A 177,903-nucleotide genomic window follows, 5' to 3' on the forward strand; every position below is an offset into this window, starting at 1 on the left:
ACCGTTGCCCGTGCCGTCGAACGCCGGGTCGTCACCGTTGAACCAGGACGCCTCGTTGGGCTTCGCGCCCGCGACGGTGAACTGGAACGTCGAACGGGTCGCGAGACCACCCTTGTCGATGGCGTCCACGAACAACGTCTTCGAGCCGTGCGACGGCGGGGTCCATCGGACCGGGGTGCCCGCCGGGGTCACCATCGAGGGCGAATCCGTGAAGCCCCACTTGTACTTCACGACGTCCGTCGAGGTGCTGGCGAACGTGAACGTGTCCGCGATGCCGAGCGAACCGCAGCCCTCGGCCGGGCAACCCGCTGACTTGTCCTTGTAAACGGAAGAGCTGAACGTCGGTGCGTCGGGCGCGACGCGGTCGACGGCGAACTCGCACCAGCCGGACGCCGGTCCCCACGCACGGCCGTCGGAGGCCGTCATGCGGTACTCGTAGTTGCCGGTGGTCATGCCGCGGCCCGCCATGGTCCGCCTGTCCGGACCGGGTTCGGTGCCGACGCGACCGGGGTAGAAGAACCAGTCCGAGGAGAACGGCACCTGGGCGACGATGTCGGTGGAACCGTCGTCGCTGTCGAGGTCCTTGATGGTGCGCGGGGTCGAGCCCTGCCAGCCCCAGCCGATCACGTAACGGCCCGGGTCACCGGTGTACGGCGCACGGGTACCGCTGCCGGGGTACAGGAACATCGTCCCGTCGGCTTCCCAGTACGCGAAGATGTCCGGCGCGCCGTCACCGGTGCGGTCGGCGACACCCGCGTAGGTGAAGCCGTTCCAGCCCCAGCCCAGCGACATCCGCTCCGTCTGCGGAGGCTGGCGCCTGCCGTCACCGGGGTACATCCAGAGCACGCCGTCGGGGTCCCTGGCGATCGTGTCCTCGTTGCCGTCGCGGTCGTAGTCGGCGACACCGGCGTAGGTGAAACCCCGCCAGCCCCAGCCGATGAGCACACGCCCCAGCTCCGAGTGGCCTAGCTTGCCGTCACCGGGGTAGAGGTAGAGGTCACCCGTGTCGTCCCAGCGGGCGATGATGTCGAGGTTGCCGTCGTTGTCCCAGTCGGCGACACCGGCGATCGTGAAACCGTTCCAGCCCCAGCCGATCTCCACGCGGTCACCGGACCTCCTGCCCTCCGGGGTGTCCACAGTGGGCAGCACGTACAGGTAACCGTCGAGGTCGCGGATCAACAGGTCGGTCTTGCCGTCGTTGTTCCAGTCGCCGGTGCCGACCAGGTTGTCGGACCACTCCACGACACCGTTGGGCAGGGTGTCGGGCTTGAGGACCGTGTACTCGGCGGTGGTTCCGTTGCCCCACGGCGAGTTGTCGATGTGAGCAACCGTCGCGCGGGAACCGTTGGGGCGGATGCGGCGCCACTCGAAGCGGGCGGTCATCGTGTCCGCACCGTCGGGGTCGCTGACGCGGCCGCGGATCGTCGGCGTCGCGGTCGGCACGACCGGGCGGGCGTCACCAGTCGCGCATCCCTTGCCGTCCACCGTGGTCTGGTCCGGCTGGTTCGGGATCGAGTTGTAGTCGATGGCGAGCACGGCACTGCCGGCGTTGAAGCGCTTCCAGTAGTTGACGTGGCTCTCGTCCACGTGCAGGACGACGGATACGTTGTGCCAGTTGTTGTTCGCCGCGTGCTGGACGACACCGGTGAAGTTGAACTCGACGTCACCAGGACCCGCACAGCCGTGCACCGCGCCGACCTTGCGGTTGGCCGGGCTCGACCACCGCCAGTTGTCGTCGAACCACGCCGGCTGGCTGTTCCAGGTGGTGCCGCCGTCGAAACCGCCCACGGTGCGCACGGTGGCGTTGGAGCCACCGTTGTTGCAGGTGAAGGCCCACTTCTGCTCGATGCGGAACGACGCGCCGGTGACCTGCTTGCCCTTGACCGCCGAGGTGTCCATCCGGAAGTACGAACGCACGTGGTACTGCGCGCTCAGGCACGCGCCGGACGACGAGACGCTGTCGCAGATACGACCGGTTCCAGCGGCACCGTAAGTGCCCGTGTCGCTCAGGTAGTCCTGGCCCTGGTTGTTGCGGCCCTGCCAGAACGCGCTGCCCTCGTGCCCGCTCTTGCTGGAGACCAGCGTCCACGCGTTGTCCTGCACACGGCCGGTCCACGACGGGTCGATCGTGACCGGGTACTGGGCCTCGTCCAGCAGCTTCGTGTCCGGAGTGACGGTCAGCTCACCGTTCTGAACACTCACCGGCATCGTCGCGGTGCGCTTCTTCTTGGACTCCACCGCGGACTTCGACAGCACACCGACGTGCGCCACGGCGTCCTGGCCGGAGTCCCACATCAGCGGCGTGGGCGAGTTGAACACGACCTTGCCGGCCGAGTCCTTGGCCTCCAGGCCACCGCCCTTGGCGTGCGCGGTCACGCCCTTGGTGCCGAAGGCGAACTTGACCTTGGCGAGCTTCGGGTTCTTCGCCGCCTCGCGGTTCTTCACCACCAGGAACTGGGAGAAGCCCTGCGAGGAGGCGGTCAGCTTGAGGTCGACACCGGGCAGCACCTCGGGGTACGTGGCCTCGGCGCCGGAGAGCACCGGCTTGGGCAGCGCTCCGTACGGCCAGGTGATCGAGACCTCGCGGTCGCCATCACGCAGCTTCGCGGCCGGTCCATCGCCGCCCGCGGAGAACTCGATCGGCAGCACGGCAGCAGCGGGCTTCACCGTCTTGCCGTTGGCACGCAGAGTCGTGTCGACGCGAGACCACGAACCGTCGGCCTGGCGGGCGAACCGCGGCTCGACCGACTCCTCGGTGGTGTACCCGCCCTTGGGGTTCGCGAAGGTCTGCGAGGTCTCGGACCGGTGCGAGTAGATCTCCACGCGCAGGTCGCAGCGCTTCGCCATGTCACTGGCGGCCTGCGGTGTCTGCTGAACGTCGACGCAGTCAGGAGCCGCTGTGGCGATCGGGATGTGGAGTCCCGACAGCACCATCGCCGTCGTGACCAGGAATGTGCGCAGACCAAAGCCGCGCGCTCTTGAAGCGCGAGTCATGGTGGTGCCCCCAGGCGTCCGCGCGTGCCCCCCGACAACCCGCGATCCGTTTCAAACTCGGCGGAAGCATGCATGCCTGACGACAAGAAGGCAAGAGGCCGGTCTCACGAACCACCTGCACAAGATCATGAACAGCGCTTCGTTCGCCCTCGAACCACCTGCCGCCACTAACATCACGGCATGGCTGCAGATCAGCAGGACTATCGCGGCGCCTTCGACGNGCTGCTCGTGACCAGCTCCACAAGATCAAGAACAGCGCCTCGCCCACCCCTGAATCACACGGCGGGGACCGCGTAAACAGCGCTCATGTCCGAGTCGTGCCTTCCGGTGGAACCGCGGCCGTCGGTCAGGTTGTTCGCCGTGCCCTGCACCGCGCCCGTTTCACCACCCAGCCATTTCACCATCACGTAAGCGTTGAATCGCGGGACGCAACCGTCGGCCTTCTGGATCGGGACGTCGTTGTTGTTCAGCGGAACAACGACGTGGTGGACGTAGTAAGGAACGTCCAGGGTGACACTCTTGGAATCGGTGCGGCAAAGCATTCCGTCAGCCTTCCACTGGTTCACGAAAAGCGTGAAAGAGGCCTTGGACGAATTCGACTTGTCGCACGCGCTGATGGTGTGGCAGACCAGGTATTCGACGTCGGCGACCACGTCCAGGTTGTTCGCGCCGGCGGCCACGTCGAACATCGGCAACGACGGCTGGCGCACGATGGGGTTCGACCCGTCGACCTTCAGCAACCCGGCCGGGACGACGCTCTGGATCGGCTTGCCGGTGCCCGCCGGGGTGATCCGCATCGAGCCGCCGACCAGGCTCACCGTCGAGTCCTCCCAGCCCAGCGAGGCCGTGCGGATGAACGCGGTGCAGGTCACGCGGGCCGCGACGCCGGGGTGCACGAGCTGGCTCGCAGTCAGCGTGACGTCCTCCCACTCAGGCTTTCCGCTGCCCTTCTGGTAGACGTTCTGGCCCAGCACGGTGTTCTTGCTGCCGCCCACCCATTTGCACACGATCTCGTTGTCGAACAACGTGCGAATGGTCGCGTTGTTCACCCGCATGACCGCGGAAACGTGTGCGGTCTGGGTGGCGGTCACGTCGAGCGTGACAGAGCCGAGCGCCACCACGTTCTGGTCGGTCTTGGAACCGTCTTTCGGCACACCCGGACCGAGTACGGACTGGGGCTGGAACGTGACGCTCGTGGCGGCAGAGGCCGCCGGGGCGTTCAGCGCCAACATCGCCATCGTGGCGGCGGCGACCAGGGACAAGGCCTTGCGCATGTCTACCTCCCGAGACACTTCACAACGGGAGGAAAGCTACGGAACCTCTCTACACGTCCCCTACAAATGCGAATTCGGCATTCAGACGCCGACCGCGATGGGCACCTGTCTCGGCAGGTGCTCCGCCATCGGGGTCAGGCCGAGCAACGCGAGCACCTCGCCGGGTCCGTGCGACTGCCGGCCGCGCCTCCTGATCAACTGGAACTGGGTCAGGTGCCGCTGCCACCGGTTCCGGTCGGCCTTCCAGGCGTGGACGTAGTCCTCGCACAGCTCCGGGCTGATGGACAGGCACCGGCCTCGCGCCGCCAGCACCGAGTTCAGCATCTTCGAGCGCTGGTAGCGGTCGGTGATCTGACTGCTGACCATGTCCAGGACCTCGGTGATGAAGTCCGCTCGCCTGCGCAGCGACTCGCACCAGTAGGTCGCGTCGGCGTCGTTGATCGACTTGCCGTCGTCGAGCAACCAGAAGAGCCCCTCGGCGAGGCAGTCGCCGAGCTCCTCGGTCCTGGCACGCGCGCTGGAGAAGGGATCGTTCGGCTTCTGGGTCACCCGCCCGGTGACCGCGGTGGGGCGAAGGCCGTCGCTGTCGAGCAGGAAGAACCAGTCCTCGTTGTAGATCGCGGGGAAGAACGACCACATCGACTCCCGCCCCACCGCGAGCGCACCGCCTCCGATGAAGACGTCCTGGAGTCCGCCTGCGCGCCGATATGCGTGACACACCACCGAGTTGTCCGGATGTCCGGTGATCGCCAGGCCGACGCCGGCGTAGGTGTCGGTCAAACCCGCTGCCACGCGGAGGTCCACCGGCTCGGGAACGGTGATGTCGTCGTCGAGGAAGACGATCCTGCGCCAGCCGGCCATGTGAGCGAAGAGGATGCCCAGGTTGCGCTTGAGGCTGATGTCGGTCGTGGGGGCGAACTTGGTGCCCTCCAACAACTCCGACGTCCGGAATCTCGGCAGCAGACCGGTGGGGAGGTCGGTCACGTCGATCGCGATGAGCTCGACGTCGCTGGACTCCGCCAGTGCGGCGACCTCCGCCGCGGAAGACCACCCGCTGCACAGCACGAGCAGCGGGCATTCCAGGTCGGCGGCCAGCTTGATGGCCGGCTCCACCGCGTGAGCGTTGCGGTGGGTCGGCACGATGATCGCGTCGACGTGCGCGGGTAGCGCGTGCGATCTCGGTGAGCTGAGGAGTCTGCGGTGAGAACCGTGGTGATAGGCGGAGATTCGGCTCGGTCGGCGACCGGCCGGGACCCTCACGTCTAACGGTTCCTCCACGGTGCCACGCCCCTCAGCCGCTTGACCATCACGTTGCAGATCTCGACGGCTTGCGGCGTGCCGTCGTCGAACGGAAGGCACTTCACCGTGCCGTGCTCCCATTCCGTGTAGCGAAGCCGAGAGTACAGCTCCTTCGCCCGAAGATTGTTGACCTCAACAGCCAGCGCGACCCTGGCGTACCCGCGTTGGTCCAGTTCGACCTCGGCGCGGTGGATCAGCTTGGTACCCATGCCATGCGACCGGTAATCGGCGGAGACCTCCAGATGGGTGAGCAGCGGCACTCCCGCCAGGTGCTCCCGGATCTCCGGCTCGTCGGCGACCTCCCACCACAGGTAGGCGACACCGATCGCGCGCTTGCGATCCCACGCCACCAACAGGAGGCCCTTGCCCTTCCGCTGACGCTTCAGGCGATCAGCGAAGAACTTGGCCTGCCCCAGATCTCGCTCCAGAGCCTTGATGTCCGTCTGCTTGGCCGCCCGGATCTCCAGGGCGACGGGCGCGTCACGGCGCGCGGGAAGGAGTGCGGTAGGAGTCACGTCGGCCATTCGTGAAGTCGGTGTTCAGGGTTCGCCCAGTCCGGCGTCACGACGTTGCCCGGCACCATGCGCACTCGGCTCATGATGCTGAACGTGTCGTTGCCCTGGAAGCGGTGTCGCACGTAGGCGTGGTTGCGTTCACGGAACCGCGAATCGGTCAGGGCGCGGACCGCGGCGAAAGTTCCCCGCTGGTACATGCCGTTGCAGATGGTGACCGTCCGCTCGGCGAAGAAGGGGTTCGGCGACCGGTAGAAGTGAGCCACGTCCGTGACGAGCACGTCCTTGCCGTTCACCTTCCGCAGGCGCGGCTTGAACAGCTTCGTCTCGCCGCCGTCCACGACCTGGAACGCACCGGGGTCGGCGTCGTCCTCACGCCCCAGCTGCTCCACCGACAGGTCCAGCATCGCCAGCACGTCCGCGGTGACCCGGTTGAAGTCGACGCCTCCGAGCAGCACGAGGTGGCTCGAGTACTCGTTGTCGGCGATCGAGGACGGCCCGCGGACCTCCACCTTGCTCGCGGGGTTCACGGCGCGGAGGTAGCCGTGCAGCTCCAGTAACGCGTCGAGATCGGCGTACCGGTAGAGCTTCACGTAGTCAGGGTCCTCCGGAGAGCTGTAGGGAAGCTTCTGGAGATGCTCCGCGGGCAGCTCGGAACAGACGATCGTGATGTCCTGATCGGGAGCGAACCGCCACAGGTCGTCGGCGGCCGACGCGCCCGAGTCGGCAGGTGTTTCTCCCAGGGCACTGTCACGCAGGTCCGAGAGCTCGCGCAGCAAGGTTTTCCGCTGGACCTGCTCGGCGTCCGTGAGCTCGACCAGGCGGTACGGCCGGAGCTCGACCGAACGCACGCTCGCGAAGAACGTCGCGTACGCCTCGATCCGGTGCTGCGGTGGGAGAACAGGTTCGCTCAGCCTCTCCCACGAGGAGATGAGGGGCGTGCTCACCCCCATGGCTTCGGCGAGCTGCTCCTGCGTGATCGCCTCGCCGCCCAAGCCCTTCTTCCGCAGTGACCGGAGTCGCCGCGCGAGCAGCAACGACGGGCCTTCAGCGGAGTTCACGTCATCACGTCCTTCAGCTGAACTTCATTTGGACCCTGCAGACCTGTTCAAACAGTACCGCACTCACCCTTGAACATCAGCTTAGACATCCCTGGGTTCTCCCCACCTTCCAGGGTATTGATTCATCTTCAAGCGAACCCTTAAGCTAAGTATAGACCTTAATCTAGATCAACTGAAATTTACTGAAGTTTTGGGGTTAACCAGGGTCAGGAGAGGCGGGGGGCGCCATGATCACCACCCTGTCGTCGATCCAACCGCGACAACGCACCGTTGTGGCCGTGGACATCGAACGGTCCACGTCTCAGAACAACACCGCGAAGGCGTGGCTTCGGAACGACATGTACGCGTTGTTCGAACGGGCGATGCTGGACTGCGGCATCACCGAGGACCTTCGTGAGCAGTTCGACAGAGGCGACGGGGTGATGGCCCTGGTGCACCCGTCGGACCTGGTGCCCAAGACTCGGCTGCTCGACACGTTCGTGCCGCGGCTGAACGAACTGCTGGAGGCGCACAACGCCGAGCAGGAGCACAGCTTCCGGTTGCGGGTCGCGATCCACTCCGGTGACGTCGTCTTCGACGAGAGAGGCACCTTCGGCGAGGACATCGACGTCACCATCCGGCTGCTCGACCACCTCGACCTCAAGGCGCGGCTCGACGCGACCGCGGCCCCGATGGTGCTCGTGGTGTCCGAGCACTTCCACCGGTCGGTGATCAGGCACGGGTACGTCGGGATCGACGCGGCCAGCTTCGAACCGTCGATCGAGCTGGAGGTGGCCGGCCAGGGCTACCTGGGGTGGGTCCACGTACCGGGCGAGGTCAGGGGCGACCTGGCGAGCTGACCCGCGTGACCGCGGGTCAGTCGCGGAACTACAGGCCCGACTCCGAGGTGCGGACCAGGATGGCGCCGCACTCCTCGCAGCGCACGACCTCGTCGGCCGCGGCCTCCTTCAGCTTCGACACCGCGTTGCGGTCCAGCTCGATCCGGCACGCGCCGCAGCGCCGTGACTGGATCAGGGCCGCGCCGATGCCGCGCTGCTCGCGCTGGCGGTCGTACAGCTTCAGCAGGTCGTCCGGGAAGCCCTTGGCCATCACGGAACGGTCGGCGGTGCGCCTGGTCTCGGTCGACTCCAGGTCCGCGAGCGCGGTGTCGCGGCGGCTGGTGGCGCCCTCCAGGGCCTCGCGGGCCTTGTCGAGCTCCACGCGGGCGAACGAGGTGTCCGCCTCGACGGCCTCACGACGTTCCATCAGCTCCAGCAGGTCGTCTTCGAGAACGCCCTGGCGGCGCTGGATGGTGGCGAGCTCGTGTTCGAGGTCGGTGAGCTGCTTGGCGCCGACCGAGCCGGACTGCATCAGCTTGCGGTCGCGCTCCCCGCGGGCGCGCACCTGGTCGATCTCGGTCTCCTGGCGCTTCAGGTCGCGGTCGAGGTCGCCGAGCGTCGTCTCGACGGCGACCAGCGCGTCCTGCTTCGTGCGCACCAGCTGCTCGGCGGCGGCGATCTCCGCGATCTCGGGCAGCGTGCGGCGACGGTGGGTGACACGCGCCAGTTCGGCGTCGACCTCGGCCAGGTCGAGCAGCCTGCGCTGCACTGCGGGATCGGCTTTCACGCATGTCCTCCTGCTGCTTCGCTCGTCGCCCCGACTGTCCACGGATCGGTCCGGCGGGTGGAGACGAGTACGTCGACCCTACCGCCGAAGGCCGCGCGCAGGATCTCCGCCGCCTGCTCGCACCACGGCCACTCGCTGGCCCAGTGCGCCACGTCCACGAGCGCGGGCCCGCCGGCCTCGATGTGCTCGCTCGCCGGGTGGTGGCGCAGGTCGGCCGTCACGTAGGCGTCGACGCCGGCCCGTTTGACGGTGTCCAGGAAGCTGTCGCCCGCTCCACCGCACACCGCGACGCGCTTGATCAGGCGTTCCGGGTCTCCTGCCGCCCGGACGCCCTGCACCGTGACCGGCAGGGCGTTCGCCACTCGTCGGGCGAAGTCCTTGAGCGGCTCCGGTCGTTCGAGCTCGCCGATGCGGCCCAGGCCGGTGTCGCCCTGCTCCGATGGTTCGAGCGGGCCGGTGACCGTGAGACCGATGGCTTTCGCGAGCGCGTCGGACACGCCCGGCAGAGCGCTGTCCGCGTTGGTGTGCGCGCAATACAAGGCGGCACCGTTCCGGATCAGCTTGTGCACCAACGCACCCTTGGGGTCGTCGGCCGGAACACCGTTGACACCCCTGAGAAGCAACGGGTGGTGGGCGAGCACGAGCTGCGCTTCGCTCTCGATCGCCTCGTCCACAGTGGACTGCGTCGGGTCCACGCAGACGAGGATCTTCGTCACTTCGTCCTCGGGATCGCCGCAGACCAGGCCCACCGCGTCCCACTTCTCGGCGGTCTTCGGCGGATACGCGGTCTCCAGCGCCACGATCACGTCGGCGAGCTTCACTGCGCTTCCTCCATCACTACCCGCAGCGCGTCCACGAACACCGCGAACTCCTCCGGCGGCCGGATCGCCACGCGCAGATACGTGTCGTCGAGACCTGGGAACGTGTCGCACCGGCGCACCGCGATCCCCTTGTCCCGCAACGCCTCCCGCGCCCCCTTCGGTGCTCTGACCAGCAGGAACGGGGCTTTTGGCGGGACCACGACGAGGTCGCCGAGCTGTTGGGTCGCGTAGGCGGCGTGCTCTTCGGCTTCTTGCGCGAATCGGTGTGAGGCTTCGAGCGCTGCCGGCTCACAGCACGCGGTGATCGCTTCCAGCGTGAGGCTGCCGACGGGCCAGTGCGGGCGGCCGTGCGCCAGTCGTTGGAGAGTGTCGGGGTCGCCGAGGAAGTAGCCGGCGCGCAGTCCCGCCAGACCCCACGTCTTGGTGAGGCTGCGCAGGACCAGGACGTCCTCGTCGTGCGCGAGAGATTCCGGTTCGCCGGGGACGGCGTCCATGAACGCCTCGTCGACCACGAGCCTGCCGGGCAGCTTCTTGAGGTCGTTCCGGGCGTGCAGCACCGACGTGGGGTTCGTCGGGTTGCCGATGACGGTGAGATCGACGTCCGCTTCGACGGTTCTCAGCCGGAAGTCGCCGTCGAGCAGGACGTGTTCCACCGGAATTCCGGCATCGCGGAACGCCACTTCGGGCTCGGTGAAGCCGGGGTGGACGATCGCGACCCGGCGCGGCCGCAGCTTCGGCAGCAGCGCGAAGCCCTCCGCGGCGCCGTTGAGCAGCAGAACCTCATCAGGTTCGCGCCCGTGACGGCGTGCGACGGCCTCACGAGCGCGTTCCTCAGCGTGCCTCGACGGATAACGGCCGAGGTCGTCGAGCGCCGCGGCCAGCCTTGCGCGCAGCCAGTCGGGCGGGTGCGGCACCCGCACGTTGACAGCGAAGTCGGCAAGGCCAGGTGCGGCGTCGACGTCACCGTGGTGGCGCAGGTCCGGGCTGGTCATCGCCGGGGATTCTAGGCGACCAGCTCAGACCGGCGCGTCACTGCATGTAGCGGCGGAGCTCGGTGAGGTGGCTGATCAGCTCGTCCAGCTGGAAAGCGTCGAGCTGCGCGGACTCACCGGGCGGGGTGCGGAAGCAGACGCGACCCTTCTCGTTGAGGTACACCTCGAACGCACGACGGCGCCCGAGGGCGTCGGTGCACCCGATGATCTCCCGTTGCGGGGGCACGTCGGTACCTGTCTGCATGGGCGGCCTCCATGTCGTTTGTCCGTACATCTTGCGACAAGGGTTGAGCGTTACCGTGTGGCGGTGGTCATTCACCGATCTTCTTGGCCGACAAGGTGATCGTTGTGGTGCAGTCGACGACCTGGCCGGCGGGCACGCTTTGCGCCGTTGTCTCCCAGTTTCGATCGAGCACGAGCATGCGACCACGGCCCGTCGCATCTTGTTCCAGCAGCATGTAGAGACCTGCTGCTTGCATCGTGTCCTGAGCGTACTGGTGCACCATGCCGACCACGTTCGGAACGGTGCAGGTCGTCGGCACTGCGGTAGCAGGTGGGGGCGCGACGGAAGTGGTCGTTTCGACGGGCGCAGGAGTGATCACCGAAGACGGCGCAGGTGCGGCACCCTTCTGCGGCACGCAAGCGGCGAGCGCCGACATGACGACGATCGCACCGGCCGCCAGCTGCACGTTCTTGTTGTTCGGGTACCGCGCGGCGAACGTCATCGTGAACTCCAAAGTGGTCCGGCCAGGTCGGCCAGTCCGTCGAGCCCTGTCCCGGTCCCGTTACCCAGGGTGCGCAAACGCCACTCGGTCGGACGATTTCCGTAACCAAATCCCTTAGGCTGCGCGATATGCAGGTCCACGTCTCGTTCGTCTGCACCGGCAACATCTGCCGGTCCCCCATGGCAGCGCTCGTCTTCCGAGAATGGCTGATCCGGGAAGGATTGTCGCCTTTCGTCGAGGTGTCCAGCGCCGGTACCGGTGGGTGGCACGTGGGCGACCCGGCCGACGCCCGAGCGCTGAAGACGTTGGCGGACAACGGATATCCGACCGACCACGTGGCCGCACAGGTCTCCGATCTGCACCTGGACGCGGACTTGCTCGTGGCCCTCGATTCCGGCCATCTGCGCGCGTTGCGCCGGATGGCCGATCCCGATCGCATCAGGTTGCTCCGCTCGTTCGACCCTGACGCGGACGGCGTCGACGTGCCGGATCCGTACTACGGCGACCGGTCCGGGTTCGAGGAAGTGCTGGTCATGATCGAGGCGGCGATGCCGGGGCTGATCGCGTGGGTTCGCGAGCAGCTCTGAGGACGAAGCACCAGTCACCGCAGGCCACCGCTGCCGAGGCGGCCGGCCTGCGCTGGCTGCGCGTCCCGGGCGGGCCGCCGATTCCGCGCGTGCACTCGTCTGACGGCGGCGCGCTGGTGATCGACGAGATCCCGCACGGCACGCCAAATCTTCAGGCGGCCGTTATCTTCGGCCGCCGCCTGGCCGCGCTGCACCTGGCCGGCGCACCCGCGTTCGGCGCCCCACCGCCGGGCGGCCCACGCGAGGCGACGATCGGCACCGCGCCGATGATCAACGAACCCGCGCCGTCGTGGCCGGAGTGGTTCGCCTCACAGCGAATCCAGCCGTACGCACGCATGGCCGGCATTGATCTGGATGAGGTGTGCGCGCGGATCGACTCGCTGGCGGGCCCGGCCGAACCGCCCGCCCGGCTGCACGGCGACCTGTGGAGCGGCAACGTGCTGTGGGGTGCGGACGACCAGGTGTGGCTGATCGACCCGGCCGCGCACGGCGGGCACCGGGAGAGCGATCTCGCGATGCTCCAGCTGTTCGGCTGCCCGTTCCTGGATCACGTGTTGGGCGCCTACCAGGAGGTCGCGCCTCTGGCCGACGGCTGGCGTGAGCGCGTGAAGCTGCACCAGTTGTTCCCGCTGCTCGTGCACGCCGTGCTGTTCGGCGGCGGATACCGATCCGAAGCCATCGCCGCCGGGCGTGCCGCTTTGCGAGGATGAGGTTCATGGACCTCACCGGGTGGACGTGGCTCAACGAGCCGCGGAAGTGGTCGACCGAGCCCCTGACCGTGCACGCCGACCCCAACAGCGACTTCTGGCGCCTGACCGGCAACGGCATCATCCGCGACAACGGCCACCTCTACGGCACGACGCTGGCCGGCGACTTCACCATCACCGCCACGTTCAGCGGTGAGTACGCGGCGCAGTACGACCACGCGGGCGTCGGGCTGGTGATCGACGGGGAGAACTGGATCAAGGCCGGGGTCGAGGTGTTCGACGGGAAACGGCAGGCCAGCACGGTTGTCACGCGTGGGTTCTCGGACTGGAACCTGGCGCTCGCCGGCGAGTTCGAGCGGTTCACGATCAGCGCGGAACGCCGGGGTGACGCGGTGTGGGTCAAGTACGGCGTAGACGGGGAGGAGCCGACGAAGCTGCTGCGCAAGGGGTACTTCCCGCCGGAGATCGAGACCAAGGTCGGGATCATGGCTGCGAGCCCGGAGGGTGCGGGGTTCGTGACCCAGTTCCACGAGGTCCAGCTCACGCAACTACCGTGAAGTCGTGCGGTTCAAGTTCCTCCTCAAGCCGGGCTGGCTGGCGCTGACCCTGGCCGTCTGGGTGTTCGCGGGTGCCTGCATCTACTTCCTGTCCCCGTGGCAGTTCGGCCGCAACGACGAGCGCCAGGCGCAGAACTCCGCCATCACCAAGTCGCTGAAGAGCGACCCGGCCGCATACACCGGGAAGCACGACGAGTGGCAGAAGGTCGAGCTCAAGGGCCGCTACGTCCCCGAACTCGAAGCGCTCGCGCGACTCAGAACGGTCCAGGGCGAGGCCGCGTTCGAGGTCATCACGCCGTTCAAGACGACCAACGGCCAGACGGTGCTCATCGACCGCGGTTACGTGCGGCCGGTCAACGGCATCAAGCCGCCCACGTTCGACAGCCCGCCCGCCGACGAGGTCACGATCATCGGGCTGGCCAGGCCGAACGAGTCGAACGCGCAGCCCGCGTTCGAGCAGGACGGCCGCCGGCAGATCTACTCGATCAACAACAACGCCATCAGCCAAGGCATCGAGCCCGGCTACTTCCAGCTGCTCGACGACAAGCAGCCCGGCGCGCTCGACACGCTGCCCCTGCCGCGCCTGGAGTCCGGGCCGTTCTTCTCCTACGCGCTGCAGTGGATCGCGTTCGGGGTCATGGCGGTCGGCGGCTGGCTGTACTTCACGATTCGCGAGGCCCGGCCGGGTGGCGTGCTGCACGAAGGAACCAAGAAGCGCAAGAAGTCGATCGCCGAGCTACTTGCGGAAGAGAGCGACGAAGGCGCTGACGAGAGCAGCGGAGAAGCCGACGACGCGGGACAGCTCCACGGCACGCGTCACGTGACCTGAGTCCGGGTTGCGGCCGTGGCCCAGCACCGGGCGCTCCTCGACGCCGTGCGAGTAGACCGTGCGGCCACCCAGACGGATCTCCAGGGCACCCGCGAACGCCGCCTCGACCTGGCCGGCGTTGGGCGACGGGTGCGCTGAGGCATCCCGCCTCCACGTCTCCAACGCTTGCGTTGCGGACCCGCCGACGACCGGAGCGCCGCCGACCGTCAGAAGAGCCGCCAGCCGCGAGGGCAGCAGGTTCAAAAGATCGTCCAACCGGGCCGACGCCCAGCCGAAACGCAGGTAGCGCGGGGACTTGTGCCCGACCATCGCGTCCAGCGTGTTGGCCGCGCGGTACCCCACCAGCCCGGGAACGCCGAGAAGAGCACCCCACACCAGAGGCGCCACGACGGCGTCCGAGGTGTTCTCGGCCACGGACTCCACGGTCGCGCGCGCCAGCCCGAACGTGTCCAGTCGGGAAGCGTCACGGCCGCACAGATTGGGCAAGCGCGAACGAGCCGCCTCGACGTCGCCCTCGGCCAGCTCGCGCCCCATCGAGGTGCCCTCGGCCGCGAGCGAGCGACCGCCCAGCACCGCCCAGGTCGCCAGCCCGGTGGTCACCGTCTGCAGCAGCCAGTGACGACGAGCCAGCCGTTCCACCGCCACGCCGGCGGCCACGGTCCCGCCCACCAAACAGGCCGAATACACCGCTCCGGCGGCCTGGGAGTCGGCGTACACCCGCTTCTCCAGCGCCGAAGCAGCCGTGCCGAATGCCGCTACCGGGTGAAATCGGCGTGGATCACCGAACACCGCGTCCGCCGCCACGCCCAGCAACAACCCCAACGCGCGACCCGCGCCCACGGCATCCTCCCCGGCTCGAAGTAGGCACGGTAGCGCCGCATCACCGAAGCGCGCGCATTAGGGTGGCCGGTCGTGGAGCACAAGCGGCTGAAGCTGTACGCCTATCTGGACGCGCGCGATCACCAGCGCACGTACCTGGCGATCATGCGGCTGTTCACCTCCACGCTGCTGGCCGACCTGTCCGCGGGCGAGGTCGCCGGAGCGCTCGCCGGGCAGGAGCGCGAAGGCAGAGTCGAACCCGGCGAGAGCCGCATCGAGAACGTCATCAACCGCCTCAAGCAGCTGGTCGAGTGGGGCAACCTCGTCCAGGGCCGCCGGGAGGTCGTGGCGGCCAGCATCGCCGAGTTCCAGCACGGCAGCGTCCGGTACCAGGTCTCCAAGCTCGCGGTCCGCGTCCAACGCGACGTCGACGAGCTGCTGAGGGTCCCGGAAGGCGCCCGCGAGGTCTCACGAGAACTCCTCCCCGCCATCGAACGCGGCCTCAACGAGCTGGGTGGATCCCTCTCAGTCGCGCTGCTGAACGAAGGCGACAAGACAAAAGAGCTCCTGGCCGAACGCGTCACGACCCTGTTCCTGCAGCACGCCGAGCTCGCGGCGACCGTCCGCGATTTCTACGCGTACCTCGGCCAGGTCGTCACGCGGAACCACCTGGCGCCGGACGAGATCGCGGGCTTCCGGAACCTCCTGGTCGAGTACATCCAGCGGGTCGTCGAGGACGTCCTGAAGTACACGCCCCCGATCGCCGAAGCCCTGGCCGGCTTCACGAAGGCCCGCACCGAACTCCTGCGCCTGCTCAGCACCGACCTGGGCGCGAGCGTCGAACGGGCCCGCGGCCGCACCCCGGAGGACTGGCAGGAGCTGACGGACTGGTTCGTCGACCGTCCCGGCCGTCCGAGCCAGGTGACAGCCCTCAGAGAAGCCACGGCCCGCGCGATCGGCAGCCTCCTGGCCAGCGTGAAGCGAGCGACCTCCGGCGGCGGCCTGCTCCCCGGACGCCGCGCTGAGCTGCTGAAACTCGCGAGCTGGTTCGACAACTCGACCCGGGAAGAAGCGCACGAGATCTACGCGGCCGCGTTCGGGCTCTACAGCGCGCGCCACCTCTCCCCCGCGCCGGAACACGACTCGGACAACGAACGCACGCCGTGGCGCGACGGCCCGGTCTGCGACGTGACGGTGTCAGTCCGCAGCCGAGGCGACCGGGGCGCGCGCGGCAGGCCGTCCAGGATCCTCGACGACCCGATGACCGAGCAGTCGCTGCTCGCGGAGGCGCGGGAGGCCGACGAGATCCGGGCGCGGCACGTCGCGGAGCTCACCAAGGCCGCCGGAAACCTGGAGAACACCACGCTGACGCACGGCGCGCTGGAGGTCTTCTGCGAGCTGCTGACGCTCGCGATGGCTCAGCGCGACTCGCCGCAGGACAGCGGATCGGCCAGCGACCCCGTGCGCGGCCTCAAACTCGAAATCGCCCACGGCACGACAACGCAGATCAAGTCCGCCGCCGGGACGCTCACCCTGCACGACGCGACGGTGGCCCTGAAGCAATGAACCAACTCGACAACCTCTCCGACATCGACGCCGCCAACGTGGTGCGGTGCGCCCGAACGTTGCTGCGCAGGCCACTCCTGCGCAGCGACGGCCCCGACGGCGAGCTCCTCAGCCTCGTCTACCGGCACCGGGCAGTCCTCCAGGACCTGTTCGCGGGCCTGCTCGGCTACCGGCTGGTCGTGGAACGCCGGTTCGCCCGGCTCTACAAGTCCGGTCCTGGCAACGACGACACGCGTGGCGTGCTCAGCATGTCCCCGCGCGGCTACGCCTACCTGGCGCTCACCCTCGCGGTGCTCACCGGCATCGGCCGCCAGACGCTGCTCAGCAGGCTCGTCGCCGACATCCGTTCCGCCGCAGTCGAAGCAGGCATCGACGCACCGGACGACGTCACCGAACGACGTGCGCTCACCGCGGCCCTGCGCCACCTCGTTTCCCTTGGCGTGCTTCAGGAAACCGAAGGCTCGGTCGCCCAGGACGTGCTGCCCCAGGAAGCGCTGATCACGATCGACACCGACCTGCTGGGCCAGCTCGTCACGGGCCCGGTCGGCGAAGCCCAGAGCCCCGCTCACCTCGTCGAACTGGCGGCCCGCCCCGGCCCTCGCGGCGTCGAGCACGCGGTGCGGCGCAAGCTCGTCGAGACGCCGCTGGTGCTGTACGCGGACCTGCCGGACGACCAGGCGGAGTGGCTGCGGCGCAACCAGCGCAAGGAGACCGCGCTGCTGGAGCAGGCGTTCGGCCTCTACACCGAGTGCCGGGTCGAGGGCGTGCTCGCCGCCGACCCCGAGGACTTCCTGACCGACCTGTCGTTCCCCGGCGTGTCCACGGTCGCGCGCATCGCGTTGCTCGCGCTGCCCGACCTGCTGGACAGCGAGGACGAAGACCCGCACGCACGGCATGTCGTTGCCACCCAACGGATCCGCGAGGTCTGCGCGCAACTGGTCGAGGACTACCCCGCGGCGTGGTCGAAGCAGTTCACCGACGACCTCGACCGGCTCGTGGCCGAGGTCGGAGAACTGTTGCGCCGCATGGGTTTGGCCGTACCGGCAGAAGACGGCTGGTCCATCAGCGCGGCCGCGCACCGCTGGTTGCCGTCCCCCGACGGTGATCCCGAGCGAGAACAACCGGAACCCGTTGTGGTGCCCGAAGTACCGAGCTGGTCCCTGTTCGACGAGGAGAACGTTTCATGAGCAGGTGGCGGCTACATCGTGGTGGCGTGGTCAACATCTGGCAGTACACCGAGCAGACGTTCGACTTCTCCGGCGGCCGCGCGATCTTCCAGGGCACCAACGGTTCCGGCAAGTCCCGCACGCTGGAGCTGCTGCTGCCGCTGTGCCTGGACGGCGACCTGCGCCAGCTCGGCTCGAAGGGCTTCGACACGGTCAGCATCCGGCGCCTCATGCTGGACGACTACGACGGCGGCCCGAACCGCATCGGTTACGCGTGGGTCGAGCTGATCCGCGAGGCCGCTGACCACTCGGGCAACGAGTACCTGACCTGCGGTCTCGGCGTGAAGGCGTCGAAGACCTCGCAGGCGATCACGGACTCGTGGCGGTTCGTCACGCCCATGCGCGTCGGCACGGAACTGCAGCTCGCGGGCCCCGAGCGCGTCCCGCACGGCCCTGCGCAGCTCAGGGACCTCATCGGCGCCGACTGCATGTTCGAGGAGCCGGCGTTCCGCGCGAAGATCGCCGAGACCGTTTACGGCGTGCCGGCCGCGCGCTACCCGGACCTGCTGCACCTCCAGCGGACGCTGCGCAACCCGGACGTCGGCCTGAAGGTGCTGGAAGGGCAGCTGGAGCAGATCCTCAGCGACGCCCTGCCGCCGCTGGACCAGGCGATGGTCGAGCAGCTCGCGACGTCGTTCGACGACCTGGAGTCGATCCGCGAGAACATCGTGCGCCTGTCCTCTGCGGACAGTGCGCTGAGCACGTTCCTCAAGACCTACAGCGACTACGCGTTCGGCGGGCTTCGCAGCGCTTCCGAACGACTGGACGCGGCCGAGAAGTCGGTGGCGAAGCTTCAGCGCGAGCAGTCGAAGCTCACCCAGGAGCTCGACCTCACGCGCGTGGAACGCGCGGCGTCCGAGCAGGCACTTGTCGACATGGAGACCGGCGAGCAGCAGGCCGAGGAGACCATCGCGGCGCTGAAGGAACTGCCGGCGTTCCGCGACCTGCAGGACCTCAAGACGCGCGAGAACCTGGTGGCGGAGAAGCGTTCTTCTGCCGTGGCGGCCCTGGAGACGGCCCACCGCCAGCGCGCCCAGGAGGACGCTTCGGTCGACAACGTCCTGCGTCTGCTGCGCCGCCTCGCCGAAGACCTTCAAGCAGCCGACGCGTTGAGCGACCCGTTGCGCGAGAACCTGCGCCTGGCCGGCATGGACAGCGACCTCGCGCCGGACGTGCCGCAGGTCCCGCCCGCCGAGGCGACCGTGACCACGGACTCGGTGCGCGCCAAGCCGGATCCCGAGGCCGGTCCGCTGCCGATCGAACGCCGTGTGCCGCCTGCCGCCGCGACGGAGGACGTGCTGGCCGCGCTGGCGTCCGTCGTCGACCAGACCACGGGCATCGCTTCCCTTGCGCGCCAACGAGGTGCGCTCGCGCTGTCGTTGCACGAGCAGGCGCTGGCCCTGGACTCGCAGCAGCGCGAGGTGGAGTCGTTGCGGCAGAAGGCCCGCGACGCCCAGCACGGCGCGACCGAGTCGACCGCGCTGCGCAACCAGGAACTGCAGGAGTTGGCCGAGGTCGTGCAGACCTGGCTGGAGCAGGTCGAGGCGTGGACGTCGAGCGGCCCGCTGCTCGACGAACGCCCCGCGGATGCGTTGGCGCTGCCCCAAACCCCTGATCCTGCCGCCGCGAAAGCCCTGAGCGGCACGGCCCGCGAGTGGGTCGGGCCTCTCGTCCAGGCAGCCCGCGACGCCGCGCACGCCTTCGCACAGCAGCGCACCGAGCTCCGCGCTCGCCTCGACACCCTCGACGAGGAGCTCGTCGGCCTGCGCTCGGGCAACGAGCGGGTGCCGGTGCCAGGTCAGTACACGTCGGCAAAGCGGGACTCGGCTGCTGGGGCGCCCTTCTACCGGCTGGTGGATTTCGCGCCGTCGCTGACCGACGACGAGCGGGCCGGCCTGGAGTCCGCACTCCAGGCCAGCGGCCTCCTAGACGCCTGGGTTTGCCATGAGGGTGACCTTCATGAACGTGAGGTTCATGAAGGTCACCCTCATGGCACCCCGAGCGATGTGTTCGCGGTGCCGCGAGAGGCGGTTGGTGGGCCGTCGTTGGCCGAGTTGCTGGTGCCGGCCGTTGAGGGGTCGGCGGTGCCCGAGTCGCTTGTCGCGGATCTGCTGCGGGCCGTGTCGCTGGAGGACATGACGACCACCGGCGACTGGCGGACTGGCGTGCTGAGCGGACGCTGGACCAAGCCGGAGGCCGAGTTCATCGGTGCGGGCGCACGGGAAGCCGCCCGCGGCCGCCGAATCGCTGCCCTGGAAGAGGAACTGGCCGAGCTACGCACGCAACTCGGTACCGCCGAGGACGAACTGGCCCGCGCCCACGAGCACGTCGCCACCTGGGAGGCGCACGTCGCGGCGTTCCCCGGCGACAGCGAGCTGATCGCGAAGCACAGCCGCGTCCAGGCCGCCGAGGAGTCCGCGGCACGGTCGCAGCAGCGCACGTTCGAGCTGCGCGATGCGTTGGAGAACGCCAATTCGCGGCTCGAAGCGGCGCGGTCGGAACTCACCCGGCAGGCAGGCGACGCCGGTCTCCCGAGCGACACCGAGGCACTCCGGCAGGCCCAGGCAGCGGCTTCGGAGGCCCAGCGGACGGCCGACCTGCTCGGTGACGCGGTGAAGAGGCGTTGCCAGGGCACGATTTCCGACCTCACGGACGCCTCGCACCGCTATCACGAGGCCGTCGCGGACCGGCAGACCGCGGAGACCGACGCCGACGCCCGGTGCGTCGACTACGCGGCTCAGGCGGGGACGCTGGCCGAGCTGACCGACGCGGTCGGCGGCGAGGCCAAGGAGATCAGCGAGCAGCTCACCTCGTTGGAGAAGTCGCGCAAGAAGATGCGCGAGGACCTCAAGGGTGTGCGCGAGAGCATCACGACCGCGCGTGAGCAGGCCGCGAAGCTGGAAGCGTTGCTGGAGACCAACTCCACGCAGGTCGCCGAGGCCGAGGAGACCCTGCAACGCGCCACCGGCAACTTCCAGGCCACGCTGAAGGCACCCGGCCTGCTGGCGGCGGCGTTCCAGGAGGTCCCGGAGGAGTCCTTGGTGCGTCAGGCCATCGCCGAGGCGGGCGACCGTCGCGGCGGCACCGAAGCGACCGTGATCGCCAAGCTCCAGGCCCTGCAGACCTCACTGGCCGGCAGCCACGACATCGCCGCCGAACAGCACGCCGGCCTGCTCACCGTGACCGTGACCGGCGAGGAGGGCGCGAAGCCCGTCGCCGTCGCCGCCCGCCAGGTCACCACGAAGCTGGCCGAGCAGCGCGGGTTCCTCGACGAGCAGTACCAGGGCATCTTCGCCGACTACCTGATCCGCGACCTGGCCGAGTGGCTGCGCGGCCAGATCACCGTCGCCGAGGACCTCACCAAGCGCATGAACGAGGTGCTCGGCCAGGCACGCTCCAGCCAGGGCGTGCACGTCAAGCTGGCTTGGAAGTCGTCCAGCGCCCTCGACGACCAGACCAGGCAAGCGCTTGCGCTGGTGCGGCTGCCGTTCGGCGAACGCACGCCCGAGCAGGACGCCACGCTGCGCCGCGTCTTCACCGAGCGCATCGAGAACGAGCGCGACACGCACTCCGGCGGCTACGCGGAGATCCTGTCGCGGGCGCTGGACTACCGGACGTGGCACCAGTTCACGGTGACCGTCGCCGACACCGGCCCGGACGGCAACCCGCGCGAACGGCGACTGCGCCAGCTCTCGTCCGGTGAGACCCGGCTGATCTCGTACGTGACGCTGTTCGCGGCCGCCGCGAGCTTCTACGACGCGGTCAGCGACGAGTTCGACCCGCTGCGCCTGGTGCTGCTGGACGAGGCCTTCGAACGGCTCGACGACCCGACCATCGCCCGCATGCTGGGGTTGCTGGTCGACCTCGACATGGACTGGGTGATCACCTGGCCGAGCGGCTGGGGCGTCTCCGACAAGATCCCGCGCATGCACATCTTCGACGTCCTGCGGCCCAAGAACGGCCGTGGCGTCGCGTGCACGCAGACGACGTGGGACGGCGCGGCGCTGGACCGGATCGACCCCTAGAAGGGCACTTCGGTGTCCAGCGGGGCGGTTCCGCGGCCGGACAGCGCACGGCAGAACTCGACGGCGTCGTACTCCAGCTCCGGGCCGTCGGAGCCCCGGGTACCGCCCGCCGGCCCGGTGAGCGTGAGGGTGAACGGCCTGCCGTGCCGCGCTGCCCACTCGCGGACCACGTCGTCGACGAGCACGCCGTCGTGGTCGGCGGTCAGCACCATCGGGGCACCGGTGGCCCGCGAGATGTCGACCCGGTGCATCCACGGGTCGCGGGTCATGATCACGTCGGTGAGGAAGCCGAGCGTCCACTCCTCGTGGCGACCGTTGATCAGCTGCGTGCCCGGCATCTTCCGCCCGCGCACGAACCACGGCGTGCGGCGTCTCGCCTTCACGGCGCGCGGGGTCACTTCGGCGTAGCGGGAGACGATCTGGGCGGGCGTCATCTGCGCGCGTTCCTCGATCTGCAACGCGGTCAGCTCGTCGATGAACACCCCGTCGCGGGACTGGGCGGCCTTGACCTGGCGCAGGCTCTCCCGCATCGACGCGGACATCTCCGCCATCCCGAGCAGATGCGCTGCCATCGCACGCACGTCCCATCCCGGGCAGTCGGTGGGCTTCGCCCAGTCGTCGGGGGTGAGGCCCTGCAGCAGCGCGAGGAACCGTTCGTACTCGGTCGTCGCGAGGCGCATGGCGGTGTCGCGGTCGAGGGCGGCCGTGCGGGGCTTCGTGGCCAGTGCGGCGGTCATCTTCTGCTCCTCAGCGGAGGTCCGGGAAGGTCGAGGTCGTCGGCGAGCATGTCGATCACGCGGGGAAGCTGAGCGGTCCAGCGGTCGCCGCCGGGGTCGTTGGCGAACTGCCGATCCAGCAGGCCGCCGCCGAGTGCCAGGAAGAGGTCGACGTCGGCGGGGTCGGTGATGCCGAGCCGGCCCATCGCCTGGTGCAGCAGGGCCATGACCTCGACCGACGGGGCGTAGGCGGCCTCGGACGGCACGAAGCCGGGGATGGCGCGTTGGTTCATCAGCTGGTAGCGGGCCACGTCGGCGACCGAGAAGTCGAAGAAGTGACGCGCCATCGCCAGCAACGCCTCGCGCGGCGCTTCCGGAAGGTTTGCGAAGTGCTGCTCGGCCTGGGCCAGGAAGACCGTCCAGGCCTGGCCGAACATCGCGTCGTAGATCGCGTTCTTCGAGTCGAAGTGCGAGTACAGCGACGGCGAGCGCATCCCGATCATGGCCGCTACCTCGCGCAACGTGACAGCGGCCAGTCCGTCGCGGCGCGCGATCTCCCACGCGGCGTCGACTATCTCTCTTCGGGTGGCCTCACGCCGTTCGGCTTGCCTATCACGATTAGGCAGAACGCTCATGGTCAGGTACGGTCCGCTCACCGTCTCGCCTTGTCAAGGCCTAAGTTGGGGTCGTGATCGAGTACGACCGCCCCGAGCTGGCCGAGTTCTGGCGCCTGGCGCGCGAGACGATGGAGGGCGGCGGCCGTTCGGCGTTCAGCTTCCGCGTCGAGGACGCGAGCACCGCGACCGCTCTGGGCGAGATCCTGCGCAAGCCGATCGCGCACCCGGCCCGCCGCCAGATCTCACTGGCCCGCCTGGACGAACACCTCCGCGCCCACGGCAGCACGTTGCCCGAGGTCCTGGAATCCGTGCACGGCAAGCCGATCGGCCTGTCCACGACCGAGGAGGCCTCGACCGCGGACGCCGTGCTGAAGTTCGCGTTGCGCGAGCACGGCCTGTTGCACGCACCCTGGGCGGCCGAGTGGATCGAGCAAGTCCGCAGGTACGGCAAGATCCCGCAGCCCGCACTGCCGATGATCGCCAACCAGGCCGCGCAGATCCTCGCGAGGCTCACGCCCGAACCGCGACGCTGGACGACGCGCTTCGCCTTGGCGGGCAACGACTTGGACGACGGCCGTCCGCTCACCCGCATCGTCGGGAAGGCGCTGGCTCTCGCCGGAACCGAGTGGGAACGCTCAGGAGTGCTCCCCGACGCCTACAGCAACCCCGTGCTGACGTCCCAGGGCTACCTGACGTTGAACGACACCCTCGAAGCGTCGGACATCACCGTCGTGCGGAGTCCGCGGTTGCTCGAATCCGGTGTGCCCGGCCCGTTGATGGTGCTCCCGAACGGCCTCACCGCGCAGGCCAAGCATCACCTCGACGGCAAGAACGTCCGCTGCCACAACGACTTCACCCCGGACGGCATCCGCACGACCAACGAGATCCTCGCCTGGACCGGCGGAACGGCGTGGCGGATGTCAGCGCACGACTACCGCGCCGCCGTGGCCACGTTGATCGCGCGCGGCATCGAGCTGCCGACGTTGAACACCCGCCCGGACACCGCGAGCTGGGACCCCGACCTGGCCGACACCATGGCCACCACGGGCCTGATGGTCACCGAGGAGCACGTGCTGCCGTCACTCCTCTGACCGCGCGAACCGCTTGACGTCCCACCGCCCGTGCCCCTCCATCAGCTTGCGCCCGATCCGGCGCAGGTCGGCGAGGTCGCGCTCGTTCAGCAACGACGTGAACTCGTCGGCCACCGCCGCCCGGTACACCCGCGCGGTGGTCCCCTGGCACGCCTCTTCGCCCTCTGACGTGAGCACCGCGTGAACCAGCCTGCAGTTGTCCGGCGGCTGCTCGCGCGTGACCCACCCGCGTTTCACCAGCCGCTCGATGACGCCCGCTGCCTGAGCGTGCGCTGATCCTTCGTTCTCGCCAAGATGTGGGCCGTGAAACCGCATCACTGGCCGCTCGTCGCTCTCGGCGTCTCGGCCGTCATCGCGATCACCACCGTGATCGTCGTGGGCAGCAAGTCGCCCGCGGTCAACATGCCAATCCTCTTCGGCTTTCCGTTCGTCGTGACGTACCTGGTGCACCTGGTGTCGAAGCGCGCCCCGAACAAGGTGCTGTTCGAGCTGCGCACCGACTTCAAGGGCCGGTTCGTCGACACGATCGAGGTCACCGACAGCGGCCTGGAGATCATCGCGGGCACCCCGCACAAGACCCCCGTCCTGACGTACGGGTTCGGCGATCTCATCGGCATCGGCACCAGGCAGGCGGTCAGCGGCGAGGCACCGTGGATCACGCTGCACGACGGTCGCGCCCTTCCCGTTCCGCAGGGTGACGTGGTGGTGCTGCGGACCACCACGGGTGATCAGGTGCTGCCGGTCGAGAACCCGCAGCGGTTCGTCTCCCTGGTGCGGTCACGGGTGCCGAACCTGTCCGACGCGCCGACGGCCGCTGTCCTCACCGCCGACAACGACTCCGAGGCCGGTGAGGCACCACGGCCCATCGGCACGCCCACCACGCCCGCGGACGGACCCGCGGTTTCACTCACCGGGCCTTCGCTCGCGGTGCGCTGGCTGGTGGGCGCGACCCTCGCGCTGACCGGAACCGTTGTGCTGCCCGAGATCGCGCTGCTCACCACCCCCGACGTCCCGCGGCTCATGCTCGCGGCACCGCTCGTCGCGGGCGTGGTGTGGGTGCTGAACCGGAACGTGCCCTGGCTCTGGGGCCGGTTGGCGCTCCTCTCGGTGCCGATCAGCGTGTTCTGGTTGGCCGGCAGCCGCGAATTCGTCTGGGTGGCCGTCCTGCTGGTGCTGTGCCCGACGCTGGGACGCCTCGGCGGGCGGATGTTCCTGCTGGGCTCCGGCCTCGGCCGTGAGGTTCAGGTACGGGTGCCTCTACGCGGCGGCGAGTCGCTGTTCGTGGAGCGGGACCGCCTGGTGTTCCGCACGGCGCCAGACGGCAAGGTCTTCGACCAGGCGATGTGGCTCGGCGACATCACGCTGGTACAGCCGGGCACCTCGCCGCATCCGGAGCTGTGGCCGATGCCCGGTGGTGGCCTCAAGATGCTCGTCGGCAACGCTCCGACGCTGCGTCTGGTGGCGGGACCCCAGCAGTGGCTCATGCCGGTGACGCAGGCCGGTGAGCTCGCGGAGCTGATCCGCTCGCGCCGGGGGACACCGGTACCGCTCACCCAGATGTCGATCGACGAATGGCGCGACCTGCGCCACTGGGCCAGGCGGCGGGCGACCGGGATCGCCGCGACCTCGCTCACGACCACCGCCATCGGATGGCGACTGCTCGCCGCGGCCATCACCGGCAGCTTCGCCTGGATGTTCATCCTCGTCGCCGGCAGGGGCGTCAACGTGTGGATCGGCGTCGCGACCACGGTGCTGCTGACGGCGTTGCTGCTGGCCGACTGGTGGCGGGTGCGCGGGCGGATGCGACTCGCTGAGCACCACATGTTGCCGCCGGGCAGCCGGAACTGGGGCGAGACCCGTCCGGATCACACCCCGATCCACGGCTGGCAACCCTGGCGCTGAGCCCTACTTCCTGGGCGGCGGGTCGGGCAGGTCGAGGTGCCCGACCATCCGCGGCGGGTTCGCCGAGGACTTCACCTGGTAGTCGCTGTCGGTCGGGTCGTTGACGTTGTTCGGCCCGATCTCGCCGGCGGTGTTCTTCGCCCCCTCGACCCACCGGTTGCCCGTGTACGGATTGTCCTTCGGATCGGTCCCGGTGTCGGCGCGCACGACGGACCCGTCCGGGGTCTGATAGGCGTGTCCCTGCGTGTTCGCCCCTGCGGTGTACTGGCCGTCCTGTGACGTCCCCGTCTTCCAGGTCTCGGCGAGGCCCTCCTGCCTTCCCTGCATGCCGCCGACCGCGCCGCCGACGCCGCCGGAGACACCACCGGACAGGATCGCCGAGCCGAAGTCCTTCGCCTCGACCTTGCCGTGCGCGAGGTTGGTCAGCACGTTTCCACCGGCACCGGCGACGGCACCTTCCACCGCACCACGTCCGGCAGCCGCCACGAAGGTCTTCGACGCGTTGCCGAGCACGGCGCTGCCGGTACCGACCAGTCCACCCGCGATGCCGCCCGCCACGCCCGCGATACCCGCGTCGAGCGTCTTGCCGGCGTCCCACGACGTCCGTTCGCTGAAGACCGCCTGCAGGCCCTGGATCGCGAGGTCGGTGCCGACGTTCATCGCCAGGTTGATGGCGATCTGCTTGATCAGCTGCTGGAAGATCAACTGCACGGAGAACCGGGTCGCCGCCTGCGCGATCGGGATGCCCGCCGTCGACGCGCCGAACGAGGCCACCGCCGAGGCGATCATCGCGGCGATCTGCGCCGCGAGGATGATCAGGGCGGCGATGATGCTGAGCTTCGTGTACTCGATGCCCAGCGCCGCCTTGTCGCAGCCCGCGGCGAGGTCGGTGCAGATCTGCTTGAGGTTGACCAGGTAGGCGTCGCCCTCGGTGTACTTCTTCCAGTACTCCTCGAACTTCTCCGCGGTCTGCCCGCTCATGCAGCCCAGCGCGGCCTTCGACGCGTTGTTGCCGTCGCCGAGCACCCCTTCGACCGCGCTCGCGGCCGCGTTCCACGCGTCCCGCATGGCCCACAGCTTGGTCTCGTCACCCTCCGGCCAGTCCGCGCCCACCACGATCGGCGTGAGCCACTGGACGGCGCCAGGAATCTCGATGCCCATGACTCACTTGCCTCCCAACGACTTCTTGCCGCTCTCGTCGACGGCCTCCCAGGTGTCGGCCGAGGCGTCCAGTCCTTTGCGGATCGAGTGGATGCCCTCGGTGAGCGCGGGGAACGCCTGCCGCGCCTGGTCCGCGATCGGCACGTACGACTTCTGGAACTCCTTGCCCGCGTCGTCGCCGCCCCAGCAGCCGTTGTTGGCATCCAGCACACCGCGCAACGTCTCCCAGGCGGTCTGCAGCTTGTCGCCCGCCGCCGAGAACTTCGGCGACTGCGAGCGCAGTGCCGTGGGGTCGACCTCGAAGCCGGTCACCACTGACCCCCTCGACGGTCCATGAAGGACTCCGGCGGCTCTTCGTCGTCATGCCGCAGCGGCTCGCCCGGAGACTGCGGCTGCGACTGCGGGACGGGCGGCGGGGTCGGGATGAGGTCCTTGAGCGATGGCATGCCGGGGAACAGATCCGGCAGGTCCGGGATGCCCTCCTGGTAGTGCGCGAGCACGGCGTCGGCCTGCTCCCGCGCGTTGAGGGCGGCCTTCTGGATCGTCGCCACGACGCTCTGCCCCAGCTTCTCCGGGGTGCTGCGTTCGAACGCGGCCGGCGCGAACGCGACGCCGGTGACGATGCCACCGGCGTTCACCGTGACCTCGACCAGGCCGTCCTGCGAGGTCGCGCGGCCGGTCTTGGACATCGCCTCGGCCTGAGCCTCTTTCAGCTGGGCGGTCTGCCGTTCGAGGTTCGCCAGCATCGTGTCCACCTGGCCGCGCAACGCCGCGTTGCGTGCTTCAAGCTCCGGGTTGCTCATGCGTAGACCACACCGGATTAGCCCGATCGGCGCAACCTAGGATGCGCCCGACCAGCTCTGCAGCATCCGGAACGCGATCGACGCACCACCGGCGAGCCCGAGCCCCGGGACACTCCCCGGCTCCTCGATCGCCCGGCGGACGTCGGCCCGCGAGACCCACTTGGCCTCGGCGATCTCGCCCTCAGCCAGCATCAACGGCTCCGCGGGATCCGCCACGGCCTCGAACCCGATCATCAACGACCGGGGGAACGGCCAGGGCTGCGACCCGAGGTACCGGATGTCCCGGACGGCGACCCCGACCTCCTCGAAGATCTCGCGCGCCACGCAGGCCTCCAGCGACTCACCGGACTCCACGAACCCGGCCAGCACCGAGAACCGGCCCTCCGGCCACTCCGGACCGCGGGCGACGAGCACCTGGTCCGCGCCGTCGTGCACCAGGCAGATCACCGCGGCGTCCGTGCGCGGGTACTCCTCGCGCCCGCAGCCGGAACACACGCTGACCCAGCCGGACTTCTCCAGCACCACCGGAGCACCGCACCTGGCGCAGAACTTCCCGAGCCGGTGCCACTGGAACAGCGCCGCCGCGGTCGTGAACAACCCGGCGGACATGTCGTCCAAAGTGGCCCCGGCCTGCCTCAGGTCGAGCCACATCGGCTCGTCCGTCAGCACCGGCGGCGCCCAGGCCCGTGCGATCGGCACGGGCTCGTACTCCTCAGCGGGCACGGGCACAGCGAAGTACGCCACCCCGTCCTGCTCACCCAGCAGGACGGAGCCCAGCGGCGGCTCGTCACCGAACTCCACCGCGGGCCGGTCGACGACGCGAGTGCCGCGCTCGGCCACGAGCGTGCGGCCGCGCGTGTCGACCACGATCATCCGAGCCTTGGGCCACAGCGCGGCGATCCGGTCCGAATCGCCGCGCAACGGCTCGCACCGATCGATCGCAAACCGCGAGAGCGCGGGAAGGCCGACCAGGTCGAAACTCACTTGAACGCAACCCCGCCCAACGCGGACAACTTCGGCTTGAGCTGCTCGGCGTCACCGACGAGCACGCCGGTGAAGTTGCCGGGAGCGAAGAACTCCAGCGCCGCCGCGGCCACCTGCTCGACCGTGACGGTCTGCAGGCGCTGCGGGTGCGCCACCAGCCAGTCGATGCCCAGCCCGAGCCCGACGAGGTTCACCAGGAACGACGCCAGTCCGGACTGCGACGACGTGGTGGTCAGCAGCGTGCCGATCGCGTACCGGCGCGCGACGTCCACTTCGGACTCCGACGGCGGCACCAGGCCCAGGCGCGCCAGCTCGTAGCGGGTCTCCAGCAGCGCCGCCGCCGTGACCTCGGAAGCCGTGTCCGCGTCGACCAGCAGCGTGGCGCCGTGGATGGTGAACTCGGGGTGCGAACGGGCGCTGTAGGTGTAGCCCTTGTCCTCACGGATGTTCTCGACCAGACGCGACGAGAAGAACCCGCCGTAGACCAGGTTCGCGAGCTGCAGCGCCGGGTAGCGCTCGTCCGTGCGCGGGATCGCCTGCGCGGCAAGGCGGATCTGCGACTGCACGGCACCGGGGCGGTGCACCAGCAGCACGTCGCCACCGGAGACAGCGGGCAGCGGCGGCAGCTGAACGGCCTCGCCGTCGCCCTCCCACGCGCCCAGCGCCTCGCCGACCTGCGCGACGGCCTCGGCCGGCTCGACGTCGCCGACGATGACGAAGACCGAGCCGCGCGGCAGCAAAGCCTTGCCGTGCAACGCGACCACGTCGTCGCGGGTGACGGCGGCGACCTCGTCGGCCTCCGGCATCTCCTTGGCGTACGGGTGGTCGCCGTACAGGACCTTCTGCAACGCCTCACGCGCGATGACGTTCGGCTGCGAGCGGGCGAGCGTGATGCGCTCGACCAGGCGGCCGCGCTCGCGCTCCAGCTCGTCGGCCGGGTAGGACGCGCCGGTCAGCACGTCGCGCAGCACGTCCAGCACGGTGGCGAGGCCCGTCGCCAGCGCGTTGCCGGTGAAGCTCAGCCGCTCCGGGTCGACCACGGAGTCGAGCTCGCCGCCGACCAGCGCCAGCTCGGTGTCGATCTGCACGCGGGAACGGGACGCGGTGCCGGTCAGCACGGTGTTCGCGAGGAGCTCCGCCACCGCGGAGTGCTGCGAGCCGGTGCTGGAGGCGGCCGGGTCCGCGAACGGAACCCGCAGCCGCACCTCGACCATCGGCACGGTGGCGCGGCGGACCGCGATCACGCGCAGGCCGTTCGGCAGCACCGTGTCCACAGTGGACAGGTCGGCGGCCGCCTTCTGCGAGCCCAGCTCCGGCAACGGGCGCGGGCCAACGGCGGTGCGTCCGATCTCCTCGGCGGAACGGTGGGTCTTGGCCGAGGTCACTGGGCTCCTCCGGTGGGCTTGACGAGAAGAAGGGCGCGGGCGTCAGGGCGCAGCGCCTTGGCCGCGGCGGACACCTCGTCGACGGTCACCGAGGCGATCCGCTCGGGCAGTTCGTAGATCAGCTCGGCGCGGCCGAACAGCAGCTCCGCGGAGCCGAGGCCCAGCGTGCGGTTCGTGAGCCGGTCGTGTTCCTTGTGCATGGTCGACGCCCAGCGGGCGGTGACCTTCGCGAGCTCCTCCTGCGACGGCGGCTCCTGCGCGAGCTTCTGCAGTTCCTCGTCGATCGCCGCGACGACCTGGTCGGCGGAGACCTCGGCGGTGTGGATCGCGGTGATGCTGAACGTGTCCGGGTCGCGGGCCTCCAGCGGCCCGAACAGGCCGCAGCCGGCGTTCAGGTCGATCACGATGCCCTCGCGGTGCACCAGGCGCTGCTGCAGGCGCGAGCTGTCGCCGTCCGTCAGCACCCCGGCGAGCACCAGGTACGCGAGGTAGCCGTCGATGTCGGTGACCGGGTCCGGCACGCGGTAGCCGATCGCGATCGCGGGCAGCGGGGCCAGCGCGTCGCCGTGCTCCTGCCGCACCTCGCCCTGCGGGGCGGGCTCCGCGAACGACGGGCGCTCCGGCCGCGGTCGCGCGGGCACGTCACCGAAGTGCTTCTCCACCAACGCCTTCGCGGTCTCGACGTCGAGGTCGCCGGCCACCGTCAGCACCGCGTTCGCCGGGCTGTAGTAGGTGTCGAAGAACTCCGCGCAGTTGTCGACCGTGGCGCTCTCCAGGTCGACGAAGTCGCCGTACCCGTTGTGCGCGTTGGCGAACGTCTTGAACAGCACCGCGGGCAGGAGGATCCAGGGGAACCCGCCGTACGGGCGGTTCAGCACGTTGAGCCGGATCTCCTCCTTCACCACGTCGATCTGGTTGCGGAGGTTCTCCTCGGTGAGCTTCGGCGCGCGCATGCGGTCCGCCTCGAGGAACAGCGCCCGCTCCAGCGCCGCGCTCGGCAGCACCTGGTAGTAGTCCGTGTAGTCCGGGTGCGTGGACCCGTTGAACGTGCCACCCGACGACTGCACGTGTCGGAAGTGCGCCAGCTTCTCCAGGCTCTCGCTGCCCTGGAACATCAAATGCTCGAAGAGGTGCGCGAAACCGGTGCGCCCCTCCGGCTCGGAGCGGAAGCCGACGTCGTAGTGCACGCTGACGCCGACGACCGGTGCGCTGGCGTCGGGGGCGAGCACCACCCGCAGGCCGTTGGGCAACGTGAACCTGTGCAGTTCGGGTGAGGCCATGCCCGTCAGCCTACGGGTTCTACGTCCGGAGGGATCGAAGGTGGCCCGCCTGGGCGAGCACGCCGTCGAGCGCACCGAGGAACGCCGGGAAGCTGCGCCGGAAGTCCGACGCATTGCCGTACCAGTAGAGGTCCTGCTGACCGAACGTGGTGAGCCAGCGCTCGGTCTCGCCGAGCACCACCGCGTACGGCAGCGAGCGGGAGAAGACCAGCTCGCGGTCGGCCTCGGGCACGTCGTCCGGCGTCACTCCGTGAAGGTATCCGCGCAGGCCACGGACGTGTTCGAGCAACTCACTGCCGCGTTTGGTGCGAGCCGGCATCGACCGCGCACCGAACGCGAGAGCCACTCCACCGACGGCGACGGCGAGGCCGAACAGCGCGTTGCCGATGGTCAGCGCGAGCACGACCGTGGCCGCCACGCCCAGCACCGCGATCACGATTCCGACCCACCAGAACAGGCTGCGCTCGGCGTCCGGGCGGCGCACGAACCAGCGCTTCTCCACGACGTCCGCGTAGAGCTGTTCGCGCACGGCGGACAGTTCGATCCGGCGGCCACGCAGTTCCGACACCGTCACGGCGTCGGCGCCCTGCGGCAGAAGTGCTTCGTAAACGGCCTTCTCATAACCGGACAGCGAGCTGTCGGCCGGGTTGCGGCGCACGATCTGCCAGTCGTGGCTGAAACCATTCTCTTGGCCTACCTCAGCGATCCAGAGGTAGTTGCGGACGGCGAGGTCGATCACCGTGGCGGTCACGTCGACGACGTCCACGTGCTCGTCGACGACCGTGCCGACCTGGCCGGGCAGCACGCCGTCGGGCGAGGCGAACGCGACCCTGTTGTTCTGGTCGCGCACGAGCACTGAGACCGCGCCGACCTCACTGGCGAGCGCCGCCGCGTCCCGTCCGCGCAGGTACCAGAGCAGGGCGACACCGCCGAGCAGCAACAACAACAGCCCGCCGAGCGCGGCGCCGCTGACCGGGGTCAGCGCGAACGCGGCGGCCAGACCGGACTGCTCGACCACGACCGCGTTCGGCGGCACGACACCGGCCGACAGTCCGATCGCGACATCCACGCGTTCACCGGCGCCGAGCTTGATCTCCTGCGCACGCACGCCCTTGCCGTCCGCGAGATCCGCGCTGGTGCACGGCTGCGAGGAACCGACAGGGCCGGCGAGGCAGTTGACCGACGTCGGCGAGTCGGGTGCGGAGAACGTGACGGCGACCTTGTCGAGCTCGGTGTCCCAGCCACCCGCGGCCTGCCAGCGGACCTCCAGCGCGTCACCGACCGGGGCGACCGCGCCGACGACCGTGTAGGTCAGCGTGGCCTGGCCGCCCTCGAACTTGACGGTGAACTGGTCATCGCTGACGTTCGCGCTGCCCTTGCCCTCGACGCGCGCGTCGGTGACCCGGTACTGGCGCTCGAGATCGTTGCCGACCGCGAGTCGCAAGGGGACGGTCCGGTTGACGGTCTTGCCGTCCGGCACGTGCACGGTCTCGGTGACGGAGAGCTTGGAGTCGCGCTCCAGCTTCATCCGCACCTCGGTGCTGACGGTCCCCGGAAGCGGCTGCGCGAGCGCGCCAACAGCCGAGATGGACGTCAGCGCGGCCGCGGCGAAGATCGCCACTCCCCAGTTCTTCAACACGGCTGCGGACAATAGCGGAGTCCTCATATGCTCCGGCGGACTTTCGAACAGACGCCATCTGGGGGATTTTCGGCGATGACGCAACCACCGCCACCGGGCAACTGGCCACCGCCACGCCCGGTGGGCCCACCACCCGTGCCCGCGCCACCGCCGTACGGGCCGCCGATGCCTCCTCGCCCTGTTCACGGCCCACCACCCGGCATGCGTCCGCCGATGGGTCCGCCTCCCCCTTACGCACGGCCGCCCATGCCACCGCCGCGGCCCGTGATGCCGCCACCGCAACCGACCTGGGGCCACCACCCGCAGCCCGGGTTCGCGCCGTATCCCGTGATGCCGCCGCGCCGCAAGAACAACACCGGCCCGATCGTGGCGCTGGTGCTGGGCGGCGTCGTGATCCTCGGCCTCGGCGCGATCGGTGTCTTCGCGGCAGCGTTGAACAGCAAGGTGAAGGACGCGGGTTACTCGAACTACACGACGTACAGCCCGACCTACGCCTACACAACGACCATCGAGACGACGACCACGACCACCACGACGACCGCTTCGACGCGCACGTCGTCGACACGGACGTCGAACACGCCAACGGCAGACGCCTCCCCGAAGGCCGTCTACAAGCTCGCCGACCACCCGATCTTCTCGGCGGGCATCGGCGCGTACGACTTCGCCTCGTGCCCGCTGCCGGCGATGGACTACTCGCCCGCGGGTGAGGACCGCTTCCTGCAGGCGGCGCTCCCGTGCATCGAGAAGGCGTGGCAGCCGACGTTCAAGAAGGCCAACCTGCCGTACCAGCCGGTCGAGCTGCAGACGCACACCGGAACCGTGAAGACGCCGTGCGGTGAGCACACGACCGACGAGACCGCGGTGTTCTGCCGTGGCGTCATCTACTGGCCGGCGGGGTTCTACGCGAACACGAACAACGCCCTGGCCCGGCACCCCGGCGTGTACCTCGGCCAGCTCAGCCACGAGTACGGCCACCACGTCCAATGGCTGTCCGGCCTGCTGCGCGCCGCCGACCAGGCCCAGTACGACGCGGGCGGCTGGGACACCCCGAAGGGCCTCGAACTCAACCGCAGGCTGGAACTCCAGGCCACCTGCTTCGGCGGCATGACGCTCGCACCGTTCTCGCGCAACAACGTCATCCCGATGGACGTAGTGAACACCGGTCTGAGCGACGCGAGCCAACGCGGCGACTACAACCGCACGCCAGACCACGGCAGTGCACAGAACAACGCCCGTTGGGTGATGCACGGCCACAAGCAGAACCAGATGAACGCCTGCAACACCTGGGCCGCAAGCTCAGCCGACGTCTCGTGAACCGAACCCCCGTCCGATGCGTCCCATGAACGTGGACGGGACACGTTAGCCCGGTCGGGGGACGCGCGAAGACTGTCCGCATATGCTCGTACCCGACCCAGGATCACCAATGGGGGGACCTCAGGCGATGACGCAACCACCGCCGCCGGGCAATTGGCCGCCACCGCGCCCGGTCGGCCCGCCGCCGATGCCCGCACCCCTGGGGCAGCGTCCTCCCCAAGGCCCCCCGCCTCCCTACGGCATGCCGCCACAGGGCCCGCCCATGGGCCCACCGCCGCACCAGTACGGCCCGCCACCACCTCCACCGGGCCAGGTCATGCCGCCCCCGCAGCCGTCGTGGGGCAACTACCAGCCGGGCTACGGCCAGTACCCCACGATGCCGCCGCGCAAGAAGAACAACGGCCCGGTCTTGGCACTGATCCTCGGCGGCGTGGTGATCCTCGGCCTGGGCGCCGTGGGCGTGTTCGCAGCGACCATGAACAACAAGGTCAAGGACGCGGGCTACTCGAACTACACGACCTACAGCCCGACCCTCGACTTCTCGACGACGACCACCGAGCCCACGACGACCACCACAACCCCGTCGCGCCCCTCGGCCTCCCGTCCCCCGTCGACCCAGGCGACCCCGGCGGCCCCCAAAGCCGTCTACACGCTGGCCGACCACCCGTTCCTGAAGGCGAACTTCGGCGCGAACACGATCTCCGGTTGCGCCCTGCCAGGCATGGACTACTCCCCATCGGGCCAGGACCGCTTCCTGCGAGCAGCACTCCCGTGCATCGAGAGCATGTGGAAGCCCGCCCTGCAGGCCGCAAACCTCCCGTACCAGCCCGTTGAGCTGCACATCGTCACCGACACGATGCAGTACCCGTGCGGCACGGTCCGCCCGGACTCGACCGCGCGCTACTGCCAGGGCGGCATCTACTGGACGGCGAACGCCTACGCCGCCGAACGCAACCCGAACAACCCGAACCACCCCGGCAAGTACCTCGGCCAGCTGGCCCACGAGTACGGCCACCACATCCAATGGCTCACCGGAATGCTGAAAGCCTCGGACCGCGCGCAGTACGACGCGGGCGGGTGGGATACTCCGAAGGGCCTCGACCTGAACCGCCGGATGGAGCTGCAGGCAACCTGCTTCGGCGGCATGACGTTGGCCCCGTTGTCGCACGGCGCAGTACCGATGGACGTGATCCGAGTGGGCCTGTCAGACGCAGGCAACCGCGGTGACTACGACATCTACCCAACAAAAGACCACGGCACACCGCAGAACAACGCGAGCTGGGTAGACCGCGGCTACCGGACGAACAAGGCGTCCGAGTGCAACACCTGGGCCGCCGACGCGGGCTCGGTTTCCTAACCCGAAGGGGGCGACGTTGACCCAACCGGCCAAGAACAACCCGGTCATGCTCGCGGGCGTGTTCGTGCTGGTAGTCGCGTTCGTCCTCGGAATCGGTCAACTGAGCCGCCCGAGAGTCATCACAGGCCACGCCCTGGCAGGCTCCCGCCCGGCCACGGCCCCCTCAACGGAACCCTCGACCCCGGTCCGCCCTCGAGCCGTCTACCGCCTGGCAGACCACCCACTGCTGATCACGTCGGCCTCGCTCCCCCCGGTGACCTGCCAACTCCCGGCCTTCGGCGTAACGGACCAACAGCTGGCCGCCTACTACGCAGCCGGCGTCGCCTGCCTGGACACAGCCTGGGGTCCTCTACTAACAGCAGCGAACCTGCCGTTCGAAAAGCCAACCCTGGACGCGTCCCCCACCCTCAAAGACGGCCCGTGCGGCGCAGCCCCGGAATCCGACCACGCAGTCGCCTACTACTGCGGCCGCAACCGCACGATCTACATGCCGACCGCCCGCCTACGCGACAACGGCGGCGGCGACGCCCCAGCAACCCACCTGGCCACCCTCTCCCACGAGTACGGCCACCACGTACAGGCCCTGACAGGCCTACTGCGCGCCGCCGACCTGAAAATCACCGACGCAGGCGAGAAAACCCCAGCGGGCCTGGAAATGTCCCGCCGCATCGAGCTACAAGCCAACTGCTTCGCAGGCATGTTCCTCACGAGCGCCTCCGGCAAGGGCTCAGTCTCCTCAGGCCTGGCCCGCCAGGCCCAGGAAGACTTCCAGTACGCCATCGAGGAAAAGCCCGAGAACAACGCCCACGGCTCAGCCGCGAACCAGGCCCAATGGGCAGCCACCGGCTTCAAGCAGAACTCAACCACCGCCTGCAACACCTTCGCGGCCCCAGCCCAGCAAGTCGCCTAACGACCTCAGAAGAGGCTCGCGCGCTCATCCACAACCCGATCCGGCTCCCCGAGGAACACCCCCGGATCCGCAACCGAGCCATAGGCAACGTTCACAGTCAGCAACTCGTAGCTCCACCGCCCGGTGCATGAACACGCCACAAACCGCTGGTTGATCTGCCACCGCACCCACTCCCCAGCACCAATCCGCACAGCCGTAGGCCGCCGCCCCCGCCGAGGCATGCCGCGAGGGTTGTCGTTGACGAGAACGCGAAGCCGCCCACCCTCCTCACGCAACGACACGTCACTCAGCCCAACCTCAGCCCGAACCGGCAAGGAGCGCGGCTCAAAGCCGTCCTCCTCCCGAACCAGCACCTCATGCACGCCAGCCCCGGTGTGAACCAGGGGAAACGCAACAGGCACAGCATTCCGCCGAGCAGCCTCAACCCCACCACGAGACTGCTTGGTCCAAGAGGTCCGAACAAGCTGCACAACAACGTCCACAAGCAGATAAAAGCAAACCCCGCAGAGCACAGCGACCCTTTATGCGATGGCGAAGACGAGCCGCTATGCGAAGACGAGCCGCCCTGAGCAACAGGCGTGCCATCTACCCGCGTGTGGCGCTGGCCGGTCTTTGATCAAATTGGCGGAGTCCGGGGCCGCCCCAAGGCCCCGGCAAAGTCGCTCGGCCGTTCCTGGCCTGGGTACAGCGGGCGGCGACTCGATCAAGAGCCGCAAACGAGCCGCGGGTTGTCTATGAACGGAACCTTCATCCACGTCAGGTCGATGAAGGTTCCGTTCATAGACAACGCGCGGTGCGTGGATGCGCTCTCATCGGGCATTTCGGGCGAGCGGGACGACTTTGCCGGAACCCTGCGGGGCCGTCCCAGAAAGCAACCGCCGGACAAGCACGCAACGCAACCACCTACGGGCAACAAACCGGCGCCCGCCAACGCAACCGGGGGACGACCTACGCAACCGGCGCGCTACGCAACCGGCGCAACAGGCAAAACAACCCGAAAAACAGCCCCACCCTCCGACGGCTCACAAGTCAATTCCCCACCATGAGCCCGAACAACCCCTCGAGCAATGGCCAACCCCAACCCAGACCCCCCAGACCGCCGATCCCGAGCATCATCCAACCGAACCAACCGATCAAATATCCGCTCCCGCTCCCCTTCAGGCACCCCAGGCCCATCATCAGAAACGGTAAACCCAGTCAAATCCACCCGAATCCGAACCCGCCCCGCCGCCCCAGCAGCCTGCCGAGCATTATCCACCAAATTAGCCAACACCTGGGCCAACCTCTGCCCATCCCCCACAACAACAACCCCAGAAACACCCTCGACAGCAATATCAAAATCAGGAGCAACAAACCGAGTACGAGCAACCTCGGCCTCAGCCAGCCCCATCAAATCCACAGCTTCCCGCTGCATCTCATACCCAGCATCCAACTGAGCCAACGCCAGCAAATCATCAACCAGCCGCCCCGCCCGGCGAGCTTCCCGCACCAGCAAGAACGACATCTGATCACGATCAGGCGAATCAACAGGCGCAGAAACCAAGGCCTCAGCCACAGCCTGAACCCCAGTAATCGGCGTACGCAACTCATGAGCAGCATCAGCAACAAACCGCCGAGTACGCTGCTCAGACCCCTCCAACGAGTCCAACATCCCGTCAAAAGCAGCAGCAGTACGCCCCAACTCCGTATCCGTCCGAGACGGATTCAACCGCCCCCCACGATGCCCAGCAGCAATGGCTTGAGCCAACGAAGTCATGGCGTCCAACGGCGCCAACGCCCGCCGAACCACCCAAATCATCAACACCCCGGTGACCGCAATGGCCCCCAGCCCCAACATCACCAACAACTTCCGCAGCCGCCCCTGAGCCTGAGAAATAGCCTCAGTGTCAGCGTAAAACACAAACTTGTTCCCACCGATGTTGCGGAACTTGCGCTGCAACGGCCCCTCATCCGGTGCCTTGCCGAACGTCCGCCCATTGGGAAGCTCAACAGTCACATGAACGTTCCGCTTGGAAAGCTGATCCACAACCTCCCGAGGCGGCACCCCACGCCCCATCAGCATCAACGCCCGAGCCTCAGTCTGCGACAACACCCCGTCGACATCCCGAGATGACTGCCCGGCAAACGTCCGGTCCACCGAGATGACCAGCGCCACCATCACCACGAACAACACCAGCATCACGGAAGCAGCAACCCGCCGCCGCAACGAAACCGTGCGAAGGTTCATTCTTCAGCCCGCAACACATACCCCAGCCCACGCACGGTGTGCACCAACCGAGGCCCGTGCTCCTCCAACTTCCGCCGAACAGCAGAAACATGCACCTCAACGAGGTTGGGGTCGTAGTCCTCATATCCCCAAACCGCAGTCAGAATCTGCGTCTTGGACACCACACGCCCCCGCTGAGCAGCCAAGTACACCAACAACCGCAGCTCAGTGGCAGTCAACTCGATCGCCTGATCGGCCCGCATCACCACACCGGCATCGGCATCCACCACCAGGTCCCCGACCTGCACAGTGGAAGGCGTGCGCCCAAGCCGCCGCAACACCGCAGACACCCGAGCCACCAGCTCAGCCAGCACGAACGGCTTCCCGACGTAGTCGTCGGCCCCGCCAGACAGCCCGCGCAACCGATCCGGCACCCCGTCCCGAGCGGTCAGCATGACCACGCCGGCACCGGACGACCGCCGAATCACCTCAAGCAGCTGAAACCCGTCACGACCGGGCAGCATCACGTCGAGCACGACCAGATCGGGCCGGAACCGGCCGAGATCGGCCTCCAGTTGCCGCCCGTCCAGCCGGTGCTGCACGTCGTAGCCGGACTCGCGCAACGCGGACGACACCGCGGCGCCGATCGCCTCGGCGTCCTCGATCACCAACACCCTGGCGGACACCTCCCCATTCTGCTGATCATCCGGACTTCGGGCGACTCGCCTTCAGCTCAGATTCAGAAAGCGCGCGCACGCTACAACCCATGTCGAAGAAATCAGCGTGGGCCGGCGCCCTCGTCGCGGCCGCCGGGCTCACCGTCGGCGGCATCGCGGTCGCGACGGCGGCCGACAACCCCGACGGGCCGCCCGCGGCGTTCGCGGAACGCCACCCCGGAGGCCCCGGCAAGCCCGGCCGCCCGGACAAGGCGAAGCTCAAGGACAGCACCCTGGTCGTCGGCCGCGTGAAGACCGTGGAGACCGGCAAGCTCACGATCACCAAGGACGACGGCAGCGAGGTGTCGCTGACCACCGACAGCTCGACGAAGCTGCGCGGCGGCGACCTCGCCGGACTCAAAGCCGACCAGCGCGTCACCGTCCGCGTGAAGGACGGCAAGGCGCTGAACGTGGCGCTGGCCAAGGCGCACGAGCGGGGCACGATCAAGGACGTCAACGGCAACAACGCCACGTTGATCCAGGTCGACGGCCTGCAGACGCCGCTGGACCTGTCCGCCGTCACCGAGAAGCCGAAGAACGGCGACCTCGTGGCGGTGACCGGGACCGTGACCGACGGCAAGACCATCAAGGTCGACCAGCTGCGTCAGCTGCCGAAGTAACTACGCCGGCTGCCGAAGTAAACCTGGGCTCCACGCGGGCCGCCGCGTCTGCGAACATCGCAGTGTGGCGGTTCCGCGAAGCCCGGACAGATGGGTGTTCATCCTGCTGGTCTTCGGGCTGGTCGGGATCGGTGTCGCCGTCGCGCTCCTGGTGCCGTTGAAGGTCTTGGGCGCCGAACAACCGATAAGACCCGTCTCCGCGACCGTCGTCGAGACCGGCTCGTGCGGTCAGGGCATGGACACCGTCGAGTGGGATGCCAACGGCGAGAAGAAGCAGGCCAAGCTCGACGGCTGCGGCCACCGCAAGGGCGAGACCGTCGACATCGTGCTGACGGGCACGGACATGGTGCAGTCCGCCGCCTCACAGCCGGTCGGACCACCGATCGCGAGCCGCCTCACCGCGCTGCTGCTCAGCCTGGCAGCAGGGGCGGGCGGCTTCTACGCGTTCCTCTTCCGCTACGCGCCACTACGCGCGCCCGCGGTCCTGCCTACTCCCCGGCAGGGGTCACCTTCTTGACGTAGAGCAGCCGGTCGCCCGGCTCGATCGCGTCCGCCTCCGGAGCGTCCACCCGGAACAACGTCCCGGCCCGCACCACGCCGAGCACGATGTCGGCCAGGTGCCGCGGCGACCCGCCGATCTCGCTCGCCTCGACGTCGCGCTCGGCGATCGCCAGGCCCGCGTCGGGCGTGAGCAGGTCCTCCACCATCGCGACCACGGACGGCGTCGCCGTGGCCATGCCCAGCAGCCGGCCGGCCGTTTCCGACGACACGACCACCGAGTCGGCACCGGACTGCTTGAGCAGGTGCTCGTTCTCCCGCTCCCGCACCGACGCCACGATCTGCGCCTTCGGGGCGAGCTCGCGGGCGGTCAACGTCACCAGCACGGCCGTGTCGTCGCGGTTCGGGGCAACGACGATCGCGCGCGCTCGGGCCGCACCGGCGACCCTCAGCACGTCGTTGCGAGTACCAGACCCATGCACGGTCACGAGCCCGATGGCGGACGCGGCGTCGAGCGACTCCTGCACGGTGTCCACGACGACGATCGAGCCGGGCTCGACACCGTCGCCGAGCAGCGCCGCGACCGCGGAACGCCCCTTCGTGCCGTAGCCGACGACCACGACGTGGTCACGCACGATCCGCCTCCACTTTTGAATGCGCAACGCCTGCCGGGAGCGCTCGGTGAGAACTTCGAGTGTCGTGCCGACCAGCACGATCAGGAACAGGACCCGCAACGGCGTGATGACCAGAACGTTGATCAGCCGCGCTGACGACGACGCCGGCGTGATGTCGCCGTAGCCGGTCGTCGAGAGAGACACCGTCGCGTAGTAGAACGAGTCGAGCAGCGAGACGCCGTCCTCGTTGACGTCGCGGTAGCCGTCCCGGTCGAGGTAGACGATCAGCACTGCGAGCAGCAGCGCCGCCATCGCGCCGACCACGCGTTTCATGATCGCGCGGACCGGGCTCTGCGCCTGGTCCGGCATCCTGATCACGCCGACGAGCGAGTGCGACGCTTCGTCAGACAGGGTCATCGAGTCAACCTCTCCGGAAGCATCCGCCACAGGTGAGCAGCCGCCTCCGCACCCTTGAGGAGCAACGGCACGACCACGCGCTCGTTCGGCGCGTGCACGCGATCATCCGGCAAGGTCGCGCCGAGGTAGACGAGGGGCACCCCGAGCCACGCCTGCAGCACCGCCGCGGGCCCGGATCCACCGGCCCGCGCGAACCGGACGGGCTGCTCGAACGCCAGCTCCATCGCCTCTTTCACGGTCGCGTTGGCCGGGTCGTCCGGGCTGATCGCGTACGGCGGCGCCCCGGTGCCGCGGAAGCCGACCTCCGCTTTTATCCCTGGCGGCGTGTGCTTGGCGACGAACTCCCTGAGCTGGTCCGCGACCTTCTCCGGCAGCTGGTCGGGCACGAGCCGGAAGCTGATCTTCGCGGTCGCGCTCGCCGGGATGATCGTCTTCAGGCCGGGCCCGGTGTACCCGCTGCTCATGCCGTTGATCTCGGCGGTCGGCCGGACCCAGATCCGTTCGAGCGTCGTGTAGCCGGGTTCCCCGTGGAGCTGCTGAGCGCCGCCTCCGTTGTGCGCCAACCACTTCTGCTCGTCGAACGGCAGCTCGGCGTAGTCCTTGCGCTCCTGTGTGGACGGTTCCTTCACGTCGTCGTAGAAGCCTTCGAGCTGAATCCGGCCCTCGTCGTCGTGCAGCGCGGCGATGAGTTTCGCGAGGGCCGTCGCCGGGTTCGGGATCGCGCCGCCGGCCCGCCCGGAATGGACGTCGTCCGTACCGCCGAAGAACGTGATCTCGCCGCCGAGAACACCGCGCTGGCCCGTGTTGACCGTAGGCGCCTCCCGTTCGTGAAGTGCCGTATCCGTGAACACGACGAGATCGCAGTCGAGATCGTTTTTGTGATCGTCGAGGAGCTTTCGCAGGTGCGGTGAACCCGATTCCTCCTCGCCTTCGATGAAGAGTTTCAGCGTGACACTCGGCGCATTCTGTCCGGTTGCGGACAGATGTGCCCTGACCGCGAGCAAGTGCATCAGAACCTGCCCCTTGTCGTCGCTCGCGCCACGGCCGTGCAACTCATCGCCGCTGATCACGGGCTCGAAGGGCGGGTGGTGCCAGCGTTCGACCGGATCGACGGGCTGAACGTCGTGGTGACCGTAAACAAGTACGGTCGGCGCCTCCGGATCTTCGGCCGGCCAGCAGGCGTAGACAGCGGGAAGCGCCGGCCCGTGATCCCAGATCTCGATCTCCGGCCAGCCGTCCTCGCGCAGTCTCGACGCCAGCCATTCGGCGGATCTCCGCACGTCAACGTGATGCGCGGGATCAACGCCGATCGAGGGGATCTTGATCCACTCGACGAGTCCGGCTGTGAAGGATTCGGTCAGCGCGGCAACAGCGGCGCGTTCGGGATGATGAGAATCACCTGCCACGCTCGTGGAGAATAGGCCAGCCCGATCTCGCCTACGCGGCGTAGGCATGACAGGGTGACGGCATGGAACCGAACCGTTCCCGAGCGCGGTCGGCGCTGGCGCTCGCCGCACTGCTAGGCCTGGCAGGAGCCACCCACTTCACCAGGCCGAAGTACTACGACGCGATCGTCCCGCGCGCCCTGCCCGGCACCCTGAGGCAGTGGACTTACGCGTCCGGAGTCGCCGAGCTGGCCCTCGCCACGGCGGTCGCCGCTCCCCGCACACGCCGGCTGGCCAGTTTCGCCGCCGCCGCGTTCTTCGTCGCGGTGTTCCCGGCAAACGTGAAAATGGCTCTGGATTTCCGCTCCAAGTCGCCGAAGGCGCGTGCCCTGGCGTATGGTCGCCTGCCACTGCAGATCCCACTCGTCGCATGGGCCTGGAAAGTGGCCAAAGCTTCCCCATGACCACCCTGGGTAATCCTTAACCAAGTATCCCGCAAACGCTGTCATTTTTCGCGCGAGGAACTCTAGGATGCGCCCTGTGCAAACGCTTCTTCAACGCGCCGCAACCGCGCTGGGCTGGGACGGAGTCGTCGTTCCCGACGTCGCCGTGCTCGGTCAGCAGGTGTCCGCGGTGGTGCGTTTGCTGCCTGAGGTCCACGAGTGGCGCACCGAGAACGGCTGGCCTCCTCGCGCCGACCCGTCGTGGTTCCGCTCCTGGTTCGAGCCCGCAGCCCACGACCGCCTGCCCGTCGCGGCCGTCGAGCTCGTCGGCGTGCTGGTCAGCGAGTCGACCACGGACCGCGCCCTGCAGTCCTGCGGCACCCTGCTGACGCTGGCGCCGTGTGCGGTGATGCTCCCCCGCTCCGACGAGTCGCAGGCCTGGTCCTACATCGAGCTCGACTACTACGGCATCGGCGTGGTCGTGGCCGACGAGTCGTCCGCCGATCTGATGGTGCCGCCGGAGGACCGCTCACCGGAGTTCGGGCCGTCGCTCTTCGGCCGGTGGCTGCTCGAGGTGCTGTACGAGCGCGTGCTGAAGGTCTCGCACGCGCCCGCCGAAACCAGCCAGCAGAGCTGAGCGCCGGCCGAGCCGAGTCGAGCACCGGCCGAGCCGACCTGAACGGAGCGCCCGCCGAAACCAGCCAGCAGAGCTGAGCACCGGCCGAACCGCGTCGAGCGCCGCCTGACCTGAACGGAACGCCCGCCGATCAGAGCGCCGCCTGAGCTGGGCGCTGACCGAGCAGAGCACCGCCCGATCTGACCCGACAACAGCTTCGCCTAGACCTTCGCCGAGGTGGCCAGGCCGCTCTTCGTGGTGCTGCCCCCGCGCGCTTCCTTGTCACGCAACGAGTGAAACGCATTTTCGGTTCCCGGGCTGTCCACAGGGTACGCCGACACGGATAAGCCCAGGTCAGCGCGCCGCAGCCTGTGGACAACTCGCGATCATGACCCCACGGGCGATCATGACCCCACCGACCTGATCAGATCCTTCAGGCCCTGCTCGTCCAGCAGGTCCGCCGGCCGCAGCGTGTGGTCGTGCCGCACGTAGTGGAACGCGGCCCGCACCTTCTCCAGCGGCTCTCCCACCAGCGCCGCCCACGCCAGCCGGTACGCCGCGAGCTGCACCGACAACGCGGGCAGCGCCTCCGCGTCCGGCACCGCGCCGGTCTTCCAGTCGACGACGGTCCAGCCGTCGGGGTCCTTGTAGACGGCGTCCATCCGCCCGCGCACCGAGATCCCGTCGAACTCCGCCTCGAACGGCACCTCGACGTCGTGCGGGGTCCGATCCGCCCACGCGCTCTGCAGGAACGCCTCCTTCAGACGTTCCAGATCGGCGTCCGGAGCCGCGTCGGCGTCACCGGCGCCGGGCAGTTCGTCCAGGTCGAGCAGGCGGGTGGCGCCGAAGCGGTTCTCCAGCCAGGTGTGGAACGCCGTGCCGCGGCGCGCCATCGGGTTCGGCGGGAACGGCAGCGGGCGGCGCAGCCTGCGGGCCAGCTGGTCGGGGTCCTTGGCGAGCTCGACCAGCTGCGAGACCGACAGGTGGTCCGGCAGCACGACCTGCTCGCGGCGGTTCATCGAGGCCGCGCGTTCGGCCAGCAGCACGTCGACGTCCTTCGCCCAGCCCTCCGGGTCGTCCTCCTCCGGCATCTCCGGGTCGTCGGGCACCACGTCGTCCGGCAACGGCTCGGGCTCGGGCGGGAAGTCCTCGTCCGGCGGTTCGTCGGGTGGCGGGTAGTCCTCGTCGTCGACTACCGCCGCCACCTCCTCCTCTTCCTCGAAGATCAACGGCAGCGGCTCCGGTGGGGCGTTGCGCAGCGCGTCCAGGGCGGCCAGCACCATCTCGGCGCCCTCGACGACGGCGTCGCGGCGCTTGCCGAGCGGGTCTGCGGGCCACTGCGAGGTCTTCACGTCCTCGGCGAGCGGGTTCGGGGTGTCGACCTCGGGCTCGTCGGCCCACACGCTGATGTCGCCTGGCGGGTTGTCGCGCTGCAGGACCTCGTGCATCTCCTGCAGGAACACCGACGGGCCCTTGGGCTTGTCGCCCGCCTCGGCCCACCAGTGCCCCGACATCAGCAGGCTGTGCTCGGCCCGCGTGACGCCGACGTAGAACAGCCGGCGCTCCTCGACCAGCCGCCGGTCCTCGAACTCCTCGGCGTGGATCGCCAGCGCCTCGTCGACCTCCTTGCGGTTGAAGCCCGCGGAGAGGCGCAACTTGGGCAGGTCCTGCGAGTCACCGCGCAGGTCCGCCGGCAGCTCGGTCACCGACTTCAGCCAGCACGACGACTTCTTGCGGCCTGGGAAGACGTCGCGAACCAGGTGCGGCAGCGCGACGATCCGCCACTCCAGACCCTTCGCGGAGTGCACGGTCAGGATCTGCACGCGGTCCTCGGAGACCTCGACCTCGCCGGGTTCCAGACCGTCCTCGGCGTGCTCGGCCGTGTACAGGTAGTCCAGCAGCGACGGCAGCGTCGCGGACGGGCTGGCCGCCGCGAAATCCGTTACGACGTCCGAGAAAGCGTCCAGGTGCGCGCGGCCGACCATGCCGGGCCGCGACATCGACTCGATGTCCAGCAGCAACGTGCGTTCCACGTCCGCCACCAGCTCCGGCAACGGCTGGTCGAGCCGGCGCCGCAACGCCGCCAGCTCGCCGCCGAGCCTCCTGATCCGCCGGTACCCGTCCTGCGAGTAGGCGTCCGGATCACCGGGATCGTCCAGCGCGTCGGCCAGGCCGGCCTGCTCCGCGTGCTCGCCCGGCAACGCGTCCGCCAGCACCAGCAACGGATCGTCCACAACGGACTGTCGCGACGGCACCCCGGCCAGATCCCGTGCCCTGCTCCACAACGCCGCCAGGTCAACGGCCGCAAGCCTCCACCGCGAGCCTGTCAGCAGGCGCGCGGCCGCCGTGCCCGCCAACGGATCCACGAGCACCCGCAGCGCCGACACCAGATCCCGCACCTCGGGCTCGTCCAGCAACCCGCCGAGCCCGACGACCTCGACCGGCAACCCGCGCTCCCGCAACGCCGCCGCGATCGCCGCCATGTCCGACCGCCGCCGCACCAACACGGCCGCGGTCGGCGGCACGCCCTCCGTGTCGAGATACGCTTCCCATTGCGCCGCAACGTTGTCCGCCATCCAGTCGAGCTCCTGGCGGATGTCCGCGTGCAGCGCGAGCCGCACGTCCCCCGGCCCGGCCCCGTTGCGCGCCCGGAGCTCCTCGACGTCCAGCCCGGCTTCCCTGAGCGGCAACGACACCGCGTTCGCCAGCTCCAGCACCTCGGGCGGGTTGCGGAAACTGGTCAGCAGCCCGAACTTCCGCGTGGGCGGGAAGTCGTCCGCGAACCGCGGCAGGTTCGCCGCCGACGCCCCGCGCCAGCCGTAGATCGCCTGCGCCGGGTCACCCACCGACGTCACCGGCATCGGCTTGCCCTCACCAAAAAGGGATCGCAGCAACACGCGCTGCGCGTGCCCGGTGTCCTGGTACTCGTCCAGCAACACCGCGCCGTACCGTTCGCGCTCGCCCTCAGCGACCTCGGCGAACGCCGCGAGCTGTGCGGCCAGCGACATCTGGTCCGCGAAGTCGAGCGCCGCCTCCTTGCGCTTCCGCTGCTGATACGCGTCGAGGAGTGGCAGGAGCGCCACTCGCAACCGTTGCGCCGCAACGATCTCCTTGAGCTTCTCCGGCAACCCGTCCCGCTGCCTCGGCGCACGCGGCGCGTTCTCGATCAGCGCACAGATTTCCTCCGCGTGCCGCTGCAACGCTTCTGGCGTGACCAGATGCTCACCGAGCTCGCCCGCAAGCCTCAGCAGGTACCCGGTGATCGTCGCCGGCACCTTGTCCGTGTCGAGGTCCTTCGCCCACGTCGACACCACCCGGTGCGCCAACTGCCACGACGCCGTCTCCGTCAGCAACCGCACACCCGGCTCCACCGGCAACCGAAGCCCGTGCTCGGACACCAGCCGCCCTGCGTACGCGTGGTACGTCAGCACCACGGGTTCGCCGGTCAGGACGGCCATCTTCCGCTCGCCGCTGGGATCCAGCTCGTCGAGCAGCGTCGACCCGGCGAGGCGCCGAAGCCTCGCGCGCACCCGGTCCGCGAGCTGACGGGCCGCCTTGCGCGTGAACGTCAGGCCCAGCACGCGGTCCGGCAACACGATGCCGTTCGCCACCAGCCACACCACGCGGGCGGCCATGGTCTCGGTCTTGCCGGCACCCGCACCCGCGACGACCAGCGCCGGCTGGGCAGGGGCGGAGATCACCTCGGCCTGTTCGGGGGTCGGTTTGTTGAGGCCGAGCGCTTCTGCGATCTCGAAAGGACTGACGGTCATCGGCCGACCAGCCCACACGCGACACGCCGCTCTTGGACGACGAGGAGCCCCACACCGCGCGGCGCACGTTGCCCTCGGACGACGCCGAACCGCACGTCGCGCGGGGCGACAGTCCGGTCACAGGTCCTGAACAACGTCACTGACACATCTTCCTACCTGGGCCACGAGCTTCCGCAGCACCCAGGCCCGTGTGTTCGCCGACCGTTCGAACGAGGGAAACGCGCAGGTCAACGGCCAGCACCCAATTCACTCACTGCCGCCCGGACGGATTCACCGGGCAGGTCGTGCGCGCCGGACAGCGACCGCGGTCCGCGTGCACCTGGGCCACCACCTGCTCACCTGCCTCCTGAACGCCAGACCGGGCACGTCGTCCGCGCCGGACACCCCGCGCACCCAGCCCACCCAACAGCGCCCAGACGCGCTCCACACCGCCGACCAGCACCTACTCAGTCACTTGCCGCCCGCTCGGATGCACCGGACACGTCGTCCGCGCCGGACACCGATCACAATCCGCGTTCTCCTTCGCCGTGTACTCCGGCCCGAGCACCGACTCCGCTGCGTCCTGCACCACCTCGAGCCAAGCCCGGACGCCCTGCTCGTCCAACGGCGCCTGGGTGCGCTCGACCGCCCCGGTCTTCTTGTCCTCCTTGGCCACGTACAGCAGGCGGGCGCCACCCGGCTCCGACCCCAGCCCGATGTGGGTGAAGCCGCCCAGCGACGTGGCCAGCTGGTAGACGGCCAGCTGCGGGTGTTCCTGGCCTGCGTCGCGGGAGACCGGGCTCTTGCCGGTCTTGATGTCGATCACGATCGGGCGGCCGTCGGCGTCGTGTTCCAGGCGGTCCACGCGGCCGCGGACCTGGAGCCAGGGGCCGCCGTCGCGCTTCGGGACCTCGACGAGCATCTCCTCCTCGACGGCCACCTGGGTCAGCTGGGCGCGGCTCATGGTCAGCCAGGCCAGGAACGTGTCGAGCATGCGTTCCACGCGCAGGCGTTCGCGGCGGGAGAACCACGGGGCGCCGGCGTCGACAGCCGCCCAGGCCTCGTCCAGTTTCACGCGCAGCTGGGCCGAGTCCGCTCCTGACGCGGCGGCTTGGGCCAGGGCGTGGACCAGGGTGCCGGTGACCGAGGCGAGCTCGGCAGGGTCCTGGCCGCCGTGCCGTTCGACCACCCAGCGCAGCGGGCACTTCGTGATCACCTCGATGGTCGACGGTGTCACGCTGACCTTCTGCTCTTCCGTCCACAGTGGATCGTCGGTCGTCACGGAAGCCACGCCGTACCAGGACTCCGGGTGCGCACCCGGCACGCCCGCCTCGGCCAGGCGAGCCAGCTGAGCCGCCGCCCGCGAACGGCGATCCTCGCTCTCGGAGTCCGAGCACACGACGCGGCGCAGCTCGCCGACCAGTTCGCCGAGCACCAGGCCGCGCTGCGGGCGGTGCAGCTTGCGTTCCTCCTCAGCGGAAGACTCGATCTCGTCCAGGAACCGCGAAGGCTGCTCGTCCTCGCCCCGCACGGCGCTGATCAGCAGTTTCGACCGAGCACGCGAAGCAGCCACCAGCAGCAACCGGCGTTCCTCGGCCAGGATCGGCGCCACCGCCGACACCGAAGGCTCCAGACCGGCGAGCACGTCCACCATGCGTTCGACGCCCAGGACCGTGCCGCGCAGCCGCAGGTCCGGCCAGCTGCCCTCCTGAACACCAGGTACCGCAACGACTTCCCACTCACGACCCGCTGCGGAGTGCGCGGTCAGCACGGACACCGCCTCGCCAGTGGGAGCGGCGGCGGCCAGGGTGTCGCCCACGATCCGTTGCGACTCCAGGTAGTCCGCGAAACCGGCGACGCCTGAGCCCGGCAGGCGGTCGACGTACTTCGCGGCCGCCTCGAACAACGCCACGATCGCGTCCAGGTCGCGGTCGGCCTGCATGCCCGGCATGCCACGCCGTGCCGACTGCGCCACCCAGCGCTCCTGCAGGCCGGTCGCCGTCCACAGGTCCCACAGCACGACCTCGACCGACTTGCCCGCCTCGATCGCCTTGCGCGCCAACGCAAGCAGATGCGAGATGCGGCGGGCCGGCAACGACTCGACGTCCTCCAGCGCCGCCAGCCGGTCCGCTGTCTCCACGACCTCCACCAGCAACTCGCCGGAAGGCCGGTCGCCGCCCGCCGCCATCTCCAGGCGCCGCAAACCACGGCGCAACCGCCGCAACGCCAATGGATCCGCGCCGCCGTACGACGACGACAGCAGCATCGCCGCCGTGTCCTCGTCCAGCGAACCGGGCACGGCCGCGGCACGAACCAAAGCCAGCAGCGGACGCACGGAAGGCTGCTGTGCCAGCGGCAACTCGTCCGACGGCACCGCCACCGGCACCCCAGCGGCGAGGAGGGCACGTTGCAGAACGGGCAGGGCCAACGTCGCCGACCGCACCACCACGGCCATCTGCGACCACGGCACCTCGTCGGCCAGGTGCGAGCGGCGGAGCTGGTCGGCCACCCACGTCGCCTCCTGCGCGGACGACGCGAGCAGCCGCACCTGCACGGACCCCTCACCATCAGCAGGCAGCACCGAGCGCGCGGGCGAAGCACCCGGCAGACGAGCAGCCAGCCGCGCCACCGCGTCACGGATCTCCGGCATCATCCGGTGCGACTGCGTCAACACCACCGTCTCGCCCGGCACATCGCGCAGGATCTCCGGATCGGCACCGCGGAACGTGAAGATCGCCTGGTCCGGGTCACCGGCCAGCACGAACCGCGACGCGCCCGACCCCAGCGAACTGATCAACGAGTACTGCATCGGGTCGAGGTGCTGCGCGTCGTCGACCAGCAGGTACCGCACCCGCCGCCGTTCTCCGAGCAGCAGGTCCTCGTCGTTCACGAAAGCCGCGTAAGCAGCCGACACCAGCTCGGCCGCGTCGTAGGCGGGCGCGTAGGACGTCGCGGAGTCCATGCCGGACAACAGGTTCACCGACTCGTACTGCTGCCCGAACAGGCCGGCCGCCACCCACTCGTCCCGCCCGTGCTCCGAACCCAGCTCGATCAGGTCCTCGGGACCCAGACCGCGTTCGGCCGCCCGCAGCATCAGGTCCCGCAGCTCGTGCGCGAACCCCGGCAGCTCCAACGCCGGCCGCAGCCGCTCCGGCCAGTTCGACGCACCCAGCTCGGCATCACCGGCCAGCAGCTCGCGCACCATCGCGTCCTGGTCCGGCCCGGACAGCAACCGCGGCGGCGGCTCGCCGAGCAGCACCGCCTGGTTGCGCAGCACCGCGAACGCGTAGGAGTGCACGGTCCGCACCAACGGCTCGCGGATCGTCGACAGCCGCCCCGTCAGCAACCGCGTGATGTGCGCCCGCAACGCCACGGACGCGCGCCGGTTCGCGGTCAGCACCAGCACGTTCTCCGGATCGGCCCCCTCCTCCAGCACGACGTGCGCCGCCAGCTCGGCCAGCAACGTCGTCTTACCGGTGCCGGGACCGCCCAGAACCCGCAGGAAACCACCTGGATGCGCGAAGACCCGCTGGGCAGCGGCGTCCCACCGGGGACGCGGGCGCGTCTCCGGCTTCCGGCGGACCAGCTGGGGTGGAAGTGCCACGCTCCGATTTCACCACGCTGCACCGACAAGATCAGCGATGCCCGCCGATCAGAGCAGCACCCGTTTTTCGACTACCTTCTTGACAGATACTGGTGGTCTAGTCCATTTTTGAAGACGTTGTGAGCCCCCTCACTGCCAGCTCCGCCGCCCTGGACCGAGCAGTCTTGGAGGACTGATGAAGCGGTTCCTCGTCGGCGCAGTCGCTGCCACGTGCGCGGCGATCATGCTGCCCACGACCGCACAGGCGGCCGTCAACCCCGTGCTCGCGGCGCCGTACCTCTACCAGTGGGGCGGCCAGCCCAACCCGGCCACGGTGATGCAGCAGACGGGTATCAAGTCGTTCACCCTCGCGTTCATCCTCAGCGACGGCACCTGCAACCCGAAGTGGGACGGCAGCCGCTCGCTCACCGGCTCGGACAAGACCCTGATCAACAACATCCGTGCGGCCGGCGGTGACGCGGTGCCGTCGATCGGCGGCTGGTCCGGCAACAAACTCGGCCAGTTCTGCACCAGCCCACAGGCACTCGCCGGCGCCTACCTGAAGGTCATCGACGCCTACGCGCTCAAGGCGATCGACATCGACATCGAGGCCGCCGAGTTCGAGAACAACACCACGCAGGACCGCGTGCTGAACGCGCTGAAGATCGTCAAGCAGCAGCGGCCCGCGGTGAAGACGGTCATCACCATGCCGACCGACCGCACCGGCCCGAACTCCTGGGGCAAGCGCCTGGTCACCCGCGCCAAGGAACTGGCAGCGCCGGTCGACACGTGGGCCGTCATGCCGTTCGACTGGGGCAGCGGTGGCGACATGTTCGCGTACACCAAGAGCGCGGTCGACGGCCTGAAGAACCACGTCAAGGCGACGTTCGGACTCACGGACGACGCGGCGTACCGGCGCAGCGGCCTGTCGTCGATGAACGGCAAGACCGACACCGGCGAGACCGTCACCCCGCAGAACTTCCGCGACATCGTGACGTGGGCGAACTCCAAGCACCTGGCGCGGGTGTCGTTCTGGGCCGTGAACCGGGACCGCGGTAACTGCGGGGCAATGAGCTCCTCATGCAGCGGCATCAACCAGCAGACCTACGAATTCACCAAGGCGCTGGCCAAGTTCACTGGTTAGCAACAGACTCCTCCGGTGGCCGGACGTGACCCCGACCCCGTCCGGTCACCGGAGTTCCAACGTCCTCAGGAAGTCTCCCGGCGTCCCCGCCACGCCGAAGTGGTCACCGGTCGCGAAGTCCGCACCCGCCGCGAGCCACCAATGAGCCTGCTCCGCGCTGGTGATCCCGTCGACCGCGACCGTCACACCCGCGCCTCGCACCAACGGCATCAGCGCTGTCACGTAAGGCGATCGGCGTTCGACCAGGCTCCGCGCGACCCGCACCGACTTCACCGGCAGGTCCGCCACGGTCGCGGGATCCAACGGCCCGAGCCCGAAGTCGTCGAGCCCCACGTGCACACCCAGACCCGCGAGCACCGACAGGTTGTCCGCCGCGTCGGTCTCCAGGAGCACCGCGGCGGGCATGCTGACCGCCAGGTCCTCGACCTTCAGCCGGGTCTCGCCGAGCACGGTCATCACCCGTGACACCAGGTCAGCGTCGGTCGACTGGTGCGAGGTCAGCCGCACGACCAACGGCTCGTCGAACTGCCCGCGCTGCCGCCACCACACCGACTGACCGCCCGCGACCCGCAGCAGCCACTCGCCGAGCGGCAGGATCAGCCCGGTCGCCTCGGCCAGCGCCGCACACCGGTCGTGGTCCAGCACCTCGCCGTCCGGCCGTTCCCAGTGCAGCACCGCCTCGACACCGCTGACCACTCCGTCGGCCAGCCGCACGATCGGCCGGTACCGCGCGGTGATCTCGCCGTTCTCCCACGCTCCCGGCATGGTCACGGCGACCGCGTGGTCGCGGCGGGCCTCGGCGTCCTGGTCGGCGTGGAACACCTCCCACTGCCCGCGCCTGCGCACCTTGGCCCGGCGCAACGCCGTGTCCGCCGCCCGCAGCAGGTCGACCGGTTCCACGTCGCTCGCCGGCCGGTGCACCACGCCCGCGCTCACCGACACCGCCAGCCCGTGACCGTCCACATAGGTCGGTTCGAGCAGGTCGTCGTTGATGCTCTTCATGATCGCGCCGACGCTCGGCGTGGTCTCGGTGTTCTCCACGAGAACACCGAACTCGTCGCCGTCGAACCGGGCGATCATCGCCTTCTCCGGCGCCATCAACACCCGCAACCGCTGCGCGACGTGCTGCAGCAGCCGCTCGGCGACCCGGCCGCCGAAGCTGTTGCACACCATGCCGAACGCGTCGAGGTCGAGGTGGAACACCGTGATGCCGTGCTCGGGGTCGGCCTTGCGCAGCGCGATCTCCAGCTGGGTGGTGAAGAACTGGCGGTTCGGCAGCCCGGTCAGCACGTCGTGCAACGCCTGCCGCTTGAGCTCGCTCTGCAACAGCTCCAGCTCGGTGCCGTCCTCGACCACCACGACGAAGTGCACCGGCGCCTCGTCCGCACCGCGCAACAACGACGCCGTCAACGACAACCGCGCCGCCTCGCCGTCCTTGCGCAGCATCCGTTGCGACTGCCTGATCCGCTCCGCCGCGCCACTGCGCAGCTCATCAAGCGCGTCGCTCAGCATCTCGACGAAGCCGGGCGCGATGAGGTCGAGCAGCGGCACGCCGGTCAGCTCCTCCGGGGTGCGCCCGAGGATGTCTCCGGTGGCCGCGTTCACCGTGAGCAGCCGGCCTTCGAGGTCGACGATCAGCACACCGTTCGTGGACGACGTGACGACCTCGTTGAACCGGGCCTCGCTCTCCTTGAGGTTCCAGTTCGCGTCGCGCACCGCCTTGAGCAACGACCTCTGCATGCTCTCCTGTTGTGTGAGCACGGACTCGGTGTTCGCCGCGGTGAAGCCGCTCCCGAGTGCGCCGATGACGAGCGCGACCCGTTCCGCGTACCGAGCGACCGGCTGGAACTCCGCAAGCGCGAGCAGCCCCTTGCCGAGCACGTCGGCGGTGCAGCGCAGCCCGATCTTCCCCAGGTGACCCAGCGCCGCCAGTTCCGCGCCCAGGCGCTCGGCCGGATCAGCCGTGAACGGCTCCGCGTGCAACACCTCGCACAACGCGTCCAGCGTGCCGCTCAGTCGGGCCTCGAGTGCGTCGCGGCCCATCGGGATCGCCACCAGGCCTTGCAGCAGGTACGTCCATTTCCGGGCGAGCGTCATCCGCGCCCGGACAACGTCCTCGGGCGACGGCGTTACGTCGGGTATTCGACTCGGGCTAGGCATTCGGGGCTGCCTCGTCGTGGGCTCAGATTTTTCGGCAGTTTACCCACGAACTGTCTGCCTCCGGTCGACCGGCAGGGTGAATCGGTCTCACTCGATCGGGATTTTCTATGGTTTGCGTGCGACTCCGGCAAAAGCGACCTTGTTCATGGACGGCATGACGGAGATGTCGCCAGGGCCGGAAGGTCGCCATTCGGCGAACCCGACCAGTCCCGGCTCGACCAGTTCGAAATCTCCGAACAGCGCGAGGATCTCGTCCTTGCCGCGCTCGACCACCTGTTCACCGCCCGCCTGGTTCATCTTGGCGGCCGCGGCCTTCGCACCCTCGTTGTCGTGCTCGAAGGTGAGATGTGTGATCGCCAGGTAGCTGCCGCTCGGCAGGGCCTCGCGGTAGTGCTTCAGCAGCCCCCACGGGTCCGCCTCGGTGGGCACCCAGTGCAGCATGAACAGCATCAGCACGCCGATGGGCTCGTCGAAGTCGAGCAGCCGGCGCGCCTCGGCGCTGTCCAGGATGCTCGCCGGATCACGCAGGTCGGCCTGCAGCACGCCGGTGCCCTCGACGCCCGCGAGGATCAGCTCGCTGTGGGCGATGGCCACCGGATCGCGGTCGACGTACAGGACACGGCACTCGGGCGCCACGGCCTGCGCGACCTCGTGCACGTTGGCCACGGTCGGGATGCCCGAGCCGACGTCCAGGAACTGGCGCACCCCTTGGTCGACCATGAACCGCACCGCACGGCCGAGGAACGCCCGGTTGATCCGGGCCGCGCTGCGCGCGTGCGGCATCACCTGCTCGAGCTTCTCGCCCATCTCGCGGTCCACCGCGAAGTTGTGCGCGCCACCCAGCATGTAGTCGTACACCCGAGCACCGCTCGGCACCGACACGTCCACGCTCTGCGGAACCCAACTCTGTTCGACGGGCACGGCGACCACCTCTTCGGTTTGTGGACGCACAAGCTTAGTCACCCGAGTGAGCAGGTATCGCTGATCCGTCGGTGTGAACCGATGCCACCCGATCGGGCACTGTCAGGCTCCCCCGAATGACTCCTATTGTGGTCCATCTCTTTCCACTCGCGAGGAGCGATGATGTCCGTCCCGGTGGCGCCTGGCAGGTTGCCATTTCTCGGGCACACCCTGCCGATGTTGCGGAAAAGATTCGAGTTCACCGCGAATTTGCGACGTCAGGGCGATGTCGTCGAAGTCCATCTCGGCCCGATGCGATCATTATTCATCACCAGCCCGCAGCTGATGCACCAGGTGCTGGTCACAGATGCACCGAAGTTCAACAAAGGGTTGATGTTCGACAAGTTCCGCCCGTTCATCGGCAACGGGCTCGCGATGTCGAACGGCCCCTTCCACCTGCGGCAGCGCCGGATGATGCAGCCGGCCTTCCACCGCGACCGGATCGCCGGCTACGCGGACGTCATGGCCCGCGCGACGCGCGACCTCGTGGACGGCTGGCGGCCGGACGACGTGCGGCGGGTCGAGGAGGACATGCAGAGTCTCGCCGTCATGATCGTCGGTGAGTCGCTGTTCTCCACCGAGATCGGCAAGCGCGCGATCGAGGAAGCGCGCCGGTCGATCTTCGTGATCATCAAGAACGGCATCGTGCGCGTGCTCTCGCCGGGGTTCGTCGAGAAGCTGCCCATCCCGGCCAACCGCGAGTTCGACGCGGCCATCGCCCGGATGCGCGCGATCGTGGAGGAGGTCATCGCGAGCTGGCGCGCGGACGGCGCCGACCACGGGGACCTGCTGTCCATGCTGATGCTCGCGAGGGACGCCGACACCGGCGAACCGATGACCGACCAGCAGGTCTTCGACGAGGTCATCACGCTGCTGACGGCGGGCATCGAGACCACCGCGCTGGCGCTGGCGTGGATCTTCCACGAGATCGCCGCCAACCCGGAGATCGAACGGCGGGTGCTGGCCGAGATCGACGAGGTGCTGGCCGGGCGCCCGGTGACGTTCGACGACGTGCCGAAGCTGACCTACGTCGGCCAGGTGGCGAACGAGGTCCTGCGGAAGTACCCGCTCTGGCTCCTCATGCGCCGCGCCGCCGAGGAGGTCGACCTCGGTGGTGTCCACCTCGCGCCCGGCACCGAGGTGATCCTCAGCCCCCACGCGATGCACCACAACCCGGCGCTCTTCCCCGATCCCGACCGCTTCGACCCCGGCCGCTGGACTGCCGAGCGCGCCCGGCAGCTGCCCAAGGGCGCGTTCGTCCCGTTCGGCGGCGGGATCCACCAGTGCATCGGAAACCACTTCGCGCTGACCGAGATCGTCATCGCGGTGGCGACCGTCTGCACCCGATACCGGTTGGTCCCCGTCCAGCCGGTTCGCACCAAGTTCACCAACGCCGTTTACCCCGTGGACCTTCTGATGAAGGCCGTCCCCCGCTAGTTGGAGGTTGTACTCCGATGCGTCTCCGTCGGCTTTGTGCCGCCGTATCGCTCGCATTGCTCGCCGTCGTGCCGCTTCCGGCGAACGCGGCCCAGACCAACTGTCAGGACGTGTACACACCGGTGCGCTTCGGGCTCACCCAGCAGACCATGTACGGCAAGCTGTGCGTGCCACAGGGCGCGACGACGGTGCAGGTTCTCGTTCCCGGCGGCTCGTACACCAGCGAGTACTGGGACATCCCGGTCAACCCGGAGGTCCGCTCGGTTCGGCAGGCGATGAACAACGCCGGCATCGCCACCATGACGGTGGACCGGATCGGCACCGGCAAGAGCAGCAAACCCCTGAGCCTGCTGGTCAACACCACGACTCAGGCGCAAGCGGTGCACCACGTGATCCAGACCCTGCGTCCCCGCTTCCAGAAGGTGCTCGGCGGCGGCCACTCCATCGGCTCAGGCATCGCGATCGCGGAGGCGAGCACCTACCGCGACGTCGACGGCGTGCTGGTCACCGGCATGGCCAACCAGTGGGACTACACCAGGGTGGTGCCCGCGCTGGCCAACGCGATCCCGGTCACCCTCGACCCGAAGCTGAGCAAGCTAGGCCTGGACCCCGGCTACCTGACCACGGCACCGGGAGCCCGCTACGGCATGTTCCACGATCCCGGCCCGGCGAACCCCGCCGTGATCGACTACGACGAGTCCACAAAGGACGTCTTCGCGACGACCGAGGCCGTCACCACCATCCTCATGAACAACATCGTGATCCCGGCCAGCCGCGGCATCACGGCCCCGGTGATGAGCGTCCAGTCGTCGGCGGACTACTTCTGCGGCACCCCGCCGCTCGGCGCCGACTGCTCGTCCGCCGAAGCGCTGGTGGCCTCGGAGAGGCCGTACTTCTCGAACGCGCCGCGGATGGACGGATTCGTCCTCGACGGCTACGGCCACTGCATCAACTTCGCGCCGAACTCCGCCGAGTACCACGCGGCTGTCATCGCCTGGCAGAAGAGCCTTTAGTTCCGCAGCTTCTTCAGGAACTCGCCCGCATCCTTGGGCTTGTCGAAGTAGGCGCCGATCGCGAGGTCGGCGCCCGCTTCCGTCCACCACTTCGCCTGCTCGGCGGTCTCGATGCCGTCCACGCAGAGGTTCACGCCCAGGTCGTGCACAGCCTTGATCAGCAGAGCGGAGCGCGGGTCCTGGCGCAGCACCAGGTCGTTCGGCACCAGCACGGACGCGATCGGCAGCTCCGAGAGCCACGCCAGGTCCCGCGGGCCGAGGCCGAAGTCGTCGAGCGCGATCCGGATGCCCATGTCCGCCAGCGTGCCCAGGTTCTCCGCCGCGTCGGACACGCCCAGCACGCCGACCGGCATGGTCAGCGTCAGGCGCTCGGGCGGCATCCCGCTCTCCTCGATCGCCTTCCCCACGCGTGACGCCAGGTCCGCGTCGGTCGACTGGTGCCGGGTGAGGCGGACGCCGAACTGCGCGTCGAGCTCGCCGCGCTGGCGCCACCACTGCGCCTGGCCGGCCGCGATCCTGATCAGCCACTCGCCCATCGGCAGGATGAGGCCGGTCTGGTCGGCGAGGTCGGCGCAGCGGTCCGTGAGTTCCCAGTGCAGCACGGCTTCCACGCCCGCCAGCTCGCCGGTCGCGAGCACGCGGACGGGCTGGTAGGCGACGCCGATGTCGCCCTGTTCCCACGCTCCCGGCATCACGACGGCCAGCGCGGCGTCGCGCCGGAACGCGGTGTCCTGGTTGCCGTGGAACAACTCCCACTGGCCGCGCTGGTCCTTCTTGGCCTGGCGCAACGCCAGGTCCGCCATGCGCAGCAGTTCGACCGGGTCGACGTCGGGCAGCGGCCGGTGCACGACACCGGCACTCACCGAGACGGCGAGCCCGTGCTCGTCCACGAAGATCGGTTCGGCCAGGTCGGCGTTGATGGCGGCCATTGTCGCCGCGACGTCCGGGGTGGCGGAGGAGTTCTCCACGACGATGCCGAACTCGTCGCCGTCGAACCGCGCGACCATCGCCTGTTCGCGGGACATCAACGCCCGCAGCCTGCGTGCCACGTGCTGCAGCAGCTTCTCGCCCACGCGCCCGCCGAGGCTGTTGCACACCAGGCCGAACGCGTCGAGGTCGAGGTGGAAGATCGTCACGCCGAACTCGGGGTCGGCGCGGCGCAGCACGGTTTCCAGGTGCGTGGTGAAGAACTGCCGGTTCGGGAGCCCGGTCAGCACGTCGTGCAGCGACTGCCTGCGCAGTTCTCCTTGCAGCAGCGCCAGTTCCGTGTCGTCGTCGGCGACCACGAGCACATGGCTCGGCTTGTCGTCGCCGTCGCGCAGCAGCGACGCCGTCAGCGTCACCTTCGCCAAGTCGTCCTCGGCGCGCAGCAACTGCATCGGTTCCCGCTCGAACTCGTCGCGCTCTGCAAGGACTTTCTCCATCATCTCGCGGAAGACCACGATCGAGCTCGGTGCGACGAGCTCCATGAGCCGGGTGCCGGGTTCCGGGCGGCGGCCGAGGATGTCGCCGATCGCCTCGTTGGCCCACACCACGTTCCCGTCGAGGCCGACGATCAGGATGCCGTTCGTCGACGAGATCGCGATGCCGGCGAACTTGGCCTCGCTCTGCCGCTGGTCCCACTGCGCGTCGCGGGCAGCCTTCAACAGCGACCGCTGCATGCTCTCCTGCTGGTCGAGGATCGAGCGTCCGCGAGCCGCCGAGTACCCGGCGGTCAGCGCACCGACTCCACCGACCACGCGCACCGGGTGGTGCTCGATCGCGCTGAACTCCTCCAGCCCGAGCAAGCCCTTTCCCAGCACGTCGACGGTGCGCCGGAGTCCGGGCTCGTTGACGTAGCCGAGAGCGACGAGTCGCTCGCCCACCTCCTCGAACGGAGCAGGGTCGAACGGCTCGTTGTGCAGCGCCGCACACAACACATCGAGCTGGGCGCCCAGTTCGGCGTCCAGCTCGTCCCTGCTCAGCGCGACCATCACGACACTGCTGAGCAGGTAGCTCCACTTGCGCGCCAAGGCTTCTCGGGCGCGGACGGCGGCGTTGTCCGGAGGTGGAGCGGCATCGGGTCTTCGGCTTGGTTTCGTCATTCCCGTTGCCCTGTATGGGTTGAAGAGTGTTCGGCAGTTTACCTACCGGTAGTCGACGCCCGCTGCGCCAACGGAGTGAACCTCCGACACTACAGGGTGGTTTCAGTCCTTACGACCAACACCAGCGTACAAGAACATGTTCATCGCCGCCTCGTCCGCGATGTCACCAGGCCCGGACGGCCTCCACTCGCCGCAGCCGACCAGACCCGGCTCCACCAGCTCGAACCCGTCGAACAACGCGTTGACCTGGCCATGTGTGCGCATGGTCATCTGGTCGCTCTTGCTGCGGTTGACGACGTCGACCGCCTGGTCGACCTTCTGGTCCGCCTGGTCCTCACTGACGTGCGTCATGACGATGAAGCTGCCGGCGGGCAACGCGTCGCGGTAACGGGCGACGAGCTTGTGCGGGTCGTCCTCGTCCGGCACCCAGTGCAGCATGAGCAGCATCAACAGGCCGATCGGCTCGTCGAAGCGCAGCAACCGCTGCAGCTCGGGGCTCGCGAGCACCGCGTCCGGGTCGCGCATGTCGGCCTGTACGACGCCGGCATTTTTGTTGCCGGACAACATGAGTTCGCTGTGCGCCACCGCGACCGGGTCTTTGTCGACGTAGACGATGCGCGCCTCCGGGTCGCGTTCCTGCGCGACCTCGTGCACGTTCGCGACGGTCGGGATGCCCGAACCGATGTCGAGGAACTGGCGGATCCCCTGGTCCATCAGGAAGTTCACCGCGCGGCCGAGGAACCGCCGGTTGAGCCGGGCGACGCTGGGCAGCCCCGGCACGAGCTTCTCGATCTGGGAACCGACCTGCCGGTCGGCGGCGAAGTTGTGCGCGCCACCGAGGATGTAGTCGTAGACGCGGGCCATGCTCGGCACGTTGGTGTCGATGCCGAGAGGAACCCAGTCCTGGGTCTCTGCCACGGGAAACACCTCTTCGGTTCGTGGCGATCGGGGATGACGCACGAGCTTAGTCACCCGCGAGGCTCGCGCACTGCACCAACAGAGTGACCGGGAACCACCCGATCAGGCACTGTCGTCTTCCCCCAAACGGCTCCTAGGGTGGTCCGTCCCCATTCGGCCGAACTCCTCAGGAGCCCGAATGCCCGTCCCGGTGGCTCCCCACCGCTGGCCGTTACTCGGGCACACCCCGGCGATGCTCTCCCAGCGCGCCAAGTTCACCGACGCGCTGCACGAGCACGGCGAGGTCGTGCGCCTGGACCTCGGCCCGTTGCACGCCTACTTCGTCACCGATCCTTCGCTCACCTACGAAGTGCTTGTGTCGCAAGGGTCCAAGTTTCGCAAGGGGGCGATGTTCGACAAGTTCCAGCCGTACCTGGGAACCGGACTGCTCCTGTCGAACGGCGACCACCACCTGCGCCAGCGCCGCTTGATGCAGCCGGCGTTCCACCGGGAACGGATCGAGAACTATGCCTCGACGATGGCTCGTGCCGCTGCTGCGCTGGTTGCGCGGTGGCAACCCGGCGAGATCCGCGTCATCGAGAACGACATGCAGGAGCTCGCGGTCACCATCGTCGGCGAGGCGCTCTTCTCCACCGAAATCGGCAAACGCGCCGTCGAGGAGGTCCGCCGGTCGATCTTCACCGTCATCCAGCAGGGCATGATCCGCGCGCTCTCCCCGTCGTTCGTCGAGAAGCTCCCGATTCCAGGTAACCGCGAATTCGACGCCGCCATCGCACGCATGAAAGCCGTTGTGCTGGAAGTGATCGAGAGCTGGCGCGCCGACGGCACCGACCACGGCGACGTGCTCTCGATGCTGCTCTTAGCGGGCATGACCGACGAACAGACCTACGACGAGGTCCTGACCCTGCTCACCGCGGGCATCGAGACCACCGCGATCGCCCTCGCCTGGGCCCTGTACGAGGTCGGCAACAACCCCGAGATCGAAAACCGCCTGCACGCCGAGATCGACTCCGTGCTGGGCGGCCGCCCGGTGACAGCCGCCGACATCGCCTCCCTGACCTGCACCGAGCAGATCGTGCAGGAAACCCTGCGCATGTACCCGATCTGGTTCGTGATGCGCCGAACGCTAGTGGACGTCCAACTGGGCGACGTCCAGCTACCTGCGGGCGCCGAGGTGATCGTCAGCCCGCACGCCCTGCACCACGACCCGCGCTACTTCCCAGCGCCGGACCGCTTCGACCCGGACCGCTGGACACCTGACTTCGTCTCCGGCCTGCCACGCGGCGCGTTCATCCCGTTCGGCGGCGGCAACCGCCAATGCCTGGGCAACACCTTCGCCCACACCGAGATCGTCATCACGCTCGCAACAGTCGCGCAGCAGTGGCGTCTCGCCCCCACCCGTCCGGCGCGCGTGAAGTTCACGTCCGCCCCGTACCCCAACGGCCTGCTCATGAAGGCCGTTCCCCGCAACTAGTTGGAGGTAGTACCCCCATGCGTTTCCGCCGGTTGTGCGCCGCGGCACTGCTCGCCACCGGAATCACGCTCACCCCGACACCGGCCACGGCCGCGGTGAGCTGCCAGGACGTCAACACCCCGGTCTCCGTAGGCCTCACACCACTGATCCAGTCGCAGGAAACCATGTACGGCAAGCTCTGCGTGCCCACCGGCGCGCAAACCGTGCAGGTCCTGATCCCCGGCGGCACCTACGACAACACGTACTGGGACATCGGCTACGACCCGAGCACCCGCTCCTACGTCCGCTCCCAGAACGCCGCAGGCATCGCCACCCTGGCCCTGGACCGCCTGGGCACCGGCAAGAGCTCCAAGCCCCTCAGCGCCCTGGTCACCGCCTCCACCCAGGCCAGCGCCGTCCACCAGGTCATCAAGACCCTGAAGCCCCGCTTCTCCAAGGTGATCGTCGCGGGCCACTCGATCGGCTCCGCGATGGCCATGATCGAGGCAGGCACCTACCACGACGTGGACGGCGTCCTGGTAACCGGCTTCACGCACAAGATGAACTACGTGACCGTCGTCCCGGTACTGGCCAACATGATCCCGGCCCGCCTGGACCTCGGCTACCTGACCACGATGCCGGACACCCGCTACAACTCGTTCCACAAGCCGGGCCCACTGGTCTCCGGAGCCATCTCGTTCGACGAGTCCACGAAGGACGTCTTCGCCGTAACGGAAGCCGTGGACACCATCCTCCTGAACACCGTGATCATCCCGATCTCCCGCAACATCACCGTCCCCGTGATGATCGTCGTGGGCAACGACACCCACTTCTGCAGCTCCGGCCTCCCCCTCATGGGCAGCGACTGCTCTTCCGCCGCCGCCCTGAAGGCCGACGAGGGTCAGTTCTTCCCAGCAGTCCCCCGCCTCGACACCTACGTCCTGAACGGCTACGGCCACTCCATCAACTACGCCCCGAACGCCCCCGATTACCACTCCGCAGTCGCCCAGTGGTCAAAGGGCATCTGACTAAGCTGGCCTGATGGACGAGGAGATCCACGAGCGGGTCCGCGACTTCATCAAGGCCATCCCCCGAGGCCGTGTCGCCACCTACGGCGACATCGCCGACCTGGCCAAAGCACCGTCGCCACGGCTGGTAGGCCGCATCCTCAACGAGGACGGCCACGACCTGCCGTGGCAACGCGTGCTGAAGGCGGACGGCACCTGCGCACCTCACCTCCGCGAGACGCAACTCCAGATGCTGCACGAGGAGGGCGTCCCGAACCTCGACGGCAAGGTGAACCTCCGCGAGTACCGCTGGGAAGACGCCCGCAAGGAAACCACCGAGCCAGAAGGCCTCTGGTAAACGAAGCCGAAGGCGAGCCGCCCCGCCCTTACGCACTGGGTGAGCCCGATGCTCTTATGCGATGCCGAAGGCGAGCCGTCCTTCCCGTACGGGCCGGGTGGAGTGGTCCCGTCACGAGTCGTGCCCGATCGTTCGCCGCGCCCAGGAGTGGGTGTGGGTCGCTCAGGCGCGGCTCGTGACGGGACCACCCCACCAACGCAAGCACCTACGCAACAGGCAGCCGCCCTGAGCAACAGGCGTGCCATCAACCCGCCCGCGGCGCTGGCCGGTCTTTGATCAGATTGGCGGGGTCTGGGGCGGCGCCCCGGAAAGCAACCGGCGCATAAGCACGCAACGCGCCCACCTACGGACAACAAACCGGCGCCCGCCAACGCAACCGGGGACGACCCACGCAAAGAGCGCGCCCCTCAGGCAGACGCCCGAACCAAAGCCAAAGCCGCGAAGTACTTACGCACCAACGCATCAACCACAAGAGGATGCGCCCCAACAGGTGCAGAAACAACATCCGCCCCGCAGTCGGCAAGCGACGAGTGAAACACCCCAGGCGCCAACAACCAGGACGCAACGGCCACCCGCCGCCCACCACCCCGCAACGAAGCAACCACATCGGCCACCCGAGGCGTAGCAGTAGCTACATACCCAACGCCCGAAGCCCCCAACATCCCAGCAGCCCGCCGAACATCAGCAAGCGCCCGAGCATCCGACGACCCGGCAGCAGCCAGCACCAACGCGTCCCCACGCCGAAACCCGGCCTCAGCCAACCGATCCCGAACGGCAGGCACCGCATCCACCCCAAGCGGCGACGTCAACACAACATCCGACCGCCGCCCGATCTGCTCGGGAATGTCCTTCCGAACGTGATACCCAGCAGCCAAAAACGCCGGCACAACAACACAGGGCCCGTCCACAACAGACCGGACGTCCGGCTGCCGAACATCGGCATAAGCAACCTCGACGGGCACGTCGACCTGAGGTCGCACCAGATCCGCGATCTCCTCGCACACCACAACCCCACGAGGATCACGAGTGCCGTGAAACGCCAACACCAGCTTCATACAGGCTCCATGGCAAGTCGATAACCGCGCTTGACCACCGTGCAAACCATCTGCGGCGATCCCAAAGCCGTCCGCAACCGCCCAATAGCAGTCTCAACGGCGTGCTCCTCACCGCCAGAAGGCAAGGCAGCCAACAAGTCCTGCCGAGAAACAACCCGACCCCGAGCAGCCACAAGTGTCCGCAACACAGCCATCGGCGCAGGAGCAACAGGCCGCAACTCACCATCGATCACAACAGCCTGAGCCCGCATCTCCATGTCCCGCGAGGCAATCCGCAACCGAGTAGCCCGCGCAGGCAGCTCTACAGTCAGCTCACGAACCATCGACCCGATCCGAGACCGCACAGGCTGCACGACCGGAATCCCAGCAGCCACCAACGGCCCAGCGGTAATGGCCCCGACCCCGACCACAAGAACGTTGCGCCGCAACGCCTCCACCAGATCGCCGTACCGCTCGCCAGCCGTCCGCAGCACCGACGAAGCAGCCGGCGCACTGGTGAACGTCAAAGCATCGACCTGCCCAGCCAGCACCGCATCGATCAACCGGTCCAACGGCGCGATGTCAGCCGGCGGCTCCCACCGATAAACCGGAATCTCGACCACATCAGCCCCAGCGGCCCGCAGACTCCCCACGAAGTCCGGCAACGGCTCCCCGTGCAGCTGAACAGCGACCCGCTTGCCGGCAACACCCATCCGCAACAGGTACTGCAGCAGCTCGGCGTTCGACTCCGACGTCGGCGACCAGGTCTCGACCAGCCCGGCCGCCCGCACCGCGCCCTTGGCCTTCGGGCCTCGTGGCAGCACCACGGCACCCTCCATGGCGCGGTGCAGACGGCTGGCCAGCCCCCACCCCTCGGCGGCTTCGAACCACCCGCGGAACCCGATCGCGGTGGTGGCGACGACGACGTCGACCGGCGCCAAGACCAGCCGCGACGTGGCCTGGTGCAGTTCCGCGTCGTCGGGCAGCGGCAGGATGCGGATCGCCGGACCGTGGATCACGGACGCACCCTTGCGTTCCAGCAGAGCTATGAGCTCGTCGGCGCGACGGGCAGCGGTGACGCCAATCGTGAAGCCCGCCAACGGCCCGTTCATGTCAGCTCCACGACACCGTCACGCACGCGCACCCGGTGCACCGCGACAGACACGGACGGCTCGTCCAGGCACTTGCCGGTCGCCAGCTCGAACGCCTGCTTGTAGACCGGCGACACCACGACGGGAACGCCACCGCGGTCGCCCACGATGCCGCGCGACAGCACCGCCGCGCCGCTGAACGGGTCGATGTTGTCCAACGCGTGCAATGAACCATCGGCGGTCAGGAACACCGCCACCTGCGAGCCGTCGGGCAGCAACGCCGCCACACCCTGCTCCGGACGCAACACCTCAAAGTCACAGACGACGGTCACCTGACGACCTCCGGAATCCCGAGCTGGACAGGAACGCGCTGACCGCGCTCAGCGCGGAACGAGATCGTCGGATCCGGCGTACCCGGCGCGTTCACGAACGACGTGAACCGCGCCAGCTTCTCCGGGTCCTCCAACACACCACGCCACTCGTCGGCGTAGTCGTCGACGTGCGCCGCCATCGCGGCCTCGAGCTCGTCGCAGATGCCGAGCTTGTCGTCGACCACGACCTCACGCAGGTGCTCAAGCCCGCCGTCGAGCCCTTCCAGCCACGCCGACGTGCGCTGCAACCGGTCCGCCGTGCGGATGTAGAACATCAGGAACCGGTCGATGATCTTGATCAGCTCCGAAGTGTCCACATCGGACACCAGCAGATCGGCGTGGCGAGGCGTGAAGCCGCCGTTGCCGCCGACGTACAGGTTCCAGCCGTTCTCGGTCGCGATCACGCCGAAGTCCTTGCCACGAGCCTCGGCGCACTCGCGGGCGCACCCCGAGACAGCGGACTTGAGCTTGTGCGGCGACCGCAGTCCCCGGTACCGCAGCTCCAGCTCGATGGCGAGCCCGACCGAGTCCTGCACGCCGTAACGGCACCAGGTCGTGCCGACGCAGGACTTGACCGTGCGCAACGCCTTGCCGTACGCGTGACCGGACTCGAAGCCCGCGTCGACCAAACGACGCCAGATCTCGGGCAACTGGTCGACGGTCGCACCGAACAGGTCGATGCGCTGGCCACCGGTGATCTTCGTGTAGAGGCCGTAGTCGCGAGCCACCTCGCCGATGACGATCAGCTTCTCCGGCGTGATCTCACCGCCGGGGATGCGCGGCACGACCGAGTACGTGCCGTTGCGCTGCAGGTTCGCCAGGAACTTGTCGTTGGTGTCCTGCAACGAGACCTGTTCGGTACCCAGGATGTGCCCGTTGCCCAGCGACGCCAGGATCGAGGCCACCGCGGGCTTGCAGATGTCGCAGCCGCGCCCGGTGCCGTGCTTCTCGATCAACGCCGTGAACGTCGTGATCCGGGTCGCCCGGATGATCTCGAAAAGCTCCGCCCGCGAGTACGTGAAGTGCTCGCACAACGCCTTGGACTGCTCGACACCGCAGTCGGTCAGCAACTTCTTCAGCATCGGCACGCACGAGCCACAGCCCGTGCCGGCCTTCGTGCACGCCTTGAGCTCGGCGATGTCGCAGGCGACCCCGGACTGGATCGCGTCGGTGACCGTCTGCTTGGTCACCGCGTGGCACGAGCAAACCTGTGCGTCCGCGGGCATCTCGACGTCCACAGCCCCACCGGGCTGCAGCAGGGCCGCCGGAACCTCCCGGCCCACCAACGGCCGCAACGACCCATAGGCGGAGGCGTCACCGACAAGCACCCCACCGAGCAACGTGCGAGCGTCATCCGACACCACGAGCTTGCTGTAGGTGCCGGCGACCGCGTTGTTCACCACGACTTCCAGCGCACCCTCGGTGGTGGCGTGCGCGTCGCCGAACGACGCCACGTCCACACCGAGCAGCTTCAGCTTCGTGGAGACATCGGCTCCGGGGAACGTCTTCGCGCCACCGTCGAGCTGGTCCGCGACCACCTCGGCCATGGCATAACCAGGCGCCACGAGCCCGTAGGCCACGCCCTCGACCGCGGCGCACTCACCGATCGCGAACACCCGGGGGTCCGCGGTCCGGCAGGCGGCGTCGACGAGGTACCCGCCACGCGGCCCCAGCTCCAGCCCCAGGTCCAGATCGGTGCGCGGCCGGATGCCCGCACTGAACACGACCACGTCGAGGTCGAGCTCGACCCCGTTGGCCAGCTTGGCGATCAACCGCGCGCCGTCGCGTTCGATGGAGGAGGCGGAGGTCCCGGTGTGCACGGTCAGGTCGAGCTTCTCGACCAGCCGCTTCAGCAGCCCGGCACCACCTTCGTCGACCTGGATCGGCATCAGCCGCGGCGCCAGCTCCACGACGTGCGGCGAGACTCCCATGCCGCGCAACGCGTTGGCCGCCTCGAGCCCGAGCAGGCCACCGCCGAGCACCATGCCGGAGTGGCGGCCGGGCCGGTCGGCGGCCTCGACGGTCGCCCGGATGTCGTCCAGGTCGTCGATGGTCCGGTAGACGTGGCATCCGGGCAGATCGCGACCGGGAACCGGTGGCACGAACGGCACCGAGCCGGTGGCCAGCACGAGCGCGTCGTACTCCACCTCGATGCCGGAAGCACCGACCACCACACGGCGTTCCCGGTCAACGGACACGGCCTTCTCGCCGAGCCGGAGCTCACAGCCGGTCAACGGCGTGAGCTCCAGGTCGGCGGAGCTCCACGTGTCCACATAGGACGACAGCGCGACCCGGTCGTACGCGGGCCGGGATTCCTCGCCGAACACCACGATCCGCCAGGACGAGTCGCGGAGGATCTCAACGAGCCGGTGGCCGACCATGCCGTTACCGATCACGACCAAGGTCTGCGTTGTTTCTGCCATCGGGCGATACCTCCTTCACCCGGTATGCTCACCGGGCGGCGTGTCATCCCAAGGTCCGCAACATTTCGCGGCTGTTAAAGGAAACTCTCTCCGCAGCTCAGCGCGGTGTGCGTCACACGCCCGCGTAGGCGAGCGAAGGACGCTCCGCGAACACGGTGCGCCGCAGGTAGAACCACCACGTGGTGACCAGGCACAGCCCGTAGAAGACGAGGATCGCGGTCAGCGCGGGCGTGAGCGTCTTGCTGCCCTCCAGCGAGAACTTGAAGACGAGGTTCACCAGCACGCCACCGGCCGCGCCGACCGCGCCCGCGATGCCGACCACCGCGGCTGCCTGCCGCTTGGCCGACTTGTCGTCGTCCGACTGCGTCTTGAAGATCGCCGGGATCATCCGGTAGGTCGAGCCGTTGCCGACGCCCGCCAGGATGAACAGCGCGATGAACGAGGTGAAGAACAGCGGGAAGCTCTTCATGTCCACGCTGGTCATGACGCCGATCGTGCCCAGTCCGAGCCCGACGAACGTCCAGAGCGTCACCTTCGCGCCGCCGATCCGGTCAGCCAGCCACCCGCCGGCCGGACGGGCGATGGAGCCGATCAGCGCGCCGAGGAAGGCCAGCGCCACAAAGCTCTTGTAGTCCACGAAGCTGATCTTGATCAGCGACGGGAACGCGAACGAGTACCCGATGAACGACCCGAACGTGCCGATGTACAGGAACGACATCACCCAGGTGTGCTTGTTGGACATGGCCAGCTTGTACGATTGCCCGTCCGGCTTGGCCTGGGTGAGGCTGTCCATGAAGAACCACGCACAGGCGGTGGCGATCAGGATGAACGGCATCCAGATCAGCGCGGCGTACGCGAGGTGGATCCCGGTACCGATGGTGATCACGATCGGCACGATGAGCTGTGTGATCGCGACGCCGAGGTTGCCGCCGGCCGCGTTCAGGCCGAGCGCCAGGCCCTTCTTGCCCTCCGGGTAGAAGAACGAGATGTTGGCCATCGACGACGAGAAGTTGCCGCCACCCAGACCCATCGCGGCCGAGGTGAGCAGGAAGAACCAGTACGGCGTGCCCGGCGTCGTCACGGCGTAGGTGAGCATCGCGCACGGAATCAGCAGCAGTCCGGCGCTGATCGTGGTCCACAACCGTCCGCCGAACTTCGGCACCGCGAAGGTGTACGGCACCCGCAGCGCGGCACCGATGAGGTTCGGCACGATCAGCAGCCAGAACTGCTGGCCGACGCTGAAGTTGAAGCCGACCGAGCCGAGACTCACGACCACGATGCTCATCAGCACCCACACGCTGAACCCGAGATTCTCCGCGAGGATGGAGAAGATGAGGTTCTTGCGCGCAACTCGCTTGCCGGTGCTCTCCCAGAACTCGGGCTTCTCCGGCTCCCAGTGCTCGATCCAGCGGCTCATGTGTGTCCTCCACAGGGGTCGGCGGTTGCCGAAAAAGCTAAGAACCGCGCATTACCGAGGGGTTCTGGGGGATGACGGCGGAGGCAACTCCGCCGCACATCACGCGATCTGCGGTTGTGAGGCCGACAGCCAGTCAACGAGCCCGCACACAGCGTCCTTGCACCCACCACAACCGGTGGTCGCGCGGGTGGCCTGGGCGATCTCGGGCACGGTCTCCGCGCCCGCACGCCAGGCAGAGACGATCTGTCCCTTGGAGACGGTGTTGCACCGGCAGATCACCGCACTGGACGGAAGATCGGCAGGTGACGCGGCCTCCGCGGGCAGTGCACGGCCCAGCAGCAACGCCAGCCGGTCGGTCGGCGCGGGGATGCCGCGGTCGTAGAGCTGAGTGATCGTGGCGGCCGCGTCCGGTGCGCCCAGCACGATCGCGCCGGCGACCCGGTCGTCACGCAGCACGAGCTTCGCGTACCGGCCGCGGGAAGGTTCCTGGAAGCACAGGACTTCCGAGTCCGGGCAGTCGACGTCGGTGTGCACGTCACCCAACGCGGCGAGATCCACGTCACGCGCTTTCAACCGCGTCACAACGGAAGTGCCGCGGTAGCGCGACGCCGGGTTCGCGCCGGTCAGGCGGTCGGCGAGCACGGCGGCCTGGTCCCACGCGGGTTGAACGAGACCGGACACCGTGCCGGGGTGCTGCGCGCAGTCGCCGATCGCGTGGATGCGGGGATCGCTGGTGCGCAGGGCGTCGTCCACGATGATGCCGCGGTCGACTTCGAGGCCTGCATTGACGGCCAACGACGTTTCGGCGCGCACACCTGCGGAGACGACCACGAGCTCGGCGGGCACGTGGGTGCCGTCGTCGAGGATCAGGCCGTCGCCGGGCAGGTACTTGGAGGCCAGTGCGTTGAGGCGGAACTCGATGCCGAGCTGGCCCAGCGTGCGGGCGAGGACACCGCCGGCGCCGGGGTCGAGCTGGCGTTCCATGAGGTGGCCGACGGGGTGGACCACGGTGACCAGGCAGCCACGTCCGGCCAGGCCGCGGGCGGCCTCGATGCCCAGGAGGCCGCCGCCGAGGACGACCACGGGTGCGCCCTTGTGGGCCTTGGCCTCGATCTCCGCGCAGTCGTCGAGGGTGCGGAAGGCGACGACGCCGGGGGCGAGCTTGCCGTCCTCCAGGAGGCCTTCGGCGGGCGGGACCCAGGGGGTGCTGCCCGTGGCGAGGACCAGTGCGTCGTAGGGAATCCCGTCGATCGTGCGGTTGTCCCGGTCGATCTCGCGAACTTCCTGCCCCAGGCGCAGGTCGATGTTGTGCTCCGCAGCCCACTTCTCGTCGTGCAGCCGTGTCGACTCCGGTGTCATGCTCCCGGCGACGACTGTCGAGAGCAGCACGCGGTTGTACGCGGCGTGCGGCTCGGCACCGATGATGGTGATGGAGATGTCCTGGTCGCGGCGGCGCAGCTCATCCGCCAGCCGCGCACCCGCCATGCCGTAGCCAACGATCACGATTCGTCGCATGCCCGCTCCAATCGCACCGCGCAGACCTTGAACTCGGGCATCCGGCTCGTGGGATCGAGCGCGGGATTGGTGAGCAGGTTCGCCCGCCCCTCACCGGGGAAGTGGAACGGCAGGAACACCGCGTCGGCGCGCATGCTCTGCACGCACCGGACCACGGCAGTCACCGTTCCCCTCCTGGACACGACGTGCGCGGGCTCACCGGAAACCAGCCCTGCTCGTGAAGCCGTGTCCGGGTGCATTTCCACGTACATCTCAGGAACTGCCTTCATCAGCTCGCCGATCCGCCGTGTCTGCGCACCCGACTGGTAGTGCTGCAGGACCCGCCCTGTGGTGGCCTGCAACGGGAACTCCTCGTCCGGCGGCTCGGCCGGACCGCGGTGGTCGACCGGGATGAAGCGCGCGAGGCCGTCGGCGTGCGCGAACCGGTCGAGGAAAAGCCTTGGTGTGCCTGGATGTTCGACCGACGGCACCGGCCAGTGCAGCTGCTCGGCGTCGAGCCGTTCGTAGGTGATGCCGGAGTAGTCGGAAGGCCCACCGGCAGACGCCCGCCGCAGCTCCTCGAAGACTTCCTTCGGCTCGGTCAGGAACTTCTCCGCGCAACCGAGCCGCGCGGCCAGCCCGTGGATGAGGTGCAGGTCGCTGCGCACCCCGGCCGGTGGGTCGAGTGCCTTGCGGCGCCTGATGATCCGGCCTTCGAGGTTGGTCATCGTGCCGTCTTCCTCGGCCCACTGCGTCACCGGGAACACGACGTCGGCCATCGCGGCGGTCTCCGACATCACGAAGTCCGCCACCACCAACAGGTCCAGCGCTCGCAACCGGTCAGCGACCCCGGAAGCCCGTGGTGCCGACACGACCGGGTTGCTGCCGAACACCAGCATCGCCTTGAGGTCGTCGGCGTCGAGCAGCTCGTACGCGCTGCGCCCCACTCCCGGCAACCAGTCGACGCCCCAGATCTTCATGATGTGCTGGCGCGCAACGGGATCGTCGAGCTTCCGATAGCCCGGCAGCTGGTCGGCCTTCTGCCCGTGCTCGCGCCCGCCCTGACCGTTGCCCTGGCCAGTCAGGCACCCGTAACCGGAGCCGGCGCGGCCGGGCAGACCCAGCGCGAGAGCCAGGTTGATCCACGCCGAGACGTTGTCGGTGCCGGACGCGTGCTGCTCGGTGCCGCGCCCCGTCAGGATGTACGACCGCCCCGCGAGCATGTGCACGGCAGCGCGTTGATCGGCGGCGGACACACCCGTGACGCGTTCGGTGCGCTCGGGCCACCACGCGGCGGCGATCCGCCAGGCGTCGTCGAAACCGCTGGTGCGCTCGGAGATGTACTCCTTGTCGATCACGCCCTCGATGACCGCCGTGTGCAGCAACCCCAGTGCCAGCGCCAGGTCCGTGCCGGGCGCGGGCTGCAGGTGCAACGTCGCGCGCTCGGCGGTCGGCGTGCGGCGCGGGTCGATGACGATCAGCCGCGCGCCCTCCAGATGCCGCAGGAACGGCGGCATCGTCTCGGCCGGGTTGGAGCCGGCCAGCAGCACCGTGTCGGCGGAGCGCAGGTCCGTCAGCGGGAACGGCAGACCGCGGTCGAGCCCGAACGCCTTGTTGCCCGCGGCGGCGGCCGACGACATGCAGAACCGGCCGTTGTAGTCGATCTGCGAGGTCTTCAGGGCGACCCGCGCGAACTTGCCGAGCAGGTACGCCTTCTCGTTGGTCAGCCCGCCGCCGCCGAACACGGCGACCTCGTCGGGCTCGTAGGACCGGATGCGGGCGGCGACGAAGTCCAGTGCCTCGTCCCACGAGGCAGGCTCGCCGTGGATCAGCGGCGTGGTGAGGCGGCCTGGATGGCGCAGCAGCTCTCCTGCCGTCCAGCCCTTCTGGCACAGCCCACCGGGACCAGGGGTCACCTGGCCGTCGATGACGCTCATGGAGCACTGCAGCGCGCAGTAGGGGCAATGGGTCACGCCGCTGACGCTAAGAAGCGCGCGTTAACCCGATGCTCTGCAATGTTTCGAACGTGGAAAGTTGTCAGCTCAGAGCAGTGCGGTGACGTGGTGAGCAGCTCGTTCCAAGCCCGCAAAGGACTGTGAGGTTGACAACGGGTGCAACGCGTGCACGGCCAGCCGGAACAGCGTCGCGCGCACCAGCGCCTGCTCCCACTCGGCCTGGTGGCTCCACCTGTGGAAGAGCCCGGGATCCGCGCCACCCCACGCGACGGCGTCCACCGCGATCACCGCGGCGGCCCATTCGGCCGGACGCCAGTACGCGGTGAAGTCGATGACGGCCGGCTGAGCGTCGCCCGCGAACAGCACGTTGCCGAACAGGTCGCCGTGCACGACCTGCGGCTTGAGGTTCAGCGGCTTCTGCGTCTCCTTGAGCAGCTCGAACAGCCGTCCGCCGAGATCGGCGTCGAGCGGCACGTCCTCCTCGCCCCACGCCTTGCGGTCGGCGACGGCGAACACATCCGTGCGGGAGTCGAGAAACCTGGGCTTCGGCAGCTCGGCCGTGGCCTGGTGCAGCCGTTGCGCGACGGCGATGACCTCGTCGTGGCGAGCTTCGGCACGTCCGGCGAGGAACTTGGTGGCAGACCAGCCGCCGACCACATAGCGCCCGTCGGTGGATCTGAGCGGGCGGCCGATGCGCAGGTGCGGCACGTCCAGGCCGTCGAGGGTCTTGGCGATCCAGGTGGCTTCGGCCGGCTTGGGCGCGGGCCGGATGGTGGCGTCACCGCAGCGCCACGCGGGGCCGCCGTCGATGAGCTCCGGATCGGCGTCACGTGCCCCGAACGCCGCACGCACGTGCGCTGGGGGCGGTTCGGGGGTGCGGGTCACGGTCCGGCACGCTACCTGCTCAGACCACCCGGTTGGCGGAACGCGACACGCCGTGATCCATCCCACCACCCACTTGGCCCAACCCTTTTGCGATGAAGGGAACCTTCCTCCACCTCAAGTGGAGGAAGGTTCGCTTCATCGTTTAATAGGTCGGGAGCGACGGGTCGACTTCGCGGGCCCACGCCAGTACTCCACCGCCGACGTGCACGGCGTCCTTGAAGCCCGCCTTGTGCAGCGCCGCGAGCGCTTCCGCCGAACGAGCACCGGACTTGCAGTGCAGCACGAGCGGCTTGTCCTGCGGCAGTTCGGAGAACGCCTCGCCGGACAGGATCCGGTCCTTCGGGATCAGCACCGAGCCGGGGATCTTCACGATCTCGTACTCGTGCGGCTCACGAACGTCCACCAGCAGGAAGTCCTCACCGGACTCCTGCTTGTGCTTGAGCTCGAGCGGCGTGATCGTGTTGCCCGCGGCCGCCTGCTGCGCGTCCGTGGACACGACACCGCAGAACGCCTCGTAGTCGATCAACTCGGTGATCTTCGGCGACTCCGGGTCCTTGCGGATCTTGATGGTCCGGTACGACATCTCCAGCGCGTCGTAGACCATCAGACGGCCCAGCAGCGGGTCGCCGATGCCCGTCAACAGCTTGATCGCCTCGGTGACCATGATCGAGCCGATCGATGCGCACAGCACGCCCAGCACGCCGCCCTCGGCGCACGACGGGACCATGCCGGGAGGCGGCGGCTCCGGGTAGAGGTCGCGGTAGTTCAGGCCCTGGCCGTCCGGGGCGTCCTCCCAGAAGACGCTGACCTGGCCCTCGAACCGGAAGATCGAACCCCAGACGTACGGCTTGCCCAGCAGCACCGCGGCGTCGTTCACCAGGTAGCGCGTGGCGAAGTTGTCGGTGCCGTCGAGGATCAGGTCGTAGTCGCGGAAGATGTCCAGCGCGTTCTCGGAGTTGAGGTGCGTCTGGTGCAGCACGACCTTGACGAACGGGTTGATCTCGGCGACGGAGTCACGCGCGGACTCGGCCTTCGGGCGGCCTACGTCGGACTGACCGTGGATGACCTGACGCTGCAGGTTCGACTCGTCCACGACGTCGAAGTCGACGACGCCGAGCGTGCCGACCCCGGCCGCGGCCAGGTACAGCAGTGCCGGGCTGCCCAGACCGCCCGCGCCGACGACGAGCACCTTCGCGTTCTTCAGCCGCTTCTGCCCGTCCACCCCGACGTCCGGGATGATCAGGTGCCGGCTGTAGCGCGCTACTTCTTCCTTGGTCAGCTCCGCGGCTGGCTCAACGAGCGGCGGAAGCGCCATCTGCTCCTCCTCGACGAAACTGCATGCCTCTGTATCCGAGACAACACCTACCCTGCCTGGACTCTTCCTCGTTGGAAAGTCGTCTCAGCCAGCGGGAAACGGGTTCGGCTTGCAGATCTTGCCGTCCGCGGGCACGACGTCCTGGCCGGCGTTGAGCACGGACACGAAGTTGTTCGCGACGCCGAAGGTCTGCTGCATCATCACCGGCGCCGGCGCGTCGTTCTCCGCGCACGCGGCGTGCTTGTTGCCCAGCGCGTGACCGACCTCGTGGTTGATCACGTAGGTCCGGTAGCCGGGGATGTCCGACCCGTAGGCCATGGCACCGCGCACCCAGCGGGCGACGTTGATGATCACGCGCTTGCTGGGCTGGTCCCAGCAGGACGTCTCGAACGGGATCTCTTTGCCGCAGATCGTGTGCGTCGTCTTCGTGCTGGTCAGGCTGACGACGAAGTCCGGGTTCTGGTTCGCCTCGACCCGCTGCAGCGCGACCTGCTTGGTGCCGATCCAGCTGCGCGGGTCGGAGAGGATCCCCTCGACGGTCCGCGCGAACGCCGCGTCGTCGTTGTTGTAGTCGGCGGGCTGCACGCCGTCCTCGATGGCGATGGCGTACTTGCGGAACGTCCGCGCGTTCCCCTCACCCACGCGCGCCCCGCCGCCCGCGATCGCGCGCCACGTGCCGACGCCGTTCTCGGAGAACGCCGGCCCGGCGGGCAGCTCGGCGGTGGGGAGCTCCAGCTTGGGCTTCTGCCCCTGAACCTCGGTCGCGGGTGCTTCGGGAGTGGTGGTCACCACGTCCGTCGACCCACCCGCCGTGCTGCCACCGGCCGCGGGCGTCTTCGGCTGCACCGTGTCGAGCACGACGAGCGCGGTGAGCACGAGCAGCACCGGGATCGCGTAAATGCGCCATCCGTAGTTGGCGACGAGCTTCCTCACACCGCGCTTGCGAGGCCGCCGGTGCTGGGCCGTGCCCTCCGGCTCCCAAGCCGCGGCGAGCGGTTCCGCGCTGGTACGGCGCGCGCCACGGCGGTAGCGGTCAGCGGGAGGTTCGGTCCGTCCTCGCTCGGGGGCGCGATTCACGTTGCCCAGGGTCCCACATCCCCCGTATGGCCGTCGTTGTTCACCATGTGTGTCGGTCGAGCGCCTCCCACATGCCCAGGACGGCCCTGGCCACGGTGGCGGGCCGCTCCATCTGGGCGACGTGACCCGTCCTCGGAAGCACCAGCAGTCGTCCCTTCGGCAACAACCGGGCCGTGCGGGGCCCCTTCCGAACGCTGACCAGCCGGTCGTTCTCACCCCAGACCACCAGCGTGGGCGCCTTGACCAGCGGCAAGATCCGCCAGAGCGACTTCGGCCCTGGCGTCAGCCAGCTCTGCATCAACCCGAACGTGCTCCGGTTGAGCGCCAGCCCGGCCCACTTCTGCCGGGCGCGCTCCTCGTTCTCCTTGATCGACTCCTCGATGCGGTGGTCGGGCACCACGCTCGGGTCGGCGAAGCACAGGTCCAGCATCTGCTTCGTGCGCTCGTGCGCGGTCAGCTTCGCGAGCTCGCGGCGCACCTTGGACCCGATGACCGGAAACACCGCGAGCGCCATCCGCGGATCCGACATGCGGTCCAGGCGCGGCCTCAGATCAGGCACGGCCGGGCTGACCAACGTGAGAGACTTGACCAGATCCGGCCTGGTAGCGGCCGCGATGACCGAAATCGCCCCACCCATCGAGTTGCCGAACAGGTGCACGGGCTCCTTGAGCGTCTCGATGTACTTGATCACCGTGCGCGCGTGCGTGGGCAGGCTGAAGTCGTAGCCGGGGATCGGCTCCGACCGCCCGAACCCCGGCAAGTCGATCGAATATCCGCTGACGTGCTCTTTCAGCTGGGCAGCCAGGTCCGTCCAGTTCGTCGCGGACCCACCCAGCCCGTGCACGTAAACAGCAGGCGGCCCCTCCCCCGGAGTCACCCTGACATGCACCTCGTGGTCGTCGACCTGGTGAAACTCACCGGGCCACGGCGGCTGAGACTTGTCCAGCGGCGGGAGCGCGACAGTGGACAAAGGGGCGGAATTCAGGGTGCTCACCAGACCAGGATGCGGGAAAGAACGCCCAGATGGTTCCCGGATGTGGGCTACCAGCGAGTAAGGTTGCGCTCACGCCTCGGTCAGGCAACCCCTCTCCGACGGCCGGATGACTCGTGCTGGAGGCACCATGACGGAGACGGCGCAGAGCGCACCCGCAGGCAGGGGCGTTCGACTGCCGCGCACCGCCCGCCGCGCGCAACTGCTGGCAGCGGCGCAGGACGTGTTCGTCGCCAACGGCTACCACGCCGCGGCGATGGACGAGATCGCCGAACGCGCGGGCGTGTCCAAGCCGGTGCTGTACCAACACTTCCCCGGCAAACTAGAGCTCTACATGGCGCTGCTCGAGTCCCATGTGGACGAGCTGGTGGGCCGAGTCCGCACAGCAATCGCCTCCTCAACGGACAACAAACTCCGCGTCCGCGCCGCCGTGGCGGCCTTCTACGACTTCGTGGACGGCGAGGGCCAGGCCTTCCGCATGGTCTTCGAGTCCGACCTGCGCTCCGAGCCGGCCGTGCAGGAAGCCGTGGAGCGCGCCACCACCGACTCGGTGGACGCGATCACCGACACCATCACCGCCGACGCAGGCCTGGACCCGGAACGCGCCCGCCTGCTGGCCGTCGGCCTGGTCGGGTTGTCGCAGGTCACAGCCCGGTCCTGGCTCGCGGACAACCGTCGGGTGCCGAAGGAGGACGCCGTCGCGCTGATCTCGAACCTGGCGTGGCGCGGCATCGGTGGCGGCTTCCCGCTCCAGCACTGACAACCTTGTCCTAGGGCGCAAGGCGGCACCGAAGGCTGCCGCCTTGGCACGGCCTGACCTCGGTGGCGAAGGCTGCCGCTCTTATGCGATGCCGAAGGCGAGCCGCTCTTCCCGCACGGGCCGGGTGAGGTGGTCCCGTCACGAAACCGGGGGACGACCCACGCAACCGGCGCGCCCCACTCACATCAACGCAGCAATCCTCCGAGCCACATCCTCCGACCGTTCAAACGGCAACATGTGCCCAGCCTTCGGATAGATCACGAACTCCGCAGACGGCAACGCCTCCGCCAACACCCGCGAGTGCCGAATCGGCGTGAGCACGTCCCAAGACCCAGCCATCACCACAGTCGGGATGTTCGACAGCACCGCCAACGCCTCCCGCCGCTGATGCCGAGTCAACTCCTCCCGAATCCCGACGAACGCCTCACCGCTGGTAGCCCCAGCCATAGCCGCAGCGGCCCGAACATCAGCCCACCGAGGCCGACGCCCGAACGTCACCCGCAACCCAGGCGTGATCAAGCGGCCGAACCCGACCTTCGACCGCTTGACCAGCCACTTCCCGGCAACCCGCTCAACAGCGTTCATCCGGGGCAGGTCCCCGCACGAAGTGGCCACAAGGGCCACCCCCGAAACGCGCGAGAACAACTCAGGCCGCGACTCAGCCAACGCCATGATCGTCATGCCCCCGAGCGAGTGCCCAGCCAGCACAACCCGCCCGGTGGGCACGAACTCCTCAATCACAGCCGCGAGATCGTCGGCCAGCTCGGAGATCGACCCGACACCACGCGAACGACCATGACCACGCACGTCATAACGCACCACCCGGCCAGGCAGCGCAGCAGCAACGCGGTCCCAAGTCGTGTGATCCATGGTCCACCCGTGCAACAGAACAGCAGTCACGTCGGAGGACGAAGACCCCGACGTGACAACGTTCAGCCGATCAAGAACGACCGACGCCATGACCGCATCCCGGGCTTCCCGACAAGTCCAGCCTCATCCAGGAACGACATGATCCGCTCCCCAGACCAGCGAATGGTCTCCTGGAACCGCGGGTTCCCCAGCGCCTGCCGCCGAGCCTCCCGCACATCCAGCCCAACGGCCGCGTACACAGCAGGGTTGATGATCGTCCGCGTGATCATCATCGACACGTACCCGACCAGCCACTTCTGGTAAGGCAACTCAAACCCGCGCAGGTCGCCCATCCCGCGCAACAGCTCCTCACGCGCGAACCGCACGTGGCGGGCCTCTTCCAACACGTGGATCCGGTTGACCATCCGCACGATGGGCTGGATCGTGTCGTCGTTCATGGCCTCGCGCTGCAACCGATCAAGGATCTCCTCGGCAACCAGGATCGACCCGTACATCGCCGGCCCGTATCCGATGGTCGGCAGCAACTTCCCCAACCGATGAGTCGAACGAACGGGCCCATAAGCGGGGCAGCCGATCGTCTCCACCAGCCGAGCGAACATCGTCGAGTGCCGACACTCGTCAGCCACCTCGGTCAGCGCGTACTGGGCATGCCGGGAGGTCGGATCGGTGTTGTAGACGACCTTGACCAGCATCTGCATCAACAGCAGCTCGAACCACAGCCCGACAGACGCGATCGAGGCCAGCTCGTGCTTCGACAACTCGATGCGCTGCGAATCAGACAGCGACTCGTAGAGAGGCGTGCCGTACAGAGAAATGCGCTGTTCAGGGATGTAGAAGAGCCCGTCCACCAGCGGAGCGGACCAGTCGATGTCCACTTCCGGGTCGTAGAACTTCTCCGCGGACGACTTCAGCAGCCTCTCCGCCGTCTTCTCCCGATCGGCGACCCTCATCGGTTGCCCTCCCCGGTAAGTGTTACTTGAGGTAACGGTTACTTCTGGTAGCGTGCGTCACATGGCACGCACTGTCAAGGGGCCGGACGCGCGACGCGAACGCTGGAAGGGGCATCGCGAGCAGCGCAGGGCGGAGTTCGTGGAGGCCACGATCGCCGCTGTGGCCAAGAAGGGCCCGGACGTCGGCATGGAGGACGTCGCCGCGGAGGCGGGCGTCAGCAAACCCGTGCTGTACCGGCACTTCACCGACAAGTCGGACCTCTACCTGGCAGTCGGGCAACGAGCCACCGAACTGCTGATGGAACGGATGGGTCCCGCGCTCGCCGCGGACGGGCCGATCCGCGACCGCATCGAACGGATCGTCGACGCCTACCTCTCGGTGATCGAGGACAACCCGAACCTGTACCGGTTCGTGGTGAAGGGGTCCTTTGTGGACCGTCCGGTCGAGAAGGACGTCGTGCAGGAGGACAAGAACCTCATCGCGAACGCGTTGGCGCGCATCCTCGGCGACTACCTGCGGGCGTTCGAGATGGACTCCGGTGGCGCCGAGCCGTGGGCGCACGCGCTCGTCGGCATGGTGCAGAACGCGGGCGACTGGTGGCTCGACCGCCAGACCATGTCGCGCGCGAACCTCAGCGACTACCTCGCCACGATCATCTGGCACGCCATCGACGGGCTGCTGCGCTCGGCCGGCGTCCAGGCAGACCCGGCCAAGCCACTCACCCCACTCCGATTGGTGGACTAGATGAGCGAGCACGACGAAGAGGGCTACACCGGCGAGGCCACCCTGACGTTCGGAACCGACGAGGTGAAGGTCGACGTCGATCTACGCGGCTACTTCCAGCCGATCGACGGCCGCTACCACTGGTACGGGCGCGTGAAGCAGAACGACGAGGTCACGACCCGCGTCGAAGGCGGCGCCAGGAACGCCGTGCTGCGCACGCCCACCGGCGAGGCGGAGGGCACGCTCACCGACCCCGACCCGTGGGGCCGCTACCGGGTCGGCGGCGTCTCGACACCGCCGTACAAGATCGAAGAACCTGCCGAACAGTGAAAAAGCCCCGGTCAACGTGACCGGGGCTCTTTCGTTCCAAGTGCTTCAGGCGCCGAAACCGACCTTGCGCGAGTCCTGCGGGCCGATCTCCACGTACGCGACGCGGCCAGCGGGCACGACGAACCGCGCACCCTTGGCGTCCACCAGCGACAGCACACTGGACTTGCCGGACACCGCGTCCGCCACCAGAGCCTCAACATCTGACGGGTTGAGCTCACTGGTCACGACGAGTTCCCGCGGGCTGTCCGCGACGCCGATCCTGACCTCCACGCTGACCTCCGTGCTCAAAAGGAAAATCTACGGCCGAGCCTACCCAGTGCGGCGACCACAATCACCGCCAGACGCTCCCGGTGCTCAGCAGGGCACCTCGCGGTGTCGACCCCCGTCCCCCATATGCCCGATATGAGGGGCGGGGGTCGACGCCGCGATGCACCCGTCTGACCAGCGGGAATCGCCCGACAGTGGTCAGTGGTCGCCGCACTAGCCCAGACCCAGCTGCGTCATGCGCCGCGCGTGCGACTGCTGGAGCCGGCGGAACAGCTGACCGATCCCGGCGAGGTCTCCGGAGCCCCGCACGATCAACTCCGCGAGCCCGTCCCGCTCCGCCACCACGTACTGGGCCTGCGTCAACGCCTCGCCGAGCAGTCGCCGGCCCCACAGCGCGAGCCGGTCGCGCACCCGCGGATCGGACTCGACGGCGGCCAGGACTTCGCGCTCAGCGAACGCCGAGTGACCCGTGTCGGCGAGCACCGCGAGCACCAGCTGCTTGGTCGGCTCGTCGTCGAGCCACGAACCGACCTCGCGGTAGAAGTCGGCCGCCAGCCCGTCGCCCACGTACGCCTTCACCAGCGACTCGAGCCACGACTTGGGACTCGTCGACTCGTGGAACGCGTCGAAGCCCTTCACGAACGGCGCCATCGCGTCCTCGACGGCGATCCCCTCGGCCGCGAGGTGCTTCTGCAACTGCGTGAAGTGACCGATCTCGGCCGCGGCCATCTGCGCCAACGCCGCGCGCCCCGCCAATGTCGGCGCCGTGCGCGAGTCCTCCGTCATCCGGTCGAAGGCCGAGAGCTCGCCATATGCGAGCGCCCCGAGAAGATCGACAACACCCTCCGCAACACCCATGAGACCGAAGCCTAGTGCGGCGAGTCCGAGACTCACCGGCCGATCGACGCGTTCAGACAGACGAATCGTGGTGCCGCCCCCACGTCCTCACATCGGGATATGGGGGCGCGGGGGCGGTGCCGCGAGGCGTCCTGCGGAACGCCGCGAGCGGCCGGCGAAGATCGGAATCGCCGCGCTAGGTGGTCAAATGCGTCTCGCCAGGTAGAATGGGCATCGGACGCCCGGCGTGACGAGTGTGACGAACCGCCGCGAGGCGCACGAAATGGTGCGCGTACACCTTTCCCGCAGCTGATCCGAAGCGCGGTCGAGAGGCCCGGCCAGGGCTCGTACGCGCTTGGTACGAGAGAGGCTGATCACCCTGACCGCTGAAGTAGAAGCACATCTGGACCCGGTCCTCCTGGAACACAGCGAGACCGTCCCCGTAGAAGACACGTCGCACCCGCTGCAGGCAGACGCCCCGGTGCGCAACGACTCCCCCACGTTCGCCGAGCTGGGAGTCCGCAACGAGATCGTCAAGGCGCTCGGCGAAGCAGGCATCGAGCGCACGTTCGCCATCCAGGAGCTGACGCTCCCCATCGCTCTCGCCGGTGACGACGTCATCGGCCAGGCGCGCACCGGCACCGGCAAGACCCTCGGATTCGGCGTGCCGCTGCTGCACCGCCTCGACACGCCCGGCGACGGCACTCCGCAGGCACTTGTGGTGGTCCCCACCCGTGAGCTGTGTCTCCAGGTCACGCACGACCTGACCGACGCCTCGAAGCACCTCGGCGTGAAGGTCGCCGCCATCTACGGCGGCATCCCGTACGAGCGGCAGATCGCGCAGCTCCGCAAGGGCGTCGACGTCGTCATCGGCACGCCGGGCCGCCTGCTCGACCTGGCCGAACAGCGCCACCTGGTGCTCGGCAAGGTCCAGATGCTGGTGCTGGACGAGGCCGACGAGATGCTCGACCTGGGCTTCCTGCCCGACATCGAGCGCATCCTGACGATGGTTCCCGACAAGCGGCAGACGATGCTGTTCAGCGCGACCATGCCGGGCCCGATCATCACGCTGGCCCGCACGTTCCTGACGCAGCCGACGCACATCCGCGCCGAGGAGAACGACGCCGGCCAGACGCACGAGCGCACCAAGCAGTTCGTCTACCGGGCGCACTCGCTCGACAAGCCGGAGATGCTGGCCCGCGTGCTGCAGGCGCGCGACCGCGGCCTGTCGATGATCTTCGCGCGGACCAAGCGGACCGCGCAGAAGGTCGCCGACGACCTGACCGAACGCGGGTTCGCCGCGGCCGCCGTGCACGGTGACTTGGGCCAGGGCGCGCGCGAGAAGGCGCTGCGGGCTTTCCGCAGCGGCAAGGTCGACGTGCTGGTCGCCACCGACGTCGCGGCGCGCGGCATCGACATCGACGACGTGACGCACGTCATCAACTACCAGTGCCCCGAGGACGAGAAGACCTACGTGCACCGCATCGGCCGCACGGGCCGTGCCGGGCGCGAGGGTGTCGCCGTCACGTTCGTCGACTGGGACGAGACGACCCGCTGGCAGTCGGTCAACGAGCTGCTCAACCTGGGCCAGCCGGAGCCGATGGAGACCTACTCCACCTCGGACCACCTGTTCGAGGACCTGGGCATTCCGTCCGGTTCCACGGGCAGGCTGCCGCTGAGCCACCGCACGCGTGCCGGTCTGGCCGCCGAGGAGGAGGAGAACCTCGACAACGGCAAGCGCAAGCGCCGTCGTCGTAGCGGATCCGGCAGCGGCTCCGGCCGCACCGGCTCCGAGCAGGCGGCTCCGGAGGCGAGCGAGGAGACCAGGCCGAAGCGCACCCGGTCGCGCACGCGCAGCCGGTCCGGCGTTCCGGTCGAGGGTCAGCAGGCGGAGACGTCGGCTCCCGAAGCAGCGGACAAGCCGGCTTCGGACAAGCCCCGCAGGCGTCGGCGTCGGCGTTCCTCTGCCGAACAGGCCGCTCCTTCGGCAGACTGATCACCATGTCGTCCCCCGGTTCCGACGTCACCGACATCGAGGACGTCCTCGACGAGCCCGCGCACGCGCCTGAGCCCGTCGAGGAGCGTCCGCGCGCCCGGTCGTGGCGCACCCGCGCCGACTTCATCGCGGTCGCGCTGATCGCGGTCGTCACGGTCGTCGCGGCCTTGCTGACCTGGGCGTTCAGCGATGCGCGGGCCACGACGTCGATCACCGGGCCGACGACGTGGGAGCAACTCCCCGAGGTCGTCGCGCTGCCACCGTCGCTCGCCGAGGTGTGGCGCGCGAAGAGCGGCGCGTCGCTCTCTCCCGTGGTCGTGCAGACGCAGGTCTTGGAGACCGGCGAGGAGAAGCCGTCCACGGTGGTCACCGGCGACGGCAGCGAGGTCAACGGGCGCGACCCGCTGACGGGTGACGTGCGGTGGACGTACAGGCGCGACGACCTGCCGCTGTGCCGGGTGAGCACGGCCTGGGGCCGCGCGATGGCCCTGTACTCGAAGGGCACGAACTGCTCCGAGCTGACGTCGCTCGACGGCGTCAGCGGCGAGCGGCGGGCGCAGCGCAACGGCGACGCGGAACCGGGCACGGCACTGCTCAACGAGGGTTCGCACCTGATCACGACCGGCACGAAGTTCATGGAGGTCTACCGGCGCAACGACCTGGTCAGGTCGTTGGAGTACGGCGGCCTGCGAGCGATCGTGAACCCGAACAAGCAGCCGCGGGTCGGCTGCACGTACGGCTCGGTCGCGGTGACGTCCGGCCGGTTCGCGCTGATCGAGCGCTGCCCGGACGACAGCTCCGACCGGATCTCGGTGATCAAGCCGAACCCGGACAAGTCCGACGAGCCGAAGGTGTTCTCCAGCGTCCTCACCGGCGGGAAGAACGCGCAGGTCGTGGCCGTGACGGAGAAGCTCGTCGCGGTGGCGATGCCGAACCCGAGCCGCCTGGTCGTGTTCGACGCGGAGACCGGCTCGCAGGTCACCGAGGTGCCGATCGACGTGCCGACGGCGGACTTCGTGGAGCCGCCGAACCACGTCGCGCGCTCGTTCGCGACCAAGACCAACGTCTTCTGGTTCACCGGCTCCAAGACGATCTCGCTGTCGGCGGAGACGCTCACTCCACTGTGGACGGCCGACGGCACGCTCGGCGCGGGCACCACCCTCGCCGGCCGCGCGATCATCCCGGTGAAGGAGGGCCTGCGGGTGTACGAGCAGGCCACGGGCGAGGTCGTGGGCACGATCCGGGTGAACCGCGAAGGCCACACCGGCCCTGTGCAACTCGCCACAGCGGGTCCCGTTGTCCTCGAGCAGCGTGGCGAAACCCTGGTCGCGCTGCGATAGTTCGAGGCGTGTACTCGCAGATCAGCCCGCACCGGGCGCAGCGCATCGACCTGCCGGGCCGCTACGGCACGATCGCGGGGCTGCGCGCGCCCGCCGTGGGTGACGACGCGTTGCGCACGACGGCACTGCTCGTGCCGGGGTACACGGGTTCCAAAGAGGACTTCGCGCCCATGATCGACCCGATCGCGGACGCCGGTTTCGAGGTCGTCGCGATCGACCTGCCGGGCCAGCAGGACTCCGCGGGCCCGGACGACGAGGCGCTCTACCGCCCCGGCCCGCTGGGGTCGGTGATCGCCGAGCTGATCGGGAAGATCGCCGCGGACGGCCGGAAAGTGCTGCTGCTCGGCCACTCCTACGGCGGCCTGGTGTCGCGCGCCGCGGTGTTCGCGGGTGCTCCGATCGCCGGTCTCACGCTGATGTCGTCGGGTCCCTCCGAGCTGCCTGCCGGCGAACGCCGCACGGTGCTGGAGGTCGGTGAGCACGTGCTGGCCGAGCAGGGCGTCGAGGGCACTCAGAAGCTGAACGAGCTGCGGTCCGCGCAGAACCCCGCGTACGCCGCCCTTCCGCAGGAGCTGAAGGACTTCTACCGCAACCGCTTCCTGTCCTCGCCCGCCGCCGCGTTGCTCGGCATGGGCAACGGCCTGCGCTACGAACCGGACCAGGTCGCCAAGCTGGCCCGGTCGCTGCGGTCGTCCGGCATCCCGTGCCTCGTGGTGTGCGGCGACCAGGACGACGCGTGGAGCCCGGCCGCTCAGCGCGACATGGCCGAGCGGCTGGACGCGGACTTCGCGGTGCTGCCGGGCGTGATGCACTCGCCGAACACCGAGGCGCCGCACGAGGTCATCGCCACGCTGCTGCCGACCTGGCGGGCCTGGCTCAGCTCGTAACCAGGCCCGGTCACCTCACAGGCCGATCTTGAACTCGCGCTCGTCCTCCGGCTGGCCGTCCCACGTGGCCAGCACGAGCCGCCCGTACGCGGTACCCGGACGGAACGCCTTGCCCTCGTAGGCCAGGACCGCCACCGCGGCCTTCTCGGGGCGGCCGGTGCACGGCAGCACCTTTTGCTTGTAGCCGAAGGCGATGCCGCCCAGCACGTTCTGGGTGACGTACACGTTCACCGTGGCGCTGCCGCGGTCGTTCACCGGGCACGTGTAGGTGATCGGGACGTTGACCGCGGCACCCGAGGCCAGGAGCTTCCCCGGCGACTCCAGCCGCACCGCCGGAGCCGAGGGCGAGTCGGCGCTGACCTCCGCCATCACCGGGGCGATGGAGGCGAGCACCGCCCCGCCCACCACGGCCATGATCGCCAAAGCCTTGCCTCTGAAGAACTTCCTCACGGCGGTGCTCCTCACGGGACGATCCTGAGTTCGCTGTCGGTCGCGAGGTAGCCCTGCTGTGGGTAGATCGAAGCGGTGCCGTACGCGTCGCCCCAACGGAACGCCTGCCCGCCTGCCTGAACGGTGACGGTGGTCGTCTCGAACCCGCCGGTGCACGGCTGGCCGGGCTTGCTCTCCCTGCCGACGGCCACCTCACCCAGCACGGCCTGGCTGACCATCACGAACACACTCGTCGTGCTGCCCGCCGGGCACGCGTAGGTGACCTCGACGTCGATCGCCGCACCCCACGCCCGCCACTTCGCCGTCGGCTCCAGCCGCACCGCGAGGTTCGCCGGCGAGTCGGCGCCGTCCTCGGCCATCACCGGCGCGACGGACGCGAGCACAGCACCACTCACGACCGCCGCGACAGCTAAAGCCTTGCCCCCGAAGAACTTTCTCATGCACTGGTCCCCTCAGCTCAGCGAGCGCCTGGCGGTGCTCACTGAGCGGGGAACGCGTCACGCGGCCGCTAACGCTGCATCCGCACCGGAGAAATCTCCGCTCAGATGCCGATCTTGATCTCGGTCTCGTGCGAACCGAAGTGCGGGTACGAGTTCAGGTCGCCCTTCGCGAACGCCGTGCCCAGGCGGAACGCCCGGTTCGTCGCCTGCACGCTCACCGCGACGATCTCGAACCCGCCGGTGCACGCGACGTTCTTGGACGCGGAGCCGGTCGCCACGCCGCCGAAGACGGTCTGGCTGACGTTCAGGTACAGGTACCCCGCCGCACCGGCCGGGCACGAGTAGGTCACGTTGACCTCCACGGCCGCACCCAGCGCCTTGATCTTCGCGGGCGACTCGACTCTGACCAGCGCCTGCGAGGGCGACTGCGCCGCTACGTCCGCCATGACCGGCGCGACGGACGCGAGGATCGCGCCACCCGCGACGGCCACGATCGCCAATCCCTTGCCCCCGGAAAGCTTCTTCATGCTGCTGTCCCCTCATTCATTCCGTCCCTTGTGGACGGAAACCCCAGACCGGCGCAGACGCCGGCGGTGATGAGCACGACAGGCAGATGCCACAGGAAGTCGAACCCGCTGTGCACCAGCACGACGACGACCGCAGCCATCGCCCCTGCCCACAGCGAGGTGCCGCGCCCTCTCCACATGGCGACCAGCACGGCCCCGACAACCCCCAGCGCGAGCACCAGCCCGACGACCCCCAGCTCGACGAGCACCTGGAGGTACTCGTTGTGCACGTAACGCATGAAGCGGGTGCCTTCGTTGCCCCCGTTGAAGAAAAAAGATCCTCTTCCCGGACCGACGCCGAGCACCGACACCAGGTCCAGCGCGGCACCGGTGGCCCCGGCGCGGTCCGGTGAGCTGAACGAGACCCGGGAAGCCAGCCGGTCCGCGAACGCGAACACCGCCACCGCACCGCCCGCGACCAGCAAGCCAGCGAACGGCACCGCGAACCGCCCCAGCCTGGGCAGACCCAACGCCACCAGCGCACCCGCGACCAGTCCGGCCACCGCCACCAGCTGCTGCGGCTCGTCGGCCACCCGCATCCCGGGCAGCAGCGCACCCACCGCGACAACAGCCCCGAGCAACGGCGGCGCGGCAGCCACCACGGTCTTCCGCAAACCCCAGAACACGCACAGCACCAGCAACCCCGCCGCCAGCGCGATCACGCCGGCGCGGCTCATCGTGGCGCCGATCCCGGTGCACAGCAGGAAGCTCATCACCGAGGTGAGCTGCGACGACCTCAGGACCAGCGACAACACCGCGGCGGCGGCCATCACCGCGGCCGCCGCGTTCGGGTAGGTCAACGTCGACGCGGCGCGCAGCAACCCTTCCGCGACCGTCGTCCAGCCCGGCACCCGGAACGCCACGGCCACCCACCCGGTGAACGCCACGAGCGCCCCGACCCCGACCACCACGGTGCCGAGCAGCTCCCGTTCGGCCTGATCAGCCTGTGCCGCAACGACAACCGCGCCGACGAACACCCCGACCGCGGCCACCGTCGGCAGCGAGGACAGCACGTCATCTTCGAGCAACCCGCGCACGACCGCCCACAACGCGAGCGTTCCTCCAAGTGCCGCAAGGAGGTTCGGCCGCGGGCGCGCGAGCACCAGCGCCACCCCGACCAGCAACCCGGACAGCACCCGGCCCGGCAGGTAGTACCCGCCCTGCGCGACCACGGCCGCGGCGAACCCCGCGACCACCAGCAGACTCGGCACCGGCAACGCGACCGATTCCCGGCGCGCGCCAACGACATCCCCCACGACCATCGGCTTCCCCCAGCCTTCGCACCCGCCTCCCCAAGCGGATCGAGAGCACACTGTAGGGCCAGGGGGACGCGCGGCGGAAGTGCGGAGTCCGGTCAGCTGAGCAACACGGCGGTGAACGCTCCGAGCAACATGAACGGCCCGAACGGCAACGAGCTCTTCAGCGTGATCCGCCGAAGAGCCAGCAGCACCAACGACACGACGGCCGACAGGACGAACGCCAGTGCGGCGCCCAGCAGCAGCACCGGCCAGCCCAGCCAGGCGAGCGCCATCCCGATGACACCGGACAGCTTCACGTCTCCGTAGCCCATCCCGGCCGGGTTGATGAACTCCAGCACCCGGTAGACGAACGCGAGCAGCAGCCCGCCGAGCACCGCCCGGCCGAGCGCGCCGATCGTGCCGCCCGTCAGCGCGGCGACGGTCAGCAAGATCAGGACCGCCGGGTACGCGGGCAGCGTCAGCACGTCCGGAAGCCGGCGCACGGCCGTGTCGATGAACGCCAGAGCAACCCCGAGCGCGCCGAGGCAGGCGAACGCGAGGATCTCCACCGAGCCCGCGAACTTGATCGCGAGGACGGCCAGCACGACCGCCGACACCAGCGGCAACGCGATGCCGGTGCGGGTGAACCGGTTGACCAGGTCGCGCAGTGCGACGCCGGATGCGAGTCCTCCAACAGCGCCGCCCACGGCCCAGAGAAGAGTCATGCGGCAGACGTTAGGTCGCGCGCGAGGTCAACGGAACGTCACGACGACAAGTCCGACCGACGGGCCGACAGCTTGTCCCCCGATCGACCGACATGTCCCCCGAAGTGCACCTTCGTTACACCTCTTCGTCCGATACCGAACCCCTTTGGCGATCACGCAGAGTTGCGGCGTCCAGAAATCGGATTCCTTCCCACAGGAGACCACCATGCTCACCTTCATCAGCTACGTGCAGACGTTCCTCACCCGCAGCGTGAAGCGCGAAGACGACGACCGCGGCGCCACGGCCGTCGAGTACGGCCTGATGGTCGCCCTCATCGCCATCGCGATCATCGCCATGGTGACCCTGCTCGGCACCAACCTCGCCGCCCTGTTCGAACAGATCGCGAACGCGCTGTAGTGACGAAGCGTCGGCGTGATCCAGACTGCGGCGCCAGTGCCGTCGAGTACGGCCTCATGCTGGCGTTGATCGCGGTCGCCGCACTCGTGGCCATCACCGCGGTCGGCGAGAACATGGCTGCCATGTTCGAGCTCGTCGCCGACGTCATCGATGGCTGAAGTCTCCTGTCCCGCGCGGCCGGCGATCCCCTCCGCCGGCCGCGCACCTTTCTTCGGAGCGGTCATGACGAACAAGGCTCGCGATGGCGGCGCGACCGCTGTCGAAGTCGCTCTGCTGATGCCGATCCTGCTGGTCCTGGTGATGGGCATCGTCGACTTCGGGCGTGCGCTGCACGCCCAGATCACGCTGACCCAGGCCGCCCGTGAAGGCGTCCGGGTCGCCGCGTTGAAGCAACCCAACCCCGCGACGCGCACGCAGAACGCCGCCGTCGGGCTCACCGGTGTCGGTGTCACGGTCGACGCCTGCCCCGCGTCCCCGTCGTCCTCGGGCGACAGCGCCGAGGTCGAAGCCACCTACTCGTTCACCTTCGTGACACCGGTCGGCAGCCTCGCCGGAATGCTCGGCGGCGGTGGCTTCGGCGGCCCGATCACTCTGAGCGCCAAGGGAGTCATGCCGTGCGAAGGTTGAGAACAGACGATCGCGGCGCGATGGGCGTGCTGATCGGCATCCTGCTCGGCTTCGGCGTGCTGCTGGGCATGGGCGCGATCGTGGTCGACGTCGGCATGATCTACCAGGAGCGGGCCGAGCTGCAGAACGGCGCCGACGCGGGTGCGCTCGCCGTCGCCCGCGGCTGTGCGACCGGCGCGTCCACCTGCCTGGTCAACAAGGCCAACTACTACGCGAACCACAACGCCAAGGACGGCGTGTCCACTGTGGACGAAGTCTGCGGGTACGACGGCCACGGCGTGCTGTCCTCGTGCTCGGCGTCGAGCGGCGCGATCACGGACTGCCCGGCCAAACCCGCCACCGGCACCAAGTACGTGGACGTGCACACCTCGACGCAGACCGCCGGCGGCGACACGCTGCTGCCGCCCGCGTTCGCCCGCACGCTGGCCGGCAACAGCGGCTACGAGGGCACGCAGGTCGCGGCCTGCGCCCGTGCCACGTGGGGTCCGCCGAAGACCGCGACCACGATGGCGATGACGATCTCGTGGTGCGAGTGGAACGAGGCGACCTCTGGCGGCACCTCGTTCGGCCCGACACCGCCGGCCACGCCACCGCTCTCCGTGTGGCGCCTGCTCAAGCTGCACACCACGAGCGGCACGACCTGCCCGGCCGGTCCGTCCGGTTCGGACGGTCCAGGCATGTTCGGCTGGGTCGACGACACCGGTTCCGACTGCTCGGTGCTGATCAACAACAACACCTACAGCGCGGACACCGGCGCCTCCGCCGGCAACGACTGCAAGACCGCACTGGCCAACGCGTACACGTCGCGCAAGCCCGTGTACTTCCCGATCTACACGAAGGTCACCGGCACCGGCACCGGTGGCACGTACACGCTGGCCGGGTTCGCGGGCTTCGTCGTCACCGGGTACTGGCTGCCCGGCGCCTCGGAGAAGGACTGGCTGACGAACAAGAACGAGTGCAAGGGCTCGGACAAGTGCGTCGCCGGCTACTTCGTCCAGGGCCTCATGCCCAACACCGGCACCATCGGCGGCCCCGATCTCGGTGCCCGCATCGTCCAGCTCACCGGCTGAAATCCCAGGAGTCGTCATGAACAACCGCGCGATCATCGTCATCCTGGCGGTGCTGCTGGCCCTCGTCGGCAGCGCCGGGGTGTTCCTCTACGTCCGCAGCGCCGACACGCGCGCGATCGAGGGCCAACAGGCCGTCACCGTGCTCGTCGCGAAGGACCGCATCCCGGCCGGTACCGCCGGTGACGCACTGGCAGACCTCGTGGAACAGCAACGGATGCCCAAGAGCAGCGTGCCGGAGAACACGCTGTCCTCCGTGGACTCGTCCGTGGTGGACCTCGTGACGTCGTCGGAGGTCGCCGAGGGCCAGCTGCTCACCAAGGCGATGTTCACCGAGGAGGCCTCGCTGGCCAAGGGCATCTCGATCCCCGACGGGATGATCGCGGTGACCGTGCCGACCGAGGCGTGGCAACGCGCCGGCGGACTCATCCAGAAGGGCTCGAAGGTCGCGATCTTCGACACCTTCACCGTGATGGAGGGCAAGGGCAACACCCCGGCCGGTGACGGTCTCTCCAAGAACTACGAGCACAACCAGTCCACCCGCCTGCTGCTCGGCTCCGTCGAGGTGCTCTCGGTCGTCGACGAGAAGAAGGCCGCCGAGGACGGCGACATCGGCAAGGCGATCGTCACGGTCGCGGTGAAGCAGGCCGACGCCGAGAAGCTCATCCACGGCCAGCAGACCGGAACGCTCTACTTCGCGCTGCTCGGCGGCAAGTCCGAGGTCACGCCGGGCAACGGCGTCGACAACCGCACCCTGTTCGGAAACTGAGGCGTGCCATGACGATCCTGTGCGACCCGGCCGCCCGTGCCGGACACCTCTCCCCCGTGGTCGGCGGCGACGTCCGCTCCGCCGCCACGCTCGACGAGGCGGCGCGGCTGCTCGCCTCGGACCCGATGGAAACGCTCGTCGTCGTGGGTGCGTCGATCGATCTCGACGTCGCGCTGACCTTCGCCTCGTCGTTGCGCCTCGAACGGCCCGCGGTCGGCGTTGTGCTGCTGCGGGACGTGCTCGACGTCGCCGTGCTGACGCGAGCCTTGCGCGACGGCGTTCGCGAAGTCGTTGCGCGGGACGACCTTCCTGCACTCACCGATGCCTGCGCGCGGTCGCGAGCACTGTCGGCGCAGGTCAGCGGGGTACCGCAACCGCGCCAGGACGGCAGGCAGGGCCAGGTGGTCACCGTGTTCGCCGCGAAGGGCGGGTGCGGCAAGACGACCCTCGCGGTGAACCTGGCCGCGGTGCTCGCGGCCGGTGGCGAGCGGTCGGTCTGCCTGGTCGACCTCGACCTGGCGTTCGGTGACGTCGGGATCTGCCTGCGGGTCGAGCCGGTCCGCACGATCGTGCACGGGCTCGGGATGCTCGGCCACGTCGACGTCGCGGGCGCGTCGTCGCTGCTCACGGCGTGCCGGCCGGGGCTCAGCGCACTGCTCGCGCCGGTCGAACCCGGTGACGCGGAACGGATTCCCGCCGGTCTGGTCAGCGAGCTGCTCGCGGTGCTGCCGACGATGTTCGACTTCGTCGTGGTCGACACGCCGTCCGCGTTCAGCGAGCACGTGCTGGCGGCGATGGACTCCTCGCACCACCACGTCCTGCTGACCACGCCGGACGTGCCCGCGTTGAAGAACCTCCGCGTGACGCTGGACATGCTGGACCTGCTGTCCTACGCGCACGACATCCGGTCGATCGTGCTCAACCGCTCCGACGCCAAGGTCGGTCTGTCGATGGACGACATCGAACGCGTGGTGCGCAACGACATCCGCGCACACGTGCCGTCCAGCCGGGACGTGCCGATCTCGGTCAACAAGGGCAACCCGATCGTCCTCGACCTGCCGAAGCACCCGGTCAGCGAGGCCATCACCCGGTTCGCCGCCGAGCACGTGCTGGCCGAGCCGGTCGTCGCGGCGAAGACCTCGAAGAGGTGGTTCCGATGAGCCTGGCCAACCGCATTGCCGCGCAACGGGAATCGGCGTCGCCGACCCCGGTGCTGCGGCGCCAGGCCCGCGCCGCGGACCCGTTCGCCGAGGTGAAGCGCAGCGTGCACACGGCCTTGCTGGAAACGCTGGGCCCCAAGCTCTACGACGCCCACCTGGACCAGCGGGAGCTCGAAGCCCGTGTGCGCCAGACGTTGCAGGCGGTGCTGGAGCGCGACGAGACGCCGTTGACCAACGCCGACCGCGCCCGCGTGGCGCAGGAGGTCTCGGACGAGATCCTCGGCCACGGCCCGCTGGAGCCCTACCTGCGCGACCCGAGCGTCTCCGAGATCATGGTCAACGGCTTCGACCAGGTCTACGTGGAACGCGCCGGCCGCCTGGAACCGGTGCCCGTGGCGTTCGCGGACGAGTCGCACCTGCGCCGCACGATCGACAAGATCGTCGCCAAGGTCGGCCGCCGGGTCGACGAGGCCTCGCCCATGGTCGACGCCCGCCTGCCCGACGGCAGCCGCGTCAACGCCGTCGTGCCGCCCATCGCGCTGGACGGCTCGGTGCTGACGATCCGCAAGTTCGCCAGCGACCCGTTCACGGTCGACGACCTGGTCGGTTTCGGCACGCTGACGCCGGTGACCGCGTGGGTGCTGCAGGCCTGCGTGCACGGGCGGTTGAACGTGCTGATCGGCGGCGGCACGGGCTCCGGCAAGACGACGTCGTTGAACGTGCTGTCGTCGTTCGTTCCGCCGGACGAACGCATCGTCACCATCGAGGACGCCGCCGAGCTCCAGCTGCGCCAGGACCACGTGCTGCGCCTGGAAGCCCGGCCGCCGAACGTGGAGTCGCGCGGTGAGGTGGCCGTGCGGGACCTGGTGCGCAACGCGCTGCGCATGCGGCCCGACCGGATCATCGTCGGCGAGGTCCGCGACGGTGCCGCGCTGGACATGCTGCAGGCGATGAACACCGGCCACGACGGCTCGATCACCACCGTGCACTCGAACTCGCCGCGAGACTCGTTGTCCCGCCTGGAGACCATGGTGCTGATGGCCGGCGTCGACCTGCCGGCGCGGGCGATCCGCGAGCAGATGGCGTCCGCGATCGACGTGATCGTGCACCAGTCCCGGTTGAAGGACGGCACGCGGCGGATCACCCACATCACCGAGGTCATCGGGATGGAGGGCGAGATCGTGACGCTGCAGGACCTCTTCCTGTTCGACTTCCACGCGGGCGTCGACGAGCGCGGGTACTACCGCGGGTCGTTGCAGTCGACCGGGTTGCGGCCGCACTTCGTGGAGCGGCTGCGGGACCGCGGGATCGACGTTCCACCGCACCTGTTCGGGGGTGGTCCGCGATGACTCGGGTTCTCATCGGGTTCCTGGTCGGCGCTCTGCTGACGTTGCTGTCCTGCGTTGCCGCTCTTGCCGCACCATCTCGCGGGGTGGTGGTGCTGCTCGACACCAGCGGCTCGATGGCGCCGGATCGGATCGTCGTTGCGCGGCAGGCGATTGCCACCTACGTCGGCTCGTTGCCCGCGGACGTGCAGGTCGGTCTGGTGGCGTTCTCCTCTACGCCTTCGCTGGTGCTGGCTCCCACCGCCGACCGCGGTGCCCTGGTCGGTGCCCTGGACCGCTTGCAGGCCAAGGGCGACACGTCGTTGTTCGACGCGGTTCCGGTCGGGTTGTCGGCTCTGCAGGGGATCTCCGAGCGCCGGATGGTGATCGTTTCGGACGGCGAGGACACGGTCTCGCGCTCCACTGTGGACGCTGCTGTCTCGGCTGTCGCGTCTGCCGGTGTGCCGACCGATGTGATCGGTTTCCAGTACAGCGACGACGCCTTGCGCCGCATCGCAGCCGCGGCCGGTGGACGGTTGCTGACCGCTTCCGACGCCGCCGCTCTGGCCGCCGCGTTCGCCGCGCTCGCCGTGCCTTCGTCGGTGCCGCCGTCTCCGGTGGCGACGTCCGCCGCTCCCGCCCCCGCACCGGTTGCCGTTCCTGTTGTTGCCGCACCGGGGCCGAACTGGCAGACCTGGGCGCTCGTCGCCGGCACGTTCCTGCTGTTGTTCCTGATCGTGTACCTGGTGCTGTCGCCACGGCGTTCGGCCGCGCGCCGCAGACTGGAGCAGCACCTCGACCACTACGGTCCGCGCGAACCCGTTGTGCAGGAAGAAAGTCAGGCCGCGCAGACCGCGGTCGCGTGGACCGCCCAGGTGCTCAGCCCCGAGCGGGCCGCCCGGATCGCGGACCGGCTGGACCTGGCCGGCCTGAAGGCGGGCCCGGCCGAGTGGACGCTGCTGCGGTTGTGCGGTTCCGCCGTGCTCGCCGCGGTGCTGAGCCTGCTGACGACCTGGTGGATCGGCGTGCCGGTGGGCCTCCTGGTCGGCTGGGCCGTCACCTGGGTCTACCTGCGGGTGAAGACCTCGAAGCGCCGGGCCGCGTTCGCCGACCAGCTCCCCGACGTGCTGCAGCTGATCGCGAGCTCGCTGCGCTCGGGTTTCTCGCTGGCCCAGTCGGTCGACGCGGTGGTGCGGGACGACACCCAGCCCACCGCCGGTGAGTTCTCCCGCGCCCTGGCCGCCACCCGGATCGGTGCCGAACTGGAGGACGCGCTGGACCGCGTCGCCTTCCGGATGCAGAGCGCCGACCTGGCGTGGGTCGTGATGGCCGTGCGCATCCAACGCCAGGTCGGCGGCAACCTCGCCGAGGTCCTGATGAACACCGTCGTCACGATGCGCGAACGAGCCCAGACCCGGCGCCACGTCCGCGCGCTGTCCGCGGAGGGCCGCCTGTCGGCCTACGTGCTGGTCTGCCTGCCGATCGCCCTGGCGGGGTTCCTGTTCTGGCTGCGCGCGGACTACATGCGGCCGCTCTACACCACGCTGCTGGGCATCGTGATGCTCGCGGCGGCGTTCGTGCTGCTGGTCATCGGCTCGTTCTGGATGCGCAAGCTCGTGCGCGTGGAGGTGTGACATGGTGCTTCTGTTCGGGGTCGCCTGCCTTCTGCTCGCCGTGACGCTGGGCGTGATCGCGCTGCTGCTGCGTCCCAACGTCACCGCCGCCGGTTCCCTGGCGCTGATCGAGTCCAGCTACTCGGCGGCCGTCGTCTCAGGCCCTGCTTCGTCTTCTTCACCGGGCTGGCTGCGTTCGCTGGCCCTGCGCCTGTCGCCCGCCGGCATCGCCTTCCGCCTGCAGCACCGCCTCGACCTGGCCGGCAACCCGCCGACCTGGACCCCGGACCGCATCCTCGCAGCCAAAGGCCTGGGGTTGCTGCTGGGCGGCGGGTTGGGTGCCCTGATCGGCTTCCAATCGGTCGGCTGGCTGGTGGTGGGCCTGGCCGTGGGCGCGGTCTTCGGCTTCTTCCTGCCCGACCTGCTGCTGCTCAACGCGGGCCAGAAACGCCAGGAGAAGATCCGCCGGGCCCTCCCCGACGCCCTGGACATGCTGACCGTCTGCGTCGAGGCCGGCCTCGGCTTCGACGCGGCCCTCGCCCAGGTCGCCCGCAACACTCGCGGCCCGCTGGCCCAGGAGTGCGCCCGCGTGCTGCAGGAGATGCAGATCGGCAAGTCGCGCAACCAGGCCCTGCGCGCCCTGACCGACCGCACGACCGTCGGGGAGCTGCGCGCGTTCGTCTCGGCCCTGGCCCAGGCGGGCGAGCTGGGCGTGCCGATCGCCTCGGTGCTGCGCGAACAGGCCCGCGAGATGCGGGTGCGGCGGCGGCAACGGGCCGAGGAGCAGGCCCAGAAGGTGCCGGTGAAGATCCTGTTCCCGCTGGTCGTGTGCCTGTTCCCGGCGATGTTCGTGGTCATCATCGGGCCTGGGGCGATCAGCATCGCCCGCGTGCTGATGAACCTCTGACGCGGTGCGGTGACACGACCCCGGCGGGGCGCGCCGGGGTCGTGCTGCTGCCCACGCCTGCTGGTCCCTGGCCGGGGTCGCTCGTATCCGACCGCCCACGTCTGGGGCGTTCCCCGTGCTTCTGACGGTCCGGGTCGTCCTGCGATCCTGCGGCGACCTCGCCAGGCCCGCACCCGGGCACGACACGCCCGCCCGACCGCCCCATCAGCGGCTCACGCCTGGCCGCTCGCGCACGGTCCCTGGCCGCACGGGACCAAATGCTCTATTAGTCCCTTCGGTGTAACCATCTGAGACGTTCAGAACGACATGCGGGTTGAACCTTCAACAGAGAGGGGGTCAGCTCATGGCGATCAGAGTGGTCATCGTCGACGGACACACGCTCACCCGCTTCGGTCTGAAGACGCTCGCAGCCGCGCACTCCGATCTGCAGATCGTCGCGGAGGCGAGCACCGCTGCAGAGTCCGCAGGCGTCATCGCCGCAGCTCAGCCGGACGTCGTGACCGTGGCCGTGGGCCTGCCCGACGGCGACGGCCTGCGCCTGGCCCGCGAGCTGCGGGACCGCTACCCCTCGCTCGGCATCGTCGTGCTGACCGCGCACGGCGAGGACGACGTGCTGTTCCGCGCGCTGGAGACCGGTGCGTCGGCGTTCGTCGGCAAGACAGCGCCCGTCGAGGAGATCCTGTGCGCCATCCGGCACGCGGCCGTGGCGGCGTCCTCGTTCACCGCGACCGGGCTGGCCAACGCGATGGCACGGCGCCAGTCGACGACCGCGCGGATGGCGTTGAGCCCGCGCGAACGTGAAGTGCTGGCGTTGCTGCAGGACGGCGTGTCCATCCCGGCGATCGCGCGCACCCTGTACGTCAGCCCCTCGACGGCCAAGACGTACGTGTCACGCCTCTACGAGAAGCTCGGCGCTTCGAACCGGGCGCAGGCACTGATGGCGGCGCTGCGCAACGGCCTCATCCACAGCGACGCCGCGACCGCTTAAGCGCCGGCTAGGCCCACCAGAAGGTCCAGAGCGTCGCCCCGGTCACGACCAGCACCCCCAGCGACGCCACCGGTGCCTTCCAGTCCGCGTACCGGTCCGCCACGATCTGCCCGGCGACGACCAGCAGCGCCGCGACGACGTGCGAGACCACCGACAGACCGCCGGGACCGGGCAGGTCGCGCGAGTTCGCGTAGAACTGGACGCCGATGTTCCCCAGAGCGAGCAGCACCATGCCCACCGCGAGCACACCGCTCACGGCGCGCAGGATTCCGTAGGTCCGCGACGGCCGCTTTGCTGCTTCCACTTCCACTCCCGCCACCCTACGGGGCGACCGGTCTCCACGGGCCGAGGGTCAGCAACCCACAGGCAGTGCCGTCTCACCGCTCCAGCCACACCAACAACACCTACGGGCAGCAACGCCCACGAGCGCCCGGCAACGCCAACGCCACCAGCCACACCACGAGCGCTAGGGCACCCGCCAACACCTTCGGCGCCAGCAACACGCACGGCACCGACCACGCGCACGACTCCGGCACGCCGACGACTCCAGCCACACCCACGCCATCCGCAACACCAGCCACAACCCACGACTCCGGCACGCCCACGGCACCAGCCACGCCCACCAGCGCCCCGCCAACCCACGCGCGCCCGGCCGCACCCACGCGCGCCCGGCCGCACCCACGCGCGCCCGGCCGCACCCACGCGCGCCCAGCCACACCCACGAGCGCCCAGCCACACCTACGGCGCCAGCAACGCCCAAGGCTCCAGCGAAGGCGCCGCCGCCTGGCCCTCCGGACAGCTCCGCCGGAAGTCGCACCACTGGCACTGCCGCCCGGTGACCGGCGGGAACAAGATCTCCTGATCCCCGCCGGCCTTCAACGTCTCCGAGGCCAGGTCGATCTCGTCGGCGGCCTCCTCGGCCCGCCGGACGTGCCGCCCCAGCGACTCCTCGGTGTGCTCCCACACCGCCACCGACCCGGACGGCAGGTGGTGCAGCTCCACCCGGCGACAGGGCTTGCGCAACGTCCGCCGCGCCGCCAGCGCGTACAGGGCCAGCGCCTGCGAACCCCGCGCGTCGTCGGAGGTCAGGACGTGCCGCCCGGTCTTGTAGTCGACGATCACCAGCTCGCCGTCGCGGTAGTCGATGCGGTCGACCCGCCCCTCGGCCACGATCCGATCGGTCGGCGACGACACCCACCGCTCCACCCCGAGCGGCTCGAAAGCGACGTCCAGCGAAGCCACGTAGTCGTGCACCCAGCCACCCGCACGCGCCCGGTACTCCGCGGCCTGGTCGACATCGCGGAACCCCTCGGACTTCCACTGCCGGTTCACCAGCGCCACAGCTTGATCAGGCGTGCGGCGATCGATCGGCAGATCGAAGAGGGCCTTCAGCGCGTTGTGCACGACAGCGCCCAGGGTGTTGTGCGCCCACGCCCCTCCCCGCGGCGGTGAAGGACGGTCCAGGTACGTCATCCGGTAGCGACGCGGGCAGTCCGTCCACGTCGCGAGCTTCGCCGGCGTGACGCGCACCAGACGCCGAGGCTGGACACCGAAGTCGAAGCCGAGTTGGTCCACCCGGCCAAAGCTACTCAGTACCCCTGACAGTGTTCGATTGCCCCTGCTCCGCAGATGGCGGCGAGTTCGCCTGGAAGTCGGTCGCCCGGCCGACCGACGCGAACTCGCTACATTCCAGACATGGAGATCTGGCACAACCCGCGCTGCTCCAAGAGCCGCGCCGCCAAGCAACGCCTCGACGACGGGGGCATCGAGTACACCGAACGCCGCTATCTCGACGACGCGCCATCGGCAGAAGAGCTCGACCACGTCCTCAAGCTCCTGAACAAGGAGCCGTGGGAGATCGCGCGCACCAAGGAGCCTGCCTACCCCGAGCTCCTGGAGCACGACCGCGCCAAGTGGATCGCGCACATGGTCGCCAACCCCAGCCTGATCGAACGCCCGATCATCATCGACGGGGACAGCGCGCACATCGAGCGTTAAGTGCCGGCGATGAAGCCCTGCACCGAAGACGCAACCAGCTGCACGGCGATCGCGGCCAGCAGCAGACCGGCGATCTTGGCCATCAGCAGGATCCCGCTCTCCTTGAACACCTTGATCAGCAGACCGGCGGACCGCAGCGTCCCCAGCAGCACGAGGTGCACGGCCACGATCGCCGCAGCCAGCGCGAAGTAAGAACCCCAAGCGCCGTCCGCTTGACGCACGAACACGATCGTCGCGGCGATGGCACCGGGCCCGGCCAGCAGCGGTGTCCCGAGCGGCACCAGCGCGATGTTCACGTCCTCGACCTCGGGGTGATTAGTAGCCCCCTTGCCCGTCAGCAGGTCCAGCGCGATCAGCAACAGCAGCAACCCGCCCGCGCCCTGCAGCGCGGGGATGCCGATGTGCATGTACGCCAGGATCGAGTTGCCGGCGACCGCGAACAGCGTGATCACCAGGAACGACACCAGCACGCCCTGCCGAGCGGCACGCTTGCGGGCGTCGCGCGACTTGCGACCGACCAACCCCAGGAACACCGGCACGGTTCCCGGCGGGTCCATGATCACCAGCAGCGTGATCGAAGCCTCGATGAACAGCCGCACGTTGAACACTGAGCCACCTACCCCACGAGGATCTTGCCGCCGGTCGCCCGCTCGGCCAGAGCATCCAGCATCTCCGGCGCCGTCGTCTCCGCGCCGAGCCGCACCGTCTTGTTCGTGCCGTGGTAGTCACTCGACCCGGTGACGATCAGCCCGAGCTCATCGGCGAGCAGGCGCAACGACCGCCGCGTCTCCAGATCGTGGTCCGGGTGGTCCACCTCGACCCCGGCCAGGCCGACCTCAGCCAACGACCGCACGACCGCCGGCGCCACGACCGGTCCGCGGGACCGGGCGAACGGATGCGCCAGCACGGTGACGCCGCCCGCCTCGGTGATCATCTCGATCGCGCGCTCGACCGGCGTGTCCGTGCGCCCCACGTAGTACTGCCCGCCGGTCAGGAACGTCGCGAACGCCTCGTCGACGGACGCCACCACGCCGGCGCGGATCAACGCCTGCGCGAGGTGCGGGCGTCCGGCCGGCGCGTCGAACGGCAGCCGGGACATCAGGTCGACCGGGTCGATCGGGAAGCCGTCGGCCTGCATCATCTCGGCCATCTTCTGCAGCCGGTGCCGCCGCTCCTCACGCAGGCGCGACTGCTCCTTCATCAACATGGCGTGCGTCGGGTCGTAGAGGTACGCCAGCAGATGAACGGTGATGGTGTGGCCGTAGCCGTCAGGCGAGGAGCACGACAGCTCGGCGCCACGCACCAACCGCAGGCCAGGAGGCAATGCGGCAGCCGCCTCGGCCCAACCGGCCGCGGTGTCGTGGTCGGTGATCGCCACCGCGTCGAGTCCTGCTCGCGCCGCCGCCTTCACCAGTTCGGCTGGGCTGTCGGTGCCGTCGGACTCGGACGAATGGGTGTGCAGATCGATGACCACGTCGTCCAGTGTGGACGACGTCCCTGTGAGGCCTGGCTACGGGACCATCTTCTTCCCGCGCGCGGCCCGCTGCGCCTTGATCATCGAGAACCGCTCGGCCTGTGCCTTCTTGTCTCCGAAGGTGAGCTCCGAGATGGCGTCGTACACCTCTTCGGGGTCCGGCAGGAACTCCAGGCGGTTCAGCGCCTGGATCTGACCGGCCGACTCCACGATCAGCGTGCCGTAGCCGAACATGCGTCCGCCCACGGTGCGCTCATAGGTGAGGTCGGTGACCTTGCTGATGGGCATCATCGCGACCTTGGTCTCGAAGACGCCCGAAGTCAGCATGAACCTCTTGTCGGTGACGACGATCCGCTCGACCCACCACTCGATGATGAAGTAGGCCAGCCGCAGCAGCACCAGCAGCGCCCCGTACCACAGCACGTTTTGAATCACGCCTGCGTTGGACGGGAGCAGGTACGAGATCATCATGAAGCCGGCCAGCAGTGCAGCCGCCTCCAGGACGTCCCAGATCAGGTAGGACCAGTGCCTGCGCACCCGGATGACCCGACGCTCGCTCGACAGCAGGTAGTCGTCCGGATCACGTGGTGCGAACATGCGCTACCAGCCCTTCCTGGTACCAGCCAGTGCCCTGTCCCCGTACTCCCAGAAGCTGGGAGGACTAGAACAATTGTCGCACGAAGGTGATCAGGGCCTCAGCCGCAGTTCGCAGCGAGTTGAGGATGTTCTGGACCAGCTGTGCGGCCTGCTGGGGCTCCGCGATGAGGAAGAACAGCAGCAAGGCGATGCCGGCGAAAGTGAGGATCTTCTTCAAGTTCACGGTGTCCACCCCGTCCGCGTCCGCACCCGTTTGGCGCCGTTCGTGACCGTTGTACAGCACGATTCAGCGCCTTGGGAGATTTGTACCGCAGCCGGGGTAGTGGACTGCACCGCCGTTCCGGGGTGACTACGCTTCGTGTTCGTGACGGCCAGCAGTGAGCGCACGATCCGTTGTGTCGGAGCCATCGTGCATGACTCGAACGGGCGACTCCTGCTCGTGCGACGCGCCAATCCGCCTGGTGAGGGCATGTGGTCGATACCAGGCGGGCGCGTGGAGCCAAATGAGACGGACGAGGCTGCCGTGACTAGGGAAGTCTTCGAGGAAACGGGACTCTCCGTCACCGTTGGCCGCCTCGTCGGCAGCGTCGAGCGGCCCGCCCCGAACGGGGTTTTCTTGATCTTCGACTACGAATGCCAGGTCACGTCGGGTGTGCTCCAAGCGGGCGACGACGCATCGGATGTCGCTTGGGTTGACAGTGCGACCTTGACCACACTTCCGACCACAGACGGCCTCCTGCAAGCGCTTTCCGACTGGAACTGCCTGCCCAAGGCCTGATCAGGGTTCACGCGATCGAGGACACCGCTCAACGCCAAACGAGACGTTGCCCGTGGGCCTCGGTGGTGGCCAGAGTGGTCCTCTCCACGCCCGCGTCACCGACCCGGATGAGGCGCAGCTCACCGTCCTCGTGCGCCGCCCACCAGGCAGGACGACCCAAAGCTGACAAAGCGGGCACGAGGTCGAGCCCGGACCCGCTCGTCATCACCACGAGTGGCGCGTCGATCGGGTCGGCGGCCTTCGCGAGGTCGGCGGCCGGGTCGCCGGTGACAAGGCGTGGCGGGTTCTTGCGCAGCACACCGCACGCCACACCGAACAGACGCAGCCGTTCCGGTTGGTCGGCCCACACACACGCCTCCAACCAGGCGTACGCGTCCTCATCCGTCAGGTCGGCGGGTGCCACCCCGATGCCCGCCTTCGCGGCCACCTTGACCGTCTTGGGCAGCTTCGGCAGCGCGGCACCGGGCGCGAGCTCCAGCGCGCAGTGCAGGCCCAGCGCGGCCTTGGCGGGCCCGGCGACGAGCTGGCCGGCCTCCTGGGTCTGGTAGCGGTACGAGTACTGGTCGAGCCCGAGCAGCAGGCCCGCGGTCGTCGCTGCCTCCACGAGCCCGATCGGCCCGCCCGCCTGCTTTGCCGCCGCGACCACCGCCGGGTACAGAAGCGCTGCCCGGCGCACCTCGTTGGTCTGGATCACGTGTGTGCTGATGAGCTTGCGCACGCGTTCGGCGCGCTCCAGCAGGAAGTCGCGGAAGAGCGGCCAGGTGCTCTCGTCCGCGCCGTAGGTCCCGCCGAGCGACGGGTAGTAGTTCGAGAGCTGGTGGAACGGTTCGGCCTGCACGAGCCGATGTGCCGCCGCCAGCAGGAGCTCGCCCGTGGCGTTCTCCTCGCTGGCGGCGGTCAGCAGATCGGCGATCTCCGGATCATCGGCGGCACGCGACGCGAGGTGCTCGTAGAGCGGCGAGATGCCCGCCGCCACCGCGGCGAACTCGCGCAGACGTCGTTGTGCCAGATCCAGAGAAGTCACTTCACTCCTTGGGTTCAGGGCGCCCCGGCTGCTCGCCACCGCGAGCCTCACCGTAGGACTGCTTCGGCACCATGACCTTGCGCCTGAAGATGCACACGACCGTGCCGTCCTGCTTGTAGCCGCGAGTCTCCACGTAGACAACGCCCCTGTCGTCCTTCGACTTGGACGGCGTCTTGTCGAGCACCTCGGTCTCACCGTAGATCGTGTCACCGTGGAACGTCGGCTTCACGTGCCGCAGCGACTCGATCTCCAGGTTGGCGATCGCCTTGCCGGAGACGTCGGGCACGGACATGCCCAGCAGCAACGAGTAGATGTAGTTGCCGACGACGACGTTCTTGCCGAAGTCCGTCGTGTTCTCCGCGTAGTTCACGTCCATGTGGAGCGGGTGGTGATTCATCGTGAGCAGGCAGAACAGGTGGTCGTCGTACTCCGTGACCGTTTTGCCCGGCCAGTGCTTGTAGACCGCTCCGACCTCGAACTCCTCGTAGTACCGACCGAACTGCACCGCGCCTCCAACTACGTGTGATCGAGATCTGTCTCAGGTGGGGAGACAGTCTTTACGCGGAGGGAGTACCCTCGGCAACCGGTGTGTGAGGATTTCCACCACCAGTGCCCTTCGCCCCGAGGAGGTGAGGACCCCTAAATGAGCAAGGACCCCCACCCTGCCAGTACCAAGCGCGTCCTCACCGTGGTGGCCGGCTAGATCGTTCTAGACCGCTCGAGTTTCCCCCGGTAGGGACGCCCGTCGTGCTTTTCGCGCACCTGAACGACGTGTGGCCCTGGAGGAACTCACCATGCCCAGCCTGCCCTCGATCCGCGGACGCGGCGCCCAGCAGCGCCCGACGCCGCACATCTCCGTGCCGTTGTCCCACTACGTGGTCGACTGCGCGGTCTACATCGACGGCAAGCGCTTGCCCGGCCGCTGGACGCACGTCGACGCCGTCAAGGAAGTGCGCAAGCGCAAGGACGGCTTCGTCTGGATCGGCCTGCACGAGCCGGACTCCGAGCAGATCCAGGGCATCGCGGACACGTTCGGACTGCACGAGCTCGCGGTGGAGGACGCGGTGCACGCGCACCAGCGCCCGAAGCTCGAGCGGTACGACAACACGCTCTTCATGGTCTTCAAGACCGTCCGCTACGTGACCAACGAGTCCCCCGACACCGCCAACGAGATCGTCGAGTCCGGCGAGATCATGGTGTTCCTCGGCAAGGACTTCGTCATCACCGTGCGGCACGGCAACCACTCCGGGCTCTCCAAGCTGCGGCACGTGCTGGAGGAGGACGCGGAGCGGCTGGAGATCGGCCCCGCTGCGGTGCTGCACGCGATCGCGGACCAGGTGGTCGACAACTACCTCGAGGTCACCGACCACATCGAGGACGACATCGACCGCATGGAGGAGCGGGTCTTCGCGCCGCGCAGCGAGGTGAGCGCGGAGCAGATCTACATGTTCAAGCGCGAGGTCGTGGAGCTGCGCCGCGCGGTCATGCCGCTCGCGAACCCGTTGCGCCGCTTGGCGGAGGGCTACACGCCGCTCATCCCCGAGCAGGTGCGGGCCTTCTTCCGCGACGTCGACGACCACCTCACCGAGGTGTCCGAGCGCGTCACGGCGTTCGACGAGCTGCTGACCACGCTGGTCGACGCGACGCTCGCGAAGATCACGCTGCAGCAGAACACCGACATGCGCAAGATCACCTCGTGGGTCGCGATCATCTCCGTGCCCACCATGGTCGTCGGTGTCTACGGCATGAACTTCGACTACATGCCCGAGCTGAAGTGGAAGTTCGGCTATCCCCTGGTGATGAGCCTGGTCCTCATCGCCTGCCTCACGCTCTACCGAATACTGCGCCGAAATCGCTGGCTGTAATTCCCGATTTCGCTCGCTTTTGTTCGTGTAGAAGGGTTTTGTCATGACCAGATTGCTGACCAACATCCGCTTCTGGATCCTCGCGTTCCTGCTCTGCTGGATCACCACCGTGTTCGTGCTGATCAGTGGAACGCCCTGACGTGCGTCGCCAGCTGACCAACCTGCGGTTCTGGATCACGGTCTTCGCCGTGGGCTGGTTGCTGATGGTGACCGTCTTCATCGCGGCCTGGCCCGACACGGGCCGGGAGTCGCCGGACGAGCTCGCGGCGGAAGTGACGAACGCGTTGCGCGCGCACGACTTCCACAAGCTGCAGCCGTTGCTGGCGGTCGGCGGCGAGGACGTCGCGAAGTCGACCGTCGAGAGCCTGGAGAACGCACGGGTGGAGCGCGGTGTCTACCGCGATGGTGCCGTCGTCGTCGAGTTCACGCGCGACGGCACCCGTTCGGAGTTCCGGCTGCCCGTCGAGGTGCAGGACGGCCGGTACGTGGTGAACGCGGTCGTCACTCCCAAGGGGTGACGTTCCAGGTGAAGGGGATGCCGTGCCCCTCACCCACGCCGAGGGACAACGAGATCCCGGCCGGCCAGAGCTTGAGCATCAGCGCGAACTTGTAGTCGATCTCCCGGCGCGGCTCGAACACCAGCAGTGCCAACGGTGTCGTGGGCGTCGCCTTCGCCGCGGCGTCGGCCAGCACGGCCCGTCCCATCGCGCGGTCGGCGGGCGAGACGTACTGCCACACCACCGAATGCCACACGACGGTGAGCACGTCGCGTTCGACACGGGCGAGCTGTTTCGCGAGCCACTCCGGGCCGGCCGACCGCTCGACCTTCACCGGGTCCGTCGCCGCCAGGTCGAGCGCGTCCCGCAGCCGGTTCCACCGGTCCAGCTGGTCCGCCCAGACGAACGAGCTCAGGTGCAGCCGTCCGTCCTTTGTGGACACGTCGACCGGGTTGAGGTCGCAGCCGGCCCTGCCGACCACGCGCAGCCGGTGGCTCAGATCGGCGGGCGGCCTGCCGGTCCACTCCGGGTCGAGGGTCAGCAGGCTGTCCGGGTCGCCGAGCACGGTGTCGTCGAGCCGGTAGCCGACGTGGTGCGGGCGCAGGTTGAGCCCGCCGCTCGCGCCGACCTCCAGCAGCCGCACGCAGAACGGAACCTGTCGCCCGGCTGCCTTCGCTGCCTCCTGCGCGGCGACCATCAGGCCGCCGTAGAGGGGCGCGCTGCGGCCGGGTTCGTTGGTCTGCACGACCGTGTCCAGCATGCGTTGCCTGAGCCGGTCCGCGTGCTCGTTGAGGGCGGGCAGCGCGTCCTCCCACAACCGCGGCAGGTCCGGCTGGCCCCCGACGGACGGGTAGTGCTTCGCCAGGCCCGGCGCCCGGCCTTCGAGCACGAGCCGGTGCACGGCGCCCGCGAACCGCAGGCCGGGCACCGTGCCCTCCCGGTCGCGTTCGGAGCCCGCCGTGATCCTGGCGGTGACGCCCCCTCGTCTGAGGTCTTCGGCGGCGTCGTTGAGGAGTCGTTGGGTCAGCGGACTGCGGTCGCGGCATCCGTGGGCGGCCGCGGCGAACAGCTCGACAAGCACAGCGTTGACGCTAGTGGCAGCGCTGTCCCGCGTCATCTGGGAGAAGCCTTATTACGCTGCTGGAATGGTGCGGGTGCTCGCGGTGGCGGATGAGATCGTCGAACAGCTGTGGACTGATCAGGTGCACGCGCACGACGTGGACCTGATCGTCGCGGCCGGCGACCTGCCGTTCGACTACCTGGAACACCTGGCCAACGCCCTCGACAAACCGCTGGTGTTCGTCCCCGGCAACCACGACGTGGACCTCTCCGGCTACTCGAACGTCCGCGGTCTGTGGACCAAGGCGGGCGTCCCGGTGCGCTGGCCAGGACCAACCGGTGCGGTGAACGCGGACGAACGCGTGGTCGACGTCGCCGGCCTGCGCATAGCCGGCCTCGGTGGTTCGATCCGCTACAACAAGGGCCCGAACCAGTGGACGGAACGGCAGCAGGCCCGCCGAGCCCGCCGGGTGTCCCGGCTGGCCGGGTGGCGCAGGCTGCGGGACGGACGTGGCGTGGACGTGCTGCTGACCCACTCACCTGCGCTGGGGTGCGGCGACGAACCGGACGCACCACACCGCGGCTTCGCGTGTCTTCGTGGCCTGGTCTCGCGGCTGCAGCCTTCGTTCATGCTGCACGGCCACATCCATCCGCACGGGGTCGTCAGGCCAGACCGCGCGTTGGGCTCGACCCGCGTGATCAACGTGGTTCCGTACAAGGTGCTGGACATCCCGGGGGTTCGCGATGAGACATGACACCGGCTTTCCCGTGGCCGACGCCGAGAACGACTTCCTGCGGGCCCGCCGCCGCCAGGTGATGTCGCGCCTGGCCGCCTGGCTGCGCCGCGAACCCGACGACGTGAACATCATGCTGCCGTTCCACGAGGTCGTGGACGCCCTGGGCATGGTCTCCGAAAAGCGCCTGGGCCTGCAGTCCATCCGCCTGGACTCGATCGTCGGCAGCGTGGACCGCACCCGCGACTTCGACCGCCGCTTCCGCCCGACCTCCGGCCGAGTCCGCGAACGCTGGCAACGCCTGGCCCTGGCCGCACGCCGAGGCGAAAGCGTGCCGCCGATCGACGTCTACCGCGTCGGAGAACTGCACTTCATCGTCGACGGCCACCACCGCGTCTCCGTCGCGCACGCCCTCGGCCTGTCGGTGATCGACGCCTACGTGACCCAGGTGATCACCCGCGTGAACTCGGCCGGCATCCGGTACCGCGGCGACCTGATCGTGAAGGACTACCGAAGGCTCTTTTTGGAACGCGTGCCTTTGAGCGGCGAGGCCCGCGCCGCCGTCGTGCTGTCCGACCCGTGGGACTACGCCGAGCTCGGTGAGCACATCGAGGCCTGGGGGTTTCGGCTCTCGCAGGACTCCTGCTCCTTCCTGGACCGCGCCGAGGTGGCGCGGCGCTGGTACTCCGACGAGTACAAGCCGGTCGTGGCGATGCTGCGGCAGGCGGACATGATCGGGGATCGGACCGAGACCGAGGCCTACATGTGGGTGGCGGCTGAGCGGTACCGGCTGATCCGCACGCACCGGTGGGACGCCGATGTGATCGAGGCGGTGCGCTCGGAGACCCGCTCGCACAGGCGCCGCGACTAGAGCCGTGTCACCGTTTTGTCAGCGACCGTTGACATCGTGCTGGACATGGGCAAACTGCGCATCCTCGCGGTGCTGGCCTCCGCGCTGGGCCTGCTGGTGGCGGCACCGTTCACCGCCTCCGCCAACAGCTTCAGCCCGCACGCGGACAACTCGGCACACAGCTTCTACTTCGACGACGACCTCAGCACGGCTCACAAGAGCGGCGTCGACTGGGCGCGCAAGAACTCGCTCGCGCCGACGGACATGACGACGAGCGTGAACGCCAGCTACAACAACAAGGTCGACGTGTGGGTGTACTCGACCTGGAACCCACCAGCGGACCTCAGGAACGCCTACGCGTGGGCCTCGTGCATCAAGCGCGTCAACACCGCCAAGTGCGACCAGCACGAGCTCGTGATCAACAACCGCAAGCCGCACAGCAACTACAAGTCCGTCGGCTGCCACGAGATCGGCCACACGGTGGGCCTCGGCCACGCGTCCGGCAAGAACAGCTCGTACTCCACGCCGAACCGTTCGTGCATGCGTGGAAACCCGGACCACAACTACTACTCCACGCACGACAAGAACCACATCAACGGCGCCTACTGATGAGGATTCCGATGCGCACCCTGTTGTTGGTGGGCGCCGCCGCGCTGGCGCTCACCGGATGTTCGTCCACACCCGCGGCCTCTGCCGATTTCTGGGACGCGCATACCGTTCACGGCTCGATGCCGGAAGAACCGGACACCGTCGAGGACCTGGCCTCGCAGTCCCAGCTTGTGGTGCTGGGCACCATCGGCGGCGTGACCGAGGGCAAGGAGTACACCGACCCGGGCAAGCCCGTCCACCGCACGTCGAACGTCGCGATCAAGGCCGAGAAGGCCAGCAGGGCCGGTGTCTCCCAGGCGGTCGTGGAGTTCTCCCGCTCACCGGAGACCGCGCTGTCCGACGTGGCGGCGAGCCTGCCGAAGGGCCGGTACGTCTTCTACCTGCAGCACTGGTACGACGGCCCGGACGGCCCGGTCTACGGGTGCGCCTCCGTCGGCATGTGCGTCGTCGGTGTCGACGGCGGCTCCTTCACGACCCCGCGTGATCCCGGTCTGGCCGAGGACCTGCGGGCAGAGGGACGCGTTCCCCTGAAGAACCAGGCGCCGTCACCGGACGGGCTGACCGTGGAGCAGATCTTCACCAGCAGCGCCGCCTCGGTGCCCGCCCAGTGACCCTCGGGGTGGTGCCTCGGTGACACTCACCGAGGCACCACCCGTGCTGTCTGACCTCACCTCCGCCTGCCCTTCTGCGGCTCGGGGAACTCCCGCCGCAGCACCTCGGGCCAGTCGTCGTGCGCATGCGCCTCGCCGGCGCCCATGAGCGTGTCCCGGTAATCGCGATGGCTCCCGCGGACAGCCGACTTGAGCCGCCTGAGGTCGCCCTTCGCAGCCAGGACCACCGCGGCCTGGATCCGTTCACCGCCGGGGCCGCGGCTGCCGTACGTGGTGGCCAGCTCCTGCAGCGCCTCGTCCGCGTGCTTCGGGAAGTCCCTGCGCACGCGGGTGGCGACCCGCTCCGACACCGATCCGGGAGGCGCTCCCACGGAACCGAGCCCGCGCTCCAGCCGACCACGCCAGTCGCCGTCGGCGAGACCGCCGGCCACCAGCACGTCACGCCAGTCGACCCGGCTGAGCGCGACGAGCTCCTTCAGCCGTTCGAGGCTCGTCATCGCTGCCAGCAGGACGGCGGCGTGGACGCGTTCGACGTCCTGGCCGCCGGTCTCCACGCCGGCCAGCTCGGCCAGCGCTTCTTCGACGTCTTCCGCCGGGAAGTACGTGCGCACTCTCGCCTTGACCCGCCCCGTCAGCTCCATCCCCACGATGATGGGCCAACGCCGGGCGTCGGAAGCGAGAACGGGCTAACGCGGCGCCACGCGCGGGCTGTCCGCGTCGGGCAGCGGCCGGGCCTGGTCCAGCACCTCGTCGGTGTACTTGTCGAGCAACCGGGTCCCGATCTGCTGCGCGTACCCGAAGATCACGGCCCACAGCAGCAACGCGGCCGCCGACGGGATGCCGATCAGCCCGCTGGTGACGCCCGCGCCAAGAGCCAGAATCCCGACCACCGCCAGTGCCGCACCGAGCATGATCTTGATCAGCGCCTGGTAGCCGATCATCACGTACGGCGAGAGCGATGGCCGGCGGCGTAAGAGCAGGACCACCGCGGCCAGCACCGCGCCGAACGAACCGAGCACCTGCACCAGCCACACGTCGATGCCGGAAGCCTTCGAGGTGCCGCCGGGGCAGACCGTCGGCAGCGCGTTCTCCTTGGGGTCGACGCAGAGCGGGATGATCCCCGGCTTCACGATGCCGACGACGCCCAGCACGGTGTTGATCACGAACAGCACCAGCGAGGCCGCGATCAGCTTGTTGCGCAAGGCTCGCGAGCCGGCGTGGGCGAAGTCCGAGTTGTCGTAGGCCGCCCGCAGCGCGTCGACGACGATGGCGCGCTCGACCGCGGGCGTGTACTCCCCCGGCCGCAACGCCTCCAGGGCGCGGCGGCGTGGATCGTCGTCGTCGAGGTACTGCGCCACCCGCGCCTGCAGACCCGGCAACCGCCCCATGAAGCCGCGCTCCGCCGAGATCGTCGCCACCTCGGCCTCGTGCAGGGCGCGCCAGGCCCGTTCGATGTGCCAGCCAGACCACCACGACGGCACCATCCGCCACCACGGCTCGCGGGCGTTCAGCATCGCCTCGACCACGGCGGCCTGAGCCTCGGCGGTGCGGCGCCACACGTCGCCCTCCGGATCGACCGGATCCGACGGTCCGAGCGCAGCCAGATCCGCGCGGACCCGGTCCAACCGGGACTGCACGACGAGTCGCCAGTCGGTGACTCTGGGTTTGCGCTCGGCCATGCCCCGATGGTGACAGGAGGGTCCGACAATTTCGGCCGCCGTCCGTGTGACGTGCGAAAACGTGACCTCGTAGCTTATATTTGCTTGTGCTTATATACGCTTATGGTTATCTTACTGCCCGTGGACGTCTTCGAAGCCGTGGCCGAACCCACCCGCCGCCACCTCATCAGCCTGCTCGCCGAACGCGACCACACCGCGGGCGAACTGGTCGACAGCCTGCCGGCGCTCACCCAGCCCGCCGTGTCCCGCCACCTGCGCGTGCTCAAGGAAGTCGGCCTGGTCGAGGTGAGACCCGACGGCCAGCGCCGCATCTACGCGCTCAAACCCGATGGCCTGCAACGCATCGACGACTGGATCACCCCGTACCGCCGCTTCTGGCGCGACCACCTCGCCGCACTCGAAAAGCACCTGGAGAACCAGTGAACGACCTCGGCACCGTGACCCTCACCGACACCCACGCGATCCTCACGTTCGAGCGCAGGCTGCCGTTCCCGATCGAGCGCGTCTGGGCCGCGATCACCGACCCCGCACAACGCAAGGCCTGGCTCGGCACCACGCACATCGAGGACGACCACATCGTCATCGAGCCGGAAGACCCGCCCGCCCCACCGGAGGCCAAGCGCGTCACGGGCCGCATCCTGACCTGGCAGCCGCCGACGGACGGCCGCGCGGTCTTCGAACACGAGTGGCAGCAACGAATCGTGGAAGACAGCGTGGTCCGCTACGAGCTCACGGCACAAGGCGACAACACGCTGCTCACGTTCATCCACCGCGGCCTGTCCGAACGCAACGCTCTCGGCTTCGTCCCCGGCACGCATGCCTTCCTCGACCGTATGCAGGCACACCTCAACGGTGAGAACCCGCCGAACTGGCAGGAACGCTACGCCGAGGTCGCACCGAACTACCCGGCCTGGCGCTAGCCCCTGGTAACCCTCGTGCGCGCCCGCTCAAGCTGCTCCTGAGGGTCACCGAGGTAGCCCCACGGCCACCCCGACGCCCGCTCTCCGCTGCGCGCGAGGTGCCGGGCGAGCCGGTCGTCGGCGCCGACATCGAAGTAGTACATGGCGAAAACCTGGTGGGCTCGCAAGGAACGCGGGTGGTCGTCGGTTCCCGCGAGCAGGCGGTCGGACGCCGCGTCTACCTCTGCGCGCTGCTTCTTCAGGTGCGACCGCGTGAACGCCTCCCACACCCGGACCACGAAGCTGCTCTTCCAGGTCAGGTAGAGGTGCATCTCGATGTGCGCGGCCGGGATCAACGCCAGCAGCGGGTGCCCGTCCGGCAGGCCCTCGACGGTGCCGCGAGCGAACCCGAACATCTCGTCGTGGCTGCCATACCACTTCTGGCAGGCTGCGTGCAGCCGCCGGAACGCCGCGCCGTAGAGGTCGGGGACCCGCTTCGTGACCTCCTCGTAGACCTCGGCGGCCTCACGGCGGTGCGTGGGCATCGCGACCGCCATCGACATCATCAACGCCCACGGCGCGAAGTCATCGGGGTCGAGTTCTGCGGCGAACTGGAGGTTGCGGTGCGCTCGTGCCGAGAACTTCCGCAGTCCGGCCCACTGGTCGGCGCCCGTCTGGTCCGCCCCGGCCGATCCGCGCTCCTGCCATCCCGCGACGGACTGGGCGCTTCCGAGCAGCAGCAACAGGTGCACGTTCCCCGGCTGCTCTTCTTCCGCGTCGAGCAACTGCGGCAGGACGACGTTGCCCGCGCCGCCGAGCACGTCGAGCACGAGCTCGCGGCGGTGCGGCTGGTCGCGGGTGGCGGCGATGAGGCCGAGTGCGCGGTCGAGGTCGCCGGAAACCAGCGCCACGGCCGTGTCCATGAGTTCGTCGTCGTCGAAGTCGACATCGACGTAGTCAGGAAGCTGTGAATCCACGCGCGGAAGCTAGCACCAGCTCACCCGAACCCGTGGTCGAATGAGAATCCGTTCGGTCCCGTCCCACTGAGAACGTTGCGGGATGGAGTACAGCATCCCGGCGATCCGCAGGCTCAGCTCTGCAAGCTCCTGCGGGAGCTGCGCAAGCAGGCCGGCCTGAGCATCCACCAGGCAGGTCCGGACCTCGACATGTCCTCCAGCACCCTCAACCGGATCGAGGACGGCCAGGGCCGCACCCATCCACTGGTCGTGCGCGGCGCCCTGGACCTGCACGAGGCGCCAAGCTGGCTTTGAACCCGCAGGAATCGCTGGCGTTCATCGCCCAGCTCACGCGTTGAGGTAGGTGGCAGTGAACCTGATCTGGCGCAAGAGCACCCGCAGCGCCGAGGGCGGCGGCAACTGCGTCGAACTCGCCCGCACCCCGGACCTCGCGGCCGTCCGCGACTCGAAGAACCCCACCGGGCCGCGCCTCACGTTCGAACCGCAGGCCCTGACGAGCTTCCTCTCGACGCTGCGCTAGACCCACTTCCGGGCGTCCGGGTGCCACGCCTCGCGTGCATCTCCGGCCGCCAGCGGGTCTACGAACTCGATCACAGCGGCCACGACGTCCCCGAAACTGCCGGGTAGGTGCGCACCATCCGCGCCAAGCCGCCGCTTGAACGCGTGATAAGCCGCCTCCCGCAGTGAGACGAACTCCCGGAGCACCTCGGACAAGGGCAGAAGCTCGACACCTCGATGGCTGGTCGTCGCGTTCAACGCGGCACGAACCGCCTCATAGGACAGCGTTTGCCGCCCCGTGAGGGTGTAGAGATCGACGTAGTCGCGTACTCGCGTGCTGGTGTCACCGAGCGCGATCGCCGTGCTCGACTTCTCGGCCAGCACCGTTTCGACCGGATAGCCGAGCACCGGCACGCTCGGCACTCCTGGCCGTTGCGACGGCAGCTCAAGAGTCCGAGGTGCCGGTGTGACCGGGTCGCCGAAGTTGACATCGAGCCGGAGCTTCACCTTCGCCGTCGCCAGTTCACACTCCATTCCGATCCTGACGCCGGAATAGAGGTCGTCGTCGCGGATGGTCTGCGCGACAGTGGTGCCGGTCCGGAATCGGACGCCATCATCGGGTTCGATGGCGAGTTCGGCGACCTCGACCACGCGCGCGACCACGGACGCCTCGTCGTTGGGCAGGTTCCTCGCCAGCAGATCGGCGTCGACGGTCGGCCGGCGTGCGTCGAACACCGCGAGCAGCACACCGCCTTTGAGAACGAACCTGCCTGCGTGCGTCGACTCGGCGAGGCGGGCGAGCCAGCGCTCCAGCACGTAGAGCGTGAGCAGTTCTTCGGTGGGCCGACGGTCCCGCCGGGCCCGGTTCTGCAGGTCCAGGTAAGCACGCCCGGCAGGAGAGTCCTTCGTCGGTCGCTTCACTCGGCCGTCACCGCGTCCATCGCGGTGCGTACGGGACCAAGGATGTTGAGTTCGCGGGCCACGGCCAGCAGGTCGCGTGGTCGCGCGTCCCGGCTGTGCAGGTATCGCCGCAAGGCCGCCAACGCGAGTGGCTCCCCCAGCCTGTTCCTCAACCGCATGAGATCTGCGACTGTTCTTTCCCTGTTGTAGATGCGCACGAACTCGCCTATGGCAGCCTCCACGGAGGACAGCCCCAGCTCGAACCTCTCTGCCGTGAAGCGGAACACCTCGGTCGGCGGATGGTCGATCCGCGGCGACCGATGCTGTCGTGGCACAGCGAACTGGACGGCGATCGGGATCTCATCGGTCAGGTCGTACACCGCCGCTGCAGACACACAGCACACGATCGCGACCGGCACGCGCCTCGACACCGCCAGCAGGTCCGGGAAGGTCGGCACCGGGGCATCCGCCCAGCGGAAGACACCGCGAGACAGCTCGATCAGCGAGCCGTCATCGCGCAGGCTGTACAGCTCTCGGCGATGCACGCCGCTGCCGAGAGCTTCAGCGGTGGTGAACGTGTTCCCGAGAGCGCCGACCATGGACAAAAGTGTCACCACCTACGGCACACCTGGCAACACTTTTGTCCACGGCTTCACTCGATCAGGCGGTCTGCGAAGGCTCCACCAGCGCACGGAGCCGGGGAGGCATCCTCTTCTCCAACCCGTACGGTTCGAGGTGGGCCTGCAGCACGCCCGTGAACGCCCGCTCCACCGAAGCGGTGTCCCAGTTGTCGCTCTCCAGGATCGGTTGCTTGAAGTACGGCTGCCCCACGATGTGGAGCTGGCGGCCGTTGCAGCGGATGACCTGCCCGGTGATGCCCTCGGCGCGGTCGGAGAGCAGGAACAGCACCAGCGGCGCCACCTTGCCCGGCGTGCGGTCGGCCGGAATCGCGCGCAGGGAACGTTCGGACTTCCACACCATCCGCGTGTGCGCGACCGGGCACACGGAGTTCACGCGGATGCCTTCGGACTCCAGGTCCAGGGCCCACGAGTAGCTCAACGAGGCCACCGCGCCCTTGGTCGCCGAATAGGTCGCGAGTTTGCGCTGACCGAGGGAGGCGCCGGACGAAACGTTGATGATGGAACCGCCACCAAAGCCGCGCATCGCCCGCATCGCCGCGATTCCGACGTAGATGACGCCGAGGAGGTTCACCTCGACGACGTGCTTGATCGTCTCGGGATCGTCTTCCCACGGTGCGGTCTCGTAGTTCAGGCCCGCGTTGTTCACCAGACCGTCGACGCGACCGAATTCGTCGACGCACAGGTCGACGATCTTGGCTGCTTCGCTCGGGTCGGCGACCGTGTGGTTCGAGGCGACGGCTCGGCCGCCGTACCCGCGGATGTGCTCCGCGACCCGCTCCGCCAGGTCCCCGTCGTTGTCGTTGACCACCACCGATGCGCCCGCGAGGGCAGCGTGCATCGCGTAGGCCTCGCCCAGGCCGCGACCCGCCCCCGTGATGACGACCGCTTTACCGTCCAGGATCCCCATTGCACGCTCTCTTTCATCACTTGGCGGCGGTTCCCCGGAACCCCCCTGTGGTCCTGTACCCGCCTTCGACAAGCGTGCGGACCAACCGAAGCAGTGAAGAAGACGTTTCGATGAGAAGTAGCTGCCGAGCGCCCAATGGCGAACCGAGTTCGGCGCGGCAGATGCCCCGGACTAATCAGCCCTTCGAAACCCAGGACTTTCGCCCTAACCCGTTCGAGTGACGAAAAGAGCCGCCTTCCCCGTGCGGGGAAGGCGGCCCGAAAAACGAGAATTCAGCGTTCCGTGTAAGTCAGGTTCCTGCCGGTGGACGGGTCGAAGAGCTGCACCTTGTCCGCGTCGAACCAGATGTCCGCCGGGGAGCCCTCGGAGGCACCCGACGCCGACGACAGGCGCGTGACGAGCGAGATGCCGTCACCCGGTACGTCGTCGGAACCCGCGTCGGCCGCGAGCTCCTGCAGCTCCGCCGACGCCGCCTGCTCGCCCGTGAGGTTGAAGTAGGCGTACTTGTCCGAGCCCATCGACTCCAGCACGTCCACCTGCGAGGTGAACTTGCCGCCCGACGACAACGCCGCCGCGTCGACCAGCTCCGCGTCCTCGAAGTGCTCGGGGCGGATGCCCATGATCACCTCGCGGGGCGCGTCGGCGGCCTCCACGAGCTGCCGCACCCGGTCCGTCAGCGTCACGTCGCCGAGGACCGACCGCAGCGAGCCGTTCTCCAGCGACGCCGGCACGAAGTTCATCGACGGCGAGCCGATGAAGCCCGCGACGAAGAGGTTGGCCGGGTTGTCGTAGAGGAACTGCGGCGCGCCGATCTGCTGCACGATCCCGCCGCGCATGACGACGACCCGGTCACCGAGGGTCATCGCCTCGGTCTGGTCGTGCGTCACGTACACCGTGGTCGTGCCGAGCTGCTTCTGCAGGCGCGACACCGAGGTGCGCATCTGCACGCGCAGCTTGGCGTCCAAGTTGGACAGTGGTTCGTCCATGAGGAACGCCTTGGGGCTGCGCACGATCGCGCGCCCCATCGCCACGCGCTGCCGCTGGCCACCGGACAGGTTGGACGGCTTGCGGTCGAGGTGCTGCGAGAGGTCCAGGATGTCGGCGGCCTCCTGCACCTTCCGTTCGACCGTCGCGTTGTCGACCTTGGCCAGCCGCAACGGGAAGGCCATGTTCTCCTTCACCGTCATGTGCGGGTAGAGCGCGTAGGACTGGAACACCATCGCGATGTCGCGGTCCTTGGGTGCCTTCTCGTTGACGCGCTGCCCGCCGATGCGCAGCTCGCCGTCGGTGATGTCCTCGAGGCCCGCGATCATGTTGAGGGTGGTGGACTTCCCGCAACCGGACGGCCCGACCAGGATGATGAACTCGCCGTCGGCGATCTCCAGGTCGACCGCCTGCACGGCCAGCGCGCCGTCGGGATACCTCTTGGTCACCTGATCCAGAACGATTTCTGCCATTAGCAACTCACCCCTTGACGGCGCCGGAGGTCAGGCCGGCGACGATCCGGCGCTGGAAGAACAACACGAAGAGGATGATCGGGATGGTGATCACGACAGCGGCCGCCGCGATCGATCCCGCCGGGTCCTCGAACTGGGAGCTGCCGGTGAAGAACGACAGCGCCACCGGCACGGTCCGCGACTGCTCGGTCGAGGTGAGCGAGATCGCGAACAGGAAGTCGTTCCAGCAGAAGATGAACACCAGGATCGCCGTCGTGAACACACCCGGCGCGGCCAGCGGCGCGATGACGCGACGGAACGCCTGCCCCGGCGTCGCACCGTCCATCTTCGCCGCCTTCTCGAGCTCCCAGGGGATCTCGCGGAAGAACGCCGACAGGGTGTAGATCGCGAGCGGCAGCGCGAACGTGATGTACGGCAGGATCAGGCCGGGCCACGTGTCGAACAGGCCGAGCGAGCGCTCGATCTCGAACAACGGGGACACCAGCGAGACCTGCGGGAACATCGCGATCAGCAGCGAGACGCCGACCAGCAGGTTCTTGCCGGGGAAGTCCAGCCGCGCGATGGCGTAGGCGGCCATCGTGCCGAACACCACGGCGATCGCGGTCGCGATGATCGCGATGCCGATGGAGTTGATCAGCGCCCGCGTGAACTCCGACGTCGAGAAGATGTTCTGGTAGTTCTCCAGACTCCACTCGCGCGGGATGAAGTTGCCGTCCGCCAACGTCTTCGACGACTTGAACGACAGCGACACGATCCACAGCACCGGGAACAGCGCGTAGATCACGACGACCGCGTTGAGCAGACCCCAGCCCCACTTCTTGCCGGTGGTCTCCGCTCCTCCGATGCCTGCCATCAGCGCTTCCCCCCGTCGTCGCTGCCGGGAGCAGCTGTTCCGAAGAGCTTGATGAACACGAACGCGATGATCGCCACCATGATGAAGATCAGCACCGACATCGTCGATCCGATGCCGAGGTTCAAGCCCTTGATGAGGTTGTTGTAGGTCAGCATCGACACCGACGACGTGCCCTGCGAGCCCGCGGTGAGCACGAAGAGGTTGTCGAAGATGCGGAACGCGTCGAGCGTGCGGAACAGCAACGCCACCAGGATCGCCGGCTTCATGATCGGCACGGTGATCTTGATGAACCGCTGCCACCCGCTCGCGCCGTCCATCGCGGCGGCCTTGAGCAGGTCGTCCGGTACCAGCGCCAGCCCTGCCATCAACAGCAGCGCCATGAACGGCGTGGTCTTCCAGATCTCCGCCAGGCCAACGACCAGCAGCGCCGGGATCTTCTCCGTGAGCACCGGCTCACCACCGAGCGCCTCCGCGAGGTAGCCGGTACCGGGTGTCCAGGCGAAGCGCCAGGAGAACGCGGCCACGACCGTGACGATGCCGTACGGGATCAACGTCGTCGTCCGCACGATGCCGCGACCGACCAGAGCGCGGTGCATGATCAACGCGAGCGACATGCCCAGCACCAGTTCGACCGCGACCGTGACAACGGTGAGCAACACCGTCACCCAGACCGCGTTCCACCAGTACGGACTGCTGAGCACGGTGATGTAGTTGTCGAACCAGATCCACTCGGTGCGGTCCGGGAACTTCAGGTCGAACCGCTGCATCGACAGCAGCACCGAGTAGAGGATCGGCCAGCCGGTCACCGCGATCATGGTGATCGCGGCCGGCGCGCAGAGCAGCCAGCCCAGCCGGCGTTCGGCCTTCTTGCCCTCGCTCAGCGCGACTTTCTTCTTGGGGGCAACGGGTTTGGCCGCCGGTGCCTGCACAGTGTCTTCTGTGGCCGCGTGACTCACGGCAGCACCCCCTTCGAGTCGAGAGCGTCCTGCAGTTCCTTGCGCAGTCTGTCCGCCGTCGCCTGCGGGTCGATGTTCGCGGGCGGCGACAGGATCGTGGAGATGACCGTCGAGACGTTCTGGTAGGCGGGCGTGCGCGGCCGCACACTCGCGTTCTTGAGCGTCTCCTTGATGTCATCCCTCATCGGGTACGCCTCGGCCATCTCCGGCTCGTCGTAGACGGCCTCGATGGTCGGCGGCACACCGTCCTTGAGCGCGGCGAGCTTCTGGCTTTCCGCACTGCGCAAGCACAACACCGCGTCGAAAGACTCGTTCACGTGCGTGGTGTAGTTGCTGACGGCGTAGTTGATGCCACCAACGGTGACCTTCGCGGCGTCACCGCTGACAGTGGGATATGGCGCCCACTTGAAGTTCTTCGCGAAATCCGGCTTCTTCTGCGCCGCCGCGTAGACGTACGGCCAGTTGAGCTGGAACGCCGCGTTGCCGCCCTCCATGGCGAGGCGCGCGTTGTCCTCCGCCGCGTTGGAGAAGGACGGGTCGATCGCCTTCGACGTGGCGAGCTTCTTCAACGCCTCCAACGCCTGCACGGCTTTGTCGTCGACGATGGCCTTGGTGCCGTTCTCGTCGAGGATGGTGCCGCCGTTGGAGTTGACCAGGGTGTTGTACAGCACGACGAGCCCTTCGTACTGCTTGCCCTGTCCCACGATCTGGCCGGGCTTCCCCTCCGCCACCAGCGCCTCGGCCATGGAGATCATCTCGTCCCACGTCTTCGGCGGCGTGGGCACCAGATCAGAGCGATACCAGAGAAGTTGGACGTTCGTGTTGTCCGGGGCGCCGTACAGCTTGCCCTCGTACGTCGCCGTGTCGAGCGGCGTCTTCAGCGTGCCGCTCTCGACCTGCGACTTGACCGAGCCCGTGAACTCCTTGATCCAGCCGGCCTTGGCCAGCTCGGCGGTCCACGTGACGTCGAGCCCGAGCACGTCCATGCTGTCGTCTTCCGCGGCGAGTCTGCGCACCATCTGCTCGCGCTGACCGTCCGCTTCACGCGGCAGCTTGTTGTAAACGATGTTGTAGCGCCCAGCGGCCTTCGCGTTGCAACTGTCGACGATGGCCTGGAAGTTCTCCTGCGGATACTTGTAGACGTTGACGGTGATGCCCTGGTCGCCAGACCCGCATGCCGTGATCGTGGACGCCGCGAGCAATGCGGTCCCCAACCCGGCGGCGAGTCGATAGCGCCGTGTCGCACCCATCGGCCCTGCCTCCTTCCCGACTACACGGAGGAGCCAGACCGTCTTCTGCCCGGCACCTCGTCGTGCCACCGGCCGCACCGGGCGAACCGGTCAACCGAACCTAGGCCCGGTGATCAGGAGCCGCAACCAAAGGAAGCAACGATTCAGAACCAATAGATGTCTTGGCGTCTCAATTGCCGGGGTTCACGGGCCGCATCGCGAGCTTGGCGAGCAGGTCACGGCCCTTTTCAGCGGACTTCGGGTGGCACAGCACGTCGTACCTACCCGCGACGAGCTGACTCGCCGACTGGAAGTCCCGCTTACCGCGCGCCGACCCGTACCCGACCGCCGCGAACACGAGCCCGAAGAACACACCGGTGATCAGACCGGTGAGCACCGGCCCGATCGTGACGCCGGGCTCCGGGCTGAACAACGTGAGCAGGAGGCCGACGAACAGACCGAACCACGCACCGCTCGCCGCACCGGTCATGAGGACGCGGCCCCAGCTCAGCTTGCCCGTGACCCGCTCCACCAGCATCAGGTCGACGCCGACGATCGTGACGTCCTGCACCGGGAAGTCTTCAAGGGCAAGGAAGTCGACCGCACGCTGCGCTTCCTCGTACGTGGCGTACGAGCCGATCGGCCACCCCGTCGGCGGCGTGGGCAGGCGGGGCGGGACGCCGGGCCGGTTCGGGTTGGCGAACGGACTCGTCACAGGGACCACCTCTGTCGGACGCGCTGATCGTTCCATCCTGCCAAAGCCCGGTGCGGCGTGCTGAGACGCCTACGGGTGTTTTGCCGGGATCGATACCTGCGCGGGCTGGAGCCGGTCGAGCTCGTTGCCCTCGGAGTCGACGATCGCGAAGTCGTCGCCGGGATGCGGAACCCAGACCGCCACGCCGTTGGGCCAGTGGACGACCTCGATCGAGGTGAGCCGGTCAGCAGGCCTGCGCAGGTAGATCGACTGGCCGTCGAACAGGGTGAACGACGTCCCCAGCGGCTCGAAGCACACTTCACAACTCGTGTCGGGGGCGCGCTGAACTTGAAGTTCGCGATAGCGCGCCGGAACGCAGCTCAGCCCGGAAACGCCAGTTCGAACCGGTGCGCGAACGCCCGGTAGGACCGCGCGTACACGTCCACCTTGTCCGCCACCCGCTCCCGCTCCTTCTTCAACACCTCACCAGCCGCGCCGGCGTTCCCGTTCAGCACGTGGATGATCGCCAGCTTCCGCGCCCGCTCGAAGTCCAGCAACGACTCGGGCTTGGCCACGAGCTCCTGAGCGAGCGCGTCCCACTCGGCGTACTTGTCGAGGTACGGCTTGCCGTGCTTCAAGAACGCCCCCACCAGCGACGAAGCCCCAGCCGCGTGGTCCCCGCCCGGTTCGAAGGTCCACTGCCAGACGGGCTTCTCCCCCATCAGCGAGCCGAGCGGCGCCGACACGACAGGTGTGCCGGGAATCCCCACGCCCAGAGCACGGCAGACCTCGTCGTACTGGCGGAAGCAGACGCCCACCAGCGGCGTCAGGTCCAGCCCTCCGGCGATGCCGAACCCGAGCCAGCCGGAGACGCCGTTGCCGCGGTTCTGCAGCCAGACGTGGCCGCGGCGGACGAAGCCGGTCGGGCGCAGGGCGGTGTCCACGGCTACCAGCACGTCGGTTTTGGGGGATGGCCTCACGGACCACAGAGTCCCACCGATGATCGGTCAGTGCAGGACGGGCTTCAAGAACACCGTCAGCGCCTCCAGGGCCTCCGCCGGTACCTCGTCCAGGTGCTCTGTCAGCTGCAAAAGCAGGCGCCCGCCACCCAGGTCCGACACCGAGTGACACGGAGCGGAAGCGCAGACCTGTTGCACGCCACCCAATGCGGCGACTTGACGTGGGCCGAGCAGCGTGGCCCAGTGCGGACCGCGGGCCAACTCCGCTGCCATGAAAAGGGATTCGTCGAGTCCCGCCCCGACGGCCACCTCGTGCGCGGTCCGCACCCCGACGCGGTCCAACGTGATCCAGCCGCCCGAAGCGCGCACCAAAGACGCGCCCGAGCGAAACATCGACAGCCAATCCTGTTGCACCGCATGGGAAATCCAGCCGCCGAACAACGAGCGGGAGGCGGTGACGACGATCTGGTGCGGAAACGCGGGGTCGTCCTTCAGCAGAACCTCGGCGCACCAGCCGCCGTCGACCAGGGGCAGGCCCTGGGAGTCGAGCTGGACGAGCTGTACGCGCAGGAAGGAAGGCAGGTCCGAAAGGGCCGCGGTCCACGACGGAAGGGTGAAGTCACCCGAAGAGAGCAGCAGGCGGGCATAACCCGGTGGGCCCCAAGGCGTTGTATCGGACGGCCGGTAGTCGCGGGCCACCGACACGAGCTCGGCGACCGAGGCGGGGCAGAGAGGTGCCAGCAGGTCGGTGAACAACTGACCGAACCAGCTGGCCAGGGCGGGGCGGTCGACGACGGAGAACGTGTCCAGCTCAAGGCGGACGACGTGCGGCGGCGACACAGGTCTCGGAAGCGTCAGGTCCGTGCTCAAAGTGAGCGAACCCTATGGCTCCCAAGCAAAAATCGTTAGGGGCCACTCTCGTGAAAGAATGACCCCTAACGGACGAATCCCTAGCCGCGCGACTGGTACTCGCGGAGCAGGCCGCGGGAGATGATCGTCTTCTGGATCTCCGACGTGCCCTCGCCGATCAGCAGGAACGGGGCCTCGCGCATCAGGCGCTCGATCTCGTACTCCTTGGAGTAGCCGTAGCCGCCGTGGATGCGGAACGACTCCTGCGTCACCTCGGCGCAGTACTCGGACGCGATGAGCTTGGCCATGCCGGCCTCGACGTCGTTGCGCTGGCCGGAGTCCTTCAGCCGGGCCGCGTTCACCATCATCAGGTGCGCGGCCTCGACCTTCGTGGCCATCTCGGCCAGCTTGAAGGCGATTGCCTGGTGCTCCGCGATGGCCTTGCCGAACGTCCTGCGCTGCTGCGAGTACTCGATGGCCAGCTCGAACGCGCGGATCGCGATGCCGCACGCGCGGGCGGCGACGTTCACGCGGCCGACCTCGACGCCGTCCATCATGTGCCGGAAGCCCTGGCCAGACGCGCCGCCCAGGATCTGGTCAGCGGCGATCTCGAAGCCGTCGAACACCATTTCCGTGGTGTCGACGCCCTTGTAACCCATCTTGTCGATCTTGCCGGGGATCGTGAGGCCCGGCAGGACCTCGCCGTAACCCTCGGGCTTCTCCACCAGGAACGTCGTGAGGTTCTGGTGCGCCTTCTCCGCGCCCTCGTCCGTCTTCACGAGTACGGCGGTCAGGTTCGACGTGCCACCGTTCGTCAGCCACATCTTCTGGCCGTTGATCGTGTAACCCGACTCGCCCTTGACGGCACGCGTGCGGATTGCCGCGACGTCGGAGCCGAGCTCGGGCTCGGACATGGAGAAGGAGCCGCGCACCTCGCCGGTGGCCATGCGCGGCAGGTACTTCTCCTTCTGCTCGGGCGTGCCGTGCTGCTTGAGCATGTGCGCCACGATGAAGTGGGTGTTGATGACGCCGGAGACGCTCATCCAGCCGCGCGCGATCTGCTCGACGACCAGCGCGTAGGTCAGCAGGGACTCGCCGAGGCCGCCGTACTCCTCCGGGATCGTCAGGCCGAAGAGGCCCATCTCCTTCATGCCCTCGACGATGTCGGCGGGGTACGTGTCGCCGTGCTCCAGCGTCTGGGCGTGCGGAATGATCTCCTTGTCCACGAACGTGCGAACGGTCGCGAGGATTTCTTCCTGGATGTCCGTGAGACCCGCGGTCTGGGCGAGGCGCGCCATCGCACTTCCCTTCCAAAGCAAGAGTTACCGGCGAGTATGGACCGGTTAACGCTCGTTTGCGACCGCGGTGTGCTCTCCGCAACACAGTCGCGCCTGCTGTACCGAAACAGCATCCCTGACGAGTGGAATCGCGCACCCACACGCGACGAACTCCGCAGGTGGACTTTAAGATCCCGGCTCAACACTCCTAGGGGGACCGCGATGACTTACGACCCGTACAACCCGAAGCAGGGCGACCCGTACGGCCAGCAGCCTGGCCAGCCCTACGGCCAGCAGCCCGGCCAGCCCTACGGGGCGCCGCAGTACCCCTACGGCTACCCGCCCCAGCCCAAGCCGCAGCAGAACGCGATCCTCGCGCTCGTGCTGTCCTGCGTGGGTTTCGTGACCTGCGGCATCACGGCGATCGTCGGCGTCATCTTCGGCCACATCGCGATGGGCAAGATCAAGCGGGGCGAGGAGGACGGCCGCGGCCTGGCACTGGCAGGCCTGATCGTGGGCTACGTCGTCATCGTGGGATGGGTGCTCTACTTCGTGTTCATCGTGTTCCTGATCGGCATCGGCCTGAACCAGAACACGTACTAGGAGCTTCAGCCCGCGAGGGCGATCTCCAGGGCGCCACCGCAGTGGCGGCAGACGTCGGCGAACACGTGGACGTCGGCGTCGCATCCCGGGCAGCTGCGGAAGCTGCGCTCGAGCAGGTCGTCCTCGCGGCGTTTGAAGAGCCGCAACCGTCTGCTGGCCTTACCGTTACTGGAACGTGACATGCCCATGAGCATGCACCCCACCCCGGGCCGTTCCGCAAACTTCGGTAACAGATTGTGCGCCACCTCACCCGTTTTGAATGCAACCTGTGACGGTCGAACACGTCCAGTCACATTCAGGGTGAAGTAGCGCACAATCTGTAACGGAATTAGTCCTCCGGCGGGGTCCACACGTTCGACCGCGACATACCCGCGGCACGGCCCTTGCCGGAGATGACGAGAGCCATCTTCCGGGACGCCTCGTCGATCATCTCGTCGCCGAGCATCACCGCGCCGCGCTTGCCGCCTGCCTCGGACGTGAAGTACTCGTACGCGTCGAGGATGTTCTCCGCGTGGTCGTAGTCGTCCTGCTTCGGGCTGAAGACCTCGTTGGCCGCGTCGATCTGGCCGGGGTGCAGCACCCACTTGCCGTCGAAGCCCAGCGCCGCGGAACGACCGGCGACGCGCTTGTAGCCCTCGACGTCGCGGATCTGCAGGTAGGGGCCGTCGATGGCCTGCTTGTCGTGGGCCCGCGCGGCCATCAGGATCCGCATCAGGATGTAGTGGTAGGCGTCGCCGACGTCGTAGCCGGGCGGCTGCTCACCGACGACCAGCGACTTCATGTTGATGGACGCCATGAAGTCCGCCGGGCCGAAGATGATCGTCTCGACGCGCGGGGACGCGGTGGCGATCGCGTTGACGTTGTTCAGGCCCAGGGCGTTCTCGATCTGGGCCTCGATGCCGATCTTGCCGACCTCGTAGCCCATCGTCTTCTCGATCTGCGTGATCAGGAAGTCGAGAGCCACGATCTGCTCGGGCGTCTGCACCTTCGGCAGCATGATGCAGTCGAGGTTCGCACCGGCGCCCTCGACGACCTCGGTGACGTCGCGGTAGGTCCACTCCGTCGTCCAGTCGTTCACGCGGACGACGCGGGCCTTGTCGCCCCAGCCGCCCTCGTTCAGGGACGCGACGATGGTCTTGCGGGCGTCCGGCTTGGCCAGCGGGGCGCAGGCGTCCTCCAGGTCCAGGAACACCTGGTCCGCCGGCAGCGTGCGCGCCTTGTCGATCATCTTCTGGCTCGAACCTGGAACCGCCAGACACGAGCGACGGGGACGCTGCTGGTCGACCACTGGAGTACCTCCTCGTACCGGCCGGTAACTATGTGCGCCACAGTGGCACGCATCATCTCCGGGCGCATATTCGCTGAGTCCCGTTTCACAAACCCTGGCAGGCTGAACCGGTGGAGATCACTCGAATCTTGGACGCGGCGCTGCGGAAAGCAGCAGCCGTGTGGATCACCTCACCCGGCCACGAACCCCGTCTCGTGCACGCCCACTGGCGCGACGACGCGCTCTGGGTCATCACCGGCGGCTCCGAACAGCAGGTGCCCGGCCTGGCCGACCAGGCGCAGGTCACGGTCACCGTCCGGTCCCCCAGCACGCACTCGCACCTCATCGACGCTCAGGCCGTCGCCCGGCTGACCGAGCCCGACGAGGAGACGACTCAGGCGCTGAAGACCGCGCGCCTCAACACCAGTCCGGAGTGGGAAGCGGTGTACCGGCTGGAGTTCAGCGCATGATCACCGTTCCTGCCGGCTTCGGCGCCGAGCTCGGCGAGGGTGCGCCGGAGTGGGTGGCGTCGTTGCCGAAGCTCGCCACGAAGGCGTGTGCGCGGTGGCAGCTCACCCCGGACGGCGCGCTGATGAACGGCTTCTGCGCCGTTGTGCTGCCGGTGCGGCGGGCCGACGGGCACCCGGCCGTGCTCAAGCTGACCTGGGTCGACCGGGAGACCGAGCACGAACCGCTGGCGCTGAAGCTCTACGACGGCAACGGTGCCGTGCAGCTGCTCGACCACGACGAGGAGCTCGGCGCGTTGCTGCTGGAACGCCTCGACCAGCACTCACTCGACGACGAGCCGATCGACCTCGCGGTCGGCGTGATCGGCTCGCTGTTGCGACGACACCGCGGAATCCAGGCACCGAGCGAGATCCGCAGGTTCTCCAGCGGCCTCGAAGATCACCCGGCGATCCCCGCCCGGCTGCTCGACGCGGCCCGCGAGGCCGGCACCAGGCCGATGGGCACGACACTGGTCAACGAGGACCTGCACTACGAGAACGTGCTGCGCGGCGACCGCGAACCGTGGTTGGTGATCGACCCGAAGCCGCTGTCCGGCGATCCCGAGTACTGCATGATCCCGTTGCTGTGGAACAGGTTCGACGAGCTGGACGGCCGCAAGGGGCTCACCGACCGGTTCCTGGCGCTGTGCGACGCGGGCGAGCTGGACGTCGCGAAGGCGCGCGACTGGACGCTGCACCGGGCCGTCGCCAACTGGATCTGGGCTCTGGAAGAAGACATCGAGGACATGGCGGTGATCTGCGCCGATATCGCCGGGTGGGCGGCCCGGACCTGATCTAGCCTGGTGATGTGGTGGCTGTGAACCGGGTTTACATCGCTCAGCTGGCCGGACTTCCCGTCTTCGGCCCCGACGGCGAACCCGTCGGCAAGGCCCGCGACGTCGTGATCAGTCTCCGGATCGACCGGCAACCGCCGCGCGTGCTCGGCATGGTCATCGAGCTGGCGACCCGGCGGCGGATCTTCGTCCCGATGCTGCGCTTGACGTCCATTGAGCCGAACGCCGTCACGCTCGCGACCGGCTCGGTGAACCTGCGCCCGTTCCACCAGCGCGTCAACGAGGTGCTCGTGATCGGCGAGGTGCTGGACGCCAAGATCGCGCTGGACGGCGGCGGCAGCGCCGTCGTCGTGGACGCCGCGATGGAGCTGACCCGCACCCGCGACTGGCGGATGGTTCGCGTCGCGGCCCGGGAGCGCACCGGCCGGTTCGGTTTCAAGGGCCCGACGCAGGTGTTCCGCTGGGAGGACGTCGGCGGTCTGAGCGTCAACGAGATCGCGGGCCAGCCGCAGGGCGCCCAGCAGCTGGTCGCGGTGTTCGAGGGCATGCGCGCGGCCGACGTGGCGCACGCGTTGCACGAGCTGCCACCCAAGCGCCGCCACGAGGTCGCCGACGCGCTGGACGACGAACGGCTCGCGGACGTCATCGAGGAACTGTCCGAAGAGGACCAGAAGGACGTCCTGTCGCACCTGGACGAGGAACGCGCCGCGGACATCCTGGAGGCGATGAACCCGGACGACGCGGCCGACCTGCTGGCCGAGCTGTCCGAGGCGGCCAAGGACCGGCTGCTCGACCTGATGGAACCCGAGGAGTCCGAACCCGTCCGGCGCCTGCTGGAGTACTCGTTCGACACGGCCGGCGGTCTGATGACCCCGGAACCGATCATCCTCACGCCGGACGCGACGATCGCGGAAGCGTTGGCACGGGTGCGAAATCCCGACCTGACGCCGGCGCTGGCGTCGATGGTCTTCGTGTGCCGCTCTCCCTCCGCGACGCCGACCGGGCGGTACCTGGGCTGCGTGCACATCCAACGCCTGCTGCGCGAACCCCCGTTCGACCTGGTCGCCGGCGTGATCGACACCTCGCTGGTGCGACTGCCCCCGAACGCCTCGCTGAGCGATGTCACGCGCTACTTCGCCACGTACAACCTGGTGTGCGCGCCGGTGACCGACGAGGCCGAGCACCTGCTCGGCGCGGTGACCGTCGACGACGTGCTGGACCACCTGCTGCCGGACAACTGGCGCGAGACGGGACTGAGCCATGCCTGAACTGCTGCCACGGCGCAGACTCGACCAGCCGCGCGAACCCCGCGGCTTCCGCCTGTCGATCGACCCGGACGCGTTCGGTCAGTTCTCCGAACGGCTCGCGCGCTTCCTGGGCACGGGCAAGTTCCTGTTCTGGCAGACGTTGCTCGTGATCGCGTGGATCTCCATCAACCTGGTGGCGGTGTCGCTGCGGTGGGACCCGTATCCGTTCATCCTGCTGAACCTGGCGTTCTCGACGCAGGCTGCTTATGCGGCGCCGTTGATCCTGTTGGCACAGAACCGGCAGGACGACCGGGACCGGGTTTCGTTGGAGGAGGACCGGGCTCGGGCGGCGCAGACCAAGGCGGACACCGAGTACCTGGCTCGGGAGCTGGCGGCGCTGCGGTTGGCCGTCGGTGAGGTGGCGACGCGTGACTTCATCCGCGGGGAGCTCGAAAAGCTGGTGAAAGAACAGAACAACATGAGGAAGATCAGAGGGTGACCTTCCGAGACGTAGTCGCGTTGTGGCTGGTGAAGGAGAAGCGGGCGACCGACGTCGTACTCGCGGCCTGCGACCTGCTCGTGGCCGGTGAGGGCGGCGAGGCCGTGGCCCGGCTGGCGGCGCTGACCCGGCTGGAGGCGGACATCGAGGTGCCGATCCTGCTTCCGGAGGTGATGCGGGAGCTCGACCTCCCCCACCACAGCAGGGGAACGGTCGAGGGCAGGGAGGAAGGACTGCGCGCGATGGCTGTGCGCGTCCTGTCGGGTGAATTGACACCGCGTGAGCTCACGAAGTGGACGCACCGGATGTTCGGGCACGAGGACGAAGGCTGGCGACTGTCGGAACTGGACGACGCCTACGACACCCAGGCCGTCGACAGCGACGAGGCGCTGGACGCCGAGGTGATGGCGGAAGTGCGCCGGATCACGTCCTGATCTGTCCACTCGCGACCAGATCTGACAGAACCTCGTGGATCGCGGGCGCCGTCTCCACGTGCGACCGGTACTCGTCCCGGTTCACATAGGTCAGCTCGGCGATCTCACCGGTGGGTTGCGGAGTTCCCAGCAACGAAGCCGTGAAGCAGGTCATGTCGACCATCGCGCCCTCACCCTCGCCGTATGCGGGTGCGACGTAGCGCTTCACCTCTGAGAGCGCTCCCAGCCCGATTCCCAGCTCCTCCCGCACCTCCCGGCGCAGGGCGTCCACAGGGGACTCACCAGGCTCGATCTTGCCGCCGGGGAGGTAGAAGGCCTTCTTGTTGCGTGAGCGCACAACGAGGAGGCGGCCAGCCTCGACGTGCACAAGTCCCACCACGGTGATCACGGATACACGTCGTCCGCTGCCAAGCGGTCACACGTGCGTCCGAAGGCTTCGAGCTCTCCAGGCCCGAAACTCTCCCCGAAGTGTTCGGCGACTCCCGCCAGGTGGGTGGCGGAGGCGCTGCGGAGACGTTCGGCACCGAGCGGTGTGAGCACGGCCACGATGCCGCGTCCATCACCGTCGGCGCGTTCGCGTCCGACCAGACCTGCACGTTCCAAACGGTCCACCAGGCGGGTCACGCCAGATCGGGACAGCAGGACGGCATCGGCCAGTTCAGTCATGCGCATGCGCATGGAAGGCGTCTCGGCCAGTTGAACCAGCACGTCGTACGCCGCGAGCGAAAGGCGCTGCTCAGCAATCAGTTCGGCCTCGAGGACCCTCGTGATCCGTGCATGCGCGCGGAGGAACGATCGCCACACCCCTAGCTCGACACGGGTGGGCAACCGGGAACTACCCGATTCCGGCACGGACGTCGATGTTACGGACAGCTCTGGCCCCGCTACGACCTGGGCCTGTGGTCGAAAGTGACCGGCCGGTAGGACGCGTGTGAACCGGACGTAGCATGGCTGGGTGACCACCACACAGCCCCTCCCCACCGTCGAGGACGTCCGCAAGGCGCTCGCCGGTGTGCAGGACCCCGAGATCCGCCGCCCGATCACCGAGATCGGCATGGTCAAGGACGTCGAGGTCGGCGCGGACGGCGCCGTGGTCGTGGGTGTTTTCCTGACGGTCGCGGGCTGCCCGATGCGCGACAAGATCACTAAAGACGTCACCGAAGCCGTTCAGGCTTTGGACGGCGTCTCGTCCGTGCGGGTCGACCTCGACGTGATGAGCGACGCCCAGCGGACCGAGCTGCGCAAGACGCTGCGCGGCGGCACCGAGGAGCCGGTCATCCCGTTCGCCCAGCCGGGCTCGCTGACGCGGGTGTACTGCGTCGCGTCCGGCAAGGGCGGCGTCGGCAAGTCCTCGGTCACCGTGAACCTGGCCGTCGCGATGGCGGCCCGCGGCCTGTCGGTCGGCATCGTCGACGCCGACATCTACGGCCACTCGATCCCCCGCATGCTCGGCGCGGACGGCCGCCCCACCCAGGTCGAAAAGATGATCATGCCGCCACAGGCGCACGGCGTGAAGGTCATCTCGATCGGCATGTTCACCCCGGGCAACACGCCCGTCGTGTGGCGCGGCCCGATGCTGCACCGCGCGTTGCAGCAGTTCCTCGCGGACGTGTTCTGGGGCGACCTGGACGTGCTGCTGCTCGACCTGCCGCCGGGCACCGGTGACGTGGCCATCTCGGTGGCGCAGCTGGTCCCGAACGCAGAGATCCTGGTCGTGACGACCCCGCAGCAGGCCGCCGCCGAGGTGGCCGAGCGGGCCGGCTCGATCGCCCTCCAGACGCGTCAGCGGGTCGCGGGCGTCATCGAGAACATGTCGTGGCTGGAGATGCCCGACGGCTCGCGCATGGAGGTCTTCGGCTCGGGTGGCGGCGCTGCGGTCGCGGAGTCGCTCTCGAAGGCCATCGGTTCGGATGTGCCGCTGCTCGGGCAGGTGCCGCTGGACCCGCGGCTGCGCGAGAACGGCGACACTGGCACGCCGATCGTGCAGGCGGTGCCGGATTCGGCTGCCGCTCAGGTGCTCAGCGACGTGGCGAAGAAGCTGACCGTGAAGTCGCGCGGCCTGGCGGGCCGTCTGCTGAACGTGTCGCCCGCCGGCCGCTAGCCGACGTCTGCAAGTACCCCTCCAACTCGACATCAACAGCTCATGAGGCGGAGGTACTTGCGGGACTCCGCCGACAAATCGTGGGCGATATGCCCGCTATGCCCCAGCAAGTCCCCTTCTTGTTTGCCATGAGGGTGACCTTCATGGACCTGAGGTCCATGAAGGTCACCCTCATGGCAAAAACGCGGGGTCTGCGAGCAGGTGGCGGATCAGGTGGCGTCCGGGTCGTACGGCGGGCGCTCGCCAGGTGCGAGCGGCCGCTGCTCCGGCGCGGAGGTCGTCGGCGGCGTCGGGTAGCCGTTCGACTTCGTGGGTTCGGGGTCGTCGAAGAGGTGCTTGGTGACCGCGCGCTTCGGGTCGAAGTTGCGCAGCTCCCGCAGGTCTTCGAGGGGCTTGCGGAGCGACTCGAACTCCGGGCCCATCTCCTGCTTCAGCTGTTCGCGTGCGCCGGTCGCGTACTCGCGGACCTGCCTCACCGTCTTGCCCAGCCAGGCCGCGGCCGATGGCAGGCGTTCGGGCCCCAGGATGAAGAGACCCGCGACGACGATGATGAGGATCTCTACCCATCCGATGCTGTCGAACACAGGTCTCAGCCTACTTCTCAGTCGCTCTTCAATGTCACGTCGAGTTTCAGCTCACGGCCCTGGCGCGCCAGCACTACCTGCACGGTTTCGCCGATTTCGTGCTCGCGGACCGCTACGACCAGTTCGGCGGCGTTGCGGACCATGCGGTTGCCCACCTTGGTGATCACGTCGCCCTCCTGGATGCCCGCGGCAGCCGCGGCACCGCCCGCCGGCACGTTCTGCACCTGGGCGCCCTCGGAGGTCTCCGCGGACACGGACTTCACGTTGATGTTCATGTCCGCGTGCTTCACCGAGCCGTTGCGGATCAGCTCCTGGCTGATCTTGCGGGCCTGGTTGCCGGAGATCGCGAAGCCGAGCCCGACCGAACCACCCGTCTCGGTGCGGATCGACGAGTTGATGCCGATCAGGGCGCCGCGCGAGTCGACCAGCGCGCCGCCGGAGTTGCCCGGGTTGATGGCCGCGTCGGTCTGGATCGCGTCGTAGGTGACCTGGGGGCCGCCGTTCTCGCCCGCGGCCGTCACCGGGCGGTGCAGCGCGGAGACGATGCCCTTGGTGACCGTGTTGGACAGCTGCAGCGGCGAGCCGATGGCAATCACGCTGTCGCCCACCTGGAGCTCGTCGGAGTTGCCGAACTGCAGGACGGTCGGGTTCGTGACCTCGACCTTGATGACCGCGAGGTCGGTCTTCGGGTCGCGGCCGACGACGCGGGCCGCGGCGCGGGTGCCGTCGGTGAAGACCGCGCTCAGCTTGGCCGAGGTGTCCTGGGTGGCCGGGGCGACCACGTGGTCGTTGGTCAGGATGTAGCCGCCGCCCTCGATGACGACGCCGGAGCCGACGCCCGCCACGTTCGTGCCCTTGAACTCGATCGACACGACGCTGGGCGTCACGCGCTTGGCGATGTCCGAGATCGAACCGGCCGGGCGCTCCTTGCCCTCCGCGACCTCGGCCAGCGTCACCGTCGAGTCGGTCAACGGGTTGCCGGCGCGGCCGATCAGCCAGCCGACAAGACCGCCCACAGAACCGACGAGCAGCGCGGCGACCATCAGCATCGCCAAAGCGGTCGGCTTCACGCGACGGCCGAACAACAGCTCGGGAATGCTCAGCTGCGGACCCGGCTCGGGCTTCTTCTCAGGTTCGCCCGGCGGATCCTCGCCCACGGCGGGCGGACCGATCACCGCACCGGACGCGGGGTCGCGCCACGGGTCGCCGGCGGGCTTGTCGCCCCAGAACACCGGATCGATGTCCGGATCGGGATCGGAGACGGGCTGCGGCGGCCGCTGCAGCAACTCGGACGAACCCTGCCGGCCGAACGCGGTCACGAGGGACTCGGGAGGCGGCGGGGCGGACTCGACGGGACGCATGGGCACGTCGCGCGTGGCGAACGCACCGGGTACACCGTCCGGGCGGCCGAAGGCTGACGCGTACGCGGGGTCGACCGGCGGCTGCACCAAGGGCCGTGGCCGGAGCCTGCGATGCGCTCCGTCGTCCACTCCGGAAACGGGTGTGGGCGTCTGGCCGTTGGGCGACTGCTGGCTCATCTCTCCCCGAATTTTCCGCTAGGAGTGCTGGCCTACAGCCTGCCTGACGAGCGGTAAAACGACTGTCAGGGGGTGGTCGCGAAGACCGCACCGGCGTTCTGCGGCGCGGAAGGCGAGGCAGGCGCGTCGCTCTCGGGCGTCGTGAACGCGAGCGCGCCGAGCAGCATGCCGCTCACGACGACCCCGGCACCCTGGCGCGCGCGACGGCCGCTGAACCAGCCGTTGCTGCCCAGCGGGCGTGAAGACCCCAGCACGGGGCCTGAGCCGAACGCGGGCTTGTCGGTCCGCTGCACGGCGACGAACTGTCCGTCCTCGGTGATCGCGAGCCCGTCCGGAGCGGACGGCAGGTCGACCTCCTGCGGGATGGCACCCAGCCTGTCCAGCAGCGATGCGGACGCCGTCGGCGCCGACGCGGTGCGCACGGCGGAGCGCGCCTGCTGCTGGGTGTAGGTCTCGAAGGCGCAGAAGCCACAGCGCTGGATGTGCGCAGAGGCTCGCTCGTGCGCGACCGAGGACAGCTCTCCGTCCACGAACGCGACCACGGCATCCGGCAACAGGTGCTGCTCAGGCAGGCCCCAACCACGGAGGTCGGTCATGCAGAGTCCTCCAGCAACGATTCCCGACGACGACGTTCGAGCGCGACCTTCAGAGCCTGACGGCCCCGATGGATCCTGCTCCTCACGGTACCCATCTTCACCCCGAGCGTGGCACCGATCTCCTCGTAGGAGAGTCCTTCCACGTCACACAGCACGACCGCGGCGCGGAACTCCGGCGGGAGCTCGTCCAGCGCGGCCTGCAGGTCGGGGTCCAGGTGGTTCTCGTCGTAGATCTCTTCAGGGGACAGGTCGTCACCCTCAAGGCGGTCGTTGTCCTCGGGCAGCGCCTCCATGCGCACGCGAGAACGCCTGCGTGCCATGTCGAGGAAGAGGTTGGTGGTGATGCGGTGCAGCCACCCCTCGAAAGTGCCCGGCTTGTACGACGCCAGCGACCTGAACACCCGGATGAACGTCTCCTGGGTGAGGTCCTCGGCGTCGTGCTGGTTGCCGGTCAGGCGGTACGCGAGCCGGTAGACCCTGTCCGCGTGCTCTCGGACGATCGCGTCCCACGAGGGCGGCGTCCAGTCGGCCGTCTCGATGGGCGCGACGGCCTCCGGCGAACTCGACTGCGTGCGCATCAGGTGTTTCGGCACCTCCAGGTGGGCCGCCCGGCGACCCTTATGCGGCTCAACGAGCGTCGAGTCCGGCTTGTTCCCGACTAGAGCCTGGCTTCTTGCCTCTGTACCTTCTCCTGCTCCCTTTAAACGATCGTGAGAGTGGGCTGAGAGCATCCTGAGAATCTCGGTTCGGGCCGCGTTCACCCGTTTTGGGCACACATGGCACTAACCTGCGACCCGTGACCTCGGAATCGGCCCTGCGGGAGTACGTCGAGCAGTACCTCCCCGAGGACGAAGTGCACCTGGCAGCACGAGCACGCGGCCAGGAACTGGGCTGCGTGCCCATCGGCGCCGGTGGAGGCGCCGCCCTGCGGTTCCTGGCAACCGCCCTCCAGGCGCGCGCAGTCGTGGAGATCGGCACCGGCGCGGGCACCAGCGGCCTCTACCTGCTGGCCGGCATGCCCCAGTCCGGCATCCTGACCTCGATAGACGTCGAGCCAGAACACCAACGCGCAGCCCGTGAGGCCTACACGGCCGCAGGCATCTCGCCGTCCCGCACCCGCCTGATCATGGGCAAGGCGCTGGACGTGCTGCCCCGCCTGACCGACGCGGCCTACGACCTCGTCTTCGTCGACGCCTACAAGCCCGAGTACCCGCAGTACCTCCAGCACGGCATCCGGATGCTGAGGCCGGGCGGGGTCATCGCGTTCGACAACGTCCTGTGGCACGGCGCCGTCGTGGATCCCACGAAGCGGGACGAGTCGACCCAGGCGATGCGCGACATCGCGCGCCTGGTGAGGGAGGACGACCGCCTCGTGCCCGTCATCCTGCCCCTGGGTGACGGACTGCTGGTCGCCGCGCGCAAACCCTGAGTGCGCCGATAAGAATTCCGGTTGGCCCACCTGAGTGATGCGGTAACAACGCTTCACGGCGATTCGACATGCCCTCCGCAGGGTCGGGGATAGCCCATTCCCCGAAAGGGGCTCAGGTGAAACCAACAAGAGTTCTAGCCGCGCTGGCGGCTGCACTGATACCGATCATCGGCCTCGCCACTCCGGCCGCGCAGGCGCACCACACCTGCTGGATCGACGGCGCCGACATGCCCACTACCACCGACGTTGGGTGCCGCGACTCGTTCGTGCTCGACCCGGGGTTCGGCCGGCTGCTGTCGCACCAGGACTTCATCCGGCACCGGGACTATTACCAAGCAAGGGGTTTCCACCCGAATTTCATCTGGTACGCGCGCATCGAGAACCGGCAGGTCACCTCAGGTGATGTGGAATGGTCGGGCTGCGATGACAACAATCGAGTTGTCGACGTGCCCTGCGCACCTCATCTGCTGCATTTCAAACCCGTTTGGAATCCGTTCCACGCTCGGCCCGTCACCCTGCCGTCGCTCAGCTTCGGCACCAGCTTCATCGGCCAGGCCTGTGGCAACTTCTCCAAGGACACCTCGGCGAAGCCGGTGCCGGTGATCAGCGGCCACAAGTACCACGACGCCAACCGCAACGGCGTCCGCGACGCCGGTGAGCCCGGCCTCGCAGGTTGGACGATGACGCTGCACCGCGACCGCTCCGACGCAGGTCAGGGCACCGGCGCAGTCGAGCACAGGACCACCGACGCGAACGGCTACTACGAGTTCCGGATGGACGGGCACCTGCCCGGCGACTACGCGATCACCGAGGAGAACCGCCCCGACTGGACCCGGACCTCAGGCCCTGAGCGACACGGCGTACACGTACCGATCGGCGCTGCCGACACCGAGTACAGGGGCCGGGACTTCGGCAACGTCGAGACCAAGGCCGACGCGGTGAAGGTCGCCTTCGACGTCGTCGCCCCGCCGTCGAAGCTGACCGCTGACACCGAGCAGACGCTGCGGGTGCGCGCGGTCCTGGAGAACCGCGGCCCGGCGCCGATCATCGACGTTCAGGACACCATCACCGCCCACGGCGAAGTCGACTGCACGTTCCGCCAGCCCCAGCAGGCCGTGACGCGACGCCTGGTCCTCGGCGTCCCGGTCGAGGTGATCTTCGAGGTCCAGTTCACGTGCACGGAGCCGAGCTTCCACAGATTCACCTTCGACAACGCGCTCGACGTGACGACACCCGGCGTAACCGATCCGGATCCGAGTTCCAACCGAAGATCGGTCGCCACGACGATCCCGGTGCACGACGAGTCGGACGTCGGCGTCACCAGCACGCAGCTGGACTGCGTGAGCCGCACCTACGTGACCGACCACTTCGAGTGCACCGTCACGGCGACCGTGTCGAACGGCGGCGATCACACGCCCGCCCTCACCGACATCGTGCTCGGCCTGACCGGCCCGCAGGACTGCACGCTGACGCCAGTCGGCACCACGCGCCACGAGAAGGTCGAGATCGCCACGTCGGCGACCGTGGTCAGCAAGTGGGACGTGACCTGCGCGAACCGCAGCTACCACGACTTCGCCGCCTCGGCGGAGGCCGTGCTGAACCACCTGCACGTCGACGATCCCAACCCCGCGAACAACACGGGCTCGGCGACAGACCAGGTCGAGGTGTTCGAACGGGTCGACCTGTCGGTGAGCGACATCCGCCTGACCTGCACCGAACGCCAGTACCAGACCCAGACGTTCGACTGCACCACCACGACGACCGTCGCGAACGCCGGCCCGGCCGACGCGGTCCAGACGCTGACCACGGTGACGTTCGCAGCGCCAGCAGACTGCACGATCACCCCGAACACCGGCCAGCAGCAGTCACACGTCCTGAACGCGGGCACGACCGCGACCTTCACCAAGGCCTGGACCGTGTCGTGCACGGAGAACCGCAGGCACCTGCTGTCCACGGCAGCGGTGATCGCGGCGAACGAACCGCACCCCGAGGACACGGACCGGGCGAACGACACCCGCTCGATCGACTGGGTGCCGCCGGACGTGAAGCCGCGCAGCTTCCCCAGCTCGATCAACATCAAGAAGGAGGGCCTGATCCCGGTCGCGATCCTGTCCACCGCCGAGTTCGACGCCGTCGCGAGGGTCGACCGGACCAGCCTGACGTTCGGTGCCACCGGTCTCGAACAGAGCTTCGTCCGGTGCGGCTCACCGGGTGAGGACGTCAACGACGACGGCCGCGCCGACCTCGTGTGCCACTTCGACACGACGAAGACGGGCCTGACCTGTGGCATGACGACGGCGACCCTCATGGGCCGCACGACCGATGGCCGCCGGTTCGAAGGTCAGGACGACATCAAGCTGACGGGCTGTTAGTAAGCCCGGACGCCCTTGCCGAGGACCGTGACGCCCCCAGCGGAAACTGTGTAGCGCTCACGGTCCATCGGCGCGTCCACGCCGATCAACGCCCCGTCCGGCACGACAACGTTCTTGTCCAGAATGGCCCGCCGCACGACCGCACCCTTGCCAATCCGCACCCCGGGCAAGAGCACCGACCCCTGCACCACCGAGCCGACCTCGACCGTCACATCAGAAGAGATCACCGACCCGTGAATCTTCCCGGAGATGATCGACCCAGGCCCCACCATCGAGTCCTCAGCGGATCCACCAGCGATGAACTTGGCCGGAGGCAACGGCGGAGTGGCCGTGCGGATCGGCCACAACTGGTTGTAGAGGTTGAAGATCGGATGGACCGAAACCAGGTCCATGTGCGCGTCGTAGTAGGCGTCGATCGTCCCGACGTCGCGCCAGTACCCGCGATCCCGGTCCGTGGCGCCGGGAACGTCGTTGTCCTGGAAGTCGTAGACGTGCGCCTTACCGCGGTCCACGAGCATCGGGATGATGTCGCCACCCATGTCGTGGTCCGAGTCGGGGTTCAACGCATCCCCGCGCAACGCGTCCAACAGAGCCTCGGTCGTGAAGACGTAGTTGCCCATTGAAGCGAAAGTTACTTCTGGATCGTCCGGCACGTGCGGCGGCTCGGAAGGCTTCTCCAGGAACCGCGTGATCTTCCCGGTCGCGTCCGAGTCGATGCACCCGAACGCCTTCGCCTCGGTCCGCGGCACGCGGATCCCGGCAACGGTCACGGCCGCGCCCGACTGGACGTGCTGCTCGATCATCTGCGCCGGGTCCATCCGGTACACGTGGTCGGCACCGAAGATGACGACGTGGTCCGGCTTCTCGTCGTGGACGAGGTTCAGCGACTGGAAGATCGCGTCGGCGGACCCGGTGTACCAGCGGGGGCCCAAACGTTGCTGAGCCGGCACCGGTGTCACGTACTGACCGAGCACATTGGACAGGCGCCACGTCGTGGAGATGTGGCGGTCCAGCGAGTGCGACTTGTACTGCGTCAGCACGCAGAGCTTCGCGAGCCCCGCGTTGACCAGGTTCGACAGCACGAAGTCGACCAGCCGGTAGTTGCCCCCGAAGGGCACAGCCGGTTTCGCGCGGTCGGCCGTCAGTGGCCACAGGCGCTTGCCTTCACCACCGGCAAGCACAATTCCGAGAACGTGCGGCTGCCCCTTCACGGTATGTGACCCTATCTGTGCGATCGAGCTTCAACCAGACGCAAACCGGTTTGTCCCAACAAGTACCGCCGTGATCTACGGTGGGTGCGTGCGAGTTGCGCTCATGACGCGGGAGTACCCGCCGGAGGTGTACGGCGGCGCTGGTGTGCACGTGGGATTCCTCGTGCCGCATCTGCGCGAACTCGTGGACGTCGACGTGCACTGCTTCGGTGCGCCTCGAGGGGACGCCACGGCCCACAACCCACCCCACAGCCTGGAGCAGGCGAACGCGGCGCTGAGCACCCTCGCGGTCGATCTTGAGATGGCGGCGGCGGTGTCCACGGCGAACCTCGTGCACTCGCACACGTGGTACGCGAACATGGGCGGTCACCTGGCCAAACTCCTGCACGGGGTACCCCACGTGGTGACCGCGCACTCCTTGGAACCGCGCCGGCCGTGGAAGGCCGAGCAGCTCGGCGGCGGGTACCGGATCTCCTCCTGGGCGGAGCGGACCGCGTACGAACACGCGGACGCGATCATCGCGGTCAGCGAGGGGATGCGCATCGACGTGCTCGACGCCTACCCGGCGCTGGACCCCGGCAAGGTCCACGTGGTGCGCAATGGGATCGATTCCACGGCTTACCACCCGGTGACCGAGTCGGACGCGCTCACCTCGCGCGGCATCGATCCGGAAAAACCGATCGTCGCGTTCGTCGGGCGGATCACCCGGCAGAAAGGTGTCGGCCACCTGGTGGCCGCGGCGCACGAGATCGACCCGAGCGCGCAGATCGTGCTGTGCGCCGGCGCGCCGGACACGCCGGAGATCGCCGAGGAGACCAGGCAGGCCGTGAGCGAGCTCGCCCAGGCGCGCGAGGGCGTCTTCTGGATCCAGAAGATGCTGCAGCCCGCCGAGGTGCGGCAGATCCTCAGCCACGCGACGGTGTTCGTCTGCCCGTCGGTCTACGAGCCGCTCGGCATCGTGAACCTGGAGGCGATGGCCTGCGGCACGGCGGTCGTGGCGAGCGACGTCGGAGGCATCCCCGAGGTCGTCGTCGACGGCGAGACCGGCCTCCTCGTGCACTACGACGAACGTGATTTGTCGACATATCGACACCACCTCGCCCGATCGATCAACGAACTCGTCACAGACCCGGAACGGTCGCGCCGGTTCGGGGCCGCCGGGCGCAAGCGGGCTGAGCAGGAATTCTCGTGGTCCGCAATGGCCGAGCAGACGGTCGAGGTCTACCGCAGTGTGATTTGAGACACACTCGATTAGGGCAACCCCAAAGTGTGAAGGCCGCCTTTAACCAGTAGTGACGTTGTGGTTTCAACTGGTGAGGGGCGCGAGGACTGTGCGTTGTGCGGTGCTGGGTCTGACGGTCCTCCTCGCGGTGACTGGATGCGCCACAGCCCCCAAGACACAGCCCGCGGCCGTCCAGCTCACCGTCGAGGGCTTGAAGCTCGCCGACGCCGCCGACCTGCAGTCACAGGCCGAGGCGCAGCTCGCCTACACGCTCGAGTACGGCTACGTGGCACGGGCGGGCGCGGCGGCGGTCAGCTGCTGGTTCAACAAGACCGGCGTCGACTCCGAAGTGGACAAGCGGCTCTGGTGCGGACCGGTCCAGGTGCCGGGCACCGCCGCGGGCACCGACTGGGTGCCGGTGCCGTTGAAGGAAGTCACCAAGAACAGCGACGAGGTCCGCTACGAGGTGCAGTCACCGCAGGTGCCGGAGAAGGGCAACCGCAGCACGCCGGGCGGCAAGCTCGTGCGCACCGACGGCAGGGAGTTCGATCCGTCGAAGCAGCAGGACCTCACCGCCGGTCGCGACTTCCTCGCCGTGCTGCCCGACGACGGCAAGCGCACCAACGCCGATCTCGGGCTTGGCAACGTTGACATCAAGCTGCGCGACGACCTGCTCGCCACCGCGGTCACCGGCTGGGCGAACCCGGACATCTGGTTCACCGCCGACGGCACGGTGAAGGCAGAACCGGGCTCACGACTGCGCGTGCTGCGGATGAAGGCCGAGAAGCTCAACGAGACGGACAGCGGTTTCCACCGCACCAACTGGCAGGGTTTCGCCCCGCAGCCGTCCGAGCTCGCGCTGGAGCTGCCGGGCAAGCGTCAGGTCCTGCCGGCCGACCGGCTGCCGGCCAACGGCTCGGTGTTCGTCGTCTACACCGTTCCCGACCCGCAGGAGGGCGCCGAGACGCTCGCTCTCGGCACGCTCGGCGCCAAGTCGCTGGAGCAGCGCGTCGAGGTGCCGTCGGGCAAGCGCTCCGACAACCCGCCGCACGTGCTGCAGCGCGCCGCCGGTCCGCCCAGGTTCGACGAGCCGACCCAGAAGATCCGCTTCGGCGACCGCGAGATCGGCATGAAGGTCACCGGCGTCAAGCTCGGCCGCCAGCGCCCGATCAAGCTCGGTGAGGGCCAGTACGACGTGGCCACGATCTCCGCACCGGACAAGGCGTTGCTGGAGGTGCGGCTGGAGGCCACCGGCAACCTGCCCGACACCGCGGGCGGCGGCGAGACCAAGAACCTGATCACCGTGGACCTGCCGGACGGCAGGACCGCCAGGCAGGTCGGCGCCCGCTACGACGGCGGTCCGCTGCCGTTCGCGGTCGTGGTCGAGATCCCCGCGGACACCCGCTCGGTCTCCGTCGGCGTGGTCGAGGGCGTGCCGGACCTGCCCCGCCTCGGCAAGACCCCGATCTCACCGATCGACTCGCGGATGAACCTCGCACTGGACTTCTGAACCGCGTTGGAGTTCTGCGCGAGCATCGCGGCCAGCGCCAGCCACCCCAGGATCACCAGCACGAGCCCGCCCCAGCCCCACTCGCCGTACGCCGTGCTCCCGGCCGTGCCACCGACACTGCTGCCGACGTAGAACCCGCACAGGTACAGCCCGGAAGCGTGACCACGGGCGTTGGAAGGCGCACGCGCGCCGACCCAGCCACTCGCCGTGGCGTGCGATGCGAAGAACCCGGCCGTGACGATCGCCAGCCCCAACGGCACCCACAGCAGGCTCGACAGCGCACCGACCGCCATCACACCGATGCACATGAGCAGCACGCGCCCGCGGCCGAACCGGTCCGCCAGCCTGCCCGCGAACGCCGCCGACGTGCTGCCGAAGGCGTAGAACAGGAACACCAGCGACTCCAGCCACGCCGGCCCGGAGAGCTGGAAGCCCGCGACGTTGTAGAACGAGATGAACGCCCCGACCAGCAGCACCGCGACCACGTACAACGAGAGCAGCACGGGGTCCTTCAACGCCGCCTTCATCCCACGCGGCGCGCGCTTCGGCGGGGCGGCGGCACGTGGCAGGAAGAAGACCACGACCAGCGCCGCCGCCAGCCCCACGACGCCGGTCAGCAGGATCGACCCGCGCCACCCCAGCCAGTCCACCGTCGTGCCGGACAGCATCCGCCCGATCAGGCCGCCCGCGCTGTTGCCGGCGATCATCGCGCCCATCGCGGCGCCGAGCCCGCGGTTGTCCAGCTCGTCCGCGAGGTAGGCCATCGACGCCGCGGGCACACCGGCCGCCGCGATGCCCTGCAGCACCCGCAGGACCAGGAAGAGCTCGTAGTTCGGCGCGAACGGCAGCACGACCGCGAGCAGCCCGGCCAGCAGCACGCTGATCACGATCACCGGCCGGCGCCCGACCCGTTCCGACAACATCGCCACCGGCACGACCACCACCGCCAGCGCCAGCGTCGCGGCGGACAGCGCGAGCGACGCGCCGCCCGGCCCGAGCCCGTACTCCGCGGCGATCTGCGGCAACACCGGCTGCGGCGCGTACAGCAGAGCGAAGCACGCGAGACCCGATGCGGCGATGGACGCGGTCAACCTGTTCACGCATTCGACGCTAAGCCATACGTCCAATACGGAAATACGGCAAAATCAATACGTGGATGAATTGGAGCTGGCCCCGAAGCTGGCGGTGCTGAAAGCGCTTGCCGCCGACGAGCACGTGACCCGTGTCGCAGAACGCGTCGGGCTCCCCCAGCCGACGATCAGCCGCTGGCTCGCCGAACTGGGCGACCAGCTCGGCGCGCCGATCATCGTCAAGTCCGGCCGGCGGGTCCGCCTCACGCGCGCGGGCCGTCTCCTGGCCGAAGCCGCGACCCGCTCGCTGGCCGCGCTCGAACCCGGCCTGCGCGAGGTCGAGGAGGAGCTCGACCCCGAGAAGGGCCGGGTCGTCCTGGGGTTCCTGCACATGCTCGGCCGGTCGCTGGTGCCCGAGCTGGTCCGCGGGTTCCGCGCCGAGCACCCGCACGTGCGGTTCGGCCTGGTCCAGAACGCCCGCTACACCGTGGTCGAGAAGCTGAGGCAGGGCGAGATCGACCTCGCTCTGGTCGCCCCGCCACCGGAGGGACCGGAGTTCGCGTCGGAAGTCCTGTTCGAACAGGAACTGATCGTCGTGGTGCCGTCGACGCACCGGCTCGCCACGAGGAAAGCCGTGCGGCTCAAGGACTTGGAGAACGAGGACCTCATCCTCCTGGAGCACGGCTACGGCCTGAGGCAGATCACCGACGACATGTTCGCCGCCGCCGGAATTTCGCCGAAGATCGCCTTCGAGAGCCAGGAGATCGAGACCGTCCGGGGCCTGGTCGCGGCAGGTCTCGGCGTCGCCCTGTTGACGCACGCCGAGACCACTCCGCCGGCCGGACTCCGTGAACTACCGCTGACCCCACGCGCGAGCCGCGTGTTCGGGCTGGCGTGGCTGAAGGACCACCCGCTGCCGCCCGCGGTCCGCGCGTTCCGTGAACACGCTCTCCGGACTCACCCAGGAGATCACGGGGCCCAGCGCTGAGTGCCCGACCACGTCCGCAGGTACGACTCGGCACCGCCCAGCATGTCCTGCACGAGCTGGTCACCGCCGAGCTGACGGACCTTCTCGACCCAGTCCGGCAGCAGACCGATGTGCGCGCCGCCGTCGACGTTGATGTCCCAGACGCGCTCGCCGGTGCGCTGCCGGTCGACGAGCGGCCCCTCCGGGTAGCTGCGGAACGGGTAGGTCACGCCGGTCTGCGGTGCCGGGTGCGAGCCGACGCCGTTGTAGTCGGAGCCGAACCCGATGCCCACGTCGTACTTGCGCCGCAACGGCTCCGCGGCGGCCGCCTGCGCGACGTACCCGCCGGGGTCGTTCTCGTAGCCCGCGATGAACCCGCCGAGCTGGTAGACCTTCTCGGTCCACTGCGCGTCCATCCAGCTGTGGCTGGAGACGATGCCGGGGTACTTCTTCTGCGCGGCGATCTCCAGCGTGCGTCCGGCGGCCTTCACGCTCATGTGGTCGATCTCGATCATCATGTGCCGCTTCATCATGGCCTGCACCGCGTACTCGCCGAGCGACGTCAGACCGCGCACGTTGCACCGCTTCGCCGGGTCGTACGCAGGTGCGACGGCGGAAGCCGGGATCAGCGCGTTCGGGCCGACCGTGCCGATCGGGTTGTCCTGCTGCGGTCCCTTGCACACCTCGGTCTGCCACCACTGGCCGGTGCGCAGGAACTGGCCCGCGTTGATCACGCCACCCTGCGTGCCCGAGTCGAACCGGACGCCGCACAGCGCGTTGTCGAACTTGTGGCACAGGAACGCGCTGCGCACGCCGAGCGCGTACATCTCGTCGAGGCCGCGGTCGATGTCGCCCTTGCTGCACAACGGGATGTCGAGGAACGTCCGGCACCCGAAGAGCTCAGAGGTCTCGATGCCCAGCACCACCGCGAGCTTGCCCTGCGTGATCACCTCACGGGCCTGCTCGGCGGACGTGACGATGCGGAACCAGCCCTTGCCGGTCCCGCCGAACTGCCTGTCGATGAACGCCTGCAGCTCGTAGGTGCGCTGGGCCTGCAGCCGGACCGACTGCATCTCGTCGCAGGGCTTGTCCTTGAACGGGTGGATGATGCAGAGCGTGGCGTTGCTGGTCAGGTCCTGGACCAGCACGCGCTGACCGCCGCGCCACGCCCGCTCCAGCCAGGCGTAGTAGTTCTGCTGGTGCGAGACCGTCGTGTAGGACGGCCAGTGCTTGAACGTCGGCCAGCCCACCGGGTCGTGGCCGTCGAAGTCGCCCGTGACGATCGCCTCGAAGATCGCGCCCAGGCCCGCCGGGTGGTGCTCGGGGCAGTCCTTCAGCGCGTCCGCGATGCCCTGCTCCGAGAACGCCTTGCCGCAGATCAGCCTGCCGCCGAAGCCCTCGTTCGTCATGAGGTGGTTGTGCGCGTCGACGAACCCGCGCACCCTGCCCTGACCGTCGGTGCCCTTGAACGGCTCACCCGTCACGTTGATCTGCGAGTCCACCGCGGGCCTCGCCACGGGTTCCCACCACGGACCGCTCGCGGAGGCCGGGGATGTCGAAGCTATGACCAGCGAGACGGCGAGAGCCAGGCGGATTAACACGAGCGCTCCTCTACGACGGTGTGAAGGCGCTCACATCATGCCGTGGAACTTCGCCGTCTCGTATGGGTAGATCGTAGGTTAACGCGAATATTTTTCAGCCAGCTCGATCAACGTCCGCGCGCTGAAGCCCGTGGCACCCGCGACGACCTCTTCGTAGACCTTCTCCGACCGCGCGGGGCCCGCGATGTCGAGGTGCGCCCACGGCACGTCACCTGCGAACTTCTGCAGGAACAGCGCGGCGGTGATGCCACCGGGGCCGGGCGGGCACTGCCTGTAGTCCGCGATCTCGCTGGCGACGGCCTCGACGTGCTCCTCCAGCAGCGGCATCCGCCACCACTTCTCGCCGACGTTCGCGCCCGCGTCGATCACACTTTCGGCGATCTCGTCGGACGACGTGAACACCGCGCCCGTGCGCAGGCCGAGCGAGACCTTCATGGCGCCGGTCAGCGTCGCCACGTCCACGATCAGGTCCGGCTTGAGGTTCTTCACCGCGTACGCCATCGCGTCGGCCAGCACCATGCGGCCCTCGGCGTCGGTGTTCTGCACCTCGGTGGTCTTGCCGCCGTAGTGGCGCACGACGTCACCCGGCCGGTACGCCGAGCCGGAGACGTGGTTCTCCGCGCACGGCACGAGCCCGGTGACCCTGATCGGCAGCTTCCGGCGTGCGATCACCATCAGCGCGGAGATCACCGCACCGCCACCGGCCATGTCCGTGCGCATCAGGTGCATGCCGTCGGCGGGCTTCACCGAGATGCCACCCGTGTCGAACGTGATGCCCTTGCCGACGAACACGATGTGCGGGCCGGTCGTGCCGTACGTCAGCTCGATGAGCCGCGGCGGGCGGGCACTTCCGCCGCCGACGGCGAGCACGCCGCCGAAGCCCTGCTGCTGCAGCCACTTCTCGTCGCGCACGGTGGCGGACAGGCCGTCGACCTTGTCCGCGAGCTTGGCGGCGGTCGTCGCGAGCCAGCGCGGGTCCTTGACGTTGGACGGCGTGTTCGCGAGATCACGGGCGAGCGAGGTGGCGGTGGCCAGCGCGTGGGCCTTCAGCGCGGCCGACGTCAGCACCTCTTCGAACCCGGTGTCCGCGGTGACGAGCCGCAGCGACCCGACCCGCTTGGGAGCGTCCTGCTCGGTGACCTTGAAGCGGTACCCGCCGAGCGCCGCGCCGATCACGAACGCGCGCACCTTGTCGGCGTCGAAGTCCGGGGTCAGCAGGACGTCCGCGGTCTTGGGAGCGTCCTCACCGCTCAGCGCCCGCGCCAGTGCGGCACCCGCCACGCGGTAGTCGCTCAACGTGCCGGTGCCGACACCCAGCGTCCAGGTCTCGTCGTGGCGCACCGTCTCGCCGGCCTTGCCGGTGAGGTCGGAGACGTCGATGCCGTCGCCCCCCGGCCCGAGCGCCGGCCCCGTCGCGGTCAGCACGACCGCCGGGACGTTGCGACGCGCGGTGGTGGCCACCTCGACGTCGACGAGCTTGGTCGGCACTGACGGAACCGTCGACGCCACGACTGGACCTCCCCATGTATTAACGACCGTTCATTCTGACCCAGGTGCAGAACCGAGCTCGGCCGCGGGTCGGAACGAAGCGATGCCCCGGTCTCCACTGTGGAAACCGGGGCTCAACACTGCTTCCTCGCCGGGTGCCTCAGCCGGCGGCGGCCTTCAGCGCGTCGCCCAAGGCGCTGGCCTCGTCCGCCGACATCTCGACGACAAGGCGCCCACCACCCTCGAGCGGCACGCGCATGACGATGCCGCGTCCCTCCTTGGTGACCTCGAGGGGACCGTCGCCGGTCCGGGGCTTCATGGCCGCCATCGCGTGCTCCCTCCGTCAACATCTTCCCCGTCCGGCCAGGCCGGATCTGCTCCATTCTCCCCTATCGCGACTCAGGGGCGAAACCGAACCGATCTTTTGGCGAGTTCGGGTGACATTTGTTGATCTTGCTTTGTCGCTGATCAGTACCCGTTTTGACTTCTGCACAACACTTTCGGCACGGCCCGGCGCGGCGTGACAGACTCCGTAGGGTGCGAGCCCGATCCGCGCTCTTCGACGTCTACGGTGGCCACCTGCGCGAACGCGGTGGCGCCGCCACCATTGCCGCCCTCGTCCGGCTGCTCGAACCCCTGGGTTTCGCGGCGCCGGCCGTGCGCACCGCCGTTTCCCGAACGGTCAGGCAGGGCTGGTTGCAGCCCACCAGACTGCCCGACGGGCCGGGTTACGCGATGACACCTCGCGGGGAACGAAGGCTCGACGAGGCCGCCGCCCGCATCTACCGCACCCGGCCGTCCAACTGGGACGGTCGCTGGCACGTGGTGGTGCTGGAGGAGACGCCGGGCCGCGACTCGCGCGATCACCTGGCGTCGGAGCTGCAGCTGCTCGGCTACGGCGCGCTCGGTCCTGTGACGTGGATCGCGCCGCGACCGTCGCCGGAGCTGGCCGATCTGCTCTCCGCCGAGGAAGTTCCCGCACGAACTTTTCACGGTTCACACGAAGGTCCGGACGTCGAGCTCGCGGCGAAGGCCTGGGACCTGGCCGAACTCGGCCGGGACTACGCCGCGTTCGTCGCTCACTGGAAGCCGCAGGTGTCCGTTGTGGACGCTACGGACGACGCGGCGGCGTTCGCTGCGTCACAGCAGCTCCTGCACGCGTGGCGGAAGTTCCTGTTCCGCGATCCCGGTCTTCCTGCTGAACTGTTGCCACTGGACTGGCCGGGGCACGCGGCAGCGTCGTTCTTCGACGAACAGACACTGCGGCTGGCACCGGGCACGAGTCGGTTCGTCGACGAGTGCCTGCGGCCGGTTCGCAACGTTTCCACAGCTTGATGGAGGTCCAGTGTCCGAGCTCCTCGTCGACGACGCCGATGGTGTGCGCACGTTCACATTCAACCGCCCCGAGTCGTTCAACGCCTTCACCATCACGTTGAAGGAGGCGTTCCTCGACGCGTTGAAGGACGCGGCGGCCGACGAGTCGGTGCGCGCGGTGGTGATCACGGGTGCGGGCAGGGCGTTCTGCGCGGGTCAGGACCTCAAGGAGCACATCGGGCTGCTGCAGGCCGGGGACCCCGCGCCGCTGCACACCGTGGAGAAGCACTACAACCCGATCGTGCGGCAGCTGATCGGCATGCCGAAGCCGGTGATCGCCGCGGTCAACGGCAGCGCGGCCGGTGCGGGTGCGTCCTTCGCCTACGCGTCGGACCTGCGCATCGCGGGCAAGTCGGCGAAGTTCCTGATGGCGTTCGCGAACGTCGGCCTCACCGCGGACTCCGGTGCGTCGTACACGCTGCCGCGGTTGATCGGGCACGGCCGCGCGATGGAGATGATGCTGCTCGCCCAGCCGGTCGGCGCCGAGGAGGCGTTGCGGGTCGGCATGGTCAACCAGGTCGTGCCGGACGAGGAGCTGCTGGAGACCGCGCACCTGCTCGCCGCCAAGCTCGCCAAGGGCCCGACGACGGCGTACGCGAAGATCAAGGAAGCGCTGGCGGCGGCCGCGGACGGCACCTTGGAGGACGCGCTGGAAGCCGAGCGCCGCACCCAGGCCGACTGCGGAGCGACCGAGGATCACCGGGAAGCCGTGGACGCCTTTGTGAACAAGCGGGCGCCGAAGTTCATCGGCCGCTGAGTCCGGCGGACGCGTTCGTCACCATGCCGCCCGACGTTCATCGGGCAGCAGCGCGAAAACACGTGGCGATGTGGTCGTCCACCATCCCGGTGGCCTGCATCAGCGCGTAACACGTGGTGGGGCCGAGGAACTTGAAGCCGCGACGCTTCAGTTCCTTGGCCATCGCCTTGGACTCGGCGGTGATGGCCGGAACGTCCGCGAACGTCGCCGGACGGACGTGATCAGTCGGCGCGAACGACCACAGCAACGCGTCGAGGTCCAGATCCTCCTCGACGATCACGCGGGCGTTGTGGATCGCCGCCTCGATCTTCATCCGGTTCCGGACGATCCCGGCGTCGGCCATCAGCCGTTCCACGTCGGCGGGCCCGAACTCCGCCACCAGCTTCGGGGCGAAGTCCGCGAACGCCACCCGGAACGCCGGCCGCTTGCGCAGGATCGTGATCCACGACAGGCCGGATTGGAACGCCTCCAACGACATCCGCTCGTAGAGCGCATCGGTGCCGTGCAGCTCCACGCCCCACTCGGTGTCGTGGTAGTCCATGTAGTCCGGGGTGGAATCACCCCACGGGCAGCGGGTGATCACCGGTACTCCTCGGCGAAACGGGCGAACCGCTGCAGCGACCGGCGCAGCATCAGCACGAAGAGCGGCTTCACCAACGGGTAGAAGAACGGCACGTCGAGACGCTCCGTCCACACGAAACGGCTGCCGCGCACCGCGAACACGCCCGTGCCTTTCACGACTTTGCCGAGGTGCTCGACCTCGACGGCGTGCGGCGGGTCCCAGCGCGTGATCCGCATGCGGTCCGAGACGCCGAACGTGCGCGCGTCGATCTCGCTGCCGACCGACTTCCCGTCGCCGGCCACGACCGACACCTTCGTGCCGAACACCCACTCCGACTGGCGTTCCCAGTCGGTCATCGCCGCGAAGATCGTCGCAGGTGGCGCGGCCACCTGGACGGTCAGCTCAAGCTCGGTCACTCTCGAGCTCCTCGACCCGTGCCCGCAACGTCTCGACCTCGGCCGCGAGCCGCTGCAGCGCCCAGTCGACCTCGCTCATCTTGTAGCCGCGGAACACCTGCTGGAACTTCAGCTCGCGGACGTCCTCCGCGGTCACGTCGTCCGACGGCAGCCTCGTCGGCGAGGCGCCGGGCGGCAGCGGGGCGAGCTCCTCGCCGCGGCCGAACACCAACGCCGCGAGCAGGAACACCACTGCCGCGACGGCCACCATCACGATCAGGTAGATCAAGGCGTTGGTCACGCGACGATCGTGGCACAGCTCAGGCAGCGGCGAGCGAGCAGACCGAGCCGAACGATCACGGTCCACGTGATCAGGCTGGCGATGCTCATCGGCAGCGACTGCATCAGCCGGGACGCGTCCACGTGCGCGGTGGCCGCGATGATCGCGACGTTGCCCAGCAGCACCACCCCGACGGCCAGGATCGCGATCGACGCGGCGAGCTTGGCCAGCAGTTTCGTGTCGTACTTGCGCGCCAGGATCCGGCCGAGCACGAGGGCCACCAGCGCGACACCGGACGCGGCGCCGCTCGTCATGTCGTTCGCCTTGGCGATGAACAGGTACCAGTCGGGCGGCATCGCGCCGAAGTCCCGCCACGGCCCGATGAGCAACATCCGGCCGTACTCCCACGCCATGTGCATCAACGGCAACACGACCGCGAGCCAGATCAACGTGCGCGTGCCGTACGCGACCGCGAGCTCGGCCTGGTACTCGTTCGCGATCTCCTTGACCGGGCCGAACTCCTCGACGGCCCGCTGCTGCGCCTCCGGCTCGGGCAGACCGCGGTCGACGTGCGCCTCGGTCGCGTCGGTCAGGCTGTCGCGGGTCTCCGTGAGCAGGTCGCGAACCTGCTTCTTCGAGCCCTGCAGCCGCGATCCGAGGTCGGTCACGTATCTCTCGATCACGTCTGTGCCCACTTGCCGCCACCCCCCAGCACCCCGTCGATCACCGTCGTGAACTCGCGCCACGCACTCCGCTCTGCGTTCAGCGCCCTCTGCCCGGCCTGCGTGAGCTTGTACGTGCGGCGCTTGCGGCCGCCGACCGTGCTCCAGTCGCTGGTCACGTGGCCCGCCCGCTCCAGCCTGCGCAGCGCCGGGTAGACCGTGCCCGTCGGCAGGTCCAGCGCGCCCCCGCTGTGCTGCTGCAACGCCTCGATGATCGCGTATCCGTGCAGCTCCTTGCCGTCGAGCGTCGCCAGGAGCAACGCGTCGAGGTGGCCGCGCAGGGCGTCGGGCTTCATGAGTAGTGACTCTACTGATGCAACGCCTCGGCGGACCCCTGAGATGTCCCTGATCTCAGGTGTTCGGGGTGGTGGGCGGGCCTGCGGATCTGTTGCTCTGTAAGCGGTTCGGCGCGTCTTCAGGATCCCTTCAGGGTCGCCCCTGAGTTCTCCCTGAGATCCTGCCGAACCGCTCAACAAGTAGCCAGCCTACATATAGCGTCTCTACCTATGAGTGCAGTAGACCTCGCCAGACTCCAGTTCGCGTTGACGACGTCGTTCCACTTCCTGTTCGTGCTGCTCACGCTGGGCCTGGTCACCCTGCTGGTCATCATGCAGACCAGGTTCACGATCACCGGCGCGCCCGTGCACGAGCGGATGACCAGGTTCTGGGGCCGGATCTACGTGATCAACTACGCGCTGGGGATCGTGACCGGCATCGTGATGGAGTTCCAGTTCGGGCTGAACTGGTCGGGCCTCGCGACCTACGCCGGCGACGTGTTCGGGGCGCCGCTCGCGATGGAGACGCTGATCGCGTTCTTCCTGGAGTCGACGTTCCTCGGGCTGTGGATCTTCGGCTGGGGCAAGCTCAACCGCTGGGTGCACCTGAGTCTGCTGTACCTGACCGCGCTCACGGCCTACGCGTCGGCGTTCTGGATCATGGCGGCGAACGGGTTCCTGCAGCACCCCGTCGGCTACCGGGTCGACGGGAACGTGTTGCGGCTGGACGACTTCTCCGCGTTGCTTTCGAACCCCACGTTCAACTCAGCGCTGATGCACGTGATCTTCGCGGCGATCACGGTCGGCGGGGTGTTCATGACCGGGGTGTCGGCGTACCACTTCATCAAGCGCACGCCCGAGGTCGACTTCTTCCGGCGCTCGCTGCGGATGGGCGTGGTCACCACCGCGCTGGCCACGCCGTCGCTCATCGGCGCAGGATTCGCGCAGTTCCCGGTCATCGCGCAGTACCAGCCGGGCAAGAGCGAGGCCGCGCCGTGGATCGGCGCGCCGCTCGGGTTCATGATCCTGATCGGGATGACGCTGACGATGGTCAGCTGGTTGACGTTGCCGCTGCTCATCAAGGACGCGGTCATCCGGATGCGGTTCCCGTTGTACCTCATGGTGATCGGCATTCCGCTGCCGTTCTGCGCGGCCATCTTCGGGTGGATGTTCCGCGAGATCGGGCGGCAGCCGTGGCTGATCTACGGACTGCTGAAGACCGAGGACGCGGTGTCCCACGTGGACGCCTCGCAGATCCTGTTGTCGCTCATCGTGTTCACGTCCCTGTTCATCCTGCTGGCCGTCGTCGACTGGGCGTTGATCGCACGTGCGGTCCGTCGTGGTCCGGATCTGACGCCGGCTCCGGTCTCGCCGTTGGTGGTGACGCTCTGATGGAAATCCTCTGGCTGGCTGTGCTCGGCACGCTGACCGTCGGTTACTTCGCGTTGGCGGGCTTCGACTACGGCACCGGGTTGCTGCTCCCGTTCCAGCGGCGAGAAGTGGCGCTGCAGCGGATGACGCCGTTCTTCCTGGGCAACGAGGTGTGGCTGGTCGCCGCGATCGGGGTGCTGTTCGCGGCGTTCCCGCGGCTCGAAGGCGAGCTGCTCTCCGGCGCGCACTCGGTGTTCACGCTGGTCCTGGCCGGGTTGGTGCTGTTCATGGCCGCAGTGCAGCTGCGGTTGTGGTCGTGGCTGGTGTTCACCGGCGCGCTGATGGTCTCTGTTGGCTGGGGGCTGTTTCTCGCGCACCTGCTCGAAGCGCCCTGGCCCGTCGCCTTCGTGATGCCGGTGCTGTTCGCGATCCACGGCTGGGTGTTCCAGACCAGGCGCTGGAAGCTGTTCCCGGTGACCGCCGCGCTGGCCGCGCTGCCGATCCCGCTGGCGTTCAGCTCGATCGACGTCACCGGGCTCATGGCGCACACGGACACGCTCGGCCTGCTCGCGTGGGTCGCGATCCCGATCATCCCGTTGGTGGTGTGGGTGCAGTGGTCGATCGTCGGCATCTCCTCGCGCTGATCCCGATCCCGTTCCTGGTGCTGGCCCAGGCCGAACTCCTGGCGTCGGTGCTCAGCGGCGGATCCGGATTTCTCCTGCTGTGCCTGGTCATCGGGCTACGCGTGCTGGTGTGGTGGGTGCACCGCTCGATGGCTCACCGGGCCGCCGAACGCACCCGCGTCCGTCTTCGTGAGGCCTTCCTGCGCTCACCGGGGACCAAGGCCGGTGAGGTCGCCACGCTGGTGACTCGTGGCGTGCACGACGTGACGCCGTACGTCGTCGGGTATCTGCCGCAACAGATCCTCGCCGTCGTGGTGCCGCTCGCCGTGGTCGTCCGGTTGGCGTTCGCCGACCTGACCGCCGCGGTGACGATCCTGGTCACGCTGCCGCTGATCCCGATCTTCGGTGCGTTGGTCGGCGCGCACACCCGCGAGCGCACCGCTCGTCAGTGGGCCGCGCTGGCCACCCTCGGCGGGCACTTCCTCGACGTGGTCAAGGGCATCGGCACGCTCCGGGCGTTCGGCCGGGCCGAGGCGCAGTCCACAACGGTCCGGAAGCTCGCGGCGCAACACATGACCGAGACGATGTCGGCTCTGCGAGTCGCCTTCCTGTCGGCGTTCGTGCTGGAGCTGGTCGCGACGATGTCGGTGGCGATGGTCGCGGTGCCCGTCGGACTCCGGTTGCTCGACGGCGGCGTGCCGCTGCACACCGCACTCCTCGTGCTTTTCCTTGCCCCTGAAGCATTCCTGCCGATGCGGGCGGCCGGAGCGCAGTACCACGCGAGCGCGCAGGGCCGTGAGGTGCTGGCCAAGGTCCCCGCGCACACCGAGTCCACGGGCGTCACGCCACCGGACCTGGCTCAAGCGGAGATCGTGTTCGACAACGTCTCGGTGCGCAGCCTGAAGAACTTCTCGCTGACGATCCAGCCCGGCGAACGGATCGCGCTGGTCGGCCCCAGTGGAGCGGGCAAGAGCACGATCCTCGGGCTGCTGCTGGGGTTCGTGCGGCCTGACGGCGGCCGGGTGCTGGTCGGTGGCGTGGACCTGCGCGAGATCGACCGGAAGGCCTGGCTGGAAGCGCTGTCCTGGGTGCCGCAACGGCCCACGCTCGTTCCCGCGAACCTCTCGTCCGGAGAGCAGCAACGCGTCGCTCTCGCCAAGGCGCTCGACCGGCAGCAGGCCGGGCTGTTCCTGCTCGACGAACCGACCGCACACCTCGACGCGGAAACGGAAGCACTTGTGCTCCAAGCAACACGCGACTTCACGAAAGGCCGGACCGCGGTGATCGTGGCGCACCGGCCGACGCTGCTTGGCGAGGTCAACAGGGTGGTGACGGTGTGAAGCTCGCGATCTTCGTCGGCGTGCTCGCCGAACTGGCCGGCGTCGGACTGACCGCCACGGCGACCTGGCTCATCATGCGCGCCGCCGAGCACCCGCCGATGGCAGCGCTGACCGTCGCGATCGTCGCCGTCCGCACGCTCGCGCTGGCCAAGGGCGCACTGCGCTACCTCGAACGCCTGACCAGCCACAAGGCCGTGCTCAGCGAGGCCGTGGAACTCCGCGGCCGGGTCTACGACGACCTGGCTCACCGCCGCCACATCCCGTCCGGCACCGCCCTCACCCGCATCGTCACGAACGTCGACCAGCACCTGGACACCAAGCTCCGCGCCACCCTGCCGTGGATCACCGCGGCGCTGGTCAGCGGAGTCATCGCCGTCGCTTCAGGCTTCTCGCTGCCGCTGATCGCCGGCCTGCTGATCAACCTCGCGCTGCTGCCGTGGCTCGCCATCCGCAAGCCCGAGGACCTGACACCACTACGAGCCGAGCTCACCGAACAGACCACCGAACTGGTCCACAGCAAGGAAGAGCTGATCGCCTACGGCCTGTTCGACGAGAAACTGGCCGAGGCCACGAAGACCGCGAAGGCGTTGTCCCGCAAGGAACGCACCCGCGACCTCACTCCACTCGCGATCGCCGTCCAGTTCGGCGCGGCCCTCCTGATGCTCGCCCAGCACGAGCCGGCCTGGCTGATCATGGCCGCCATCGCGACGTTCGAGATCACCATCCCGCTGGCCGCTCTCACCCGCCCGACCCCGGAACCCACCGACGAACCGGAACCGGCCCGGGTCGCCGAGACCCCAGAGCTGCAAGGCAGAACGGCGATCGTCGGCCCGAGCGGCATCGGCAAGACCACGCTGCTCAACGCCATCGCGCGGAAACTGGAACCCAGCAGGGGCGCGCTGGCCGACGCCCACGTCTTCCACACCACGGTCCGCACCAACGTCCTGCTGGCCAAACCCGGTGCCGCACAAGCAGAACTCGACCGGGCAGCCGAGATCGCCGAACTCGACCTCGACTGGGACCAGGTCGTCGGCGAACGCGGCGAGGAGATCTCCGGTGGCCAACGCCAACGCCTGATCCTCACCAGGTCGGTCCTGGCCGACCCGGAAGTCCTGCTGATGGACGAACCGACGGAAGGGCTCGACCCCGAACAGGCCGACCGCGTGCTGGCGAAGATCCTCGACAACTGCCGTGGCACCGCGTTGGTCGTGACGCATCGCGAAGAGCAGCTAGCGCTCTTCGACCACGTGCACCATCGGGGGCCGATCCGCCACGAGCACATCGGTCGAGTCGGGTAGCCACTCCCCGTCGACCTGCACGAACTGCGTCAGCGGCCCGGAGTCGAAGTCGACCTGACACCGGGCCAAAGCAGTCCCCATGATCTGCGACGACATCACGCCGAGCTGCAGCAGTGACCGGTTCCGGTGCTTCCGCACACCCAGGTTCACCTGAGCCAACGCGGACAGCCCGTGAACCCGGTGCACGTCCAGCAACAGCCCGATCTCCACGCCGTAGCCCGCGGCGAACGGCACCGACTCCAAAAAGGACCGGGTCGCCGCGTACTCGCCGCCGAGCGGTTGCACCACACCGGAAAGCTCCGGCCGCAGCGTGTTCAGCAACGGCCGCGCCACCAGCTCGGTCACCCGCCCGCCACCGCTGCTCTCCAACCGCAGCGGCCGCCGGTAGAACCCCTTGACGAGGTGCACATCGGCGTCCAGCAACAACGGCCCCAGCAACGCCGTCACGAAGGCGGTCTCCGGCTCCACCAGGTCGGAGTCGAGAAACACGATCAGATCCCCGGAGGTCGCGGCCAGCGACCGCCACAACACCTCGCCCTTGCCGGGCAACGGTTCCAGCCACGGCACGACGTCCTCACGCCGCACCACCCGCGCTCCGGCAGCCGAAGCCACCTCGACAGTCCGGTCGGTGGACCCGGAGTCCATCACCACCAGCTCGTCGACCAGGGTCCCGAGCAACGGCCGGACGACGCCGACCACGTCGCCGACGGTGGCTTCCTCGTTCAACGCGGGCAGCACAACGGAAACCGTCCGGCCGCGCTTCAAGGCCACCAGTTCGTCAACCGTCCAAGGTGGTTGCTGCCAGGTGTGCGTGGCGAACCAGGCTTCAACAGCGGGCAGCATCAGGCGAGCGCCCGCACCGCTCGGGCCGGCGGACGGGTTCCCGTCACGCTCGCAACCATCTCCACGACCTTCCTCGCCTGCCGGACATCGGACGCACGAATCGCGCGTGCTCCGGACATCGCAGCCACTGTGGCAGCTGCCAGGGTGAAATCCTCGTCCCCTGCCGGGATCGTCACCACATCCAACGTTTCGGTGAGCGATGACAATTCCAGCTCGCCTTCGAATTCAACGACGTCGGCGCCGTCATCAATGGTCTGACCCAAAGCGTCCGCGCTGGTCAGATGGGCAACGACCAAGACCCGGTCTTTCGGCAGCTCAGTGACGCGGAATCGGTTCACGCCACCCAGCGTAAACAGTGAGCTGGCTCACAGCTTGTTGCTACCCACGAGTAGCAATCTGGTTTACTCCCCAGTAACAACCCTGTGTGATCTACGTCATGGTCAAGGAGGACCAGCGTGCGACGATCACTTGTTTTAGTCCTGGTACTCCTCACGTCCCTGCTCGGTGCTCCAGCTGCCATCGCGGCGCCGGGACACTCCATCACCTACAAGTCGATCTCCGGCGTCGGTGGCACCACCCTGAAGGCCTTCGTCGTCGAACCGACCGGACAGGGCAGCGGCCCGTTCCCGTTGCTCGTCATGCCGTCCAGCTGGGCGGTCCCGAACATCGAGTACGTCGGCGCGGCCGCCAAGCTCGCCAAGGAATCCGGCTACGTCGTGGTCAGCTACACCAGCCGCGGCTTCTGGGACTCCGGCGGCGAGATCGACATCGCCGGCCCTGACACCGTCGGCGACGTCAGCAAGGTCATCGACTGGGCCGTCGCGAACGTCAAGGCCGACGGCACCAAGGTCGGCGTCGCCGGGATCTCCTACGGCGGCGGGCAATCTCTTCTCGCCGCGGCGAACGACAAGCGCATCAAGGCCGCGGCGGCGTTGAGCACGTGGACCGACCTGGCCCGCTCGCTCTACCCGTACAACACCGTGAACAAGCAGGCCGTCGAGGTCCTGCTGGCCGCGGGGCACGCCACCGGACGTCCTGGACCCGTCCTCCTGGAAGCCGAGGACGCCTACCGCGACGGCCGGTTCCACGAGGTCGTCCCGATCTCCGCCGGCCGTTCGGCCGCCTCGAAGATCTCGCAGATCAACGCCAACGGCACCGCGGTGCTGATCGGCAACGCCTGGAACGACGGCATCTTCGCGCCGGGCCAGGTCGCGGACTTCTACGGCAAGCTCACCGGTCCCAAGCGGCTCATGCTCTCGCCGGGCGACCACGCCACCGCCGAGCTGTTCGGCGCGGCCGGTCTGCCCAACGAGATCTGGGAGTCCGTCGGCCGCTGGTTCGACCGCTACGTCAAGGGCACGGCCAACGGCGTCGACGCCGAGCAGCCGGTGCAGCTCAAGCCCAACAACGGCGGCACGTGGAAGAAGTTCGGCGCGTGGCCGGCCGGACCCGCCGACACGGTGCAGCTCGACGGCAAGAAGATCTACGCGGGCTGGAACACCGTCGCCGACAGCGGCACGATTCTGCTGTCCGGTGCGCTGCAAGGGTTCCTGAACATCCCGACCGGGGTCTCGCTGCCGTTCGTCGACCGCAACCTCGCCGGTGTGTGGAGCGGTCCGCAGTACCCGAACGGCGCAACGCTCGCCGGCACACCGAAGCTGAAGCTGACCGTGACGCCGAGCGCCGAGACGACCACGTTGTTCGCGTACCTCTACGAGGTCGGGCCGCTGGGCCTGGGCTCGTTGATCACGCACAAGCCGATGAAGGTCACCGGCGCGGGCCGCACGCAGACGCTCGACGTGGAGCTGGAGCCGACCGTGTGGAACGTCGACGCGGGCAACCGCGTCGCACTGGTGATCGACACCGTGGACCCGCGCTACCTCACGGAATCATCACGGGGATCGTCCGTCACGTTCGGACCGTCGAGCCTCACGGTTCCGAAGGCGTAAGAATGTCCGGGTGGACTTCACCCGACAGCAGGTGCTCTTCCACCGGATCCATCAGCACGAGCTGGACCGGCGGGTCTCCGACGCGGCCGAGCTGGCGGTGTTCTCCCTGGGCGTCCAGGACAACACCTCCGGCTCGGCCCTGGTCAGTCTCGCCGCGCGCCTCGACAAACCCGACGCGTCCGACTTCACCGTGACGTGGTCCGTGCGGGGCGCCCCGCACCTGCACCGCGCCGGTGAGCTGAAGGCGTTCTCCCGCGCGCTGTGGCCGTGGAGCGACGCAGACGCTCTCTCGCGCGCGTCCCGCCCGAAGGTCGACGACATGCTGGCGTCGTTGCGGCACATCGCCACGGCGATGCGCTCGATCGTCACCAAGCCGATGACCAAGGGCGATCTCAGCAAGGCGCTGACCCCGTTGGCGCCCAAGCAGACCGTCGAGGCGTGCCGGGGCTGCCAGACCGAGCACGTCAGCGACCCGATCTTCCGGCTGGGCGCGTTGCCCGCGGGCCTGCGGATCCTCCCGGAAGAGAAGACCGTGACGTTCGAACGCATCCACGGCTGGCCGGGCGTCCCGCGCAAGACCGCGGGCTTCAACGAGCTGATCCACCGCTACCTGACGTTGCACGGCCCGGCCGGACCGTCCGAAGTGGCCAGTTACTTCGGCACGACCACCCGTGAGGTCAAGAAGCAGTGGCCGAAGGACGGCCTGGTCGAGGTCACCGTCGAGGGCGTCAAGGCGTGGCTGCCCGAGGACGTGGAGATCGCCGACGCCGAACCACCGGACGTGCGCCTGCTCCCGCCGACCGATCCGTACCTGCAGGCCCGCGACCGCGACCTGCTGCTCCCGGACAAGGCCGCGCAGAAGGACATCTTCCGCATCCTGGGCCGCCGCGGCGCGATCCTGGTCGACGGCGAGATCGCGGGCTCGTGGCAGGGCAAGGTGGTGTCCGGCAAGCGGTTCGAGGTGACGGCGACGCCGTACCGCCCGCTGCCGGACCTACTGCCGGAGGCCCAGCTCATCGCCGCGGCCAAGGGCCTGAACGACGCAAGCGTCAAGAGCAACTGACACGTCGTCCGTGACGACGAGCGACTTCAGCGCGGCGTGCGAGACGAACCCCTTGTCCCGCAGCTCACTCAGCCACTCGACGAGCCCCTTGTAGTGGTTGTCGACGTCGAGCAGCACGACCGGCTTGCTGTGCATGCCGAGCACGCCCGCCGTCCACACCTCGAAGAACTCCTCGGCGGTCCCGATGCCACCGGGCAACGTGAGGAACGCGTCCGCCTTGTCGTCCATCATCTTCTTGCGCTCGCGCATCGTGTCGACCACGTGCAACTCGGTCGACTCCCGGTCCGCGATCTCCCTGGTGGCCAGCCCCTTGGGGATCACGCCGTACGTGTGCGAACCTCCGGCACGAGCCTCCCGCGCCACCGCACCCATCATCGACGTCTGCCCGCCACCCCAGACGAGGTTCCAGCCGCGCGCAGCGATCTGCCGCCCCACCTCGGCCGCGAGGTCGACGTAACTCTGAGGCACCGTCGCCAGGCTCCCGCAATACACAGCTACGTACACCAGAGGAACAGTACCGTCGGCGCACCTGAGGGCGTACGCCGCCCGCATGCCTCTGACCAGCAGTTCCACCGCCGAATGTATCGAAAGTAGAATGTCGTCTGATCTAACGGACCCGCTACGGAGGCGTGGGATGGGATCGCGCTTCGAGTTCAGGCTGCTGGGTCCACTCGAGATCGTCCGCGACGGCGAGCTCGTGCCCCTTGGCTCGCCCAAACTCCGCGTGCTGCTGGCCTCCCTGCTCGTCGATGCCAACCGCGTCGTGCCGATGGACGTGATCGTGGACCGCCTCTGGGGCGACTCCGCGTCCGGACGCGCGCGCGACACCGTCCAGACCTACATGCAGCGCCTGCGCCAGTCGCTCGGCGCGCCGGAGATCATCTCCACCCGCTCGGACGGCTACCTGATCGAGGCCGCCGGCGACACGCTCGACCTCCGGCGCTTCGACAGGTTGGCCAAGCACGGGAAGTCCTTGCTGGACGAGGGATACGCGGACGAGGCCAGCCGGGTGCTGAGCGCGGCCCTCGACCTGTGGCGGGGCGAGCCGCTGGCCGGAATCCCCTCTGAGGCGCTGCACCGCGACCTCGTCCCCGCGCTCGTGGAACACCGGCTCGCCACCCTGGAGAACCGCATCGAGGCGGACGCGATGCGCGGTCTGCACGGCGCGCTCGTCGGCGAACTGCTCGCGCTGACCCGGCAGCACCCGTTGCGGGAACGCCTGTGGGGTCAGCTGATGCTGGCGCACTACCACTCCGACCAGCAGGCCGAGGCGTTGCGGACCTACCGCACGGTCCACGCGCTGCTGTCGCGCGAGCTGGGGGTCGATCCCAGCATCCGGCTGCAGCAGCTGCACCACCAGATCCTCATGGCCGATCCGGTGCTGACCGCGGTCAGCACACAGGCGCCCGCGGCGGCGTCCCCGCGGCTGGTGCCGAGACAGCTGCCCGCACACACGCCCCACTTCGTCGGGCGCGACCAGGAACTGCGCCTGCTGTCGAAACTGGCCCACGACTCGCCGACGGTGACGATCTCCGCGATCGTCGGCACGGCGGGCGTCGGCAAGACAACGCTGGCCGTGCACTGGTCGCACCAGGTGGCGGACCGTTTCCCGGACGGCCAGCTCTACGTGAACCTGCACGGCTTCGACCCGTCGTCCGAACCGATGGCGCCGAGCGACGCCATCCGCGGCTTCCTCAGCGCGCTGGACGTCCCACCGGACCGGATCCCCGCGTCCCTCGACGCGCAGGCCGCGCTGTACCGCAGCCTGCTGGTCGGCCGGAAGATGCTGGTGCTGCTGGACAACGCACGCGACAGCGACCAGGTGCGCCCGCTGCTGCCCGGCACGTCGAGCTGCCACGTCATGATCACCAGCCGCAACCGGCTCACCAGCCTGGTCGCCCACGAAGGCGCTCGGTCGGTCAGCCTGGACACGCCCGACTTCGACGAGGCGCGGGCACTCGTGGCCGAACACCTCGGCCACGACCGCGTGGCGGCCGAGCCCGCCGCCGTGGACGACCTGATCACCTCGTGCGCCCGGTTGCCGCTGGCGTTGGCGATCATGTCCGCACGGGCGGCGGACAACCCCGGGCTCCCGTTGCGCAAACTCGCCGACGACCTCGGCGACGACACGACGTCACTCGACGCGCTCGACACCGGCGACTCGGTGACGAGCGTCCGCGGCGTGTTCTGGTGGTCCTACCGGCACCTCGGCGAGCAGGCCGCGCGGATGTTCCGTCTGCTGGGGGTGCATCCGGGCCCGGACATCTCCTGGCGCGCGTCGGCGAGCCTCGCGGGCCTGCCGTTCGACGAGACCCGCGCACTGCTCAGCGAACTGACGAGGGCACACCTGCTGACCGAGCACCGTCCCGGCCGCTTCGCCTTCCACGACCTGCTGCGCGTGTACGCCGTGGAGCAGGCCGGCGAGGAGGAACGCGAGCAGGCGCTGCGCAGGCTGTTCGACCACTACACGCGCAGCGCCGTCGCCACATCGGTTGCGCTGCAACCGTTGCGGGACGGGATCACGCTCGACGAGCCGGTGTCCGGTGTGGAGCCGGAGCAGCCGAGCGATCACGCCGAGGCGTGGGAGTGGCTCGAAACCGAGGAAGCGGTGCTGTCCGCGGTGACCGTGCTGGCCCGCGACAACGGCTTCCACGTGCCGGCGTGGCAACTGCCGTGGGCACTGGCGATGTACCTGGGCAGATCGAGCCGCTGGCAGGAGTTCGCCGAACGGCAGCACGCCGCCCTGGAGTCCGCCAGAACACTCGGCGACCTCGACGCGCAGGCCCGCATCCACCACATGATCGGCCACGCCCACTCCGAGATGCGCGAGTTCGACGAGGCGGAACACCACCTGCTGGCCGCGATGGAGCTGTACCGCAAGCTCGGCGACGGCCCAGGCGAGGCACGGGCACACCGCGGCCTCGGCCTGCTGTTCGACCTGCTGTCCCGCTGGGACGAAGCACTCGTGCACGGCCGCGCCGCAGTCGCCCTGTTCGAGGCCTCCGGACACCTCGCGGGCCAGGCGAGCGCACTCAACGCCGTCGGTTTCTACCTGGACCGGCTGGGCCAGCACCAGGAAGCGGTAGGCCACTGCGAGCACGCACTGGTCCTGCACCGCCAACTCGACGACCGCCAAGGCGAGGCGTACACCCTCGACAGCATCGGTGTGATCCGCCACCACCTCGGCGAGCACCACAAGGCGATCGACGCCTACCAGCGCTCAGCCGCCCTGCTGGACGAACTGGGAGACCGCTTCGAGCAGGCCGCGACCTTGGACCGCCTGGGCGACGCACACCTCGCGACCGGTGAGGTGGCTGCGGCCCACCGCGCGTGGCAGAGGGCCGTGAGCCTGTTCGACGACCTGCGCCACCCCGACGCCGACGCGGTCCGGCAGAAGCTGGCCGGAGGTCAGTGCGCGTCCGCCCAAGCCTGATGCGCGTCCTTGACGACCCGAACCGCGTCCTCGATGTCGTCCGTCAGGTGCAGCAACGCGAGGTCCTTCTCCCCGACCTTGCCACCCTCCAGCACCGAGGCCTTGATCCAGTCGTAAAGCCCCTGCCAGTACGACTTCCCGAACAACACCACCGGGAACTTCGTGACCTTCTTGGTCTGCACCAGCGTCAACGCCTCGAACAACTCGTCGAGCGTCCCGAACCCACCGGGCAAGCAGATGAAGGCCTGCGAATACTTGATGAACATCGTCTTGCGCACGAAGAAGTACCGGAAGTTCACCCCGAGGTCGACCCACGGGTTGAGCCCCTGCTCGAACGGCAACTCGATCCCGAGCCCGATCGAGAACCCACCGGCCTCCGAGCACCCCCGGTTGACGGCCTCCATGGCACCGGGCCCACCCCCGGTGATGGCAGCGAACCCGGCCTCGGCCAACGCCTTCCCGAGATCCCGCCCGAGCTGGTACTCGGGGTGATCCCGCCCGGTCCGAGCCGACCCGAACACGGTCACCGCACTGGGCACCTCAGCCAGCGCCCCAAAACCTTCAACGAACTCGGCCTGAATCCGCAACACCCGCCACGGATCCGTGTGCACCCAGTCCGTGGGCCCACGAGAGTCCAGCAACCGCTGGTCCGTGGTGGTGAGCTCGTCCCGACGTCCTCTGCGCAGTACGACAGGCCCGCGCATCTTTTCCTTGGGGCGCTCGTCCACGGCGCCGTTCTCGTTTTCCGTCATCACTGAGATATTAGTGATCAGGCAAGCAAAAATCGCTTAAGCACGTCGAAACACCCGGTGATCTGCTCGATCGCCACGTGCTCCTCCTGCGTGTGCGCCAACGTCGGATCCCCAGGCCCGAAATTCACCGCAGGCATCCCCAACGCCGCAAACCGGGCAACGTCCGTCCACCCCAGCTTGGCCACCGGCACCCCACCGGCAGCCTCCACCAACTCCTGCGCGGCAGGAGCGTTCAGCCCGGGCAACGCCCCGGCCGCGAAGTCCGTGACAACAACCTCGAACCCCTCGAACACCTCACGAAGGTGCTGCTCCGCCTGCTCAACAGTCCGATCCGGCGCAAACCGGTGGTTGACCGACAACACAGCCTCGTCCGGCACCACGTTCCCAGCCACCCCACCGCTGATCCTCACGGCCTGCAGCCCCTCGTGGTACTGACACCCGTCAATCTCAGGCTGCCGAGGCACATAAGCCTCAAGCCGCCGCAACGCCTCCCCCATCCCGTGAATGGCGTTCTTCCCCATCCACGCCCGAGCGGTGTGCGCCCGCTTCCCAGCAGTCCGAACCTCAATCCGCATGGTGCCCTGACACCCGGCCTCAACCGTCCCGTTGGACGGCTCGCACACGATCGCCAGATCCCCCTGCAGCCACTCGACAAGCTCGCGCTGAATCCGCGTGAGGCCGTTGCGCTCAGCCTCGATCTCTTCACAGTCGTAGAAGACGAACGTCAGGTCGTGCCGAGCCTCAGCACTACGGGCCGCAATCCCCAACATGACCGCGTCCCCACCCTTCATGTCCACAGTCCCGCACCCGTGCAGCACCCCACCCTCACGCCGGCTGGGAAAGTTCTGGTTGATGGGCACGGTGTCCAAATGCCCGGCCAACACCACCCGCCGAGCACGCCCAAGATTCGTCCGAGCCAGCACAGAGTTCCCCGAACGGGTGATCTCCAGGTGAGGCGCGTGCAACGCCAGTGATCGCTCAACCAGATCCGCGATCTCCGCCTCCTCCCCGGACACGCTGCGCACATCCACGAGGGCCGCAGTCAACTCAACCGGGTCAGCAAAGAGATCAAGGGTGTCGGACACGCCCGCCACCCTACTGACTCCACTTGGGCGTTAGACCGTTCAGCCGATACCGTGCGCTGCGTGATCAAACGCACACTCCCGGTCATCACCATGATGTTGATGGCCACCGGTTGCGGCGAATCCCCAGCAGCCTGCGACCGCCAGTGCGGCGAGATCCGCTCCCTCTTCTCCGCACCTTGCGGCTCCCAGCACAGCGGCACCCCGGCCGACTGCGCGGCCTGGGTAACCCGAGTCAGCACGATGACCCGCAAACTGGACAGGTCCCTGCAGGGCAAACACGTCCAGGAGGACGTGAGCGAAGTCCTCCCCCGCCTGATGACCGCAGTAGGCGACTTCGAGGCACACCGCTGCGGCGAAGTACGCGTGGACAACGTCTCAAGCACCGACGCCCGCCAGTCGAAGTGCAACGAGGCCCTGATCGCCACCAGGGGCGTCCTCAGCTCGCTGTACTTCAGCGCAGACGTGCCGGACTGACGCAGCCGTCCCTACGCGCCGAGTGAGCCCACCGCTCCTGGACCGCCCCGCCCAGCGCGTTCGGGAAGGACCAACGCAACCAAACTGCGAAACAGGCGGCCGATCTTCAAACAGGACTCACCGCTCGCTGGGTGACCATCCGCACGCAACGGAACCCACCACGGACTCGCAACCGGCGCCCGCCAACGCCCCAGGGGGACGCCCCAGGTAACCCGCGCGCCCGCCGAAGGCGGCCCACAAGACTAAGCTCAACCCCTGTGAGCACCGCATACGGCATCGGCTTGGCCACAGTGACCCCGGACGGCACCGTCCTAGACACCTGGTACCCGTCCCCCACCCTGACCGAAGCCCCGGCAGAGGTAGCAGCAGAGGCGGCAGCCGAGGCAGTAGGCCTGACCACCACCCGCCTGTCCTCAGCAGAAATCGCCGAGGCCCTGGGCGAGTCCGCAGCCAAGCTCCTGGGCGAGGACCCGGAGCGCAACGTCGAGGTGGTGGGCGTCAAGGTCACCATCGACCTGACCGCGGCCCCACGCGACACCTACGACGTCTGGCTCAGGCTCCACCTCCTGAGCCACCGCCTGATCAAGCCCCACGGCGCGAACCTGGACGGCCTCTTCGGCCTCCTGACCAACGTCGTCTGGACCAACCACGGCCCCTGCGCAGTAGACGGCTTCGAACAAACCCGCACGCGACTCCGCGTCCGCGGCCCGGTCACGGTCTACGCAATCGACAAGTTCCCCAGGATGGTCGACTACGTGGTCCCGTCCGGAGTCCGAATCGGCGACGCCGACCGCGTCCGCCTGGGCGCCCACCTCGCCGCCGGCACCACCGTCATGCACGAGGGTTTCGTCAACTTCAACGCCGGCACCCTCGGCAACAGCATGGTCGAGGGCCGCATCTCCGGCGGCGTGGTCGTGGGAGACGGCTCGGACGTCGGCGGTGGCTCGTCGATCATGGGCACCCTCTCCGGTGGCGGCAAGCAGGTCATCTCCATCGGCGAGCGCTGCCTCCTGGGCGCGAACGCCGGTCTCGGCATCTCCCTGGGCGACGACTGCGTGGTCGAAGCCGGCCTCTACATCACCGCGGGCACCAAGGTCACCCTGCCGGACGGTGAGATCGTCAAGGCCTCGACGCTCACCGGTCAGTCGAATCTGCTCTTCATCCGCGACTCGGTCAGCGGCACCGTGAAGGTGAAGCCCCGCAAGGGCACCGGCGTAGAGCTGAACGCCGCGCTCCACGCGAACGACTGAGGGAAACTAGGTGTCTGGGGCCCGGTCTGCTGAGGCAGTCTGGGCCCTCGCCACTTCAAGGCCCTGACAACGCCCCAAGGAGGTGCACGTGCTGAAGCAGCGGATCGAACTGAACGCTCGCGCCGCCATCGAGCGTGCCCTGGAGGGCGCCCAGTCGGAGGACTCCTTCGTGGAGTTCAAGACCCAGTGGCCGGTGGACCACGGCAAAGCCGCCAGGCAGATCGCCGCGCTGTGCAACGCGGCCCGCGGCTCCGAGGCGATGTGGATCGTCGGCGTGGACGAGAAGGGCCGCTACGTCAAAGGTGCCCTGGCCGAGGAGCTCTCCAGCTGGTGGCCCAAGGTCGAGAGTCACTTCGACGGCGTGGCGCCAGGCCTCACCACGGTCGCGTTCCACTGGTCGTCAGGCCGCACAGTCGTCGTCCTGAGTCTTCAGACCGACAACGCCCCGTACGTCTTCGTCACCAAGAAAGAGCCCTACAGCAGGGAAATCCCGTGGCGCTCAGGTGAACGAACCAGATCCGCCCGCCGGGGCGAGATCCTCGAACTGCTGATCCCCAAGCTCGACATGCCGGGCTGGGAGTTCGTCAGCGCCAGAGCCACCCTCAGCCAGCACTCGCCGACACTCCGCTTCGAGGGCGACCTCTACCTGGAGACGAACCAGCCGCTGTCGCTCCCGCACCACCGCTGCCACTCCTACGCCACCTACGGCCTGGACAGCGAAACCGTCGACCTGGCCTTCAGCTTCCGCACGAACACCAGGGACGTACGAGCAGTAGAGCGCGTGGTGCGAGTAGCGGAACCAGCCGTGCTCCACGTGAGCGCGGACGCCGACGTGGAGCTGGACGCGTTCCAGGACCTCTGGGACCTGCACTGGCACCTGGTGCTCGGCCTGGGCCTGAGCGGCGAGGAGATCAGCACCAGTGTCCGCCTGACGACGGACGCCGTGCCGCCCAACCAGTTCACCCGCAGGGTCTGGTCGGCTCTCAAGCCCTGAAATCAGGCGCTGAGGCGCTCCGCAGCGGCAGCGATCCGCTCGTCGGTGGCCGTGAGAGCGATCCGCACGTGCTGCGCCCCCGCCGGCCCGTAGAACGTCCCGGGAGCCGCCAAGATCCCGCGATCGGCCAGCCAGGAGATGGTCTCCCAGGCGTCCTCACCGCGCGACGACCACAGGTACAGCCCGGCCTCGGAGTGCGACACGGTGAACCCCGCCGCCTCCAGCGCGGGCTTCAACACCTCACGCCGGGCCAGATACCGCGAACGCTGCTCAGCAACGTGAGCATCGTCCTCAAGGGCAGCACGCATGGCTTCCTGCACCGGACGGGGCACGATCATGCCGGCGTGCTTGCGCAGCTCCAGCAGGCCCGAGATCAGCTCCGGATCACCGGTGATGAACCCGGCCCGGTAGCCGGCCAGCGACGACGACTTCGACAGCGAGTGCACCGCGAGCACGCCGTCGAACGAGTCCACAACGGACGGATGCAGCACCGACACCGGCGAGGAATCCCAAGGCAGCGCGAGATAACACTCGTCCGACGCCACCACGGCGCCGACGGCACGAGCCGCGGCGACCGCGTCACGCAGCTGCTCAGCCGACAGCACGCGGCCGGTCGGGTTCGACGGCGAGTTCAGCCACACCAGCCGGGTGCCGGCGGGCGGCAGTTCGCCGTCCTCCAGACGCACGACCTCAGCGCCGGCCAGCAGCGCGCCGACCTCGTACGTCGGGTACGCCACCGCGGGCACGGCCACGACGTCGCCGGGCCCGACGCCGAGCAGCGTCGGCAGCCACGCCACGAGCTCCTTGGAGCCGATCGTGGGCAGCACCGCGTCCGCGGAGAGCCCGACGATCCCGTACCGGCGCTCCACCGCGGCGACGAAGGCCGCACGCAGCTCGGGAGTGCCGTGGGTGGTCGGGTAGCCGGGGATGTCCGCGACCGACGACAGCGCGGACTGGATCACCGCGGGAACGGGGTCGACAGGGGTGCCGACCGACAGGTCGACCACGCCACCGGGGTGCTTGCGCGCCTTGGCGGCGTGGTCAGCCAGCGAGTCCCACGGGAAGTCCGGCAGGGCCGGACCGCGGCGTTGGATGATCAATGCCCCTCAGCCTGCGGCTCGAGCACCTTGATGAACTCCGGGTCGGCGCTGACCTTGCCGACCTTCGACGCGCCACCGGGCGAACCGAGCTCGTTGAAGAAGTCCACGTTCGCCTTGGTGTAGTCCTTCCACTCATCGGGGACGTCGTCCTCGTAGTAGATGGCTTCCACCGGGCACACGGGTTCGCACGCGCCACAGTCCACGCACTCGTCGGGGTGGATGTAGAGCATCCGGTCGCCTTCGTAGATGCAGTCGACGGGGCACTCTTCGATGCACGCCTTGTCGAGCACGTCCACGCACGGCTGGGCGATCACATAGGTCACTGCGCTCTCCAACTTCCTCTGGTCCACACCGCGCAAGCCGGAGAGTACGCGGCACGTTCGAGTATCACCCGGTCAGGCTTGCCTTATCTGCCATATGCGCCACGTCACATCACCTGCCCGGAAAATCTCTGGCCAACGGGGACAGGATGAACGCATGCACGCCGTGGATCACCTGGAATCGCTCTGTGCGCGAGCATGGCCCGCCCTGGCAGAAGTCCCGCTTGGAGACTGGTTGATGCGCGCCGCGGACGGGTTCACCGGTCGCGCGAACAGCACGCTCACCTGCGGCGACCCCGGCGTGCCCGTTCCGGAGGCACTCGCGGTCACCGAAAGGTTCGCCCGCGAGCACGGCATCAAACCCACCGCGCACGTCGTGATGGGTTCCCAGTTCGAACAGGCGATCGCGGACGCCGGCTGGCAGGTGGATCTCGATCACCCCGGCGGCGCGGAGTCCCTGGTGATGACCGGTCCGCTGGAGAAGTTCGCCGACGGCGTAGCCGAAAATCGTGATCTTCCCGGATGGTGGGAACTCGCGGCCGGATCCGAGGTCCGCGCCGTCCACCGGCACGTGCTCGGCACCGGCAACGTCTGCCGCGCGAGCCTGGACGAGAACGGCACCGTGATCGCCGCTGTGCGGGGCTGCGTGGTCGAAGACCTGCTGCACGTCGCCAGGCTCGCCGTGCGGCCCTCACACCGCCGCCAGGGCCTCGCCACGAGGCTGATGGGGCAGCTGGCCGGCTGGGGCCTCGAACAGGGCGCCACGACGTGCGTGCTGCAGGTCGCCTCGCACAACGAGGCGGCGATCCGGCTGTACGAGGAGCTCGGCTGCACCGAACACCACCGCTACCGCTACTGGGTGCCGCCGGCGGTCTCGTAGAGGCCGGGCCGATGGGCCGCGTTGCGCGCCATCACGGCACCGACGGCCACCGCCCCCGGCAGCGCACCGCCCGCGACGAGCATCAGCATCCGCCAGTCGTCGAGGAAGAAGTAACCACCGCCCGGCTCCAGGTAGCCGAGCGAGAAGATCGTGAAGAACCACACCCCGAGCGGGGCCGCGGCGGCCGCGACCCGTTCGGAGAGCGAGGCCGCCCACTGCACCAGCAACGGTGTCGTGACGACGGCCACAGCGATCGTGATGGGGAACGGAATGTCGCCCAGACGCGGCAGCAACGTGCCGTCCAGGCGCAACGGCAGGAAGAACGACTCCAGCACGGCGAGCACCGCTGCCTCAATGCAGAGCAGCAGCAAAAACACGCGTCGCCAGCTAGCGCTCACCCAAGCCTCCGAACAAGTCTGTGGCCACGCCCTCCGCCGATCCCTTGGCGAGCACGTAGAACTCGCTCCCGACCAGCGGCTGCGCGATGCCGTTCGACAACGCATACCCGTCGTCCCACACACTGACCTGCGTCGAGTGTGCACGCAACGCACGGCGCTTCGCCGTCAGATGCTCGGAAACATCGATCACAGTCGTGATGTCCTCGTCCGGCGTCACCGGCAGCTCATCGGGCTCCGGCAGCCGGAACGACTCGGGCACGTTCTCCAGCGCCGCCACACCGGCTTTGGTGGCGTCGCGGGACGTCACGGCGTAGAAGACCCTGTCCACGTCCGAAACCTGCGCACAGGCGGCCATGGTGATCTCGTGCGCGCGGATGTGGTCGGGGTGGCCGTAGCCGCCGAACGCGTCGTAGCTGACGACGACCTGAGGCTTCACCTCGCGCAGGATCTCGACCAGTTGGGCGGCCTGGTCCTCGATCGAGCCCTGGATGAACGCACGTGCGTGCGCGTTGGACGGCACGTCGACCATGCCGGAGTCACGCCATCTGCCGATACCGCCGAGGAATCTGTGGTCCGTCACGCCGAGCGCGGCGCAGGCTGACCTCAGCTCGCCGACGCGGTACCCGCCCAGCTGGTCGGCGGCGTCGGCGGCCAGATGCGCCAGCGCGGGCGGGATGATCTCGCCCTCTTCCCCCAGCGTGCAGGTGACGACTGTGACGTGCGCGCCCGCCGAGGCGTAGCGCGCGATGGTGCCGCCTGTCCAGAGACTCTCGTCGTCCGGGTGAGCGTGCACGAAGAGCAACCGTGGTGGGGCAGTCAGCGTCACCGGAAAAGAGTAAAGGCCGCCTTCATCGGATGATAAAGGCGGCCTTTGCTAAGGATCTCAATTGGTCAGCGAGATACCTAAACGACCGAACGCTCTTCGGCGAAGTGGCACGCGGACAGCGTTCCGTCCGGTCCACCCCGCAGTTCCAGCTTCGGTTCTTCGGTGGCGCAGATGTCCTGAGCCTTCCAGCACCGAGTCCGGAACCGGCAGCCCGACGGCGGGTTCACCGGCGACGGCACGTCACCGGTCAACACGATCCGCTGACGCTTGCGCTCCTGCTTCGGGTCCGGCATCGGAACCGCGGACAGCAGCGCCTGCGTGTACGGGTGCATCGGCTTGTTGTAGATGGCCTCGCGCTCGCCCATCTCGATGATCTTGCCGAGGTACATGACCGCGACCCGGTCCGAGATGTGCCGCACCACCGAGAGGTCGTGCGCGACGAACAGGTAGGCCAGCCCGAGCCGTTCCTGCAGCTCTTCCAGCAGGTTCACGACACCGGCCTGCACCGAGACGTCCAAAGCGGACACCGGCTCGTCCAGCACCAGGAACTTCGGGTTCAGGGCGAGCGCGCGGGCGATGCCGATGCGCTGCCGCTGACCGCCGGAGAACTCGTGCGGGTAACGGTTGCGGTGCTCGGGGTTGAGGCCCACGAGCTCCATCAGCTCGTTGACGCGACGCTGCACGCCGCCTTCGACACCGTGGATCTGCAGGGGCTCCGCGATGATGTCGTTGACCTGCCACTTGGGGTTCAGCGACGCGTACGGGTCCTGGAAGACGATCTGGATGTCCTTGCGCAACGGCCGCAACTGCTTGGTGCTCATGGTCGTGAGCTCGCGGCCGTCGAACTTCACCGAGCCCGAGGTCGGCTTGTGCAGCTGCAGGATCGCGCGGCCGGTGGTGGACTTGCCACAGCCGGACTCGCCGACCAGGCCGAGCGTCTCGCCGGCCTGCAGCGCGAACGACACACCGGACACGGCCTGCACCGTGCCGACGTTGCGCGGGATGATGCCCTTGCCCCGCACGGGGAATTCCTTGACGAGGTCCGTGACCTCCAGCAGTGGCGCGGTCACGGCTTGACCTCCTCATCGGTGCTTACGTGCGCGGGGCTGACTTCGAGCGACTCGTCGGGATTGGCCGCGGCGAACACCGCCGGGTTCTCCACCGTGCCGATCTCGTCGTGCAGGAACAGCTTCTGCGGCTGCTCGATGGTCGCGAGGTGCTCCCAGCGGTGGCAGCGCGTCTTGTGGTTCGCCGCACCCGCCTCTTCCAGCTCCGGTTCCCACTCGTGGCACACGTCGGTGACGAGCGGGCAGCGGGGCGAGAACGAGCAACCGGTCGGCAGGTTCACCAGCGAGGGCGGAGCGCCCTTGATCGGGGTGAGCCGCTTGCCGAGCGTGGACGGGTTCGGCACGGAGCCGAGCAGTCCGACCGTGTACGGCATCCTCGGACGTTCGAAGACGTCGTCAACGGGGCCGGACTCGACCACGGTGCCGCCGTACATCACCTGCACGCGGTTGACCATGCCCGCGACCACGCCGAGGTCGTGCGTGATCATGACGATCGCCGCGTCGGTCTCGGACTGCAGCCGCAGCATGGTGTCGAGGATCTGCGCCTGCACCGTCACGTCGAGCGCGGTGGTCGGCTCGTCGGCGATGATCACGCTGGGGTCGTTGATGATCGCCATCGCGATCACCACGCGCTGCCGCATACCGCCGGAGAACTCGTGCGGGTACTGCGCCGCACGCTTGTCCGGCTGCGGGATGCCGACCAGTTCCAGCGCCTCGACCGCCTTGGCCCACGCCGCCTTCTTCGAGACGTCGTGGTGCGCGCGGTAGGTCTCGGCGAGCTGCCAACCCACGGTGTAGACCGGGTTCAGCGACGTCATCGGGTCCTGGAAGATCATCGAGATGTGCTTGCTGCGGAACGGCTGCATCTGCTTGTAGGTGCGGCCGTTCAGCTCTTCACCGCGGTAGCGGATCGACCCCTCGATGCGCGCGTTCTTGGGCAGCAGGCCCATGATCGCCATGGAGGACACGGACTTGCCGGAACCCGACTCCCCGACGATGCCCAGGACGTCGCCGGGGTTCAGGTCGAACGAGACGTTGCGCACGGCACGAACGTCGCCGTCGTCGGTCGGGAAGGTGACCGAGAGGTCCCTGACCGAGAGCAGCGGTGCGGTGGTGTTGGAGGGCAGGAAGTCCTCCGACAGTTCGGAAACAGTGGTCATCAGGCACGCACCTTCGTCTGCCTCGGGTCGAACGCGTCGCGCAGGCCGTCACCGATGAAGTTGACGGCGAGAGAGATCGACACGAGCACGATGAACGGACCCCAGAACAACCAGGGCCTGGTCAGGAACTGCCCGTAGTTCTCCTGCACGATCACACCGAGCGACGTGTCCGGCGGCTGGACGCCCAGGCCAAGGAACGACAGCGCGGCCTCGGTGAGCACCGCCGCCGCGATCGCAAGCGTGGCGTTGACCGTGATGCTGCCGATCATGTTCGGCACGAGGTGCTTGAAGATGATGCGCGGGGTGCTGGCGCCACAGGCTCGCGCCGCCTCGATGAACTCCCGCTGGGCCAGCGACAGCGTCTCACCACGGGTGATGCGGGCGATGGACATCCACGCGAACGCGGCGAGCACCAGTGCGACGACGTACCAGCTGCCGGAGAAGCCCTTCACGACGATCGCGGCGACCGCGATGGTCGGAATGATCAGCATCAGGTCGACGATGCGCATGAGCGCCGTGTCGACGAACCCGCGCAGGTAGCCAGCGAGCGCACCGAGGGTCACGCCGATCGCGGTCGCCAGTGCCGCCACGATCAACGCGATCTGCAGCGAGTAGGCCGTGCCACGCATGAGCAGCGCGAGCATGTCCTTGCCGACCTGCGTGGTGCCGAGCGGGTGAGTGCCGCTCATGCGCTGGTACGACTTGCTGGAGACGTCCTCGAAGTCGTACGTCCAAATAAATGGGCCGACAAACGCGAACAGAACCAGCAAGATGAACACGCCCAGGCTCACCATCGCGAGCCGGTGGCGCAGGAAGCGGCGCAGGACGAGCTGGCCCTGCGTGCGGGTCTTGGTGGCGTCGAACTCGTGCGAGTCTGATTGGGGTGCGCTGTTGACCACACCGCCCTCGGACGCCATGTTGATGTTAGCCAAGGCGAATCCTCGGGTCGAGGATGCCGTACACGACGTCGGCAACCAGGTTGAACAGCACGATCAGGGTGGCGGTGACCGCGAGCCAGCCCATCAGCATGGGCGGGTCGAACTGCCGCACGGAGTTCACCAGCAGCGTGCCCATGCCGGACCAGCCGAACACCGTCTCGGTGATGATCGCGCCCGAGAGCACGGCACCGAAGTTCAGCGAGAACAGCGTGGCGACGGGGATGAGCGCGTTGCGGAACGCGTGGCGGAAGATCACGCGGCTCTGCGAGATGCCCTTGGCCCGCGCGGTGCGCACGAAGTCCGAGTGCAGGATCTCCAGCATGGAGGCGCGTTCGAACCGGCTGTACGCGGCGAAGCTGATCAGCATCAGCGCGACGGTCGGCAGCAGGAACGTGCCCGTGTACTTGAAGATGACCTCACCGAAACTGCCGCTGAAGCCTTCCGGCCGCGGACCCGCGGTGGTGAGCCAGCGGTCCAGCCCCATCGACTCCAGCACGTTGTTGAACTGGATGCCGTAGTCCTTGACGATGACCGCGACGCAGAAGATCGGCATCGAGAACATCAGGAACGCGGTGCTGGTGGCGAGGTAGTCGAAGATCGAGTACTGGCGCACGGCGGCGAGCACGCCGACCGCGACACCGAGGGTGAGAGCCAGCAGCTCTGCGCCGAGGACGAGGCGTCCGGTGGTCCAGAGGGCTTCGGTCACCTGGGTGAAGACCTGCTGCTTGGCCTGGCCGAGGGCGATGCTCTGCCCCCAGTCACCGCTCACGAAGTCGGTGAGCCAGTTCCAGTAGCGGACGACGACCGGCTTGTCCAAGCCCAGTGACACCTCCGCGGCCTTGATGTCGGCCTCGGTGACGCCTTGCCGGAATCGCATCTCGGCCAGCGGGTTACCGGCGGTTGCGACGAGGAGATAACAGGCGAAGCTGCCGATCAGCAGGATGGGTATTGAGATCAGCAGGCGCCGGATGATGTAGCGGATCACGACGAACTCCTAGGGGAAACCCGCTCGGGCGGGGGGGGGGGGGGGGGGCGGGCC

Annotated in this window: 182 protein-coding genes; 75 read left to right on the forward strand and 107 right to left on the reverse strand. The window is 68.4% G+C overall.

The window, feature by feature from the left end; translation table 11 throughout:
- From LFM09_RS29210 to LFM09_RS29230, 5 genes are all read right to left on the reverse strand, one after another.
- The coding region (locus LFM09_RS29210; RefSeq protein ID WP_414099782.1) for a DNRLRE domain-containing protein at nucleotides 1-2,994 on the reverse strand (2,994 nt) is incomplete at its 3' end.
- Nucleotides 2,995-3,269: 275 nt separating this feature from the next.
- The gene (locus LFM09_RS29215) at nucleotides 3,270-4,268 is read right to left on the reverse strand and encodes a hypothetical protein (protein ID WP_414099783.1); all 999 of its coding nucleotides are present in this window, start codon (nucleotides 4,266-4,268) and stop codon (nucleotides 3,270-3,272) included.
- An 81-nt stretch (nucleotides 4,269-4,349) separates the two neighbouring features.
- A complete protein-coding gene (locus tag LFM09_RS29220) occupies nucleotides 4,350-5,381 on the reverse strand; it encodes a hypothetical protein (RefSeq protein ID WP_414099784.1) in 1,032 nt (343 codons plus the stop codon).
- A gap of 149 nt (nucleotides 5,382-5,530) precedes the next feature.
- On the reverse strand, nucleotides 5,531-6,091 hold the full coding sequence (locus tag LFM09_RS29225; protein WP_414099785.1) for a GNAT family N-acetyltransferase: 561 nt from the start codon (nucleotides 6,089-6,091) through the stop codon (nucleotides 5,531-5,533).
- On the reverse strand, nucleotides 6,079-7,140 hold the full coding sequence (locus tag LFM09_RS29230; RefSeq protein WP_414099786.1) for an XRE family transcriptional regulator: 1,062 nt from the start codon (nucleotides 7,138-7,140) through the stop codon (nucleotides 6,079-6,081). Before LFM09_RS29230 ends, LFM09_RS29225 begins: the two co-directional genes overlap by 13 nt.
- Before the next feature lie 278 nt (nucleotides 7,141-7,418).
- Here LFM09_RS29230 and LFM09_RS29235 point away from each other — a divergent pair, with 278 nt between their 5' ends.
- Nucleotides 7,419-7,979 (forward strand): hypothetical protein, encoded by a 561-nt coding sequence (locus LFM09_RS29235; RefSeq protein ID WP_414099787.1) that lies wholly within the window; start codon nucleotides 7,419-7,421, stop codon nucleotides 7,977-7,979.
- A gap of 28 nt (nucleotides 7,980-8,007) precedes the next feature.
- Here LFM09_RS29235 and LFM09_RS29240 read toward each other — a convergent pair whose 3' ends face one another.
- From LFM09_RS29240 to LFM09_RS29260, 5 genes are all read right to left on the reverse strand, one after another.
- Nucleotides 8,008-8,745, reverse strand: a complete 738-nt coding sequence (locus LFM09_RS29240; protein WP_414099788.1) for a zinc ribbon domain-containing protein — start codon at nucleotides 8,743-8,745, stop codon at nucleotides 8,008-8,010.
- Nucleotides 8,742-9,566, reverse strand: coding sequence for a Nif3-like dinuclear metal center hexameric protein (locus LFM09_RS29245; protein ID WP_414099789.1), 825 nt, complete (start codon nucleotides 9,564-9,566; stop codon nucleotides 8,742-8,744). The genes LFM09_RS29240 and LFM09_RS29245 overlap by 4 nt, the downstream gene beginning before the upstream one ends.
- Nucleotides 9,563-10,558, reverse strand: a complete 996-nt coding sequence (cobC, locus tag LFM09_RS29250) for an Rv2231c family pyridoxal phosphate-dependent protein CobC (RefSeq protein ID WP_414099790.1) — start codon at nucleotides 10,556-10,558, stop codon at nucleotides 9,563-9,565. Before cobC ends, LFM09_RS29245 begins: the two co-directional genes overlap by 4 nt.
- A 37-nt stretch (nucleotides 10,559-10,595) precedes the next feature.
- A complete protein-coding gene (locus tag LFM09_RS29255) occupies nucleotides 10,596-10,802 on the reverse strand; it encodes a hypothetical protein (RefSeq protein WP_030472678.1) in 207 nt (68 codons plus the stop codon).
- A 67-nt stretch (nucleotides 10,803-10,869) separates the two neighbouring features.
- Complete coding sequence (locus tag LFM09_RS29260) at nucleotides 10,870-11,283, reverse strand: hypothetical protein (protein ID WP_414099791.1); 414 nt, start codon at nucleotides 11,281-11,283, stop codon at nucleotides 10,870-10,872.
- A 128-nt stretch (nucleotides 11,284-11,411) separates the two neighbouring features.
- Here LFM09_RS29260 and LFM09_RS29265 point away from each other — a divergent pair, with 128 nt between their 5' ends.
- The 4 genes from LFM09_RS29265 to LFM09_RS29280 are packed head-to-tail and all read left to right on the forward strand — an operon-like array spanning nucleotide 11,412 to nucleotide 13,963.
- The gene (locus LFM09_RS29265; RefSeq protein ID WP_414099792.1) at nucleotides 11,412-11,870 is read left to right on the forward strand and encodes a low molecular weight protein-tyrosine-phosphatase; all 459 of its coding nucleotides are present in this window, start codon (nucleotides 11,412-11,414) and stop codon (nucleotides 11,868-11,870) included.
- The gene (locus tag LFM09_RS29270) at nucleotides 11,849-12,580 is read left to right on the forward strand and encodes a fructosamine kinase family protein (RefSeq protein WP_414099793.1); all 732 of its coding nucleotides are present in this window, start codon (nucleotides 11,849-11,851) and stop codon (nucleotides 12,578-12,580) included. The genes LFM09_RS29265 and LFM09_RS29270 overlap by 22 nt, the downstream gene beginning before the upstream one ends.
- Nucleotides 12,581-12,585: 5 nt before the next feature.
- A complete protein-coding gene (locus tag LFM09_RS29275) occupies nucleotides 12,586-13,134 on the forward strand; it encodes a DUF1349 domain-containing protein (protein ID WP_414099794.1) in 549 nt (182 codons plus the stop codon).
- A 4-nt stretch (nucleotides 13,135-13,138) separates the two neighbouring features.
- A complete protein-coding gene (locus tag LFM09_RS29280; RefSeq protein ID WP_414099795.1) occupies nucleotides 13,139-13,963 on the forward strand; it encodes an SURF1 family protein in 825 nt (274 codons plus the stop codon).
- Here the strand turns inward: LFM09_RS29280 and LFM09_RS29285 are convergent.
- Nucleotides 13,871-14,803: a cobalamin biosynthesis protein gene (locus LFM09_RS29285; RefSeq protein WP_414099796.1), complete on the reverse strand. Its 933-nt coding sequence runs from the start codon at nucleotides 14,801-14,803 to the stop codon at nucleotides 13,871-13,873. The two genes, LFM09_RS29280 and LFM09_RS29285, sit on opposite strands and share 93 nt — an antisense overlap.
- Before the next feature lie 72 nt (nucleotides 14,804-14,875).
- Between LFM09_RS29285 and LFM09_RS29290 the strand changes: the two genes are divergently transcribed.
- From LFM09_RS29290 to LFM09_RS29300, 3 genes are read left to right on the forward strand one after another with little or no spacing between them, the layout of a single operon-like run.
- Complete coding sequence (locus tag LFM09_RS29290) at nucleotides 14,876-16,348, forward strand: DUF2397 domain-containing protein (RefSeq protein ID WP_414099797.1); 1,473 nt, start codon at nucleotides 14,876-14,878, stop codon at nucleotides 16,346-16,348.
- Nucleotides 16,345-17,535, forward strand: coding sequence for a TIGR02678 family protein (locus tag LFM09_RS29295; RefSeq protein WP_414099798.1), 1,191 nt, complete (start codon nucleotides 16,345-16,347; stop codon nucleotides 17,533-17,535). Before LFM09_RS29290 ends, LFM09_RS29295 begins: the two co-directional genes overlap by 4 nt.
- On the forward strand, nucleotides 17,532-21,599 hold the full coding sequence (locus LFM09_RS29300) for a TIGR02680 family protein (RefSeq protein ID WP_414099799.1): 4,068 nt from the start codon (nucleotides 17,532-17,534) through the stop codon (nucleotides 21,597-21,599). Before LFM09_RS29295 ends, LFM09_RS29300 begins: the two co-directional genes overlap by 4 nt.
- Here LFM09_RS29300 and LFM09_RS29305 read toward each other — a convergent pair.
- On the reverse strand, nucleotides 21,596-22,336 hold the full coding sequence (locus LFM09_RS29305) for a maleylpyruvate isomerase family mycothiol-dependent enzyme (RefSeq protein WP_414099800.1): 741 nt from the start codon (nucleotides 22,334-22,336) through the stop codon (nucleotides 21,596-21,598). The two genes, LFM09_RS29300 and LFM09_RS29305, sit on opposite strands and share 4 nt — an antisense overlap.
- Nucleotides 22,333-22,950 (reverse strand): TetR/AcrR family transcriptional regulator, encoded by a 618-nt coding sequence (locus tag LFM09_RS29310; RefSeq protein ID WP_414099801.1) that lies wholly within the window; start codon nucleotides 22,948-22,950, stop codon nucleotides 22,333-22,335. Before LFM09_RS29310 ends, LFM09_RS29305 begins: the two co-directional genes overlap by 4 nt.
- Before the next feature lie 53 nt (nucleotides 22,951-23,003).
- Here LFM09_RS29310 and LFM09_RS29315 point away from each other — a divergent pair, with 53 nt between their 5' ends.
- Nucleotides 23,004-24,023, forward strand: coding sequence for a DUF2399 domain-containing protein (locus tag LFM09_RS29315; protein ID WP_414099802.1), 1,020 nt, complete (start codon nucleotides 23,004-23,006; stop codon nucleotides 24,021-24,023).
- On the opposite strand, the gene LFM09_RS29320 is transcribed toward LFM09_RS29315, so the two are convergent.
- A complete protein-coding gene (locus LFM09_RS29320) occupies nucleotides 24,012-24,260 on the reverse strand; it encodes a hypothetical protein (RefSeq protein ID WP_414099803.1) in 249 nt (82 codons plus the stop codon). The two genes, LFM09_RS29315 and LFM09_RS29320, sit on opposite strands and share 12 nt — an antisense overlap.
- A 66-nt stretch (nucleotides 24,261-24,326) precedes the next feature.
- Here LFM09_RS29320 and LFM09_RS29325 point away from each other — a divergent pair, with 66 nt between their 5' ends.
- Nucleotides 24,327-25,925, forward strand: a complete 1,599-nt coding sequence (locus LFM09_RS29325) for a hypothetical protein (RefSeq protein WP_414099804.1) — start codon at nucleotides 24,327-24,329, stop codon at nucleotides 25,923-25,925.
- A 3-nt stretch (nucleotides 25,926-25,928) separates the two neighbouring features.
- Here LFM09_RS29325 and LFM09_RS29330 read toward each other — a convergent pair whose 3' ends face one another.
- The 7 genes from LFM09_RS29330 to LFM09_RS29360 are packed head-to-tail and all read right to left on the reverse strand — an operon-like array spanning nucleotide 25,929 to nucleotide 33,177.
- Entirely contained in the window at nucleotides 25,929-27,086 is a 1,158-nt protein-coding gene (locus LFM09_RS29330; RefSeq protein WP_414099805.1) for a hypothetical protein, read from the reverse strand.
- A gap of 3 nt (nucleotides 27,087-27,089) precedes the next feature.
- Nucleotides 27,090-27,398, reverse strand: a complete 309-nt coding sequence (locus LFM09_RS29335) for a WXG100 family type VII secretion target (RefSeq protein WP_414099806.1) — start codon at nucleotides 27,396-27,398, stop codon at nucleotides 27,090-27,092.
- Nucleotides 27,395-27,889 carry a YbaB/EbfC family nucleoid-associated protein gene (locus LFM09_RS29340; protein WP_414099807.1) on the reverse strand — a complete coding sequence of 165 codons (495 nt, stop codon included), beginning with the start codon at nucleotides 27,887-27,889 and terminating at the stop codon, nucleotides 27,395-27,397. The genes LFM09_RS29335 and LFM09_RS29340 overlap by 4 nt, the downstream gene beginning before the upstream one ends.
- Nucleotides 27,890-27,925: 36 nt before the next feature.
- The gene (nudC, locus tag LFM09_RS29345; protein ID WP_414099809.1) at nucleotides 27,926-28,873 is read right to left on the reverse strand and encodes an NAD(+) diphosphatase; all 948 of its coding nucleotides are present in this window, start codon (nucleotides 28,871-28,873) and stop codon (nucleotides 27,926-27,928) included.
- Nucleotides 28,870-30,258: a M16 family metallopeptidase gene (locus LFM09_RS29350; protein ID WP_414099810.1), complete on the reverse strand. Its 1,389-nt coding sequence runs from the start codon at nucleotides 30,256-30,258 to the stop codon at nucleotides 28,870-28,872. The genes nudC and LFM09_RS29350 overlap by 4 nt, the downstream gene beginning before the upstream one ends.
- Nucleotides 30,255-31,538, reverse strand: a complete 1,284-nt coding sequence (locus LFM09_RS29355; RefSeq protein ID WP_414099811.1) for a M16 family metallopeptidase — start codon at nucleotides 31,536-31,538, stop codon at nucleotides 30,255-30,257. Before LFM09_RS29355 ends, LFM09_RS29350 begins: the two co-directional genes overlap by 4 nt.
- 19 nt (nucleotides 31,539-31,557) lie before the next feature.
- A complete protein-coding gene (locus tag LFM09_RS29360; RefSeq protein WP_414099812.1) occupies nucleotides 31,558-33,177 on the reverse strand; it encodes a DUF2207 domain-containing protein in 1,620 nt (539 codons plus the stop codon).
- A gap of 246 nt (nucleotides 33,178-33,423) precedes the next feature.
- Between LFM09_RS29360 and LFM09_RS29365 the strand changes: the two genes are divergently transcribed.
- From LFM09_RS29365 to LFM09_RS29375, 3 genes are all read left to right on the forward strand, one after another.
- The gene (locus LFM09_RS29365; protein ID WP_414099813.1) at nucleotides 33,424-34,491 is read left to right on the forward strand and encodes a neutral zinc metallopeptidase; all 1,068 of its coding nucleotides are present in this window, start codon (nucleotides 33,424-33,426) and stop codon (nucleotides 34,489-34,491) included.
- Nucleotides 34,492-34,753: 262 nt separating this feature from the next.
- Nucleotides 34,754-35,848, forward strand: a complete 1,095-nt coding sequence (locus LFM09_RS29370; RefSeq protein ID WP_414099814.1) for a neutral zinc metallopeptidase — start codon at nucleotides 34,754-34,756, stop codon at nucleotides 35,846-35,848.
- 16 nt (nucleotides 35,849-35,864) lie between these two features.
- Nucleotides 35,865-36,758: a neutral zinc metallopeptidase gene (locus LFM09_RS29375; protein WP_414099815.1), complete on the forward strand. Its 894-nt coding sequence runs from the start codon at nucleotides 35,865-35,867 to the stop codon at nucleotides 36,756-36,758.
- Nucleotides 36,759-37,722: 964 nt separating this feature from the next.
- Here LFM09_RS29375 and LFM09_RS29380 read toward each other — a convergent pair.
- Nucleotides 37,723-38,985, reverse strand: coding sequence for a sensor histidine kinase (locus LFM09_RS29380; protein ID WP_414099816.1), 1,263 nt, complete (start codon nucleotides 38,983-38,985; stop codon nucleotides 37,723-37,725).
- Entirely contained in the window at nucleotides 38,982-39,650 is a 669-nt protein-coding gene (locus tag LFM09_RS29385; RefSeq protein WP_414099817.1) for a response regulator transcription factor, read from the reverse strand. Before LFM09_RS29385 ends, LFM09_RS29380 begins: the two co-directional genes overlap by 4 nt.
- A gap of 80 nt (nucleotides 39,651-39,730) precedes the next feature.
- Here LFM09_RS29385 and LFM09_RS29390 point away from each other — a divergent pair, with 80 nt between their 5' ends.
- Together LFM09_RS29390 and LFM09_RS29395 are read left to right on the forward strand one after the other, a co-directional pair.
- On the forward strand, nucleotides 39,731-40,300 hold the full coding sequence (locus LFM09_RS29390) for a hypothetical protein (protein ID WP_414099818.1): 570 nt from the start codon (nucleotides 39,731-39,733) through the stop codon (nucleotides 40,298-40,300).
- Nucleotides 40,301-40,364: 64 nt separating this feature from the next.
- On the forward strand, nucleotides 40,365-40,817 hold the full coding sequence (locus tag LFM09_RS29395) for a hypothetical protein (protein WP_414099819.1): 453 nt from the start codon (nucleotides 40,365-40,367) through the stop codon (nucleotides 40,815-40,817).
- Here LFM09_RS29395 and LFM09_RS29400 read toward each other — a convergent pair.
- Both LFM09_RS29400 and LFM09_RS29405 read right to left on the reverse strand, forming a co-directional pair.
- Nucleotides 40,789-41,829 carry a potassium channel family protein gene (locus tag LFM09_RS29400; RefSeq protein ID WP_414099820.1) on the reverse strand — a complete coding sequence of 347 codons (1,041 nt, stop codon included), beginning with the start codon at nucleotides 41,827-41,829 and terminating at the stop codon, nucleotides 40,789-40,791. The genes LFM09_RS29395 and LFM09_RS29400 overlap by 29 nt on opposite strands.
- Nucleotides 41,826-43,235, reverse strand: a complete 1,410-nt coding sequence (locus LFM09_RS29405; RefSeq protein ID WP_414099821.1) for a M20/M25/M40 family metallo-hydrolase — start codon at nucleotides 43,233-43,235, stop codon at nucleotides 41,826-41,828. The genes LFM09_RS29400 and LFM09_RS29405 overlap by 4 nt, the downstream gene beginning before the upstream one ends.
- Nucleotides 43,236-43,297: 62 nt before the next feature.
- Between LFM09_RS29405 and LFM09_RS29410 the strand changes: the two genes are divergently transcribed.
- Both LFM09_RS29410 and LFM09_RS29415 read left to right on the forward strand, forming a co-directional pair.
- Nucleotides 43,298-43,678: a hypothetical protein gene (locus LFM09_RS29410; RefSeq protein ID WP_414099822.1), complete on the forward strand. Its 381-nt coding sequence runs from the start codon at nucleotides 43,298-43,300 to the stop codon at nucleotides 43,676-43,678.
- Between the two features lie 76 nt (nucleotides 43,679-43,754).
- Complete coding sequence (locus LFM09_RS29415; protein ID WP_414099823.1) at nucleotides 43,755-44,294, forward strand: hypothetical protein; 540 nt, start codon at nucleotides 43,755-43,757, stop codon at nucleotides 44,292-44,294.
- A gap of 383 nt (nucleotides 44,295-44,677) precedes the next feature.
- Here LFM09_RS29415 and LFM09_RS29420 read toward each other — a convergent pair whose 3' ends face one another.
- Together LFM09_RS29420 and LFM09_RS29425 are read right to left on the reverse strand one after the other, a co-directional pair.
- Entirely contained in the window at nucleotides 44,678-48,043 is a 3,366-nt protein-coding gene (locus LFM09_RS29420) for an ATP-dependent helicase (protein ID WP_414099824.1), read from the reverse strand.
- A gap of 442 nt (nucleotides 48,044-48,485) precedes the next feature.
- Nucleotides 48,486-51,626 carry an ATP-dependent helicase gene (locus tag LFM09_RS29425; protein ID WP_414099825.1) on the reverse strand — a complete coding sequence of 1,047 codons (3,141 nt, stop codon included), beginning with the start codon at nucleotides 51,624-51,626 and terminating at the stop codon, nucleotides 48,486-48,488.
- A 175-nt stretch (nucleotides 51,627-51,801) separates the two neighbouring features.
- On the opposite strand from LFM09_RS29425, the gene LFM09_RS29430 reads away from it, so the two are divergent.
- Nucleotides 51,802-52,749, forward strand: coding sequence for a chitinase (locus LFM09_RS29430; RefSeq protein WP_414099826.1), 948 nt, complete (start codon nucleotides 51,802-51,804; stop codon nucleotides 52,747-52,749).
- Between the two features lie 45 nt (nucleotides 52,750-52,794).
- Here LFM09_RS29430 and LFM09_RS29435 read toward each other — a convergent pair whose 3' ends face one another.
- Nucleotides 52,795-54,909: a putative bifunctional diguanylate cyclase/phosphodiesterase gene (locus LFM09_RS29435; protein WP_414099827.1), complete on the reverse strand. Its 2,115-nt coding sequence runs from the start codon at nucleotides 54,907-54,909 to the stop codon at nucleotides 52,795-52,797.
- Nucleotides 54,910-55,014: 105 nt separating this feature from the next.
- Nucleotides 55,015-55,830 (reverse strand): SAM-dependent methyltransferase, encoded by an 816-nt coding sequence (locus LFM09_RS29440; protein WP_414099828.1) that lies wholly within the window; start codon nucleotides 55,828-55,830, stop codon nucleotides 55,015-55,017.
- Nucleotides 55,831-55,992: 162 nt separating this feature from the next.
- On the opposite strand from LFM09_RS29440, the gene LFM09_RS29445 reads away from it, so the two are divergent.
- Entirely contained in the window at nucleotides 55,993-57,306 is a 1,314-nt protein-coding gene (locus LFM09_RS29445) for a cytochrome P450 (protein ID WP_414099829.1), read from the forward strand.
- A gap of 17 nt (nucleotides 57,307-57,323) precedes the next feature.
- Nucleotides 57,324-58,319: an alpha/beta fold hydrolase gene (locus LFM09_RS29450; protein WP_414099830.1), complete on the forward strand. Its 996-nt coding sequence runs from the start codon at nucleotides 57,324-57,326 to the stop codon at nucleotides 58,317-58,319.
- Here LFM09_RS29450 and LFM09_RS29455 read toward each other — a convergent pair.
- Together LFM09_RS29455 and LFM09_RS29460 are read right to left on the reverse strand one after the other, a co-directional pair.
- A complete protein-coding gene (locus LFM09_RS29455; RefSeq protein ID WP_414099831.1) occupies nucleotides 58,316-60,403 on the reverse strand; it encodes a putative bifunctional diguanylate cyclase/phosphodiesterase in 2,088 nt (695 codons plus the stop codon). The two genes, LFM09_RS29450 and LFM09_RS29455, sit on opposite strands and share 4 nt — an antisense overlap.
- A gap of 102 nt (nucleotides 60,404-60,505) precedes the next feature.
- Nucleotides 60,506-61,321: an SAM-dependent methyltransferase gene (locus LFM09_RS29460; protein ID WP_414099832.1), complete on the reverse strand. Its 816-nt coding sequence runs from the start codon at nucleotides 61,319-61,321 to the stop codon at nucleotides 60,506-60,508.
- 178 nt (nucleotides 61,322-61,499) lie between these two features.
- On the opposite strand from LFM09_RS29460, the gene LFM09_RS29465 reads away from it, so the two are divergent.
- From LFM09_RS29465 to LFM09_RS29475, 3 genes are read left to right on the forward strand one after another with little or no spacing between them, the layout of a single operon-like run.
- Entirely contained in the window at nucleotides 61,500-62,795 is a 1,296-nt protein-coding gene (locus LFM09_RS29465; protein ID WP_414099833.1) for a cytochrome P450, read from the forward strand.
- Between the two features lie 17 nt (nucleotides 62,796-62,812).
- Nucleotides 62,813-63,802, forward strand: coding sequence for an alpha/beta hydrolase (locus tag LFM09_RS29470; RefSeq protein ID WP_414099834.1), 990 nt, complete (start codon nucleotides 62,813-62,815; stop codon nucleotides 63,800-63,802).
- Nucleotides 63,803-63,815: 13 nt separating this feature from the next.
- Nucleotides 63,816-64,139: an MGMT family protein gene (locus LFM09_RS29475; protein ID WP_414099835.1), complete on the forward strand. Its 324-nt coding sequence runs from the start codon at nucleotides 63,816-63,818 to the stop codon at nucleotides 64,137-64,139.
- Between the two features lie 407 nt (nucleotides 64,140-64,546).
- Here the strand turns inward: LFM09_RS29475 and LFM09_RS29480 are convergent, their stop codons facing one another.
- From LFM09_RS29480 to LFM09_RS29530, 11 genes are all read right to left on the reverse strand, one after another.
- A complete protein-coding gene (locus tag LFM09_RS29480; protein WP_414099836.1) occupies nucleotides 64,547-65,194 on the reverse strand; it encodes a sirohydrochlorin chelatase in 648 nt (215 codons plus the stop codon).
- Nucleotides 65,191-66,285 (reverse strand): uroporphyrinogen-III synthase, encoded by a 1,095-nt coding sequence (locus tag LFM09_RS29485; RefSeq protein WP_414099837.1) that lies wholly within the window; start codon nucleotides 66,283-66,285, stop codon nucleotides 65,191-65,193. The genes LFM09_RS29480 and LFM09_RS29485 overlap by 4 nt, the downstream gene beginning before the upstream one ends.
- Nucleotides 66,282-66,596, reverse strand: a complete 315-nt coding sequence (nirD, locus tag LFM09_RS29490; RefSeq protein WP_089949585.1) for a nitrite reductase small subunit NirD — start codon at nucleotides 66,594-66,596, stop codon at nucleotides 66,282-66,284. Before nirD ends, LFM09_RS29485 begins: the two co-directional genes overlap by 4 nt.
- Entirely contained in the window at nucleotides 66,593-69,058 is a 2,466-nt protein-coding gene (nirB, locus tag LFM09_RS29495) for a nitrite reductase large subunit NirB (protein WP_414099838.1), read from the reverse strand. Before nirB ends, nirD begins: the two co-directional genes overlap by 4 nt.
- 112 nt (nucleotides 69,059-69,170) lie before the next feature.
- A complete protein-coding gene (locus LFM09_RS29500; RefSeq protein ID WP_414099839.1) occupies nucleotides 69,171-70,475 on the reverse strand; it encodes an MFS transporter in 1,305 nt (434 codons plus the stop codon).
- A gap of 99 nt (nucleotides 70,476-70,574) precedes the next feature.
- The gene (locus LFM09_RS29505; RefSeq protein WP_414099840.1) at nucleotides 70,575-71,990 is read right to left on the reverse strand and encodes an FAD-dependent oxidoreductase; all 1,416 of its coding nucleotides are present in this window, start codon (nucleotides 71,988-71,990) and stop codon (nucleotides 70,575-70,577) included.
- Entirely contained in the window at nucleotides 71,975-73,906 is a 1,932-nt protein-coding gene (locus tag LFM09_RS29510) for a molybdopterin oxidoreductase family protein (RefSeq protein ID WP_414099841.1), read from the reverse strand. Before LFM09_RS29510 ends, LFM09_RS29505 begins: the two co-directional genes overlap by 16 nt.
- A gap of 105 nt (nucleotides 73,907-74,011) precedes the next feature.
- A complete protein-coding gene (locus LFM09_RS29515) occupies nucleotides 74,012-74,809 on the reverse strand; it encodes a TIGR02569 family protein (RefSeq protein WP_414099842.1) in 798 nt (265 codons plus the stop codon).
- A gap of 142 nt (nucleotides 74,810-74,951) precedes the next feature.
- Nucleotides 74,952-76,124, reverse strand: coding sequence for an adenylyltransferase/sulfurtransferase MoeZ (gene moeZ, locus LFM09_RS29520; RefSeq protein ID WP_414099843.1), 1,173 nt, complete (start codon nucleotides 76,122-76,124; stop codon nucleotides 74,952-74,954).
- An 84-nt stretch (nucleotides 76,125-76,208) separates the two neighbouring features.
- Entirely contained in the window at nucleotides 76,209-77,201 is a 993-nt protein-coding gene (locus tag LFM09_RS29525; RefSeq protein ID WP_414099844.1) for a DUF3152 domain-containing protein, read from the reverse strand.
- Between the two features lie 40 nt (nucleotides 77,202-77,241).
- On the reverse strand, nucleotides 77,242-78,195 hold the full coding sequence (locus LFM09_RS29530) for an alpha/beta fold hydrolase (protein ID WP_414099845.1): 954 nt from the start codon (nucleotides 78,193-78,195) through the stop codon (nucleotides 77,242-77,244).
- 127 nt (nucleotides 78,196-78,322) lie between these two features.
- On the opposite strand from LFM09_RS29530, the gene LFM09_RS29535 reads away from it, so the two are divergent.
- Nucleotides 78,323-78,952, forward strand: coding sequence for a TetR/AcrR family transcriptional regulator (locus LFM09_RS29535; protein WP_414099846.1), 630 nt, complete (start codon nucleotides 78,323-78,325; stop codon nucleotides 78,950-78,952).
- 180 nt (nucleotides 78,953-79,132) lie between these two features.
- On the opposite strand, the gene LFM09_RS29540 is transcribed toward LFM09_RS29535, so the two are convergent.
- Nucleotides 79,133-79,912, reverse strand: coding sequence for an alpha/beta fold hydrolase (locus tag LFM09_RS29540; protein WP_414099847.1), 780 nt, complete (start codon nucleotides 79,910-79,912; stop codon nucleotides 79,133-79,135).
- Nucleotides 79,885-80,772 (reverse strand): AurF N-oxygenase family protein, encoded by an 888-nt coding sequence (locus LFM09_RS29545; RefSeq protein WP_414099848.1) that lies wholly within the window; start codon nucleotides 80,770-80,772, stop codon nucleotides 79,885-79,887. Before LFM09_RS29545 ends, LFM09_RS29540 begins: the two co-directional genes overlap by 28 nt.
- Before the next feature lie 61 nt (nucleotides 80,773-80,833).
- On the opposite strand from LFM09_RS29545, the gene LFM09_RS29550 reads away from it, so the two are divergent.
- Nucleotides 80,834-81,517 carry a TetR/AcrR family transcriptional regulator gene (locus LFM09_RS29550; protein WP_414099849.1) on the forward strand — a complete coding sequence of 228 codons (684 nt, stop codon included), beginning with the start codon at nucleotides 80,834-80,836 and terminating at the stop codon, nucleotides 81,515-81,517.
- Nucleotides 81,518-81,826, forward strand: coding sequence for a DUF4873 domain-containing protein (locus LFM09_RS29555; protein ID WP_414099850.1), 309 nt, complete (start codon nucleotides 81,518-81,520; stop codon nucleotides 81,824-81,826).
- Nucleotides 81,827-81,871: 45 nt separating this feature from the next.
- Here the strand turns inward: LFM09_RS29555 and LFM09_RS29560 are convergent, their stop codons facing one another.
- Nucleotides 81,872-82,096, reverse strand: a complete 225-nt coding sequence (locus tag LFM09_RS29560) for a DUF3107 domain-containing protein (protein ID WP_030474076.1) — start codon at nucleotides 82,094-82,096, stop codon at nucleotides 81,872-81,874.
- Between the two features lie 210 nt (nucleotides 82,097-82,306).
- The gene (locus tag LFM09_RS29565; protein WP_414099852.1) at nucleotides 82,307-82,951 is read right to left on the reverse strand and encodes a ferritin-like fold-containing protein; all 645 of its coding nucleotides are present in this window, start codon (nucleotides 82,949-82,951) and stop codon (nucleotides 82,307-82,309) included.
- A gap of 334 nt (nucleotides 82,952-83,285) precedes the next feature.
- Here LFM09_RS29565 and LFM09_RS29570 point away from each other — a divergent pair, with 334 nt between their 5' ends.
- The 3 genes from LFM09_RS29570 to LFM09_RS29580 are packed head-to-tail and all read left to right on the forward strand — an operon-like array spanning nucleotide 83,286 to nucleotide 87,153.
- A complete protein-coding gene (locus LFM09_RS29570) occupies nucleotides 83,286-84,926 on the forward strand; it encodes a DEAD/DEAH box helicase (protein ID WP_414099853.1) in 1,641 nt (546 codons plus the stop codon).
- Nucleotides 84,927-84,931: 5 nt separating this feature from the next.
- Nucleotides 84,932-86,266, forward strand: coding sequence for a hypothetical protein (locus LFM09_RS29575; protein WP_414099854.1), 1,335 nt, complete (start codon nucleotides 84,932-84,934; stop codon nucleotides 86,264-86,266).
- 8 nt (nucleotides 86,267-86,274) lie between these two features.
- On the forward strand, nucleotides 86,275-87,153 hold the full coding sequence (locus tag LFM09_RS29580; RefSeq protein ID WP_414099855.1) for an alpha/beta fold hydrolase: 879 nt from the start codon (nucleotides 86,275-86,277) through the stop codon (nucleotides 87,151-87,153).
- Nucleotides 87,154-87,168: 15 nt separating this feature from the next.
- Here the strand turns inward: LFM09_RS29580 and LFM09_RS29585 are convergent, their stop codons facing one another.
- The 5 genes from LFM09_RS29585 to LFM09_RS29605 form a co-directional block, all read right to left on the reverse strand.
- Nucleotides 87,169-87,603, reverse strand: a complete 435-nt coding sequence (locus tag LFM09_RS29585) for a hypothetical protein (protein WP_414099856.1) — start codon at nucleotides 87,601-87,603, stop codon at nucleotides 87,169-87,171.
- Nucleotides 87,604-87,614: 11 nt separating this feature from the next.
- Nucleotides 87,615-88,043 carry a hypothetical protein gene (locus tag LFM09_RS29590; RefSeq protein WP_414099857.1) on the reverse strand — a complete coding sequence of 143 codons (429 nt, stop codon included), beginning with the start codon at nucleotides 88,041-88,043 and terminating at the stop codon, nucleotides 87,615-87,617.
- 101 nt (nucleotides 88,044-88,144) lie between these two features.
- Nucleotides 88,145-88,570 (reverse strand): hypothetical protein, encoded by a 426-nt coding sequence (locus LFM09_RS29595; protein WP_414099858.1) that lies wholly within the window; start codon nucleotides 88,568-88,570, stop codon nucleotides 88,145-88,147.
- Nucleotides 88,567-89,865 (reverse strand): O-antigen ligase family protein, encoded by a 1,299-nt coding sequence (locus tag LFM09_RS29600; RefSeq protein WP_414099859.1) that lies wholly within the window; start codon nucleotides 89,863-89,865, stop codon nucleotides 88,567-88,569. Before LFM09_RS29600 ends, LFM09_RS29595 begins: the two co-directional genes overlap by 4 nt.
- 98 nt (nucleotides 89,866-89,963) lie before the next feature.
- Nucleotides 89,964-90,572 (reverse strand): prepilin peptidase, encoded by a 609-nt coding sequence (locus LFM09_RS29605; protein WP_414099860.1) that lies wholly within the window; start codon nucleotides 90,570-90,572, stop codon nucleotides 89,964-89,966.
- A 205-nt stretch (nucleotides 90,573-90,777) separates the two neighbouring features.
- Here LFM09_RS29605 and LFM09_RS29610 point away from each other — a divergent pair, with 205 nt between their 5' ends.
- The 10 genes from LFM09_RS29610 (at nucleotide 90,778) to LFM09_RS29655 (ending at nucleotide 99,425) form a co-directional block, all read left to right on the forward strand.
- Nucleotides 90,778-90,969 (forward strand): Flp family type IVb pilin, encoded by a 192-nt coding sequence (locus LFM09_RS29610; RefSeq protein WP_414099861.1) that lies wholly within the window; start codon nucleotides 90,778-90,780, stop codon nucleotides 90,967-90,969.
- Nucleotides 90,969-91,127 carry a Flp family type IVb pilin gene (locus tag LFM09_RS29615; RefSeq protein WP_414099862.1) on the forward strand — a complete coding sequence of 53 codons (159 nt, stop codon included), beginning with the start codon at nucleotides 90,969-90,971 and terminating at the stop codon, nucleotides 91,125-91,127. The genes LFM09_RS29610 and LFM09_RS29615 overlap by 1 nt, the downstream gene beginning before the upstream one ends.
- A gap of 64 nt (nucleotides 91,128-91,191) precedes the next feature.
- A complete protein-coding gene (locus tag LFM09_RS29620) occupies nucleotides 91,192-91,596 on the forward strand; it encodes a TadE/TadG family type IV pilus assembly protein (RefSeq protein WP_414099863.1) in 405 nt (134 codons plus the stop codon).
- Nucleotides 91,584-92,666, forward strand: coding sequence for a TadE/TadG family type IV pilus assembly protein (locus tag LFM09_RS29625; protein ID WP_414099864.1), 1,083 nt, complete (start codon nucleotides 91,584-91,586; stop codon nucleotides 92,664-92,666). The genes LFM09_RS29620 and LFM09_RS29625 overlap by 13 nt, the downstream gene beginning before the upstream one ends.
- A 16-nt stretch (nucleotides 92,667-92,682) precedes the next feature.
- Nucleotides 92,683-93,432 (forward strand): Flp pilus assembly protein CpaB, encoded by a 750-nt coding sequence (cpaB, locus tag LFM09_RS29630; RefSeq protein WP_414099865.1) that lies wholly within the window; start codon nucleotides 92,683-92,685, stop codon nucleotides 93,430-93,432.
- Nucleotides 93,433-93,440: 8 nt separating this feature from the next.
- Nucleotides 93,441-94,592 (forward strand): AAA family ATPase, encoded by a 1,152-nt coding sequence (locus tag LFM09_RS29635; RefSeq protein WP_414099866.1) that lies wholly within the window; start codon nucleotides 93,441-93,443, stop codon nucleotides 94,590-94,592.
- Entirely contained in the window at nucleotides 94,589-95,941 is a 1,353-nt protein-coding gene (locus tag LFM09_RS29640; protein ID WP_414099867.1) for a CpaF family protein, read from the forward strand. Before LFM09_RS29635 ends, LFM09_RS29640 begins: the two co-directional genes overlap by 4 nt.
- Nucleotides 95,938-97,551, forward strand: coding sequence for a VWA domain-containing protein (locus LFM09_RS29645; RefSeq protein WP_414099868.1), 1,614 nt, complete (start codon nucleotides 95,938-95,940; stop codon nucleotides 97,549-97,551). Before LFM09_RS29640 ends, LFM09_RS29645 begins: the two co-directional genes overlap by 4 nt.
- 1 nt (nucleotide 97,552) lies before the next feature.
- Nucleotides 97,553-98,437, forward strand: coding sequence for a type II secretion system F family protein (locus LFM09_RS29650; protein WP_414099869.1), 885 nt, complete (start codon nucleotides 97,553-97,555; stop codon nucleotides 98,435-98,437).
- A gap of 343 nt (nucleotides 98,438-98,780) precedes the next feature.
- Nucleotides 98,781-99,425 (forward strand): response regulator, encoded by a 645-nt coding sequence (locus LFM09_RS29655; RefSeq protein WP_414099870.1) that lies wholly within the window; start codon nucleotides 98,781-98,783, stop codon nucleotides 99,423-99,425.
- Between the two features lie 7 nt (nucleotides 99,426-99,432).
- Here LFM09_RS29655 and LFM09_RS29660 read toward each other — a convergent pair whose 3' ends face one another.
- The 3 genes from LFM09_RS29660 to LFM09_RS29670 all read right to left on the reverse strand — a co-directional run bounded on the left by LFM09_RS29660 (nucleotide 99,433) and on the right by LFM09_RS29670 (nucleotide 101,000).
- Nucleotides 99,433-99,729, reverse strand: coding sequence for a hypothetical protein (locus tag LFM09_RS29660; RefSeq protein WP_414099871.1), 297 nt, complete (start codon nucleotides 99,727-99,729; stop codon nucleotides 99,433-99,435).
- A 100-nt stretch (nucleotides 99,730-99,829) separates the two neighbouring features.
- Entirely contained in the window at nucleotides 99,830-100,141 is a 312-nt protein-coding gene (locus LFM09_RS29665) for a hypothetical protein (RefSeq protein ID WP_414099872.1), read from the reverse strand.
- 22 nt (nucleotides 100,142-100,163) lie between these two features.
- Nucleotides 100,164-101,000 (reverse strand): RecB family exonuclease, encoded by an 837-nt coding sequence (locus LFM09_RS29670; RefSeq protein ID WP_414099873.1) that lies wholly within the window; start codon nucleotides 100,998-101,000, stop codon nucleotides 100,164-100,166.
- A 120-nt stretch (nucleotides 101,001-101,120) separates the two neighbouring features.
- Between LFM09_RS29670 and LFM09_RS29675 the strand changes: the two genes are divergently transcribed.
- The gene (locus LFM09_RS29675; protein WP_414099874.1) at nucleotides 101,121-101,423 is read left to right on the forward strand and encodes an ArsC/Spx/MgsR family protein; all 303 of its coding nucleotides are present in this window, start codon (nucleotides 101,121-101,123) and stop codon (nucleotides 101,421-101,423) included.
- Here the strand turns inward: LFM09_RS29675 and LFM09_RS29680 are convergent.
- The 4 genes from LFM09_RS29680 to LFM09_RS29695 all read right to left on the reverse strand — a co-directional run bounded on the left by LFM09_RS29680 (nucleotide 101,420) and on the right by LFM09_RS29695 (nucleotide 103,777).
- The gene (locus LFM09_RS29680) at nucleotides 101,420-102,031 is read right to left on the reverse strand and encodes a MarC family protein (protein WP_414099875.1); all 612 of its coding nucleotides are present in this window, start codon (nucleotides 102,029-102,031) and stop codon (nucleotides 101,420-101,422) included. The genes LFM09_RS29675 and LFM09_RS29680 overlap by 4 nt on opposite strands.
- Nucleotides 102,032-102,039: 8 nt before the next feature.
- Nucleotides 102,040-102,897 (reverse strand): PHP domain-containing protein, encoded by an 858-nt coding sequence (locus tag LFM09_RS29685; protein WP_414099876.1) that lies wholly within the window; start codon nucleotides 102,895-102,897, stop codon nucleotides 102,040-102,042.
- A gap of 36 nt (nucleotides 102,898-102,933) precedes the next feature.
- Complete coding sequence (locus tag LFM09_RS29690; protein ID WP_414099877.1) at nucleotides 102,934-103,494, reverse strand: PH domain-containing protein; 561 nt, start codon at nucleotides 103,492-103,494, stop codon at nucleotides 102,934-102,936.
- A 64-nt stretch (nucleotides 103,495-103,558) separates the two neighbouring features.
- On the reverse strand, nucleotides 103,559-103,777 hold the full coding sequence (locus LFM09_RS29695) for a hypothetical protein (RefSeq protein WP_414099878.1): 219 nt from the start codon (nucleotides 103,775-103,777) through the stop codon (nucleotides 103,559-103,561).
- 81 nt (nucleotides 103,778-103,858) lie between these two features.
- On the opposite strand from LFM09_RS29695, the gene LFM09_RS29700 reads away from it, so the two are divergent.
- Nucleotides 103,859-104,272 carry an NUDIX hydrolase gene (locus tag LFM09_RS29700; RefSeq protein ID WP_414099879.1) on the forward strand — a complete coding sequence of 138 codons (414 nt, stop codon included), beginning with the start codon at nucleotides 103,859-103,861 and terminating at the stop codon, nucleotides 104,270-104,272.
- 28 nt (nucleotides 104,273-104,300) lie between these two features.
- Here LFM09_RS29700 and LFM09_RS29705 read toward each other — a convergent pair whose 3' ends face one another.
- The gene (locus LFM09_RS29705; RefSeq protein ID WP_414099880.1) at nucleotides 104,301-105,296 is read right to left on the reverse strand and encodes a DUF2332 domain-containing protein; all 996 of its coding nucleotides are present in this window, start codon (nucleotides 105,294-105,296) and stop codon (nucleotides 104,301-104,303) included.
- 1 nt (nucleotide 105,297) lies between these two features.
- Nucleotides 105,298-105,801: a MaoC family dehydratase gene (locus LFM09_RS29710; RefSeq protein ID WP_090099673.1), complete on the reverse strand. Its 504-nt coding sequence runs from the start codon at nucleotides 105,799-105,801 to the stop codon at nucleotides 105,298-105,300.
- Between the two features lie 289 nt (nucleotides 105,802-106,090).
- Between LFM09_RS29710 and corA the strand changes: the two genes are divergently transcribed.
- Entirely contained in the window at nucleotides 106,091-107,161 is a 1,071-nt protein-coding gene (corA, locus tag LFM09_RS29715; RefSeq protein WP_414099881.1) for a magnesium/cobalt transporter CorA, read from the forward strand.
- A gap of 140 nt (nucleotides 107,162-107,301) precedes the next feature.
- Complete coding sequence (locus LFM09_RS29720; protein ID WP_414099882.1) at nucleotides 107,302-107,679, forward strand: hypothetical protein; 378 nt, start codon at nucleotides 107,302-107,304, stop codon at nucleotides 107,677-107,679.
- On the opposite strand, the gene LFM09_RS29725 is transcribed toward LFM09_RS29720, so the two are convergent.
- Entirely contained in the window at nucleotides 107,663-108,739 is a 1,077-nt protein-coding gene (locus LFM09_RS29725) for a DUF2332 domain-containing protein (protein WP_414099883.1), read from the reverse strand. The two genes, LFM09_RS29720 and LFM09_RS29725, sit on opposite strands and share 17 nt — an antisense overlap.
- Nucleotides 108,740-108,803: 64 nt before the next feature.
- Between LFM09_RS29725 and LFM09_RS29730 the strand changes: the two genes are divergently transcribed.
- The 4 genes from LFM09_RS29730 to LFM09_RS29745 are packed head-to-tail and all read left to right on the forward strand — an operon-like array spanning nucleotide 108,804 to nucleotide 111,521.
- Entirely contained in the window at nucleotides 108,804-109,472 is a 669-nt protein-coding gene (locus LFM09_RS29730; RefSeq protein ID WP_414099978.1) for a metallophosphoesterase family protein, read from the forward strand.
- On the forward strand, nucleotides 109,462-110,322 hold the full coding sequence (locus LFM09_RS29735; RefSeq protein ID WP_414099884.1) for a chromosome partitioning protein ParB: 861 nt from the start codon (nucleotides 109,462-109,464) through the stop codon (nucleotides 110,320-110,322). The genes LFM09_RS29730 and LFM09_RS29735 overlap by 11 nt, the downstream gene beginning before the upstream one ends.
- Nucleotides 110,323-110,367: 45 nt before the next feature.
- Nucleotides 110,368-110,910 (forward strand): hypothetical protein, encoded by a 543-nt coding sequence (locus LFM09_RS29740; RefSeq protein WP_414099885.1) that lies wholly within the window; start codon nucleotides 110,368-110,370, stop codon nucleotides 110,908-110,910.
- 11 nt (nucleotides 110,911-110,921) lie between these two features.
- On the forward strand, nucleotides 110,922-111,521 hold the full coding sequence (locus LFM09_RS29745) for a hypothetical protein (RefSeq protein ID WP_414099886.1): 600 nt from the start codon (nucleotides 110,922-110,924) through the stop codon (nucleotides 111,519-111,521).
- A gap of 56 nt (nucleotides 111,522-111,577) precedes the next feature.
- On the opposite strand, the gene LFM09_RS29750 is transcribed toward LFM09_RS29745, so the two are convergent.
- Both LFM09_RS29750 and LFM09_RS29755 read right to left on the reverse strand, forming a co-directional pair.
- Nucleotides 111,578-112,162 carry a hypothetical protein gene (locus LFM09_RS29750; protein ID WP_414099887.1) on the reverse strand — a complete coding sequence of 195 codons (585 nt, stop codon included), beginning with the start codon at nucleotides 112,160-112,162 and terminating at the stop codon, nucleotides 111,578-111,580.
- Nucleotides 112,163-112,207: 45 nt separating this feature from the next.
- Entirely contained in the window at nucleotides 112,208-113,200 is a 993-nt protein-coding gene (locus LFM09_RS29755; protein WP_414099888.1) for a hypothetical protein, read from the reverse strand.
- Nucleotides 113,201-113,320: 120 nt separating this feature from the next.
- On the opposite strand from LFM09_RS29755, the gene LFM09_RS29760 reads away from it, so the two are divergent.
- Both LFM09_RS29760 and LFM09_RS29765 read left to right on the forward strand, forming a co-directional pair.
- Nucleotides 113,321-113,623, forward strand: coding sequence for an ArsR/SmtB family transcription factor (locus LFM09_RS29760; RefSeq protein ID WP_414099889.1), 303 nt, complete (start codon nucleotides 113,321-113,323; stop codon nucleotides 113,621-113,623).
- Nucleotides 113,620-114,120, forward strand: coding sequence for an SRPBCC domain-containing protein (locus LFM09_RS29765; RefSeq protein ID WP_414099890.1), 501 nt, complete (start codon nucleotides 113,620-113,622; stop codon nucleotides 114,118-114,120). Before LFM09_RS29760 ends, LFM09_RS29765 begins: the two co-directional genes overlap by 4 nt.
- Here LFM09_RS29765 and LFM09_RS29770 read toward each other — a convergent pair.
- On the reverse strand, nucleotides 114,117-115,076 hold the full coding sequence (locus tag LFM09_RS29770; RefSeq protein WP_414099891.1) for a hypothetical protein: 960 nt from the start codon (nucleotides 115,074-115,076) through the stop codon (nucleotides 114,117-114,119). The genes LFM09_RS29765 and LFM09_RS29770 overlap by 4 nt on opposite strands.
- A gap of 75 nt (nucleotides 115,077-115,151) precedes the next feature.
- On the opposite strand from LFM09_RS29770, the gene LFM09_RS29775 reads away from it, so the two are divergent.
- Together LFM09_RS29775 and LFM09_RS29780 are read left to right on the forward strand one after the other, a co-directional pair.
- Nucleotides 115,152-115,370: a helix-turn-helix domain-containing protein gene (locus tag LFM09_RS29775; protein ID WP_414099892.1), complete on the forward strand. Its 219-nt coding sequence runs from the start codon at nucleotides 115,152-115,154 to the stop codon at nucleotides 115,368-115,370.
- Nucleotides 115,371-115,419: 49 nt separating this feature from the next.
- Nucleotides 115,420-115,596 carry a DUF397 domain-containing protein gene (locus tag LFM09_RS29780; RefSeq protein ID WP_414099893.1) on the forward strand — a complete coding sequence of 59 codons (177 nt, stop codon included), beginning with the start codon at nucleotides 115,420-115,422 and terminating at the stop codon, nucleotides 115,594-115,596.
- Here the strand turns inward: LFM09_RS29780 and LFM09_RS29785 are convergent.
- The 12 genes from LFM09_RS29785 to LFM09_RS29840 form a co-directional block, all read right to left on the reverse strand.
- The gene (locus LFM09_RS29785) at nucleotides 115,593-116,495 is read right to left on the reverse strand and encodes a nucleotidyl transferase AbiEii/AbiGii toxin family protein (RefSeq protein WP_414099894.1); all 903 of its coding nucleotides are present in this window, start codon (nucleotides 116,493-116,495) and stop codon (nucleotides 115,593-115,595) included. The two genes, LFM09_RS29780 and LFM09_RS29785, sit on opposite strands and share 4 nt — an antisense overlap.
- The gene (locus LFM09_RS29790; RefSeq protein ID WP_414099895.1) at nucleotides 116,492-117,088 is read right to left on the reverse strand and encodes a type IV toxin-antitoxin system AbiEi family antitoxin domain-containing protein; all 597 of its coding nucleotides are present in this window, start codon (nucleotides 117,086-117,088) and stop codon (nucleotides 116,492-116,494) included. The genes LFM09_RS29785 and LFM09_RS29790 overlap by 4 nt, the downstream gene beginning before the upstream one ends.
- A 46-nt stretch (nucleotides 117,089-117,134) precedes the next feature.
- Entirely contained in the window at nucleotides 117,135-118,022 is an 888-nt protein-coding gene (locus LFM09_RS29795; RefSeq protein WP_414099896.1) for an SDR family NAD(P)-dependent oxidoreductase, read from the reverse strand.
- Between the two features lie 272 nt (nucleotides 118,023-118,294).
- Complete coding sequence (locus LFM09_RS29800) at nucleotides 118,295-119,479, reverse strand: ABC transporter ATP-binding protein (protein WP_414099897.1); 1,185 nt, start codon at nucleotides 119,477-119,479, stop codon at nucleotides 118,295-118,297.
- A gap of 7 nt (nucleotides 119,480-119,486) precedes the next feature.
- Nucleotides 119,487-120,332 (reverse strand): carbohydrate ABC transporter permease, encoded by an 846-nt coding sequence (locus LFM09_RS29805; RefSeq protein WP_414099898.1) that lies wholly within the window; start codon nucleotides 120,330-120,332, stop codon nucleotides 119,487-119,489.
- Complete coding sequence (locus LFM09_RS29810; RefSeq protein ID WP_414099979.1) at nucleotides 120,332-121,261, reverse strand: carbohydrate ABC transporter permease; 930 nt, start codon at nucleotides 121,259-121,261, stop codon at nucleotides 120,332-120,334. Before LFM09_RS29810 ends, LFM09_RS29805 begins: the two co-directional genes overlap by 1 nt.
- 23 nt (nucleotides 121,262-121,284) lie before the next feature.
- Complete coding sequence (locus tag LFM09_RS29815) at nucleotides 121,285-122,538, reverse strand: ABC transporter substrate-binding protein (protein ID WP_414099899.1); 1,254 nt, start codon at nucleotides 122,536-122,538, stop codon at nucleotides 121,285-121,287.
- A 169-nt stretch (nucleotides 122,539-122,707) separates the two neighbouring features.
- The gene (locus LFM09_RS29820) at nucleotides 122,708-123,268 is read right to left on the reverse strand and encodes a general stress protein (RefSeq protein WP_414099900.1); all 561 of its coding nucleotides are present in this window, start codon (nucleotides 123,266-123,268) and stop codon (nucleotides 122,708-122,710) included.
- A gap of 33 nt (nucleotides 123,269-123,301) precedes the next feature.
- Nucleotides 123,302-123,529, reverse strand: a complete 228-nt coding sequence (locus LFM09_RS29825; protein ID WP_414099901.1) for a hypothetical protein — start codon at nucleotides 123,527-123,529, stop codon at nucleotides 123,302-123,304.
- Nucleotides 123,530-123,591: 62 nt separating this feature from the next.
- Nucleotides 123,592-124,191: a hypothetical protein gene (locus LFM09_RS29830; protein WP_414099902.1), complete on the reverse strand. Its 600-nt coding sequence runs from the start codon at nucleotides 124,189-124,191 to the stop codon at nucleotides 123,592-123,594.
- Between the two features lie 27 nt (nucleotides 124,192-124,218).
- A complete protein-coding gene (locus LFM09_RS29835) occupies nucleotides 124,219-125,040 on the reverse strand; it encodes a hypothetical protein (RefSeq protein ID WP_414099903.1) in 822 nt (273 codons plus the stop codon).
- Between the two features lie 80 nt (nucleotides 125,041-125,120).
- On the reverse strand, nucleotides 125,121-126,317 hold the full coding sequence (locus tag LFM09_RS29840; protein ID WP_414099904.1) for an acyl-CoA dehydrogenase family protein: 1,197 nt from the start codon (nucleotides 126,315-126,317) through the stop codon (nucleotides 125,121-125,123).
- A gap of 201 nt (nucleotides 126,318-126,518) precedes the next feature.
- Here LFM09_RS29840 and LFM09_RS29845 point away from each other — a divergent pair, with 201 nt between their 5' ends.
- Nucleotides 126,519-126,899, forward strand: coding sequence for a DUF4190 domain-containing protein (locus tag LFM09_RS29845; protein ID WP_414099905.1), 381 nt, complete (start codon nucleotides 126,519-126,521; stop codon nucleotides 126,897-126,899).
- Nucleotides 126,900-126,904: 5 nt separating this feature from the next.
- Here the strand turns inward: LFM09_RS29845 and LFM09_RS29850 are convergent, their stop codons facing one another.
- Together LFM09_RS29850 and LFM09_RS29855 are read right to left on the reverse strand one after the other, a co-directional pair.
- Nucleotides 126,905-127,081 (reverse strand): hypothetical protein, encoded by a 177-nt coding sequence (locus LFM09_RS29850; protein ID WP_414099906.1) that lies wholly within the window; start codon nucleotides 127,079-127,081, stop codon nucleotides 126,905-126,907.
- 146 nt (nucleotides 127,082-127,227) lie between these two features.
- Nucleotides 127,228-128,187, reverse strand: a complete 960-nt coding sequence (locus LFM09_RS29855) for an HpcH/HpaI aldolase/citrate lyase family protein (RefSeq protein ID WP_414099907.1) — start codon at nucleotides 128,185-128,187, stop codon at nucleotides 127,228-127,230.
- A gap of 110 nt (nucleotides 128,188-128,297) precedes the next feature.
- Here LFM09_RS29855 and LFM09_RS29860 point away from each other — a divergent pair, with 110 nt between their 5' ends.
- Genes LFM09_RS29860 through LFM09_RS29880 form a run of 5 tightly spaced genes read left to right on the forward strand, consistent with a single transcriptional unit; the run spans nucleotide 128,298 to nucleotide 131,646 of the window.
- Complete coding sequence (locus tag LFM09_RS29860; RefSeq protein WP_414099908.1) at nucleotides 128,298-128,636, forward strand: hypothetical protein; 339 nt, start codon at nucleotides 128,298-128,300, stop codon at nucleotides 128,634-128,636.
- The gene (locus tag LFM09_RS29865; RefSeq protein ID WP_414099909.1) at nucleotides 128,633-129,466 is read left to right on the forward strand and encodes an aminoglycoside phosphotransferase family protein; all 834 of its coding nucleotides are present in this window, start codon (nucleotides 128,633-128,635) and stop codon (nucleotides 129,464-129,466) included. Before LFM09_RS29860 ends, LFM09_RS29865 begins: the two co-directional genes overlap by 4 nt.
- Before the next feature lie 14 nt (nucleotides 129,467-129,480).
- Nucleotides 129,481-130,734 (forward strand): magnesium transporter MgtE N-terminal domain-containing protein, encoded by a 1,254-nt coding sequence (locus LFM09_RS29870; protein ID WP_414099910.1) that lies wholly within the window; start codon nucleotides 129,481-129,483, stop codon nucleotides 130,732-130,734.
- On the forward strand, nucleotides 130,727-131,212 hold the full coding sequence (locus LFM09_RS29875) for a DUF1003 domain-containing protein (protein WP_414099911.1): 486 nt from the start codon (nucleotides 130,727-130,729) through the stop codon (nucleotides 131,210-131,212). The genes LFM09_RS29870 and LFM09_RS29875 overlap by 8 nt, the downstream gene beginning before the upstream one ends.
- Complete coding sequence (locus LFM09_RS29880) at nucleotides 131,209-131,646, forward strand: hypothetical protein (protein ID WP_414099912.1); 438 nt, start codon at nucleotides 131,209-131,211, stop codon at nucleotides 131,644-131,646. The genes LFM09_RS29875 and LFM09_RS29880 overlap by 4 nt, the downstream gene beginning before the upstream one ends.
- Here the strand turns inward: LFM09_RS29880 and LFM09_RS29885 are convergent.
- Entirely contained in the window at nucleotides 131,636-132,034 is a 399-nt protein-coding gene (locus LFM09_RS29885; protein WP_414099913.1) for an NUDIX hydrolase, read from the reverse strand. The genes LFM09_RS29880 and LFM09_RS29885 overlap by 11 nt on opposite strands.
- A complete protein-coding gene (locus tag LFM09_RS29890; RefSeq protein WP_246290903.1) occupies nucleotides 132,031-132,474 on the reverse strand; it encodes a MarR family winged helix-turn-helix transcriptional regulator in 444 nt (147 codons plus the stop codon). Before LFM09_RS29890 ends, LFM09_RS29885 begins: the two co-directional genes overlap by 4 nt.
- Nucleotides 132,475-132,601: 127 nt before the next feature.
- On the opposite strand from LFM09_RS29890, the gene LFM09_RS29895 reads away from it, so the two are divergent.
- The gene (locus tag LFM09_RS29895) at nucleotides 132,602-133,747 is read left to right on the forward strand and encodes an Mrp/NBP35 family ATP-binding protein (protein WP_414099914.1); all 1,146 of its coding nucleotides are present in this window, start codon (nucleotides 132,602-132,604) and stop codon (nucleotides 133,745-133,747) included.
- A 209-nt stretch (nucleotides 133,748-133,956) separates the two neighbouring features.
- Here the strand turns inward: LFM09_RS29895 and tatB are convergent, their stop codons facing one another.
- The 4 genes from tatB to sigE form a co-directional block, all read right to left on the reverse strand.
- A complete protein-coding gene (tatB, locus tag LFM09_RS29900) occupies nucleotides 133,957-134,331 on the reverse strand; it encodes a Sec-independent protein translocase protein TatB (protein ID WP_414099915.1) in 375 nt (124 codons plus the stop codon).
- Between the two features lie 17 nt (nucleotides 134,332-134,348).
- Nucleotides 134,349-135,869: a trypsin-like peptidase domain-containing protein gene (locus tag LFM09_RS29905; RefSeq protein ID WP_414099916.1), complete on the reverse strand. Its 1,521-nt coding sequence runs from the start codon at nucleotides 135,867-135,869 to the stop codon at nucleotides 134,349-134,351.
- 65 nt (nucleotides 135,870-135,934) lie between these two features.
- Entirely contained in the window at nucleotides 135,935-136,465 is a 531-nt protein-coding gene (locus LFM09_RS29910; protein ID WP_414099917.1) for a zf-HC2 domain-containing protein, read from the reverse strand.
- On the reverse strand, nucleotides 136,462-137,043 hold the full coding sequence (sigE, locus tag LFM09_RS29915) for an RNA polymerase sigma factor SigE (protein ID WP_245847949.1): 582 nt from the start codon (nucleotides 137,041-137,043) through the stop codon (nucleotides 136,462-136,464). Before sigE ends, LFM09_RS29910 begins: the two co-directional genes overlap by 4 nt.
- A gap of 218 nt (nucleotides 137,044-137,261) precedes the next feature.
- On the opposite strand from sigE, the gene LFM09_RS29920 reads away from it, so the two are divergent.
- Both LFM09_RS29920 and LFM09_RS29925 read left to right on the forward strand, forming a co-directional pair.
- Nucleotides 137,262-137,894, forward strand: coding sequence for an O-methyltransferase (locus LFM09_RS29920; protein ID WP_414099918.1), 633 nt, complete (start codon nucleotides 137,262-137,264; stop codon nucleotides 137,892-137,894).
- A gap of 116 nt (nucleotides 137,895-138,010) precedes the next feature.
- Complete coding sequence (locus LFM09_RS29925) at nucleotides 138,011-140,266, forward strand: SdrD B-like domain-containing protein (RefSeq protein WP_414099919.1); 2,256 nt, start codon at nucleotides 138,011-138,013, stop codon at nucleotides 140,264-140,266.
- On the opposite strand, the gene glgC is transcribed toward LFM09_RS29925, so the two are convergent.
- Nucleotides 140,263-141,477 (reverse strand): glucose-1-phosphate adenylyltransferase, encoded by a 1,215-nt coding sequence (gene glgC, locus LFM09_RS29930; protein ID WP_414099920.1) that lies wholly within the window; start codon nucleotides 141,475-141,477, stop codon nucleotides 140,263-140,265. The two genes, LFM09_RS29925 and glgC, sit on opposite strands and share 4 nt — an antisense overlap.
- 88 nt (nucleotides 141,478-141,565) lie before the next feature.
- On the opposite strand from glgC, the gene glgA reads away from it, so the two are divergent.
- Nucleotides 141,566-142,717: a glycogen synthase gene (gene glgA, locus LFM09_RS29935; RefSeq protein WP_414099921.1), complete on the forward strand. Its 1,152-nt coding sequence runs from the start codon at nucleotides 141,566-141,568 to the stop codon at nucleotides 142,715-142,717.
- Between the two features lie 1,329 nt (nucleotides 142,718-144,046).
- Here the strand turns inward: glgA and LFM09_RS29940 are convergent.
- Nucleotides 144,047-145,309: an MFS transporter gene (locus LFM09_RS29940; protein WP_414099922.1), complete on the reverse strand. Its 1,263-nt coding sequence runs from the start codon at nucleotides 145,307-145,309 to the stop codon at nucleotides 144,047-144,049.
- Between the two features lie 52 nt (nucleotides 145,310-145,361).
- Here LFM09_RS29940 and LFM09_RS29945 point away from each other — a divergent pair, with 52 nt between their 5' ends.
- Complete coding sequence (locus tag LFM09_RS29945) at nucleotides 145,362-146,267, forward strand: LysR family transcriptional regulator (protein ID WP_414099923.1); 906 nt, start codon at nucleotides 145,362-145,364, stop codon at nucleotides 146,265-146,267.
- Here the strand turns inward: LFM09_RS29945 and LFM09_RS29950 are convergent.
- The 3 genes from LFM09_RS29950 to LFM09_RS29960 form a co-directional block, all read right to left on the reverse strand.
- Nucleotides 146,249-147,763 (reverse strand): hypothetical protein, encoded by a 1,515-nt coding sequence (locus LFM09_RS29950; RefSeq protein ID WP_414099924.1) that lies wholly within the window; start codon nucleotides 147,761-147,763, stop codon nucleotides 146,249-146,251. The two genes, LFM09_RS29945 and LFM09_RS29950, sit on opposite strands and share 19 nt — an antisense overlap.
- 162 nt (nucleotides 147,764-147,925) lie before the next feature.
- On the reverse strand, nucleotides 147,926-149,356 hold the full coding sequence (locus tag LFM09_RS29955) for a leucyl aminopeptidase family protein (protein ID WP_414099925.1): 1,431 nt from the start codon (nucleotides 149,354-149,356) through the stop codon (nucleotides 147,926-147,928).
- A gap of 139 nt (nucleotides 149,357-149,495) precedes the next feature.
- Nucleotides 149,496-149,663, reverse strand: coding sequence for a DUF3117 domain-containing protein (locus tag LFM09_RS29960; protein WP_065914675.1), 168 nt, complete (start codon nucleotides 149,661-149,663; stop codon nucleotides 149,496-149,498).
- Between the two features lie 209 nt (nucleotides 149,664-149,872).
- Between LFM09_RS29960 and LFM09_RS29965 the strand changes: the two genes are divergently transcribed.
- Nucleotides 149,873-150,670, forward strand: a complete 798-nt coding sequence (locus LFM09_RS29965) for a PaaX family transcriptional regulator C-terminal domain-containing protein (RefSeq protein WP_414099926.1) — start codon at nucleotides 149,873-149,875, stop codon at nucleotides 150,668-150,670.
- Nucleotides 150,671-150,680: 10 nt separating this feature from the next.
- On the forward strand, nucleotides 150,681-151,466 hold the full coding sequence (locus LFM09_RS29970) for an enoyl-CoA hydratase-related protein (protein ID WP_414099927.1): 786 nt from the start codon (nucleotides 150,681-150,683) through the stop codon (nucleotides 151,464-151,466).
- Between the two features lie 37 nt (nucleotides 151,467-151,503).
- Here the strand turns inward: LFM09_RS29970 and LFM09_RS29975 are convergent, their stop codons facing one another.
- Genes LFM09_RS29975 through LFM09_RS29995 form a run of 5 tightly spaced genes read right to left on the reverse strand, consistent with a single transcriptional unit; the run spans nucleotide 151,504 to nucleotide 153,721 of the window.
- The gene (locus tag LFM09_RS29975; RefSeq protein ID WP_414099980.1) at nucleotides 151,504-152,046 is read right to left on the reverse strand and encodes a DNA-3-methyladenine glycosylase I; all 543 of its coding nucleotides are present in this window, start codon (nucleotides 152,044-152,046) and stop codon (nucleotides 151,504-151,506) included.
- Nucleotides 152,046-152,444, reverse strand: a complete 399-nt coding sequence (locus LFM09_RS29980) for an SRPBCC family protein (protein WP_414099928.1) — start codon at nucleotides 152,442-152,444, stop codon at nucleotides 152,046-152,048. Before LFM09_RS29980 ends, LFM09_RS29975 begins: the two co-directional genes overlap by 1 nt.
- On the reverse strand, nucleotides 152,431-152,724 hold the full coding sequence (locus LFM09_RS29985; RefSeq protein ID WP_414099929.1) for a DivIVA domain-containing protein: 294 nt from the start codon (nucleotides 152,722-152,724) through the stop codon (nucleotides 152,431-152,433). Before LFM09_RS29985 ends, LFM09_RS29980 begins: the two co-directional genes overlap by 14 nt.
- Complete coding sequence (locus LFM09_RS29990; protein ID WP_414099930.1) at nucleotides 152,721-153,398, reverse strand: permease prefix domain 1-containing protein; 678 nt, start codon at nucleotides 153,396-153,398, stop codon at nucleotides 152,721-152,723. Before LFM09_RS29990 ends, LFM09_RS29985 begins: the two co-directional genes overlap by 4 nt.
- Complete coding sequence (locus tag LFM09_RS29995; RefSeq protein ID WP_414099931.1) at nucleotides 153,383-153,721, reverse strand: PadR family transcriptional regulator; 339 nt, start codon at nucleotides 153,719-153,721, stop codon at nucleotides 153,383-153,385. The genes LFM09_RS29990 and LFM09_RS29995 overlap by 16 nt, the downstream gene beginning before the upstream one ends.
- A 210-nt stretch (nucleotides 153,722-153,931) precedes the next feature.
- Between LFM09_RS29995 and LFM09_RS30000 the strand changes: the two genes are divergently transcribed.
- Genes LFM09_RS30000 through LFM09_RS30015 form a run of 4 tightly spaced genes read left to right on the forward strand, consistent with a single transcriptional unit; the run spans nucleotide 153,932 to nucleotide 158,332 of the window.
- Entirely contained in the window at nucleotides 153,932-155,092 is a 1,161-nt protein-coding gene (locus tag LFM09_RS30000; protein WP_414099932.1) for a cytochrome ubiquinol oxidase subunit I, read from the forward strand.
- Nucleotides 155,092-155,715, forward strand: a complete 624-nt coding sequence (locus LFM09_RS30005) for a cytochrome d ubiquinol oxidase subunit II (protein ID WP_414099933.1) — start codon at nucleotides 155,092-155,094, stop codon at nucleotides 155,713-155,715. Before LFM09_RS30000 ends, LFM09_RS30005 begins: the two co-directional genes overlap by 1 nt.
- Nucleotides 155,685-157,034, forward strand: coding sequence for an ABC transporter ATP-binding protein/permease (locus LFM09_RS30010; protein ID WP_414099934.1), 1,350 nt, complete (start codon nucleotides 155,685-155,687; stop codon nucleotides 157,032-157,034). The genes LFM09_RS30005 and LFM09_RS30010 overlap by 31 nt, the downstream gene beginning before the upstream one ends.
- A complete protein-coding gene (locus LFM09_RS30015; RefSeq protein WP_414099935.1) occupies nucleotides 157,031-158,332 on the forward strand; it encodes an amino acid ABC transporter ATP-binding/permease protein in 1,302 nt (433 codons plus the stop codon). The genes LFM09_RS30010 and LFM09_RS30015 overlap by 4 nt, the downstream gene beginning before the upstream one ends.
- Here the strand turns inward: LFM09_RS30015 and LFM09_RS30020 are convergent.
- A complete protein-coding gene (locus LFM09_RS30020; RefSeq protein WP_414099936.1) occupies nucleotides 158,264-159,175 on the reverse strand; it encodes a glucosyl-3-phosphoglycerate synthase in 912 nt (303 codons plus the stop codon). The two genes, LFM09_RS30015 and LFM09_RS30020, sit on opposite strands and share 69 nt — an antisense overlap.
- Entirely contained in the window at nucleotides 159,175-159,513 is a 339-nt protein-coding gene (locus LFM09_RS30025; protein WP_414099937.1) for a hypothetical protein, read from the reverse strand. Before LFM09_RS30025 ends, LFM09_RS30020 begins: the two co-directional genes overlap by 1 nt.
- Nucleotides 159,514-159,630: 117 nt before the next feature.
- On the opposite strand from LFM09_RS30025, the gene LFM09_RS30030 reads away from it, so the two are divergent.
- Together LFM09_RS30030 and LFM09_RS30035 are read left to right on the forward strand one after the other, a co-directional pair.
- Nucleotides 159,631-161,124: a CocE/NonD family hydrolase gene (locus tag LFM09_RS30030; protein ID WP_414099938.1), complete on the forward strand. Its 1,494-nt coding sequence runs from the start codon at nucleotides 159,631-159,633 to the stop codon at nucleotides 161,122-161,124.
- A 10-nt stretch (nucleotides 161,125-161,134) separates the two neighbouring features.
- Nucleotides 161,135-162,187, forward strand: coding sequence for a winged helix DNA-binding domain-containing protein (locus tag LFM09_RS30035; RefSeq protein ID WP_414099939.1), 1,053 nt, complete (start codon nucleotides 161,135-161,137; stop codon nucleotides 162,185-162,187).
- Here LFM09_RS30035 and LFM09_RS30040 read toward each other — a convergent pair.
- Entirely contained in the window at nucleotides 162,119-162,655 is a 537-nt protein-coding gene (locus LFM09_RS30040) for a TIGR00730 family Rossman fold protein (protein ID WP_414099940.1), read from the reverse strand. The genes LFM09_RS30035 and LFM09_RS30040 overlap by 69 nt on opposite strands.
- A 166-nt stretch (nucleotides 162,656-162,821) precedes the next feature.
- On the opposite strand from LFM09_RS30040, the gene LFM09_RS30045 reads away from it, so the two are divergent.
- Nucleotides 162,822-165,620 (forward strand): BTAD domain-containing putative transcriptional regulator, encoded by a 2,799-nt coding sequence (locus tag LFM09_RS30045; RefSeq protein ID WP_414099941.1) that lies wholly within the window; start codon nucleotides 162,822-162,824, stop codon nucleotides 165,618-165,620.
- On the opposite strand, the gene LFM09_RS30050 is transcribed toward LFM09_RS30045, so the two are convergent.
- Together LFM09_RS30050 and dapE are read right to left on the reverse strand one after the other, a co-directional pair.
- On the reverse strand, nucleotides 165,596-166,372 hold the full coding sequence (locus LFM09_RS30050) for a TIGR00730 family Rossman fold protein (protein WP_414099942.1): 777 nt from the start codon (nucleotides 166,370-166,372) through the stop codon (nucleotides 165,596-165,598). The genes LFM09_RS30045 and LFM09_RS30050 overlap by 25 nt on opposite strands.
- A gap of 17 nt (nucleotides 166,373-166,389) precedes the next feature.
- Nucleotides 166,390-167,457 carry a succinyl-diaminopimelate desuccinylase gene (dapE, locus tag LFM09_RS30055; RefSeq protein ID WP_414099943.1) on the reverse strand — a complete coding sequence of 356 codons (1,068 nt, stop codon included), beginning with the start codon at nucleotides 167,455-167,457 and terminating at the stop codon, nucleotides 166,390-166,392.
- A gap of 60 nt (nucleotides 167,458-167,517) precedes the next feature.
- Here dapE and LFM09_RS30060 point away from each other — a divergent pair, with 60 nt between their 5' ends.
- The 3 genes from LFM09_RS30060 (at nucleotide 167,518) to LFM09_RS30070 (ending at nucleotide 170,175) form a co-directional block, all read left to right on the forward strand.
- Nucleotides 167,518-167,931 (forward strand): hypothetical protein, encoded by a 414-nt coding sequence (locus tag LFM09_RS30060; protein ID WP_414099944.1) that lies wholly within the window; start codon nucleotides 167,518-167,520, stop codon nucleotides 167,929-167,931.
- Between the two features lie 257 nt (nucleotides 167,932-168,188).
- Nucleotides 168,189-169,181: a 2,3,4,5-tetrahydropyridine-2,6-dicarboxylate N-succinyltransferase gene (gene dapD / locus LFM09_RS30065; RefSeq protein ID WP_414099945.1), complete on the forward strand. Its 993-nt coding sequence runs from the start codon at nucleotides 168,189-168,191 to the stop codon at nucleotides 169,179-169,181.
- An 88-nt stretch (nucleotides 169,182-169,269) separates the two neighbouring features.
- Entirely contained in the window at nucleotides 169,270-170,175 is a 906-nt protein-coding gene (locus LFM09_RS30070) for a hypothetical protein (protein ID WP_414099946.1), read from the forward strand.
- A gap of 2 nt (nucleotides 170,176-170,177) precedes the next feature.
- Here LFM09_RS30070 and dapC read toward each other — a convergent pair whose 3' ends face one another.
- Both dapC and fdxA read right to left on the reverse strand, forming a co-directional pair.
- On the reverse strand, nucleotides 170,178-171,269 hold the full coding sequence (gene dapC, locus LFM09_RS30075; protein WP_414099981.1) for a succinyldiaminopimelate transaminase: 1,092 nt from the start codon (nucleotides 171,267-171,269) through the stop codon (nucleotides 170,178-170,180).
- 2 nt (nucleotides 171,270-171,271) lie between these two features.
- Nucleotides 171,272-171,598, reverse strand: a complete 327-nt coding sequence (gene fdxA / locus LFM09_RS30080; RefSeq protein WP_086662771.1) for a ferredoxin — start codon at nucleotides 171,596-171,598, stop codon at nucleotides 171,272-171,274.
- A 235-nt stretch (nucleotides 171,599-171,833) separates the two neighbouring features.
- On the opposite strand from fdxA, the gene LFM09_RS30085 reads away from it, so the two are divergent.
- Nucleotides 171,834-172,475: a GNAT family N-acetyltransferase gene (locus LFM09_RS30085; RefSeq protein ID WP_414099947.1), complete on the forward strand. Its 642-nt coding sequence runs from the start codon at nucleotides 171,834-171,836 to the stop codon at nucleotides 172,473-172,475.
- Here the strand turns inward: LFM09_RS30085 and LFM09_RS30090 are convergent.
- The 6 genes from LFM09_RS30090 to LFM09_RS30115 all read right to left on the reverse strand — a co-directional run bounded on the left by LFM09_RS30090 (nucleotide 172,448) and on the right by LFM09_RS30115 (nucleotide 177,849).
- Nucleotides 172,448-172,852: a hypothetical protein gene (locus LFM09_RS30090; protein WP_414099948.1), complete on the reverse strand. Its 405-nt coding sequence runs from the start codon at nucleotides 172,850-172,852 to the stop codon at nucleotides 172,448-172,450. The two genes, LFM09_RS30085 and LFM09_RS30090, sit on opposite strands and share 28 nt — an antisense overlap.
- A 10-nt stretch (nucleotides 172,853-172,862) precedes the next feature.
- Entirely contained in the window at nucleotides 172,863-173,699 is an 837-nt protein-coding gene (gene mshB, locus LFM09_RS30095) for an N-acetyl-1-D-myo-inositol-2-amino-2-deoxy-alpha-D-glucopyranoside deacetylase (protein WP_414099949.1), read from the reverse strand.
- A gap of 77 nt (nucleotides 173,700-173,776) precedes the next feature.
- Nucleotides 173,777-174,769 (reverse strand): ABC transporter ATP-binding protein, encoded by a 993-nt coding sequence (locus LFM09_RS30100; protein WP_414099950.1) that lies wholly within the window; start codon nucleotides 174,767-174,769, stop codon nucleotides 173,777-173,779.
- Nucleotides 174,766-175,926, reverse strand: a complete 1,161-nt coding sequence (locus tag LFM09_RS30105; RefSeq protein WP_414099951.1) for an ABC transporter ATP-binding protein — start codon at nucleotides 175,924-175,926, stop codon at nucleotides 174,766-174,768. The genes LFM09_RS30100 and LFM09_RS30105 overlap by 4 nt, the downstream gene beginning before the upstream one ends.
- On the reverse strand, nucleotides 175,926-176,843 hold the full coding sequence (locus LFM09_RS30110; RefSeq protein WP_414099982.1) for an ABC transporter permease: 918 nt from the start codon (nucleotides 176,841-176,843) through the stop codon (nucleotides 175,926-175,928). Before LFM09_RS30110 ends, LFM09_RS30105 begins: the two co-directional genes overlap by 1 nt.
- 7 nt (nucleotides 176,844-176,850) lie before the next feature.
- A complete protein-coding gene (locus LFM09_RS30115) occupies nucleotides 176,851-177,849 on the reverse strand; it encodes an ABC transporter permease (protein ID WP_414099952.1) in 999 nt (332 codons plus the stop codon).
- Nucleotides 177,850-177,903: the final 54 nt, after the last annotated feature.

It is taken from the genome of Lentzea alba (genome assembly GCF_047445655.1).
In the GTDB taxonomy this organism is placed as follows: domain Bacteria; phylum Actinomycetota; class Actinomycetes; order Mycobacteriales; family Pseudonocardiaceae; genus Lentzea; species Lentzea alba_A.

Coding starts and splice junctions, on each gene's coding strand:
- sigE (WP_245847949.1), bottom strand. CDS start 137,043: ATGCGCACGCAGTCGAGTTCGCCGGAGGCCGTCGCGCCCATCGAGACG.
- LFM09_RS30020 (WP_414099936.1), bottom strand. CDS start 159,175: ATGCTGCCCGCTGTTGAAGCCTGGTTCGCCACGCACACCTGGCAGCAA.
- LFM09_RS29730 (WP_414099978.1), top strand. CDS start 108,804: ATGGTGCGGGTGCTCGCGGTGGCGGATGAGATCGTCGAACAGCTGTGG.
- LFM09_RS29295 (WP_414099798.1), top strand. CDS start 16,345: ATGAACCAACTCGACAACCTCTCCGACATCGACGCCGCCAACGTGGTG.
- LFM09_RS29620 (WP_414099863.1), top strand. CDS start 91,192: ATGACGAACAAGGCTCGCGATGGCGGCGCGACCGCTGTCGAAGTCGCT.
- LFM09_RS29820 (WP_414099900.1), bottom strand. CDS start 123,268: ATGGAACGATCAGCGCGTCCGACAGAGGTGGTCCCTGTGACGAGTCCG.
- LFM09_RS29960 (WP_065914675.1), bottom strand. CDS start 149,663: ATGGCGGCCATGAAGCCCCGGACCGGCGACGGTCCCCTCGAGGTCACC.
- LFM09_RS29330 (WP_414099805.1), bottom strand. CDS start 27,086: ATGGGCATCGAGATTCCTGGCGCCGTCCAGTGGCTCACGCCGATCGTG.
- LFM09_RS29845 (WP_414099905.1), top strand. CDS start 126,519: ATGACTTACGACCCGTACAACCCGAAGCAGGGCGACCCGTACGGCCAG.
- LFM09_RS29435 (WP_414099827.1), bottom strand. CDS start 54,909: ATGCCTAGCCCGAGTCGAATACCCGACGTAACGCCGTCGCCCGAGGAC.
- LFM09_RS29815 (WP_414099899.1), bottom strand. CDS start 122,538: ATGGGTGCGACACGGCGCTATCGACTCGCCGCCGGGTTGGGGACCGCA.
- LFM09_RS29275 (WP_414099794.1), top strand. CDS start 12,586: ATGGACCTCACCGGGTGGACGTGGCTCAACGAGCCGCGGAAGTGGTCG.
- LFM09_RS30045 (WP_414099941.1), top strand. CDS start 162,822: ATGGGATCGCGCTTCGAGTTCAGGCTGCTGGGTCCACTCGAGATCGTC.
- LFM09_RS29675 (WP_414099874.1), top strand. CDS start 101,121: ATGGAGATCTGGCACAACCCGCGCTGCTCCAAGAGCCGCGCCGCCAAG.
- LFM09_RS30105 (WP_414099951.1), bottom strand. CDS start 175,926: ATGACCACTGTTTCCGAACTGTCGGAGGACTTCCTGCCCTCCAACACC.
- cpaB (WP_414099865.1), top strand. CDS start 92,683: ATGAACAACCGCGCGATCATCGTCATCCTGGCGGTGCTGCTGGCCCTC.
- LFM09_RS29905 (WP_414099916.1), bottom strand. CDS start 135,869: ATGAGCCAGCAGTCGCCCAACGGCCAGACGCCCACACCCGTTTCCGGA.
- LFM09_RS29545 (WP_414099848.1), bottom strand. CDS start 80,772: ATGAGGGTCGCCGATCGGGAGAAGACGGCGGAGAGGCTGCTGAAGTCG.
- LFM09_RS29420 (WP_414099824.1), bottom strand. CDS start 48,043: ATGACCGTCAGTCCTTTCGAGATCGCAGAAGCGCTCGGCCTCAACAAA.
- LFM09_RS29300 (WP_414099799.1), top strand. CDS start 17,532: ATGAGCAGGTGGCGGCTACATCGTGGTGGCGTGGTCAACATCTGGCAG.
- LFM09_RS29550 (WP_414099849.1), top strand. CDS start 80,834: ATGGCACGCACTGTCAAGGGGCCGGACGCGCGACGCGAACGCTGGAAG.
- LFM09_RS29745 (WP_414099886.1), top strand. CDS start 110,922: ATGCGCACCCTGTTGTTGGTGGGCGCCGCCGCGCTGGCGCTCACCGGA.
- LFM09_RS29505 (WP_414099840.1), bottom strand. CDS start 71,990: ATGCGACGAATCGTGATCGTTGGCTACGGCATGGCGGGTGCGCGGCTG.
- LFM09_RS29740 (WP_414099885.1), top strand. CDS start 110,368: ATGGGCAAACTGCGCATCCTCGCGGTGCTGGCCTCCGCGCTGGGCCTG.
- LFM09_RS29800 (WP_414099897.1), bottom strand. CDS start 119,479: ATGGCAGAAATCGTTCTGGATCAGGTGACCAAGAGGTATCCCGACGGC.
- LFM09_RS29215 (WP_414099783.1), bottom strand. CDS start 4,268: ATGCGCAAGGCCTTGTCCCTGGTCGCCGCCGCCACGATGGCGATGTTG.
- LFM09_RS29400 (WP_414099820.1), bottom strand. CDS start 41,829: ATGACCCTGTCTGACGAAGCGTCGCACTCGCTCGTCGGCGTGATCAGG.
- LFM09_RS29265 (WP_414099792.1), top strand. CDS start 11,412: ATGCAGGTCCACGTCTCGTTCGTCTGCACCGGCAACATCTGCCGGTCC.
- LFM09_RS29470 (WP_414099834.1), top strand. CDS start 62,813: ATGCGTTTCCGCCGGTTGTGCGCCGCGGCACTGCTCGCCACCGGAATC.
- LFM09_RS29225 (WP_414099785.1), bottom strand. CDS start 6,091: ATGGCCGACGTGACTCCTACCGCACTCCTTCCCGCGCGCCGTGACGCG.
- LFM09_RS29840 (WP_414099904.1), bottom strand. CDS start 126,317: ATGGCGCGCCTCGCCCAGACCGCGGGTCTCACGGACATCCAGGAAGAA.
- corA (WP_414099881.1), top strand. CDS start 106,091: ATGCCCAGCCTGCCCTCGATCCGCGGACGCGGCGCCCAGCAGCGCCCG.
- LFM09_RS29370 (WP_414099814.1), top strand. CDS start 34,754: ATGGGCCCACCGCCGCACCAGTACGGCCCGCCACCACCTCCACCGGGC.
- cobC (WP_414099790.1), bottom strand. CDS start 10,558: ATGACCAGCCCGGACCTGCGCCACCACGGTGACGTCGACGCCGCACCT.
- LFM09_RS29445 (WP_414099829.1), top strand. CDS start 55,993: ATGTCCGTCCCGGTGGCGCCTGGCAGGTTGCCATTTCTCGGGCACACC.
- LFM09_RS30000 (WP_414099932.1), top strand. CDS start 153,932: ATGAGTGCAGTAGACCTCGCCAGACTCCAGTTCGCGTTGACGACGTCG.
- LFM09_RS29595 (WP_414099858.1), bottom strand. CDS start 88,570: ATGAAGAAGCTTTCCGGGGGCAAGGGATTGGCGATCGTGGCCGTCGCG.
- LFM09_RS29605 (WP_414099860.1), bottom strand. CDS start 90,572: ATGACTCTTCTCTGGGCCGTGGGCGGCGCTGTTGGAGGACTCGCATCC.
- LFM09_RS29480 (WP_414099836.1), bottom strand. CDS start 65,194: ATGAAGCTGGTGTTGGCGTTTCACGGCACTCGTGATCCTCGTGGGGTT.
- LFM09_RS29380 (WP_414099816.1), bottom strand. CDS start 38,985: ATGAACCTTCGCACGGTTTCGTTGCGGCGGCGGGTTGCTGCTTCCGTG.
- LFM09_RS29575 (WP_414099854.1), top strand. CDS start 84,932: ATGTCGTCCCCCGGTTCCGACGTCACCGACATCGAGGACGTCCTCGAC.
- LFM09_RS29390 (WP_414099818.1), top strand. CDS start 39,731: ATGTCGAAGAAATCAGCGTGGGCCGGCGCCCTCGTCGCGGCCGCCGGG.
- LFM09_RS29365 (WP_414099813.1), top strand. CDS start 33,424: ATGCCACCGCCGCGGCCCGTGATGCCGCCACCGCAACCGACCTGGGGC.
- LFM09_RS29645 (WP_414099868.1), top strand. CDS start 95,938: ATGACTCGGGTTCTCATCGGGTTCCTGGTCGGCGCTCTGCTGACGTTG.
- LFM09_RS29995 (WP_414099931.1), bottom strand. CDS start 153,721: ATGAAGCCCGACGCCCTGCGCGGCCACCTCGACGCGTTGCTCCTGGCG.
- LFM09_RS29465 (WP_414099833.1), top strand. CDS start 61,500: ATGCCCGTCCCGGTGGCTCCCCACCGCTGGCCGTTACTCGGGCACACC.
- LFM09_RS29655 (WP_414099870.1), top strand. CDS start 98,781: ATGGCGATCAGAGTGGTCATCGTCGACGGACACACGCTCACCCGCTTC.
- LFM09_RS30005 (WP_414099933.1), top strand. CDS start 155,092: ATGGAAATCCTCTGGCTGGCTGTGCTCGGCACGCTGACCGTCGGTTAC.
- LFM09_RS30085 (WP_414099947.1), top strand. CDS start 171,834: ATGCGCGCCGCGGACGGGTTCACCGGTCGCGCGAACAGCACGCTCACC.
- nirB (WP_414099838.1), bottom strand. CDS start 69,058: ATGGCAGAAACAACGCAGACCTTGGTCGTGATCGGTAACGGCATGGTC.
- LFM09_RS29590 (WP_414099857.1), bottom strand. CDS start 88,043: ATGAGAAAGTTCTTCGGGGGCAAGGCTTTAGCTGTCGCGGCGGTCGTG.
- LFM09_RS29750 (WP_414099887.1), bottom strand. CDS start 112,162: ATGGAGCTGACGGGGCGGGTCAAGGCGAGAGTGCGCACGTACTTCCCG.
- LFM09_RS29910 (WP_414099917.1), bottom strand. CDS start 136,465: ATGACCGACCTCCGTGGTTGGGGCCTGCCTGAGCAGCACCTGTTGCCG.
- LFM09_RS29475 (WP_414099835.1), top strand. CDS start 63,816: ATGGACGAGGAGATCCACGAGCGGGTCCGCGACTTCATCAAGGCCATC.
- LFM09_RS29455 (WP_414099831.1), bottom strand. CDS start 60,403: ATGACGAAACCAAGCCGAAGACCCGATGCCGCTCCACCTCCGGACAAC.
- LFM09_RS29640 (WP_414099867.1), top strand. CDS start 94,589: ATGAGCCTGGCCAACCGCATTGCCGCGCAACGGGAATCGGCGTCGCCG.
- LFM09_RS29500 (WP_414099839.1), bottom strand. CDS start 70,475: ATGAGCCGCTGGATCGAGCACTGGGAGCCGGAGAAGCCCGAGTTCTGG.
- LFM09_RS29865 (WP_414099909.1), top strand. CDS start 128,633: ATGATCACCGTTCCTGCCGGCTTCGGCGCCGAGCTCGGCGAGGGTGCG.
- LFM09_RS29535 (WP_414099846.1), top strand. CDS start 78,323: ATGACGGAGACGGCGCAGAGCGCACCCGCAGGCAGGGGCGTTCGACTG.
- LFM09_RS30050 (WP_414099942.1), bottom strand. CDS start 166,372: ATGACGGAAAACGAGAACGGCGCCGTGGACGAGCGCCCCAAGGAAAAG.
- LFM09_RS30110 (WP_414099982.1), bottom strand. CDS start 176,843: ATGGCGTCCGAGGGCGGTGTGGTCAACAGCGCACCCCAATCAGACTCG.
- moeZ (WP_414099843.1), bottom strand. CDS start 76,124: ATGGCGCTTCCGCCGCTCGTTGAGCCAGCCGCGGAGCTGACCAAGGAA.
- LFM09_RS29805 (WP_414099898.1), bottom strand. CDS start 120,332: ATGGCAGGCATCGGAGGAGCGGAGACCACCGGCAAGAAGTGGGGCTGG.
- LFM09_RS29755 (WP_414099888.1), bottom strand. CDS start 113,200: ATGGCCGAGCGCAAACCCAGAGTCACCGACTGGCGACTCGTCGTGCAG.
- LFM09_RS29410 (WP_414099822.1), top strand. CDS start 43,298: ATGGAACCGAACCGTTCCCGAGCGCGGTCGGCGCTGGCGCTCGCCGCA.
- LFM09_RS29850 (WP_414099906.1), bottom strand. CDS start 127,081: ATGTCACGTTCCAGTAACGGTAAGGCCAGCAGACGGTTGCGGCTCTTC.
- LFM09_RS29340 (WP_414099807.1), bottom strand. CDS start 27,889: ATGAGCAACCCGGAGCTTGAAGCACGCAACGCGGCGTTGCGCGGCCAG.
- LFM09_RS29450 (WP_414099830.1), top strand. CDS start 57,324: ATGCGTCTCCGTCGGCTTTGTGCCGCCGTATCGCTCGCATTGCTCGCC.
- LFM09_RS29430 (WP_414099826.1), top strand. CDS start 51,802: ATGAAGCGGTTCCTCGTCGGCGCAGTCGCTGCCACGTGCGCGGCGATC.
- LFM09_RS29555 (WP_414099850.1), top strand. CDS start 81,518: ATGAGCGAGCACGACGAAGAGGGCTACACCGGCGAGGCCACCCTGACG.
- LFM09_RS29690 (WP_414099877.1), bottom strand. CDS start 103,494: ATGTTCGCACCACGTGATCCGGACGACTACCTGCTGTCGAGCGAGCGT.
- LFM09_RS29735 (WP_414099884.1), top strand. CDS start 109,462: ATGAGACATGACACCGGCTTTCCCGTGGCCGACGCCGAGAACGACTTC.
- LFM09_RS29310 (WP_414099801.1), bottom strand. CDS start 22,950: ATGAGCGTTCTGCCTAATCGTGATAGGCAAGCCGAACGGCGTGAGGCC.
- LFM09_RS29610 (WP_414099861.1), top strand. CDS start 90,778: ATGCTCACCTTCATCAGCTACGTGCAGACGTTCCTCACCCGCAGCGTG.
- LFM09_RS29635 (WP_414099866.1), top strand. CDS start 93,441: ATGACGATCCTGTGCGACCCGGCCGCCCGTGCCGGACACCTCTCCCCC.
- LFM09_RS29565 (WP_414099852.1), bottom strand. CDS start 82,951: ATGGGTGTTGCGGAGGGTGTTGTCGATCTTCTCGGGGCGCTCGCATAT.
- LFM09_RS29260 (WP_414099791.1), bottom strand. CDS start 11,283: ATGACGTTCGCCGCGCGGTACCCGAACAACAAGAACGTGCAGCTGGCG.
- LFM09_RS29255 (WP_030472678.1), bottom strand. CDS start 10,802: ATGCAGACAGGTACCGACGTGCCCCCGCAACGGGAGATCATCGGGTGC.
- LFM09_RS29875 (WP_414099911.1), top strand. CDS start 130,727: ATGCCTGAACTGCTGCCACGGCGCAGACTCGACCAGCCGCGCGAACCC.
- LFM09_RS29795 (WP_414099896.1), bottom strand. CDS start 118,022: ATGGGGATCCTGGACGGTAAAGCGGTCGTCATCACGGGGGCGGGTCGC.
- LFM09_RS29510 (WP_414099841.1), bottom strand. CDS start 73,906: ATGAGCGTCATCGACGGCCAGGTGACCCCTGGTCCCGGTGGGCTGTGC.
- LFM09_RS29305 (WP_414099800.1), bottom strand. CDS start 22,336: ATGACCGCCGCACTGGCCACGAAGCCCCGCACGGCCGCCCTCGACCGC.
- LFM09_RS29355 (WP_414099811.1), bottom strand. CDS start 31,538: ATGGCCTCACCCGAACTGCACAGGTTCACGTTGCCCAACGGCCTGCGG.
- LFM09_RS29650 (WP_414099869.1), top strand. CDS start 97,553: ATGGTGCTTCTGTTCGGGGTCGCCTGCCTTCTGCTCGCCGTGACGCTG.
- LFM09_RS29540 (WP_414099847.1), bottom strand. CDS start 79,912: ATGGCGTCGGTCGTTCTTGATCGGCTGAACGTTGTCACGTCGGGGTCT.
- LFM09_RS29485 (WP_414099837.1), bottom strand. CDS start 66,285: ATGAACGGGCCGTTGGCGGGCTTCACGATTGGCGTCACCGCTGCCCGT.